Raw genomic sequence first — 220,298 nt, 5'->3', positions numbered from 1 at the left:
GGGCGAAGAAGCTCTCCAATTCCCTGCGCATTCTGGCCGGCAACGTCGCCACCGCCGAAGGCACCAAGGCGCTGATCGATGCCGGCGCCGACGCCGTCAAGGTCGGTATCGGCCCCGGCTCGATCTGCACCACGCGCATCGTCGCCGGCGTCGGCGTGCCGCAGCTTTCGGCGATCATGTCGGCGGCGGAGACCGCCGAGAAGTCTGGTGTGACGGTGATTGCCGACGGCGGCATCAAATACTCAGGCGATCTCGCCAAGGCGCTCGCCGCCGGCGCAAGCGCCGCCATGATCGGCTCGCTGCTTGCCGGTACCGACGAGAGCCCGGGCGAGGTCTATCTGCATCAGGGTCGTTCCTTCAAGGCCTATCGCGGCATGGGCTCGGTCGGCGCGATGGCGCGCGGTTCGGCAGATCGCTACTTCCAGGCCGAGGTCCGCGACACCTTGAAACTCGTCCCGGAAGGCATTGAAGGCCAGGTTCCCTACAAAGGACCTGTGGCTGGCGTGCTGCACCAGCTTGCGGGCGGCCTAAAAGCCGCTATGGGTTATGTCGGTGGGCGCGATCTTGCCGAGTTCCGCGAACGCGCCACCTTTGTGCGCATATCAAACGCAGGACTTCGTGAAAGCCACGCCCATGACGTCACGATCACCCGCGAAAGCCCGAATTATCCGGGCGGACTTTGATCAGAGCGCCGAACGGCCGGATCGCCTGGGCCTGTGGCGCGGTCTGACGTTGGGAGTGTTGCGCCTGTCGCGTCACGCGGCGGCGCTCTCCGTCGCTTCCGCCGCGGTCTTCATCGCCATGACGGCGCTGGAGTTTTTCTATTTCCGCCGCCTGAGCGGCGGGCTCTCTTCGCTCGACATGCGCGTTGCGGGTTTCACGCCCGATGAAGGCATGGCATGGCTCACCGCGCTCGGCCGGCGCGGCGGCGAGATCATCATCGTCTGGCATTATCTGACCTTCGACCTTCTGTTTCCGGCGCTGCTGTCGCTCACCTTGGTCAGCCTGATCGTGGCCTTCGGCCGGCGGTTCGGCAATTTCCGAGCCATGCCGGCGCAGTTGCAGGCTCTGACCGCGCTGGTGTTGGTGCTGCCCTATACGATCGCCGACTACGCGCAGAATTTTGCCGTGGCGCGGCTTTTGTCGGATTTCCAGTCGGCCAATCCCGATTCGCTGGCCTTTGCCTCGTCGCTCATCGTCACCAAGTTCGCGCTTCTGGCGATCCCGGTTTTGATCGTTGCGGTTTTCGCGCTGGCCGCTCAACGGCGGCTTTGAGCGGGTCAGGAGGGGGCGGGGAGATGAACCAGACCGCCATCTTCTGGCCGATGCTGGCGCATGTGCTCCTGGTCTACATCGTCTATCTGGTGATGCTGAAGCGGCGCTATCTTGCCGTGAAGTCCGGCGAGGCCAAGATCAGCCAGTATAAGGTCCGCTCGACCGAGCCGGCCTCAAGCGTCACCGTCGCCAACAATCTGATCAACCAATTCGAACTGCCGGTTCTGTTCCATGTGCTCTGCCTGGCGCTGTTCGTCACCAACGGCGTCAACTACCTGACGCTGGTGCTGATGTGGCTCTTCGTCGTGACGCGCTATGTCCACGCCTGGGTGCATCTCACCAGAAACTACGTGCTGCACCGCAGCCGCGCCTTCTTCCTCGGCGCGGGCATCCTTCTCGTCGCCTGGATCTGGTTCGCGCTGCACCTGGCTGGGGTGGTCTGACGGCGACTTTCCCTTCTCCCTTGTGGGAGAAGGTGGCCGAGCGAAGCTCGGTCGGATGAGGGGTGTTCCAGCTTGGCGGACCCTCCAAATCAGACGCGCGGAGCCAGACAACCTGACGTCGCGATCCTTCCAACACCCCTCATCCGTCTCGGCGCTGCGCGCCGATCCACCTTCTCCCACAGGGAGAGAAGGAGAGGCGCTAGAGATCGAAGACCGCGATCCTGCGCTTGTCGAACTTGATGCCGATCTCGCCGCGCACCAGCCGCAGCGCCTGGTCGCCGAATACGGCGCGCCGCCAGCCTTGCAGCGCCGGCACTTCGGCGGCGTCGCCTTCGGCGGCGATGCGGTCGATGTCGTCACTGGAGGCGAGCACCTTGGAGGCGACGCCCTCCTTCTCGGCGACGATGCGAAGCAGCACCTTGAGCAGTTCCGCCGCCGCGCTCGAGCCTTCCGGCGGCTGAAAACTCTTCGGCAGTTTCGGCATCGTCTCCTTCGGCATGGCGAGAGCGGCGTTGACGGCACCCAGCAGCGCCGTGGCCGTCGCCGAACGCTCCCAGCCTTTCGGCGTCGTGCGCAGCTTGCCGAGAGCCGCCGCATCGCGCGGCGCCTGCTGCGCGATCTCGTAGATCGCATCGTCCTTGAGCACACGGCCACGCGGCACGTCGCGTTCGCGCGCCTCGCGTTCGCGCCAGGCGGCCACCGCCTGCACGACCGCCAGCTCCTGCGGCTTGCGCAGCCGCATCTTCAGCCGCTTCCAGGCATCCTCCGGATGCGGATCGTAGGTCTCGCGCGAGGTGAGGATGTCCATCTCCTCGTTCAGCCAATGGGCTCGGTCCTCGCGCTTCAGCTCGGCGCTGAGATGCTGGTAGACCTTGATCAGGTGGGTGACGTCGGCGAGCGCGTATTCGAGCTGCTTGTCGGAGAGCGGCCGGTGCCGCCAGTCGGTGAAGCGCGAGGATTTGTCGAGCCTGGCGCCGGTGATGCGCTGCACCAGCTGATCGTAGGAGACGCTGTCGCCGAAGCCGCAGACCATGGCCGCCACCTGCGTGTCGAACACCGGATGCGGCACGAGGTTACCCAGATGGACGATGATTTCGATGTCCTGGCGCGCGGCGTGGAAGACCTTGACCACCGCTTCGTTGGCCATCAGCCGGAAGAACGGTTTGAGATCGATGTGTGGCGACAGCGGATCGATCAGCGCCGTCACGCCGGGCGCGGCCATCTGTATGAGGCAGAGGATCGGCCAGAAGGTCGTTTCGCGGATGAATTCGGTATCGACGGTGACGAATTCCGACTTTTCGAACGCCGCGACAGCGCTTTCGAGTTCTTTCTGGGTGGTGATGACGTGCATCAAATCGCTTTTGGCAAGAAATCAGGTCTCTTTCAATTCCAGCAGCAGGCGCTTTCGTCAAGCCGCAGGTAGAGCATGATCCCGAAAAGTGTGCAGCGGTTTTCGGAAAAGATCATGCTCAAACAAGAAGATAAAGCGGGATGACGATCTCGCTTTAATCCGGCTTGTCTGAATCATTGCCCCGCCGGGCGAGCCGCGCGAAGAATGTCGAGGTGCGCAAGAGCGCGGTAAAACGGCTTCGACTGCCGGCGGGAACGCCGGATCGAACCTGCATCCGGTACAGGATCACGATAATGAGAATGGCATAGACAAAGGCGCTGAACACGAACAGGGCGCTGGGCCCGAAATATTGCATCACCGCCGATGCGGCGATCGGACCGCCAATCGCGCCGAAGGAATAGAACAGCATCAGCGCCGCATTGACCAGCACGAACTCGCCCTTGCCGGCCCGATCGTTGGAATGCGCCGCCGACAGCGAATAGAGCGGCATGGCGAAGCAGCCGAAGATAAAGACGATGGCGAAGTTCAGGAAAGGATCGCCGCGCGCCACGAAAGCGAGCGCCAGCGCGGCAAGCATGGCGCAGCATGTCGTCGTCAGCAGTACCGAGCGCCGGTCCCAGCGGTCGGAAAGATAGCCCAGCGGATATTGGATGAGGGCGCCGCCGAAGATGCCGACGCTGACGAAGGTGACGACATCGGCCACCGACATGCCGATCTCCTCGGCATAGACCGGCGACAGCGTGCGGAAGGCGCTGTTGGTGACGCCGACGGCGATGCAGCCGATCGAGCCAAGCGGCGAGATCCGCCAGACGCGTGGCAAATCGAGCTTGACCTCTTCCGGCGGCGCCGGGTTGGAACGGTCGCCGAGCGAGACCGGCACCAGCGAGAAGGTGATCATCATCGACATGACGGCGAAGATGGCGAAGCCGCCTGCGCCGAAGATCGGGATCAGGAACTGCGCGCCGGTGACCGAGCCGATATCGACCATGCGGTAGATCGCGAGCACGCGGGCGCGATCCTTGTTGCCGACGCCGGAATTGAGCCACGCCTCCATGACGGTGAACAGGCCGGCGAAGCAGAAGCCGCCAGCAAAGCGTATCGCGCACCACATCACCGGGTCGATGACCAATACCAGCAGCAGCGTGCCGACGGAGGCGATCGCAGCAAGCGCCGAGAATGTCCGCACATGACCGACCGCCTTCAGGATGCGGGTGACCGCCAGGCATCCGAGCAGGAAGCCGGCAAAGTAGAACGTGCCCATCAGGCCGATGTCGGAGGCGGAGAAGCCTTCCCGCGCGCCGCGCAGCGCGATCAGCGTGCCCTGCAGTCCGTTGCCGCCGAGCAGGATGCCTGCGGCGATGAGGAGCGGGATCAGCGGGCGTATCGAGGACATGAGGGGAAGGCAATCACATGTTGGTGATCCTTCTTGGACCATCGCCACCGCCAATGCCAGCGGCAATTCCAAGGCGACGGGCCACGCGATGAATAGCGTCCTGGGTTGAGTTTAGGGTTAGGGTGGAAGGCGGACGCCGCGTCGATGCCAATCTAGATCGGCAACAAGGCGTCGGGCTTCACATTGGCGATCGAAGCGTAGGTGTGTGTTTCCCTGACCCCTGGCAGCGGCAGGATGACCCGCTGCAGGAAATCCTGGAACATTGCCATGTCGGCGATGCGCGCCTTGACTAGGTAGTCGAAGCCGCCAACCACCATGTGGCACTCGATGATCTCGGGCGCGCGCAAGACCGCCTCGGCGAAGCGGTCGAAGACATGCGGCGCCGTATGGTCGAGCCGCACCTCGATGAAGACAAGTTGCGCCTTCCCGATCCTGGCCGGGTCGAGAACGGCTCGTACCGCCCGGATGAAGCCTTCGCTGAACAGCCGCCTGATGCGCTGCGAGGCGCCCGTCGGCGACAGTCCGACCTGGCGGGCGAGGTCGAGCGTGGTGCGGCGGCCATCCTCCTGCAACAAACGCAACAAAGAGCGGTCGATACGGTCGAGATCGTCCATTTCAGTGCTCACACTTTTTGGCCAAGAATAGCGTGATAGTCACGTTGAAATCGTCAAAACACCATATTTCATCACGCTGTCAGGTCGCAATATCGTTCGTGGGTAACTTAACCGGACCAAGGCAAGACCCATGACATCAGCCATACCGAACGACCGCAACGCCCACGCCAAGGGTGACACGCCGGTGCTCATATTGAGCGAGGCCGAGGTGAAAACCTGCATCGACCTCCGCCGGCTCCTCGACGTACTGGCGGACGGCTTCCAAGCACTGTCTGGCGGCAAGGTCGTCAATCCGGCGCGACCCCAGCTCGACATTCCGCAGGCAGGCTATTCGCTGGCGATGCCGGCCTGGATGGTGGGCAAGCATCTGACGGTGAAGATCGTCAACGTGTTCGAGGGCAACATTGCCAAAGGCATCCCCAGCCATCTCGCCACCATCCATCTGTTCGACCCGCAGACCGGATTCCCGATCTGCGTCATGGACGGTACCTACATCACTGCCGTGCGCACCTCCGGCTCTGCTGTGCTCTCCGTGCGCGAACTGGCCCGGCGCGACGTCAAGGTCGCGACAGTGGTGGGCGCCGGCGTCCAGGCCGGCCAGCACCTGCGCCTTTTGCCACTGGTCCGCGACTTCGCCGAGATCCGCGTTGTCTCGAAGGAGTTCGCGGATGCGCAGGCGCTTGCCGCGCTACATCCGGGTGTTGTTGCCGTCAGCGATATCGAGGCCGCGGTGCGCTCGTCGGATGTCGTCTGCCTGGCAACGCATTCCTTTGAGCCGGTGATTTCAGCCGAATGGGTGCAGCCCGGCACGCATGTCTCGTCGGTCGGTGTTGCGCCACCCGGCGGCGAATTGCCGATCGAGCTTGTCGGCAAGGCCAGCCTCTTCGTCGAGACAAGCGATGCATTCGCCCCGACGCCGGTCGGTTCTTGTGAACTGGCCGGCATCGATCCGGAAACCGGAACCGAACTTGGCGAGATGCTGCTCGGTGTGCGGCCGGGACGGGTCAGCGCCGACCAGGTCACCGTCTACAAGGCAATGGGCGTTGCAATGGAGGACATGGTGGCGGCCGACCTCGCTTACCGCGAGGCGATTCACCGCGGAATCGGGAGCGTCGCATCGCTGTAGGGGTGGCCGCCACGACGAGCCACAGGTGTAAGAGCGCATCGGTCTGACAACGGAAGGGCCGCTCATGCCTCGCCGGCTTGCGGCAGCATCTTCCGCGCCGGATCGGGCGCTTCGTCCGCCGGCACGGCGGACTTGGCCGGCCGCCGGCCAAGCGAACCTGCCGTCAGCAGGCTGAGCGCGATGAACGGGATGCCGATCCCATAGGCGGAGCGGATGCCCCAATGGTCCGATACGAAGCCGAGCAGCGGCGGACCGAGCAGGAAGGCGATGAAGGAGATCTGCGACAGCGCTGCGACGTTGATCGCCGCGGGCCGGTCCGTCCGCTGGGCTGCCGCGGAGATCGCCAGCGGGAAGATCGCGCTGCTGCCGATCCCCAACAGGGCGAAGCCGAGCATCGATACCGGCGGCGCGGGCGAGAAGAAGACGATCAGCACGCCGGCCGCCATCGTTGCGAGCAGCACGCACGCCACGCCGCTGGGCGAGTGGCGGTCGACGAAGCGGTCGGCGAAAAAGCGCGTCGTCGCCTGCGAGAAGGCAAACAGCGCCACCGTCAAGCCGGCAACGAACGGGCCGGAGTCGAACACGGTGCGAATATAGATCGCCGACCAGTCGATGCTGGCGCCTTCCAGCAGCATTGCCGAAAGCGTTACCGCAACGAGGACCAGAATCGGCAGCGTCGGCCGCGCGAACATCGGTGGCTTATGGCCTGTGGCGGCGAAGCGGGCGGGTGCCGGTTCGAAGCCGCCGAGAAACAGCGCCATCGAAACCGCCACCATCGGCACCACCAGCGCCAGATGCAGTTGCGGCGACAGGCCGAGATGCGCCATGGCGCCGCCGAACAGCCCGGCGCCGAAGAAGCCCGCGCTCCAGAAGGAGTGCGCCCGGTTCATGATGCGGCGCTTCAGCATGAACTCGGTCCTGTCGGCCTCGACATTGAGGATGATCTCGACGCTGCCGATCATCAGCCCGACCGGCAGCAGCAGCAGGAACAGTGCGACAGGTCCCGGCGCATGAACGGCAAGCGCGTAGACAAGCGCAATCAGCGGCACCAGCCAAAGCAGCGCGCGGCGAAAGCCGACGCGCTCCAGGATCGGTGTGGCTAGGGTCAGCGCCGTCAAGGTGCCGATCGGCGTCCCGATCAGGCTGAGCCCCAGCGTGCCGTCCTCGATCTCCATGGCGCGCTTGATGTCCGGCAGGCGCGGGAAAATGTTGCCCATGGCAAAGGAGTAGATAGCGAAACCGGCATAGACGCGGTGCTGGGGGGCGAGTTTCAAGCCAAAGGTCATTGCGGCATTTTCCATCGGGAGAGGGGGGACGGCATTGCCGATCCGATGCGCCGTTCTTGCATAAACATGCAAAACATGCAAGAACGTGCATAACAAAATGGGATCGTGCATGCTGACCGAGGAACGACACCAATTCATTCGCGACCGGCTGGCGGCCGACGGAAGGGTTCTGGCGGGCGAGCTCGCCAGCCGCTTCGGCGTCTCGGAAGACACGGTGCGGCGCGATCTGCGGGAACTCGCCAAGGCCGGCCAGTTGCGTCGCGTCTATGGCGGAGCGGTCACTTTGGCGCCGTTCGCCGCGGCAACGATCAGCCAGCGCAGCAGCCATGCGGTCGAGGAGAAGCTGCGCCTGGCCAAGGCTGCGGTAGGCGTGCTCGTCGCCGGCCAGACCCTGTTCATCGACGGCGGCACGACCAATGAGGCGATCGCCAGGGCGATCCCGCGCGACATCGAGCTGACGGTAGCCACCAATTCGCTGGGCGTGGCAACGGCTCTCGCCGATCTTCCCCTGGTCGAGCTGATCGTGCTCGGCGGCCGGTACGTCCGCGACCTCGGCACCTGCGTCGGCGGCGACACGCTGACCGCCGTGGCGCAACTCGGCGCGGATCTGTTCTTCCTCGGCTCCTGCGGCCTTGATGCCTCGCGCGGCGTCACGGCTTTCGATTCGGCCGAAGCCGAGGTGAAGCGCGCCATGGCGAAAAACAGCGCCGGCATCGTCATTGCCGCTACCAACGACAAACTCGCCACTGCCGCGCCGTATCGTGTCGCCGCACCCGACGCGATCCGCCATCTGGTGGTGGAAAGAACGGCGCCCGCCGCCATCCTCGCCGATTTCCAGCGGCAGGGCGCTGAAATCCGCTTCGCGTGAACGCCCAAAGTCGCCAGCCTGTATGGCCGCTTGCCCTGTGTGACCGCTTGCCTTGACAAAGCCGGCCTCTCATGCGCTTTTCGCGCCAATTTTCGAGCCGGGCTTTCGCCCGCAATTCCGGACTCCACCAATGACAATGCATCGTTACCGCAGCCACACCTGTGCCCAATTGAGAAAGAGCGACGTCGGCAATTCCGTACGCCTGTCGGGCTGGGTGCATCGCGTGCGCGACCATGGCGGGCTGCTCTTCATCGACATGCGCGACCATTACGGTCTGACCCAGATCGTCGCCGATCCGGATTCACCGGCCTTCAAGATCGCCGAGACCGTGCGTGGCGAATGGGTGATCCGCGTCGACGGCGAGGTCAAGGCGCGCCTGCCGGAGACGGTGAACCCCAACCTGCCGACCGGCGAGGTCGAGGTGTTCGCGCGCGAGATCGAGGTGCTCTCGGCGGCCAAGGAATTGCCGCTCCCGGTCTTCGGCGAGCCGGACTATCCGGAAGACATCCGTCTGAAATACCGCTTCCTCGACCTGCGTCGCGAGACGCTGCACAAGAACATCGTGGCGCGCACGAAGATCATCGCCGAGATGCGCAAGCGCATGGACGAGGTCGGTTTCACCGAATTCTCGACGCCCATCCTCACCGCCTCCTCGCCGGAGGGAGCGCGCGACTTCCTGGTGCCGTCGCGCATCAATCCCGGCACCTTCTACGCCCTGCCGCAGGCGCCGCAGCAGTACAAGCAGCTGATCATGGTCTCCGGCTTCGACCGTTATTTCCAGATCGCGCCCTGCTTCCGCGACGAGGACCCGCGCGCCGACCGCCTGCCCGGCGAGTTCTACCAGCTCGATCTCGAGATGAGCTTCGTCGAGCAGGATGACGTGCTCTCCACCATGGAGCCGGTGCTTCGCGGCGTCTTCGAGACCTTTGCCGCTGGCAAGCCGGTGACCCAGGAATTCCGCCGTATCCCCTTTGACGTGGCGATGCGGACTTACGGCACCGACAAGCCGGACCTGCGCAATCCGATCGAGATCCAGGCGGTCTCGGATCATTTTCGCGATTCCGGCTTCAAGGTCTTCGCCAGCATCCTGGCCAATGATGCGAAGGCCGAGGTGTGGGCTATCCCGGCCAGGACCGGCGGCAGCCGCGCCTTCTGCGACCGCATGAACTCCTGGGCGCAGAGCGAAGGCCAGCCGGGCCTCGGCTACATCTTCTGGCGCAAGGAGGGAGACAAGCTCGAAGGCGCCGGCCCGATCGCCAAGAACATCGGCGAGGAGCGCACCGAGGCGATCCGCCAGCAGCTCAGCCTTGCCGATGGCGATGCCGCCTTCTTCGTCGCCGGCGATCCGAAAAAGTTCGTCGCCTTCGCGGGCGCGGCGCGCACGCGCGCCGGCGAGGAACTGAACCTCGTCGACCGCGACCGCTTCGAGCTGTGCTGGATCGTCGACTTCCCGTTCTTCGAATGGAACGAGGACGAGAACAAGATCGACTTCGCCCACAATCCGTTCTCGATGCCGCAGGGCGGCATCGATGCCCTCAGCGGCCAGGAGCCGCTCGGCATCAAGGCGTTCCAGTACGATATGGTCTGCAACGGCTTCGAGATCGCTTCCGGCGGCATCCGCAACCACCTGCCGGAAACCATGGTCAAGGCCTTCGAGATGGTCGGGCTCGATCGCCAGACGGTCGAGGAGCGTTTCGGCGGCCTCTACCGCGCCTTCCAGTATGGCGCGCCGCCGCATGGCGGCATGGCGGCCGGCATCGACCGCATCGTCATGCTGCTCGTCGGCGCCAAGAACCTGCGCGAGGTCACCATGTTCCCGATGAACCAGCAGGCCTACGACCTGTTGATGAACGCGCCCTCGGAAGCCACTCCGCAGCAGCTTCGCGAGCTGTCGCTGCGGGTCGCAGTGGCGAAGAAAGAAGGTTAGGAATCGCGCCCAAGCGGTTCCTCTTGTTTCGAGAATCGATCTCAACAAAAAAAGCCCGGCATCGCTGCCGGGCTCTTTGTTTGAGCGTTCCGCTCGATCAGTCCTCGTTCGCCTTGACCTTGACGCCGAGCGTCTTGGGCAGGTCGAGCGGGTTGGACATGGCGCCGGCCATGATCAGCGCGAACGGCACCGACGACGGCGGCTCGGCCGAGATCTCGAGGCTCTTCGGATCGTCGAGGAACTTGTTGACCGCGGCCGAGACCTCTGCCGTCAGTTCGGGATTGTTGAGCTGCGCCATGCCGAACGGCACGATCGCCTTGGCCTGGTTGGCGACGTCCTTGGCCGACATGCCCTGCTGCTTGCCGACATAGTCGAGCACTTTGCCGGTCAGCGAATCGTCGTCGAAGCGCACCGAGGCGCCGTTGAAGGAAAGCTGTTGCAGGAGGCCGAGCATGGCCATGCCCTGTGCGGAATTGTCGGCGCCTTCGGGCTGTGCGGCGAGCTGCTTCTGCATAGCCTGCATCGACTTGATGAAGTCGACCGTGTAGCCGCCGAGATCGAAGGTCATGCCGAGCGTACCGGCGTTGTCGACCGAGATGTCATATTTCGACAGCTCCATCTTGCCGTCGGAGGGCTGCCAGGTGCCGGCCATCGAGATGTTGCCGGAGATGTTCTGGTAGCCGAGCGCGTCGATCGCCTCCTTCGATTTCGGGTCGTCGACCAGCGTCAGGTCGGCGTTGAACTTCTCCGTGTTGGCGGTGAAGTCCATCGCCTTGCCGTCGGCCGGCGGGGTTATCTGGACGGCAAGCCCGTCCATCGAGAAAGCCGTCTTGTCGCCGACCTTGACCGTCATGCTGGAGAGCTCGGCCGACTTGTACATCATCATCGAACCGAGCGGATCGGTGCTGCCTTCGGCCGGCACTTTCATGTCGTGGATGACGAAGGGGCTGAGATTGAGCGTCACGCCGTCCTTGCTGTGCTCGAAGGCCGAGGTCGAGACGGTGGCGATGTCGAAGCCGCCATTGGCCTCGCTGACGCCCTCCAGCTTCACGTCGCCGATCGGCAGCGCCTCCTTCTCGGCGGCCGGTTTGATGGAGACGCCCTGCAAAACGACATTCGAATCGTCACCCGAAACCCCGGTCCAGGAAATGTCGACGCCCTGGGCGGCAAGCGTCGCCTTGACGCGCTCGGCCACGGCCGGATCGGCGGCGGAGGCGGCATTGAGCGGCAGGGTCAGCAGAAAGGTTGAAAAAGCCAGTTTCTTGAGCATTGAGCGTTGGATTGTCATTGGCGAGTTCCCTGTCCTGAAAAGTGTTTTGAGTTCCTGCCCCATCACCATTCCGTGACGAACGGGACGGGAAAAAGGCGCTTCCCGGCCCATTTGTCGAAAACGGCGATGAAAAGCAAAGGCGGGCCGGCACGCTTTGCATGATGCGGTGAATTAGTCATGAAGACCGCGGCTCTCCTCAGCCAGCGCATTGCCTGCCCAGATAGAGGGCGCATGTAACAGATTGATGTTGGCCGGCGCCCCACTTGCAGCCGAAGCCTGTTGCAGATGGGCGCCAAATTGGAATGTTCGCCTCGCCGCTTCCGTGAAATCCCTCACATCGCCGGCGTCGTCCTTGCGTGCCCACATTGCGCGCGACGAATCCGCCGGATTCCAACCCGACGCTTGCCGCGAATCACCCGCTCGGCTAGTCCAAATCCATGGGAAAAAGGCATTTGCCGCCGCAGGACAATGGCGGCGGCGACAATATCGAACCGGTCGATCTGAAGGAAGCGCTCGAAAAGCGCTACCTCGCCTATGCGCTGTCGACCATCATGCACCGGGCATTGCCGGATGTGCGCGACGGACTGAAGCCGGTCCATCGCCGCATCATGCATGCCATGCGGCTCTTGCGGCTCAACCCTGACCAGGGCTTTGCCAAATGCGCCCGCATCGTCGGCGAGGTGATGGGTAAGTTCCATCCGCATGGCGACCAGTCGATCTACGACGCTTTGGTGCGCCTCGCGCAAGAATTCTCGATGCGCTACCCGCTGGTCGACGGGCAGGGCAATTTCGGCAACATCGACGGCGATAACGCCGCGGCCATGCGCTACACCGAAGCGCGCATGACGGAGGTGGCGACCGAGCTGCTCGCCGGCATCACCGAGGACGCCGTCGACTACCGGCCGACCTACAATGAGGAGGACGAGGAGCCGGTCGTGCTCCCGGGCGCCTTCCCGAACCTGCTCGCCAACGGCTCGTCCGGCATTGCCGTCGGCATGGCGACCTCGATCCCGCCGCACAACGCCGCCGAACTTTGCGATGCCGCGCTGCACCTGATCGAGCATCCGGACGCGCCCGTGGCGAAGCTGATGGATTTCGTCCAGGGGCCGGATTTCCCGACCGGCGGCATCATCGTCGACAGCCGCGCCTCGATCCTCGAAGCCTATGAGACGGGCCGCGGCGGTTTCCGCGTGCGCTCCAAATGGGGCCAGGAGGACCAGGGCAGGGGCACCTGGAGCATCGTCGTCACCGAGATCCCCTACGGCGTCCAGAAGGCCAGGCTGATCGAGAAGATCGCCGAGCTGTTGATGGCGCGCAAGCTGCCGCTGCTCGAAGACATTCGCGACGAGAGCGCCGAGGACATCCGCATCGTGCTGGTGCCGAAGAGCCGCACCGTCGATCCAGGCATCCTGATGGAATCGCTGTTCAAGCTCACCGAGCTCGAAAGCCGCTTCCCGCTCAACATGAATGTGCTGTCGCGCGGCAAGGTGCCCAACGTCCTGTCGCTGAAGGGCGTGCTGAAAGAATGGTTGGACCACCGCCGCGACGTGCTTGTCCGCCGCTCGAAATATCGGCTGGGCGAGATCGAGAAGCGCCTGGAAATCCTCGCCGGCTACCTGATCGCCTATCTCAACATCGACGAGGTGATCAGGATCATCCGTGAGGAGGATGAGCCCAAGCAGGTGATGATGGCCCGCTGGGCGCTCACCGACAACCAGGCCGAAGCCATCCTCAACATGCGGTTGCGCGCCCTGCGCAAGCTCGAGGAGATCGAGATCCGCAAGGAATATGATGGCCTGACCGAGGAGAAGAAGCAGATCGAGGCCTTGCTGGCATCCGACGCCAAGCAATGGGCGACGATCAAATGGCAGGTCGCCGAGATCCGCAAGAAGTTCGGACCCGAGACCGAGATCGGCAGGCGCCGTACCCAGTTCGCCGACGCGCCCGAGCATGATCTGACCGACATCGCGCATGCGATGATCGAGCGCGAACCCGTGACAGTTGTCGTCTCCGAAAAAGGCTGGCTGCGCGCGATGAAAGGTCATCTGACCGACCATTCGCAGCTTGCCTTCAAGGAAGGCGATAGCCTGAAGCTCGCCTTCCATGCCCAGACCACGGACAAGATCCTGGTCTTCACCACCGGCGGCAAGTTCTACACCATCGGCGCCGACCGGCTGCCGGGCGGGCGCGGCCATGGCGAGCCGATCCGCATCATCGTCGACATGGAGAACGACCAGGACATCGTCACCGCCTTCGTGCATGATCCCAAGCGCAAGCTGCTCCTGGTCTCATACGATGCCAACGGCTTCGTCGTTTCCGAGGAAGAGGTCGTCGCCAACACGCGCAAGGGCAAGCAGGTGATGAACGTCAAGGCGCCGGACGAGGCCAAGCGCTGCGTCCCGGTCGCCGGCGACCATCTCGCCATCGTCGGCGAGAACCGCAAGATGCTGATCTTCCCGCTCGCCGAGATTCCCGAGATGGCGCGCGGCAAGGGCGTGCGCCTGCAGAAATACAAGGACGGCGGCGTGCTGGACCTGAAGACCTTCACGATTGCAGCGGGACTGACCTGGCAGGACTCCGCCGATCGCACCTTTACCAAGTCGCGCGAGGAACTGGCCGAATGGATCGGCGCCCGCGCCGCCGCCGGCCGCATGGTGCCGAAGGGTTTCCCGAGGACGGGCAAGTTCGGGTAGCGCGGCGCTAATCTCCCCCCTTGAGGGGGAGATGTCGCCTAAGGCGACAGAGGGAGTCGTCTAACGTAGAGCGCCAGCGTTCTCCTGGTCGCGAAAGGCGTTGCCGTTCCACGCGCGGCGACCCCCTCTGGCCTGCCGGCCATCTCCCCCTCGAGGGGGGAGATTCCTAGACATTTGGACTATCGTCACGATTGCTGCACTATCATGGCGCATAAGCATCCATCGAACCATGGGGAGAAACGCCGGGTTGAAGCGGGCTGAAATCCAGAAACCGGGGCAGCGCCTGTTCGGCCTGTCGACGCCGCTGAGGGCGGCCGTCATCCCGCCGCTGTCGGCGGCGCGCTGGCTCCTGGTGCTGATCGCCGCCGCCGGCGTCTATTTCTTCCACGGCTTCCTGTTTCCGGTTCTGGCGGCCCTCGTCATCGCCTTCGCGAGCTGGCCGCTCTACCGCCGGCTGCTTGCCGCGGTCGGCGGCAACCGCACCATCGCCGCGACCCTTGCGATTCTGTTCATCCTGACTTTCCTGGTGGTGCCGATCGCGCTTGCCGGCACCTATGCCATCAACGAGCTGCGCGAATGGGTGGTATGGGCGATCGAGACCAACCGCCACGGTTCCGCCACGCCGCAATGGATCGCCACGATGCCCGTCATCGGCGAGTGGCTGAACCAGCAGTGGACGGCCAATCTCGGTCATCCCGGCGGCATCGGCGAACTGATCCAGATGGTCAGCGGCTCCAACATCGGCACCATCTACCGTGGCGCGCTGGCCGCCGGCGGCAGCGCCTTCGGCCTGCTGCTGACGCTGCTGTTCATGCTGATCGCGCTGTTTTTCGCCTATCGCGACGGCGAGGCTTTCGCCGCGCAGGTCGATCGTCTCGGCGAGCGCATCCTGCCGACGCGCTGGGAGCGGATTTCGCGCGTCGTGCCGGCCACCATCTCATCCACCGTCACCGGCATGACCGTCATCGCCATCGGCGAAGGCCTGGTGCTGGGCGTCGCCTACTGGCTGGCCGGCGTGCCGTCGCCGGTGACGCTCGGCGCGCTCACCGGCATCATGGCGCTCATCCCCGGCGGCGCGCCGCTCTCTTTCACGCTGGTGTCGATCTATCTCGCCGCCAGCGGCAAGCTGTTTGCCGGCATGGCGTTGTTCACCTGGGGCGCGGTCGAGCTGTTCATCGTCGACAAGACGCTGCGCCCGAAGCTTGTCGGCGGGCCGATCAAGCTGCCGTTCCTGCCCACCTTTTTCGGGCTGATCGGCGGCGTCAAGACGATGGGCTTCCTCGGCCTCTTCATCGGTCCGGTGCTGATGGCGCTGCTTGTCGCCATCTGGCGCGAATGGCTGCGCGAGGTCGAGATGATGGATGAACAGGCGCCTGCCATCGACGAGGAGGCACCCGAGGTCAGGAAAATTCAGGCCGGGTGAACGACGGCAAGCGCCGCGCGGCGCTTGCGGCCCTCCTGCAACTGCCACAGCGAATGCGCCGCCAGCGTCACGATCAGGATCGTGCCACCGATCAGGCTGTTGCGCGTCGGCGTCTCGGCAAAGACCAGCCAGACCCAGATCGGCGCCAGCACGGTCTCGAGCAGATAGAACATCGCCACCTCCGGCCCCGAGATGTATTTCGGTCCATTGGCGAGGCAGAAGAACGAGATCGGCATGATCACGGCGCCGTTGAAGATGATCCACCATGGCTGGTTGACGTGAAACCCTTCGCCCGAGACCATGAACAAGGCGACCGCCAGAGGCAGGATGACGCCGACGAGCGCCGTGAAGCCCATGTCCTTGCCGCTGGCGCGCGAGATGGTGATGGCCAAGGCGACGAAGAAAGCCGAGCAGAGCGCCATGAAATCGCCGAACAGATGACCCGTGCCGACCGAGCCGCCGACGATGATCAGCACGCCCAGGATCATCGCCAGCATCGCGACCACAGTTCCGAGCCGGGGTCTTTCCTTGAGAAAAAGCCACGATAGCAGCGCCGCGAACACGGTGTTGAAGGCGAGGATGAACACCAGGTCGGCTGTCGAGGTGTGGTAGACGGCGGTGACGAAGGTTATCCCGGTCAGGCCGTAGCAAAAGGCCACGGCAAGTCCCGACCAGCCGGGAATGAGTTGCGGCGCATTGGCGCGCAACGCACGCCAGACGGCCCAGATTATCAAGGCGGCAATGAGTGTCGTGCCGGTGCGCAGCATCATGATGGTCCAGGGGCTGCCGTCGGCCAACCGGATCAGTGGAATGTCGACGGTAAGCGTCAATCCGCCGATGGCAGTGATCAGCAGGCCCTTCTGGTGGTCGTGGTGGGAAGACATGATAAGTCTCGCAATGATTTGCAGACGGCTGGCTTGATGGCGCACGCTTACAGCGAGCGGCGGAAACACCAGCTTCCTGGCTCTTGAAACAGTTTAAGGTCGGGCTTTGGAAAAAATGGTCAGCGACTGACCGCTTCGTGGTCGTAGCGTTCCCAGCCCTTCGGGCCGAGATGCTCCTGCGGCATGAAACGCATCTTATAGCTCATCTTGCGCGAGCCGTTGACCCAGTAGCCGAGATAGACGTGGGGCAGTCCCATCGCCTTGGCGCGGGCGATGTGGTCGAGGATCATGAAGGTGCCGAGCGAGCGATCCTCGAAATCGGGATTGAAGTAGGAATAGACCATCGACAGGCCGTCGGCCATCTTGTCGGTCAGCGCCACGGCGATCAGCTCGCCCTGGCCCTTGCCGGTGATGAAGGTGTCGGGGCCGCGGCGCCGGTATTCGATGATCTTGGTGTCGACATGCGTGTCCTCGACCATCATGGCATAGTCGAGCACCGTCATGTCGGACATCCCGCCGCGCCGGTGCCGGGCGTCGAGATAGGCGCGGAACAGGGAATATTGCTCGGTCGAGGGCTGCGCGTCGTGCATGGCGCCGATCAGATCGGCATTGCGCTGGATGACGCGGCGCATGTTGCGGCTGGTGGTGAACTCCTGCGCAAGGATGCGCACCGACACGCAGGCGCGGCAGGATTCGCAGGCGGGCCTGTAGGCAATGTTTTGGGAGCGCCTGAAGCCGCCTTGGGTCAAGAGGTCGTTCATCTCGGGCGCCTTGTCGCCGACAAGGTGCGTGAACACCTTGCGCTCGAACTGGCCCTCCAGATAGGGGCATGGCGACGGCGCGGTCAGGAAGAACTGCGGCGACTGGGTCGGATGCTGCGTCATCTAATCTTGGAAACGCTCCTGCGAATCGCTCTACCTTTGGCCCGGCCGGCGAAAAATTCAACAGGATTGTGCGGCCGCGGCCGGCCTAGCCTGTTCATATTCTAGCACAACCGGCGCGGCGATGGCGGCCGCAGGCACCGTCAGATGTCGGTGCGGGTGACGACCGTGCCGAGAAGCAGGTCATGCAGCGTGCGCTTGCGGTCGGAAAACAGCGTGACCAGCAGCACCAGCGGCGTCAGGATGACGTTGGCGGCCCAGAACAGCACCGAATGCACGACCGCGGTCAGGCCGTCGATGCGGGTGCCGTCGAGCTTGTCGAGCCGGATGCCCATGATCTTCATACCGGTCGTCGCCTGGTCACGGCTGCCCAGCGTGTTCCAGATGTAGAGGATGGCAACCGCCGGCACCAGGACGGAAAACAGCGCCCAGCCCAGGCCGAAGGTCAAAAGCCCAAGCACGGCGACCAGTATCGCGAAGGGGATGGTGAGCAGCGCAACGATGAAATAGTCGAGGATGAAGGCGAAGACGCGCCTGGTCCGCACGCCGCGATAGGCGCGCGTGTCCTCGAACCTCGTTGTGATGATCTCGCCGTCAAGCACGCGCGTGTTCATGTCCTTTCCTCATAAGGGCATTCGATGCCCGCCATCTCAGATGGTGAGGGCAGCGCTGAATTCAAGGAACGGATTTGGGCTTGGCCGGCCCGGGGGTCTAAAGCGCGTCGCGCTGAAACGGATTCAAGCGACGCGCTTTAGGTCCTTGTTTTGATGCATGTCGTTTTCCCAAAACCGCTGCACACTTTTGGGCGACATGCATTAGAAGACGCCCGGCAAGAGCCGGTAGCGGACCTTGTTGAGATACTCGCTATACTCCGGCGTTATGGCAAGAAGCCGTTCTTCGCGCAGGATGCGGTGAATCTGGAACAGACTGATGATGGCGTAGACGGTGAAATTGTAGATCGAGAAATTCGACAGCAGGAACACGACGTGTCCCATAAGGTAGCCGGCGTAAATCGGGTGCCTGACAAATCTGTAGGCGCCGTCGGTCACGACGCCCCGGTTGGCGGGCAGGATGGCGAAGGAGCGGCCGAGCGATATCTTTCCCCAGATGGACATCCACAGCGACAGGAACTGCACCGGTGCGGCGATCGCGAGCGGAATGATCGCGACGCCTTGCTCGAACGAGATGAGGCCGGCGCCGAAAGTGGCCGTCACCGAAATGACCACGGTGAACGGGCTCCAGTCGCGAACGATCGGGCGGCGCGCGAGGAGCAGCCAGATGAGGGTGAGGGTTTCGGAAATCGTCAACAGCAGGACGTTGAGCCGAGCCGGGTCGATGATGAGCTGGGACACGCCGCGATAAACGAATAGCGACATCACAGCCAGCGCGAAAAAGCGGAAGAAGCCCTCGCGCAAGTCCGTCAAGACTTCGCTCGCCCGTGGCCCGGAGAGGAATCCCGTTCCTTCGCCAGACAGGGCGATGCTTTTCAGAATGGTCAAGTCGTCGATCCCCGGCGGTCCCCTCGTATGAGACCATTGCACGCAAGCCCTTGCCGCGAGGTTAAGCTTTTGAGTGGCTTTGGTTGTATGCGGTGGAATCTCTCGAGTCCCCGGCGAATGGCGTGTTGGCAGTTGAACATGACGCTCTTCCCAGTTTAGCCTGCTGCGGCGCACAAAGAGGTGGGGAAATGGACTACGACATGCTCGTGATAGGCAGCGGTCCCTCGGGGCGCCGCGCCGCGGTACAGTCGGCCAAACTTGGCAAATCGGTTCTGGTGGTCGACAGGGGCCGCCGCCTCGGTGGCGTCTCGGTGCACACCGGCACCATCCCATCGAAAACACTGCGCGAGACGGTCCTCAACCTCTCCGGCTGGCGCGAGCGCGGCTTCTACGGGCGTGGCTACCGCGTCAAGCAGGACATCTCGGTCACCGACCTTGTCGAGCGCTTGCACAAGACGCTCGACCATGAGGTCGAGGTGTTGCAGCACCAGTTCATGCGCAATACGGTCAAGAGCGCGCGCGCCGCGGTGAAATTCCTCGGCCCCAACCGGGTCAGCCTGACGGCGGACAACGGTGACTACAGCGAAGTCGGTTTCGCCAACGCGCTGATCGCCGTGGGCACCAGGCCGCATCGTCCGGGCGACGTGCCCTTCGACAAGAAGCGCATCTTTGACAGCGACGAGATGCTGGAACTCCACCATCTGCCGCGCACGCTGACGGTGATCGGCGCCGGCGTCATCGGCGTCGAGTATGCGACCATCTTCTCGGCGCTCGACGTGCCGGTGACGCTGGTCGAGCCGCGCAACACGATCCTCGATTTCATCGACCGCGAGATCGTCGACGACTTCATCCACCAGATGCGCGACCGCGGCATGACCATTCGCCTCGGCAGCACGGTCAAGGAAATCGCTTCGAAGCCGGATCATGCCGAGGTGACGCTGGCCGACGGCCGCACCATCCGCTCCGAGATCGTGCTCTATGCCGCCGGCCGCACCGGCAACGTCGCCAGCCTCGGCCTGGAGATGGTCGGCATCGAAGCCGATGGGAGAGGCCGTATCAAGGTGGATCCGAAAACCTTCCAGACCAGCGCGCAGAACATCTATGCCGCCGGCGACGTCATTGGTTTCCCAAGCCTTGCCTCCACCTCGATGGAGCAGGGCAGGGTGGCCGCCTGTCACGCTTTCGGCGTCACCCTGCCGCCGCCGCCGGAAACCTTTCCCTATGGCATCTATGCGGTGCCGGAGATCTCCACCGTCGGCCAATCGGAGGAGCAGGTGCGCGAGAGCGGGATCGCCTATGAGGTCGGCGTGGCACGCTTCCGGGAAACCTCGCGCGGCCACATCATGGGCGTCAACTCAGGCTTCCTGAAGCTCCTCTTTTCGGTCGAGACGCGACGGCTGCTCGGCGCCCACATTGTCGGCGAGGGCGCCACCGAGCTCATCCACATCGGCCAGGCGGTGATCAATCTCGGCGGTACCGTGGACTTCTTCGTCAACAACACCTTCAACTATCCGACGCTGGCCGAAGCCTACAAGATCGCGGGCCTGGATGCCTGGAACAGGATGGGGCAGGGATAGACACTGGACAAAGCTCCTTGCCAGGAGCGACGTTCCAGTCAGGCGACTGGTGTGGCCCCCGCAAGCCACTGCGGCACGATCGCTGCATCCGCGTCGCCGAATTCGTGACCTGCGGCGACGATGCGCGCATCGACCTCGGCGCCGCGCTGGCTGAACAGCGTCACCAGGGCGGGCGCGAAGGGTCCGTAGGTCTGGTCCGCCGCGCCGGCGATGATCAGCACCCGCGTTCCGGCAAGGTCGGGCGCAGGGGTGTCGTCGAGTACCGGCATCGCCCTGAGAAGCGCGGCCTGCCTGACGAGGCCCGGATGGAGCAGCATCAGCGTGGAAACCAGATTGGCGCCGTTCGAATAGCCGAGGAAGGTTGCGCGCTGAAGGTCGAGCCCATGGCGCTTCGCGGCTACGGCTGCGAACTCGGCGAAAGCGGCCGCCTCCGCGCGAATGCTCGATTGCTCGAAACTGGTCGGCGTGATTCGCTCGAACCAGCGGAAACCATCCTCTTGGGCGATGCGGCCGCGCGCCGCGACAAGCACCGCGCGCGGCCCGATTTGCCTCGCCAATGGCACCATCGTCGTTTCGTCCACGCCCGATCCATGCAGCACGAAGAGGCATTCGCCGCTCGCATTCGCCGGCCTCAGCAATCGATAGGAAAAACTAAGATCGCGGTGCAGGATGTTGTTTTCTTCGGAATATTCGGACACGCTCATATCCGTTTGATTTCATGGGTGTTTTGTTGATTTGCCGGCTTCAAAACGGAATGTTTTCAAGCTCCGCGAAAGTTGATTGAACCGGGCGCATTTCAGACCGTTTCTGCGCCGATACACTCCCCGATGGGAGGAATCGAAGCGGTGCGTCGGGGGTCGCATTGCTGGACATGAAACACCAGCTCTGAGGCCTTTTGTCGATGACCATCCCGGTTTCTCAACGCGACACGCGTATCAATGATCGCAATACGCGTATCAATGATCGCGACACGCGTATCAACGGTCGCGACACGCGTATCGATGTGCTGCGCGCGCTCGCCTTGCTCACCATTTTCGTCGACCATGTGCCTGGCACCGTCTTCGAAAGCCTGACCTACAAGAATCTCGGCTTTTCCGATGCGGCCGAGGCCTTCGTCCTGATCTCCGGCATCTCGGTTGCGCTTGCCTATGGCAGCAAGTTCAAGCCGGGCGGCAGATTGCTGGCGACGCTCAAGATGTGGCGGCGCGCCGGCGTGCTTTATGTCACCCACATCGTCATCACCATGGCGGTGATCGCCATGTTCTGCGCCGCGGCGGTATTTGCCCACAGGCCGGAGCTCTTGAAGATGATCAACATCGAGCCGCTGATGAAGAACACGCCGGAGGTGCTGCTCGGCATCGTCACGCTCGGCCATCAGCTCGGCTACAACAACATCCTGCCGGTCTATGCGGCGCTGCTTCTGGCGGCGCCGGCCTTCGTTCTGTTCGTCAGCTACAGGCCCGTGGCCGCACTGTTTGTGTCCGGGCTGCTGTGGCTTGTCGCCGGTATCTGGCAGATCGCGCCGCCGAACTATCCCGAGCCGGGTCTCTGGTTCCTCAACCCGCTGTCCTGGCAATTCCTGTTCAATATCGGCCTTGCGGCCATGCTCCATGTCAAGCGCGGCGGCACCATTCCCGTAAACCGGTGGCTGATGGGCTTCGCCGGCGCCTATGTGGTCGGCGCGGCGATCTGGGTGCACAGCCCGCTCTGGGGTCATATCACCTGGTTCGACCTGCCGGTGGTGCTCGGCGGCTTCGACAAGACCTTCCTGTCGCTGCCGAGACTGCTGCATATCCTTTCTGTCAGCTACCTGATCATCGCCTTGCCGGCCGTATCGAACCTCTTCCGCGCCAGGCCCGACAATCCGCTGGCGATCCTCGGCAAGCGCTCGCTGCCGGTGTTCATCGCCGGAACGGTGATCGCCATGGCGGCTCAGGTGCTCAAGCTGATCAATCCCGGCGGCCTGGCCTATGACACGCTGCTGATCGCCGCCGGCATCGCCATGCAGTTCGCGCTGGCGCTGTATCTCGAATGGCTTGCCAGCCTCGGTCCGGCCCGCGCCAAGCCGGCGCGCGAGCAGACTGGGCGCGCTTCGTTCGGTGCGCAGCCGGTGCAGGCGAGGTTGGGCGGCTATTGAGGGCTCGTCAGATCCTCGGGGCAGGGCCGGTCGAGGCCCTGACGACGAGCTCGACACCCATCGTCTCGCGCCGTACCGCGCCGTCGAAGTCGAGGATCATGCGCGCCGCCCGCCGCCCGATCTCGGTGATCGGCTGGGCGATCGTGGTCAGCGGCGGGTCGCAGAGCGCGCCGTCCGGCACGCCGTCGAAGCCGACGATGGAGACATCCTCCGGCACTTTGAGCCCCCGCGCGGTCAGCCATTCGATGGCGATCAGCGCCATCCTGTCCGACATCGCCAGGATGGCGCTGGGCCGCTTGTTGCCCGCGAAGATCGCCTCGAGCCCGGCCCTGGTGCTCTTCTCTTCATTTTCGGTCTCGTAGACCGGGATCTTCGCCGTATTGATGCCGAAGCGGGAGAGCTCCTCGAAATAGCCGGCAAGGCGGTCGCGTGTTCCTGTGTAGAGCGCGCTGTGCACGATTTCCGGCGTGGCGAAGCCGGTGCGGTCGTCGGCAAAGGCCAGCGACAGCACCGCGAAACGGCGATGGCCGAGCTCGGCAAGGTGGCGCGCTGCAAGCCTGGCGCCTGCGACATTGTCGACGCCGATCGCCGAGACGGTTTCGTCCTCGAAGCCGAGTTCCAGCGCCACGAAGGGCAGCCTGCGCTCGCGCGTCAGGTCGACAAGGCGCGAGCCGCCTTCGATGCAGAATAGGATGAAGCCGTCGACAAGCGCGCTCTGGATGTTCCAGGCGAGCTTTTCCTGGTTGGCGGCTGAGACCAGTGCGATGCCCGCGCCCGTGGCGTCGCAGGCTTCGGAGATGCCGGCCATCATGACGCGGGCAAAGGGATCCTCGAAGAAATAGGAGAGGGGCTCGGTCGTGCCGACGCCGATGGCATTGACCTTGCCGGCGCGCAACAGGCGCCCCTTGGGATCGGGCCCGGCATAACCCATCGCCTCCGCCACTGCCTTGACCCGCTCGCGCACTTCCTGGCGCACGATCTCCGGGCGGCTGAAGACATTGGAGGCCGTGCCATGCGAGACGCCAGCCGCCTTGGCGATATCCGCCAGCCGGATGGGTCGTGCCTGGCCTTCGATGGGTGATGCCATGTCGTTCCTCCGAATCCTGTCACATCACGAACATGACCGCGGAATGGTTGCCGGTCATCTAACATTTTTCTTGGATCGATTCAAATTCCTGCTTGACTTCGAGTGCGGCGAGCATATGATTTGAATCGATCCAAGACAGCTTCTCCCGAGCGGATTTGAAAGAAGGAGGGTGCCATGCATCCGGTCAGCTATTTGTTCGAGGACTTCTACAAGAACGACTGGGGCATTGCCTCGGCCGCAACGAGCGAAAAGCGGCGCGGCAAGGCAAGCCCGTGGAAGCGCGAGCCACGCTTCATCGTGGGGCGCAAGCGCGCCTGAGGGGCGGTTCTTTTTCGTGCTGAAAAATTGGATCGATTCAATCAGAGGAAATCAGCCATGCATCCGATCAGCCATCTCTTCCAGGACATCTATCGCAACTATTGGGGCATCTCGCCGGCGGTCGACCGGCCTGAGCGGCAGCGCGCGGCGGAGCCGGCGACGCGCAGGCGGAAGCTGCGTTTGGTGCGCCGCTGACCTCGCCGCTCCGCGAGCCTCGCTCCGATGAAGGGGCGTTCTAGGACCGTGGGCGCAACAGCGCCGAGACCGCAATCGCCAGCCAGCCGGCGATCAGCAGAGTGCCGCCGACCGGCGCCGACATCGGAAACAGCCGCGAGCCGAGGAAGTCTCTGGCGATAAGATCGCCAGAAAACATCAGCAGGCCGACGAGCAGCACCAGGCCTGCGATCCTGAGGCTCCTGTTGCCGTCGGCAAGGCCGATGGCGACGAAGGCAGGGGCGTGCATCAGCAGGAACGAGGCGGCTGTGCCGGTGAAGGCGCCGCCCCGATGCGCGGCGGCGGCCGACAGCGCCACGCCTGCCGCGCCAACGAGCCCACCCGCCAGCACGAGGATACGGCTGCCGCCGTTTGATGGTTGCCCGGCGAGGCTCATCGCGGATCTCCGTGCTTCGGTTGACGGCGAGCCTCTCAGGACTCGCCCGCTTCGAGCAGCATATGCCGCGCCCGCCTCGACTGGACAATCCAGTTGTAGACCGCTCCGAACGCCATCAGCACCGACGTGCCTAAAAACACCGCCCGCATGCCGAAATGGCCGCCGACGAAACCGCCGGCCAGCGGCCCCGCGACCTGGCCCACATACTGCGCCGAGATCGACAATCCGAGCACATTGCCGCCGACGCCGTCCGGGATGTTGTGGCGGATGACGCTGGTGATGCAGGGCAAGAGGCCACCCAGCGCCAGACCCATCAGGAAACGCAGCCCGATCAACTGCCAGCCATCGGTGACGAACGCCTGCGGGACGAGCAGCAGCGCCGAGACGGCAAGCGCGCCGACAACGACGTTCCAGTGGCCGACGCGATCGGCGAGCCTGCCCAGCCATGAGGAGGACAGGATCGTGCCGAGTGCTGCCGCCGACATCACCACGCCGGCGACCATCGTCACCTTGCTCTGGCCCACGACGAGTTGCTGCACATAGACGGTGATGATCGGCTCGATCGACATTGTGGCGAAGGCGAGCAGCATGCCGGTCGTCAGCATCGCCACGACCGGTCGCTTGTCAGGGATCTGCGACCAGCCGCTCCTCGGCTTCGCCGCCGAAGCGGCGTTGGCCGCAACTGGACGCGGGTTTTCCTTGATCAGGAAGGTCGTGGCCAGGAAGGCAAGGAAGATGACGCCGCCGGACAGCAGGAAGGTCGCGCGGATGCCGATCACCGGCGGCAGCGCGCCGCCGAGCAGCGGGCCGACCAGCGAGCCCGCCGTGATGCCGGCCGCCAGCACGCCGAGCGCCCAGCCGGAGCGGTCCTTGGGCGTCTGCATCGCCACCAATATCGTCGATCCCGAGGAATAGCCGCCGGCAAAGCCGATCAGGAGCCTCAGCAGCACCAGTTGCCAAACGCTTTCAACCATGCCGGTCAGCGACATGCAGATCGCCATGCCGAACGAGGCGCGCACCAGCATCAGCTTGCGGCCATAGCGGTCGCCCAGCCGCCCCCACAACGGTGCGACCAGGGCCGCGGCAAAGAAGGTTGCGCCATAGGCGATACCCGACCATTGCACGATCGCGGCGTGCCCCTCGGCGCCGAGCTGTTCGACGTAAAGGGGCAGAAAAGGCAAGAGCAGCGTCATGGCAATGAGCGTGCTGAACGAGCCGGCGAAGCAGACGGCGAGATTGCGCCGCCAATGGGCGTTGTAGCCGCCCTGTTCTGTACCGCCGTCCGCCATGTTATGCCTGCCCGGTTATCCGGGATTGCTCCGGATACCATTTTGGGATACCAAATCGGTATCCGTCATGGACCTCAACCCGGCCGCTGTCAATGCGGTGCCGAAGAGCGGAACGACAATGTCGCAGATGCAGAATGTCGAAAGGCAACTTCGCGAGATGATCCTCGGGCTGGAGATCGGCCCGGGCGAGCGGCTGACGGAGCGCTGGATCGAAAGCCGCTTCGGCGCCTCGCGCACGCCGGTCAGGGCCGCTTTGCTGCGCCTCGAGACCGAAGGTCTGGTCGGCCGCGACGGCCGCGGCTGGACCGTGGCGCCGATCAATCTCGCCGAGCTTGGCCAGATCGCCGTCTACCGCGAGGCGGTCGAGGTGGCGGCGGTGCGGCTGACGGCAGCGCTTGAGGATCGCAGCGGGGTCGAGGTGATCGCGGCGATGCTCGATTCCTGCGACGCCGACACGCCGCGCGAGGAATGGCATCGCGTCGGCATGGATTTCCACATCGAGCTGGCCAGGCTTTCCGGCAATGAATTCCTGTTGCGGGCGGTACGCGATGCAATGACCAGGCTGTCGCGTGCCCGCTGGCTGGAAGTGCGCGACGAGGCGGCGCTCGGCCGCGCCTGGGCCGAGCACCATGCCATCCTGGGCGCCGTGCGAAAGGGTGACGCCGACGAGGCAGCTAGGCTGCTCTCGGCTCATATCGCCGGCAGCCGCGACCGGCTGGTGACTTCGCTGCATGATGACCGGCGCGGCCTGCGCGCCAGGGGCTTCGCCGTCGTCGCTGCCTGATCCCTGCAATCGCCGCCGAATATTAGGACTCTCACAAGTTCGTTTGCCTGCGCGGGCTTGCAAGATGTTCGGCACAATGCTGTAGGAGGCTCGACGCCACATCTTTGAAACGAAGGACGCATGGCCTCGCCCTTACGCACCGCAGCGCGGGTATTCTATTTCGTACGCAACATAACGCGCGATGTGGTGCCGCAGGCTCTCTTTCGCCAGCGCCTCGCCGGCCTCCTGGGGCAGGCGAAGCTTTCCAGCAAAACGGTCCGCGATCGGGTCAACTATTACAACAAGCTCGACCATGGCTTCGCGCCGAGCGCGGCGGCCGTGCCGGCCGGTCAAATACCCAAGTTCGGGAGCATGTACTATTACGATCTGAAGGAGTTCGCCCGCTACTTCGATCGCGACCTGATCATCGATCTCGAGTTCGGCGATGTCGTCGATGTGCCCAAGATGCCGGCGATCGTCAAGGACCGGCCGATCCGTGACGACAACGGCAACGCCGTGATCATGAAGCTCGACAAGTTCCGCCATTTCCGGTTTCCCCGCGACGGGTTGTCCTTCGCCGAGAAGCGCCCGATGGCGGTCTGGCGCGGCGATTTCAACAATCCGATCCGCAAGCGGTTCGTCGATGCAGTGCGCGGTCTGCCGGCTTGCGATGCGGGCTCGCCCAAGCCAAGCGCGCCGGAGAACTACCGTAAGCCCTACCTTACGATCCCGCAGCAGCTGCAGTTCCGCTACATCGTCTCGCTCGAAGGTAACGACGTGGCCACGAACCTGAAATGGATCATGAGCTCGAACTCGCTCTGCCTGATGCCGCCTCCGACCTACGAGACCTGGTTCGCCGAAGCTGAGGTCGAGCCCAATGTCCACTACGTGCCGCTGGCGCCCGATTTTTCGGACGTCGCCGACAAGATCGCCTATTTCGAAACGCACCCGGCGGAAGCCCAACGCATCACGACGGCGGCCAACGCTTACTGCCGCCGGTTCAGCAATGAAAAGGACGAGCGGGCGGTCTCGCTGCTCGTCCTCTACAAATATTTCGTGCTGAGCGGCCAGATCAAACCCGACCCCGAGGTTTGGCGCTACATCACGGGCTGAGGGTTCTTAGATATCGCTGCGGTCGAGCACCAGGTCGGCCGGGCCGAAACGGTCCTTGGCGGTGAACTGCTGGTGCCAGTAAGGATAAAGCACCGGCGGCCGGCTGACGGCGTCGAGGCGCAAACGCTCGTCGAGCGTCAGCGTCAGGCTTGCCGCGGCAAGGTTGTCCGTGAGCTGGGTTTCGTTGCGGGCACCGATCACCAGCGAACTGACGGCCGGGCGGCCGAGCAGCCAGGCAAGCGCCACCTGCGCCGCCGACACGCCACGCGCCTTGCCGATCTCGGAGAGCATGTCGACGATCCGCCACAACCTGTCCTCATCGCGGATCGGCGGTTCCGACCAGCCGCCAAGTTGCCGCGCCGTCGGGCTGTCGCGGCGGTATTTGCCCGAAAGCAGGCCGCCGGCCAGCGGGCTCCACACCAGCACGCCGAGGCCCTGGTCGACCGAAATCGGCAGCAACTCGTATTCGGCCTCGCGTGCTTCAAGCGTGTAGTGGATCTGCTGGGTGACGAAGCGCGGCTGATGATGGCTGTCGCTGATCGAGAGCGCCTTCATCACCTGCCAGCCCGAAAAGTTGGAACAGCCGACATAGCGGACCTTGCCCTGGCCGACCAAGGTGTCGAGCGCGGCGATCGTCTCCTCCAGCGGCGTGACGCCATCCCATTCGTGCAGGAAATAGATGTCGATGACGTCGGTCTTGAGCCGCTTCAGGCTCCTCTCGCATTCGCGGATCAGATGATGGCGCGACAGGCCTTCGTCGTTGGGGCCGTTGCCGATCCGCATGCGCGCCTTGGAGGCGATCAGCACATCGTTCTTGCGCTTCCCGCCGAGCGCCTCGCCGACGATCTCCTCCGACAAGCCATTCGAATAGACGTTGGCGGTGTCGATGAGATTGATGCCGGCATCGAGGCAGGTATCGATGATGCGCCTGGCTTCCGAAAGGTCGGATTTGCCGACGGCGGCGAACGGGCCCGTGCCGCCGAAGGTCATCGTGCCAAGGGTCAATGTCGAAACCTTCAGGCCGGAACGGCCAAGGGTGCGGTATTCCATGTCGGATCCTCGCGATTTTGTTTTGAAGAGGCGCGCGTGGCGGGCGCCGGAAAAAGCGCGATGGTATTTGTAGGACAATTCCGGCGGCTTGTCGCCCCGCTGTCGGTCCGGGCCGATCACATATCGGCTAGACCAGCACCCGGCCGGGACGGCGCTTGCAATAAAACCGTCATTGCGCGTCTGTATCTCAGTCGGCTTAGGGAGTGGCGTTTCTGGCCCAGGCTGAAACGCATCCGAGGCTAAGATGGCTGACAGGCAGGAGCAGCGTGATGAACGAACTCAAACCGAATTCCGGGGCCAAGGATTGGCTGGAAGCCGAACTCGCCGACACGCTCGACGAGGATTATGAGCTGGAGATTTCCGAGCCGGCGCTGTCGCTGGAGATCGCCAGGATCTACAAGAATGCGCATCCGCCTTCCATCGAGCGCCTGACCTACTTCCGCGAGCTGCTGCGGCTGCAGTCCGAGCTGATCAAGCTGCAGTCCTGGGTCGCCTACCACAAGAAGAAGCTGGTGGTGATCTTCGAAGGCCGCGACTCCGCCGGCAAGGGCGGCGTCATCAAGCGCATCACCCAGCGCCTCAACCCGCGCATCTGTCGCGTCGTGGCGCTGCCGGCACCGACCGAGCGCGAAAAGTCGCAATGGTATTTCCAGCGTTATGTGCCGCATCTGCCGGCCGGCGGCGAGATCGTGCTGCTCGACCGCTCCTGGTACAACCGCTCCGGCGTCGAGCGCGTGATGGGCTTTGCCAACCCCGAGCAGGTGGAAGAATTCTTCCACGACGTGCCGGAATTTGAGCGCATGCTGGTGCGCTCGGGCATCACGCTGGTGAAGTACTGGTTCTCCATCACCGATGAGGAGCAGCAGATGCGCTTCCTGATGCGCATCCACGATCCGATGAAGCAGTGGAAGCTGTCGCCGATGGACCTGCAGTCGCGCGTGCGCTGGGAGCAGTACACCAAGGCCAAGGAGGAGACCTTCGCCCGCACCAACATCAAGGAAGCGCCGTGGTTCATCGTCGAGGGCAACGACAAGAAGCGGGCGCGGCTGAACTGCATCGACCATCTGCTGCAGCAATTGCCTTACGAAGATGTGCCGCACGAGGAGATCACGCTCCCGGAGCGCGTCTTCAACCCGGACTACGAGCGCCAGGTGCTGCCGCGCGAGCTTTACGTGCCGCAGAAGTATTGAGGCACCCCTCCTTCTCCCCTTGTGGGAGAAGGTGGATCGGCGCGCAGCGCCGAGACGGATGAGGGGTGTTGGAGGGAATGAGGCTTCGAAAAATTAAACGTTTTGAGGCGTTTATATCTTCAGCGCAGTGATCCGTCCAACACCCCTCATCCGGCCGAGCTTCGCTCGGCCACCTTCTCCCACAAGGGGCTAGCGTGCGCACACATTTGCTTCGTGCTGTGGTCAAGCGTGAAGAGGCGCCGTCGGAAAATGGCTTGAAGCGGTTGAATTGTATGTGATTCTGTAGCCGCCATTGTTGATTCTGGAGGTTTCGACGATGGCTTCGTTGCTTGGCTACTTCGGCGACCTGCGCCTGCAAAAAAGGGGAGCATGGTTCTGGAGCGCATGTTTGCGCGTGTCAGCACGGGCATGCGCCGGCTGGCCGACACGCGCGCCGAGAAGGTCGCGTTCACACGCCTGTTTCGCAATCGCCACGTGAGCACGCAAGAGATCATCCGCACGGCGGCGGCGCGAACCGCCGAACTGGCCGCCGGCCGCCACGTGCTGATCATCGAGGACAGCAGCGAGATCAACTATGAAGCCAAGGCTTCGCGCAAGCGCGGCCTCGGTCGTGTCGGCAATGGCACCGATATCGGGCTGTTCGTGCATCCGGCGTTGGCCGTGGATGCCGTGGACGGCTCGGTCCTTGGCCTTGCAGGCGCCACGATCTGGCGGCGCGAGGCAGAGAAGGCGGATGACTACCAGGCGCTGCCGATCGAAGCCAAGGAAAGCCACAAGTGGATCGGCACCGCCAAGGCGGCATGCCAGGCGCTGACCGACGCGCCGCAGATGACGGTGATCGGCGACCGCGAGGCCGACATCTACGAAGTGTTTGCAAGGCTGCCCGACGAGCGCACCCATGTGCTCATCCGCGCTGTACGGGATCGGGCCTTGGGCACGCGGGGCGAGCGCCTGTTCGGCGCGATCGCCAAGACGCCGGAAGCCGGCCGCATTGCCTTCGAACTGCAGGCCCGACCCGGCCGGCCGGCCCGCACCGTCGAACTGGCCGTTCGCTTCACCGCGGTGAGCTTGCGCCAGCCCCGCCTTGGCGCCGACAGCCGCGATCCGCGCGAACTCACGCTCAACATGGTGGAAGTGCGTGAGATCGATCCACCTTCGGCCAAGGACGCGGTGATCTGGCGGCTGTTGACCACCCACAGCGTCGAAACGCTCGCCGATGCCTGCCGCATCGTCGACCTGTATCGCTCGCGTTGGAGCGTCGAACAGCTGTTTCGGACCGTGAAGTCGCAGGCCATCGATCTGGAGGAAAGTCTCATCGCCGACGGCGATGCACTCGAACGTCTGGCCGCCACCGCTCTGGTCGTCGCCACCAAGGTCATGCAACTCGTACACGGGCGTGGTTCGCCGGGCCAGCGCTTCCAGGCCGCACACCTCTTCGATCCCACCGAGATCACCGTCCTGGAAGTGCTCATCGCCAAGCTCGAAGGCAAGACCCAAAAGCAGAAGAACCCGCACCCCACGCACACGCTCGCCTGGGCCGCCTGGTGTATCGCCAGGCTCGGAGGCTGGAACGGCTACGAAAAGGAACGCCCGCCAGGGCCCATCACCTTCACCCACGGCCTCAGACGCTTCAACGCCATCACACACGGCTTCGTTCTGGCCTCGCAAAAATGAGCCCGAAGCAAATGTGTGCGCACGCTAGCCCACAAGGGGAGAAGGAGAGGCGCTAAGCCCGCCCGATCATCACATGCGTGGCATCGGCCGTCGCGACCTGGCTGGTGCAGCGGTAGCCAAGCTTCAGCATGTCGAGGCCGGCGAAAAGATGCTCGCCGGAGCCGAGCAGCATCGGCGAGATCGCCAGATGCATCTCGTCGATCAGGCTTTCCTTCAGATATTGCCGGACGGTCGAAACGCCACCGCCGACCCGCACGTCCTTGCCGTTGGCCGCCGCCTTCGCCTGCTCGAGCGCTGAATGGATGCCGTCGGTGACGAAGTAAAACGTCGTGCCGCCTTCCATGACGATCGGCGCTCGCTTGTGGTGGGTGAGCACGAAGACCGGCACGTGATAGGGCGGATTGTCGCCCCACCAGCCTTTCCAGCTCTCGTCCGGCCATTCGCCGCGGATCGGCCCGAACATGTTGCGGCCGAGGATCCAGGCGCCGACATTCTCGAAGCTGCGCACGGTGAAGCTGTCATCGATGTCGGTGGTGCCGCCGTCCTTGCCGACCATCTGGTGGAAACTGCGGGTGCCTATCATCCATTTATGGAGGGCTTCGCCTCCGACGCCGAGCGGGTTTTCGAGAGTTTGGTCGGGACCGGCGCCGTAACCATCGAGTGACAAGGTGAAAGCGTTGACACGCAGCTTGGACATCATTGCCTCCTAAAAACCGATTGTAATTTGCAAGCAGTTGTGGAGTAACTTAACTGATTTCGAAATGCAAGCGGTATTTTTCTGGGCGCGCAAATCGTCCCGCCCGAGTGGGCGTCCCGATCATGCGGCAGGACTTGGAAGGCGATTGGGAAGGGAACTCAGCCCTTCAGCATCTCCGCCACGGTCGGCGCGAAATAGGTGAGGATGCCGTCGCAACCGGCGCGCTTTAGAGCAAGAAGCGATTCCAGCATCGCCTTTTCGCCGTCGATCCAGCCCTTGGCGCTGGCCGCCTTGATCATCGAATATTCGCCCGACACCTGATAGGCGAAGGTCGGCATCTGGAGCTCGTCCTTCAGCCGGCGGATGATGTCGAGATAGGGCAGCCCCGGCTTCACCATCAGCATGTCGGCGCCTTCGGCGAGATCCTGCTCGGCCTCGCGCACCGCCTCGTCGGAATTGGCGTGGTCGATATAGTAGGTCTTCTTGTCGCCCTTGAGCAGACCGGCGGTGCCGACCGCCTCGCGATAGGGACCGTAGAAGGCGGAGGCGAATTTCGTCGCGTAGGACATGATCGCCACGTCCTGGAAGCCGTTTGCATCGAGCGCGTCACGGATGGCGCCGATGCGGCCATCCATCATGTCGGACGGCGCGATGATGTCGGCGCCGGCGGCCGCCTGGATGACCGCCGCGGCGGCGACCTGTTCCACCGTTTCGTCGTTGACGATGATGCCGTCACGCAGAATGCCGTCATGGCCATGGCTGGTGAACGGGTCGAGCGCCGCGTCGGTGATGATGCCGATCTCCGGCACCGCCTGCTTGATCGCGCGCGTGGCGCGGTTGATGACGTTTTCGGGGTCGAGGATGTGCGAGCCCGTCTGGTCGCGCAGCGCAAGCTCGACATTTGGGAAAGTGGCGATCGCAGGGATGCCGAGCTTTGCGGCGCGCTCCGCTTCCTTCACCGCGAGATCGATGGTCAGGCGATAGACGTCCGGCATGGCGGCGATCGGCTCGCGCGTGTTCTTGCCGTCGATCACGAAGATCGGCCAGATCAGGTCGTTCACCGAGAGCTGGTTCTCCTGCACCAGACGGCGCGACCAGTCGGCCTTGCGCATGCGCCTGAGCCGCCGGCTGCCGGTGATCTCGTCGACGTTGCGTGCGCCGGCAGGCTTTGCGGGGGTGAATCTGTTCATCGCCAAATCTCTCTTGTCGACCCGGCTTTTACCACGCGCCCCTGCCGCTGACCAATGCGACACGATTGTGCCAAGGCCGAAGCTCGGGTTCCTCGCCCCCGCAAAGCGGGGGAGAGGTGGCCGCGAAGCGGCCGGAGAGGGGCCTTCGTAGGGCGCTCCCCCTCTCCATCTCGGCTTCGCCGAGCCACCTCTCCCCCACTTTCGTGGGGGCGAGGAAACTGTGCATCACGGCTGCCCATTCCCCGACAAAATCTGCGCCGCGCCCTTTATCGCCGCGCGAAACGCCTCGTCGAAGCTGACGCCGCGCACCTGCCATCGATACGTCTTGCCGCGATCTGACAGCCGCCAGTCGGCGATCCAGCCGAGTTCCTTGTCGCTCCATACGATGCTCCCGGCGAGCGCCTGGACTGCTCCCGCTTTTTTCGCGAGCCGGTCGAGTCTTGCCATGTCGGCATTGCGCAACGCCTTGTCGTCGAGCCCGGCAAGCTGCCCGGATTTCGGAAAACTGGCATGCATCAGCAATGGCGCCGTAGCGTTGACGAAGGATTCGCGCATGGCCCCGCCGCGGCCTTCGTCGGCCGTCAGCACGAAATGCTTCATGCCTTGTTCGGTCGTGAGGAAAACGGCGATCAGCGGCCGCTCGCCGCGCCACGGCCTGCTGCCGAGCTGCGCCAGGAGCTTGTCGACCACCGCGGGCTTGTAGAGGCAGGTAAGGTCGTGCGGCCGGTCATGCGTGCCTTGCTCGTCATGGATGGGAATGCCTTCCAGCCGGTCGTGGTAGCGGAAGGATTGGACGAAGTCGGCTGCCTTGTCGCGCAGCGCCAGCATCTCCGCCTTCTGCGTCAGCCTCTGGTCGCCGGACACCCTGACCAGCACCTTGTCCAGGCAATCCTTGAAGCCGATCTCGCGGTTCGGCTCGCCGGTGCCGGTGACGATCGTCTGCGCCTGGTAGAGTTCGTCCGCCGTCGCGGCGCCGGCGGGGCAAGACATCAGGCAAATGGCGATCAGGCCGATCGCCGTCGCCGCTGGGTGAGAAAATCCGGGCATGTCTTGTCGTCCGGTTCAGGATGGCCATTTCTAGCACCGGGCGCGGACGACGGCCAAGACGATTGCCGGCTAACCGAGGAGTGGAGTGAGGCATGATCTTCATCTGGTTCATCTACGCTGCCTGGGTGCTGCTGATTGTCTATCTGACCGTTCACGCGATTGGCGTGAAACGGGATACCGAGCCGCATCTGCTGCAGAGTTTCGGACTGATGTTTGCCATGATCGCGGCCTTCCTGCTGCCGCGCGTCCAATTGTTCGCCTTCGTCAACTTCGCGCCCGTCAACGCCGTCCTGAGCAGCGTCGGTGTCGTCCTGGCCGTCGCCGGCATGTTTCTGTTGGTCTGGGCGCGGCAAACCCTCGGTCGCAACTGGAGCCAGACCGTCTCGGCCAAGCAGGACCACGAACTGGTGACGTCCGGCCCATACCGCCGCCTGCGCCATCCCATGTACACAGGCGGCCTGCTCGCATGCATCGGCTCGGCGATCGTGGTGGGCGGCCCTTTCGTCTTTCTGCTCCTCCTCTTGGGGGCGATCTTCATCTGGCGCGTTGGCGCCGAGGACCGGCTTCTGGCGCGGCAGTTTCCCGATGAATTCCCCGGCTATGCGCGCCGCACGAACGCGCTTATCCCGTTCGTCTGGTAGCGCGCTCGCCACGAGAAACGCGTCCGGCCCGGGCTCTCGACAATTGACGTTCGCCCGGTCGCCGCTTAGCACTTCTCCTCCCGCAGGCGCGGGGGAGGATTCTCTCACGATGGATTTTGGCGGAGGCGACGAAATTCGCTTCGAGCGTTTGGGCAAGGCGGGCGTCGTCACGCTGACGCGGCCGCAGGCGCTCAATGCCGTCACCCACCGCATGGTGAAGGCGCTCGGCAAGGCGCTCGATGCCTGGGAGGGCGATGCCGGCGTGAGCCTCGTCGTCGTCAAGGCCGAGGGCAGGGCGTTCTCCGCCGGCGGCGACATCCTGCACATCTACGAGGCCGGCCGCGCCGGCAAGCCGCCCGTCGACTTCTTCGCCGACGAGTACCGGCTCAACGCCCGCATCGCGCGCTTCAGGAAACCCTATGTCGCGCTGATCGACGGCATCGTCATGGGCGGCGGCGTCGGCATCTCCTTCCACGGCTCGCATCGCGTGCTGACCGAGAACGCGCAGTTCGCCATGCCCGAGGTCGGCATCGGCTTCTTCCCCGACGTCGGCGCCAGCCATCTGTTGCCGGATCTCGGCGGCAGTTTCGGCATGTATCTGGGGCTGACGGGAAATCGCATCCGCTATGGCGATGCACTGTGGTCGGGCCTCGCCACCCACACCATCAAGGCCGAGGACCAGGCAGGCTTGCTCGACGAGTTGGCCGTATCAGGCGATCCGGGTGAGGAATTGCGCGGCTTCTTCAGTCCGGCGAAGCGGGAGACCGAGCGGCAGGATCTGGAAGCGATCGCGCGCCATTTCTCGCAAGCCTCGCTCGCAGGCATCATCGCCAGCCTCGAGGAGGCTGCCGCCACCGATGTGTTCGCGGCAAAGACCCTGGCGACGATCAAGGCGCGCTCGCCGACCAGCCTCAACGTCGCCTGGCGCGAGATCAGCGCCGGACTGACGCTGTCGATGGACGAGTGCATGAAGATGGAGTTCCGCATCCTCAACCGCATGCTGGCTGGCCACGACTTTTACGAAGGCATCCGCGCCGCCATCATCGACAAGGGTTCGAAGCCTGAGTGGCGGCCCGCCGACCTCGGCGCGGTGAGCCCCGCCGACGTCGATGCCTATTTCGCGTCGCTCGGCTCCCGGGAGCTCGAGCTGTGAGCGAGGTCACCTCCAGGCGCGTGGTGCTGCAGCCCTCGACCACCGAGATCATCTTCGCCTGGTTCCAGCGCGTGATCGCCGGCTATTGCCTGCTCTTCGGCATCCTCTACTGGATCCGGCTGATCGGCATCTATCCCGGCGAGCTCTGGCGCTTCGACCTGATGCCGGTGCACTGGCAGGTGGCCGCGACGACCCTTGCCGTCTTCTTTCCCTTCGCCGCCGCGGGCCTCTGGATGCTCGCTTCCTGGGGCCCGGTCATCTGGTTCATCTGCGCGGCGACCGAGACCGTGATGTATGCCGGCTTTCCCGACCTCTTCGGCCACCGGCTGCTGATCGTCATCTCGCATGCCTGCGTGGCGCTGCTTTACATCGTCTTCCGCGTGGTAATCTGGCTGCAGAAGCGCCAGCTTAGGCAATAATGCATGTCGCCCGAAAGTGGGCAGCGGTTTCGGGAAAACGACATGCAGCAGACAAAGACCTGAAGCGCGTCGCCTGAGTCCGCTTCAGCGCGACGCGCTTTAACTTGCCGGACGGCTCCGCAGCCCTAAATTCGAGTCGGCGCTTTGCCCAAAAACCGTTGGCTAAATCTTTAGGTTAATTGTTCTTGCTCGCGTGACCGTTCGTTAAGCCTCTTTCGAAACCTCTTACCGGTAAGCTCTTGTTAGCCCTGGCGTTTAAGTCGAATTTTATGAGTATTCGATAGTGTCGCGATCAAGGTGAAGAACAAAAAATCACCGGGCGACAAACGAGAGGCAAAGACAATGATCAATTCGCGTCCGGCGGCGAAGACCGCCAACGTATCCGACGACCGCCGCGAGGCGATCCGTTCGCTGTACATGGAATCGCTGCAGCTGGTGGAGCGTCTGCATCGCCGCCTGCTTGACGTGATCAAGGACGAGTTCGACCGCAACGGCCGCTCCGACATCAACGCCATCCAGGCGCTGCTGCTGTTCAACATCGGCAATTCGGAGCTGACCGCCGGCGAGCTGCGCTCGCGCGGTTATTATCTCGGTTCGAACGTCTCCTACAATCTGAAGAAGCTGGTCGACCTCGGCTTCATCAACCACCAGCGCTCGCGCATCGACCGCCGTTCGGTCCGCGTCTCGCTGACGCCGAAGGGCAACGACGTGGCCGACGTCGTCGCCGGTCTCTACGAGCGCCATGTCGGCTCGATCGAGGCGGTCGGCGGCATCAACACCGACGAGTTCAAGCAGATGAACCGCGCCCTGCAGCGGCTGGATCGCTTCTGGAACGATACGATCGCTTACCGCATGTAAGCCGCTTCCGGCGCTTGAGACATTGAAGTCGCGCCGAAGAAGCGAGGCCGGAGGGAACTGTCAGGGACCGGTGCCGAAAAGCACCGGTCCTTATCCTTTCATGATCCCGCCTTCTGCAAATCGCGGACCAAGGCCACGTTGCCGCCATAATCACGGTGAAAGCGAGAATACGGGTGATGCTGCGGGCCAATGACCTGCGCTCATGGGAACCGGCGCGGCGGCCGCGCGTTTCTGGCGGCCGGACAATGCGGGACATGGTTGGCTAATTGTTAAGATTGCCAACCTTAGAGTGCGGGCAACCCGCCGGTAGAGCGAACTGAGCGAGATTTGATACAGCTAGAATGTCTGGAACGTCCATGAGAACCAGCCGCCGTTTCTTCCTGACCGGTGCCTCCGCGCTCGCCGCCGCTGTTGTCGCCGGCCATGCCAGCGCGCAGGATGTGGTCGGGGATATCCTGAAATCCTCGGCCCGCGGCAACTGGGACGACCAGTTCGATGCCCGCGCCAGTCAGACCGGCAAGGTTGCCTCGACGCTGCCGATCTTCAGTCTGCAGACCGTCGCCTTCACCGAGCAGGCGGTGGCGCAGTATCAGAACATCGTAGGCCAAGGCGGCTGGGAACAGGTTCCGGCAACCAAGAAGCTTCAGCTCGGCGTCGACGATCCGGATGTCGTGCCGCTGCGCAAGCGGCTGATGATCTCGGGCGACCTGTCGCAGAGCGCCGGTATCTCTACGGCCTTCGATTCCTATGTCGACTCGGCGGTCAAGCGCTTCCAGCTTCGCCACGGCCTGCCGGCCGATGGCGCGATGGGCAAATACACGTATGCGGCGATGAACGTTTCGGCGCAGATCCGGCTCGGCCAGCTGCAGACCAACCTGCAGCGCCTGAAGGAAAAGGCCGGCACGCTCGGCAGCCGCTATGTGCTGGTCGACATTCCGGCCGCACAGATCGAGGCCGTCGAGAACGAGCGCGTGGTCCTTCGCCACACCGCGATCGTCGGCAAGATCGACCGCCAGACGCCGATCGTGAATTCCAAGATCAACGAGATCATCGTCAATCCGTACTGGAACGCGCCGGTCTCGATCGTGCGCAAGGACATCATTCCGCTGATGCGGAAGGACCCCAAATACCTCGAGGAGAGCCACATCCGGCTGTTCGCGCCGGACGGCAGCGAGGTCGATCCGATGACCGTCGACTGGTCGACGGACGATGCCGCCAAGTACCGTTTCCGCCAGGATCCGGGCGTCGGCAACGCCATGGCCTCGGTCAAGATCAACTTCCCGAGCCCGGACGGCGTCTATATGCACGACACGCCGCAGCAGAGCCTGTTCGGCAAGCTGATGCGCTTCGACTCCTCCGGCTGTGTGCGCGTCCAGAACGTGCGCGACCTCGTCACCTGGATCCTGCGCGACACGCCTGGCTGGGATCGCCAGCATTTCGAGGCCACCATCAAGACCGGCGAGAACACGCCGGTTCAGGTCGTCAATCCGGTGCCGGTCCACTTCCTCTATCTGTCCGCGTGGTCGACCGGGACCGGCGTCGTGCAGTTCCGCGACGACATTTACGGCCTCGACGGCAACAGCGAGCTGCAGATCACGTCTGCGCTGTAAGCGACTGATATTAAATATGAAAAGGCCGCTCTAGAAGCGGCCTTTTTTGTTTGGATCAGCCGTTGGTTCTGCAAAGCAATACCCAGCCGCCTGTCTGGACGCGACGCCGGCAATTGCGCATGGTCGGCCTGGGAGCCGGAATCGCATCATGGACGTCGCCGTCTTCATCCTCGTCGTGCTTGCTTTCGTGGCGCTTTCCGGCGCGCTGATGCGGCTGGTGCGGGTGCCGCTGCCGGTGTTGCAGATCGCCATCGGCGCCGCCCTTGCCTGGCCGGCGCGCGGCCTGCATGTCGAGATCGATCCGGAGCTGTTCCTCCTGGTGTTCATCCCGCCGCTTCTGTTCGGCGATGCCTTCGCGGCGCCGAAGCGGGAGCTGATCGAGCTGCGAGGGCCGATCCTCGATCTTGCGATCGGATTGGTTTTCTTCACCATTGTCGGCTTCGGCTACGCCCTGCATTGGCTGGTGCCGAGCATCCCGCTTGTGGTTGCATTCGCTTTAGCCGCCGTGCTGTCGCCGACCGATGCGGTCGCCGTGTCCTCGATCGTCGACCGCAATGTCGTTCCGGCGCGGCTGATGCATATATTGGAAGGCGAATCCCTGCTCAACGATGCCTCCGGCCTGGTCATGTTCCGCTTCGCCGTAGCAGCGGCGCTGACCGGCAGCTTCTCCTTCGCCGCCGCCTCGCTGAGCTTCGTCTATGCCGTGGCCGTCGGCATCCTTGCCGGCATCGCGGCGCTGTTCATCGCCGCCAAGGCGCTGCAAATCCTTGGCCGCATCGGCGGCACGCCGGCGGAGGCGCAGGTGCTGGTCATGATCCTGCTGCCCTTCGTCGCCTATCTGATCGCCGAGCATGCCGGCGCCTCCGGCATCCTGGCCGCGGTCACGGCGGGCCTGCTCACCGGGACGTCCGGCATTTTCCGCTATCTGGCGGTCTCGGGGCGCATTCAGGCGATGTCGCTATGGTCGACACTGACCTTCGTCTTCAATGGCGCTCTCTTCATCCTGCTTGGCCTGCAGCTTCCAGACATCATCCGCAAGGTTCCGCCGGAGCTCACCAGCCGGCACTGGCTGTTCGAGCCGGCGCTGACCGTGCTCATTTTGACGCTCTGCCTGATCGGCCTGCGCTTCCTCTGGATCTGGATCGGCGACATGGCCACTGGGATCGCCGCACGGCTCGGCAAGCGCGAAGCCGAGCCCTTTGGTTTCCGTGTCAGGCTTGCCGGGTCGGTGGCCGGTGTGCGCGGGGCGATCACGCTGGCCGGCATCCTGTCGCTGCCGCTCGCGCTGCAGGACGGCTCGCCCTTTCCGGCTAGAGATGTGGTGATCTTTCTCGCCGCCGGCGTCATCATCTGCTCGCTGGTCATCGCCAGCCTCGCTTTGCCGAGGATCGCGCGCGGGCTGGTCGAGCCGGGCGAGGATCCGGGCGCGGCGGAAGAACGCCGGGCGCGTGTCGGCGCTGCCAACGCGGCCATCGCCAGGATAGAAAGTCTCGCCGGCAACGGCGGCGAAGAGGGCGAGGTGGCCGAGGCCCGGCTCGCGGTTGCCGACAGCATCGTTGCCGGCTACCGACGCCGCATCGCGGCGTCCGACGAGGCCGAAGAGGCGCGCGCCGAGGCTCGTGAAGCCGGGCGGCTGGAACTCGAGCTGAGGCATGCCGGCATCGAGGCGGAGCGCGCCGCCGTGCGCGCCATGTTCCGCAGCCGCGAGATCAACGACCATACGATGCGGGCGCTGCTTTCCGAGATCACGCTGACCGAAGCCCTGCTCAAGAGCCGGCAGGGCAGGAAATAACGGTTCGGTCGATTTGCTTGGCGCAATCCGGCCAGCAAATTTCGCGCCGCAAACGTGGCGGGCTCCGAACAACTGTGTTAATGCGCGGCGACCTCGCAAGACCTCCGGCCCCAAGGGAAAGCAAGCCATGTCAAATGCCGCGGCAGCCTCCAGCAAATTCGAATCCTTCTTTGAGACCACGCTTGCCGATGCCGATCCGGAAATTTTCGGCGCTATCCGCAACGAGCTTGGCCGCCAGCGCCATGAGATCGAGCTGATCGCCTCGGAGAACATCGTGTCCCGCGCCGTGCTCGAGGCTCAAGGGTCGATCATGACCAACAAATATGCCGAGGGCTATCCGGGTAAGCGCTACTATGGCGGTTGCCAGTTCGTCGACGTGGCCGAGGAACTGGCCATCGAGCGCGCGAAAAAGCTGTTCGGCTGCAACTTCGCCAACGTCCAGCCGAATTCCGGCAGCCAGATGAACCAGGCCGTGTTCCTGGCGCTGCTGCAGCCCGGCGACACCTTCATGGGCCTCGACTTGAATTCCGGCGGCCATCTCACCCACGGCTCGCCGGTCAACATGAGCGGCAAGTGGTTCAAGGTCGTCTCCTACGGCGTGCGCAAGGACGACCATCTGCTCGACATGGACGCGATCGAAAAGACCGCGCATGAGACCAAGCCGAAGCTTATCCTGGCCGGCGGCACTGCCTATTCGCGCACCTGGGACTGGAAGCGTTTCCGCGAGATCGCCGATTCGATCGGTGCCTACCTGATGGTCGACATGGCCCACATCGCCGGCCTCGTCGCTGGCGGCATGCACCCGTCGCCGCTGCCCCATGCCCATGTCGTGACCACGACCACGCACAAGTCGCTGCGTGGCCCGCGCGGCGGCATGATCCTGTGCAACGACGAGGAGATCGCCAAGAAGATGAATTCGGCGGTGTTCCCCGGTCTGCAGGGCGGTCCGCTGATGCATGTCATCGCCGCCAAGGCGGTGGCGCTCGGCGAGGCGCTGAAGCCGAGCTTCAAGGCCTATGCCGAAAGCATCGTCGCCAACGCCAAGGCGCTGGCTTCGAGCCTGCAGGAAACCGGCCTCGATATCGTCTCGGGCGGCACCGACAATCATCTGATGCTGGTCGACCTCAGACCGAAGAACGCCACCGGCAAGCGTGCCGAGGCGGCCCTTGGCCGGGCCAACATCACCTGCAACAAGAACGGCATCCCTTTCGACCCGGAAAAGCCCTTCGTCACCTCCGGTGTCCGTCTCGGCACGCCTGCCGGCACCACGCGCGGCTTCGGCCAGGCCGAATTCCGCGAGATCGGCAAGCTGATCGCCGAGGTGCTGGATGGGCTGAAGGTGGCGAATTCCGACGAGGGCAATGCCGCCGTCGAGGCCGCCGTAAAGGCCAAGGTCACGGCGCTGACGGATCGTTTCCCGCTCTATCCTTATCTCGGTTGACCGGGCGCTGCGCATCATCTTTTATCCGCCGGCATTGCGTCGTCCTGACTGGACGGCGCTCCGAACTGGAGGCTTGATGATGCGCACTTTTCGTCCCGCTGCCCTGGTCCTGCTTGGTTCGCTGGCCGGCTTTGCCGTATCGGGCGCGCTTGCACAGGAGCAAACGCAGCCGGATCCGAATTTGCCGGCCACCAACACTTTCGGCGGGTGGACCACGATCATCGATACGCTCGATACCGGGCAGGACGCGCGCAAGACCTGCGCGGCTTCGACCGCTTTCGTCGACGGCAATGGCAGCGCGGGCACGCTGACGCTTTCGATCTCGAACGGCGACGCGCTGCCGCCCGATGCCTATCCCGCCATCATGATCACCGTCGACAACAAGGACCTGCCGACCGGCAAGAGCATCGCAGCGACATTTGGCGACCCCGGCATCAAGGTTTCCGCGGCGGTCTCTTCCACCGATGCCGTCAACGGCCGTCCGAGCTGGATGGTCGACAACCAGGCCAAGACCAGTCTCGCGCTGCTGCGAGCCATGCGCAAAGTCACCTCGCTCGATGTCGTTTTCGGCAAGCAGACGGTCGCCAGCATCCCGATGGACGGCTTCACCAAGGCCTATCGCAACCTCGGCACGTCCTGCGGCTTCGCCACGAAGGATGTCGCGCCCTGAGGCGACGGAGCGTTCAGGGCAGGGCGCTGGCAATCTTGCTCGCGCCTCGCTATCTCTGAGGCATAAAAGGCTCTAAGCCTTTCGCCCATAGAATCGCGAACCCAAGGCTTTCCATGCGCTGCCCTTATTGCCAGTCCGAAGATACGCAGGTGAAGGATTCGCGCCCCGCCGAGGATGGCGCTGCGATCCGCAGGCGCCGCGTCTGTCCGGATTGCGGCGGCCGCTTCACCACCTTCGAGCGCGTGCAACTGCGCGACCTCGTCGTCATCAAGAAGTCCGGCCGCAAGGTGCCGTTCGATCGCGACAAGCTCCTGCGCTCCGTCGAGATCGCGGTGCGCAAGCGCAACGTCGATCCCGAGCGCATCGACCGCGCTGTGACCGGCATCGTGCGTCAGCTCGAAAGTTCCGGCGAGACGGAAGTGGCCTCCGGCGAGGTCGGCCGCCTGGTCATGGAGGCGCTGAAATCGCTCGACGACGTCGCCTATGTCCGCTTTGCCTCTGTCTACCGCAACTTCCGCGAAGCCAAGGATTTCCACGAATTGCTGGGCGAGCTGAAGGGCGACGAGGAAAAAACCGAAGAGGACGCCGGCTGATCATGGCAGGACCGCGACTGAGCGAGGCCGATCAGGCGGCTCTGGATCGTCGTTACATGGCCGCGGCGCTGAGGCTGTCGCGCCGCAATGCCGGCCGCACCTCCACCAACCCTTCCGTCGGCACGATTGTCGTGCGCGACGACGGCGCCGGTCCGATGGTCGTCGGCACCGGCGTCACCGCTATCGGCGGCCGGCCGCATGCCGAGACCGAGGCCCTGGCCGAGGCCGGTGAGCTTGCGCACGGCGCCACTGCCTATGTCACCCTGGAGCCTTGCGCCCACCATGGCCGCACGCCGCCTTGCGCCAACGCGCTGGTCAATGCCGGCATCGCGCGCGTCGTGGGTGCTGCCAGCGATCCCGATCCGCGCGTCTCCGGCAAGGGCTATGCCATCCTGCGCGCCGCCGGCATCGAGGTGGCGGAGAAGGTGCTGGCCACCGAGGCCGCCGAGCAGATGGCCGGCTATTTGATTCGATCTCTGAAGAAACGCCCGGAAGTGATCCTGAAGCTTGCGCTTTCCAGCGATGGCAAGATCGGCAGGAGAGGCGCCGGCCAGGTTGCCATCACCGGCGAGATCGCGCGGCGCGAGGTCTATCTGATGCGCGCCGAGGCCGATGCCATCCTGGTCGGCATCGGTACCGCGCTCGAGGACGATCCGGCTCTGACCGTGCGCTTGCCGGGGCTGGAGAACCGCTCGCCGGCGCGCATCATCCTCGATCGCCAGATCCGGTTGCCGGAGACATGCAAGCTGGTGTCCGGCGTTGACCGTGTTCCGCTCTATGTCGCGGCGTGCCCCGAGGCGGACCCGCACCGGCGGGCCGCGCTCGAACGCGCTGGCGTGCATTTTATCGGTACGGAAACGTACGAAAGTGAAGTGGCCCTGCCGGAACTGCTGGAGGATTTGGCCGCGCTCGGCATGGCAAGCGTGCTGGTGGAGGGCGGCGCCAAGGTGGCCAAGGCCTTTCTGGAGGAAGACCTGGTCGACCGTATCGTCCTGTTCCAGGGGCCGGAAGCAATCGGCGAGGACGGCATTGCATCGCCTATCGACGCCGACCATATCCCGCCGGGTTTCCGCAAATTGCGCGAGATGCGCTTCGGCGAGGACAGCTACGCCGAATGGGTACGACCATGATCCCAAAAGCTGGGAACCGGTTTTTGGGTAAGATCATGGTCAGACGGAAAGACCGAGATTGATGTTTACTGGAATTGTCACCGACGTCGGGACCGTGGCCGCGGTGAAGCCGCTCAGCGAAGGCGTCGGCCTGCGCATCGATACCTCCTACGACCCCGAGACCATTGCGATCGGCGCCTCGATCTCCTGCGGCGGCGTCTGCCTGACCGTGACGGCGCTTCCCGAGCATGGCTCGAACGCGCGCTGGTTCGAGGTCGAGGCCTGGGAAGAAGCGCTCAGGCTGACTACCGCGTCGAGCTGGAAATCCGGCGCCAGGATCAATCTTGAACGGGCGCTGAAGATCGGCGACGAGCTCGGCGGCCACATCGTCTCCGGCCATGTCGACGGCACGGCAGAAATCGTCGAGCGCAAGGAGGAGGGCGACGCCGTGCGCTTCACGCTGGAGGCGCCGCGGCATCTCGCGAAATTCATCGCGCCGAAAGGCTCCGTCGCGCTCGACGGCACCTCGCTCACCGTCAACAAGGTTGAAGGCACTCGCTTCGACGTTCTTCTGATCCACCACTCGCTGAGCGTCACCACCTGGGGCGAGCGCCAGGCCGGCGACCGCGTCAACATCGAGATCGACACCATGGCCCGCTATGCCGCGCGTCTTGTGGAGGCCGCGAAAGAAGGGTTGTGATGACCAAGAATGCAACCGGGTCCATGCAGGAGGAAAAGCTCAGCATTGAGGACCAGCGGGTCTCGATCTGTCGGTCAACGATTGCAGGGTGTTCGTTGAGGCCTTGGTCAATCCGCGGCCGGTGAATGACCGTCTGCGCGATACGGTGCGTCGCTATCGCGAGGCTACTGGCGTCTGACGGCCAATTGCAGCAATCTTGTGCTTGCGATCAATCCGGCTTCGGCCTAAGTCACCGGCAATCCCCCGGAGACTTTTATGGCTGGCATATCCCAACACGGCAAAGCGTTCATTCGTCCGAAGGCGAAGGCGCATCTGCTCATCGTCGAGGCGCGCTTCCACGACGACCTCGCCGACGCGCTGCTCGACGGCGCGACCGGCGCGCTGGACGAAGCCGGCGCTACCTATGACGTCGTCACCGTTCCCGGCTCGCTGGAAATACCGGCCGTCATTACCTTCGCGCTGGATGGCGCCGCCGAAGGCGGCACGCACTATGACGGCTTCGTCGCGCTCGGCACCATCGTCCGTGGCGACACCTATCATTTCGACATCGTCGCTAACGAATCGAGCCGTGCGCTGATGGACCTTTCGGTGCAGGAAGCGGTCGCGATCGGCAACGGCATCCTGACCACCGAGAACGACGCGCAGGCGTGGACGCGTGCCCGCCGCACTGAAGGCGACAAGGGCGGTTTCGCCGCGCGCGCGGCGCTGACCATGATCGCGCTGAAAGAGAAATTCGGAGCCCAATCGTGACCGAGCCTGCCCAGACCGGTGCGGTGCGCCACGCCAACAAGCGCGGTGCCGCTCGTCTTGCCGCTGTCCAGGCGCTCTATCAGATGGATGTGGCAGGCAGCGGTGTCTTCGAGATCACCGCCGAATACGAGGCCTTCCGGCTGGGCAAGGAAGTCGACGGCGCGCTCTATCGCGAGGCCGACGCGCAATGGTTCCGCGCCATCCTGACCGGCGTCGTCGACAACCAGAAGACCATCGATCCCGTCATCCGCCAGGCGCTCACCGACGACTGGCCGCTGTCGCGGCTGGATTCGACGCTGCGCGCCATCCTGCGCGCCGGCGTCTATGAGCTGATGAAGCGGGACGACGTGCCGGTGGCCGTCATCGTCTCGGAATATGTCGATATCGCCAAGGCCTTCTACGAGGAGGATGAGCCGAAGCTGGTCAATGCCGTGCTCGATCGCGTTTCGCGCCGGGTGCGAGGCGAGGGACGCGGCAAGGACGCATCATGACGGCCGCCACGGCCGTGGTCGCCGGAGCCGGCCGCGAAGCGCGCCGCACGGCGCTGCTGCTCGCCGCGGCGCAGGCGATCGTCGGCTCCGCGGCACCCATTGCCATTTCGCTCGGGGCGCTTGCCGGCCAATATCTGCTCGGCCCCGACAAATCGCTGGCGACGGCGCCGGTCACCGGCTTCAACCTCGGGGTGGCGCTCGGCGCGCTGCCGGCAGCCGCGATCATCCGCCGGCTAGGCCATCGCGGCGGCTTCATGACCGGCACCCTCATCACCGCGCTCGGCGGCCTGATCGCGACGCTGGCGCTCTTTCAGGCGAGCTTCTGGCTGTTCGCCTTCGGCCTCGGCGTGATCGGTGTCGGCGGCGCCTTCGTCCAGCAATTCCGCTTCGCCGCCGCCGATAACGCGCCGCCGCAATTCAAGGCGCGCGCCATTTCCTTCGTTCTGGCCGGCGGCATCGTCACCGCCATCCTCGGGCCGCAGATCGTCATCTACACCCGTGAGCTTCTGGCGCCGGTGATGTTTGCCGGATCCTTCGCCTCGATCCTGATCCTTGCAGCGGTCGGCGCCGTCGTCCTTTCCTTCCTGCACATTTCCACAGGTAAAAGCGGCTCCGCGGAAACCGCCGCAAGCGACGCCCGCCCGCTGGTCGAGATCGCCACCCAGCCGCGCTTCGTCGCGGCACTATTCTGCGCCGTCTGCGCCTATGCGCTGATGAGCTTCGTCATGACCGGCGCGCCGCTCGCCATGGTCGGCTGCGGGCTCTCGACCGACGATGCCACGCTCGGCATTTCCTGGCACGTCATGGCGATGTTCGGGCCGAGCTTCTTCACCGGTTCGCTGATCCACCGCTTCGGCGCCGAACGCATCGTCGCCATCGGCCTGGTTCTGCTCATCGGCTGCGCAGCGGTGGCGCTTTCCGGCCTGGAGCTCTGGCATTTCTGGACGGCGCTGATCCTGCTCGGCCTCGGCTGGAATTTCGGCTTCATCGGCGCGACCGCCATGGTCGCAGCGAGCTACCACCCATCCGAAAAAGGCAAGGTGCAGGGTTTTCACGACTTCGTCCTGTTCGGCTCCGTCGCCTTCGCTTCGCTGATGTCGGGCGCGGTCTACAATGCCTGGGGCTGGACCATGCTGAACTGGGTCGTGTTCCCGGTTGTTGCGCTCTGCTTCCTGGCGCTCGGCGCCTTGAGGATCACGGGATTGCGCCGACCCGGCATATGACGCTGGAAGTCGGGATCGGCCGCGGCCGATGCTGTGGAACCCATCCTCCGCACACCTGCCGGTTCCAGGATACGGAAATGATTCGCGCCTTTCCGGTTTGAGCGGTAAATTTGCCTGAGGGGAGTGACTCTGACGGAGGAGCGAACCATGGCAATGTATCTCACGCGCTTCAGCTATACACCCGAGACGTGGGCGCGGATGATCGAAAATCCCGAGGACCGGCGCAACGCGGCTCGTTCGTACATTGAGTCTGCGGGCGGAAAGCTGCACGGGTTCTGGTACGCTTTCGGCGAACACGATGGCTGGAATCTCTGGGAGGCGCCGGACAATGTGTCGATGGCCGCCGTCGCTCTCGCCATCGGTGCCGGCGGCGCGCTGAGTTCGTTCGAGACCACCGTTCTCCTCAGCGTCGAGGAGACGATTGAAGCTCTCGGCAAGGCGAAGTCGATCCGTTATCGACCGCCGGCAACATAAGGTGTGTCGCCCAAAAGCGCGCAGCGGCTAGAGCAATTCCAGGAAAAGTGTGTAACGGTTTTCCGTCCGGAATTGCGTAAAAACAAATGGTTAGAGCGGTTCAGCGATTCTACCAAACGCTGAACCGCTCCAGAATACGAAACGCACAAAAGCAATAATCAAGGCGCGGCACGTCTGTGCCGGGCTTCCGCCGGAAGGGATCATGCACCAAATCGAGGCGCCCAGCGTCCTATGCGCCTCTGAAAGGCCGCGACGTCGAAGCTGACACGACGCTGTCGGGACCCGGCGTGGCGCACCCGTTCGCGCCGGGAACAAAATTATTGCGTGCATCTCCTTAGTTATGAAACCGTGTACCCCGACGGCGCGTTAAAGCCATGCTCATATGCGGCCACCAGTCTATCGGCTCACAGCAAGGGATTTTCACAATGTTTTCAATCGGAAAGCTCGCCGCAGCGGCGATCGCATTCGGCATCGCCACAGCCTCGGCGCACGCTCAGGTGGTGGTCTCCTCGAAGATCGACACCGAAGGCGGCGTGCTCGGCAACATCATCGAGCTGGTTCTGAACGCCAACAACATCAAGACCACGGACCGCATTCAACTAGGCGCGACGCCGGTTGTGCGCAAAGCGATCACCGCCGGCGAGATCGACATCTATCCCGAGTATACCGGCAATGCCGCCTTCTTCTTCCAGAAGGCGGACGACCCGGTGTGGAAGGACGCCGCCAAGGCCTACGAAACCGCCAAGAAGCTCGACTATGACGCCAACAAGATCGTCTGGCTGTCGCCGTCGCCCGCCAACAACACCTGGGCGATCGCGCTGCGCAAGGAAGTGGTCGACGAGAACAAGCTGGCTACGCTGTCGGACTTCGGCAAATACGTCTCCGGCGGCGGCAAGGTGGTGCTGGCCGCCTCGGCCGAGTTCGTCAATTCGGCTGCGGCCCTGCCGGCCTTCCAGACCACTTACGGCTTCAAGCTTAAGCCGGACCAGTTGATCACGCTTTCCGGCGGCGACACGGCGGCGACCATCGCCGCCGCCGCCAATCAGACCAACGGCGCAAACGCCGCCATGGTCTACGGCACCGATGGCGGCATCCAGCCCTCCGGCCTTGTCGTGCTCGAGGATGACAAGGCCGTGCAGCCCGTCTACCAGCCCGCGCCGATCATCCGTGAGCAGGTGCTCAAGGAGCATCCGGAGATCGAGACGCTGCTGAAGCCGGTCTTCGCCAAGCTCGACCTTGCCACGCTGCAGCAGCTCAACGGCCGTGTCCAGCTGGGTGGTGAACCCGCGAAGGGGGTGGCGGAAGACTTTTTGAAGAAGAACGGGTTCTTGAAGTAATCAGGCGGGGATCGCGACACGCGTGCGAGTTGGAGAGGTGCGGTCGGCGGAGCTGCCAATCTCCCCCCTTGCGGGGGAGATGTCCGGTAGGACAGAGGGGGGTACTGTCCCGCCGACTTCTCAGCCGATTGTAGCTTCGCCATCCAACAATCTTCGCTTCTCGCAAGCCCTTGCCCGGAAGGTAGCGATCCTTCCCACCCCCCTCTGGCCTGCCGGCCATCTCGCCCGCAAGGGGGGAGATCGGATGTCGCGCAGGGTTTCGCCAATCTCCAAGGTTGCGGGATTTACCACGTCCGCGAGGCTCTCTGTCGCTGCTCCGGAGAGGTCTCGATGACCCTCCGCTTCGACAAGCTCGGCGTGGTTATTGCCGCCATCGATGCCTATGCCGCCTTTGCGGCACCCTTCGCCACCTTCCGCGCCAACCGCATCGTGCCCGGACAGGCGCGCCCGATCCTCGAGGCGCTGCCTGCGGCGCTAGGCGCCCTGCTGCTGGCGATATTGATTGCCGGCGGCATCGTCGCGCTTCTGCGAACACCGCTCATCCTCAGGCTGGCCGCCAGCGTCTTTGCGCTTGTCGCTCTCGCCATCCTGATCGGCATTGCCGGCACCTTCCTGACGCCCGCCGGCAACACTTTTGCCCGCGTCGCGCCGGCCTCGGGATTCTGGCTGCTGATCTTTGCCTTCACGTTGCTTCTGGCCGATGTTCTGACCAGGCTTGACCTCTCGCCCTTGGCGCGTGTCGGCGTTCTTGCCGTCGCCGCGCTCGCCATCGGCGCGCTGCTTGCCTCGGGAAGCTGGGACAGCCTTTCCATCCTCAAGGAATATGCCAGTCGCGCGGACAGTTTCTGGGCGGAAGGCTCCAAGCACATCACGCTGGCGCTCGGCTCGCTGGCAGTTGCGGTGGTCGCCGGAATTCCGCTGGGCATCCTCTGCCACCGCGTCGAGCCGCTGCGGGCAGGGGTGCTGAATGTCCTCAACATCATCCAGACCATTCCGTCGATCGCGCTGTTCGGCCTGCTGATCGCACCGCTCGGCTGGGTCGCCGCGCATGTGCCGGGCGCGGCGGCTATCGGCATCAGGGGCATCGGCACCGCGCCGGCCTTCGTCGCGCTGTTTCTCTATTCGCTGTTGCCGGTGGTGGCGAACACCGTGGTCGGCCTGGCTGGCGTGCCACGCGCCGCCAACGATGCAGCGCGCGGCATGGGCATGACCGACCGCCAGCGCCTGTTCGATGTCGAGTTCCCGCTTGCCTTTCCCGTGATCCTTACCGGCATCCGCATCGTGCTGGTGCAGAATATCGGGCTCGCCACCATCGCGGCGCTGATCGGCGGCGGCGGCTTCGGCGTCTTCGTCTTCCAGGGCGTCGGCCAGACGGCGATGGACCTCGTGCTTCTCGGCGCGCTGCCTACCGTGGCGCTGGCCTTCGCCGCGGCCATCATCCTCGATGCGGTCATCGAAATGACCTCCACCAAGCGCAGGGCGGAACCCGCATGATCGAGATCGAAAGCATCACCAAGCGCTATAACGGAACGCCCGTTGTCGACGACGTCTCGATGGTCATCGAGCCGCGCACTGTTTGCGTCATCGTCGGCACCTCCGGCTCCGGCAAGACGACGCTGCTCAGGATGATCAACCGGCTGGTCGAGCCGACTTCGGGCATCATCAAGATCGACGGCGCCGACAATCGCTCGCTGCCCGGATACGAGCTGCGCCGCAGCATCGGCTACGCCATCCAGGGCCATGGGTTGTTCCCGCATCGCACGGTGGCGCAGAACATCGCCACCGTGCCGCTGCTGCTCGGCTGGGACAACGATCGCATCAAGGCTCGCGTCGAGGAATTGATGACGCTCTACCTGCTCGATCCTCAAGCCTATGGTCCGCGCTATCCGCATGAACTCTCCGGGGGCCAGCAGCAGCGCGTCGGCGTCGCCCGCGCGCTCGCCGCGGAACCCAATGTGCTTCTGATGGACGAGCCCTTCGGCGCGCTCGATCCGATCATCCGCACCAAGGCGCAGGAGGATCTGCTGGCGATCCAGAAGCGCTTCGGCACCACCGTCATCCTCGTCACCCACGACATGGAGGAGGCGATCCATATGGGCGACAGGATCGCCGTCATGGATGCCGGCAAGGTGCTGCAATACGCCAAGCCGGCGGAGATCCTGGCGAGGCCGGCAAATGGCTTCGTCGAGACCCTGGTCGGTTCCAGCGAGCGGCCGTTCCGGCTCCTGTCGCTCGGCCGCGCGCGCGATGCCGTGGAGCCCGGTGGTGCCGAAGGCGAGGCGATCCCCGGTGAGGCCAGCCAGCGCGATGCATTGGCCGAGCTTCTATGGACTGGTCGTCCGGCGCTGCCGGTGAAGGATGGCAACGGCAAGCTCATCGGCCGCATCACCGTGGAAGGGCTGGTGAAGCGGGCGAGGCCGGCATGAAGGCTTGGCTGCCTGCGCTATTGAGGCTGGCGCTTCTGGTGCTGCTGGTGGCTTTCATCGCCAGCCCGGTCTCGTTCGAGCCGCTGCTGAAGCCCCTGACCGAGAACGGCGCGCCGGCGATCTACAACCAGGGCAGCCTGCTGACGCTGACATTGCTGCATCTGAGGACGGTGCTCGTCGCCACGGTTGCCGCGACGATCGTCGCCGTCGCGCTCGCCATCCTGGTCACCCGCCCGGCCGGCGCCGAGTTCCTGCCGCTGTCGCGCAGCCTGGTGAATATCGGCCAGACTTTTCCGCCGGTCGCGGTACTGGCGCTGGCCGTGCCGGCGGTGGGATTTGGCGAGAAACCGACGCTGATCGCGCTCTTCCTCTACGGGCTGCTGCCGATCTTCGAGAACGCGCTGACCGCGCTCACCACGCTGCCAGGCAATGTCATGGAAGCGGCGCGCGGCGCAGGCATGACCGGCTGGCAAAGGCTGATGAAGGTCGAATTGCCGCTGAGCGCCCCCGTGATCCTCGGCGGCATCCGGCTTTCCGTGGTCATCAGTCTCGCCACTGCCACCATCGGCTCGACCGTGGCGGCCAAGACGCTGGGCGAGGTGATCATCGCCGGCCTGATCTCGAACAACCTTGCCTTCGTGCTGCAGGGCGGCCTGATCGTCGCGGCGCTCGCGGTGCTGATCTATGACGGCCTGTCGGCGATCGAGCGCTACGCCGCGCGTCGCATGGGGCGGGAAGCAGAGTAGCCGATTTTCAGATTTGATCCTCGCCGATCTCCGCCATTGTCAACAGATGCCCACCGGATGATCTACGCGCCGTCATTTCAATCGATCTAAGAGCACGATGGCGCCCGCTGGTGAGTCGCCGTCTTCGTCTTTCGGGTGAAAGCAGGGCAAAAACCGAACAATATCTTGACGTTCCAAACCCTGTTTCGCATACACGCCAGCGAAGGTGGCGGATTCCGCTTGGCGGCAATGCGTCTCCCGTCTCAACGGCCCAGGGAGGGGTTCTTCTGGGCCAACAATCGAGGAAAATCCGGCAATGACCATCATTACCGCCGTCATCGCCTGCGGCTTGCTGTCAGTTCTGTACGCCATCTGGGCGACACGTTCGGTCCTTGCGTCCGATCAGGGCAATCAGCGCATGCAGGAAATCTCCGCCGCCATTCGCGAAGGCGCCCAGGCATATCTGGCGCGCCAATACACGACCATCGCCGTCGTCGGCATCGTCGTGCTTCTGCTCGCCTGGTGGCTGCTCTCCATCACTTCCGCGATCGGCTTCCTGATCGGCGCCGTGCTGTCGGGCACTGCCGGCTTCATCGGCATGCATGTCTCGGTCCGCGCCAATGTGCGTACCGCGCAGGCCGCTTCCAACAGCCTCGCCGCCGGCCTCGACATCGCCTTCAAGTCAGGCGCCATCACCGGCCTGCTGGTGGCGGGCCTCGCGCTGCTCGGCGTCTCCATCTACTACGCCATCCTGACCGGTGCGATGGGTCTGCAGCCGAATGACCGCGTCGTCATCGACTCGCTGGTCTCGCTCGGCTTCGGCGCTTCGCTGATCTCGATCTTCGCCCGTCTCGGCGGCGGCATCTTCACCAAGGGCGCCGACGTCGGCGGCGATCTGGTCGGCAAGGTCGAGGCCGGCATTCCGGAAGACGATCCGCGCAATCCGGCCACCATCGCCGACAATGTCGGCGACAATGTCGGCGACTGCGCCGGCATGGCCGCCGACCTGTTCGAGACCTATGCGGTGACGGTGGTCGCCACGATGGTGCTCGCCTCCATCTTCTTCGGCGGCACCGCCGTTCTAGGCGCCGCGATGCTCTATCCGCTGGCGATCTGCGGCGCCTGCATCCTAACCTCGATCGTCGGCACCTTCTTCGTCAAGCTCGGTTCCAACGGCTCGATCATGGGCGCGCTCTATAAGGGCCTGATCGTCACCGGACTGCTGTCGATCGTCGGCTTGGCGCTTGCCACCTCGGCCGTGCTGGGCTGGGGCGAGATCGGCAATGTCGGCGGCCTCGCCATCACGGGCAAGAACCTGTTCATCTGCGGCCTGATCGGTCTGCTGGTGACTGGGCTCATCGTGGTGATCACCGAATACTACACCGGCACCAACAAGCGCCCGGTGAATTCGATCGCCCAGGCGTCTGTGACCGGCCACGGCACCAACGTCATCCAGGGCCTCGCGGTCTCGCTGGAATCGACGGCGCTCCCGGCAATCGTCATCGTCGGCGGCATCATCGCCACCTATCAGCTCGGCGGCCTCTTCGGCACGGCGATCGCCGTCACCACCATGCTCGGCCTCGCCGGCATGATCGTGGCGCTCGATGCCTTCGGCCCGGTTACCGACAATGCCGGCGGCATCGCCGAGATGTCCGGCCTGCCCAAGGAAGTGCGCCATTCCACCGACGCGCTCGACGCGGTCGGCAACACCACCAAGGCGGTGACCAAGGGCTATGCCATCGGCTCCGCCGGCCTTGGCGCACTAGTGCTGTTCGCCGCCTATTCGAACGACCTGAAGTTCTTCGCGGCCAACGGCGACAAGTATCCCTACTTCCAGGGCATGGGTGAGGTTTCCTTCGACCTCTCCAACCCTTACGTCGTCGCCGGCCTGATCTTCGGCGGCCTGATCCCGTATCTGTTCGGCGGCATCGCCATGACCGCCGTCGGCCGCGCCGCGGGCTCGATCGTCGAGGAAGTGCGCAAGCAGTTCCGCGAGGACAAGGGCATCATGGCCGGCACCTCGAAGCCGAACTATGCGCGCGCCGTCGACCTTCTCACCAGGGCGGCGATCCGCGAGATGATCATCCCGTCGCTGCTGCCGGTCCTGGCGCCGCTCGTCGTCTATTTCGGTGTGTTCCTGATCTCGGGCTCGAAGGCCTCGGCCTTCGCCGCGCTCGGTGCCTCGCTGCTCGGCGTCATCGTCAACGGTCTCTTCGTCGCCATCTCGATGACTTCCGGTGGCGGCGCCTGGGACAACGCCAAGAAATCGTTCGAGGACGGCTTCACCGACAAGGGCGGTGTCAAGCATCTCAAGGGCTCCGAGGCGCACAAGGCCTCGGTCACGGGCGACACCGTCGGCGACCCCTACAAGGACACCGCCGGCCCGGCCGTCAACCCGGCGATCAAGATCACCAACATCGTGGCGCTGCTGCTCCTTGCTGTGCTCGCGCACGGCTGAGCCGGACGCTCTCTTTCAGGACAAAACCCGCGGGAGCGATCCCGCGGGTTTTTTGTACGTGGGGACCGAAAGCAAAAAGACCCGCCGGAGCGATCCGACGGGTCTTGAGCTGTCAGCCGGATAGCCGAACTCAGGGCGTGCCGCCGCCTCCGCCGCCCGGGATGCCGGGGGCCAGTTTGCTGGCACCGTTGATGATCTGGCTCAGGAAGTTCTGGTCCTTGCCGCCGGTCGGCGTCGTCCTCGAGATGAAGTCGAAGATCTTGCCGTCCTTCATGCCGTAATTGGCGATCTGGGTGACGCGGCCGTCGGCGCCGAAATAGACCGCCAGCACTTTCTGGTCCACCAGATGCGGCTTGTCGAAGGCGACGTAGCGCTTGCGTGTCTGCGATATGTAATAGAAGGCCTCGTTGTCGAAGGTTGCCGTCGTCGACGGCGTGCCCAGCGCCAGAAGCACCTGCTCGCGGCTCGAGCCGACCGGCACCGAGTCGATTGCCGCCTGGTCGATGACGTAGCCCTGCGTCAGCGTCTCGCTCGGGCTGAGGTCGCCGATCATCTTGGATGAATTGCAGCCCGAAAGCGCGGATACCGCCACCAGCAGGGAGGCTACGCCCGCCGGCACAGGCGTAAGAAACGACTTGAATTTCAGCGCACCCAACAACAATTCTCCATCACATCCCCGCAACTTGCGCTGGGCCGCAAAACCGGTAAACCAGCTTGCATGCCGATGCAACAAGGCCAAATCAAACAAAAGGTCCCCGGGAGACCACCCTCAATGTTCCAGCGCCTTTTTGGCCGCGAACGTCACGCCAACCGCGCCATCACCGAGGCGCTCTACGCACAAATCGTGGCGGCGGCGCGGCAAACCGTGTTTTATTCCGACTGGAATGTGCCCGATACGCCGCTCGGCCGTTTCGAAATGCTGTCCCTGCACATGTTCCTGTTCCAGCACAGGCTGCGCGGGGAAGGCGGTGCTGCCGCCGAGATCGCTCAGGTGTTGATCGACGAGTTCTTCCTGGATGTCGAGCATTCGCTCAGGGAACTCGGCATCAGCGATGTCGGCGTGCCGAAGCGCATGAAGAAGTTGGCAAGGATGTTTTACGGCCGCACCGCGGCTTATGACCACGCCTTGCGGGACGACGACCGGGTGGCCCTTGCCGCGGCGCTCGCCCGTAATGTCAGGCCCGATGTCGGCGAGTGGCCGGAGGCGCCGCTGCTGGCGAGCTATGTTTCCGAAGCGTCCCGGCAGCTTGCCATGCAGCCGACCGAATCGATCGTGGCCGGCACCGTGGCGTTCCCGGTCGCCGGAGCCGCGTGAAGGAGGCGAGAATGAAACACGCCAAACCGGAAAGCCCCGTATCTTTCGTCGCCAACGTCGCCCGTCTGCCGCAGAAGGGCTTGCCGGTTTTGATCGAAGCCGACGAGCGGCAGCGCGCGGCGCTTGCCGCGAAATACGATCTGCTCTCGGTCGAGCGCTACCGCGCCGAGCTCCTGGTGGCGTCCTGGAAACGCAACGGCGTCAAGGTCAGCGGTCGCGTCGAGGCCGACATCACCCAGGCCTGCATCGTCACCCTCGATCCGGTCGCAGCCCATATCGACGAGCCCGTCGAGGCGCTGTTCCTGCCTGAGCAGTCGAAGCTCGGGCGCGAGGGGTTCGAGGGCGGCGGCGAAATCGTCCTCGACGCGGACGGGCCTGACAGTCCCGAAACTTTTTCCGGCGACACCATTGATGTCGGCGCGCTTGCCGAGCAGTTTTTCGGCCTGGCGATCGACCCTTATCCGCGCAAGCCCGGAGCCTCGCTGGACACCGCGGGCGACGATCCTTCGGAAGAAAGCGAATTCCAGAAAAAGCTGCGTTCGCTGCTCGGAAAATCCTGAAGGCGGCCCGGATTTTGGAAAAGTTGGTTGTGCGGCAGCCCAAAACCGCTATTTTCGCCGAACCTTCGCGAGCCCCCTTACCTCGGCAGGCGTCCGCCGCTAGCCAGGCAAACCGTGAGAAAAACACCGAGTGATCAGGATTTCCATCGATGCCATGGGCGGCGATCACGGACCAGGCATTGTCATCCCTGCGCTGATGACGGTCGCCATCCGCCGCCCTGACATCCGCTTCGTCATCTATGGCCGCGAGGACGCCGTTCGTCCCGAACTGGCCAAGTTTCCAAAACTGGCCGAGGTCAGCGAGTTCGTCCATTGCGAGATCGCGGTGAGGATGGACGACAAGCCGAGCCAGGCGCTGCGCCATGGCCGCTGGAAATCATCGATGTGGAAGGCGGTCGAGGCGGTGAAGAATGGCGCCGCGCAGGCCTGCATCTCGGCCGGCAATACCGGCGCGCTGATGGCGATGTCGAAATTCTGCCTGCGCACCATGGCCACCATCGACCGCCCGGCGATCGCTGCGCTTTGGCCGACGACGCGCGGCGAGAGCGTGGTGCTCGATGTCGGCGCCACCATTGGCGCGGACGCGCATCAGCTCGTCGATTTCGCCATCCTGGGCACCGGCATGGCGCGTTCGGTGTTCGGCATCGAGCGGCCGAGCGTCGGCCTGCTCAATGTCGGCGTCGAGGAGATCAAGGGCCAGGAGGAGGTCAAGGAGGCGGGACGCATGCTGCGTGAGGCCAACATGGCCTCGATGAACTATCGTGGCTTCGTCGAGGGCGACGATATCGGCAAGGGCACGGCCGACGTGGTCGTCACCGAGGGCTTTGCCGGCAACATCGCGCTCAAGACCGCGGAGGGCACGGCAAGGCAGATCGCGGGCTACCTCCGCGCCGCCATGGGCCGCACGCTGATGGCCAGGATCGGTTATGTCTTCGCCAAGGGCGCCTTCGACCGGCTGCGCGAGAAGATGGATGTCGGCCGCTCCAATGGCGGCGTCTTCCTGGGCTTGAACGGTATCGTCGTGAAGAGCCACGGCGGCGCCGATTCGGACGGCTTCGCGGCGGCGATCGAGCTCGGCTACGATATGGTGCGCAACAATCTGCTTGACCGGATCGAGGCCGATCTCGATCTGTTCCATGCGCGCAATCCGAATGCCCAGGCAAACAGGAAATCCGGTGTCGCCGTCGACGCCGAGGAATAGGAACGAACCTTGATCAGATCAGTCGTGCGCGGCAACGGTGCCGCGCTGCCCCGCCGCATCATGAAGAATGCCGACTTCGAAGGCATGGTCGAGACCTCCGATGAGTGGATCGTCCAGCGCACCGGCATCCGCCAGCGCCATGTCGCGGCCGATGACGAGACGACGGCTTCGCTGGGCGAGGCGGCTGCGCGCGCCGCGCTCGACAGCGCCGGTTTGACGCCGGCCGATATCGACCTGATCGTGCTGGCGACATCGACGCCCAACAACACTTTCCCCGCGACCGCCGTCGAGATCCAGAACCGGCTCGGCATGCATCACGGCTTTGCCTTCGACATGCAGGCCGTGTGCTCCGGTTTCGTCTATGCTGTTGCCACCGCCGACCTCTATATCCGCGGCGGCCTCGCGAAACGCGTGCTGGTCATCGGCTCGGAAACCTTTTCGCGCATCCTCGACTGGAACGACCGCTCGACCTGCGTGCTCTTCGGCGACGGCGCCGGAGCGGTGGTGCTCGAGGCAGCGGAGGGGGAGGGCAGCATCGCCGATCGCGGCGTGCTGGCTGCGAGCCTGCGCTCGGATGGCGTCCATAAGGACAAACTCTTCGTCGATGGCGGCCCATCGACCACGGGCATGGTCGGCCATCTCAGGATGGAAGGCCGCGAGGTATTCAAGCACGCGGTCGGCATGATCACCGATGTCATCGAGGCGACCTTCGCCGAGGCCGGCATCACGGCGCAAGACCTCGACTGGTTCGTGCCGCATCAGGCCAATAAACGGATCATTGACGCTTCCGCCAAGAAGCTCGGGATAGCCGAACAAAAAGTGGTGGTCACCGTCGATTTGCACGGTAACACCTCGGCTGCCTCCGTGCCGCTCGCCTTGTCGGTCGCCGTCGCCGACGGCCGCATCAAGAAGGGCGACCTTGTCCTCCTCGAGGCGATGGGCGGAGGTTTCACCTGGGGCGCGGTATTGCTCCGCTGGTAAGTGCCGAACGCGTGGGTTCGGTCCTTGACCTTGACGGATCAATTACTTAGGCTCTGCCGCTGGCTGTATCGATTTACGTTTTTTTGAGCTGATGGGACGGTTGCATGGGGGGAAAGACACTTACGCGTGCCGACCTTGCCGAAGCCGTTTATCGCAAGGTTGGTTTGTCGCGAACTGAATCGGCCGAGCTCGTCGAGGCCGTTCTGGATGAAATTTGCGAAGCCATCGTTCGCGGCGAGACGGTGAAGCTGTCGTCTTTTGCAACGTTCCATGTTCGCTCCAAGAATGAGCGTATCGGCCGCAATCCGAAGACCGGCGAAGAAGTGCCGATTCTGCCCCGCCGGGTGATGACCTTCAAATCGTCGAACGTGCTGAAGAACCGCATCCTGCGCTCGCACCAGAACAGCAAGGCCAAGGGCGGCAAATAGCGCGCCGGCAAATATGGTTGAAAACCGTCGACCGCTTTGACGTCGGGCTTGAATATCGTTTCATAAATCGCTGAAATAAGGCCCGATTCGGCATAGGTCCCGAATCGCCGTCCAGCGTGAGGATTCGCCCATGGACAAAAGCCCCGATGCGTTCCGCACCATCAGCGAAGTCGCGGAAGATCTCGACCTGCCGCAGCATGTGCTGCGTTTCTGGGAAACGCGTTTCAACCAGATCAAGCCGATGAAGCGTGGTGGCGGCCGCCGTTATTACCGGCCGCAGGATGTCGAGCTGATCAAGGGCATAAGGCATATGCTCTACGATCAGGGCTACACGATCAAAGGCGTGCAGAAGCTTTTGCGCGAGAACGGCAACCATTTCCTGGTCGCCATCGGCAATGGCGACATGGCCGCCGTCGAGGCGATCGCGCAACGCCGGCAGGCCGAGCAGGTGCCGCTGACTGCGGCCGCCCAGCCGCGCGGCGACGAGGATGCGCTTGTCGGCCAGCCCAAGGTGAAGCCCAGCCGCCGCTTCTTCGGCCTCGGCAAGGGCGACGACGAAGGTCCGGTACAGCCGGACTCCTCGAAACTGTCGCGCGACAACCGGGCTTTGCTGCAGGAGGCGCTCTTCGACCTCCTGGAGTGCAAGCGCCTACTCGACCAGGTGCGTTGAGCTTCCGTTGCCGGTCCTTGCGGACTTGAGCTGTCAGCGTCTCTGAAAGCCGGAACTGCCGTTGCGCCCATGCGTTTAGGCCTTCTCTGGGAAGAGAAGGACAGAGGTATGGCGTTGTTCGCGACAGATCATGATCTGGACAAGCAGTTTGCGGCGCTCTCGCATCAACTCGACGATCTCAGGAAAGCCTTGGCCAAACGCGGCGACGCCTATTACGAGGACGGCCGCGAGGCGACGTCCGACTATTATTCGCAGCTTGCCGATCGTCTCCATGAGGCATTGCCGGCAATCAGGCGCAGGGGCAGGGCGCTGGAGCGCACCGCGCGCAACCATCCGGCCACAGCGGCAGCGGTAGGGCTGGTCCTGGTCGGGCTGCTGGCCGGCCTCCTCATCAGCCGGCGTTGACTTTCTCCGGGGTTGCCAACAACAGAAATGGCGGCCGTTCGCGACGGCCGCCATTTCCGTGCCACGGAGCATGATCCCGAAAAGTGGAATCCGGTTTCCGGAAAAGATCATGCTCAAACCGAGAGATAGAGCCCCATCCCGATTTCATCGGGATGGAATAGGCTCTGGCCTCGATCAGTTCGCGAGCTTGAGCCGGGTCTTCGGGTCGACCTTCATGACCTGGCTGCACTTGCCGTAAACGGTGCCGTTCTTGTCGGTGGCGTCGGTGTAGGTGCCTTTGCAGTCGATCTGCAGGACCAGACAGGAGCCCGAGCCCTTGCAGACCGCGCCGCCGTCGCCGGTGGGATGCGTGCCGGCGAAGGCCGGCGCCGAGGTCGAGCCGAAAGCCGAGACGACGAGGGCGGCGGCGAGCGAGATACGCTTGAAGTCGGTCATTTGAGCATTTCCTTCCATTGGTTGTCGGGATCGCGTTCCTGGCGTCCCGGTTGGGTTGAGGAGCGCCTTCGTGGCGTCCATGACCGCTTGATGGGGAAGGTTCATGTCCCATGCGATTTTATCGCCGGGCATATGTGGGCATCGCTTTGGAAGGTGTCAGGCGTCGATTTCGCTTGCGGCCTGAGACATGGTCTGGCCAGCGGCACCCCCGGCGTAGGGCTCCATCCGGCTGCGCCTGGCGCCCAGTCGGAATTGCGGCACATACCGGGGCGGGCAAGAGGCCCGGGACTGCAAATAAGAGGGTCGATCTCGGCGGCGCGTTCCATCAGGGGCTGTAGCTGCTCAAAGCAAGCATGCCCCGCAAAGCGCAAATACGATGGGAAGACCGCACCCGGTCAACGAGCGAAGGCCGGCCTTCCCATCGGCAGGAGGGGAGGGTCAGGCCTTCTTCGCAACCACCTTCTTGTGGTGGTGACGATGATGGTGGTGCGTGCGGTGATGCTTGTAGTGATGACGATGATGATGGTGATGCTTCTTCACCGGAGCGGCATCGGCGCTAGTCGCGCCAAGGATCGGCATCGTGAACGCCAGGGCCAGGGCCAGCCCGAGCGCGGAGAGGAGGGACTTCTTCATGACTTCGTTTCCTTTTTACGCGGGCGTTCCGGAATTCACCGGACCAAATCGGTGACCCAAGCCTCGCGATCGGGACTATCCTCCTGGTTTTTTTCGACAATTTTTCCGGACTATAGATTTTTGTTTCTGGATTGTTTCCGGCTAAACCCGGTGCTCTGCGCACCCTTTCGGACGCGCAGAGCACCCCGCGGCATCATGATCTTTTGGAACACGCTGGCCGACACGCCAGCTTCTTCGCATCACATCGGCGGGGCGATGCCGTGATTCCCGACCACGACCCGGCGCGAAACAAGCTTTCCGTCGCCGCCGCGTTCGGCGGAGACGAATACCGCGACACCCGGCTTGAGGTCCGCCGGCCTGGCGGTCGCGAAGGTCACGATCGGCGTCGATTGCGGAATCGCGATCTGCTTCTTTTGGCCATTGCTGTAGGTGAGCGTCACGGTCCGGCCGTTTATCTCGGCCACGTCGGCGACCGTGCCGTTGGTCATCCGGCTGTTGGGTTGCAAATCCCAATCGCGGTCGCCTTCACCGGTGCCCTTCAGCGCGGCGGGGAAGATCACGACCTCCAGCGCGCCGCTGCCGCCATCGGCCTTGGATACCGATGCGATGCCAAGGAAATCGCCCTGCTTGATGTCGGAGGCCGATGCCTTGGCGACGCCGGAGATCATCCAATCGGGGGAAAGGGTGACCGTATCGGTCTTGCCGTCGCGGGCTTTCACCGTCAGCGCTGTTCCGGCGAGGTCGACCACCGTGCCGCGCACGCGTACCGTGTCGGCCTGCGCCGCGCTCGCAAGGCCTGAAATCGTGCCGAGCACGATCGCGAATAGCTTCAGTTTCATGGCATCCGATCCTTCAAAAGGGTTTTGACGCCGCCCGCCGTCGATCAGTGATAGAACCCTAACGAATTGGAGCAGGCAAAATGCCGGCGAGATCGACTTTCGGCGCTTCAAAAGAACTTGATTGCGCGCCGCGCCACCTTACATGTTGGAGGCCAGCGGCCTCCGACCGGGAACACCCGCTTCACGATGGCGTGACGGCCGCAACGGTCCCTCTTGGCAAATCACCTGTTAACGGCCATTCTCCCGGCCGTCTCAGGCAACGCCACATTTCATCAGTTTTGTTTCATCCCAAGGAGTTGCCATGCCCAACACCGCACGAAACGCTGTTTCGAACAACATCATTGCCGCGTCCGGCCTCAATCCGCTGAAAGCCGCGCGCGAAACGAGGGGATATACGATCGAGGAGCTCTCCTTGACCTGCGGCCTTGCCGTGGGCGAGATCGTCGACATCGAGGACGGCAAGGACGCCGATCCCGCCAAGCTCAGGCGTATCGCTTCCGCGCTGCAGATGCCGGAGGAGGAATTGATCACGGTGCCGGCCCCGGAGAGCCGGCCTACACAACAATAAGGGCGCCCAAGCGTCCACATGAAAAGCCCGCCACGGTCCCGCCTGGCGGGCTTTTTTGCGCCGTCGACGCACAGTCCCTGGCCCTTGCCAACAGCCGGGACACCGTGTGGCAATCACTGTCGGCGCTGCGATTCGGCAGCGCCTCCATCAGTCTGACGAGGTTCGCTCATGAGCTTGGAATCGGTCCGCGCCTTCTTTGCCGAACATGCGCCCGACATCGAGGTCCTGGTCACCGAAGCAAGCTCGGCGACGGTGGTGTTGGCGGCGGAGGCGCATGGCGTGATGCCGGCGCAAATCGCCAAGACCATCTGCCTGCGCGTCGGTGATCAGACCATGCTGGTCGTGACCAGCGGCACCGCCAGGCTCGACAACCGCAAGTGCAAGGACACCCTTGGCGGCAAGCCGCGCATGCTCGACGGCGAACAGGTTCTGGAGGCGACCAGCCACCCGCCGGGCGGCGTCTGCCCCTTCGGCCTGCCGGAGCCGCTGCCGGTCTATTGCGACGTGACGCTCAGAGCCTTCGACGAGGTCGTCCCCGCCGCCGGCGCCACCAACGCCGCCGTGCGCATCGCACCGCAAAGGATGGCCGAGCTGGTCGGCGCCGATTGGGTCGATGTGTGCCAGTAGGCGATTGGTGAAGAAGGATTTTGGGGGGCCAAGTCTCGAGGCTTAAAATGGTCGGAGTGGCCGGATTCGAACCTTATCCGGATTCCAAGTGTCCAGTGAGTGAGTAGATTGGTCAGCTCGGCATGAAAGGACGTCCTGGCGGGGGCTGTCGTGTCGACTCGGAACATCGCCGACTACGACTTCTCCCGACAACTCCACCCCTTGCCGGAAAGTTCCGGGCGCAATGCCGCGACGGGCAGCTAAGGGCAAGAGAGGGGCCGCTCGTCGACTCCTCAAACGGTCTCATCCACATCAACGAGATTGTCGGCCTCGGCCGCAACGGCCTCTCGCGCATGATGGCGTCGTATATGCTGAGCAATGGAGCGATCGAAAATGTGGGCGGCGTCTTCGAGATGTCAGGCTACACGGGCCTGACGCTTTTTGTGGCAGTCCAAGATCACCGGGCAATTTTCCCAACAGATCGTCGGGACGGTGACGATGCGCTTGGTATCGGGGGCCTTGCCATTGGCGAAGGAATAGCCGTTGGAGTGGCGCGGGCCGATTGATGCAAGTTCATCGCAGCGGGTTTTTGCGATAGGGCTAGCTGTACTGAATGTCAGGATGACTTAGGCGGCACGTACAGGCAGATCGTAGTGTCAGGACCAAATGGTATTTCACGATGCCGGGTTACCGTTGCTTTTTGGTCATGGCACCAATGGTAACGCATGTCGTGTGACTGACGAACCCTGCTGTCCCCATAAGGCAGCAACTCACCGGACGGCACCTTGAAGCCCTTGCTTGTTTCGCGAACGGCGCCATCCGCCATCGGCTCGCAATGCTCGTCCTCGCAGCACTGTTTTTCGTACCAGCTATGTGCCGATGCCGTCGGCACTCCGAAGGCACACGCTGCGGCGATGATAGCGTCCAACCCGAGGGCGCCGCCGCCCCCGCCAAATGGCCAGATCATGATTTATCCCGGATCAGGTTGAGAAAGTCCGACTGATAGATGCAGCGATGGCCGAGGGCGTTTGATAGATAGGTCCAGGCCCGATCGGCGCTGTGCGCTAACGCAGAACCACTCTCCAGCGCCGCAGCCGTGGCCATCAAGCCCGCCAGCCCTGCGCGTCGTCGCGTGCTGACCACTTGCATCGAAGGGCCTCCCCCTTGCGGTGACCGAAGTCGTCACCAGCCACGGCACCCTTCGCGCGGACACGCCAAGTGGCCTTGGACTTCTCTGCTGGACGATACGATTTCGTTCTAGATTAGCACATACTAATATGATAGGCAAATGCGAGGGCTAATTCATGGTGCAGTTCCAAATCACTACTGCATTGACGTGGCTTGTCTTAGCCGGCGAGGCGAACGCTCACGATTGGTACACCGGGAAGACTGATCCCGTTCTTCGTTATGACTGCTGCGGCAATAAGGATTGCCACCCAATCGATTCCAGCAACGTCAGGATGACCAAAGACGGTTATTTTGTGAGGATGCCGCGTCCCACCTACCTGAATGAGCCGCAAGAAGCTGAGTGGTTTATTCCTAGAGATCGCGTCCAGCCCGCGCCGGATGATCGGTATCATATTTGCGAGCGTCTGATGACGTTTTACCGAACGATCGCCCCCCACATGAAGTTCGAAGCCTATCAGAGATTCAGGTGGACGTGCTTTTTCGCACCGCCGGGCACAAGTTCAATCGCGGCAAGTCGTTAGGACACGGTCGGCACACCACGAAGCGAGATGAGGCGGTGTCGTGGTCAACCGACCAAGATGACCAAGAGCTAACACGTGTTTGTGCTGGACCATTCTTCGAGGTCTGGCCACCTCGCTCAGGAGATCAAAATGAAATTGGGATTCGTCGGAACGGGTGCAATCACAGAGAGCGTCGTCAGAGGCTTGGTTAAGGCAGGGAACGACCTTGAGGGCATTGCGGTGTCGCCGCGCAACGCCGAGGTGGCTGCTCGCTTGGCAGCGCTTCATCAACTCGTCCGAGTTGCTCGTGATAACCAAAGGGTTGTTGATTCCTCCGACATCGTGTTTCTCGCGGTTCGGCCGCAAGTCGCGAATGACATCGTTGCAAGGCTAGAATTTCACCCAGGTCAACGGGTTGTGAGCTTTGTGGCGGGCCTCCAATTGGAAGAGCTCTCGGAATGGACCCATGGCATACCAGGACTCTGCCGTGCAATCCCGGTTCCTCTTGTTGCCGACTTGCATGGTGTGACCGCGATATTTCCAGGCGATTCCGTCGTCACCGAACTGTTCTCCTCGCTCGGCTCGGTCGTTGAGGCGCGCGACGCTGCGGAGTTCGAGTTGTTCGGCGCGGCGTGTTGCCTCATGGGAACTTACTTTGGATTTCTTGATGTTATCGCGCGCTGGATGATGGCGAAGGGTATGCTCAACGAGCACGCTCGCGATTTCCTCGCACATCTGTTTGCGGGCTTATCGGAAACGGCGCGCGCTTCGCCCGAAAGATCTTTCGAGGAACTGCGCACAGCTTACTCGACGAAGGGAAGTCTGAATGAGCAGGTATTTGATCTCTTCATAAGTTATGGAGGTGGAGCGGCAGTTACGGGCGGGCTGGAAGCCGCGTTCTCGAGGCTTGCTCCTAGCCTGGAGCGAACTCGTCATCGCGGTCAGGGCCCGGTGTCCTCCGGATAAGCCCTTCGCCGTCCGCCGACATGTCTTTGCTGGGCGCAGCACGGCTACGAACGACCCTTCAGGCGTGAGGCGACAGTCTCACCGTGGTTTTCAAGAAAGCGGGACAATTCCCTCGAACGCCGCATAGACCGAGGTTCGCAGCCAACGGTCCATGCTGCGGGCAAGACCGGCGTCGCCGCTCAGGAAAAGGCCGCCTCTTTCTATCTCGCGTTCCACGTTGGAACGGCCCTCGATGATGACCCCAAGCGAAACAACTCCTGTCTCGACGTAAAGGTCGACATCCCGGCCGGGGTCGAGCGAGCATAACTCGGGCAATTCCGCGCCTGACTCGACCACAAGCCAGTAATGGGGATACTTCGGTGGGGGATCGTCGCGGAAATGGAAGCGGATGACGGCGCGCCGCCGCGGCAATTCGGCGAGGTCGATCTTTCGTCGCACGCCCCACATGATGGTCGAAGCATCCGCACCGCTGAGCGCGATCTCCGCCTCGATGTTGCATTGCGCCCATTCCGCCAGCGCGTTCATCGCCGGCTCGAGGTTGATCGCCTTCTTGGTGCGGAAATAGTCGACCGTACCCTTCGCCTTGTCCTCGATGCGCTCGACCAGGCCCAACGCTTCCATCTCCTTGAGCCGCCTCGACAAGAGGGCGGACGAGATGTTGCCCAGTCCCTTGCGAATGTCGTTGAAACGGGTCGAGCCGTTCCAGAGCTCAGTCAGGATTTGGATCGTCCAGCGCGGTTCCAGGGATCTCGCAGGCGCACGCGATAGGGCAGATCAGTCCGTAAGGCCGTCCCGGCATGACTGAACTCTCCTTTGCCGCAAGTTAGACCCTGTGGAGGTCCAGAGCCAGTTCACAATCTGAAGCGGAACGCTGACGAAGCTGCCCTAGCGCCTGCCCGCCTTCCACCGTCATGGTGATCGTCATTCGAGCATCCCCGACCAACGGAGGTTATCATGGCTAGGCATAATATGACGCAAACGACGCTAGGCTGGACCGCACTCCGCATGCCGGGTACTTTTCGTGGCCGGCCGCTCGAACGCCTGCTGGCCCTTGTCCATGAATGGCGGATGCGCCGCGACATAGAGCGCTCGCTCGGTCACCTGTCCAACTTCCATCTGCGCGACATCGGCTTGACCAAAGCAGACGTCGATGCGGCCTGCGTCGACAGCTTCGATCGATCCACTTCTCACGCGCTCAATAGTGCGGCGCAGAACCGGAGGGGAAATTGGTAAGAAGAGAAAGCTGGCATGCGCGGCGCGCCTTAAATCTCCTCTTCGCTTGCGCCACGATGACCGGAACGCCTGGTACCTGCCCCATGTGCGGCCTCGGTGGCTGCGGCTGCGTGGCAGTGGGCACCGAAACACTAATCGACGCGTTCTTAGCGGCGCAATAAACGCGGCCCAGAAAGAGGCGTTGTTGTTTGTCGCCAATCACTACCACTATCCGGAAGACAGCCAGATCAAGGACACGCTCTTCCGCAACGGCAGGATTGCTCTCGATTGACGGAAGGGATTTGGGGGGGCCAAGTCTCGAGGCTTAAAATGGTCGGAGTGGCCGGATTCGAACCGACGACCCCTTGACCCCCAGTCAAGTGCGCTACCGGGCTGCGCTACACTCCGGACCGGGTGGCGATGTATCGTGATAACCCGGTGCGGGTCAACCGAATTCGGCGGTTATCTTACCGATGAAATTGCAGCCACCTGCACCGACCTTACCAACTGCAATTGCTTCTGATGCCGGTACTCCAGCGCGATCGCACCCCAGATCAGGCCGAGCAGCAGATAGAGATGGCGCCAGTGGTCGATGTCGATGAAGGTGCCGAGCCCGATATTGCCGAGATAGGCGACATAGGCGCAAAGCAGGTAGGGCTGCCAGGGTCGGTCGCGCAGCAGGATGCGGAAGCCGGCGGCGATCGTCCACAAGGTCAACGTCAGGAACGAGACGAAGCCCAGCCAGCCATAGTCCATCAGCGCCTTCAACCAGATGTCGTGCGTGTCCTCGCCATAGATCGTGCCGAACACCAGCGGGCCGATGCCGAACGGGTGCTCCAGCGCCAACTGGAAGCCAATCGCGTAGCGGGCGAAGCGGCCGAGGCGGGCGGTATCATAGCTCTGCTCGAGCTGCGCGCGCTGGGTGAACATGTCCGACACGCCGGGCAGTTGCAGGATGACGAGGACGGCGATGACCAGCAGGGCGACCGCGGCGATTGTCATCACCACGACCCTCAGCCGGAACATACCGCTGGCGCTCTGCAGGAACAGGCAGGCGGTAAGCAGCACCGCCGACACCGCGAACATGCCCCAGGCGCCGCGCGAGAAGGAGAAGAAGATTCCGGCGGTGATGATCAGCAGCGGCACCGCCAGCAGCGGCATGCGCGACACCGGACCGGCCAAGAGCAGATAGAGCAGATAGGTGCCGGGCAGCACTAGGAACGGGCCGAACACGTTCGGATCCTGGAAGGCGCCGGCGGCGCGGTCGTATTTGGTGAACATTTCCGCGCCCGGGAAGGCGTGGAAATAGCCGGCGATGCCGAGCAGGGAAGTCGCCACCGCCGACACCACATAGGCGATGAAGATCAGCCGGTAGAGGCCGGGCTGCGTCGACGTGACCGAGGCGAAGAAGACCGCGCTGAAGGCGAGGAACAGCGAGACGGCGAGATAGAGCGGCGTGCTGGCGAGCTCCGTCATCTGCGTCATCGCGATCATGCCGCCGATGTTCATCGCCACCAGCAGCACCAAGAGCGGCAATATCGCCCGCGATATTTTCAGGCCGAACAGCGCCCATACGACGATCAGCCCGGCCATGTAGAGCTCGTAAGGCGCGGGCTCGCTGATGACGAAGCCGGAAAGCAGGATGCCAATGCCTATCGCCGCCGACGAAATCAGCGCGATCAGCTTGGCGTTGACCGCCCGGGGCGGCAACTGGTTGACCGCCTGGGGCGGCAACTGGTTGACCGCCTGGGGCGGCAACTGGTTGACCGGGGCCGCCGGCAGTTCATGCGCGACCGCGCTCAATAGGCGTTTTCCGTATTGAGCAGGCGGACCGGCGTCAGAAACAGGATGCGCAGGTCGAACAGCATCGACCAGTTCTCGATGTAGTAGAGATCGTATTCGGTGCGCATGCGGATCTTTTCATTGGTGTCCATCTCGCCGCGCCAGCCGTTGATCTGGGCCCAGCCGGTGACGCCGGGCTTGACCTTGTGGCGCGCGAAATAGCCGTCGACCACTTCGTTGTAGAGCAGATTGTGCGACTGGGCGGCGATCGCATGCGGCCGCGGCCCGACCAGCGACAGCGAGCCGAGCAGCGAGTTGAAGAACTGCGGCAGCTCGTCGATCGACGTCTTGCGGATGAAGCGTCCGACGCGGGTGACGCGCGGATCGTTCTTGGTCACCGTCTGCTTGGCGGTCGGATCCGATTTGTCGGTGTACATCGAGCGGAACTTGTAGACCTCGATGATCTCGTTGTTGAAGCCGTGCCGTTTCTGCTTGAACAGCACCGGACCCTTGCTGTCGAGCTTGATGGCGATCGCGGTGGCGAGCATCACCGGCGAGAAGAGGATGATGCCGACCAGCGAGAAGATGATGTCGAAGCTTCGCTTGGCGACCGAGTCCCAGTCGTTGATCGGCTTGTCGAAAATGTCGAGCATCGGCACCGAGCCGATGTAGGAATAGGCGCGCGGGCGGAATTGCAGCGCGTTGGAATGCGCCGAGAGCCGGATGTCGACCGGCAGCACCCAGAGTTTCTTCAGAAGCTGCAGCACGCGCGATTCCGCGGTCAGCGGCAGCGACACGATCAGCATGTCGATGCGGGCGATGCGGGCGAACTCGATCAGTTCGGAAATGGTGCCGAGCTTCGGGTAGCCGGCGACGATCGGCGGCGAGCGCTTGTCGCCGCGGTCGTCGAAGATGCCGCAGATGCGGATGTCGTTGTAGGGCTGCTTCTCGACCGAGCGGATCAGCATCTCGGCCGACTTGCCGCCGCCGACGATGACGGCGCGCCGCTCCATGCGCCCGTCGCGCGCCCAGCGCCTGATCAGCCTGGACATCACGAGTCTCAGGGTAAAGATCAGCACGAAGCCGACCACGAACCAGGTGCCGAACAAAAGCCGCGAATAGTCTTCCGATGCCTTCATGGCGAAGGCGGTGAGCGCCATCAGCGCGAAGGTGCTGGCCCAGACGAGCAGCACGCGTCCGAAATTGGCGACAGGGCGCATCAACGCCGCGATCTGGTAGCTGTCGGTGACGTCGAGCAGCACGACCGCGAGGAACGACGCCGCCGCGATCGACAGCGGGTATTGCCAGGCGAGGTAGTTGAAGAAGCCGACAAAGTAGAGATAGAGGCCGAGCCCCGAAAGGAACAGCATCGCGAATTCGACCATGCGCAGCACGCCGCTGACCATGATCGGCGACATCGTATCGCGCCGGTACTGCGAAGCGACCTGGCGCGCGACGTCGTTGATGCCGCTGGGCGCCTGACCCTCGGCCGGGCCCTCGAATTTGCGCACCGCGTCCATGGAAAAGCGGTGTGCGGGATCGATCTCGTTCATGGGATTGTCCGCGAGCTACGCAAAAGTGGATAGCAAAAGAGAGCTAAGAAAGCCTTGAAACAACCGGTGGTTTTGAAGCTGTCTGTCGCTCGCGGCGACTGACGGTCTTTCGTCCGGACCGAATTAGCGTCGGCCAAGCTTAGGCCTGCGAATTAGGCCTTCTCTATCGCGGTCGCCATGGCGGGGCTGCCGTAAAGTGTCTCGATGCCGCCGCCTTTGGGCTCGGATTCATCTGGGCAGCGAGGTTGGAAGTCGATCGCACCATCCGCGCCACGGCAGAGGCCGATGTCTTCCAGTTCGGCGGCGCTTAGTCTCTCGAGGATGCGGCGATCCCGATGTTTTGCCGCTGCGTCCGCGAGCGTGCTTCTCGCGACCGCCATGGTCGCAGCGAGAATGCGCGGGATAAGCTTGAGGATGGCTTGCAGGCTTTGCATCGTCGTTCTCCAATGGCCATGGCGGGACGATGCGGCTGCGTAGACGGAAAGTCCTTGATGCAATGCTGAAATCTTCTGTAGCGTTTCTGTGAGGTCAATTCAGGATTGGCGATGGCGCTGTCCTTCGGCGATTTCGTGCTGGACGAGCGGGAGCGTTCGCTGAACGGTCCGGAGGGTGCGATTGAACTCAGCGCGCGCAGCATCGACTTGCTGTTCGTGTTTCTTGAGCGCCCCAATGTGCTGGTCGAGAAGCGCGACCTGTTCGATCTTCTCTGGCCGGGCACGGTCGTCGAAGAAAACACCCTTCACGTGCATATGTCCGCGCTCAGGAAAGCCCTCGGCCCGAACTTCGTCGCGACCGTCCATGGCCGTGGCTATCGGTATGTTGGCCCACCGCCCACGCGCATCCAGGAGCGCATGGCGCCGGCCGTTCGCTCCGGTGGCAATCTGTCTCGCTACCGACCGGAATGCATCGGGCGCGACCACGAAGTCAGAAGCCTCGTGGAACTCGTCAACCAATATCCATTGGTTACGACCCTGGGCCCGGGCGGCGTCGGCAAGACGACGTTGGCCCTCAAAGCCGCCGAGGAACTCGCCGGCGGCTTTCCAGACGGTGTCTGGGTTGTCGACCTGGCGTCCGTGCCCGACGGCAGCTTCGTCGAGAGTGCGATCATGCAAGTCCTCGGCATTCCGGTCAGAACCGAAACCACCCCACTGCTCGCCATCGTCGATATGCTGCGGCCACTGGCCGGGCTGCTTGTTCTCGACAATTGCGAGCACGTTGCCCACTCCGTTGCCAACATTGTCCGTTCCCTGCTTTCCGAAGCCGCGAAGCTGAGGATCGTCACGACCTCGCAGGTGCCGCTGGGGCTGAGCGGGGAGCACGTCTTCAGGCTCGCGCCGTTCGGCCTCGAAGCAGCTTTCGAAAGCGGTCTTTCGGCCGCCGAAATGTTCCTCATCCACTGCTATGAAGCGCAGGGCGAGACTGTTGCTGTCGACGAATTGCCTATCGTGCGGCAACTTTGCGTTCGCCTCGACGGCGTCGCCCTTGCCCTCAAGATGGTGGCGGCAAGATCGGCGACTCTTGGCCTCGGCGAAGTGGACCGCCAGCTTGCCGAGCGCTTCGCGGAGCTTTCGACGGGTTGGGGTGACACGCCGGGGCGGCATCGATCGTTGGCGGCGTCGCTTGAGTGGAGCTACGGGCTGCTTGCCGAGGGCGAGCAAAGGGCTCTGCGGGCGCTTGGTGTGTTCCAGGGCAGCTTTACGCTGGACGGTGTTCGCGCCGTGGTCGGTGAGCATGCCGACGACCACTTGTCGGAGCTCATCAGGCGATCGATGGTTACGCGCGACGGTGGAGATCGGACCCGCTATAGATTGCTGGAGACGACGCGCCACTTCGCCTTGCAGGAATTGACCAGGCAGAACGAAGAGCAAGATGCACGGGCACGCCTGGCGGACCATGTCCGGAGCCGCTTCGAGCAAAGCCTCGCACGATGGGAGCTGGTTCCGGACGCAACCTGGGTAGCAGCCTATCGGCCGGACACCGACAATCTGCGCTCGGCCCTTGAATGGGCCAGATCAAGCGCCGACTGGGCCCTGTTCGTCGGTTTGGCTGCCGCCAGCTATCGCTATTGGATAGAAGCTCAGCTCGCCGGCGAGGGCCTTCGGTTTGCCGAGGCGGCTGTCGCCTTCGCCGATGATCTCGACCCGTCGCTTCGCGGCCGCCTTTTCCTTGCGGTTGGGGAGCTCGCGCGGATCAATTCCCAGGACCTGCGCGCGATCGAGGCGCTGATGCAGGCGGTGCGGCAATTCGAGGCCGACGCAAACGATCTGCTGCTGTCGCATGCCCTCGTTCTTCTTGGGACCACGCTCAACTTCGCCGGCCGTCGTTCCGAGGCCGCCCCGATTTTCGCGCGGCTTGAGACCCTGTCGGCTAAACTTCCATCATCAAAGTTGAAGGCGTGGGCGCTCGTTTCGATTGGTTTGTGGCTGTTGACCGGTGGAGAAGAGGTCGCCGGAATGACCAAGTGCCAGGCGGGATTGGCGATGCATCGGTCGTGCGGAAACGAGCGTGGCCTCTTCCGGTCGACCATGTATCTGGCTGAAATGGTTCACCGAAGACAGGATCATCAAGGCGCGTTCGCGCTCGCCAAAGGCATCTTGCCAAGCCTTCGTGAACGCGGCAGCTCGCTTGAACTCGGTGCTCAGCTTAGCAATCTCGCTTGCTATTCGATGGCGCTAGGCAATACCGAGGCGGCAAGGGAAGCCATCGACGAGGCGTGGAAATATCTCCCGCGCGACCATGCGTCATGGCACTGGTGCATCATCCAAAATGCCACCGAGCTCGCGGCCCGAGACGGAAGATTGAACGATGCCGCGCTCATGCTTGGATTTGTCGATCATTGCTTTGAGGACTGGCCCGACGGCCGGCAGTCTACCGAAGCTGCTCAGCGGGAGCGGATCGAGACCATCCTGTCGGCGCAGCTCGACCGGGAATCCTACGCCGCGCTGTGGGAACGGGGCCGGTCGTTGAGCGTGTTCGAGGCGGACGTTCTTGCGGGTTTCGAACGACGATTTGCGGCTCTTCCGACCTGACTAACCGCGAAGCGCCGCGAAATAAGCCTTCTCGATTTCGGCCGCCATGACGTCAGCGCCGAATCGCGCCCTGAGCTCGCCGCCCTGCGGCATCAGTTTCCGGTAGGCGTCGGGATCGTTGAGAGCTGTGCCCAACCTCTCGGCGAGCTGGTCCGCATCCGGCCGTATTAGGGCAGGGGAGCCTTCGCCGAAGATTTCCGGAATGCCGCCGACCGCAGTCGCAATCATCGGCCTGCCGGCGGCCAGCGCCTCCAGCACGATGTAGGGCATCGCTTCCGCGCGGGACGGGACGACGATCAGCCCAGCCAGCGCGAAGGCTTCTCTGGCTGGCATCGGCGGCAGGAAACGGACATGGCTCTTCAATCCAAGCCGCTCCACCTGGGCGTGGTAGCGCGGCAGGTCGTCGCCGTCGCCGACCATCACCGCGCTCAACGGGCGGCCGATCTCGCTGCCTGCCTGCGTCAGTGCGTCGATGAAGATGTCCGGGCCTTTGAGGTCGCGCATCATGCCGATGTAGAGAAGATCGGCGGCATCCGCCGCCGTTCCTACCGGTTCGAATTCGGCGGCGCGCAGGCCGTTGTAGACCAGCGTGTTGGGGACCGGCGGCTCGCCGACTTTGCGGCCGTAGGTTCGCCGTTCGTAGTCGGAAACGAACAGCAGGCAGTCGGTGAAGCGCGCCATGAAGCGCTCAAGCGCGAAGAACAGCTTTCCCGTGGCCGTCGTTTCGTCATAGTGGAGCGAGCCGCCATGCGGCGAATAAAGGCGGGCCACGCGATACCTTGAAACCCGCAACAGTGAGCCGAACAGACGGGCATACGCGCCACCCTTGGCGCCGTGCCCGTGCAGCACGTCCGGCCGCAATTCCTTGATGATTCGATAGGTGCGCCAGGCCGCCGTCATATCGCCAGGCCCGATATGACGCTGCATCGGCGTGCGATGAATGCCGAGCGCTAAACTCCCCTCCATCGCCTTGAACAGCCGCTCCTCATAGTCGCCGCCCGTGGTCGAATCGCACACGATGCCCACGGAATGGCCGGCGGCGACCTGCGCCTCGGTCAGATCGCGCACGTGCCGGAAGATTCCCCCGACAGGTGAGCGGAAACAGTGAACGATGCGGAGGTGAGCCGCCACGTTGGTTTTCAGAACAGCCGTTCGCGGACGTAGATGGTGTCGCCGGGCAAGAGCGGGTCGGATGTCTGCACCCTGCCGGTCATGACCTTGCCGTTGATATCACGGGTGATGTCCACGCTTTCCTGGTTGGCGCGCGGCGTGAAGCCGCCGGCGATCGCGATCGCCTTTTGCACGGTCAATCCCGGCACATAGGAATACTGGCCCGCCGCGCCGACTTCGCCCATGACGAAGATCGGCCGGTAGCGGTCGATCTCGACCGACACATCGGGATCGCGCAGATATCCCTGGCGCAATTTGTCGGCGATTTCCTTTTCCAACTGCTGGGCGGTGTGGCCGCGCGCCGGCACGGCGCCGACGAGCGGGAAGGAGATGTAGCCGGACTGGTCGACGCTGTAGGTGTTGGTCAGCCCTTCCTGCTCGAAGACGGTGACGCGGATGCGGTCGCCGGCGCCGAGTCTGTAAGGCTGGTCGAGCACTTCATGGAAGGCGGCGGGTGTCGGGCGGTAGCTGGAACAGCCGGTGAGCAGCGACAAGGCAAGCATGGCGCGAAAGAGATAAGCAGTGCTTTTCATGATCGGACACGAACCTTCGTCGCTCTCGCCGCCAGTGCTGCGGCCAACCCCAGGAAGTGCGCCCGTTATCATCCTGTTAGGGTTAATGGCCGGTAAAGGACCGTGCCCGGAAGCGGTGACGGCAGGCAAAAACCCAATTGTTCTATTGCCTTCGTCCGATGTTCTTTGAGTGTCTTCTAATAAGCATGCGTTCTGATCTTAACGGGTGAGTTACCATAGTTGTTTACGGTCTATCCTCGACTCAAAGTTCCGGAGCAGGATGCATGTCCGTTCAGTCCGCGGCCGCAGATGTCGATGTCGATCTGAGGCAGCTCTTCGCCAGTCTGGCGAGGAACTGGCTGCGCATTGTTCTCGTCACGCTCGTGGTCACCGGGCTGGCGTTTGCCTTCGCCTGGCTGGCCACGCCTTATTACAAGGCCACCGCCAAGCTGGAGATCGGGCCGCGCGAGTCGGTCTTCACGCGGCCGGCCGGCGCAACCAATGATGACAAGCCGGCAACCGACGAGGAGGCCGTAGCCACCGAGGTCCAGATCATATCGTCGCCCGACATACTCAAGAAGGTGGCGACGGATCTCAATCTGGAGAAAGTGCCCGAATTCGACGAGACGCTGAAGATGTCGGCGCTGAGCCGCGCCCTCGTCCTGGTCGGCTTGAAGAGCGACCCTTTCGACATTTCGCCGGAAGAGCGCGTGCTCAAGGCGATGCGCGATAAGCTCAACGTCTACGGCGTTGAAAAATCTCGCGTTATTGCAGTCGAGTTCTCTTCGGAGGATCCAAAGCTTGCGGCGCGGGTCGCGGACGCGATCGCGCAGGCCTATCTTGCTTCCAAGGGCAACGCGAAAAAGGAATCGAACACCGCCGCCACCGGCTTTCTCGGCCCGGAAATCACCGATCTACAGAATCGGGTGAAGGAGGCCGAAGCCAAGGTCGCTGCTTACCGCGCGCAATCGGACCTCTTGATGGGCGGCAACAATTCGGTGCTCGCGACCCAACAGCTTTCCGAACTGTCGACCGAGCTTTCGCGGGTGCGCGCCAATCGCGCCGCCGCCGAGGCGACCGCCGACAGCGTGCGCAAGGCGCTTCAGAATGGCGGCACGCTCGACAGCGTGCCGGAAGTCCTGTCTTCCGAATTGATCCAGCGCCTGCTCGAGCGGCAGGTGGAACTGAGGACCAACATTGCCGACCTGTCGACGACGCTGCTGGACAATCATCCGCGCATCCGGGCGCTGAAGTCGCAGCTCGCCGATCTCAACGGCCAGATCCGCAACGAGGGGCAGAAGATCCTGAAGGGTCTGGCGACCCAAGCGCAGACGGCCAAGGCTCGCGAGGACCAGCTCGTCCAGGAGGTCAACCAGCTAAAGGCCGCTTCGGCCCGCGCCGGCGAGCAGCAGGTGCAACTCGACGCGTTGCAGCGTGACGCCAATGCTCAGCGCCAGCAGCTCGAATCCTATATGGCGAGCTATCGCGAGGCGGCCTCGCGCGCCGACCGCAATTATCTGCCTGTGGACGCTCGTCTGCTGTCGAAAGCGCAGGTGCCGACGGAACCCTATTTCCCGAAGATCGGTCCGATCACGGGCGCCACGGCGGCCGCATCGCTGCTGCTGATGGCGATCGGCACGCTGCTGAAGGAATTGTTCTCCGGCCGCGCCATGCGTCCGGCCGCCGGCGCCAGATTCGAGCCGATCGAGCAGGTGACGATGCCGGTGGCGCGGAGCGAGCCGGCGGCCTTAGCCGAGGATGCAGGCGGCGGCGACTCGGTCGCCGACGACCGGATCGGACAGAGCGCCGCCAGGGCGGCACCGCCTGACGACCCGGTAGCGACGGAAGCGCCTGAGCCGTGGCGGTCCAGGCTGGGGGAGATCGATGTCGACAGGGCGGCGGAAAAGCTGATCGGCTCGGGTGCGGCGCGCGCCATCTTCGTCTCGCCGGAAGGCGACGAGGCCGCCGCTACCGCCGTACTGGTGGCGCGCGAAGTGTCGGATGCGGGACTGCGCGTGCTGCTGCTCGATCTCACCGCTTCGGGCGCGGCATCGCGGCCGATGCTCGATAGCGGGCTTTTCCCCGGTATCACCAATCTTCTGGCGTCCGAAGCGCAGTTCAGCGACGTCATTCACCCCGATCTCTATTCGGACGCGCATGTCATTCCTGTCGGCACCGCCGATCCGGTCAAGGCTATGCGCGCCGCCGACAGGCTGCCGATCATCATGCAGTCGCTGACAACGGCCTACGATCTCGTGGTGGTCGAATGCGGCCCGGCCGATGCGCAGGGCATCAGCCGCCTCGTCGGCGACGGCACGGAGGTCTTCCTGTCGATGCTCGAAGCCGACGAAGAGGTGACGCAAGCCGCGGTGAAACTGATCGAGAACGGCTATCCGGATGTCACCCTGGTCACGCCGGTCGGCCATGAGCCTGGAAATCCGTTGCCTGGACGTCGCTCGGCTGCATAAGGCTGAACGCCAACAGGGCTGTTCTGCACGCGCCGCTAAACGATTGCCCTGAGGTATCGGGAAGAGACCGCGACGAATCGAGCATGGTTCAGTCGGTGTCGGGGTATGACAGCCCTTAGGTACAAGGCCGAGCCCGGACATTTTCTCGGCGGCCCCAGCACTTTACATCGGAAGCAGAGGCCCTAGGTTTAGCTCTTCGCGCCGCGCACTTTTCGTGCGTGGATGATCGATAGCGGGACCGTGAACTCCAGGCCGGTCCCCCCACAAACTCCCAAAAGGATGGTTGCTATGACACAGGCCAAGAATGGCGACACTGTACGCATCAACTATACCGGACGTCTGGTCGACGGCACTCAATTCGATTCTTCCGGCAGCGAACCGCTGCAATTCACGCTGGGTGAAGGACAGGTAATTCCCGGTCTCGAAACGCATGTCGAGGGCATGGAGGTCGGCACGAAAAGCACCGTTACCGTTCCCGCCGACGCCGCCTATGGCCCCCATCGCCCCGAAGCGGTCGTAACCATCGACCGCGCCAGCGTGCCGCAAAACATCAACGTTGATGTTGGTACCCAATTGCAGGCCCGCACCCGCGAAGGGCGTGCCATGCAAGTAACGGTCGTCGGCGTGGACGATTCCAGCGTCAAGCTCGACGGCAATCATCCTTTGGCTGGAAAGGACCTGGTGTTTGACGTTGAACTGGTCGAGATCGTTCAGGCGGCGTAGTTAGATCTGGAAGGCACCCGGCGGATACAGAACCGTCAAGGCGCGCGATCGACCAGAGCTTTGGCCCCTTCCTGCTCGGCGCAATGCGCGCAGCAATATATGATATCGCCCTGCTCGACGCCGTGCCCCATGATCCGCACCCTGCAATGAGGGCAGGTCGGCGCGAGCTTGTGGATCGCGCACTCGAAGCTGTCAAATGTGTAGGTTTGCCCGCCCAGGCTCACTTGGAATGCCTTGTCGTAGTCATTGCCGCATTGGTCGCACTTGGCCATGGCCGTTCTCCTTCTGAGTGCGAAAACCTCACGGCTGGCGATAGGTTCCGCCCAAGGCTCTTCAAGGTCTCGACCTCGACCTGTTTGCCCGTATCAACCGGGAGATCGACGGCGAAAGACATGCATCAAAACAAAGACTTGAAGCGCGTCGCCTGATTCGGTTCGGCGCGACGCGCTTTAACTGTCGTCCTCGGCAACAGCGGGCGCCGCTTGTCCGGCAGCCTTGCGGCGCAGCATCTTGGTCAGCTTCCAGACCGTCGGGTTGTTCTTGATGAACGCCTTTGCCCGCGCTCCTTGCCGCAACCCCGTCGCCAGCGCCCGGCCCTTGAGCGTCAGCGGCGCGAGCACCTCGAAATGCTGGACCTCGATGTCGCACCAGAGCCGCTTGTAGGGCTCGTCGCCGACCGAGAAATCGTAGACGTCGAAGCCGAGCTCGCAGGCTTCCTGGATATTGTCGAAGAACAGGAAGTCGCCCGGGCTGGTGAAGGCGAGATCGTCCTCGGCGATTGCGCCGAACTCGCAGATCAGGCGCTTGCCCGAGCGGCTGGAGCCGGTAACGGCGCGAGGCTTCCCGGCCACTTCCAGCCCATGCAGCAGAAAGGAAGGCCTTTGCTCGGCCAGCGCATCGGCAAACACCGCCCGGAAGAAGGCGCGCACTTCCGCGCCGCCGAACACATTGGCTATGCCCATCTTGGCGAAGCGCACTTCCTTCATGTCGAAGAAGGCGTCGAGCAGCCTGTCGACCTCTTCGCGGCTTCGCGCCTCGATGCGGCCGAAGCTGCCGACGGCCTCGAATTTGCGCGTCTGCGAACGGTGCTTCTTGCGCTTGCGCTTGCCGCTCGCGCGCGCGAGCAGCGCATCGAAGCCGCCGTCGAGATCGACCGCGAGCGCAAGGTTCGGGCTCGGGAAATTGGGCAGCGCGGCGAGCGGATTGGCGACGCCGTCGAGATCGGGCCGCAGCCGCTCCAGCGCAACAAGGTCGATGTCCGGCCGCGCCTTGGCGATTGCCGAGAGTAGGGAACGGATAGCCGAGCTGTCGATCCTTTGCAGCGACCGCTGGTCGGCGGCGGGAAAATTCCCGTTGGCGTGACGTCCGCCGGCGAAACGGGCGACCTGGAACAGGCCTCTCCGGACGACTTCGAGCGCCAGCACAAGCACCGGCCTGCCTTCGGCGTTCAGCGTGGCGACCACCATGTCGGCCTTGGTCTCGGTCGCCCAGTTGCGCACCCAGGATGCGCTCTGTGCCGGAGCAAACAGCGCCGAAGCGCAGAATTGCGCGTAATCGGCAAGGCCGGCGCCGTCACTCACCGCCGCCGTCAGTCGGGTCTGGTTCGAGGCAGGCGCACGCGCCGGCGCTTCATTGGCCGCGACCCGATTGCCGTCAAATGACGCGGCGGCGTCAACCATCCCTCAATCCTTAAGACGTATTGGTTGCAACCTGGGGTTCGCATAGGCGCAAGTCGTGCTTGGATGAGCCTAGGCGCAAAAGGTGAAGGAATGATCGACGGGGGCGAGGCGATCCGGAAACTGGCCTTGAACGTTGCCCGCTACACCGGCCTCGCTCCGCTGGCGAAGCCGTTCGTCGGCGGCATCGGCGCCATCCTGATGCTGCATCGCGTGACCGCCACGCCCGAGAAGCCGAACAGCGTCAATCGCCACCTGAACATCGCCCCAGCCTTCCTCGACAAGCTGATCGCCGACATGAAGGGAAGGGGCTATGCCTTTGTTACCCTTGATGAAGCGATCGAACGCATCGAGGCGGGCGGCAAACACGGCCAGTTTGCCACCATCACCGCCGACGATGCCTATCGCGATAACATGACCGAGGCGCTGCCGGTGCTGGAAAAGCACGGCGCGCCGATCACCATCTATGTCGCGCCAGGCCTGATCGACGGTGCCGTCGACCTGTGGTGGGACGTCGTCGAGGATATCGTCGACACCAGCTCACACCTGACGCTGAAGACGGCGAGGGGATCGGCGGTCGTTGATTGCTCGACGCCTGGCCGAAAGATTCAGGTCATTGCACGGCTGAATGCCTGGTTGACCCTTGAAGTCCCTGAAGAAGAGCAGGGCGCCGCGCTGCGCGAACTGGCGCGTTCCAACGGGATCGAACTTGGCGAGAGCCGTCCCGGCACGCTTATGAGCTGGGACGAGATCCGCGCGATGGCCGCGCATCCGCTGGTGACGATCGGCGCGCATACCGTCAACCACCGCAACCTCAAGCGGCTTTCGGAGGCGGACGCGCGCCACGAGATCGGTGAGGTCCGGCGCATCCTCGAGGAAAGGCTCGGGCTGGAGCCGCGCCATTTCGCATACCCCTACGGCTATGCCAGCGCGGTCGGCTGCCGCGAGGTGGGTTTTGCCCGAGACGCCGGCTATGTCTCTGCGGTGACGACGCGGCACGGCGTGCTGAGAGCCGAGCATGCCGGCTTCCTGCATGCGCTGCCGCGCATCTCCGTCAACGGCCGCTACCAGAGCGTCGCCCATATCCGCACGATGCTGTCGGGTGTGACCACGCCGCTCGCCAATGCCGGCAAGATGGTCGTTACGATCTGATAAGGCGGTTCAGCCCTTCTGAGGTGGCTCCAGGATCAGCCATTTGATGATGCCCATTGCCGGCAGCACCCAGAGCAGGCCGCTGAACAGGAAGAACAGGAAATGCGCCGTTGCGCCATATTCGGCGAGCCTGGTGACCGCGACGGCCGAAGCGATCAGCGCATAGATGATGACCAGAGCCACCAGCAGGATGGTTCCGATCAGCTTTTTCAGGCGAATGGGCATGTCGCGGTTCCGTTGACCCGCATCGCTTAGGCCGAACGACGGCCATGCGCAACCATAGCTCACCGGCGCGACGGCGTGCCGCGCTGTGCGGCCTTGCCACCGGGACGGTCATGGTCCACCAATCGCGCGTTTCAATTGCCGGGAACCGTCCCATGGCCGCCATCACCGCCACGGCCCCATACGCCGCCCGCGACCGCGATCTCCGCAACCGCGCACTGGTGCGCGGCTGGCTCTATTTCGTAGTGCTCGTGCTGTTCGCGTTGGTGCTGGTCGGCGGCGCCACCCGGCTCACCGGTTCCGGCCTGTCGATCACCGAGTGGAAGCCGATCCACGGCGTCATCCCGCCGCTCAACGATGCCGAGTGGCAGGAAGAATTCCAGCGCTACCAGCAGATCCCGCAATATGCCGAGCTCAACGATGGCATGAGCATCGAGGCGTTCAAGTCGATCTTCTGGTGGGAATGGGTGCATCGCATCCTTGCGCGCAGCGTCGGCGCCGTCTTTGCCCTTCCACTCCTGTTCTTCTGGGCAACACGCCGCATAGAGCGCGGCCTCGGGCCGAAGCTGTTAGGCATCCTCCTGCTCGGAGCCCTGCAGGGCGCCATCGGCTGGTGGATGGTGGCTTCGGGGCTGGTCGACCGCGTCTCGGTCAGCCAGTACCGGCTGGCCACGCATCTGACGATCGCGGCGCTGATCTACACCGCCACCATGGTGGTCGCGCGAGGGTTGGCGCCCCACTCCGAGCGCGCCGCCGACCGCTCGACGCAGCGGCTTGCCGGCTTCATCGTGCTTTTGGCGCTGATCCAGATCTATCTCGGCGGGCTGGTTGCCGGCCTCCACGCCGGCTTGAGCTACAACACATGGCCGCTGATGGACGGAAAGGTGATCCCGGCTGATCTCTTCTTGCTGAAACCCGCCTGGCTGAACTTCTTCGAGAATCCGAAGACGGTGCAGTTCGTGCACCGGCTCGGCGCCTACGCGCTCTTTGTGGTGTCGCTCTGGCATATGATCGCCACGTGGCGGCGCCAGCCCGCCACGACGCATGCCCGCCGCGCCACGCTGCTGTTCCTACTGGTGCTGGTGCAGGCCTCGATCGGCATCGGCACGCTCTTGATGCAGGTGCCGTTGCACATGGCGTTGACCCACCAGGGCTTCGCGCTGATCGTGCTCGGCTTTGCCGCCGCGCATTGGCGCGGCACCAAGGGCGCTTATCCGCTGCCGACCGAGATCGCTGTCAGAAGCTGAAGCGCACCTTGTGCATCGCCGCTCAGTGCTTGATGCCGAGCATCAGGTCCAGGTTCTGCACGGCGGCCCCGGAGGCACCCTTGCCGAGATTGTCGTAAACGGCGAGCAGAAGCGCCTGCGCACGCTCGTCATTGGCGAACACATAGACCTTCATCCGATTGGTGCCGTTATAGACCTCCGGATCGATCTCCGGCATGCGCTCCATATGCGTATAGGGCGCGACCTCGACCACGCCGCCATCGATCGAGGCGTAGTGGTCGGCGATCGCCGCATGAAGCTCCGCGCCTGTCGGCACGCGGTCGAGGCCGCCGAGCTGCAGCGGCACCACCGTGATCATGCCTTGCGCGAAATTGCCGACCGCCGGCTGCATGATCGGATCATGCGTCAGCTTCGCATAGGTCCTGAGCTCCGGCACATGCTTGTGCTGCAGCGTCAGGCCATAGGGCAGGAACTCGGGCGCATCCTCGCCCTTGCCGACATAGTCCTCGATCATTGGGCGGCCGCCGCCGGAATAGCCGGAAATGCCGTTGACGGTGATCGGAAAATCGGCGGGCAACAGGCCGGCGGAAACCAGCGGACGCAGCGTTGCGATCGGCCCCTGCGGCCAGCAGCCGGGATTGGCGATCCGTTTGGAATTGGCGATCTTTTTCGCCTGATCCTTGTCCATTTCGGCAAAGCCATATTCCCAGCCCTCGGCCACGCGATGCGCGGTCGAGGCATCGATCACCTTGGTCGTGTCGTTCTCGATCAGCGACACGCTTTCCTTGGCGGCGGCATCCGGTAGGCAGAGGATCGCGACATCGGCGGCATTGAGGAATTCGGCCCTGGCCGCGGCTTCCTTGCGGCGCTCCGCGGGTATGGAGATGATCTCCAGGTCGCCGCGGTCGGCCAGCAGCGCCCTGATCTGCAGGCCTGTCGTGCCATGCTCGCCGTCAATGAAGATTTTCGGTTTCATCGGTTACAAAATTCCCTGCGATTTCAAGGCTATATGCCGTTAGCGTTATGTAGAACGGCATGAGTGCCGTTGTTCAGGTCATCGAGCCGCGCCTTCCGTTCGGCCACCAGGCCAAGATAGTGCATGGCAATGATCGATCCGGCGATCGCCGTAATATCGGCATGATCATAGGCCGGCGCAACCTCGACGACGTCAGCGCCGACGATATCGACCTGGCCGAGCTGGCGCAGCGTCGAGAGCATCTTGGCCGAGGACGGGCCGCCGGCCACCGGCGTGCCGGTGCCGGGCGCGAAGGCCGGGTCGAGGCAGTCGATGTCGAAGGTGAGGTAGGTCTTCCTGCCGCCGGTCCGGTCGACGATAGCATAGGCGATGTCGGAGGCGCGCATTTCCTCGACCTCGTGGCCGTAGAGGATCTTGATGCCGAACGTGTCCGGCGCATGCGTGCGAATGCCGATCTGGATCGACCGGTCGGGATCGATGATGCCTTCTTTCACGGCGCGGGCGACGAAGGAGCCGTGATCGATGCGCTTGCCGTCATCCGGCCAGGTGTCCTGATGCGCGTCGAACTGCACCAGCGCCAGCGGCCCGTGGATAGCCGCATGCGCCTTGAGCAGCGGCCAGGTGACGAAATGGTCGCCGCCCAGCGTCAACAGGAAGGCGCCTGATTTCAAGATTTTGGCCGCCTCGCGCTCGATCGCGCCAGGGGTCTTCTGATGATTGCCGCTGTCGAGCAGACAATCGCCATAGTCGATCACCGCGAGCTGTTCGAACAGGTCGCGCGAGAACGGATATTGCGGATCGTTGTCGAGGATCGCCGAAGCGCGGCGGATCGCCTGCGGCCCAAAGCGAGCGCCCGGCCGGTTGGTGACGGCGGCGTCGAAGGGGATGCCCCACACGACGGCGTCCGCGCCCTTTACGTCCTTCGTGTACTTGCGCCGCATGAACGACAGCGCGCCGGCATAGGTCGGCTCGAACGATGCGCCCGTCTTGGAACGGGCGGTGAAGGCGTGGTCGATCTCTTTGTTCGCCATTACGGGTCCTCGGTTGTCATCGGGGCAGCACTACAGAACCGGCACGCAACATGCCAGTCACAGCTTGCGGAGACGGAATGGCGCTCGCCGAGTGCCATGGCAACACAGGATTTGTATCATTATGACCGAGGCCGCCTTGCTCAACCTCGCACCTGCTCCGGCGGCAACCCGAACCGGCACGGCGGCCGGCGAGCGCTTCCTGGTGCTCGATTCCTGGCGCGGCATCTGCGCGCTGCTGGTGGCGCTGTTCCATTTTCCCACGACGTCGATAATCTCCCAGAGCGCCTTTGTCGGCGGCTCCTATCTGTTCGTCGATTTCTTCTTCGTGCTTTCCGGTTTCGTCATCGCCAGCTCCTACAGCGGCCGGCTGAGCGAGCCGGGTGAGATTGCCCGTTTCGCGCTGGTGCGCTTTGGCCGCATCTACCCGCTGCATCTTTCGATGCTTGCCGCTTTCGTCGCCTTCGAGGCGATGCGGCTCGCCCTGCCGGCACTGCATGGAACCGGTGCCGCGCCCTTCACCGCAGGCTTTGATCTGAGAAGTCTTGTCGCCAATCTCTTCCTGCTGCAGGGCATGGGGGTGGAGGAGCATCTGACCTGGAACGCGCCGAGCTGGAGCATTTCGGCCGAGTTCTTCACCTATCTGCTGTTTGCCGGCGTGGTGCTCGCGACCGGCCGGCGCGCCTGGATATGGTTCGCCGCCGCGGCCGTCACGGCGCCTTTCTTCCTGCTTGGCTTCTCGACCCGTCATATGGACGTGTCCTTCGATTTCGGCTTCATCCGCTGCCTTTACGGCTTCTCGCTCGGCGCGCTGCTGGCCTGGTTTCAGCACGATTCCATTGCAGAGGCGCGACAGGCGATGGCAGGCGCAGGGCGCATTGCCTGGACGATGGCCGAGCTCGCCATGGTCGCGGCGATCGGGCTGTTCGTTTCGGTCGCCGGATCGAACGACGCCGGGATCGCCGCGCCCGTCGTCTTCGCTCTGGCGCTCTATCTCTTCGCGCATGAGGGCGGCTTGATCAGCGCGCTGCTCTCAAGCCGGCCGATGCTGCTGCTCGGCTCGCTCTCCTACTCGATCTACATGGTCCACATCTTCGTCCAGGGCCGCATGATCAATGTCGGCGGCCTCCTCGAGCGCAAGCTCGGGCTTGGCATTGTCGGCGACATGACGTTGCGCGGCGATCAGGTGACCGGCTTCGGCGTCGGCTCGCCATGGATCGGCTTCGCCGCGATCATAGCAATGTTGATCGCCGTCATCGTCGCATCCTGGTTCACCTGGCGCTTCGTCGAAATGCCGGCGCTGGCCTGGTTCCGTCGATTTGCCAAGCGGATTTGAGACGCCTTCGGCTTAACAGCTAGCCGGCTTCGTTCACCACCCTGTCATGGGCATCGCCTAACCGGGACCCGACCCGGAACGGAGCGATTCCCCGATGCGAACACTCTGGCTGAGCCTTTTTCTGTCCGCCACCCTTGCGGCCGTCTCCGGCCAAAGCTTAGCCGGCGAGACACGCGCTGCCCAAATCCTCGACCGTTTCGAACACGCCAACCAGTGGCGCGACCATGTGATGATCGCCGCCCACCGCGCCGGCAGCATGCAGGCCGGCAAGAGGCTTTATGCCGAGAACTCGCTTGCCGCGGTCGAGGGCTCGATCGCCATCGGCGCCGAGATCGTCGAGGTTGATATCCGTCGCTCGAAGGACGGCGAATTTGTCGTCATGCATGACAGCTGGTTGGACCGCACGACGACCTGCAGGGGCGAGGTGGGCAGCTTCACGCTGGCAGAGCTGAAAAAATGCCGGCTGGTGGTCGAAGGCACGGGCGCCGTCACCAACGAGCCGGTGTCGACGCTGCGCGAGATGCTGCTTACGACCAAGGACAGGATCCTGATCAACCTCGACAACAAGCTGGAGGTGACCGACCTGCCGGGAATGATCGCGGTCGCCCGTGATCTCGGCATGGCCGATCAGGTGATCGTCAAGGAAAACCTGTGGAACCGCCAGCGCATCGACGCCGCCAGGGCTGCGCTCGCCCAGGCAGGTAGCGGCTTCCAGTTCATGCCGATCCTTGCCGATGACGCTGTGCACGATGCCGCCTTTGCCGAGGAAGTAGCGCGGGCATTTCCGCTGCGCGCGGTCGAGCTGATCAACTGGCGCAACGGCGCCGAGACGTTGACCATATCTGGCGGCCCGCTGTTCAGCACCCGCATGCGGGCGGAAGCGGTGCGCGGCGACTGGCACCTCTGGGCCGACAGCTACGCCATCGTCAACAAGCCGGGCGGCTTCCTCGCCGGCGGCCGCGGCGACGAACTGGCGGTGGCCGCCGGCCTGCCGCGCGAAGCCTGGGGTTTCTGGGTCGACCGCGGCGCGACCATCATCCAGACAGATGAGCCGAAGGCGGCGATCGAATGGCTGACGGCGAACGGTTATCGGGTGCCTTACACGATCGACGTGAAGCAAGCTGAGCCGGCGCATACGGCGAGCATCAACTGAGAGCCGCCGCCGGAGCTGCGATCCCCCCCTTGAGGGGGAGATGGCCGGCAGGCCAGAAGGGGTCGCCTCACGTAAATCGCCGGCGTTGTCTTTCGTCGCGGAAGGCGCTGGCGCTCCACGCGAAGCGACCCCCTCTGTCGCCTTTGGCGACATCTCCCCCTCAAGGGGGGAGATCAGCTAATCACGCCGCTTTCGCCACGCCCTCCAGTTCGCTCAGCACATCCTCTGACAGCTCCAACTCCGCCGCCGCAAGATTCTCCCGCAAATGCTCCACCGACGACGTGCCGGGAATCAGCAGGATGTTCGGCGAGCGGTTGAGCAGCCACGCCAGCGCCACCTGCATCGGCGTCGCGCCGAGCCGTTCAGCGACGCCCGACAGTGTCGACGACTGCAGCGGGCTGAAGCCGCCGAGCGGGAAGAACGGCACGTAGGCGATACCGTCGCGGGCAAGCTCGTCGATCAGCGCGTCGTCGCCTCGATGCGCCAGATTGTACTGGTTCTGCACACAGACGATCTCGCAGACGCGGCGGCCTTCCGCGATCTGCGCGCGGGTGACGTTGCTCAGCCCGATATGGCGCACCAGGCCCCTGCGCTGCAGCTCGGCGAGCACGGTGAGCGGCGCTTCGATCGAGCCCTCGGCGGGACCATGGGTGTCGAACATGATGCGCAGATTGACCACATCCAGCACGTCGAGCCCGAGATTGGCGAGGTTGTCATGCACGGCTTGCGTGAGTTCCTCCGGTGAATAGGCCGGCAGCCAGGATGCGTCGCTGCCGCGGCGGGCGCCGATCTTGGTGACGATGGTAAGGTCGCCGGGGTAGGGCGCCAGCGCTTCGCGGATCAGCCGATTGGTGACATGCGGGCCATAATAGTCGCTGGTGTCGATGTGGTTGACCCCGTTCGCCACTGCCTCACGCAGCACGGCGATGGCCGCGTCATGATCCTTCGGTGGGCCGAACACGCCTTTGCCCGCAAGCTGCATGGCGCCGTAGCCGAGCCGCCGGACCGAATCGCCGCCGAGTTTGTAGGTGCCGGATTTGTTTACGCTGGACATCGTGGTTCTCCTTCGCTGTCGACGACGGAGATAGGGCATGGCCGCTGTCCCGATAACCGGCTATATTCAGCGCAGCTTGTACGAAATTTAGGACAATGGCGGCCGATCTCAACGATCTTCAGGCGTTCATGGCCGTGGCGCGCGCCGGCGGCTTTCGCGAGGGCGCCCGCGCCACGGCCGGCAGCGCGTCAGCGCTCAGCGAAGCCATCCGCCGTCTTGAAACCCAGCTCGGTGTCAGGCTCTTCAACCGCACCACGCGCAGCGTCGCTTTGACCGAGGCTGGTGCCGGCCTGCTGGCGCGGCTCGGCCCCGCATTGGGCGAGGTAGAAGCCGCACTCGATGTGGTGAACGGCTTTCGCGACCGGCCCGCCGGAACCTTGCGGCTCAACGTGCCGATAAGCGCCTCGCGGCTGGTGCTGCCCAAAATCGTTCCTGGATTTCTCGCGGCCTATCCTGCCATTCGCCTGGAGGTGATCGCCGAGGAGAACTTTATCGATCTGCTGGTGGCGGGCTGCGACGCTGGAATCCGCTATGACGAGCGGCTGGAGCAGGACATGATCGCGGTGCCGATCGGGCCGCGCGCGCAGCGCTTCACGACCTCCGCCGCGCCGTCCTACCTTGACCGGCACGGTCGGCCGCAGCACCCACGCGACCTGCTTGGCCATGCCTGCGTGCGCGGCCGCTTCCCGAGCGGGGTCATGACGCCCTGGGAGTTCGAGCGGGACGGCGAGGTGGTGCGGGTCGATCCCACGGGGCCATTGGTTGTCAGCATCGGTGGAGGCGTCGATCTCGCTATCGATGCGGCGATCGCTGGCGTCGGCATTCTCTGGCTGTTCGAGGACTGGGTGCGCCCGCATTTCGAGAGCGGCGTGCTGGAACCTGTGCTGGAGCCGTGGTGGCAGGAATTTTCCGGGCCGTTTCTGTACTATCCCGGACGCCGGCTGGTGCCGGCGCCGCTGCGCGCCTTCATCGACTACATCAAGACGCCGGCCGGACGCGGCCAATAGCTGCGTGAAACAAAAAGGCCGCCCGGAGGCGGCCTTTCGAGACTTGTGGTCGCAGCGCTCAGCGCTTCGAGAACTGGAAGCTGCGGCGGGCCTTCGCCTTGCCGTACTTCTTGCGCTCGACGACGCGGCTGTCGCGGGTGAGAAAGCCGCCCTTCTTGAGCACGGAGCGCAGCGCCGGCTCGTAATAGGTCAGTGCCTTGGAGATGCCGTGACGCACGGCGCCCGCCTGGCCGGAAAGGCCGCCGCCGATGACGGTGGCGATGATGTCATACTGGCCGGCGCGGTTGGCGGCGACGATCGGCTGGTTGAGGATCATCTGCAGCACCGGACGCGCGAAATAGCTCGCGAATTCCTTGTCGTTGACAGTGATCTTGCCGGAGCCGGGTTTCACCCAGACGCGCGCGATGGCGTTCTTGCGCTTGCCTGTGGCATAGGCGCGGCCCGACTTGTCGAGCTTCTGGACGTGGACGGGTGCCGCCGGCTGTGCGGCGGTCGTGACAGTCCCGAGTTCTGCGAGCGAGGAAAGCTCAGCCATTACGAGGCCCTCTTGTTCTTGGAGTTCAGCTTGGCCACGTCGAGCGTGACGGGCTGCTGGGCGGCGTGCGGATGTTCAGCGCCTGCGTAGACGCGGAGATTCTTCATCTGGCGGCGGCCAAGCGGGCCGCGCGGGATCATGCGCTCGACGGCCTTCTCGACGACGCGCTCGGGGAAGCGGCCCTCGAGCAGCTGGCGCGCGGTGCGCTCCTTGATGCCGCCGGGGTGGCCGGTGTGCCAGTAGTAGACCTTGTCGGTGTACTTCTTGCCGGTGAACACCACCTTGTCGGCGTTGATGACGATGACGTTGTCGCCATCATCGACATGCGGTGTGAAGGTGGGCTTGTGCTTGCCGCGCAGATGGTTGGCGATGACAGTGGCGAGGCGGCCGACGACGAGACCCTCGGCGTCGATCAGCACCCACTTCTTCACCACATCCGCAGGCTTCTGCGAAAAGGTAGCCATGGTTTTGCTCTCAGGTTGACCTTCCTTATCCGCAAGGACAAGGAAAGGCGTTTCTTGTTGCTTGGATTGACGGAGCGGCTGGAGCCATTCGCCAATAACAAAACGGCGGCCGTTGCGGGCCGCTGCTTCGCGAGGGCTTATAGGCGAGGGCGCGAAACGCGTCAAGGCGATGGAAAACCCGCTTGGTGCATAAAGTCAAATAAAAACAATGGCTTGTTCAAGAGGTATTATTTTACCGCATCAGCCGAGCGCTTCGGCGGGATCGAATAGGTGCCGGTCGCATGCGCCACGGTGTGCCCGTCCGGGCCGGCGACGATGTCGATGTCGAACACCATCAGGCTCTTGCCCAACTTCAGGATGCGGCAATGGCCGTCGATCGGGCCAGCCTCGGCCTTGCGCATGAAGTTGATGTTGAGGTTGGTGGTCACCGACAGCGCGTCCGGCCCGGCGTGGCTGAGCACGCAGACATAGCCGCCGATGTCGGCCAGCGTGAACAGCGACGGGCCCGACACCGTACCGCCCGGGCGCAGATGCCGCTCGTCGGCATTGAGCCGCACCGTGCAGCCGCCGGGAAACACTTCCAACGCCTCATAGACGGCGAACTGGTCGTTGAGCTGCGGATAGACGCTTGCCATCAGCGCGTTGACTTCCGCGGCAGTCAGCACCGGCTTGAGATTGCTTTTAGCGGGCATGCGCGATTCCTATATACGGGGAAGTTCCAGCGCGGGTGCCTGGACCAAACGGTGCGACGGAGAAAACACGTCTCGCGGCTGTTCTTCAACCGGCAGCGTGGTAGTTCTGTTGCTCCATGCGTTTCGAGTGCTGACCGAGAGGTTTAGAAGTGGCTGAAGTCGTTGCCATCAAGCCCGCCGTCGCCGATGGCCCCGTTTTGGCGAGCCAGGACAAGGGCGTGTTGCGCCTCACGCTCGCCAGCCCGCCGGCCAACGCGCTTTCGCTGGCGACGATGGCGGCGTTGCAGGCGGAATTCGACCGTGTGAGACAAGACAAGTCCGTTCGCGTCATCATCCTGGCGGCGTCAGGCAAGGTCTTCTGCGCCGGTCACGACCTCAAGGAAATGACCGCGCACCGCGCCGATCCCGACCGCGGCAAAGCCTTTTTCGAAAAGACCTTTTCGGCTTGCGCGAGCCTGATGCAGACAATTGTGCGCCACCCAAAGCCGGTGGTCGCCGAGGTCGATGGCCTTGCCACTGCCGCCGGCCTGCAATTGGTCGCGAGCTGCGACCTCGCGATCGCCTCGCACGAGGCGACTTTCTGCACGCCCGGCGTCAATATCGGCCTGTTCTGCTCGACGCCAATGGTGGCGCTGTCGCGCAACGTCTCGCGCAAGCAGGCGATGGAAATGCTGCTCACCGGCGAGACGATCGACGCGGCGACAGCCAAGGAATTCGGCCTGATCAATCGCATCGTGCCGCGCGAATATCTGAATCAGGTTGTCAACAAATACGCGCAAACCATTGCTTCAAAATCGTCTTTGGTCGTCAAGACCGGTAAGGAAGCCTTCTACGCCCAGGCCGAAATGGGCCTCGCCGACGCCTACGCCTATACCGGCCGCGTGATGGTCGAAAACATGCTGGCGCGCGACGCCGAGGAAGGCATCGGCGCCTTCATCGGCAAGCGCAAGCCGGAATGGACCGACGAATAGCCCGGAATGCAGCCGCGCTTTTCCATCGTTGAGGGTCTGACGTGGCTGCCCGCAAGCAATTGACGCGGCTGAAGGCGCCCTATCTCAAGCGCATCCTGCTTGAGCCGTCGCGGGTCGCGGATTGGGAAAAGTATCCCTGGAACCTGCCGATCTTTCAGAGCCGCGAATTCGAGTTCGAGTTCGCGACCGCTATTACCATCATCGTCGGCGAGAACGGCACCGGCAAATCGACATTGCTAGAGGCCATCGGCGCGCTGGCGGGTTACGATGAGGCTGGCGGCGGCAAGGGCTACCGGCCGGTCGACCACTCCAGTGCCGTGGACAAGAGCGGCACGGCACTTGCTGCCGCGTTACGGTGCCATTGGCTGCCGAAGGTCACCGCGGGCTGGTTCTTTCGCGCCGAGTCCTTCTATTCCGTAGCACGCTACCTCGATCGCGCCGCGCTCGATGGCCGAAGCGGCTGACGCGGAATAGGCGCGCGTTCGGACAGGCCATCAGCAGCGGCGAATGCGTCGCCATGATCACCTGCGCGGTGCCTGATCGCTCCATTCTCTGAAACAGCCTCAACAATTCGATCTGGCGCGTCGGCGACAGCGCGCTCTCGGGTTCGTCGAGGATGTAGATGCCTTGCCGGCGGCAGCGTTCCTCGAAGAAGCGGATGAAACCTTCGCCATGCGACCATGACAGGAAATCGGGCGGCGCCTCGCTCGACCCGATCGACTTTCAGGACACCGACCATTTTCGCATGATGCGCGACTTCTGCAGCGATCCGGCTGCCTTTCTCGCCGAAGCGCTGTATGAGGACGAGCCATGAATCACGACGCCTACGACAACACCTACATCGCCGGGATCCTGAACTCGGTGAAGACCATCGCCATGGTCGGCGCCTCGCCCAACGATGTGCGCCCAAGCTACTTCGTGTTGAAATATCTGCTCTCCAAGGGATTCTCGGTGCTCCCGATCAATCCCGGCCATGCCGGCAAGCAGATACTCGGGCAGACGGTCTATGCCAGCCTGGCCGACCTGCCCCAGCCTGTCGACATGGTCGATATTTTTCGCGGCTCGGCGGCGGTGCCGGGCATCGTTGACCAGATCCTGCATCTCGATCCCTTGCCGAAGGTCGTCTGGATGCAGCTTGGCGTGCGCCATGACGAGGCCGCGGCCCGCGCCGAGGCCGCAGGCATCAAGGTGGTGATGAACCGATGCCCGAAGATCGAATATGGCAAGCTGTCGGGCGAGATCGGTTGGACCGGCGTCAATTCCGGCGTGCTGTCGTCGAAGAAGCCCGTGATGCGGCAGGGCTTCCAGAGCTTCGGCGTGCGGCAGAAATAGACGGGCTACCGGCCGCGCAAAATTATTCCGGGAAGTGATGGATTTTTCCGGACGTTCGCCGCAGATCGCACGCCGAAAGGTATTTTCTTCTTTGCATTCGCCGCCACGCTTCGCCAAGAATGCCCGGCGATTTTCGAAAGGTTTAGAGAGGGAGGCTTAGATGACCCGTACACCCGGTTTCAACACGCTCGCCGTTCATGCCGGCGCCAAGCCGGATCCGGCGACCGGCGCGCGCGCCACGCCGATCTACCAGACCACCTCCTACGTCTTCGACGACGCCGACCACGCCGCCTCGCTGTTTGGGCTGAAGGCCTTCGGCAACATCTACACCCGCATCATGAACCCGACTCAAGCCGTTCTTGAGGAACGCCTTGCCGCGCTCGAAGGCGGCACGGCGGCGCTTGCCGTCGCTTCGGGCCACGCCGCCCAGGTGCTCGTCTTCCACAATCTGATGCGCCCCGGCGAAAATTTCATCGCCGCGACGAAGCTTTATGGCGGCTCGATCAACCAGTTTGGCCAGGCCTTCAAGAATTTCGACTGGCAGGTGCGCTGGGCCGACACCAACGACATCTCGACCTTCGAGAGCCAGATCGATGACAAGACAAAGGCGATCTTCATCGAGAGCCTCGCAAATCCCGGCGGTATCTTCGTCGACATCGAGAAGATCGGTGACATCGCCCGCAGGCACGGCCTGCCGCTGATCGTCGACAACACGCTGGCCTCGCCCTATCTGGTGCGGCCGATCGAACACGGCGCCGACATCGTCGTGCATTCGCTGACCAAATTCATCGGCGGCCATGGCAATTCGATCGGCGGCGCCATCGTCGATGGCGGCACCTTCGACTGGTCGAAGTCGGGCAAGTACCCGATGCTGTCCGAGCCGCGCCCCGAATATGGCGGCCTCGTGCTGCACGAGACCTTCGGCAATTTTGCCTTCGCCATCGCCGCCCGCGTCCTCGGCCTTCGCGACATCGGCCCGGCGATCTCGCCCTTCAACGCCTTCCTGATCCTGACCGGCCTTGAAACGCTGCCGCTGCGCATGCAGCGCCATTGCGACAACGCAGTGAGCGTCGCAGCCTGGCTTTCGAACCATCCGAAAGTCGCCTGGGTGAACTATCCCGGACTGCCGAGCGATAAGAACAACGCGCTGCAGAAGAAATATTCGCCGCAGGGCGCTGGTGCTGTCTTCACCTTCGGCCTCAAGGGCGGCTACGAGGCCGGCGTCAAGTTCGTCGAGGCGCTGGAGCTGTTCTCGCACCTGGCCAATGTCGGCGACACCAAGTCGCTGGTCATCCATCCGGCCTCGACCACGCACCGTCAGCTTTCCGACGAGCAGAAGATCAAGGCCGGAGCCGGACCGGACACGGTTCGCCTTTCGGTCGGCATCGAGGATGTCAACGACATCGTCGCCGACCTGGAACAGGCGCTCGGCAAGGTCTGATCGCGATGTCGGCCTTTCTTGCGGTGAAAGCCGATAACGTCGAACCGGAGGCCGGCGCGCCGGCCCCCGATCGCGTGATCTCGGGCGACCCGAAATTCCGCACCTGGAACGTCGAGGAGCGGGACGGCGGCCTCTATGCCGGGATCTGGGAAGCGACGCCCGGCAAGTGGCGCATCGTCTATGACGAATGGGAATTCTGCCACATCCTGTCCGGCGTTTCGGTCATCGCCGAGGACGGCAGCGAGGCGCGTACCGTGCGGGCCGGCGACAGTTTCGTGCTGCGGCCGGGCTTCAAAGGCACCTGGGAGGTGCTGGAGACGACGCGGAAGGAATATGTGATCCGGCTTTGAAGCGCCTCCGGTTCCTGTGTTGAATACGTTCAAGATTGGCCGAGGCGTTTATCGTTTCGTCATCCACGGGCGGAGCAAGGAGCGTAGCGACGCAGCGCAGACCCGAGGATCCATTCCATGACTTTGAAGCGTTGCAGCGATGCGGAATTCTGCCCGTTTGCACCCTTCGGCGAGGTCACGGAATGGATCCTTGGGTCTTCGCTCCGCTTCGCGTCGCTACGCCCAAGGATGACGAGGTCGGGCACGCCTCGCTCAGAAAGTAACAGCAAGCCGCTCCAACCCATGGAAGTGATAGGTATCGCGGAAGCGCGGTTCCCCGGCCAGGCGCAAATTGGGCAGGCGCTCGAACAGCGTTTTCAACGAAACCTGCAGTTCCAGCCTGGCCAGCGGCGCGCCGATGCAGAAATGGATGCCGGCACCGAACGAGACGTTCTTCTGGTCCGTGCGGACCGGATTGAATGTGTCGGGTCCGGCAAACGCCAGCGGGTCGTGGTTGGCCATGCCAAGCAGCAGCGCGATCATCTCGCTGGGCTTGACCAAAATGCCCGGTGAAACTTCGATCTCCTCATAGGCATAGCGCAGGAACATATGCAGCGGCGCGTCGAAGCGCAGGCATTCCTCGACCGTCGCGGCGTTCGCCTCCGTTGTTTCGAAGAAGCGGTGGGGATCACCGCCTTGCGCCAGGATCGAACGCACGGCATTGCCGGTCTGATGCACGGTGGCCTCATGCCCGGCGTTGAGCAAAAGGATCGCCGAGGAAACCAGTTCGTCCTCGGAAAGTCTTTGGCCGTTGTCCTGGGCCTCGATCAGCAGCGAAAGCAGATCGTCGCCGGGCTTCTTGCGCCGCTCGGCGACATAGCCGCGCAGGAAGGCAGCGAAATCGCGGCTGGCGCGGTTGGCCGTGTCCTCGATCTCACGCGTGCGGCCGTGCATGTACATGGCGACCATCCGGTGCGACCAGTCGAGCAGTTGCGGCCCCATATCGACCGGAACGCCCAGCATCTCGGCGATGATTGTGATCGGCAAGGGTGAGGCGTAAGCCGGCAGAAGGTCGACGCCGCCTGGCTCGAAACGGTCGATCAGCTCATTGGCCAAGACCTCGATGCGCGGCCTCAGCCGCTCGACCTGGCGCGATACGAAGGCGCGGTTGACCAGCGTCCGAAGCCTCGTATGCACTGGCGGCTCGAGCTCCAGAATCGAATTCGCCTCGATTGCGTCGAAGGCGGTCAGATGCGAGCGGTCGTCGCCAACACCGCGGCTGTCGGGAATGCCGGCCGGGTTCTGGCGGCCGAAGCGGCGGTCGCGCAGCAGCCGATTGACGTCGTCGAAGCCGCCAAAACACCAGAAGCCGTAATCCTCCCAGAAGAAGGCATTGGAGATGCCATGCAGGAAGGCATAGGCCTCATAAGGGTTCTGCACGAAGGCCGGCTCGTGCGGGTCGAGCCGTAGGCGGCGGCTGGTTGGATCGAAAGCGAGATAGGCTGGCATCATGTCTGACCAATAGCGCGCCTTGTCGGCCAGATGCCAGACCGTATACCGTATCTTGGCCTCCGTCGTGCCCATGCGTTGGGCCAGGCACACAAGGCAGTGCGCGGAGCTCCGGCGCCGCGCTTCAGCGTCCCGTCTTCAGGATGCCTGCCACCTTGGCGGCGATCGCGGCGTCGAGCGCCTGCCAATTTCCGAGGAGCTCGCGCGGGAAACGGTAGGTGAGGCTGAGATCGTCGCCCACCTGGATGTCGCGCTCGCAGGGCGCCAGCGATTCCTCGGCGCTTGGCCCGCTCAGGCAGCGGGCGACGAAAGGGTCCTTGCCCGGCCGGTCGGCAACCGCCAGCACCTCGTTGAGGTAGCCCGATTTCTCGGTGAAGCCGTAGAGCGTCGTGCCGCCCGGACCTGGCGTGCCCGGCTTGACGATCAGGGCGCTGTAGATCGGCGCGAAGCGGCCGCTCATGTCGCGCGACATCATCCGCGGCTCGAACGACAGGAAGACGATCTTCTTGGCGGCGCGGGTATGGTTGAAATCGTCGCGCGCGGCGGCGCTGTAGCCGTCCATCTCGGGATAGCGCAGATAGAGATCGAGGCGTGAGGCGATGCCGTCGCGCCTTGCCTGGTCGAAGCGGATGAAATTGGCCGGCACGCTGATCAAATTGTTGCCCATGACGACCTGTCGGACGGTCGTGTCGTCGGTATAGCCGGCCATGGCGATCGATCGCCCAAGCCATTTGCCGCCGACGCTGATTGCCACCGAAAGCAGGGCCAGCGCAGCGAAAGCGTAGAAGACCCGCTTCATCAAGGTCGAGTCGACGACCTCGAAGTCCGGGCTTTCGGCGGCGGTTGCCTCTCTCATCGCGATTCCCAATCCGCTCACCTGTCCTCAGGTGGCACAGCTTCGCGCGGCATGGCTCTTGCAGCGCATGGGTACGACTGTGCGGTTTCATGGTAAACGGTTGGTAAAGATGGATCCCATGCTGCTCCCTCTCTACGCTTTTGCGGTCGGCCTGACGGCCTGCGGCCTCGCCGGCTCGGCCATGGAGATCATCTCCGGCCGCCGGCTGGCCTTCGCCGAGCCCTATGTGTCGCCTGCCCATATCGCACGCTCGCTTGCGGCAACCGCCTGCGCCGGCCCTTTCATGCTCACCAATGATGCGCTGGCTGCGCGGCGCGAGGGGCGCATCGGCACGCTGGCGCTGCTTTCGTGTGGCTGCACGGCGGTCGCCTGGGCATTGGCCCTCGGCATAGTGCTGATCACCATTGCCTCATGGGCGACCGGTCTTTAGGTCTTTGATTTTAAGCATGTCTTTGTCCCGAAACCGCTGCACACTTTCGGGAGACATGCATTAGGCTCGGCCGAATTCTCGGCCTGAGACGATTCGGAGACGAAAATGCCAATCTATGCGATCGACGGAAAGGCGCCCCGATTCGACGATGTCGAAACCAACTGGATCGCACCGGACGCCACGCTGATCGGCAATATCAACGTCGGACGCAATGCCGGATTCTGGTTCGGTGTCGTCATCCGCGGCGATGGAGAGCCGATCACGATCGGTGCCGACACCAATGTGCAGGAACATACGATCATGCACACCGATCCGGGCTATCCGCTCACCATTGGACAGGGCTGCACCATTGGCCATCGTGCCCTGCTGCATGGCTGCGCCATCGGCGACAACAGCCTGATCGGCATGGGCGCCGTCGTGCTCAACGGCGCGAGGATCGGCAACAATTCGCTGGTCGGCGCGGGCGCCCTGGTGACGGAAAACAAGGTGTTCCCGGACAATTCGCTGATCGTCGGCTCGCCAGCCAAGGTGATCCGGGCGCTGGACGATGCGGCGGTCGAAAGGCTGCGCGTCTCGGCCGCGCATTATGTCGCCAACGGCAAGCGCTTCAAGGCAGGATTGAAAGAGGCCTGAGTGGCCCAATTTGGCGCCGCGGCTTGGTCGTTTAATCGCGCCGGGATATCGCGTCGCGCAGCAGCGACGCCCACGCTTCGAAACCGGCTTGGTCCGCGCCTTCCAGGGCGGTCTCATAATCATCGATGCGGGTTCTGAGCGACGGGTCCGCACCTGACGCGAGCAGCAGGCGGATCGCTTCCGCGTCGCGCAGCGACACCGCATAGTGCAGCGGCGTCCAGTCGTTCACGCCGCGCATGTTCGGGTCGGCGCCATGTTTCAGCAGGAGCCGGACGACCTCCAGCTTGTCCGGCCGCTTCGTCGACAGCGCCGCGATGAGCGAAGGAAAGCCGGCAGGATCCTCGTAGTTCGGGTTCGAGCCGGCGTCGAGCAAGGTTGCGATGAAGGCGGCCGGACTCCAATAGATCGCGTATTCCAGCGGATGGCCAAGGCCGAGCTCGAACGGCATCCGCTCATCGAACCAGCGCGCTGCGCCCCCCAGGGCCTTCCCGAGAGCCTCGAAGTCGCCTGCCTTGAAGCTTTCGTCGATGGCCATGAACAGCCGGTGGCGTTCGCAGCGATCGTCAGGGATCTCCAGCATGACAATGTCACTCGGATTTGCTTTTCCCTTTTTTAGCGGCAACTTTGACCCGTATTCGCATGGCACCGCCTTTGGGATTTTCAATATCGAATGCAGCGGTCTTCCTCACAAGGTCGCTCAATTTACCGAAGCCATAGGTGCGAGGGTCGAAATCGGAGAAGAGATTTGAAAGTTGCTGGCCGAAGGTGCCAAGACGCACCCAGCCATCTTCGCTTTCCATCTGGCCAATGACTTTCTTTAGTATAGGTGTCGCAGCGCTCGGCGCTTGAAGCGGCTTTCTTACCGGCGCAGCATCGTGAGTATCCCCTACGCTTCGGAGAAGGTTTTCTGTATAGACGAAACGGCGACATGCCTGCCGAAAACTCTCCGGGGTTTTCTGTTCGCCAAACCCGAATACATCAACACCCTGTTCGCGTATGCGCGCAGCAAGCCGCGTGAAATCGCTGTCGGAAGAGACCAAACAAAAGCCGTCGAAGCGACCGCTGTGAAGCAGGTCCATCGCGTCAATCACCAGTGTGATATCGGAAGCGTTTTTCCCAGTCGTATAAGCGAACTGCTGCTGGGGAATGATTGCATGCTTTGACAGGACGTCAGCCCACCCCTTCGACCGTGCATTCGAGAAGTCGCCGTAGATGCGTCGAACGCTGGCCTCGCCAATCTTGGCTATTTCCTCGAACAGGCCGTCGACGATCTTGGCGGAAGCGTTGTCGGCGTCGATAAGGACCGCCAAGCGTGGTGACCGGGGTTCTGTCGGCATGTTGGTGCTTCCCGTAGCTGGCGTGCTTGCGGATCTCAAACTCTTGGAACTGTCGCCATGCCCCGGTTCTCTTTGCTTCTTGTTGTAGCAGAGGTGGGCCGCAACAGAAATCTGCGCCTTGGCACAGTACCTTCTATCAGGGTTTCAATGGCTAGTGAAAAAAGGCGGAGCCGGCCCGGGGACAGGGCCGGCTCCTAAAACCCGGTCGTTGGGGACGGGGAGGGTGGGGACTCGACCGGGCTTTTCTTAAGCACGCCGCATGAATGCGGCGTGCTCAATCTCTTTGTGCATGTCGTTGGCCCAAAACCGCTGCGCACTTTTGGGCGACGTGCATCGGCGTCCTAGCGGACGCTGGCGACGGCGTCCTCGCGGCCGTCGTTGATCGAAACCCAAACGCCCGAATTCTCGGCCGATTGACGTTTGAGGTAGGTGTAAACCGTGTCGTTCCAGGCGAGCACTTTCGGCTCGAGATTGTCGAGGATGAACTCGCCGAGACTGGTGCGCACCGTCAGCACCGCATGGCCGTCGCCGTTCGGCTGGCGCACGACCGTCATCAAGAGGTCGCCGGCGGGGACGCCCGCCGCCATCAGCTCGCGGCGCTTCTCCAGCCCATAATCCTCGCAGTCGCCATAGCCGTTGTCGGGATAGGCCCAGTATTCCTCGACCCCGTAGATTTCCATATCGGTTCGCGGCTTGACCCGGATGTTCACCGAATTGTTGATGCTGACGATCGTCGCCCACAGTTTGCGGGTCAGTTCGACCGGAGGCTCTTTCGGCGTCCTTTCGTTGCATTCGACCGGCACGCGCTGGCAGAATTCATAGTGGCCGACCGGCTGGGTGGTGCGGCCGCCCGTATGCATGAGCACCGGTCCCGCGCTTGCCGTTCCCCAGGCGGAAAGCTGCATCGCCATTGCCAAGAGCAACAGCTTGCCCCTCGTCATTTTCATTATGGCAGTCTCCCCGTTTGAGAAAGACTGTGCCACGTTGGGATTTATTTGACGCAAAAACGCGAAGTAGATATTGAGTAAAACGCCCGTAGAATAAATATAAAATTTGAACTATCTCGGTTTGAGATCGTTGGGATTTGGTTGGCGCGCGCAGGCGATCGGCGACGGCTCGGCGGGCGGCGAGTGGTTGCGGACGATGTCTCTTTGAGGCAACAAAAAAACCGGCCGCGTGCGGCCGGTTCGGTTGTACCCGGATGCGTTCGCGTCAGGATCGCGGCGCGTTGAATTCCGAATCCAGCGTTTCCGGCCGCTGAATGACGGCGAATTCGATGGCAACGCCGTCCTCGAAGTGACGCACCACCTGGCCGCGCATCGTGCCCAGCATGACCTGCACGCCGATCGCCGGTTTGACGTCGATCTCGATCGCCGCGCCCGAAAGCGACAGGTCGATGATGCGGCACTGATACTGGCGCCCATCGGTGAGCTGCAGCACGCTCATCGGATTGCGCGGCGCGACGCGCTCATGGCGGCGGTCTTCCGGCAGGTCCAGCTCGTGCTTGTTGGCAAGCCAGGTGAGCTGAGCGGCAAGCTTGTCCTTCTTGCGGTCGGAAGCGATGACGGTCATGGCGAAACCGTCCTGCGAAGTCCGTGTCACGATGCCTTCGATGCGGCCGATATGGTCGATATAGGCAATGACCTTTTCGCCCGGCATGCCGACGCGGTCGGTGCGCAAGGCGACGTTACCGGGCGACATGTCGATCACCTGGCACGGATGTTCGGTGCGGTCCTCCAGCATGAACCGCCCGTAAATCTTCACCCGGACGCGCTGGAAATTGCGCCGCTCTGCTCGGGACGGCGCGTATTCTACCGCCGTTGACCTCATGGCTGCCTGCACCCCGTTGGCACTCCACGCGACGATGCGCGGAATTTCGCCGGAAAAAGCTACAGCAAAGCAGGTTAACAAAGGGGAAAAAGTCGGCCGCGAACGGCTTGAGATCGGAGCTTGTCTCAGGGGCAAAGTCAGAATCGATCGGGCCAGGATTCCCGGCCACTTGCCTCATTCGTTGCGTCCGCCGTCGAAGACGACGAGGTGGCGAATCCGGCGCACGCGGCCGAGCGCGGGAATGGTCTCATGCGCGTCGAACTCCGTCGGCACCAGCGAAGGAACATCGATCGCAGGCCGATTCTTCAGGAACATCGGTTCCTTGTCGGGATCAATGACCCGGATCGCGTCGATCTGGGCATCGGCAAGCGGGTCGGCGCCCAGCCAGAACGGCCTTTCCACGGCGCTGATGATGCCGAGGCAGCGGGGATTCTCGATGCCGCCGTCGAGCGGCAGCGCGAGCAGTTCGAACTTGTTGGAACGGCCGTTTCGGCTGAAGCCCTCGTAGTTCATCAGCAGCAGCGATTTCTGGTCGAAGACGCCGTGGATGAGCCGCGACACCAGTCGCTGGTCCTTCTCGCGCCAGAGCGAGGGAAACGAGAAGCCCTTGAGCTCGCGGCCGTAGCAGGCGCAGAGCCTTGTGCCGGCGAGCCGGAACACGGCTTCCCCGCGCGTGTCCCGCTCCAGGATGAACGTGTCGGCCAGGAGCGACTTGATGTCCGCCGGCTCGACCTCCGAGCGTTTCGGGGCAGGGCGGCCATCACGCAGCCGGTTCCAATATTGGAACAGCGTGATTGATCCGTTCTGATTCATTTTCATTCCGCTCCGCGCAATCTGTCTTTTTGCTGTCCCATCGGCGAACAGACAGGGCGCCCTCCGATGACCTTCATGCGGTGCGGAGCAGGATGCGTGCCAGCATCGTTAACGTTTGTTCACGGGTCGGGGTCGTTAAGGTTAACAAGTGGTTTACGTTGCGTGCCGGCAGGGGCTGTGGCACACCAAAAATCACTCCAAAACGATCGTTTCGCAGCGATCGGCAGCACTTCAAGAGTTTTCGGGGAGCAGGGGACTCGGCCAGCCGTTCAGGGGAAACCCTGGACGGCCTTTCTTTGATTCGCCCTCTTTCCGATTCGGGGCTGTGGCGATTCGCGGTTTGTGATTCGATCAGGCGTGAACTACATGCTCGCCCGAAAATCGAGTCTCCAGCCAACTGCAGGGCCGCATGAGCGAACCGGTAAGCCCGACTGAACCCGAACCGCAGCCGCATGAGGAGGCGCCGGAACCGCGCCGCGAGCCGGTATTCAACCTGCCGCCGGTGGTGCAGGCGGTAGTTGCGATTTGCCTCGTCGTCTATCTGGCCGAAAACTATCTTCTCACGCCAGCGCAAGACGACACGTTTGTCTCGACCTTCGCCTTCACGCCGGCTTTCTATTCGGGTCTTTACCCGCCAAGCGTCTATTTGCTGGTTCAGCCTTTCACTTATGCGTTCATGCATGGCAGTTGGGCGCATCTCTTGGTCAATATGGTCTGGCTCGCCGCTTTCGGCTCGCCGCTCGCCAATCGTCTCGGCGGTGTTCGATTTGCAGTGTTCTACGCGGTGACCGGGCTGGTTTCGGTTGCGCTGTTTTGGGCGCTGCACCCGTATGGCGAGATGCCGCTCGTCGGCGCTTCGGGCGCGATCTCTGGCATGATGGGGGCGGCGGCGCGCTATGGCTTTCGCATCGACCGCTCGTCCGGCAAGGCAGCCTTCGCCGGTGAGCCGCTGCCGATCGCAATCGTGCTGCGCTCGCGCGGCGTCATGACTTTCCTCGGCGTCTGGATGGTGATCAACCTCGCCACCGGCCTGCTCGGCTTCGCGCCAGGTGTCGACGGCCAGATCGCCTGGGAGGCCCATATCGGCGGCTTTATCGCTGGCTTCTTCGGCCTGCGTTTCTTCGACCGCCCGCAGCCGTCGGAGTAACGCTGCGGCGCACTTGAAATGCAGCCAATCACGGCGCACGATGGCGGCTAGGCACCCAGCGTCTTCCCAAGGGCGCTGGGGCTGAAAAAAAGCCGGTCGGGCAGGAGCCGGCGAGCAAGGCTGAGGAGGACGCCATGACGGTTAAGGCAATTCTTGAAAGCAAGGGCCATGACGTGTTCACGCTCGGGCCTAACGAAAAGCTGACCGAGGCCATCCGGATTCTGACCGAACACAGGATCGGCGCGCTCGTCATCACCAACGGCGACCGCAAGATCGTCGGCATTCTCTCGGAGCGCGACGTCGTGCGGGTGATTGCCAGGGAAGGAGCGGCCGCGCTCGATATCGCGGTGCGTTCGGCGATGACGCCCAAGGTCAAGATCTGTAACGAGAGCCATACCGTAAACGAGGTCATGGAGATCATGACGCGAGGCCGCTTCCGCCACCTGCCGGTGGAGAAGGACGGCATGCTCGACGGCATCGTGTCGATCGGCGACGTGGTCAAGCGCCGCATCGAGGACGTCGAACGCGAAGCCGAGGAGATCCGGGCCTATATCGCCACCGCGTAGCCGCTGCTTGGCTGCTTATTGCATCCTAGCGCAGGCCGGCTGCGTGCTGGAGGCGCGCGATCAGGTCGGCGTTGCGACAATATTCCGGCGGGGTGTCGGCTTGTTCGTGGCTGTCGAGCCAGGTCGAGCATTCGGCTTGATGGCCGCATGAACGGCAGCGGTCGACAGCTCGATTGGTGACGGCAATTTGGTCCGGAATGATTTTGAGTTGCCGTTCGACGCCCATCTTCTGCATCATTCGACCCATCAACGAGGTCCTGACCTCGACTGGAAGCAGATAATCCAGAAAGTTCATGTTGGTCACACTCCTACCCTTTCGGCAATTTTGTCCAAGGCGGCAGGGGCATGCATTGATCTCGGTCAACAGACGACTCCCTTGCCAGCCCGAGCCGATTGATCTAGCGAACGGTTGACATCCTGCGCTGCCAGAGTGCGGGAATTCGGACAACAAGCATCTGGACCACAATGAGCATCATCGATACCCGCACGCCCGACCCGAAACGCCTGATCTCCGGCGCCACCGGCGACTGGGAGATCATCATCGGGCTCGAAGTGCATGCGCAAGTGACGTCCGAGGCAAAGTTGTTCTCCGGCGCCTCGACCTCTTTCGGCGCCGCCCCCAACGCCAATGTCAGCCTGGTCGACGCGGCGATGCCCGGCATGCTGCCAGTGATCAACGAGGAATGCGTCAAGCAGGCGATCCGCACCGGACTTGGCCTGCAGGCGGCGATCAACCACAAGTCGGTCTTCGACCGGAAGAACTACTTCTATCCGGATCTGCCGCAGGGATATCAGATCTCGCAGTTCAAGCAGCCGATCGTCGGCGAGGGCAAGGTGATCGTCTCCGTCGGGCCGGACCGGCAGGGCGAGTTCGAGGACATCGAGGTCGGCATCGAGCGGCTGCATCTGGAGCAGGATGCGGGCAAGTCGATGCACGACCAGCATCCGACCATGTCTTATGTCGACCTCAACCGCTCGGGCGTCGCGCTGATGGAGATCGTCTCCAAGCCCGACATGCGTTCCGCAGACGAGGCCAAGGCCTATGTCAGCAAGCTGCGCACCATCATGCGCTATCTCGGCACCTGCGACGGCAACATGGACGAAGGATCGCTGCGCGCCGATGTCAACGTCTCGGTGCGCCGTCCGGGCGGCGCCTTCGGCACGCGCTGCGAGATCAAGAACGTCAACTCGATCCGTTTCATCGGCCAGGCGATCGAGTCCGAAGCGCGCCGGCAGATCGCCATCCTGGAAGACGGCGGCGCGATCGAGCAGGAGACGCGCCTGTTCGATCCCAACAAGGGCGAGACGCGCTCGATGCGCTCCAAGGAAGAGGCGCATGACTACCGCTACTTCCCGGACCCCGACCTCTTGCCGCTGGAGTTCGACCAGGCCTATGTCGACACCTTGGCGCAGCATCTGCCGGAACTGCCCGACGACAAGAAGGCGAGGCTGATCGACTCGCTGGGCCTCTCGGCCTACGACGCCTCGGTGCTTGTTTCGGAAAAGCCGGTCGCCGATTATTTCGAGAAGGTGGCGGCCGGACGTGACGGCAAGCAGGCCGCCAACTGGGTCATCAACGACCTGCTGGGTGCTCTCAACAAAGCCGGAAAAGATATTGAAAATGCTCCGGTTTCGCCTGATCAGCTCGGCGCTGTCATCGACCTGATCAAGGAAGGCACGATCTCCGGCAAGATCGCCAAGGACCTGTTCGAGATCGTATGGAACGAGGGCGGCGACCCGCGCCAGCTCGTCGAGAGCCGCGGCATGAAGCAGGTCACCGACACCGGCGCCATCGAGAAGGCGGTCGACGAGGTCATCGCCGCCAACCCCGACAAGGCCGAGCAGGCGCGCGCCAAGCCGACCATGGCCGGCTGGTTCGTCGGCCAGGTGATGAAGGCGACCGGCGGCAAGGCGAATCCGCAGGCGGTCAACGAGCTGGTCAAGGCCAAGCTCGGCATCGAGGGCTAGCATGTTCGTGCGGACGGCGAGCGAACGCGATCTCGCCGCCATCCGTGCGCTGCTGGTCGAGACCTGGCATGCCACCTACGATGCCATCTATGGCGCCGGGCGCGTCACCGAGATCACCGATGACTGGCATTCGATCGCCTCGCTCAAGGCGCGGCTGACGCGCCCCAATTCGGAATTCCTGGTGGCCGACGACGGCAAGCGCCTCGGCGGCATTGCGTTCGCTTCCGCCACCACGGACCCGAAGATCGTCCTCCTCAACCAACTCTACGTGCATCCGGACTGCCAGCGCCGAGGGATCGGCCGGTCGCTGCTCGACGAGGTTGAGGCCAGCTTCCCGGAGGCGCGGACACTGCGCCTGGAAGTGGAGGAGGCGAATTCCCCGGCGATCGCCTTCTACGAGGCGCATGGGTTCCGGCCCGCCGGCAGGACTGGCGATTGCGGCGGCGGTTCAGGAATACCCGCGCTCGTCCTGGAAAAGCGGCTGGCGTAGATCGTCCGAAGATAACGGCTGCGGCGTCGCGCCCTGGATTTGATGCATCCCCGGGCTGTCCAGACTTCGTCACTCAGGCGCGGGGAGAATCTCCACATTGTCGATAAGCCTGGTCGTGCCGAGCCAGGCCGCCGCGAGCAGGCGGCCGTCGCGATCCCCCCGCCAAGGCCTGAGCGTCACGGCCTCGCGTGCGGCGACGTAGTCGACCTTTCGGAAGCCCGACCGGACGAGTGCTTCCGCGGCCTCGCCCGTGGCACTTGCCTCATCCGCGCCGGATGCCAGTTCCGTCGCGGTCTGACGCAGAACCGCGTTGAGCTTGCGCGCGATATCGAGTTCGGCCTCGCCGAGATAGGCGTTGCGGGACGACATGGCGAGGCCATGCGAATCGCGCACCGTCGGCCCGCCGATGATGTCGACCGGCAGATCGAGATCGCGGCAAAGCTGCCTGACGACGCAAAGCTGCTGGTAGTCCTTCTCGCCGAACACCGCGCAATCGGGCGCGGCCTGCAGGAAAAGCTTGGTCACAACGATAGCGACGCCGTCGAAGAAGGCCGGCCTGAAATCCGTTTCCAGACCGGCGGAGGGGCCACCGACCGAGATTTTGGTAGCGAACCCGGCCGGGTACATTTCCGCGACGGTCGGCGTGAAGACGAGATGCGCGCCTGTTTCCCGAAGCCGGTCGATATCCCGGGCCAGTTGGCGCGGATATTTGTCCAGATCCTCTGTCGGCGCGAACTGGGCCGGATTGACGAAGATCGAGACGACGCAGCGCTCGGCCTTTTCGAGCGCGATCCTGACCAGCGAGATATGGCCGTCATGCAGGGCGCCCATGGTCGGCACCATGGCGACCGTGAGGCCCTCCCGGCGCCAGTCCCGGATTTGCGTGCGGAGCGCGGCGACGCTGTCGACGACGATTGGTCCGCTCATGCCTTGTCCTTGCCCGACGTCGCCGAAAAGACGTGGTCCCGTCCTGGAAATGCGCGGCTGCGCACCTCGGCGGCGTAGCGCGCTGCCGCGTCCGAAATAGTGTCGCGCAGGTTTGCGTATTCCTTGACGAATTTCGGCACCCGGTCGACCGTCATGCCGATCATGTCGTCTATGACCAGGATCTGGCCGTCGCAGTCGGCGCTGGCGCCGATGCCGATGGTCGGGATGGCGATATGGCGGGTGAGATCCGAAGCCACGGCCTCCACCGTCCCCTCGATGACGACCGAGAAGGCGCCGGCCCTTTCGACCGCTTCGGCGTCGCGAAAGAGGGCTTCGACGTTTTCTCTGGTGCGGCCCTTGATCCTGTAGCCGCCGTCCTTTTCCACGGATTGCGGCTGCAGGCCGATATGGCCCATGACCGGGATGCCCTCGGCAACGATGGCCGCGATCTGCGCGGCCATGTCGACGCCGCCCTCGAGCTTGACCGCCTGGCATCCGGTTTCATTGACGATGCGCCTTGCCGAGGCAACGGCGTTCGCCGGGGAGCCCTCGTAGCTGCCCGCGGGCATGTCGACGACCACGCAGGCTTTTGCCGAGCCGCGCATTACCGCCTGTCCATGCGCGATCATCATCTCCAGCGAGGCGCCGAGCGTCGTAGCGTGGCCATGCAGCACCATGGCGACGCTGTCGCCGACCAAAAGCAGGTCGACATGCGGATCGAGCATGCGGGCTATTGGATAGGTATAGGCGGTGAGGCAGACGATCGGCACGCCACCCTTGCGGCGACGGATGTCTTCGGCGCCGATCCGATTGCCGGTGGACCGTTCTGGGGCCAATCCTCACCTCCCTCACCGGCCTGGGCCAGATGCCCGCTTTGCGGGCGTGCGAGCTTTAGAAATACAGGCGGCGCTTGGCAAGCCGAGGCGGCGACATCTCCGCGGGTGTATCGATTAATGCAATGTCGCGCAAAGGTGTGCAGCCGTTTTGCGAAAACGACATGCATAAAAAACAAAAACTAAAGCGCGTCGCCCGAATCGACGCGCTTTAGCGCACGAAGCCATTTACGTCGCCGGGCGCGGCAAAACCCTTGCCTTCGCGATGGCCTGACGCCATAAGCAGGAAACGGTGCGGCCGCTGCCGCCACGAGGATCCGGATGAAGACTTTCCTGCTGCAGTTTTTCACCTGGTGGAACAGCCAGACTCTCGGCACGCGTTTCCACACCTGGCGCTTCGGCAAGAAGGTCGGCGAGGACGAGGCCGGCAACGTCTATTACGAGGGCGGCATCGATTCGGAAGGCCGCACCCGCCGCTGGGTCATCTATCGCGATTATTCCGAAGCCTCGAAGATCCCGCCGGGCTGGCATGGCTGGATGCATCACCGCGTCGACACGCCTCCCTCGAGCGAGAGTTACAAGGCTCGCGAGTGGCAGAAGCCGCACCGGCCCAACCTGACCGGAACGCCCGGCGCCTATCGCCCGCAGGGTTCCATCCTGACCAACCAGCATCGCCCGCAGGTGACCGGCGACTACGACGCCTGGACACCCGGTTCGTAAACGCGTCCTTCGGTCCTTTGTCGCCACAATTGGCGTTTAGCTGCTTGCTGATATCGCAGCCATGACTAGCCTTGGGCGAGAGAGAATCACCCGGGCGCAACCACCGGTATCCTTGCATGAGCCGAATCTCGACGGGATTGTTCGCGACAGCGTCCGTTCTGGCCGCCTCGACGGCGGTGTTCGCCGCACCGCCGGCGCCGGCAACGCCGCCAGTTTCCGACCGTATCACCAACCCGGTCGCCGAATTCGCCGGCATCGACAAGATCACCGGCCGCATCATCACCTTCGACGTCTATATCGACGAGACCGTGCAGTTCGGCGCCCTGCAGGTGACGCCGCGCGTCTGCTATTCGCGGCCGGAGACCGAGCAGCCGAAGACCGATTCCTTCGTCGAAGTCGACGAGATCACGCTTGACCGCAAGATCCGCCGCATCTTCACCGGCTGGATGTTCGCCGAAAGCCCTGGCCTCAATGCCGTCGAGCACGCCGTCTATGACGTCTGGCTGAAGGGCTGCAAGCAGAAGTCGGATGTGCCGCCGCCGACCGCCGCCAAGGCCGATACGGGCAAGCCGAAGAGCGAAGCCGCAAAGCCCAAGGCTCCGGCGCAAGAGCAGCCCGCCGAGGCAGCACCTGAGCCGACGGATGCCGCGCCCGCGCCGGACGGCACCGACTCAACCGACGCGAACTGACCTCGGAACCCTCTTTTTCGCAATCCGTTGGATAAACGGCGATAGCGACGGGAGGTTTCCATGGCAAAGATCAGGCCGATCACTGCCAGCAAGAAAGAGCTTCTCGATATCGAGAAAGGGTTCTGGACCGGCAGTTCCGCCTACTTCGCGGCCCATGCCGATGTGGAATGCCTTGTCGCCTTTCCAGAGATGGCGAAAGCGATGACCAATGCCGATCTGGCCAAGACCGCCACGAAGCCCAATCGCTGGCGCGATCTCGACATCCGGCTGAAAGGCATGGTCGAGCCGGGTAGTGATATCGTGATGCTCACCTACGAGGCTCGCGCGACGAGGGAAAACGGCGAACCCTATGCCGCCATCGTCAGCACCGGCTATGTCCATCGTGCCGATGGCTGGAAGATGATGTTTCATTCGCAGACACCGATCGAATCATCGACCGAAGACTGACAGACCTCAGGGATAGAAAACCGCCTCGCCCTTCAAGGCCTCGGCCAGCATCGTCTCATAGCGGCTGCGCGGCACGTCGATGGCGCCGAAGCGCTTGAGGTGCTCGGTGGTGAACTGCGTGTCGAGGAGCGCAAAGCGGCGCGCGTTCAGCCGCTCCACGAGATAGTAGAGGCAAGTCTTCGAGGCGTCGGTTTCCTTGGCGAACATGCTTTCGCCGAAAAACACGCGCCCGAGCGACACGCCATAGAGACCGCCGACCAGCCGGCCTTCGCGCCATGCCTCGACGGAATGGCAGTGGCCCAGCCGGAAGAGATCGACATAGGCTTCGCGGATCGGCGCGTTGATCCAGGTCGAGCGGCGCTCGTCGCGTTTTTCGGCGCAACCGTCGATCGTCGCCTCGAAGTCGAAATCGTAGCGTATGTCGAAGGGGTGCTTGCGGATCGTCTTCTTCAGGCTGCGCGGCGTGTGGAACCCGTCAAGCGGGATGATGCCGCGCGTCTCCGGCCGCACCCAGAACACTTCCGGATCGGTCGCGCTCTCGGCCATCGGGAAGACGCCCGAGGCATAGGCTTTCAGCAGCAGGTCGGTCGGGATGCGGTAGCCGGGCGCGTAGGGACGGGTCATTGCGCCATTATAACTGCAAGACCCTAATCCTCATCGGCCAAATATTTTTCAAGCCAGTGGATGTCGTAGTCGCCATTGGCGATGTCCGGATTGCCGACCAGATCACGGAACAGCGGCAGCGTCGTCTTGATGCCGTCGACGACGAACTCGTCCAGCGCCCGCCGCAGCCGCATCATGCATTCGACGCGGTTGCGGCCATGCACGATCAGCTTGCCGATCAGGCTGTCGTAGTAGGGCGGGATTCTGTAGCCAGAATAGACGCCGGAATCGACTCGGACGCCGAGGCCGCCGGGCGTGTGGAAATGCGTGATCGTGCCGGGCGACGGCGTGAAGGTGCGCGGGTCCTCGGCGTTGATGCGGCACTCGATGGCGTGGCCGTTGAACTTGATGTCTTCCTGCCGGACCGACAGCCCGCCGCCGGAGGCGACGCGAATCTGCTCGTGCACGAGGTCGATGCCGGTGATTGCTTCCGTCACCGGATGCTCGACCTGCAGGCGGGTGTTCATCTCGATGAAATAGAACTCGCCGTTCTCGTAGAGGAATTCGATGGTGCCGGCGCCGGAATAGCCGAGATCGGCGATCGCCTTGGCGCAAATGCCGCCGATGCGCGCGCGCTCCTCTGCATTGAGCGCGGGCGAGTTGGCCTCCTCCCACACCTTCTGGTGGCGGCGCTGCAGCGAGCAGTCGCGCTCGCCGAAATGCACGCCGCGGCCGGCGCCGTCGCCGAACACCTGCAATTCGATATGGCGCGGCTTTTCCAGATATTTCTCGATGTACACGGCGTCGTCGCCGAAGGCCGCACCCGCTTCCGACTTTGCTGTATGCAGCCCCACTTCGAGGTCGGCTTCAGTGCGCGCCACCTTCATGCCGCGGCCGCCGCCGCCGGCCGAAGCCTTGATGATCACCGGATAGCCGATCTCGGCGGCGACGCGCTTGGCTTCCTTCTCGTCGCTGATCGCGCCGTCGGAGCCAGGCACCACCGGGATACCGAGGCGCTTTGCCGTGCGCTTGGCCTCGATCTTGTCGCCCATGACGCGGATATGGTCGCCCGACGGGCCGATGAAGGTGATGTTGTGGGCGGCGAGGATGTCGGCGAACTTGGCGTTCTCCGAGAGGAAGCCGTAGCCCGGATGCACCGCGTCGGCGCCGGTGATCTCGCAGGCGGCGACGATCTGATGGATGTTGAGATAGCTTTCGCGCGCTGGCGGCGGACCAATGCAGACGCTCTCGTCGGCGAGGCGCACATGCATGGCGTCCGAATCGGCCGTCGAATGGACGACCACCGTCTGGATGCCGAGCTCCTTGCAGGCGCGCAGCACCCGGAGTGCGATTTCGCCGCGATTGGCGATGAGGACCTTCTGGAACATCTCTCCGCTGGTCCCGGCTCTACTCGATGACCACGAGCGGCATGCCGTATTCGACCGGTTGGGCGTCCTCGATCAGGATGGCCGTGACCGTACCGGCGCGCGGCGAGGGAATCTGGTTCATCGTCTTCATCGCTTCGATGATGAGCAGCGTCTGGCCTTCCTTCACCTTCTGGCCGATCTCGACGAACGGCTTGGCGTCGGGAGCGGGCGCCAGATAGGCGGTACCGACCATCGGCGAGGGCACGGCGTTCTTGGAGGCGTCGGCTGCCGCCGCGGGAACCGCCGCCGCTGCCGCCTGAGCCGGCGCGGCAATCGCCGCCGCTGGAACAGGAAGCGGAGCGGCGACCGCGTGGACGGCCTGCGACTGGCGCGACACGCGCACCTTCAGGTCGCCGAGCTCGACCTCGATCTCGGTCAGGTTGGTGTCGTTCAGTATGCCCGCCAGATCGCGGATCAGCTGCTGGTCAACACCGTTCTTCTTTATCGACATTTTCGAGCCTTCTGTTTGGGAGCCGGTCACAGGCGCGCCGCCAGTGCCTGCAGCGCAAGCGTGTAGCCGAGCGGCCCGAACCCGCAGATCATGCCGACAGCGACCGGAGCGACCATGGAGACGTGCCGGAAAGGCTCCCGCGCGTGGATATTGGAAAGATGGACTTCTGCGACGGGCAGCGGCGCGACGGCGCGGATGGCGTCGTGGATGGCAATCGAGGTGTGGCCGTAGGCGCCGGGATTGATGACGATTCCGGAAGCCTTGTCGCCGGCTTCCTGAATCCAGTCGACGAGGTCACCCTCGTGGTTGGACTGGCGGAAATCGATCTCGAGCCCAAGCGCCGCGCCTGCGGCCTTGCAGTCCTCGGCAATGGCCGCAAGCGTCTTGCCGCCATAGATCCCCGGCTCGCGCTTGCCGAGTGCATTGAGGTTGGGACCGTTGAGGACGAAAATCGTTTTCAAAATGCCGACCTTGTTTAACGCCGACCCCAAGCCGGCGCGCCGGACCTCTATAATGGGCATAGCCGCCCGCGAAAAGAGCGCAAGTGCGTTCTTTCGCTGTCCACAACAGGCGGAAAACCGCCCCTTGTCGCGCCTCTCTATGCCTAGAGCGCGCTCTTGGCCTGCTCGATCTTCTCTGCCAGGACCTGCTGTCCGAGCGCGCCGAAGACCACCTCGTTGCCGACCACATAGGACGGCGTGCCGGTGATCGACAGCTTGGTGGCGAGGTCGTAGGTCCGGGAGAGCGCCTCGTTGATGCTCGGATCCTTCATCTTCTCGCGCAGCTTCGCTTCGTCGGCGCCGAGCGAAAGTGCCACCTTCATGGCGGTCGCCTCGGTGGCGCGGCCCTGGCCGCCGAGCAGCGCGGTGTGGAAGGCGCCGTACTTCTCCGGCATCATCAGGTGAAAGGCCATCGACACCACGCTGGCCTTCTGCGAATCCGGGCTGAGGATCGGGAATTCCTTGAGCACGAAGCGCAGATCCGGGTCGGCCTTGGTCAACGCCTTCATGTCCTCGATGGCGCGTTTGCAGAAGCCGCAATTGTAGTCGTAAAACTCGACGATGGTGACCTTGCCGCTCGGGTTGCCGACGACGCCGTCGAAGGTGGAGTTGAAGATCTCGTCCTTCGCGTCCTTGATGACGCCGAGCGCGGCGAGCCGCTGTTCTTCCTTCTGCTTGGCCTCGAGCGCGTCCTGCACCTCGAGCAGGACCTCCGGGTTCTTCAACAGATAGTCGCGGATGATGCCTTCGACCTCCTTGCGGTCGATCTTGCTGTCCGTGGAGGCCACCTGGATGGCTTGCGTCGTATCGGCCTTCGCGGCCTGCGGGCTTCCTGCCACGAAGCCGAATGCCAGCATGCCGAGCGCTACCGCCACGCCGGCGCTGCCGAGCAGGATTGCCTTGTTCATGATCATTTCCTTCTGCCTATCCCGGCCCATTCTAGTCGCCGCGCATGGCCGGGAGGTTCATTTGAGTTTGTTCGATGGCGTGTAGTTTATGATATCCTGAGCGCGAAGCCAGCCAGGCTCGCCGCGCTTCAACTTCTGTTGAGCGCGCATGGCGAAGATTTTCGCATTCTTGTAGTCGGCCGAATAGTAGTGGCCTTCCGCCGTCGCAAGGTCGGCGGCGGGGATTTGTCCCAATTCGCCATAGGCTTGCGCCAGATAGCGGTAGGCTTCCGCATTTTCCTTGTCGCGCCCGATCCCGTTGTTGAGCTGGGTTACCGCCTTCTTCACCGAATCCGGCGTGCCGACCGCCATCAGCGCCTGGCCGAGCGAGACCATCAGCAAACCGGACCGCGCCGGGTCGAGGCTGACGGCCTTGGCATAGGCATCCGCGGCATCCTTGGGCTTGTTGACCTTCATCAGGATGTCGCCGCGCAACTCCTGGAAATAAGGGTTCTTAGGCTGTTCCTTGATCAATGCCGCGGTCTTCGTCAGCGCTGCGCCCGGATTGCCATAGAGATAGGTCTGCTGCGCGTCGCCGTAGCGCGAGGCGAGGCTGGTCGGGTTCTTCCGCATCAGCCGCGACACGGCCGCCTGGCCCTGCATATAGGCGGCGATCTTGATGCGCATCATGTCGTGCCGCTGCTGCAGCGTCGGCGGGTCGACATTGTCGACATACGGGCTCGCCTTGACCAGGGCTTCGAGATTGGCGATGCGCTCCTGCGGCATCGGATGGCTGATCCGGTAAGGGTCGAGCTGTGTGCCCGACAGCGACAGCGCGCTCTGGAAGCGGCCGAAGGTCTTCAGCATGCCCATGCCGGACTGGCCGGTGGCATTGAGATAGGTGATCGCCGAGCGGTCGGCCGTGATTTCTTCGCCTCGCTGATAGGCAAGGATGCTGCGCTGCGCCATCTCGCCGCCGCCGGCGGCGACGCCCATGCCGGCGCCGGCAAGGCCGCGGCTGTTGGTCGTGGCGCCGGCGACCATCGCGCCGGCGCCGAGCAGCGTGGCGATGATGGCCATGGTTTTGGCGCGGTCGAGCTGATCGCGCAGTTTCTGCTGATGGCCGCCGGCGATGTGGCCGGCCTCGTGCGCTATGACGCCGATGATCTCGTTCGGCGTTTCGGCCGCCACCAGCGCCCCGGTGTTGATGAACAGGCGGCGGCCGGTGACGAAGGCGTTGAAGCTCTGATCGTTGACGAGAACGATGTCGATGCCGTCATTTGCGAGGCCCGCCGCCTTGAAGATCGGCCGGGCATAGTCGCGCACCAGAGCTTCGATCTCGGCGTCGCGCACCACGGGTACGCCTTGCGCGAAGGCATCCACCGAAGCGGATGCCGCGACCGCGGCAGCAAGCAGAAGTGTTGCGAATCCGCGCGCGGTTCGCGCAATTTTCGATCTGGCAATCATCGTTCGGGGTCGGCTCAACATGACAGGTCCACTGGTAGACGAGCGGGCGAAGGATGAAAAGTCGGCGCCGATAACTTCCTGCGCGCTTGTGATCCCCACATCAATCGGGCATTTGTGCGGCGCTGCCATTCAAGCCGGGCAATTCCAGGAAAGCGCGTAGCCGTTTTTCGGCCCGAATTGCTCCAACAAATTGGCAGGTTGGACGAGAGGTCAAATGGTCGTTTCGCTTTCACGCCGCGGCGAGGTCGAGCCGTTCCACGCCATGGATATTCTGGCCGAGGCCAACCGGCTGAAGGCCTCCGGCGTTCCCGTGGTGTCGATGGCGGTCGGCCAGCCGTCGGACCCGGCGCCGGTCGGCGTCCGCGAAGCGGCAGTTCTGGCGCTTAGGCACGGTCGCATCGGCTATACCGACGCTTTGGGGCTGGCTGAGCTGCGCAAGGCAATCGCCGGGCACTATGGCGAGCACTACGGGATCGATGTCGCGCCCGGCCGGATCGCCGTCACCACCGGTTCGTCCGCCGCCTTCAACCTCGCTTTCCTGGCGATGTTCGACCCGGGCGACCGCGTCGCCATCGCCGCGCCCGGCTATCCGGCCTACCGCAACATCATGGCCGCGCTCGGCATCGAGGTCGTCGAGATCGAACTCGGGTCGGATGCTTATCTGCATGCCGATCACTTGAAGAGCGCGCATCGCGAAAAGCCGCTGAAGGGCGTGCTGTTCGCCAGCCCCGCCAATCCGACCGGCGCGGTCATTCCGGCTGAGGAGCTTTCGGCGCTGGTGAAGACGGCGGAGGAGCTCGGCATCGCGGTGATCTCGGACGAAATCTACCACCGGCTGGCCTATGCCGCTCCGGATGTCAGCGCGCTGGCTTTTGGTGCCGGCGTGACGGTGATCAACTCGTTTTCGAAATACTACTGCATGACCGGTTGGCGCATCGGCTGGATGGTCCTGCCGGAAGAGTTGGTGCGGCCAGTCGAGCGCATTGCCCAGAGCCTCTATATCTCGCCGCCGGAACTGTCGCAGATCGCCGCGATCGAGGCCTTCAAGGCCACGCAAGAGCTGGAGAAGGTGAAGGCGCGCTATGCCTGGAACCGCGACCTTCTGATGAAGCGCCTGCCGGAGCTCGGCTTCGCGCTCGCCGCCCCCATGGACGGCGCCTTCTACGCCTTCTGCGACGTCACCCGCCACACCAATGACAGCATGGTGTTCGCGCGCAAGATGTTGGCCGAGGCGCATGTGGCGGCGACGCCCGGCCGCGACTTCGATCCGCTGCAGGGTCATCGCACCATGCGCTTTTCCTATGCCGGCAGCCACGACGACATGGTCGAGGCGCTGGCCCGCATCGAACGCTGGCTGAAATAGACGCCATGCCGGAACTCGAGCAAGCGCTGGCCGAGGTTGCCGCCGAAATGGCCGAGCGCGCCGATCGCGGCGATGTCGCCACCTATATCCCGCAGCTCGGCAAGGTCGATCCGAGGAAATTCGGCATTGCCGCCGTCACCAATGACGGCCGCGTCATCCTCGCCGGCGACGCCGACCAGCCCTTCTCGATCCAGAGTGTCTCGAAAGTCTTCACACTGACCTTGGCGCTGGGCAAGGTCGGCGACGCGCTATGGCAGCGCGTCGGCCGCGAGCCGTCCGGCAATCCGTTCAACTCGATCGTCCAGCTCGAGCATGAGAACGGCATTCCGCGCAACCCGTTCATCAACGCCGGCGCCATCGTCGTCTCCGACATCCTGCTTGCCGGCCATCAGCCGCGCGAGGCGATCGGCGAGATCCTGCGCTTCGTCCAGTTCCTCGCCGACGACGATGCGATCATCATCGACCGCGAGGTCGCGGCCTCCGAGCGCGCCACCGGCTACCGCAATTTCGCTCTGGCCAACTACATGAAATCCTTCGGCAATCTCCACCACGAGCCGGAGCTGGCGCTCGGCGTCTACTTCCACCATTGCGCCATCGCAATGAGCTGCCGGCAGCTCGCCATGGCCGGCCGTTTCCTCGCCAATGGCGGCCGGAATCCGGCGACCGGGCATTCGGTGGTGTCGGCCGAACGCGCGCGCCGCATCGGCGCGCTGATGCTGACCTGCGGCCACTATGACGGCTCCGGCGACTTCGCCTTCCATGTCGGCATTCCGGGGAAAAGCGGTGTCGGCGGCGGCATATTGGGGATCGTGCCGGGCGTCGCCTCGCTCGCCGTCTGGTCGCCCGGCCTTAACGAAAACGGCAACTCCAAACTCGGCTCCATCGCGTTGGAGAAGCTTGCCAGGATGATGAACTGGTCGATCTTCGCGCCTTGACGCGGGTTCGGGTGCGCGTGACCGCAAGCACCGGAAAAGAAAAATCCCGCACCAGATGGCGCGGGATTCTCCTTAAAAGATAAGCCTAACAGGCTGAAAACCCTAGAAGAAACCCTTTCGCTGCCACCAGCCGGCGCGCTTCGGCTTTTCTTCGGCCTTGGCCTCCTGGGAGAGGTTGGACGAAACGACGGGAACGACCGGCGCATCGATCGACTGAGGCTTGCGCCGCGTCGGGTGGGCATTGACAGGCGCCTCGGCATCGGTCGGAGCGGAAGCGGCCGCTGCCAACGCCGGTTCGGCGACCGCGGGTTCAGCGGGAAGCTCCGCCGCGGGCTCGGGTGCGGTCTCGGCGACCGTTGCCGCCACGGCCTTTTTCGATCGCGATGCACGGCGCGGCTTCTTCGGCTTCTCCGTGGCCGGAACGTCGTCATTGGCAGGTGACGGCGCGGCCTGCTCTTCGGCCGCTTCCACCACCGCAGGCGCGCTTTCGGAAGCTTCGCCTTCCGCTTCATCGCCCTCGAGACCGTCGCCTGCGCTGGCTTCGGCAGCGGTTTCGCCGTCCTCGCGGCGATTGCGCTTGCCGCCGCGCTTGCCGCGACGGCGCTTCTTGCCCTGATCCTCTTCGGCCGCTTCCGCGTCGGCCAGTCCTTCGGCCGTCACCTCGGCTGCTGCCTCGCCCGCCGGCGCGGCGGCATCCGCCGGAACGGGGGCCGAAACGGCATCGCCCTGGGCTTGATGCTCGCGGTCGCGGTCCTTGCCGCCGCGCCGCCGCCGGCGCTTGCGACGCTTGCGGCCGCCTTCGCCGTCCTCGGCCCGCTGCTGATGCTGGGCCTGCTGCGGGTGGCGCGGCTGTTCGGCCTGGACCGATACCTCTTCTTCCTCCTCGACGACGACCTCGTCCTCGGGCTCTTCCGGCTCGACATAGGTCGGCAGGCTGCGCACCTCGACAAAGCCTTCCGGCTTCTCCGCCACGGCGCCGCGGAAGATCGCGTAGTGCTGCGCGCCCAGCGTCTCGTCGGCTTCGAGCGTGATGGTCAGGCCGAAACGCGCCTCGAGCTCGACCAGATTGGTGCGCTTGTGATTGAGCACATAGAGCGCCGTCGCCGCCGGCGTGCGCACGGTGATGTGGCTGCGCGAATCCTTGAGCAGGAATTCCTCGATCGCCCGCACCACCATCAGCGCCACCGAGGAGTCCGAACGCACATGGCCGGTGCCGCCGCAATGCGGGCAGGGCTTCATCGTCGATTCCAGCACGCTGGCGCGGATGCGCTGGCGCGACATCTCCATCAGGCCGAAATGCGAGATGCGGCCGACCTGGATGCGGGCGCGATCGTTCTTGAGGTGATCCTTCAGCCGCTTCTCGACGGAGCGGTTGTTGCGATTCTCCTCCATGTCGATGAAGTCGATGACGATCAGGCCGGCAAGGTCGCGCAACCTGAGCTGCCGCGCGACTTCCTCGGCGGCCTCCAGATTGGTGTGGAGCGCGGTGTCCTCGATCGAATGCTCCTTGGTGGAGCGGCCGGAGTTGACGTCGATCGAGACCAGCGCCTCGGTCTGGTTGATGATGATGTAGCCGCCGCTCTTCAGCGTCACCTGCGGCTGCAGCATGCGGTCGAGCTGCGCCTCGATGCCGTTGCGCACGAAGATCGGGGTAGTGTCGCGATAGGGCTGCACCACCTTGGCGTGGCTCGGCATCAGCATGCGCATGAAGTCCTTGGCCTCGCGATAGCCGTCCTCGCCGGAGACCAGGATTTCGTCGATATCCTTGTTGTAGAGGTCGCGCACCGAGCGCTTGATCAGGCTGCCTTCCTCATAGACGAGGGCAGGGGCCGAGGACTGCAGCGTCAGATTGCGGACGTTTTCCCAAAGCCGCATCAGATATTCGTAGTCGCGCTTGATCTCGGCCTTGGTGCGGCTTTCGCCGGCGGTGCGCAGGATGACGCCCATGCCCTGCGGCACCTCAAGATCGGCCACGACCTCCTTCAGCCGCTTGCGGTCCTGGGCGTTGGTGATCTTGCGCGAGATGCCGCCGCCGCGCGCGGTGTTGGGCATCAGCACCGAATAGCGGCCGGCGAGCGAAAGATAGGTGGTAAGCGCCGCGCCTTTGTTGCCGCGCTCTTCCTTGACGACCTGCACCAGCAGGATCTGGCGGCGCTTGATGACCTCCTGGATCTTGTACTGGCGGCGCACCGGCTTGCGGCGGTTGCGGACTTCCTCGAGCGCGTCCTCGGCGCCGACCGATTCGATCTCATGCTCGTCCGAATGCGAGGACTGCACCTCTTCCAGCATGCCGCGATCGCTTTCGCTCGATGCGGCCTCGTCAGTGGAAGCAGCTTCGCTGATGGATTCCGCCTGCGGCACCGCTTCGGAAATCACATCGGCTTCGACACTGGCCGCAATCGAAGAGGGACCCGCGTCGGAAGGCTGGTCATTCCCGTCTTCGTCGCTGTCGCTGCTGGCTTCAGGAGCTTCGTTCGCCTGTTCGCCGGTCGCCTCGGTTATGGTTTCGACGCTCTCGGAGACCGCTGCGGCGTTCTCCGCCGCGGCGTCGCTCGCGTCGCCGGCCTCATAGCCGGATTCGTCCGAAGCCGCGACCTCCTCGGCGTTTTCGCTGGCTCCCTCGGTCGCGGCGGCATCGGCGCCGCGCCGGTGCTCGCCACGGTCGCGATTCTTGCCGCCGCGCCGACGGCTGCGGCGGCCGCCGCGTTCGCGCGCCTGCTGCTCATCGCCGCTTTCGGCTTCCTCGTCGTCTTCGTCCTCGGCCTCCTGCGCTTCGGCGCGCAGCAGGGCCTGACGGTCGGCGACCGGAATCTGGTAGTAGTCGGGGTGAATTTCACTGAAGGCGAGAAAACCGTGACGGTTGCCGCCATATTCGACAAAGGCTGCCTGGAGGGAAGGTTCGACGCGGGTTACGCGGGCGAGATAGATGTTTCCTTTGAGCTGCTTCTTGTCCTGTGATTCAAAGTCGAATTCTTCGATGCGGTTACCGCGAACGACAACAACGCGTGTTTCCTCCGGGTGGGAGGCGTCTATCAGCATCTTGTTGGGCATTATTTCGTTTCCTCCCGGCAGCCATCAGCCGCAGCTGGCGGGGCAGACCCCGCCGCTGTGTGCCTGGATTTGTGTGGATGCCGGATAATTGAATGTCCGCCGGCCGCTGCTTCAACGCGATGGCGGTGCCGCCCGCAGCCACAATGGCGCGGTTCGATGCGGACCTTTCCATGATTGCGCTTGAAGCCATCGGCACCCAGCAGAACCTTTTGAACCAAAGCCCGGGCTTAGCCGGACCAGCTTGTTTGCTCACACGGAGCCGGCGCGGGACATCCCGGCCGTTTTCATCGCACAGGCGATTCCCCCGCCACGGGAGCACGCCTGCGAAAATCGTCGCGATCACCTGAAGCCCGGAAGCGAAAGGAGCCGCCTTCACATCTTACCCTTGGCGGGAACTGCAGAGGCGGGCGGTTCCAGGATTGCAGTGATCCAATGTCGCTTTTATGATTTGGCGGGGTGGAAGGCAACCCCGATTTCGGATGCCGGCAAAAAGCGCTTCCGTTGGGGAAGGTCGCTCCATTTGCTACACGAAAAGGCTTGGTTAACCTTCTCTGGATACCAATTGTTAATCGAGTTGGCTGCCAGACAGGCCTTCTGCGAAACGACCCGGCGCAAGGCGCCAAACCGGGAGCGACGGACAAGAGATGGGACTGGCAGGCACCGCAGACAAGGGCCGTGGCGCCGCTGGGCATCTCCAACTCGTGACAAAGACGCTTTTCCTGCTGGCGGTCCTGCTTGGGCTGACCGCCTCCTCGCGGGCCGATGGGTTGCTTGGCGCGACCGGCTACAAGATGGCCGGCGACGCCACCAAGATGCGCATCGTCATGACCTTCGACCGCGAGCCGGATGTGAAATGGTTCCTGCTGCGCGGCCCCAACCGCCTTGTCGTCGATCTGCCGCGTACGCGATTCGCCCTCTACGCCAAGGATGTGAAGCCGCGCGGCCTGGTGCGCGCCGTTCGCTTCGGCGACCAGGGTAAGGGTTCGCGGCTGATCCTCACCGGCAAGGGGCCGTTCGCCGTCGACAAGCTCGACGTGCTGAAGAATGATGACGGCAACGGCTATCGCATCGCCATCGACATGTCGGCCGCGTCGGAACGGGAATTCGACGAAGCCCTCGCCAACCAGTCGCTGACGACCGGCTCGACCGTTTCCGCCGACAAGGGCGGCCGGGTCGGCACCGGGCCGATCTCGGCGCCCGGCCACCGCTTCACCGTGGTCGTCGACCCCGGCCACGGCGGCGTCGACGGCGGCGCGGAGAGCGCCTCAGGCACGGTCGAGAAGGATGTCACGCTCGCCTTCGCCACCGAATTGCGCGACAAGCTGGCCGCGGTCGGCAGATACGAAGTGTACATGACGCGGGAGAACGACGTTTACCTCACGCTTGACGACCGCGTGCGCATCGCCCGCCAGCACGAAGCCGATCTTCTGATCTCCATCCATGCCGACACGATTGCCGTCAAGGGCCTCCGCGGCGCCACCGTCTACACGCTCTCCGACAAGGCCTCCGATCCCGAAGCCCAGGCACTCGCCGATCGCGAAAACCTGTCCGACCAGTTCGCCGGCATGAAGATCGAGAACGACAACAAGGAGGTCACCGACATCCTGATCGACCTGATCCGCCGCGAGACGCACGGCTTCTCGATGAGCTTTGCCCACACGCTGGTCGGCCAGTTGTCGACCAGCGTCGGCCTGATCAACAATCCACAGCGTTCGGCGGGCTTCAAGGTGCTGAAGGCGCCCGACGTTCCCTCCGTATTGGTCGAGCTCGGCTATCTCTCCAACAGCAAGGACGAGGCGCAACTCCTCAGCGCCGACTGGCGTGGCAAGGCGGCGCAAAGCATAACCAATGCCGTTGCCCTGTTTGCCGCGGCGAAAGCCGGAACCGGGACCGGTGGTTGACGGGGCTGCTCCCGCCCGCAACCAAGAGTCGTCCTGCAACCACAAGCGGCGTTGCGCGACGACGACACGTAGCGTTATTATTCCGCGGAACGAGTCCTGAAATTTCGCGCTGCCGTATTTTGTCCACATGGTCGCGACATGGGTTTTCGTTGCGGATTGGGACCGCCCCGTGAAGCTTGCGCGACTGTCGGCTTCGTTTAGGAAAATCCCGAACCTCGGACTGGAGCGGGCATGATTCGTCTCATCGGCTATTTCTTCGGCATCGGCACGACGCTGGCGCTGCTGGTCGCTGCCGGCCTGGCCATCTACATCGGCCATCTGACGAAGGATCTGCCCGACTACGAAGTTCTGGCCAAATACGAGCCGCCGGTGACGACGCGCATCCATGCGTCGGACGGTTCGCTGATGGCCGAATACGCGCGCGAGCGGCGTCTCTATTTGCCGATCCAGGCGATCCCGGATCGCGTCAAGGCCGCCTTCATGTCGGCCGAGGACAAGAACTTCTACAACCACCCCGGCATCGACATCACCGGCCTTGGCCGCGCCATCATCGTCAATCTGCAGAATCTCGGCTCCGGCAGGCGCCAGGTCGGCGCCTCGACGATCACGCAGCAGGTGGCGAAGAACTTCCTGCTCACTTCAGACCAGACCTATGAGCGCAAGATCAAGGAGATGATCCTGGCCTTCCGCATCGAGCAGGCCTATTCGAAGGACCGCATCCTCGAACTCTATCTCAACGAGATATTCTTCGGCTTCGGCGCCTATGGCGTGGCGGGCGCGGCGCTCACCTATTTCGACAAGTCGGTCAACGAGCTGACCGTCGCCGAGGCCGCCTATCTCGCTTCGCTGCCCAAGGGCCCCAACAACTATCATCCCTTCAAGCATGCCGACCGCGCTCTGGAGCGCCGCAACTGGGTCATCGACCAGATGGTCGAGAACGGCTACGTCACCCGCGAGGAAGGCGACAAGGCCAAGGCCGAGCCGCTCGGCGTGAAGCCGCGCCGCAACGGCTCCTATCTGTTCGCGGGCGAGTTTTTCACCGAGGAGGTGCGCCGCCAGATCATCGCCCGCTACGGCGAGAACGCGCTCTATGAGGGCGGCCTGTCGGTGCGCACGACGCTCGATCCGAAGATCCAGTTGATCGCCCGCAAGGCGATGCAGAACGGGCTGCTGAAATACGACACGCTGCGCGGCTATCGCGGACCGGTGACCCATATCGATATTTCCGGCGATTGGGGCGTTCCGCTCGGCGCCGTCAAGGGCCTGGAGGACGTGCCGGAATGGACGCTCGCCGTCGTGCTCGACAGTTCCGCCGACGGATTGACTATCGGCATTCAGCCGGCGCGGCAGGTCTCCGGGGACCTCGTCAAGGACCGCGTTGAGGGAACTGTCGCCAAGGACGACATGGGCTTCGCCATGCGCCACTTCGTCAACGGCAAGTCCGTCAGGGCGAAATCTCCGGCGGAGGTGCTGGAGCCAGGCGATGTCATTTTCGTGCAGAAGAACGACGGCTCAGACAATACCTACAGCCTGCGCCAGGTGCCCGAAGTCGAAGGCGGCCTGGTCGCCATGGACCCGCATACCGGGCGCGTGCTGGCCATGGTCGGCGGCTTCTCCTACGCGCAGTCGGAGTTCAACCGCGCGACGCAGGCGATGCGCCAGCCGGGCTCCTCGTTCAAGCCGATCGTCTATTCGGCGGCGCTCGATAACGGCTACACGCCGGCCTCCGTGATCATGGACGGCCCGATCACGATCCAGAGCGGCAACACGACCTGGACGCCGAAGAACTATGACGGCACGGTCGCAGGCCCGGCCACGTTGCGCTCCGGCATCGAGAAGTCGCGCAACCTGATGACGGTGAGGCTCGCCAATGACATGGGTATGAAACTGGTGGTCGAATATGCCGAACGCTTCGGCGTCTACGACCATCTGGCGCCATATCTGCCGATGGCACTGGGCTCCGGCGAGACGACGGTCATGCGCATGGTGTCGGCCTATTCGATCATGGCCAATGGCGGCAAGTCGATCAAACCGTCGCTGATCGACCGCATCCAGGATCGCTACGGCAAGACCGTCTTCAAGCAGGATGAACGCGGCTGCCAAGGCTGCAACGCCAGCGAATGGAAGAACCAGTCCGAGCCGGAACTGGTCGACAATTCCGAGCAGGTGCTCGATCCGATGACCGCCTACCAGATCACCTCGATGATGGAAGGCGTCGTGCAGCGCGGCACGGGCGCCACCATCGCCGAGCTCGGCCGCCACATCGCCGGCAAGACCGGCACGACCAACGACGAGAAAGACGCCTGGTTCATCGGCTTCACGCCGAACCTCGTCGTCGGTCTCTACATGGGCTACGACACGCCGCGCGGCCTCGGCAAGGGCGCCACCGGTGGTGGTCTGGCTGCGCCGATCTTCAAGGATTTCATGCGCGTGGCATTGGACGGCACGCCGAATGTCGACTTCCAGGTTCCGGAAGGCATGAAGCTGATCGCCATCAACCGCAAGACCGGCATGCGTGCTGCAGAGGGCGATCCCAACACCATTATCGAGGCGTTCAAGCCCGGCACCGGCCCGGCCGACAGCTATTGGGTCATCGGCATGGGCGCCGACGGCTCCAACGGCTCCGGTGCCGGGTTGTCGCCGCAGGCCAATCAGGCCATCCAGGACGGCGGCGGCGGCCTCTACTAAGATTTCCCGATTTCGAAATGGGCCGGCAAAATACCGCCGGCCCATTTCGCTTTACAGGCGGCGGTGCCGTGCCTATGTATCGCGCCTATTCCGGACAAGAAGCAGAACAACAGGACAGAACCCAAAACCATGCGCGCGGAAACGCTCAACATTGTCGACGAGATCAGGCAGGCGATAACCCTGCTGAGGAGGCATCTTTGACTGGGATCAGGCCATCAAGCGGCTTGAATACCTGAACGTCCGCGCCGAGGATTCCAGCCTCTGGAATGATCCGATCGAAGCGCAGAAGCTGATGCGGGAACGCCAGGAACTCGAGGACGGCATCGCAGCCGTTAAAGGACTGACCCAGGCGCTCGAAGACAATATCGGCCTGATCGAGCTTGGCGAGGAAGAGGGCGACCAAAGCGTCGTCGCCGAAGCCGAAGCCGCATTGCGGTCGATGCAGGGCGAGGCCAAGGCCCGCCAGGTCGAGACGCTGCTGTCGGGCGAGGCCGACGCCAACGACACCTATCTCGAAATCCATGCCGGCGCCGGCGGCACCGAGAGCCAGGACTGGGCCTCGATGCTTTTGCGCATGTATACGCGCTGGGCCGAACGGCGCCGCTTCAAGGTCGAGGTACTGGAAGTCCATGAAGGCGAAGAGGCTGGCATCAAGTCCGCCACCGTGCTGATCAAGGGCCACAACGCCTATGGCTGGTTGAAGACGGAATCCGGCGTTCATCGCCTGGTGCGCATCTCGCCTTATGACAGCAATGCGCGCCGCCACACCTCCTTCGCGAGCGTCTGGGTCTATCCGGTCATCGACGACACGATCGAGATCAACGTCTCCGAATCCGACGTGCGCATCGACACCTATCGTTCCTCCGGTTCCGGCGGCCAGCACGTCAATACGACCGACTCGGCGGTTCGCATCACCCATCTCGCGACCGGCATCGCGGTTGCCTGCCAGGCCGAACGCTCGCAGCACAAGAACCGCGCCAAGGCGTGGGAGATGCTGCGCTCCCGGCTCTACGAAGAAGAGCTGAAGAAGCGCGAGGCCGTGGCGAACGCCACCGAGGCTTCGAAGAGCGATATCGGCTGGGGCCACCAGATCCGTTCCTACGTGCTGCAGCCCTATCAGCTGGTGAAGGATCTGCGCACCGGCGTCGAAAACACCAGCCCGTCAAGCGTGCTTGACGGCGACCTCGACGAGTTCATGGAAGCTTCGCTGTCGCATCGCATCGAGGGTGGCGCCGGCGAGGCGGTGGCTGATCTGGACTAAGGGTCCCTGCGCATCACTGCGACGGAGGAGACAGTGGTTCGAACACTTGCAGGAAAATGCTTCTGCGGCGCGGTCCGCTACGAGGTGGCCGATGAATTCGCCTACGCGGCCAATTGCCATTGCTCGAACTGCCGTCGTACCACCGGTTCCGCCTTCAAGCCTTTCGCCGGGATCGAGCGCCTCAAGTTTCGCCTGACCGCGGGTGACGACGGATTGCTGATCTATGGCGATGCCAGCGGCCACGACGCGCATTGCGGGCAATGCGGCTCGCTGCTCTATTCATTGGTGCGGGAGGGGGCCTACGTCCATATCGCCATGGGGACGTTGATGGACGATCCAAGCATTCGCCCGAATGCACACATCTTCGTCGGTTCCAAGGCGCCATGGTTCACGATTACGGACGACCTGCCGCAATATCGTGAACATGTCACCGGCTGACGGCCGGAACCTCCGTCAGCGGAATTTCGTTCTTAGGCACCCTGGTCGCCGGCTTCGTTAACCAAGTCGGCGCACCCTTTTCTGTGGCCGATGCTGAAGCCCCGGTGCGATCCGAGGGCGCGCCCACTTCTTGCGCCGGCCAAGGAATCAGCTCAGCATTTGGGCTGGGGGATAGAAGCATTTATGGCCGGACGCGGCATATCTGCGACTGACGATCCGGCCACTGGGAAGACACGTTCCGGGAACGGGCAAGCGGAAAAACGCTTGATGCTCGAAAGGAACGCTTCGATGCCTGCTGCCAAGTCAAGATCGGCCCGAGCCGTTCGCCCGGCCGGCCGACTCCTGTTTTCCCTGTTCGCCACGGTCGGGACGGTGATGCTGACCGCCACTGCCGTCGCGCACGACGCCAAACCCACGGCTGCGATGCCGCAGGGCTGGAGTTATCCATTCGCGTGCTGCGCGAACTATGATTGCCGCACGACCCACACAGGCGAAGTGCTGGAAAAGCCCGAGGGTTACGTGATAGCCGGCACGGGGGAGGTCGTTCCGATGACCGACAAGCGCGTCAAGGACTCGCCCGACGGCGAATTCCACTGGTGCGCGCATCAGGCGGGCCTCGATGCCGGCAAGACCATCTGTCTGTTCGTGCCGCCGCGGTCCTATTGAGCGACGAGACGTTCTGAGAGTTGCATTCCTGGGATGCGATGGCAGGCAAGCCTGCCGACAGCCGGTTGCCAGTAGCGTTTCTTTATGTTGCCTTGCCGCGGAGGGCGGCGGACAACGAAGAGGAATGCGTTCATGGTCATCAAGGGAAGCTGCCATTGCAAGGCGACGACATTCGAGGTTTCGCAAGCGCCGCAAACCGTGACGCAATGCACCTGCTCGTTCTGTTCCAAGCGCGGGTCGCTCTGGGCCTACTACGTCCCGTCGCAATTCAAGCTCACCAGCCCGCCTGAAAACGTATCCTTCTACCGCTGGGGCTCGAAAACCATCAAACATGGCTTCTGCGCCGTCTGCGGCTGCGGCACCTTCACCGAAACCCCCGACTGGTCGACCGGTGAGCCCGACTTCGACAACCCGAAAATCAGCGTCAACTCCCGCCTGTTCGACGATTTCGACCTGGACAAGGTCGAAGTGGTGGTGATCGACGGCAAGAACCTCTGGTAGAGCTTTGCCGTTCCGCTTTTTGCCGCATTTCATGTTACAAGGCGTGCGGAAGGGCTGATTTGGCGCGGCCGCAACGGTCGCGATTTGGAGAGGGACCATCTTATGAAGAAGACCGTGCTCGTCGTCGTGGCGACGGCTGTGCTCGTGAGCGCCTGCACCACCACCGATCCGTATACTGGCGACCAGAAGATTTCCAACACGGCGGCCGGTGCCGGCCTTGGCGCTCTGGCGGGTGCCAGCCTCGGTCTGCTGGCCGGCGGCAATGATCGTCGCAACGCGCTGATCGGCGCGGGTATCGGCGCGCTTGCCGGCGGCGCGATCGGCGCGACGATGGACCAGAACGAAGCTGAGCTCCGTCGTCAGTTGCAGGGCACCGGAGTGAGCGTCACCCGCAGCGGCGACCAGATCATCCTCAACATGCCGTCCGACATCACCTTCAACGTCGACCAGGACGCGGTGAAGCCCGGCTTCTATCCGGTGCTGAACTCGGTGGCGCTGGTGCTGAACAAGTTCCGCCAGACCACTGTCGACGTCTTCGGCCACACCGATTCGACCGGCGGCGACGAGCACAATTTCGACCTGTCGCAGCGTCGCGCGCTTGCTGTCGCCAACTATCTCTCCGGCCAGGGCGTCGATTCCCGCCGCTTCGCCGTCACCGGCTTCGGCAAGACGCGCCCGATCGCGTCCAACGCGACGGCTCAGGGCCGCGCTCAGAACCGGCGGGTCGAGATCCAGCTTTCGCCGCTCACCTGAGAAGAACCGCTTCCGGCGGATCAACTCCACCAAGCAAAACGGCCTCGGAAGAGGCCGTTTTTTATTTTTGCGGGACTCCAGGTTGGGTCAAAAGTCTTAGGCCATTAGCTTCCTCTAAATGATGCTTTTCCGGAGCTCGAGAAAGGACTAGCATCAATCCTGTTCCAGCGGGGATGAGGCGGCAACTGGCCGCGCGACAAGCATTTTTTCCGCCTCGGTCTTGCACGGCCAGATCAGAAATCTGGGAGGAATGCATGACAAGAACTGCTCGCCTTGGGCGCTGCGGCGTCCTCGTTTTGACTGGTCTCTTGGGCGCGTGGCTAGGCGCGGCCGCGGCTCAAGCCGAGGAGGCCAACAAGGCCGACATCGAAGCCTTGAAAAAATCGCTGGCCAAATATGAGGACTACACGGCCGCCATCCGCGACCTCTATCTATCGACCGAAGGCTGCGTCTACTACAGCGGCGAGAAGATACCGGGCACGATGGACTATCCGAAAGGCGCCATGGGCGTCCATTTCGTCAACGTCCCGAGCGTTGGCAAGCCACTAGACCCGATGAAACCCAACGTCCTGATCTACGAGCCGACGAAGAAAGGCTTGAAACTGGTCGGCGTGGAATGGCTGGTGCCGCTGACACCGGACGTCAAGGAAGCACCGAGCCTGTTTGGCCAGAAATTCATGGGACCGATGGAGGGGCACTATCCGCTGATCCCGAAGGAGTTCGTCCACTACGACCTGCATGCCTGGCTGTTCAGGGATAATCCGAACGGCATGTTCGCCCCGACGAACCCGAACGTGAAATGCACCAAGGCCGAGTTCCCGATGCTGGAGAAGCCGACCAAGATGATGCCAGGTCCGATGTAAGGCACTGCCTTTGGCTGAATTGCTTCAGGCGAAGCGACAGCAAAAAAGAAACGGCCCCGCTCAGGGGCCGTTTTCATTCCGGGCTATGCTGGTATCGACTTCAGACCTTCGCGACGATCCGCATGAAGGCCGGCACGTCGTCGCCGAAGCCGACGGTTGCATCGTCTTCTTCCTGGCGATGGCGGGCAGGGCGGTCGCGTTGCGCACGGGCGTCGCCGCGCTGCTCGTGACGATTGCCCGAGCCTTTGCGCTCGTTCTCTGAGCGGATCGCGTCCTTGCGGGCGCGGCGCTCGGCGATATCGGCCACTTCGGCGACGGGCTGCTCTTCGCGCGCGGTGTCGGGCGTCTCTTCACGCTTGGCGTGACGGTCCTTCTTGCGCTCGCCCCGGTCCTTGCGGTCCTCATCCTTGCGGCCGGCGCGCCGCGGCGCGCCGCGGCCACGGCGCGGCGAATCCTCGCCTTCGCTCTCGGTAACCGTCGACAGGTCGCCGTCATGCCATTCGATCTTGGTGCCGATCAGCCTTTCGATGGCATCGACATATTTGGTGTCGGAGCGGGTTGCGATGGTGAAGGACTTGCCGGAACGGCCGGCGCGGCCGGTGCGGCCGATGCGGTGGACATAGTCCTCTGCATGGATCGGCACGTCGTAATTGAAGACATGGCTGACGTCCGGAATATCGAGGCCGCGCGCGGCGACGTCCGAGGCGACGAGATAGCGCAGCTTGCCGTCGCGGAAATTGGCGAGCATCTGCATGCGCGCGCGCTGGTCCATATCGCCATGCAATGCGCCGGCATCGAAATCATGTTTCAGCAGCGAGCGGAAAAGCTCCGACACCTCGACCTTGCGGTTGCAGAAGATGATGGCGTTCTTCAGCCCGTCGCTCTCGGCCTTCATCAGGTTGCGCAGCGTCTCGCGCTTTTCCCACGGCTTGGAGCCTGACTTCACCAGGCGCTGCGTGATGCTGGTCGCGGTGGAGGCGGCCCTGGAAACCTCGACGCGCACCGGCGCGTGCAGGAACTTTTCGGTGAGCTTGGTGATCTCCGGCGGCATGGTCGCCGAGAAGAACAGCGTCTGGCGCGTGAACGGGATCATCTCGCATATGCGCTCGATGTCGGGGATGAAGCCCATGTCGAGCATGCGGTCGGCCTCGTCGATGACGAGGATCTCGACGCCGTTGAGCAGGAGCTTGCCGCGCTCGCGGTGGTCGAGCAGGCGGCCGGGCGTCGCGATCAGCACGTCTGCGCCGCGCTCCAGCTTCTTGTCCTGCTCGTCGAAGGAGACGCCGCCGATCAGGAGCGCGATGTTGAGCTTGTGGTTCTTGCCGTATTTGATGAAGTTCTCTTCGACCTGCGCCGCCAGTTCGCGCGTCGGCTCGAGGATCAGCGTGCGCGGCATGCGGGCGCGGGCGCGGCCTTTTTCCAGCCGGGTCAGCATCGGCAGCACGAAGGAAGCGGTCTTGCCGGTTCCGGTCTGGGCGATGCCCAGCACATCCTTGCCAAGCAGCGCATGCGGAATGGCGCCGGCCTGGATCGGGGTCGGCTTGGTGTAGCCGGCGTCGGTGACTGCGGAGAGGACCTTCGGCGACAGGCCTAGGTCCGTGAATGTCAACGCTTCTTGAGCGGTCGTGGTGTCTGAGGACAAGTGTTTGTTGTCTTTGGCTGGTTCAGGAAAATCGCAACACGTGTTGCGGCAGGCGCCGCGCGCCTGCAAGATCGGGCTTGCAGTTAGGCGCAAGTCCGCGATTTGTCAACAGAAACGGCCGGGATTCCGGCGATTGTGAAGACGTAACCTTAATCGCGATGCTTAAACGAGGTCTTGTCCTTGCGCCGGCTCAATAGCGGAACTGCTCGGCAAGAATACGCTCGTTCCACGAATGATTGGGATCGAACAGCAACGTCGCCGTGGCGGTCGGCGATTCCCGGACCGTGACCGAGGCAATCGCCTTGACCTCGGTGTGGTCGGCGGCGGCGTTTACCGGGCGCTTTTCCGATTCCAAGATGTCGAAGCGCACGGTCGCCTTGTTGGAAAGCAGTGCGCCGCGCCAGCGCCGCGGCCGGAACGGGCTGACCGGTGTCAGCGCCAGAAGCGGCGCGTCGAGCGGCAGGATCGGTCCGTGCGCCGACAGGTTGTAGGCGGTGGAGCCTGCCGGCGTGGCAATCATCACGCCGTCGCAGTTCAACTCCTCCAGCCGCACCTGCTCGTCCACGGTGATGCGGATCTTTGCCGTCTGATAGGACTGGCGCCAAAGCGCCACTTCGTTGATCGCCAAAGCCGAAACGGGTTCTCCGTCACGCGTGACCGCAACCATTTCCAGCGGGCGGATCGTTTCGGGCACCGCGCGCGAAATGCGCTCCTCGAGGCCGCCGGCGCGATATTCGTTCATCAGGAAGCCGATGGTGCCACGGTTCATGCCGTAGACCTTCTTGCCGCTGCTCATCGTGTCGCGCAGCGTCTGCAGCAGGAAGCCATCGCCGCCGAGCGCGACAATGATATCGGCCTCGGCGACGGGTATCTGCCCATAGCGCGCAGACAGGCTCTGCAGCGCCGCGCGGGCGTCACCAGTGTCCGAAGAGACGAAGGCGAAACGGCTGGTTTCTTTGCTCATGGATCCCGAACGGCGACCGCGACCGCCTGCTGGCCGCGGGCGACGGCGTAGCATGCGCCGCCCTCATCTGCAAAGGGCGGCATGCCATGCCGTGCGAACGGAAGGACGGCCCTCGCGCTTCGTGACAGGCGTGCAATGAATGTGATGGCTGAGATGGTTAAGACCGAGCTTAAACACTCGTAAAGCCGGATCAGCCATGTTAGCCGGCAGTGGATGGGTTGGCGGGGGCTGGCCAGTCGAGAGACCTGTCTATTGCCGGTAACGCGCCTGATCATAGTCTTCCTGATGATGGGAAGTTTCGCGCTGATGTTCGCCGAACTGGTGCGCCAATCGGAAGAGATGAGCCTGCGGCCGCAGCCTGCGGCCTCCCGCTGCGGCGATGCCGCCGGGACGCCCTGCCCGCAAAGGGCGCTTTAACCCAGCATCACAAAATCGGGTCTGATCGTTCACCTGCTCTGCTTCAGGTGGCAGCCGGCCTTGCGCTTGTGCGCCAGATACTCATCGATAAGTTGCCGATAGCGCACCTTGCCGAAGCTCGGAAAATGGCCGCCATGGACGACCGAGACATCGAGGTCGCGCATGGCGAGCAGCGTCTCGACATAGTCCTCGATATCGGAGTGATAGACGTCGTCGATCAGCGGCCCCTCATAGACGATGTCGCCGGACAAGAGGATGCCGGTCTTCTTCTCGTTGAGCGCGATACCGCCGGGCGAATGTCCAGGCGTGTGGATGACCTCGAAGGCGCGGTCGCCGAGATCGACGACATCGCCATGCTCAAGCAGCCGGCCGGCTGGGGCGGGCAGGATATGGTAGCGCGCCGTGTCCCAGCCTTCCGGCGCACCATCGAACATCTCTTCGTTGGCGTAGCGGTCGGCGACGGTCGATTCGTTGCGCGGGTCGGCGAGGATTGCCGCTTCGGCGGAATGCACGCAGCGATCCGGAAATTCGTGATGGCAGCCGATGTGGTCGAAATGCGTGTGACTGGCGACGCAGACGAGCTTGCGCTCGCTCACCAGCGGCACATGCCGTCTCAGACTGAAATGGCCGAGGCCTGTATCGAACAGCAGATCGCGGTCTCGCCCGCGCACATGCCACATGTTGCAGCGAAAGAATGGTTTTATCCATGGCTCGTGGATGAGCGTGACGCCGTCGCCCATGCGGATGGTCTCGTACCAGTCCGGAGCCTCGATGACCGGAAGCATGCTCATTCTTCAGTCCGCCAGCAGGATGATGTCTTGAGCGTTGCACGAAACCGCGATCGTGTCGCCTGCCCGGACGGTGGCCGATGCCGGAGCCTTGGCGATGAATTGCAATGCAGGATCCCGCGTCGAGGCGGCCAGCACGCGCTTGAAGCTGCCCTGGAAGACGACGTCGCTGACCTTGGCTGTGCCCAGCGCGACATCGGCTTTCGTCTCGCCGAGGACGAGGTGCTCGGGCCGGATGGCTAGAGCAACGCCGGCGCCGGCAGGTGAGGCGCCGGGCAGCGAGATCGGCCCAGCCGAGGTCGAGGCCGTGACGATCCCGTTCTTCGCCTCGGTCACGGTTCCTGCAAGGATGGTGCTCTCGCCCATAAAGGTGGCCGAGAAGCGCGTCTTCGGCCGCGCATAGACCCGCTCCGGCGCGCCTTCGTCCTCAATGCGGCCGTCATTCATCACCACGCAATGGTCGGCGAGCGCCATCGCTTCCTCCTGGTCGTGGGTGACATGGACGAAGGCGGTGCCGACGCGCTTCTGGATGGCCTTCAGCTCGTCCTGCATCTGCCGGCGCAGTTTGAGATCCAGCGCGCCGAGCGGCTCGTCGAGCAGAAGCACGGCCGGTTCGATGACCAGCGCGCGGGCCAGCGCCACGCGCTGCCGCTGGCCGCCGGACAATTGATGCGGCTTCTTGTCGAAGGCGGCCGCCAGCCCGACGAGAGCCAGCGCTTCGCGCGCCTTGGCCGCCCGCGTCGCGCCGTCGACGCCCTGCATGCGCAGCCCGAAGCCGACATTGCCGCCGACGCTCATATGCGGAAACAGCGCATAGTCCTGGAACACCGTCGTCGTCGGGCGCTTGGCGGGCGGCACGGACGTGCAGTCCTCGCCGCGGATGAACACCTTGCCCTCGCTGGGTGTCACGAAGCCGCCGAGGATGGAAAGCAGCGTCGTCTTGCCGGAGCCGGACGGCCCGAGCAGGATGGTGTAGCTGCCGGGCTCGATGGCAAGAGAGACGTTCTTCAGCACCGGAAGCTGGCCGAAGCGATGCGAGACGTTGCGGATGTCGACGAGGGGCGCGCTCATGCCGGCTTTCTTCGCAGCAGGGTCAATTCGAAAAACACCACCAGGACGATGGAGACGGCAAAGACCAGCGAGCCGACGGCATTGGTCTTGGGATTGAGGCCGGAGCGCAAGAGGTTCCAGATCTCGACGGGGAGCGTCGTCTCGAAACGGGTGAGCAGGAAGGAGATGACGAACTCGTCCCAGGAGAAGGTCATCGACAGGAAGAAGCCGGCGAAGATCGCCGGCGCCATCACGGGCACCGTGATCATGAGCAGCACCTTCCATTCGGCCGCACCCAGGTCGCGTGCGGCGCGCTCGATGTTGATCTGATGATCGCCCATCTGGCTGTAGATGATGGCAAAGCAAAGCGGCAGGTTGATCACCACATGGCCGATGCCGGCGGCTAAAAGCGATTTCGGCACGCCGGCCCAGTTGAACAGCACCAGCAGCCCCATGCCGATGATGAGATAGCTGACGGTGAGCGGCAACGTGATCAGCCCGCGTAAGATGGCCGAGCCCGGCAGCACGAAGCGCGCGAACCCCCAGGCGGAGAGGAAGCCGAGCGTGACGGAGGTGAGCGAGGACAGCACCGCCACCAGCAGCGAATTGACCAGCGCCGAGGTGAGCCGCGTATCGGACAGCACCGCTTGGTACCAGCGCAGCGACGGGCCGGTGAAGGGCGGGATCGGGAACGAGGTCGCCTGCAGCGAAAACAGCACCAGCACCACCACCGGCAGGAAGATGAAGCCGTAGATGGCGACGGCATAGAGCCAGGCGGCGATGCGGACGGCGGCGCGCATCGTCAGGCCCGCTCGATCTTCAGCCAGCGGGCGCAGGCGAGATAGGCGACGGTGACCACCGCCATCAGGATGATCGACAGCGCCGAAGCCAGCGGGAAATCGCCGCGGCGGCCGATCTGCATCATCACCAGTTGCGGCATGACCAGCTCGTTGTTGCCGCCGAGGATCTGCGGCGTGATGTAGTCGCCGATGCAGAGCACGAAGGTGAGGAAGGCGCCGACCATGATGCCGGGCAGGGTGAGCGGCAGCACGACATGCAGGAATGTGCGCACCGGCCCTGCGCCGAGATCGGCCGCCGCCTTGCGGTAGCTCGGGCTAAGCTGCTTGAGATTGGCGAAGATCGTCAGCGTCAGCAGCATGACGAAGAAATGCACGAAGCCGGTGACGGTGGCGAAGCGCGTATTGGCAAGCTGCAGCGGCTCGGCGATCAGGCCGATGCCGGTCAGCGCCCGGTTGATGACGCCGTTTTGCGCCAGCACCAGCAGCCAGGAATAGGAACGCACGACGTAAGACGTCCAGAACGGCAGCACGGCCAGCATCAGCGCCAGCCGCTGCCAGCGCTCCGGCACTTGTTCCGCGAGGATCCAGGCGAAGGGATAGGCGAGCAGGATCGAGATCACGGTGACGATCGCCGTCACCTCCAGCGAGTTCACCATCGCCCGCCAGTAAGACGGATCGGTGAAGAACTGGCTGTAATTGGCTAAAGTCAGCCCACCGCCTTCATGCGCCGTGAGGCTGGAAAGCCCCATGGCGATGAAGGGCAGTACGAAGAAGGCAAGCGTCCACGCCAGCGCCGGCGTGACCAGCGCCCAGGGCAGGGCACGCGAGTTGCTTCCGGAAATGCTCATCGGCCGATTTACTGCGCCTGCAGCATTTCGGTCCACATATCCTGCATCTTCTTGTCGAGGTCGGCGTTGGGCGCCGAATAGGCCTGGGCCCGTGCCAGGAAGCCCGGCTGCTCGTCGAAGCGCAGGGTCTTCTTCTGCTCGTCGCTCAGCGCCGCCTTGGTGTTCGCCGGCATGCCCCAGTAGCAGGACGAGGTGGCAAGCCGCGCCTGGCCCTCCGGGCTCATGATGTATTGGATGAACTTCAGCGCCATGTCCTTGTTCTTGGAATCCTTGAACATGGCCAGCGACTGCGACCAGAGCACCGCGCCTTCCTTCGGGATCGAGAAGTCGAGCGCCGGGTTTTCCTTGGCAAGACCGGCCGTCACCCACTCGCCGCCGCCGACAAGGATGTCGACCTCGCCGGTGGCCAAAGCGGTTTGGCTGGCGGTGACTTCGCCGACCAGCTTGGCGTTGGCTTTCATCTTGAGGAGCTCGGCCTTGAGGGCGGGAAGGTCGGCCTCGGTGAGATCGGCCGTCTTCTTGCCGATGGCCAAAGCCGCCATGCCGATCACCGGCAGATAATAGTCGTATATCGCGATCTTGCCCTTGTATTTGTCGCCGGTGAGCGACGCCAGCGACTGCATGTCGGCCGGATCGACCTTGGTCTTGTTGAAACCGATCGTGTTGTAGCCGAACTTTTCGGTGATGCCGTAGCGCTTGCCGTTGACGACGGTGGACTTGTCCATCTTCACTTCCGCGAAGAGGTCGGCGAAGGGCAATTTGTCTTCGGGCAACGGCTCGAACAGGCCTTTTTCGACGCCGCGCGGAACGTCGATGGAATCGATCACCATCACGTCCCAGTCGCCGGGCTGCGACTGCTCGACGATGGCGAGACCGGCGCCGGTGCCCTCGAATTCCTTGACGTTGACCTTGACGTTGTTGGCCTCCTCGAAGGGCTGCAGCAGCGCCGGATCGGAGTGATCGCACCAGATCAGCGCGTTGAGATCGGCGGCCCGAGCGCCGCCCGCTGCGATGAGCAGCGCCGCGGCCGCGCAAGCGGCTCCGAGACGGGACTTCAGGGTGGAAAGCGGATTCCGGGCATTGGCGGTCATCGAGTGTTCTCCCTGCCTTGCTGGCTTCTTACGGAAAAGTTGAACCAATTCTAAAATTGAGTCAATTATGATTTTGTGGCAGAGAGGCCGATATGAGCGGATTGCGCGAACGACAGAAGGCGGACCGGCACCGTCGCATCATCGATGCGGCCACCTCGCTGTTTCGCGAAGCCGGCTATGAAGGCGCCAAGATCGAGGCGATCGCCGCGCAGGCCGAGGTCTCGATCGGCACCATCTACAATTACTACCAGAACAAGGGCGACATCCTCGGCGCCATCGTGTCGATGGAGGTCAACGAGGTGCTCAATGCCGGGCGAGGCGTGGTCGCCAGCCCGCCCGCCAATGTCGGCGACGCGCTCGACACGCTGATCGGCATCTATATCGAGCACTCGCTGAATTATCTGAGCAAGGAGATGTGGCGGCAGGCAATGGCGATCTCGACGCAATTGCCCGACAGCCCGTTCGGCCAGGCCTATACCGCGCTGGACCGTGAGTTGACCGAGCAGATCCGGGCGTTGATCGCGCGGCTGCAGGAGATCGGCCTGGTGCGGTCAGACATCGACGGCCCGGCGGTGGGCGAGCTGATCTTCAACAACATGAACATGATGTTCATCGAGTTCGTGAAGAGAGATGAGGCGAAGATACCGGACCTGCGCGCGGCGATTCGAAGGCAGAACAGGATCTTGGTGGCGGCGATTGGGATGTGAGACGATCGAGGCGAGGGCCGGAGCATCCCCTAACGGTTGATCAGCCATAGGATCGCCGAGAGCACGACGCTGATCAGTATTCCGGTGGTGATGGGAACGTAGAGTCTGAAGTTCTCACGCTCGATCACGATGTCACCGGGCAACCTGCCAAGGCCGATCCGGGTCACCCAGGGCCACAGCAGGCCTATGGCGACCATGCTGAGACCAATGACGATCAGTGTTCGCGACATGGCAGCATCCAGTCGGAATAGCATCTTGCCGGAAATATAGGGCGACGGGTCTTGCCGGCAGCGCCAGGTTCGAAGCCTGCTCTGGTTTCGGCTATCGGACGACTTTCGTCACTTGGACCGCGAAGGCGGCGCTTTACTCCCCGAGATTGCCTCTTGAGTTGAAATTGAGATCTGCTACAACCTAGAAGGGCATCTTGAGGGAGGGGTTGGATGCAATTTTCCATCTGGCATTGGGCAATCGTTCTGCTGCTGGTCGGTGTGCCTGTTTTCTTTGCCGTCCGCTCGGCGGCCAAGCCGTCGCAGAATCCAGGCGACTTAGTGGGATTTGGAGGCTGGTTGATGCTGCTGGCAATCGGCCAGACCTTGGCGCCGTTCCGCACGCTGGCCGAGCTGTTTTCCTCGAGTGAGGGTTACCGGCAGCTCATGACGTTACCTAATGGCCCTTTGGCCGTCTGTGGCGAAATCGTGCTGTTGCTGGGGTTTACACTGCTGCAATTGGTTGTTCTCGTCGCAATGCTACGGCGGAGCCCTCGTTTCAAACAGCTATTCCTGTACCAGTGGATCGCGATCCCATTTGTGTTCGCGCTCGACGCTGTTTGGACCTCAACGATTCTAGGCGCACCAATCAGCCAGGTTCTCGCGGGAGATGCGCTGGCAGCACCTATCGCCGGATTTGTTCTGACCGGGATCTGGGTTGCCTATGTGTTCAAGTCGGTGAGGGTAAGGAATACGTTCGGTGGAACAGCCGCCGGCGAAGTTGCAACAGCCTCGTAGCAAGGTCGCTTTGGTCCGTTCGCACGTCTAGCGACCTTCGGGTGGCCTGCCATCCGAAGCTCGAAGAGCGAAGGATGGTGCCCCCGGCAGGGATCGAACCCGCGACCTTCGGTTTACAAAACCGCTGCTCTACCAGCTGAGCTACAAGGGCACGGGGCTCCGGTAGCACATTTCGTGCGCCAGTAAAGACAAAACTCCGTTTTGGGTTGCTGATGGATGCCGTGGCTTAGCCGGCGTGCTGAAATGCGCCGCGCCGCTTCCTACATCTTCGTCAGGTGCAATCGCATCGAACGGGGTGCCGCATGATCAGATTTGTCATCATCCTGCCGCTCATCGTGGTGACCTGGCTTCTCCTGGTGAAGGCCATCAGCGATCTGAAGAAAGCCAATATCGACTGGACCGGCGTCGCCACCATCGTCGGGTTCATCGTGCTGGCGTTCTGGCTGCGCCATATCACGGGGATGGGGTGAAAAGAGTGAGTAGGCAGTAGTGAGTAGGCAGTAGTGAGTAGGGGGCTCGGCCGGCGCTGATGCTGACTACACATGCTACTGACTACTCACCAATCCCTACTCACTAGAAGGCGCGAGCCTTGAAAGACCGGCCGCTTCCGGTTTCGCGAAAAAATCTGAAAAAAATCCTCGAACCTTTTTCCGGGTCGCCGCGACAGACGGTCAAGAGGCGGATGGATCGCCTCGGTCACGAAACCAAGGAGATCATCATGTTCAAGCGCACGCTCGTTTCCACCCTCATCGCCACCACCGTTGCTGCCGGCACTCTGGCAGGCACCGTCCAGCCCTCGGCCGCCTCTGACCATCATCACCGCCGCGAGCTCGGCATCGGCATCGCCGCCGGCGTCGGCGGTTTCGTCCTCGGCAGCCTGCTTGCCCAGCAGCAGCCGCAGCCGGTCTATGTCGACGAATACGGCGGTGGTTCTTGGCATGTCCGCCGCTGCCTGGCCCGCTACGCCAGCTACGATCCGGGCTCGGACACCTATATCGGCTACGACGGCTACCCGCACTATTGCCGCCTCTGAGAGCAATTCCAGGAAAAGTGTGCAGCGGTTTTCCGTCCGGAATTGCGTAAAAACAAGAGGAGGGGAACCGTCTCGGTAACCGGAAGAGGGGCCTTCGCGGCCCCTTTTTCGTTTGTTTGATCGCTCAAGATTTCTTGGGCTCGATCGGCAATCCGGCCAGGCGGCAGGCGTCGCCGACATTCGGTGTTTCATCGCCCAGCGCGACGAGTTCGAAGGTGTTTCCGGCATCCGGGTAAACCTTGGCAAGGAAAGGTTCGTCGTTGGAAGGGGTCTTGTCTTCGACGGAGCCGCACACCACGATCTCGTGGCGACCGTTCAACGCGCGTTCGCCAGCGAGCATCGTTCCGAACCTGGCGGAGATTGGGTTTTTCAGCCGCTGGCGGATGCCGGTCGTGATGATCTCTTCCAGGGCCAGCGAGATCGGGATGGGCGAGACCGCAATGGGATCGACGTGCTGGCCGCCGGCATCCGGTCGAGGTGTCGCCGCCACGCATCCGCAAAGTGAAGCGGCGAGCAAAAGCTGAAGCGTTTTCCGCATCCATGCCCTTTCGCATGCCTTCAAACGCCGCGGCAAGACGGTCAAGTCCCAAGCAGCCGACGGTGTACAGCGATTTTGCGAGCGTTTAATCTATCCCTCGACCGCCAATCGAGGGGAGGGTGGCTTGGACGAGCAGGACCCGAAAGAAGATCTGGTCGAACCGGTTTTCCGCAACGGCACCGTCACCATCGTCGGCATCCTGCTGGCCTTTTCGCTGGGCTTCATCACCCATTGGGCGGCCAACCCGATTCCATGGCAGACCTATCATCTGGTTGCCGTCGTGCCGATCCTGGTCGGCATTGCCCTGCAGATGCGGGCGCTCGCCATCCTGCTCGACATCAAATCCCTGCAGCGCATCATTCATGACCGCGCCAGCCGGATATTCATCGCCGGCCTCATCTTCACAGCCAGCGGCGTCGGACTGGCCATCCTGCTCGATTTCTTCGACATAGCGGCCAAGAGCGCGCTGCCGGGCGTATGACCGCGAGAAATCGCGGAGCGATTTTCTCTTGATCAATCGGCTCTTGCGCCGCCGATCATCTTCGTCACCTCGGCCGCGGCCTCGCGCACCAGCGGGCCGATCTCGGCAAGGCGCTCAGGCGTCACCCTAACGGTTGGGCCGGACACCGAAACGCCGCCGATCGGCTCGCCGAACTCATTGAAAATGGCGGCGGCCACACAGCGCATGCCGGGATGGCGTTCCTCGTCGTCGACCGACCAGCCGCGATGCTTGATGGTCGCCAGATCGTGGGCCAGCGCCGAGATGTCGGAGAGCGTCTTGTCGGTGTAGCGCTGCAGGCCTGCCTTGCGCAGGATGGCGGCGACCCGCTCGGGCTCGAGATGCGCCAGCACCGCCTTGCCGATGCCCGAAGCATGGAAGGAACTGCGCGTGCCCGGCCGGAAGAAGGCGCGGATCGCCTGATGCGTCTCGACCTGGCTGACGAAGACCACGCAATCGTCCTCGGCAACGCCGAGATTGGCCGTCTCGCCGGTTTTCTCCATCAATTCCTGCATGACGACGCGGGCGCGGTCGACCAGTTTCCTGCGGCGCAGGAAGGCAGCGCCCATGCGATAGGTCTCGACGCCGATCGACCAAAGCTGGTCGGTCGTGTCGAATTCGACCATGCCGTGGTTCTCCAGCGTCGTCAGCATGCGGTAGGCGGTGGAGGCGGCAATCCCGCTGCGCGCCGCGATCTCGCTCAAGGACAGCCCGCTGGCGTCGGCGACGATCGCCAGGATGCGCAGCGCCCGGTCGAGCGACTGCACGGACGTCGCCTCGGACGGACCATTGAAAGCGCGCGGCCGCCCGCGCTGGCGCTTTTCGCTTGTTTCCATACGCCTATTCTGGCCGATTTCCGACCGAACGCAATGAAAAAGTATTTCACGAATTTCCGAAAGTGATTTTCTGGAAAACAGAAAGGGTAGCGAAATCAGATGGTAAGAGAGGTTTTCTAGAAATGAAAAAATATTCTGAAAAAATTGAAAAATAGAGAGCGCGCTGGCATTCTCAGGCCAGTAAACAAATTCTCGGAGGCTTGAAATGGCCAGGATGCGCGCTGTCGACGCCGCGGTTCTCGTTCTTGAAAAGGAAGGCATCACCAATGCCTTCGGCGTGCCGGGCGCGGCGATCAACCCGCTTTATTCGGCGCTGAAGGCGCGCGGCACCATCCGCCATGTGCTCGCGCGCCATGTCGAGGGTGCCTCGCACATGGCCGAAGGTTTTACGCGGGCCAAGGCCGGCAATATCGGGCTCTGCATCGGCACCTCAGGGCCGGCCGGCACCGACATGATCACCGGGCTCTATTCGGCCTCGGCGGATTCCATTCCAATCTTGTGCATAACTGGCCAAGCTCCCCGCGCGCGCCTCAACAAGGAGGATTTCCAGGCCGTCGACATCGCGGCGATCGCAGCGCCCGTCGCCAAATGGGCGGTCACGGTCATGGAACCCTATCTGGTGCCGATGGCGCTGCAGAAGGCGTTCCACCTGATGCGCTCCTCGCGGCCGGGCCCGGTGCTGATCGACCTGCCGGTCGACGTGCAGCTCGCAGAGATCGAATTCGACATCGACGCCTACGAGCCGCTCGCTCCGTTCAAGCCGGCGATGACGCGCGCCCAGGCCGAGAAGGCGCTGGCGATGCTCAACCAGGCGGAAAAGCCGCTGATCGTCGCCGGCGGCGGCATCGTCAACGCCGATGCTTCCGACTTGCTGATCGAGTTCGCCGAAGTCACCGGCGTGCCGGTCATCCCGACGCTGATGGGTTGGGGTTCGATCCCCGACGACCACCGGCTGATGGCCGGCATGTGCGGCCTGCAGACCTCGCATCGCTACGGCAACGCGACGATGCTTGAAGCCGATTTCGTCTTCGGCATCGGCAACCGCTGGGCCAACCGCCACACCGGCTCGGTCGACGTCTACACCAAGGGCAAGAAATTCGTCCATGTCGACATCGAGCCCACTCAAATAGGCCGCGTCTTCGCGCCGGACCTCGGCATCGTCTCGGATGCGGGCGCGGCGCTGAAGATGCTGCTCGATGTCGCCACCGAATGGCGGATGGCCGGCAAGCTGCGCGACTGGTCGGGCTGGGCCAAGGAATGCCAGCAGCGCAAGAAGACGATGAAGCGCAAGACGCATTTCGAGCAGGTGCCGCTGAAGCCGCAGCGCGTCTATGAAGAGATGAACAAGGCTTTTGCCCGCGACACCACCTATGTCACCACGATCGGCCTTTCGCAGATCGCCGGCGCGCAGTTCCTGCATGTCTATAAGCCGCGCAACTGGATCAATTGCGGCCAGGCCGGCCCGCTCGGCTGGACGCTGCCGGCCGCACTCGGCGTGCGCGCCGCCGATCCGGATCGGAATATCGTGGCGCTTTCCGGCGACTACGACTTCCAATTCATGATCGAGGAACTGGCGGTCGGCGCGCAGCACAAGCTGCCTTACATCCATGTCGTCGTGAACAACGCCTATCTCGGCCTGATCCGCCAGGCGCAGCGCGGCTTCTCGATGGATTACGAGGTGAGCCTCGCCTTCGAGAACGTCAACCGCGCCGACGATCCCGAGGCCGGCTACGGTGTCGACCATGTCGCCGTCGCCGAGGCGATGGGCTGCAAGGCTGTCCGCGTGCGCAAGCCGGAAGAGTTCGCGGGCGCGTTCAAGGAGGCTGAGCGGCTGATGAAGGAGCATCAGGTTCCGGTCGTTCTCGAATTCATCCTCGAGCGCGTCACCAACATTTCCATGGGCACGGAAATCGACAAGATCACCGAATTCGAGGAGCTTGCCGAGAGCCACGAGGATGCCCCCACGGCCATTGTGATGCTGGACTAGGGCATAGCGGAAAGAAGGAGAAAAAGAATGCCGCGTTTTTCAGCCAATCTGTCGATGCTCTTCGGCGAGCATGAATTCCTCGATCGCTTCGATGCGGTAGCCCGCGCCGGCTTCAAGGGCATCGAATATATCGGCCCCTACGACCATGCGCCCGATGTCGTTGCCGCGCGCCTGAAGAAGAACGGCCTCAGCCAAGTCCTCTTCAACCTGCCGGTCGGCGACTGGGCGAAGGGCGAGCGCGGCATCGCCGCGCTGCCCGACCGCGTGCCGGAATTCCGCCAGGGTGTCGCCAAGGCGATCGCTTACGCCCACGCGCTGGGCTGCGAGCAGATCAACTGCCTTGCCGGCATCGCGCCGCAGGGCGCCGATCGCACCGTGCTGGAAAACGTCTTTGCCGAGAACCTCGCCTTCGCGGCCGAGAAGCTGGAGCAGGCCGGCATCAGGCTGCTGATCGAGCCGATCAATACCCGCGACATTCCGGGCTTCTTCCTGAACCACACGCACCAGGCGCTGGCGCTGATCGACCGCATCGGCTCGAAGAACGTGTTCCTGCAATACGACATCTACCACATGCAGATCATGGAGGGGGATCTCGCCCGTACCATCGAGGCGAACCTCGGCCGCATCGCGCATATCCAGCTTGCGGACAATCCCGGCCGTCACGAGCCGGGGACGGGCGAGATCAACTATCCCTTCCTCTACGAGCACATCGACCGTCTCGGCTATTCCGGCTGGATCGGCGCCGAATACAAGCCGAAGGCCGGCACGGAGGCAGGACTCGGCTGGTTCCGGGAATTCGCCGGGCAGGGGAGTGCGGCGGCTTAGGTGCCAGGAATTGTGAAGCGTCGGCGCTTGCCCCTCACCCTTACCCTCTCCCCGTGAAGAACGGGGAGAGGGGGGCGCCGGCGCTGGAGCGCTCCCTTCTCCCCGTCACTACACGGGGAGAAGGTGCCGGCAGGCGGATGAGGGGCGGCGCCAACCCGTCGATACATTTGAAGAAAGACGTCTAGGGAGCAAGACAATGGAAACCATCGGCTTCATCGGGCTGGGCATCATGGGCGCGCCGATGGCGGGGCATCTGCTCGACGCAGGCTATCCGGTCGTCGCCAGCGACCATCGCTCCAAGCCACCGGCCGATCTCGTCGCCAAGGGGCTGAAAACGGTCCGCGGCAATGACGCGGTGGCCAAGGCCGCCGACATCATCATCACCATGGTTCCGGATACGCCGCAGGTCGCCGACGTGCTCTTCGGCGAGAATGGCGTCGCTTCAGGTCTGTCCAAGGGCAAGCTCGTCATCGACATGAGCTCGATCTCGCCGATCGAGACCAAGGAATTCGCCAAGAAGATCAACGATCTCGGCTGCGACTATCTCGACGCGCCGGTGTCGGGCGGCGAGGTCGGCGCCAAGGCGGCCTCGCTCACCATCATGGTCGGCGGCGAGGAAAAGGCGTTCGAGCGCGCCAAGCCCGTGTTCGAGAAGATGGGCAAGAACATCACGCTGGTCGGGCCGAACGGTGTCGGCCAGACCACCAAGGTGGCAAACCAGATCGTGGTGGCGCTCACCATCGAAGCCGTCGGCGAAGCTCTTGTTTTCGCCTCAAAGGCGGGCGCCGATCCGGCGAAGGTCAGGCAGGCGCTGATGGGCGGGCTCGCCGCCTCGCGCATCCTGGAAGTGCATGGCGAGCGCATGATCAAGCGGACCTTCGCGCCGGGCTTCCGTATCGAATTGCACCAGAAGGACCTCAATTTGGCGCTCGAAGGCGCCAAGGCGCTCGGCGTTGCGTTGCCCAACACCTCGACGACGCAGCAGCTGTTCAATTCCTGTGCCGCCAATGGCGGATCGAAGGAAGACCACTCGGCGCTGGTGAGGGCGCTGGAGCGGATGGCAGGCCACGAAGTGGCCTAGCAGCGAATAGCGAATAGGGAGTAGCGAATAGAGGTTGCAGGCCCGAAGGCATCGTGTCCCGAATATTCGCTATTCGCTATTCGCTATTCGCTATTCGCTAGGAATTTCCTCGCCGCATAGAGGCTCACCGCCGCAGCGTTCGACACGTTGAGCGAGCGGATGGCGCCGGGCATGTCGAGGCGGGCGAGCGCGGTCACCGTCTCTCGCGTCTTCTGGCGCAGGCCCTTGCCTTCGGCCCCAAGCACCAGCGCGATCTTGTCGCCGTCGAATGTCTTTTCGAGCTCGGCCGGCCCGTCTGAATCGAGCCCGATCGTCTGGAAGCCGGCCTCGTGCAACTGGCCGAGCGCGTCGGCCAGGTTCTTCACCTCGATCTGGTCGATATGCTCCAGCGCGCCGGAAGCCGATTTCGCCAATACGCCCGATTCCTGCGGGCTGTGGCGCGCCGTGGTGATCAGCGCGCCGGCGCCGAAGGCGACCGCCGAGCGCAGGATCGCGCCGACATTGTGCGGGTCGGTCACCTGGTCGAGCACCAGCACCAGCTTGGTGTCGCCAAGCGCGTCGAGACGCTTGGGCTTAAGGGGTTCCGCCTCTATGAGCACGCCCTGGTGCACGGCGTCCGAACCGGTGATCCTGTCGATGTCCTTGGGCTCGACCAGCTCGGCCTTGAAGGGCAGGACGGCAAGCTCGCCGATCGAAAGCCGCTCGGCGGCGTTGCGCGTCACCAGCATCTTTCTGATCTTGCGCCGGGGGTTGTCGAGGGCGGCGCGCACTGTATGCAGGCCATAGAGCCGCACCAGCCCGTCGGCGGGGCCTTCGCCCGCCGGCACCGGCTGGCGCGGCCGGAATGCCGGCGCGCCGCCGGCCTTCTGGTCGCGATGCGCGCGCCGAAGCTTGGCGTAGTGGGTGTCCTTCGGGGTGCCCGGCTTGTTGCTTTTGTTGTCGCTCATGCGGCTTCTATAGCGGTCCCGCCCGACTAAGGATATGGCCGTGTCGACGAATGCGGGACATCATCGAAAAACCGCCACTACGCCGGTTGACACCCACCGGCCTTGCCGCCATAAGGCGCATCGCTGATTTCGGAGAAAGTCCCTACTCGGGCTCCGGATCGGCGTGAATGACTCGTTGCATGGCTCCGGCGGCAGACTGGAGAGGTGCCCGAGTGGTTAAAGGGGACGGACTGTAAATCCGTTGGCTTAGCCTACGTTGGTTCGAATCCAACCCTCTCCACCACTGCCGGCCCGGAAGCCCTGAAACGAAAAGTCTCGGACCGAAAAGTGCATGGCGCTTTTCGGGTGAATCCGGTACTTCAGTGTAAGGCGCGGGTATAGCTCAGTGGTAGAGCAGCAGCCTTCCAAGCTGAATATGCGGGTTCGATTCCCGCTACCCGCTCCAGATTTCCATCCGCATCGCCGTTCCCACGAAAAGGCCGCGCGCCGAAGCGCGCAGCGCATTTCGCTTGATCCGCGTCCTAGCTGCTGAAAGCCGAGGCGACCTGATGCTGTTGCGGGATCTGGCCGTTGGGCGTCAGCTTGTCGACGATGCCGGGCAGCGCCGATGAGAGTTGCTGCAGCAGCTCCTGCTCGTTCAAGCCCGTGCGCTGCGCGATCTCGCGAATGACCTGCGGCCCGATCGCGGCGCCGAGATCGTTGGCGTTGATCGGCTGGTTCTGGCCGGTGCCGACCCAGGAATCGGCGACGCCGCCGTGCCCGGCATCCTTCAGCTTGTCGAGCAGGCCGCCCAGTCCGCCGAGCAGGCCGCCGTCGGCCGAGGTGCCGGCACCCGCGGGAGTAGGGACCGGAGCTTGAGGTTCGGCCGGCTGTTCCTCGCTCTTGCCGCTCAGCATCTTGCCGACCAGCAGCGCGCCGAGCGCGATCATCAGCGGTTTGGTGATGTTGCCGCCGGGAACGGCGTTGTCAAAAAGGCCCATCGTGGATCTCCTATCAACCAATTCCGCCCGGCGCCAAAATGGCGCAGCCGGGGGGGATTTCAAGCTGTCTTGAGCTTTTGGCAATCATATGAAAATGATTGGCATGGCGGGGATTGGAGGGAAAAGATGGGCATCATCAGCTGGATCATTCTCGGCGTCATCGCCGGCTTCATCGGCAGCAAGATCGTCAACAAGACCGGCCAAGGCATGATAATGGACATCGTGCTCGGCATCGTCGGCGCAATCGTCGGCGGTGTGATCTTCAGCGCTTTCGGCGCATCGGGCGTCACCGGCCTCAACATCTGGAGCCTGATCGTCGCCGTCATCGGCTCGGTCGTCGTGCTCTGGGCCTACCACCAGATCAGCGGCAAGCGCACGCTGTAGAAACAGGAACCCGCAGCTCGTTCGGCCGCGGACGATCGCCGGATTTTGGGCCGGTCGCGGCGCGCGATCGCGGCGACGGTATATTGACAAGCGATCCCGCCCGACGCCGCTGGAAAGCGGGCAGGGCGCCAGGCTGTGCGGATCGGATGCCTCAGGCAACCACGGTCAGGCGCCGCCGTCTTTCATCGAGCGAGACGATGGCGAGGCCGCTGCCGACGACCAGCAGGATGCCGCAGACGGCGAGCGCATTGGGAAACTGCCCGAACACGAGCAGGCCGGAAATCACCGCCCAGACGGTGAAGCAGTAATAGAAGGGTGCGACCGCGCTGGTCGGTCCGACGCGATAGGCCATGAAGATGAAGAAATGGCCGAAGATCAGGAACAGGCCGGCGCCGGCGATCAGCAAGAGGTGGCGACCCTCCGGCATCGTCCATTGCTCGGAGACGAGATGCGCTATGCCTGAGCCGATCACCACCACCACGACGGCGGAGATGGCGACGATCATGCCTGGCACCTCGGCGCCCACTTTGCGTCCGGCAAGGTCGCGCGCCGCTGCCAGGGCCGCGTTGCCGAGCGCCAGCAGGGCATAGACGGAAATGCCTTGCATGGTCGGCTGCGCCACCATGAGAGCGCCGATAAAGCCGAGGCCGATCAGCGCCATGCGCGCGGCGCCGATCTTTTCGCCGAACAGGATCGAGGAGCCGACCAGCATCAGCAGCGGCGTGATCTGGCCGAGCGCCGTCGAATCGGCGATCTGCATGTTGGCCAAGGCCACGACGTAGCAGAGGATCGCGGCGAGCTCGCAAAGATTCCGCCGCAGCACCTTGCGCTCGAAAAGCAGCGGGATCTGCCTGCCATAGCCCAGCATGAAGAGCAGCGGCACACCCCACAGCGTCGCGGCGACGCCGCGCAGGAAGAGCACCTCGTATGGCGGCAGTCCGGTGGTCGCGAGCTTCATCATCGTGTCGTTGACGAGGTAGGAGCCCGTCGAGACGATCATGAACAGGGGACCGCGGATATTTGCCGGAATGAACTGCATTCGCCGAAGAAATCAGAGCCATGTCGCGGCGGCAATGGGCCAGTTCCGGGCGATCGGGCTGCTATCCGCGGGAATCTGTTGATGAGGTGTCCGAGACGTGGATGGCCGCCTATTTGAATTCATCCACGGCGGCCCTATATCCGCGTCACGTCCCCTGTAATCGGATCATTGGTTCGGTCGAGTGCGAGAACGCTCGGCTACAAGGTACTTGTGTTTTTCGGCCGTTGTCGCTAATCGCCCCGCATTCGACTGAACTGAAGGTCAAGGCCGCCCAAGGAAAGAGACTATGGCAAAAGGTAAATTCGAGCGCACCAAGCCGCATGTGAACATTGGCACGATCGGTCACGTCGATCATGGCAAGACGTCGCTGACGGCGGCGATCACGAAGTATTTTGGCGAATACAAGCGCTATGACCAGATCGACGCGGCGCCTGAAGAGAAGGCGCGCGGCATCACGATCTCGACGGCGCATGTCGAGTATGAGACGGCCAACCGTCACTATGCCCACGTCGACTGCCCCGGCCACGCCGACTATGTGAAGAACATGATCACCGGTGCTGCGCAGATGGACGGCGCGATCCTGGTGGTTTCGGCCGCCGACGGCCCGATGCCGCAGACCCGCGAGCACATCCTTTTGGCCCGTCAGGTCGGCGTGCCCTCGATCGTGGTGTTCCTGAACAAGGTCGACCAGGTCGACGACGCCGAGCTCTTGGAGCTGGTCGAGCTCGAGGTTCGCGAACTGCTGACCAAGAACGAGTTCCCCGGCGACGACATTCCGATCGTCAAGGGCTCGGCGCTGGCTGCGCTTGAGGATTCCAACAAGACCATCGGCGAGGATGCGATCCGCGAGCTGATGGCTCAGGTCGATGCCTACATCCCGACGCCGGTGCGTCCGCTGGACAAGCCGTTCCTGATGCCGATCGAGGATGTGTTCTCGATCTCGGGCCGCGGCACGGTCGTGACCGGCCGCGTCGAGCGCGGCGTGGTCAAGGTCGGCGAGGAACTTGAGATCGTCGGCATCCGTCCGACCACCAAGACGACCTGCACGGGCGTCGAGATGTTCCGCAAGCTGCTCGACCAGGGCCAGGCCGGCGACAACATCGGCGCGCTGCTGCGCGGTGTCGACCGTGAGGGCGTCGAGCGCGGCCAGGTTCTGGCCAAGCCGGGTTCGGTCAAGCCGCACAAGAAGTTCGTGGCCGAGGCCTACATCCTGACCAAGGACGAGGGCGGCCGTCACACGCCGTTCTTCACCAACTACCGTCCGCAGTTCTACTTCCGCACGACCGACGTGACGGGCATCGTGACGCTGCCGGCCGGCACCGAGATGGTGATGCCCGGCGACAACATCACCGTCGACGTCGAGCTGATCGTGCCGATCGCGATGGAAGAGAAGCTGCGCTTCGCCATCCGTGAAGGCGGCCGCACCGTCGGTGCCGGCATCGTCGTCACCATCAAGGAATAATCGATCCGGCATCAGCCGGTTCGAGAAGGAAAGGGCGGTCTTCGGGCCGCCCTTTTTCGTTTCCGGCGCTCCGAAGGTGAAGTATCGCGCCAGGCCTTTCAAAGCTGTTTGCAAGCGACATCGCTGCAACTAGTATGGGTTGTACCCGTGGGGGCTTTGCAAGCGTGGTTCGGGAAAGCCGTTCAGACAGCATTCGGTGGTGGCGCTGGCCGATCCGGCTGGGCTTGGCCGCTGCCGTGGGGCTGGCCACGTTTACCGCCGCAGCCAAGGAAGAGGCACCCGACCTTGGTCCGCCGATGCGCTTTGCCGTCGTGCGCAGCAGCGCGCCTGGCTGTGAGCCGAACTGCCCCGAGTGGATTTCTGCGGAAGGCACCATCGAGGCCGGCACGCCGGCCCTGCTCAGGCGCCTGCTGAAGACGCTTGCCGGCCGGCAATTGCCGGTCGTCGTCAATTCCCCGGGCGGCAATGTCGATGCCGCGCTGCAGCTCGGCCGCATGATCCGCAAGAACAAGCTCGACATCGCCGTAGGCACGACGGAGTTTTCCGGCTGCTCGCCGGAGATGAAGAATTGCCGGGACAATGACGGCAAGGCCGCGCCGTATTCCGGCATCGCCTATGACAGCGGCGCGATGTGCAACTCGGCCTGTCCGCTGATGTTTTCCGGCGGCGTGCGCCGCGTCGTCGGCGAGTGGGCCTTTCTCGGCGTCCACCAGATCACCACGACATACCACAGGGAAAAGCTGCTTTACCGCACCACCTACAAAATCGTGAACGGCAAGAAGAAGATCCTCGGCACTAGAATCGTCAGCCGCAAGAACGCCGGCAGCTACAAGACCTTCGAGATGAGCAAGGCGGTCGAGAAGCGGCTCTCGGCCTATTTGAGGGAAATGGGCATCGAGCAGGGTGTGCTGGAGGTGATGAAGGCGACGCCGGCCAGTGACATAAGGCAGATCGAGCCAGAGGACATGCTGGAGATGAAGCTCGTCACCAGTCTCGATTCGCTCGACATCATGACGGCGGGAAGCGTGTGCCGGCGCGATCCGGCGCCGGTGAACTGCCGCGAAATACCAGCGGGCGGCGAAGCCAGGCCGGTCGAGATGGCGACCGCCGAGGCCAATCCCGCGTCTGCCTCTCTGCAGGTCGAGGTTGCGCCGCCGAAGGAGGCGCAGGATATGCGCTTCGTCCTGGTTCGCGGCAGCAACCCGCTCTGCAATCCCGATTGCCCGGAGTGGATTTCGGCGGAAGGAACGATCGTTGCCAACACGCCCGACAGGCTGCGCGAGCTGCTCGACACAGTCGGCGGGCGCAGGCTGCCCGTCGTGGTCAACTCGCCGGGCGGCGACATACAGGGTGCGCTCGCCGCCGGCCGGCTGATCCGCGAGCGCAGGCTGGATGTCGCGGTCGCCCGGACGGATTTTCTCGATTGCGATCCGGGCGCCACTGGGTGCGGCGCCAAGGATGGTCTCCATACCGGCCTCACCATTGACGCCGGCGCCGAATGCGACGCGGCCTGCGCGGTGATGACCGCCGGTGGCTCCAAGCGCCTGGTTGGCGCCGATGCGCATTTCCTCATTCACTCCATGGGCATGGAAGAAAAGGTTAGAGCCTATCTCGAGGAGATGGCGATCGGCTCGGGCCTGTTCGCCGCGATGCAGTCGGCACAATATGCGAAGCACAGGGAGCTCAGTCAGGACGAATTGGCGAAGTTCGGATTGACGACCGGGCGCCAGTCGGTGGATGCGCTGACGGGCGCCACCATCTGCAAATCGTCGCCGAAGCCCGACAACTGTCGGATTCTGCCGTCCGCCAATGCCGAGGCGGAGGCGCCGGCAAAACTGTAGCGCGGCGCGCCAACTGGCCATTGAGGCAGGTTGAGCCATGGACGGCCTTGCCGCTATCGTCGGGGCCCTTCCGGAACGAGGATCGGCAATGCGCGAGGATGTCCCGACTTTGTTCGAATGGGCCGGTGGCGCGGAGGCGCTCAACCGGCTGACGCGGACCTTCTACGACAAGGTCGGGCGAGACCCGATCGTCGGCCCGGTGTTCAAGCACATGTCGCCGGATCATCCGGCGCATGTCGCGGCCTTCATCGGCGAGGTTTTTGGCGGACCGAAGACATACAGCGAAAAGCATGGCGGCCACCGCGAGATGGTCATGCACCATCTCGGCAAGCACCTGACGGAGGAACAGCGGCGGCGCTGGATCAACCTCCTTGCCGACGCGGCGGACGAGGTCGGCCTGCCCGACGATCCGGAATTCCGTTCCGCCTTCATGGGCTATGTCGAATGGGGATCGCGGCTGGCCAAGATGAATTCCAATCTCGGCGAGACCTGCGACCCGGAGACCGAACCGATGCCCGCCTGGGGCTGGGGCGTGCCGGGCGGGCCTTACAAGCCGCCGGTCGGGAAATCGTAGCCAGAAGATGCTGGGTTTCTGCAAAAATCCGAAAAGATGACGCCGCAAAGTGACGGCACGGTCGTTGCATCAATGTGAGACGACCTTGCATGCTGATCGCCCATCTCCCGTCGGGCTATATTCTGGGAAGACTTGCGCGAAGACGGTGGCGGGAGGTGCCAGGCATCGTGACTGCCGCAATGCTCGGCAGCGTCGTCCCGGACATCGACATGCTCTATTTCCACCTGATCGATGGCGGTCGCACCCACCATCACGCCTATATCACACACTGGCCGTTGTTCTGGGTGGTGATTGGATCGGCAAGCCTCTCAGTCGGTCGGTTGCTCGGTTTACCGCATCTGCCATCGATCGCCGCCTTCTTTGCCGGAGCCATGTTGCATATGGCGCTCGACACGGTGGCGTCGCCGATCATGTGGCTGGCGCCATTCAGTCGTCATCCCTTTGAGCTCGTGGCGATTCCGGCCAGCTATGGGAACTGGGTGCTGAGCTTCGTTCTGCATTGGACTTTTGGGCTTGAACTCGTGATTTGCACCTGGGCCTTGTGGCTTGGATGGCCGCGACCGCCACTTCCGGTCGACACGCCTCAAAAGGGCACTTGAGTTCTCATCGGCTTTGTGAAATAGCAGCGCCCGTATACGGGCATAGCTCAGTTGGTAGAGCGGCGGTCTCCAAAACCGCAGGTCGTAGGTTCGAGCCCTGCTGCCCGTGCCATTCCTTCAAGGGATCAGGCATCTGGCGATCACCTTGATCGCCGAGTTGCCGAAATCAGCCTCACACATCTCTTGGACAAGCCGCGCGCATTGCCACCCTTGATGTTATCCACGTCGATGGCTGACAGCACGTTCTCAGCCCGAAGTAGTTTCGGCCCGGCTGGCACTGTCCATCGCGCACACTTGAGAATCGAATACGCTATGGCATATTCGAAACTGATTTATGGCGCCTCAACATATAAGTACGATGGATATCAAGGGAATCGACCTCAACCTCCTCGTATCGCTCGACGTATTGCTGAAAGAGCGAAATGTCACACATGCGGCCGCACGGCTTAACTTGAGCCAGCCCGCGCTATCCGCCCAACTCAGCCGGCTCCGACAAGCATTCGAGGATCCGCTTCTTATCCCTGCAGATAACGGACGCGGAATGGATCCGACAGCTCTGGCGCTCGAACTAGTCGAGCCTCTCCACACCGCCCTTAAGGACCTGGAGGTTTTGGTCCGGCGTCGGCCTCGCTTCGACGCGTTAAATGATATCCGCGATTTTCGGATCGCAACCACAGACAATGGCGTCGTGGTAATCGGCTTGCCGCTGTTGCGGCGACTACAAACCGAGGCTGGCTCAGGGATTCGGCTGGCCTTTCGCCTGCTTGATAGCACCGGATCGACGGAACAGGTCGACCGAGACGACATCGATCTCCTCATCGCACCTCCGAGCATGGTTCCATCGATGTTGAAAAGCCGTCGCCTTTACGACGAAACCTATTCGATGGTGCAGCGCAAATTCCATCCTCGAGGTAATCGGCGGCCGGACCTCGATGCCTACTGTGCGTTGGATCATATTCTAGTTTCCCTGGATGGAGGCGGGTTCGAGGGGAGAGTCGATAAAGTTCTGGCTGAAACCGATCGCAGCCGGCGTGTCGTCTTATCTATGCCCAGTTTTACCCTAGTGCCGCCCGTGCTTCGCACCACGGATTATGTCTGCACAATGCCGACCCGGTTCGTCCGCACTCTCGACGATGACTGTGAATGCTTTGAGCTACCGTTTCTTGTTCCGGGTTTCGCCATGCATATGGCCTGGTACGCGCGGCATCACCACGACCCGGCCAATCTCTGGCTCCGCCAACAAGTGCTGGGAACGGCGCAAGGCGCTGAAGCACCCTAAGAGACCGTTCGAAGCCATTGCGGAGAGCGGGCGATCTGCGGTTCTCGACGAAACGCTGGCGCATTTAAATGTTTCAGCGTTGTTAAGACCGGGGCTTGCCTGCAGGGACCGTTTTGGCCAGTTGATGTCGCTCCGATTAATTCGGCGACCAATCCTCGGGCGCGGTGCTGCTACCCAAGAACGCTTCAATAATGTGGGAGAGAGCTTCGGGCCGTTCGTCGGGGATGAAGTGACCCGTATTCTCCATCAAAACCGGCGTTACCGAGCGCGCCACTTGTCGCATGCTTTCCGCCACCATAGATCCCAGTCCATACTTGGCTCCAATGGCTAAAACTGGAATAGTTAGCGGCGTTCGCGACAATTCGGTGTTGTCAGCGATATCGCGGTCAATCGTCCGATAGAGTTGAAGACTTGTCGCCAGCCGGCCGGGCCGTGCGTAGCTGTTTTCGTAATAGGTGATGACTGCTTCTGAGAAGCTGCCAGGAACGATGTGGAATCCTCTATTGCGGTAGAACCAATCTAAGAATTCTTTCTCGTGTCCCGCGAGAACTTTCTCAGCAAAGTCGGGGATCTCAAAGAAACCAAAGAACCACAATGGGTTGTGAAGAAGGGGAGCGAACTGTTTCGTGGTCCAGGGGCCGTCGGGAGCACCCTCCGCGACTATAAGTTTGTCAACAGCATCGCGGTGGATAGCGGCGTAGGCATAGGCTACGGGACCACCCCAATCATGGCCGACTACAGTTGCTCGCAAATAGTCAAGCCTCGTCATCAACTGGAAAAGATCTTCGGCAAGCGTCTTGCGGTCATATCCCGTTGATGCAATTTGTGATTCTCCGAATCCGCGTAGGTCGACGGCAATAACGGTGTGCTTCGTTGCAAGGAGAGGCATCATTTTACGCCACTCGTGCCAATCCTCCGGCCACCCATGGATGAGCAGAATCGGCGATCCTTTCCCGCCGATCACGTAGTGAATGCGCACGCCATTAACGTCAGCGAATTGGGATCGAAAGCCGGCGGGGATACCGGTCATACTGTCAGCTCGAATTGAGCCTTGGTCCTTGCCTTGGACGCCAGCGTTCGTTGGACCCGCAAGAAATAGCATCGCGGTTGCAGTTGCCGAGAGAATGAGAGTTTGCATCGCGCGCATTACGTCGCCCTTCCGGAAGTTTTCCGGGGCAACATTCAGTACCGCCCCGCTTGCAAACGGATATGCAGCCTTCCTGCTCATCCAGCAAAATCGATTGTCGCTATACGACCTATAAGGGGAATGGATAGACACCCGTGCCAGCGATTGAGCGGCTAGTTCAAGAGCGACTGTTCCTCCATAGGGCAGCCGACGATATGTGCGCTTTCTATGCGAAGCGCATCAAGCAGGCAGAGCGCCCGTTCAATATCACCATGAGCTGCCGTCGCAGGTCGTAGGTTCGAGCCTGCCGCCGTGCCATCCTGAAGTTGCGGACCGGTGATCAGGGTGCTCTGCCGTTGAAAACCGGCGGGTGGCTTGCCATATGGGGCAAATTGGGGCATAAGCCCCGCATAGCCGGGACGGAACGACTGGATGGTTCCGAGGCGGCGCTCGAACATAAAGCGGAACACTTGCCACTTGCGTGGACCAAGAATCGGTTTTATGTAGACTGAACAGACACGCGACGCGTGGAGCTGGGAAGCCGGCTTTACGCGTCTGATTTGCGTGGGCGAAATGGTGGCGCTGACTCGGCGTCGGCACGTAACCCAGGCGGCACGTCCCGGCCAGCGGGATCATCCAGGAGACCCGGCCAACGGGTCTTGAAGACAGAGCGGCAGATGGCTTCGAAAACCACTAATCCTTTCACCTTTCTCCAGCAGGTGCGCGCGGAGACGGCCAAGGTGACATGGCCCTCGCGCCGCGAGACCATGATCTCGACGGTGATGGTCCTGGTGTTCGCGGTCATCGCCATGATCTTCTTCTTCGCCGCCGACATAGCCATGGGCTATGCGATCGAGTGGATCCTGGGCCTCGGGCATTAATTCGGCGATTACGGAGAGTCGTGAAATGGCTGCGCGCTGGTACATCGTCCACGCTTATTCGAACTTCGAGAAGAAGGTCGCCGAGGACATCGAGAACAAGGCCAAGCAGAAGGGTCTGTCCGGCGAGATCGAGCAGATCGTGGTGCCGACCGAGAAGGTCGTTGAGATCCGCCGCGGCCGCAAGGTCGACGCCGAGCGCAAGTTCTTCCCGGGCTATGTGCTTCTGAAGGCCAACCTGACTGACGCTGTCTTCTCGCTGGTCAAGAACACGCCGAAGGTCACCGGCTTCCTTGGCGACTCCAAGCCGGTGCCGATCACCGAGACCGAGGCGCAGCGCATCCTGAACCAGGTTCAGGAAGGCGTCGAGCGGCCGAAGCCGTCGGTCACCTTCGAGATCGGCGAGGCGATCCGCGTTTCGGACGGCCCGTTCGCATCCTTCAACGGCTTCGTCCAGGAAGTGGACGAGGAGCGGGCGCGCCTCAAGGTGGAAGTTTCGATCTTCGGGCGCGCGGTGCCCGTCGATCTGGAATTCGGACAGGTCGAAAAGGGCTGATCCGAATACCCGCGCCCGAAGAGCGTCGGGAGGCGGCGCGAATGTCGCGCTGCCATGAACGGGTGGGAGGCGAAAGCGGCTTAGCCGGCCGCTGGAACCGCACCACCAGACTGCAACCGCCGGCGTTTCCCAGATGGTGGGGCCGGCACGAGAAAAGGCAGGAATAGAGATGGCTAAGAAAGTTGCAGGCCAGCTCAAGCTCCAGGTTGCCGCGGGCTCGGCCACGCCGTCGCCCCCGATCGGCCCGGCGCTTGGTCAGCGCGGCATCAACATCATGGAGTTCTGCAAGGCGTTCAACGCGCAGACCCAGGAACTGGAGAAGGGCTCGCCGATCCCGGTCGTCATCACCTACTACCAGGACAAGTCGTTCACTTTCGTCATGAAGACGCCGCCGGTGAGCTACTTCCTGAAGAAGGCCGCCAACCTCAAGTCGGGCTCCAAGGAGCCGGGCAAGGTCAAGGCCGGCACGATCTCTCGCGACAAGGTGCGCCAGATCGCCGAGCAGAAGATGAAGGACCTGAACGCAAACGACGTCGAGGCGGCCATGCGCATGGTCGAGGGCTCCGCCCGCTCGATGGGCCTGGAAGTGGTGGGCTGAGATCATGGCAAAGATTGCAAAGCGTGTATCCAAGACCCGCGAAGGCATCGATCCGAACAAGGCCTATGCGCTCGCTGAAGCGCTGCAGCTGTTGAAGGACCGGTCTTCGGTGAAGTTCGACGAGACCGTCGAGATCGCCATGAACCTCGGCGTCGATCCGCGCCATGCCGACCAGATGGTCCGCGGCGTGGTCAACCTGCCGAACGGCACCGGCCGCTCGGTGCGCGTTGCCGTGTTCGCGCGCGGCGACAAGGCCGAGGAAGCCAAGGCCGCCGGCGCCGATATCGTTGGCGCCGAGGATCTGGTCGACATCGTCCAGAAGGGCACGATCGATTTCGATCGCTGCATCGCCACCCCGGACATGATGCCGCTGGTCGGCCGCCTGGGTAAGGTGCTCGGCCCGCGCGGCATGATGCCGAACCCGAAGGTCGGCACCGTGACCCCCGATGTCGCGGCCGCCGTCAAGGCTTCGAAGGGCGGCGCCGTCGAGTTTCGCGTCGAGAAGGCCGGCATCGTACAGGCCGGCGTCGGCAAGGTCTCGTTCGACGTCAAGGCTCTGGAAGAGAATGTGCGGGCCTTCGCCGATGCGGTGAACAGGGCCAAGCCCGCCGGCGCCAAGGGCAACTACGTCAAGAAGGTGTCGGTCACCTCGACGATGGGGCCCGGCCTCAAGCTCGACATCGCGACGCTCGCCGCGTCGTAACTGTCGCCTGACCGGTTTCAGGCCGGTCGCACCAAGAATTCCGGACCGCCGATTCGTCGGCGGCCCGGTACCCCGGAAGCCGAAAGGTTTCCGGATATCCTGTCCGAGATTGCAGGCGGCCCAAAGCCTTAATTCACCTGGGCCTGCATGAGACGGGTGAAGACCCGACAAAGGAGCGAACGCTCCAATGAAAGGTTCGAACCGTGTTTGCCTTTTGTCAGCGCATCGCCGGCTTGGCCGTCGGTGTGGCGAAAGGGGGCAGGATCCTCGAGCGCCGTTCGGGAGATCCGTTTTTGGATAGCCCGGCCGGCAAAAGGCAACCCGACTTCTGACCTCGTGAATGAGGCAGGGGTCAACTGGAGATAGGCAGTGGACAGAGCGGAAAAACGCGAACTCGTCACGGGCCTGAACGAAGCGTTCTCGAACGCGGGTTCAGTCGTCGTGGCCCACTACGCCGGTATCACCGTCGCGCAAATGAACGACCTCCGGTCGAAGATGCGCGCCGCCGGTGGCACCGTCAAAGTCGCGAAGAACCGTCTCGCCAAGATCGCTCTTCAGGGCACGGACTCCGCATCGATCGTCGATCTGTTCAAGGGACAGACGCTGGTCGCTTATTCGGAGGATCCGGTTGCGGCGCCGAAGGTCGCGTCCGATTTCGCCAAGGGGAATGACAAGCTGATCATTCTCGGCGGCGCAATGGGCTCGACTGCGCTCAACGCCGACGGTGTCAAGGCACTCGCCACGATGCCGTCGCTCGACGAGCTGCGCGCCAAGCTGGTTGGCATGATCGCCACGCCGGCAACCCGGATCGCCCAGATCGTCAATGCGCCCGCGGCTTCGGTCGCGCGTGTCATCGGCGCTTACGCCCGGAAGGACGAGGCGGCATGAGGCCGTTCCTCGCTGTCAACAACACACGTTCGAACCTAGTAAAGGAATACAAAAATGGCTGATCTGGCAAAGATCGTAGACGACCTTTCGAAGCTGACCGTCCTCGAGGCGGCTGAGCTGTCGAAGCTCCTGGAAGAGAAGTGGGGCGTTTCGGCCGCCGCTCCGGTGGCGGTTGCCGCTGCTGCCGGTGGCGCTGCCGCCGCCGCTGCTCCGGCCGAAGAGAAGACGGAATTCGACGTCGTTCTCGCCGACGCCGGCGCCCAGAAGATCAACGTCATCAAGGAAGTCCGCGCCATCACCGGCCTTGGCCTCAAGGAAGCCAAGGACCTGGTCGAAGCGGCTCCGAAGCCGGTCAAGGAAGGCGTTTCCAAGGCCGATGCCGACAAGTTCAAGGCTCAGCTGGAAGCAGCTGGCGCCAAGGTCGAGCTGAAGTAAAGGCGAGGGCGGACGGTCTCGCGCCGTCCGCCCCCTCCCTTGGCAAAGGGAGGCATGCGTTGCGCGAGACGTTTGAAAACCTCTTTCCTGAGGGCCGGAAGCGGCCTTCAGGAAACGGGTTTTCTCCCGTTTTAGCCGGCAGCCGCCAAGCGATTGGACAGGGCTGCCGGAAAACAGACAAGGGCAGCCGGCGAGGTGGCCCGTTGGTGCAAGGCGAACCGCGGCGAGGTTCGTCCCGAGTTTTGAGCTAAGGAGCGACGATGGCCCAGACCCAGACTTTCAATGGCCGCAGACGCGTACGCAAGTTCTTCGGAAAGATCCCGGAAGTTGCGGAGATGCCGAACCTTATCGAGGTTCAGAAGGCATCCTATGACCAGTTCCTGATGGTGGACGAGCCCAAGGGCGGGCGTCCTGACGAGGGACTGCAGGCCGTTTTCAAGTCGGTCTTCCCGATCTCCGATTTTTCCGGCTCCTCGATGCTGGAATTCGTGAAGTATGAGTTCGAAGGACCGAAATTCGACGTTGACGAATGCCGTCAGCGCGACCTGACCTATGCCGCGCCGCTCAAGGTGACGCTGCGCCTCATCGTGTTCGATATCGACGAGGACACCGGTGCGAAGTCGATCAAGGACATCAAGGAGCAGGACGTCTACATGGGCGACATGCCGCTCATGACGTCGAACGGCACCTTCATCGTCAACGGCACCGAGCGCGTCATCGTCTCGCAGATGCACCGCTCGCCGGGCGTCTTCTTCGACCATGACAAGGGCAAGTCGCACTCGTCGGGCAAGCTTCTGTTCGCCGCGCGCGTCATCCCCTATCGCGGCTCTTGGCTCGACATCGAGTTCGATTCCAAGGACGTCGTGCACGCCCGCATCGACCGCCGCCGCAAGATTCCGGTGACGTCGCTGTTGATGGCACTCGGCATGGACGGCGAGGAGATCCTGTCGACCTTCTACAACAAGATCACCTACAAGCGCGCCGGCGACCACTGGCGCATCCCGTTCAATGTCGAGCGTTTCCGCGGCCTGAAGGCCGTCGGCGACCTGGTCGACGCCGACACCGGCGAGATCGTCGTCGAGGCCGGCAAGAAGATCACCGCCCGCCAGGCCCGCCAGCTCGGCGAAAAAGGCCTCAAGGCTATCAAGGCGACCGACGAGGACCTGCTCGGCAACTATCTGGCCGAGGACATCGTCAACTACGCCACCGGCGAGATCTTCCTCGAGGCCGGCGACGAGATCGACGACAAGACGCTGAAAGTGCTGCTCGGCACCGGCGAGGACGAGATCCAGATCCTGGATATCGACCACGTCAATGTCGGCGCCTACATCCGTAACACTTTGGCCGTCGACAAGAACGAGAGCCGTCAGGACGCGCTGTTCGACATCTACCGCGTCATGCGTCCGGGCGAGCCGCCGACGCTCGAGACCGCCGAAGCCATGTTCAACTCGCTGTTCTTCGACAGCGAGCGCTATGACCTGTCGGCCGTCGGCCGCGTCAAGATGAACATGCGCCTCGAGCTCAAGGCCGAGGACACCGTGCGCGTGCTGCGCAAGGAAGACATCCTGGCCGTGGTCAAGACGCTGGTGGAGCTGCGCGACGGCAAGGGCGAGATCGACGACATCGACAATCTCGGCAATCGCCGCGTGCGCTCGGTCGGCGAGCTGATGGAGAACCAGTACCGCGTCGGCCTGCTGCGCATGGAGCGCGCGATCAAGGAGCGCATGTCCTCGATCGAGATCGACACGGTCATGCCGCAGGACCTGATCAACGCCAAGCCGGCGGCCGCCGCCGTGCGCGAGTTCTTCGGCTCCTCGCAGCTGTCGCAGTTCATGGACCAGACCAACCCGCTGTCGGAGATCACCCACAAGCGCCGCCTGTCTGCCCTTGGACCGGGCGGTCTGACCCGCGAGCGCGCCGGCTTCGAGGTGCGCGACGTGCACCCGACGCATTACGGCCGCATCTGTCCGATCGAGACGCCGGAAGGCCCGAATATCGGCCTGATCAACTCGCTCGCCACCTTCGCGCGCGTCAACAAGTACGGCTTCATCGAGAGCCCGTACCGCAAGATCGTCAACGGCAAGCTGACCAACGAAGTCGTCTATCTGTCGGCGATGGAAGAGGCCAAGCACCACGTCGCGCAGGCCAACGCCGAGCTCGACAAGAACGGCGGTTTCGTCGACGAGTTCGTCATCTGCCGTAACGCCGGCGAGGTGATGATGGCGCCGCGCGAGAACGTCGACCTGATGGACGTGTCGCCGAAGCAGATGGTGTCGGTCGCCGCGGCGCTGATCCCGTTCCTCGAGAACGACGACGCCAACCGCGCGCTGATGGGCTCGAACATGCAGCGTCAGGCCGTGCCGCTGGTGCGCGCCGAGGCCCCGTTCGTCGGCACCGGCATGGAGCCGGTCGTTGCCCGTGACTCGGGCGCCGCTATCGGCGCCCGTCGCGGCGGCATCGTCGACCAGGTGGACGCGACGCGTATCGTCATCCGCGCCACGGAAGATCTCGATCCTGGCAAGTCCGGCGTCGACATCTACCGGCTGATGAAGTTCCAGCGTTCGAACCAGAACACCTGCATCAACCAGCGTCCGCTGGTGCGCATGGGCGACCGGGTCAACAAGGGTGACATCATCGCCGACGGTCCGTCGACCGAGCTCGGCGATCTGGCGCTCGGCCGCAACGTGCTGGTCGCGTTCATGCCTTGGAACGGCTACAACTACGAGGACTCGATCCTGCTCTCCGAGCGCATCGTGGCCGACGACGTCTTCACCTCGATCCACATCGAGGAGTTCGAGGTCATGGCCCGCGACACCAAGCTCGGACCGGAGGAAATCACGCGCGACATTCCGAACGTTTCGGAAGAAGCGCTGAAGAACCTCGACGAGGCCGGCATCGTCTATATCGGCGCGGAAGTGCAGCCGGGCGACATCCTGGTCGGCAAGATCACGCCGAAGGGCGAAAGCCCGATGACGCCGGAAGAAAAGCTGCTGCGCGCCATCTTCGGCGAGAAGGCCTCCGACGTTCGCGACACCTCCATGCGCATGCCTCCGGGCACCTTCGGCACGGTCGTCGAAGTGCGCGTCTTCAACCGCCACGGCGTTGAGAAGGACGAGCGCGCCATGGCGATCGAGCGCGAGGAGATCGAGCGCTTGGCCAAGGACCGCGACGACGAGCAGGCGATCCTCGACCGCAACGTCTATTCGCGCCTTTCCGACATGCTGGTCGGCAAGGATGCGATCGCCGGACCGAAGGGCTTCAAGAAGGGCTCGAAGCTGTCGAAGGACACGCTCGACGAGTATCCGCGCTCGCAGTGGTGGCAGTTCGCCGTGGAGAACGAGAAGCTCCAGAGCGAGCTCGAAGCGCTTCGCGGCCAGTACGACGACTCCAAGAAGGCGCTCGAGCAGCGCTTCATGGACAAGGTCGAGAAGGTGCAGCGCGGCGACGAAATGCCTCCGGGCGTCATGAAGATGGTCAAGGTCTTCGTGGCGGTGAAGCGCAAGATGCAGCCGGGCGACAAGATGGCCGGCCGTCACGGCAACAAGGGTGTCGTGTCGCGCATCGTTCCGGTCGAGGACATGCCTTTCCTCGAGGACGGCACGCATGCCGATATCGTGCTCAACCCGCTGGGTGTGCCGAGCCGCATGAATGTCGGCCAGATCTTGGAGACGCATCTGGGCTGGGCCTGCGCCGGCATGGGCAGGAAGATCGGCGAGCTGATCGACGCCTACAAGGCCGGCGGCGACATCAAGCCGCTGCGCAAGACGCTGGAAAGCTTCATGCCTTCCAACGACCGCAACGAGCCGATCCGCGAGTATGACGACGAGAGCATCATTCGCCTGAGCGAGCAGATGCGCCGCGGCGTCTCCATCGCGACCCCGGTGTTCGACGGCGCGCACGAGGCCGACATCAACACCATGCTGGAGCAGGCTGGCCTGCACACCAGCGGTCAGTCGCAGCTCTATGACGGCCGCACCGGCGAGCCGTTCGATCGCAAGGTGACGATGGGCTACATCTATATGCTCAAGTTGCATCACCTGGTGGACGACAAGATCCACGCGCGCTCGATCGGTCCGTATTCGCTCGTCACCCAGCAGCCGCTGGGCGGCAAGGCGCAGTTCGGCGGTCAGCGTTTCGGCGAAATGGAGGTCTGGGCGCTGGAAGCCTATGGCGCCGCCTACACGCTGCAGGAAATGCTGACGGTGAAGTCGGACGACGTCGCCGGCCGTACCAAGGTCTACGAGGCGATCGTCAGAGGCGACGACACGTTCGAGGCCGGCATCCCCGAGAGCTTCAACGTTCTCGTCAAGGAAATGCGCTCCCTCGGCCTCAATGTCGAACTGGAAAACACCAAGGTCGACGAAGCCGTGCGGCTGCCCGACGCAGCTGAATAAGGCAATGGCGCGCCGCTAGCCAAGAAGCGGCGCGCCCCTCAAATTCTTCGGCCGGTCAGGCCGGCCAGTCTGCGGGCATTCGGCCCGCGTTCGATGCAAGGGGTTTTCGAGGACCCCGAAAAGGAGAACGGCATGAACCAAGAGGTCATGAATCTCTTCAACCCCCAGGCGCCTGCGCAGGTGTTCGATTCCATCCGGATCTCGCTCGCCAGCCCTGAGAAGATTCTGTCTTGGTCGTTCGGCGAGATCAAAAAGCCGGAGACCATCAACTACCGCACCTTCAAGCCGGAGCGTGACGGTCTGTTCTGCGCGCGCATTTTTGGCCCGATCAAGGACTACGAGTGCCTGTGCGGCAAGTACAAGCGCATGAAGTACAAGGGCGTCATCTGCGAGAAGTGCGGCGTCGAAGTCACGCTGTCGCGCGTCCGCCGCGAGCGCATGGGCCATATCGAGCTCGCCGCGCCCGTCGCCCATATCTGGTTCCTGAAGTCGCTGCCCTCGCGCATCGGCACGCTGCTCGACATGACGCTGAAGGACATCGAGCGCGTCCTCTACTTCGAGAACTACATCGTCACCGAGCCGGGCCTCACCGCGCTGAAGGAGCACCAGCTGCTCAGCGAGGAAGAGTACATGCTGGCCGTCGACGAGTATGGCGAGGATTCCTTCACCGCCATGATCGGCGCCGAGGCCATCCATGACCTCCTCGCCGGCATGGATCTGGAGAAGATCGCCGGCGACCTGCGCTCGGAGCTGGCTTCGACCACCTCCGAGTTGAAGCAGAAGAAGCTCTTGAAGCGGCTCAAGGTCGTCGAGAACTTCATGGAATCCGGCAACCGTCCGGAATGGATGATCATGAAGGTGGTTCCGGTGATCCCGCCGGACCTGCGTCCGCTGGTTCCCCTGGACGGCGGCCGTTTCGCCACGTCCGACCTCAACGACCTCTATCGCCGCGTCATCAACCGCAACAACCGCCTGAAGCGGCTGATCGAGCTGCGCGCGCCGGGCATCATCGTGCGCAACGAGAAGCGCATGCTGCAGGAGGCCGTCGATGCGCTCTTCGACAACGGCCGCCGCGGCCGCGTCATCACCGGCGCCAACAAGCGTCCGCTGAAGTCGCTGTCGGACATGCTGAAGGGCAAGCAGGGCCGGTTCCGCCAGAACCTGCTCGGCAAGCGCGTCGACTATTCCGGCCGCTCGGTCATTGTGACCGGCCCGGAGCTCAAGCTGCATCAGTGCGGCCTGCCGAAGAAGATGGCGCTGGAACTCTTCAAGCCCTTTATCTACGCCCGCCTCGACGCCAAGGGTTTCTCCTCGACCGTCAAGCAGGCGAAGAAGCTGGTCGAGAAGGAGCGTCCGGAGGTCTGGGATATTCTCGACGAGGTCATCCGCGAGCATCCGGTGCTGCTCAACCGTGCGCCGACGCTGCACCGCCTCGGCATCCAGGCGTTCGAGCCGATCCTCATCGAAGGCAAGGCGATCCAGCTGCATCCGCTGGTCTGCACGGCCTTCAACGCCGACTTCGACGGCGACCAGATGGCGGTCCACGTGCCGCTGTCGCTGGAAGCGCAGCTCGAAGCCCGCGTGCTGATGATGTCGACCAACAACATCCTGCACCCGGCCTCCGGCGCGCCGATCATCGTGCCGTCGCAGGACATGGTTCTCGGTCTCTACTATCTGTCGATCGTCAACCAGAACGAGCCGGGCGAAGGCATGGTGTTCGCCGACATGGGCGAGCTCCAGCACGCGCTGGAGACCAAGGCCGTTACCCTGCACGCCAAGATCAAGGGTCGCTTCCGCACGGTCGACGCCGAAGGCAAGGTCGTGTCGAAGATCTACGACACCACGCCTGGCCGCATGATCATCGGCGAGCTTCTGCCGAAGAACGTCAACGTGCCCTATGAGACCGCCAACCAGGAGATGACCAAGAAGAACATCTCCAAGATGATCGACACCGTCTACCGCCACTGCGGCCAGAAGGAGACGGTCATCTTCTGCGATCGCATCATGGCGCTCGGTTTCGCGCATGCCTGCCGCGCCGGCATCTCGTTCGGCAAGGACGACATGCTGATCCCGGACACCAAGCTGAAGCTGGTCTCCGACACCGAGGCTTTGGCCAAGGAATACGAGCAGCAGTACAATGACGGCCTGATCACCCAGGGCGAGAAGTACAACAAGGTGGTCGACGCCTGGGCCAAGTGCTCGGAAAAGGTCGCTGACGAGATGATGGCCCGCATCAAGGCCGTCGAGTTCGAGGACAACGGCCGTCAGAAGCCGATGAACTCGATCTACATGATGTCGCATTCGGGTGCGCGTGGTTCGCCCACCCAGATGCGACAGCTCGCCGGCATGCGCGGCCTGATGGCCAAGCCGTCGGGTGAAATCATCGAGACGCCGATCATCTCGAACTTCAAGGAAGGCCTCACCGTGCTCGAGTACTTCAACTCGACCCACGGCGCCCGCAAGGGTCTGGCCGACACCGCCTTGAAGACGGCGAACTCGGGTTACTTGACCCGCCGTCTGGTCGACGTGGCGCAGGACTGCATCGTCAATTCGCTGGATTGCGGCACCGACAAGGGCCTCACCATGCAGCCGATCGTCGATGCCGGCCAGATCGTCGCCTCGGTCGGCCAGCGCGTGCTGGGCCGCACGGCGCTCGACGACATCAACCATCCGGTCTCCGGCGAATTGCTGGTCAAGGCCGGCAAGCTGATGGACGAGCGCGACGTGGAGCAGATCGAGAAGGCCGGCGTGCAGTCGGTGCGTATCCGCTCGGCGCTGACCTGCGAGATCAGGACCGGCGTCTGCGCGGTCTGCTACGGTCGCGATCTTGCCCGCGGCACGCCCGTCAACCAGGGCGAGGCCGTCGGCGTCATCGCGGCGCAGTCGATCGGCGAGCCGGGCACCCAGCTCACCATGCGCACCTTCCACATGGGCGGCACCGCGCAGGTGGTGGACTCCTCGTTCCTCGAAGCCTCCTATGAGGGCAAGGTCGAGATCCGCAACCGCAACGTGGTGCGCAACTCCGACGGCCAGCAGATGGTCATGGGCCGCAACATGGCGGTCCTGATCCTCGACGAGACCGGCAAGGAGCGCGCCACGCACCGCGTCGCCTATGGCTCGCGCATCTTCGTGGACGACGGCGACAAGGTGAAGCGCGGCCAGCGCATCGCCGAGTGGGATCCTTACACCCGCCCGATCCTCACCGAAATCGAGGGCAAGGTGGCGTTCGAGGATCTGGTCGACGGCATCTCCGTTCAGGAAACGGCCGACGAGTCGACCGGCATCACCAAGCGTGAGGTCATCGACTGGCGTTCGACGCCGCGCGGCAGCGACCTGAAGCCGGCGATCGTCGTTCAGGACGCCAAGGGCAAGGTGGGCAAGCTGTCGAAGGGCGGCGATGCACGCTTCCTGCTCTCGGTCGAGGCCATCCTCTCGGTCGAGCCGGGCGCGCATGTCCGTCCGGGCGACGTGCTGGCGCGTATCCCGATGGAAAGCGCCAAGACCAAGGACATCACCGGTGGTCTGCCGCGCGTTGCCGAACTGTTCGAGGCCCGCCGTCCGAAGGATCACGCCATCATCGCCGAGATCGATGGCACGATCCGCTTCGGCCGCGACTACAAGAACAAGCGCCGCATCATCATCGAGCCGCACGACTCGACGCTGGAGCCGGTCGAGTACCTGATCCCGAAGGGCAAGCCGTTCCATCTCCAGGACGGCGACGTCATCGAGAAGGGCGACTACATTCTCGACGGCAACCCGGCGCCGCATGACATCCTGGCGATCAAGGGCGTGGAGGCGCTTGCGTCCTATCTCGTCAACGAGATCCAGGAGGTCTACCGCCTGCAGGGCGTGTCGATCAACGACAAGCATATCGAGGTGATCGTTCGCCAGATGCTGCAGAAGGTCGAGATCACCACGCAGGGCGATTCGACCTACATTCCGGGCGACCACGTCGACGTGATCGAGCTGGAAGAGGTCAACGAGCGCCTGATCGAGGACGGCAAGAAGCCGGCCGAAGGTCAGCCGGTGCTGCTCGGCATCACCAAGGCCTCGCTGCAGACGCCGTCCTTCATCTCGGCCGCCTCCTTCCAGGAGACGACCAGGGTGCTGACGGAAGCCGCGGTTGCCGGCAAGACCGACATGCTGCAGGGCCTGAAGGAGAACGTCATCGTCGGCCGTCTGATCCCGGCTGGCACCGGCGGCACGATGAGCCAGATCCGGCGCATCGCCACCTCGCGCGACGAGTTGATCATCGACGAGCGCCGCAAGGCGTCCGGCGTCGAGGTCGCCGAGCCGATGCTGACCAACATGGTCAACGCCGCGCAGTAAGCGCCGCCGGTGGAATGAGAGAAGGAAAAGGGGCCTGCGTGGCCCCTTTTTGCATTTGGGCTTCACGAACGAGGATGAACCATGAGCGCCAAGACCTGGACGGCTGTCGACGACTATATCGTCTCCTCTCTTTTCGATGCGGACCCCGCGCTGCATGCCGTGCTGGCAACCAACCGCGATCAGGGCCTGCCGGCGATCGATGTCTCCGCGGCGCAAGGCAAATTGCTTTCGCTCCTCGTGCGGATTCGGGGCGCGAAAAAGGTGCTTGAGGTCGGCACGCTCGGTGGCTACTCGACCATCTGGATGGCAACGGGATTGCCCGCCGACGGCAAGATCGTGACGCTGGAGCTTGATCCTCACCACGCCAAGGTCGCGCGCTCCAACTTCGAGCGGGCAGGGGTTTCGGACAAGGTGGACCTGCGCCTCGGCCCTGCGCTGCAGTCGTTGGCTCAACTGGAGAGCGAAAAAGCCGGTCCGTTCGATCTGATCTTCATCGACGCCGACAAGCCGAACAACCCGAACTATCTCTCCTGGGCCATGCGGCTGTCGCGCTCCGGCACGGTCATCGTCTGCGACAATGTCATCCGCGACGGCGCCGTGCTGAAGAATGACGGTCGCGACGAGAATGTCATTGGCGCCCGCGCGGTGTTCTCCTTCATCGGCGGCGAGAAGCGTCTGGACGGCACCGCCATCCAGACCGTCGGCGCCAAGGGCTATGACGGCTTTGCGATTGCGATCGTGGACTGACGCGGGCCCGCGCCGGTTCGGTCAACTCGGTCGACGCCCGTCGACTCAGTCGAAGAACGGCTCGACCACGTTGCGCTTGCCCAGCATGAAGGCATCGGCGACATGCTGCAGCGGCGCGAGGTCGACATCGGAGACGCCGGCACGCACGATCTCGGCGAAACGCTTGTAGAGCATCGGATATTCGGCTTCCGGCTCGTCATGGATGATCTTGCCGTCGACGGCGAGCTTTGCGCCGCCGCCCGAAAGCACCATCTTGCCATTGTCCGTCTCGGCCAGGATGTCCCAGCTCTGCGGGCCGGTCTGCAGCCAATCGAGTTCCATCGTCACCGGCAGCCCGTTCGAGGTGCGGAAGGTGACATGCGCCGCCACCGGCGAAGCGCGGTTCTCGGGGAAGTCGAGCACGGCCGACGTGATGAACATCGGCGGCAGGATGTGGGTGGCGATCGACAGCGCGTTGATGCCGGGGTCGAACACGCCGAAGCCGCCCGGCGCCCAGATCCATTCCTGGTTGGGATGCCAGCGGCGCACATCTTCCTTCCAGTTGATGGCGGCCGAGCTGATCGTGGCCGAGGCGAGGAAAGCGCGCGCGGCCTCGACCGCCGGCGCGTAGCGCGAATGCCAGCTCGCAAAGAGCGAGACGCCGTTTTTCGCGGCAATCGCCTTAAGGTCTTCGACCTCGCTGACGGTGGCGCCCGGCGGCTTCTCCATGAAGACATGCTTCTTCGCCTCGAGCGCCGTGCGCGCGGCGTCGTAACGAAACTGCGGCGGCATGCAGAGTGAAACCGCGTCCAGGCCGGGCTCGGCGTCGAGCATCGCCTCGATCGTCGGATAGTTCGCAATACCGTCGACCTTGCCGTGGCGGCTGGCCGCGGCCGCAAGCCGGTAGTCGGCGTCCTTCGCCAGGGCGGGCAGGTGCTGGTCGCGGACGATCTTTCCCACGCCGACGATACCGAGCCTGATGGGATTGCTGGTCATGGTAACTCCGAATTGGAAGAGGTGGATGTTTCTAGGCAGGAGGAAGCGGCCCGGCAAGCCGGGATAATGCGTTGCTGCCGACGTCGCGGCCTTGGTTGATCAGATCGGTTCTTCGAAGGTGACGATCGAGACCTCGCCTTCCAGCGCGCCCTGATAGGCCGACAGATGCGGCTCCTCGTCGGGCGCGCCGTCCATGTCGCCGATCTGGTCGAGTTCGGCCTCGGCATAGCCTTCGGCGGCGAGCGATTCGAGCGCGCGGCGCACCGCCGAATCGTCGTCCGGCGCGACCAGCATCACATGGACGCCCTCCGGCTTGCCGCCCTTCCTCTTCCACACCCGGCCGGTGATGATGGTGACCGGGCGCTCTTCATTGTCGTTCACGGGCCGATTCCTTTTTTGGCCGAGATTCGGCCGGGTGAGGGGGTTTCTCCTCTTCATGCCGCCTTTTGGCATGAAGCCGGTGCATAGGACAGCCGAAAGCCGGTCACTTTCTTCCCCGCTCTTGAAAAAAGACGCAAGAAAATTACATGCGTTTTCCGCATGGCTGCCAAGCCTCGAATTGGGCGCAATATTTGCTGCTTCGGGGTTGACGGATAGGGGCCGTGCGAGTAGAAGCCGCCCCGTCAGAACCGATGTGAGACTTGCCTTTCCGAGGCGACGCGCTTTGGAGTTTGTCTCAAACAGGGTTCGTTTTACGAGCGAAAAGACATTTCCGGCGCGCATGAAGCGGCTTCCGCTTCCTCTGCAATTTGTTCGGGCAGGACCGCGAGACGCGGTGTTTTGCCCGAATTTGCGTATGGAAATGGCGCTTTGAGCGGCCCTGACAGGGCAAGACACGGAATTGAGAGACAAGAGGGTTTAATGCCTACCGTCAACCAGCTGATCCGCAAGCCGCGCCTGGCGCCGGTGAAGCGCAACAAGGTCCCGGCCATGCAGCAGAACCCGCAGAAGCGGGGCGTCTGCACGCGCGTCTACACCACGACGCCGAAGAAGCCGAACTCGGCGCTGCGCAAGGTGGCCAAGATCCGCCTGACCAATGGTTTTGAAGTGATCGGCTACATCCCGGGCGAAGGCCATAACCTTCAGGAGCACTCGGTGGTCATGATCCGCGGCGGCCGCGTCAAGGATCTGCCGGGCGTCCGCTATCACATCATCCGCGGCGTGCTCGACACGCAGGGTGTGAAGAACCGCAAGCAGCGCCGTTCGAAATACGGTGCGAAGCGTCCGAAGTAAGGGTTTCCGGCTTCGGCGCTTTTTTGACTGCGCCGTGCCACGAGATTGAGAGACAAAAGCCATGTCCCGTCGTCACAGTGCAGAAAAGCGTGAGATCAATCCGGACCCCAAGTTCGGCGACCTGATCGTCACCAAGTTCATGAACGCCGTCATGTATGACGGCAAGAAGTCGGTTGCCGAGACCATCGTCTACGGCGCGCTGGATCAGGTCCAGGCCAAGACCAAGCAGGAGCCGGTCACCGTCTTCCATCAGGCGCTCGACAATGTCGCGCCGCATGTGGAAGTGCGCTCGCGCCGCGTCGGCGGCGCCACCTACCAGGTTCCGGTCGACGTGCGCCCCGAGCGCCGTCAGGCGCTGGCCATCCGCTGGCTGATCGCTGCGGCACGCAACCGCAACGAGACCACCATGATCGACCGCCTCTCGGGCGAGCTGATGGATGCGGCCAACAACCGCGGCACCGCCGTCAAGAAGCGTGAAGACACCCACAAGATGGCGGAAGCCAACCGCGCCTTCGCGCACTACCGCTGGTAAAGCGCGAACGAGACTGAGAGGCACCTCCCATGGCCCGCGAATACAAAATCGAAGACTACCGCAATTTCGGTATCATGGCGCATATCGACGCCGGCAAGACGACGACGACCGAGCGCGTCCTGTACTACACGGGCAAGTCGCACAAGATCGGCGAAGTCCATGACGGCGCCGCTACCATGGACTGGATGGAGCAGGAGCAGGAACGCGGCATCACCATCACCTCGGCCGCGACCACGACCTTCTGGAAGGGTCGTGACGGCAAGATGCGCCGCTTCAACATCATCGATACCCCCGGACACGTCGACTTCACCATCGAGGTGGAGCGTTCGCTGCGCGTGCTCGACGGCGCCATCGCGCTGCTCGATGCCAATGCCGGCGTCGAGCCGCAGACCGAGACCGTGTGGCGTCAGGCCGACAAGTACCACGTGCCGCGCATGATCTTCTGCAACAAGATGGACAAGATCGGCGCCGACTTCTACCGCTCGGAGGAAATGATCGGCTCGCGCCTCGGCGCGCAGGCCGTCGTCATGCAATTGCCGATCGGCGCCGAGACCGAATTCAAGGGCGTCGTCGACCTCGTCGAGATGAACGCGCTCGTCTGGCGCGACGAGACGCTGGGCGCTGCCTGGGACGTTGTCGAGATCCCGGCCGACCTCAAGGCCAAGGCCGAGCAGTATCGTGAGAAGATGATCGAGGCCGCCGTCGAGATGGACGAGACCGCACTCGAGAATTACCTCGAAGGCAAAATGCCGTCGAACGACGAGATCCGCGCGCTGATCCGCAAGGGCACAATCGCGGTGAAGTTCTTCCCGATGTTCTGCGGCTCGGCCTTCAAGAACAAGGGCGTGCAGCCGCTGCTCGACGCCGTCGTCGAATACCTGCCGTCGCCGATCGATGTGCCAGCTATCAAGGGGGTCGACGCCAAGACCGACGCCGAGATCGAGCGTCATGCCGACGACAACGAGCCGCTGTCGATGCTGGCGTTCAAGATCATGAACGACCCGTTCGTCGGCTCGCTGACCTTCGCCCGCATCTATTCGGGCAAGCTCACCAAGGGCACCTCGCTCGACAACACCGTGAAGGGCAAGAAGGAGCGCATCGGCCGCATGCTGCAGATGCATGCGAATTCGCGCGCCGACATCGAGGAAGCCTACGCCGGCGACATCGTGGCGCTGGCCGGCCTCAAGGACACGACCACCGGCGACACGCTGTGCGATCCGCTGCACCCGGTCATCCTCGAGCGCATGGAATTCCCCGATCCGGTCATCCAGATCGCCATCGAGCCGAAGACCAAGAACGACCAGGAGAAGATGGGCCTCGCCCTGCATCGCCTGGCGGCCGAGGATCCGTCCTTCCGCGTCAAGACCGACGAGGAAAGCGGCCAGACCATCATCGCCGGCATGGGCGAGCTGCATCTCGACATCATCGTCGACCGCATGCGCCGCGAGTTCAAGGTGGAAGCCAATGTCGGCGCTCCGCAGGTGGCCTATCGCGAGACGATCACCCGCACCCATGAGCAGGACTACACGCACAAGAAGCAGACCGGCGGTACCGGCCAGTTCGCGCGCGTCAAGATCGTGTTCGAGCCGAACACCGAGAGTGAAGAGTTCGTGTTCGAGTCCAAGATCGTCGGCGGCGCGGTGCCGAAGGAATATATCCCGGGCGTCGAGAAAGGCATCCAGAGCGTCATGGGCTCCGGTCCGTTCGCCGGCTTCCCGATGATCGGCGTCAAGGCGACGCTGATCGACGGCGCCTTCCACGACGTCGACTCCTCGGTGCTGGCGTTCGAAATCGCCTCCCGCGCCTGCTTCAAGGAAGCAGCGCCCCGGCTCGGCGTTCAGCTGCTGGAGCCGATCATGAAGGTCGAGGTCGTGACGCCGGAAGACTATGTCGGCGGCGTCATCGGCGATCTCAACGGCCGTCGTGGCCAGATCCAGGGCCAGGAAGCGCGCGGCGTGGCTGTTGTCATCAACGCCATGGTGCCTTTGGCCAACATGTTCAAATACGTCGACAATCTGCGTTCGATGTCGCAGGGCCGCGCCCAGTACACGATGCAGTTCGACCACTACGAACCGGTTCCGACCGCGGTCGCCCAGGAAGTCCAGAAGAAATACGCGTAACTCGAGCGGGTTGCACGAGACCTTAATTTGAGCCCCGCACGGGCAAGGAATGGAGACATCACATGGCAAAAGGTAAATTCGAGCGCACCAAGCCGCATGTGAACATTGGCACGATCGGTCACGTCGATCATGGCAAGACGTCGCTGACGGCGGCGATCACGAAGTATTTTGGCGAATACAAGCGCTATGACCAGATCGACGCGGCGCCTGAAGAGAAGGCGCGCGGCATCACGATCTCGACGGCGCATGTCGAGTATGAGACGGCCAACCGTCACTATGCCCACGTCGACTGCCCCGGCCACGCCGACTATGTGAAGAACATGATCACCGGTGCCGCGCAGATGGACGGCGCGATCCTGGTGGTTTCGGCCGCCGACGGCCCGATGCCGCAGACCCGCGAGCACATCCTTTTGGCCCGTCAGGTCGGCGTGCCCTCGATCGTGGTGTTCCTGAACAAGGTCGACCAGGTCGACGACGCCGAGCTGCTCGAGCTGGTCGAGCTCGAGGTTCGCGAGCTGCTGACCAAGAACGAGTTCCCCGGCGACGACATTCCGATCGTCAAGGGCTCGGCGCTGGCTGCGCTTGAGGATTCGAACAAGACCATCGGCGAGGATGCGATCCGCGAGCTGATGGCTCAGGTCGACGCCTACATCCCGACGCCGGTTCGTCCGCTGGACAAGCCGTTCCTGATGCCGATCGAGGACGTGTTCTCGATCTCGGGCCGCGGCACGGTCGTGACCGGCCGCGTCGAGCGCGGCGTGGTCAAGGTCGGCGAGGAACTTGAGATCGTCGGCATCCGTCCGACCACCAAGACGACCTGCACGGGCGTCGAGATGTTCCGCAAGCTGCTCGACCAGGGCCAGGCCGGCGACAACATCGGCGCGCTGCTGCGCGGTGTCGACCGTGAGGGCGTCGAGCGCGGCCAGGTTCTGGCCAAGCCGGGTTCGGTCAAGCCGCACAAGAAGTTCGTGGCCGAGGCCTACATCCTGACCAAGGACGAGGGCGGCCGTCACACGCCGTTCTTCACCAACTACCGTCCGCAGTTCTACTTCCGCACGACCGACGTGACGGGCATCGTGACGCTGCCGGCCGGCACCGAGATGGTGATGCCCGGCGACAACATCACCGTCGACGTCGAGCTGATCGTGCCGATCGCGATGGAAGAGAAGCTGCGCTTCGCCATCCGTGAAGGCGGCCGCACCGTCGGTGCCGGCATCGTCGTCACCATCAAAGAGTAATTGGACTGAAACGGATCTGTCGCGGGCGCGGGAGCTGCCCGCGCCGCGCCAGAACAAGGAATTGACGCATGAACGGACAGAATATCCGCATCCGCCTTAAGGCGTTTGACCACCGGGTGCTCGACGCCTCGACGCGCGAAATCGTGTCGACCGCCAAGCGCACCGGCGCCAACGTCCGCGGCCCCATTCCGCTGCCGACGCGGATCGAAAAGTTCACGGTCAACCGGTCGCCTCACGTCGACAAGAAGAGCCGCGAGCAGTTCGAGATGCGCACCCACAAGCGGCTGCTCGACATCGTCGATCCGACCCCGCAGACCGTCGATGCTCTGATGAAGCTCGATCTGGCCGCCGGTGTCGACGTCGAGATCAAGCTCTAAGGAACAAGAGGGCGGGGCGACCCGGAACTCTGAAGGAACAAGAGGCGTGGAGGGGCGCTAGCCCCGACAGGGAACTCTAAAGGAATTGAACCGATGCGTTCAGGTGTGATTGCAAAGAAGGTGGGAATGACCCGCATCTATAACGATGCCGGGGAACACGTTCCCGTCACCGTTCTCCAGATGGAGAACTGCCAGGTCGTGGCGCAGCGCACGCAGGAGAAGAACGGCTACACCGCCGTCCAGCTCGGCGTTGGCCTTGCCAAGGTGAAGAACACGTCGAAGGCGATGCGCGGCCATTTCGCTGCCGCCTCCGTCGAGCCGAAGGCGAAGCTCGCCGAGTTCCGCGTCTCCGCCGACAACTTGATCGACGTCGGCGCCGAGCTCACCGTCGAGCACTTCGTCGCCGGCCAGAAGGTCGACGTCACGGGCACTTCGACCGGTAAGGGTTTCCAGGGCGTGATCAAGCGGCACAACATGGGTGGCGGCCGTGCCACGCACGGTAACTCGGTCTCGCACCGCACGCACGGTTCGACCGGTCAGCGCCAGGACCCCGGCAAGGTGTTCAAGGGCAAGAAGATGGCCGGCCACATGGGCGACGTTCGCGTCACCACCCAGAATGTCGAGGTCGTCTCGACCGACGCCGACCGCGGCCTGATCCTGATCCGCGGCGCCGTTCCGGGCGTCAAGGGCGCCTGGATCCTGGTTCGCGACGCGGCCAAGGTTGCGCTGCCCGCCAACGCACCGAAGCCCGCCGCAATCCGCGCTGCCGCTGTCGCCAAGAACGACGCCCCGGCTACTGAGGGAGCAGAATAATGGACCTCAAGATCACAACGCTCGGCGGCAAGGACGCCGGCAAGGTGAAACTCTCCGAGGAGATTTTCGGCCTTGACCCGCGCGAGGACATCCTGCAGCGCGTCGTGCGCTGGCAGCTCGCCAAGAAGCAGCAGGGCACGCACAAGGCCAAGGGCCGCGCCGAGATCGCGCGCACCGGCGCCAAGATGTACAAGCAGAAGGGTACGGGCCGCGCCCGTCACCATTCGGCTCGCGCTCCGCAGTTCCGCGGCGGCGGCAAGGCGCACGGCCCGGTCGTGCGCAGCCACGAGCACGAGCTGCCGAAGAAGGTGCGCGCGCTCGGCCTGAAGCATGCGCTCTCGGCCAAGGCCAAGAGCGCCTCGCTGATCATCGTCGACGAGCTGAAGCTGGCCGAGGCGAAGACCAAGGCGCTGGCGGCGAGCCTCGAGACGCTGGGGCTGACCAACGCCCTGGTGATCGGCGGCGCCGAGCTCGACCAGAACTTCAAGCTGGCGGCGACCAACATTCCGAACATCGACGTGCTGCCCATCCAGGGCATCAACGTCTACGACATTCTGCGCCGCGGCACGCTGGTCCTTTCCAAGGCCGCCGTCGAGGCTCTCGAGGAGCGCTTCAAATGACCGACCTTCGTCACTACGACGTGATCGTCTCGCCGGCGATCACTGAAAAGTCGACCATGGCTTCCGAGCAGAACCAGGTCGTCTTCAACGTCGCCAAGAAGGCGTCGAAGCCGGAAATCAAGGCCGCCGTCGAAGCGCTCTTCGGCGTCAAGGTGATGGCCGTGAACACGCTCGTCCGCAAGGGCAAGATCAAGCGCTTCCGCGGCACGGTTGGCCGCCAGGGCGACGTCAAGAAGGCGGTTGTGACGCTGGCCGAGGGCCAGTCGATCGACGTCGCGACGGGTCTCTGAGCAAGGCCGCGAGGACAGGACAATGGCACTCAAGAAATTCAACCCGGTAACGCCGAGCACCCGCCAGCTGGTCATTGTCGACCGCTCGGGCCTCTACAAGGGCAAGCCCGTCAAGGGGCTGACCGAAGGCCTGACCAAGTCGGGCGGCCGCAATAACTACGGCCGCATTACGGCCCGCTTCATCGGCGGCGGTCACAAGCGTTCGTACCGCATCATCGACTTCAAGCGTAAGAAGTACGACGTCGTCGGCACGGTGGAGCGTATCGAATACGATCCGAACCGCACCGCCTTCATCGCGCTGATCAAGTATGACGATGGCGAGCTGTCCTACATCCTGGCGCCGCAGCGTCTCGCCGCCGGCGACAAGATCGTGGCCGGCGAAGCGGTCGACGTGAAGCCGGGCAATGCGATGCCGCTGGCTTCGATGCCGGTCGGCACGATCGTCCACAACATTGAGCTGAAGCCGGGCAAGGGCGGCCAGGTCGCCCGTTCGGCGGGCGGCTACGCCCAGCTCGTCGGCCGCGACCAGGGCATGGCGATCCTGCGCCTCAACTCGGGCGAGCAGCGCGTCGTGCACGGCTCCTGCATGGCCACCGTCGGCGCCGTGTCGAACCCCGACCACGGCAACATCAACGACGGCAAGGCCGGCCGCACCGTGTGGCGCGGCAAGCGCCCGCACAATCGCGGCGTGGCCATGAACCCGGTCGATCACCCGCACGGCGGCGGCGAAGGCCGCACCTCGGGTGGCCGTCATCCGGTTTCGCCCTGGGGCAAGCCGACCAAGGGCAAGAAGACGCGGTCCAACAAGGCGACCGACAAGTTCATCGTGCGCTCGCGCCATCAGCGCAAGAGCTAAGAAGAGGTAACGCCAAGTGACTCGTTCGATTTGGAAAGGCCCCTTCATCGACGGCTACCTTCTGAAGAAGGTGGACAAGGTTCGTGAAGGCGGTCGCAATGAGGTGATCAAGATGTGGAGCCGTCGCTCCACCATCCTGCCGCAGTTCGTCGGCTTCACCTTCGGTGTCTACAACGGCCAGAAGCATGTCCCGGTCTCCGTGAACGAGGACATGGTCGGTCACAAGTTCGGTGAATTCGCTCCGACCCGGACCTATTACGGTCACGGCGCGGATAAGAAGGCGAAGAGGAAATAATCATGGGCAAGGCCAAAGCTCCGCGCAGGCTTGCTGACAACGAGGCGCGCGCCGTTCTGCGCACCATCCGTATCAGCCCGCAGAAGCTGAACCTGGTTGCCGCGCTGATCCGCGGCAAGAAGGTCGCGACAGCGCTTTCCGACCTCGAATTCTCGGCCAAGCGGATTTCCGGCACGGTCAAGAAGACGCTGGAGTCGGCGATCGCCAACGCGGAAAACAACCACGACCTCGATGTCGACTCGCTGATCGTCTCGGAAGCCTATGTCGGCAAGTCGATCGTCATGAAGCGGTTCCACGCTCGTGGCCGTGGTCGCGCCAGCCGTATCGAAAAGCCGTTCTCGCACCTCACGATCGTCGTTCGTGAAGTCGAGGAAAAAGGGGAGGCCGCATAATGGGCCAGAAAGTCAATCCGATCGGGCTGCGTCTCGGCATCAACCGCACCTGGGATTCGCGCTGGTTCGCGAACACCGGCGAGTATGGCCAGCTGCTGCATGAGGACATCAAGATCCGCAAATATCTTGAAAAGGAACTCAAGCAGGCCGCGATCTCCAAGGTTGTGATCGAGCGTCCGCACAAGAAGTGCCGCGTCACCATCCATGCGGCGCGTCCGGGCCTGATCATCGGCAAGAAGGGCGCCGACATCGAGAAGCTTCGCAAGAAGCTGATGGAGATGACGAAGTCCGAGACGCACCTCAACATCGTTGAAGTGCGCAAGCCGGAAATCGACGCCACGCTGATCGCGCAGTCGATCGCCCAGCAGCTTGAGCGCCGCATCGCGTTCCGCCGCGCCATGAAGCGTGCCGTGCAGTCCGCCATGCGTCTCGGCGCCGAAGGCATCCGCATCAACTGCGGCGGCCGTCTCGGCGGCGCCGAGATCGCGCGCATGGAGTGGTACCGCGAAGGCCGCGTGCCGCTGCACACGCTGCGCGCCGATGTGGACTACGGCACGGCCGAGGCGCAAACGGCGTACGGCATCTGCGGCGTCAAGGTGTGGGTGTTCAAGGGCGAGATCCTCGAGCACGATCCGATGGCATCGGAGCGTCGCGCGACGGAAGGCGATCATGGCGGTCAGACCGGCGAGCGCGAGCGCGGTCGTCGTCGCGAGAACGCCTGAGACATTTGAGAATTTGGAGTTAGGACGATGCTGCAGCCAAAGCGCACAAAGTTCCGCAAGCAGTTCAAGGGCCGTATCCACGGTACCGCCAAGGGCGGCACCAATCTGGATTTCGGCGGTTTCGGGCTGAAGGCGCTTGAGCCGAACCGCGTCACCGCGCGCGAGATCGAGGCGGCCCGCCGCGCGATCACCCGCGAGATGAAGCGCGCCGGCCGCGTCTGGATCCGGGTTTTCCCGGATCTGCCGGTCACATCGAAGCCGACCGAAGTGCGCATGGGTAAGGGCAAGGGCGCCGTCGACTATTGGGCGGCGCGCGTCAAGCCTGGCCGCATCATGTTCGAGATCGACGGCGTCAGCGAGGAGACCGCGCGTGAAGCGCTGCGCCTCGGCGCCGCCAAGCTCTCGGTCAAGACGCGCTTCGTGCAGCGCATCGCAGAATAAGGACAGGCGATCATGAAAGCCGAAGACATCCGGACCAAGACCCAGGATCAGCTGACCGACGACCTGGCCAGCCTGAAGAAGGAGCAGTTCAACCTGCGCTTCCAGAAGGCCACCGGTCAGCTTGAGAAGACCGCGCGCGTGAAGCAGGTCCGCAGGGACATCGCGCGCATCAAGACCATCGCCGCTGAAAAAGCCGCGGCCAAGAAGGGTTAAGACCATGCCAAAGCGCATTCTGCAGGGCACCGTCGTCAGCGACAAGAACGAGAAGACGGTCGTCGTCAAGGTCGAACGGCGCTTCACGCATCCCGTGATGAAGAAGACCGTGCGCATGACCAAGAAGTACAAGGCGCACGACGAGAACAACGCCCACAAGGTCGGCGACCAGGTGTTCATCCAGGAATCGAAGCCGATTTCCAAGGACAAGCGCTGGATCGTCGTCACTTCGGATCAGGCTTGATCCGGGCGAACGAAACGAATTTTGGACAGACCGGGGAGGGGTGTCGAACCCGTCCCGTTAGAAAAGAAGAAGGCGGCCAGTCATGATTCAGATGCAAACAAACCTCGACGTCGCGGACAATTCCGGCGCCCGTCGTGTCATGTGCATCAAGGTGCTGGGCGGCTCGAAGCGGAAGTATGCCTCCGTCGGCGACATCATCGTGGTGTCGATCAAGGAAGCCATCCCGCGCGGCCGCGTTAAGAAGGGCGATGTGATGAAGGCGGTCGTGGTTCGCACGGCCAAGGACATCCGCCGTCCGGACGGCAGCGTGATCCGTTTCGACAAGAACGCGGCCGTTCTCGTCGACAACAAGAAAGAACCGATCGGCACGCGTATCTTCGGGCCGGTTCCGCGCGAGCTTCGCGCCAAGAACCACATGAAGATCATCTCGCTCGCGCCTGAAGTGCTGTAAGGAGCCGGACCAATGCAAAAGATCAGAAAAGGCGACAAGGTCGTCGTGCTTGCCGGCAAGGACAAGGGCCGTTCGGGCGAAGTCCTGTCGGTGCAGCCGAAGGAAGACACCGCGCTCGTGCGCGGCGTGAACCTCATTCGCCGTCATCAGAAGCAGACCCAGTCCCAAGAGGGCGGGATCATCACCAAGGAAGCGCCGATCCACCTGTCGAACATCGCGCTGGCCGACCCCAAGGACGGTAAGCCGACCCGCGTCGGCTTCGCCATCCAGAAGGACGGCAAGAAGGTGCGCGTCGCCAAGCGTTCGGGAGAAGTCATCAATGGCTAAGGCTGAAACCAAGCAGGCGGCTGCCAAGAACGAGCCGCGCCTCAAGAAGGTCTACAACGAGACCATCCGCAAGGCGCTGCAGGAGCAGTTCGGCTACGACAACGACATGCAGGTTCCGCGCCTGGACAAGATCGTGCTGAACATGGGCGTCGGCGAGGCGACCGGCGATTCCAAGAAGCCCTCGGTCGCGGCCGAGGATCTCGCGCTGATCGCCGGCCAGAAGGCCGTCGTCACCCGCGCCCGCAACTCGATCGCGGGCTTCAAGGTGCGCGAGAACATGCCGATCGGCGCCAAGGTCACGCTACGCAAGGAACGCATGTACGAGTTCCTCGACCGCCTCGTGAACATTGCGCTGCCGCGCGTCCGCGACTTCCGCGGGCTGAACCCGAAGAGCTTTGACGGCCGTGGCAACTACGCCATGGGCATCAAGGAACACATCGTGTTCCCGGAGATCAATTACGACAAGGTTGATCAGGTCTGGGGCATGGACGTCATCGTTTGTACGACGGCGAAGACGGACGACGAGGCGAGAGCGCTGCTCAAGGCCTTCAACTTCCCCTTCCGCCAGTAACGGCAGCGAAAAAGGAAAAATCTGAAATGGCAAAGACCAGCTCAGTCGAGAAGAACAACCGGCGCCGCAAGCTTGCCGGTCAGTACGCCGCCAAGCGCAAGGCGCTCAAGGAAATCGTCATGGATCAGTCCAAGCCGATGGAAGAGCGTTTCCGCGCCCAGTTGAAGCTTTCGGCTCTGCCGCGCAACTCGGCCAAGATCCGCATCCGCAACCGCTGCGAAGTCACCGGCCGTCCGCGCGCCTACTATCGCAAGCTCAAGCTTTCGCGTATCGCGCTTCGCGATCTGGGCAACAACGGCCAGATCCCGGGCCTGGTCAAGTCGAGCTGGTAAGGAGACACTGAGATGTCATTGAGCGATCCTCTCGGCGATATGCTGACCCGCATCCGCAACGCCTATGGCCGCAAGAAGTCGAGCGTCTCGACTCCGGCCTCGCGTCTGCGCGCCCGCGTTCTCGAAGTGCTGAAGTCGGAAGGTTATATCCGCGACTACAGCCAGACCGACTTCGATAACGGCAAGTCGGAAATCGAGATCGAGCTGAAGTATTTCGACGGCGCTCCGGTCGTGCGCGAGATCGAGCGCGTCTCGAAGCCTGGCCGCCGCGTCTATGTCTCGGCCAAGTCGATTCCGCACGTCGCCAACGGCCTCGGCATCGCCATCCTTTCGACGCCGAAGGGCGTCATGGCCGACCACGAAGCGCGCGAGCAGAATGTCGGCGGCGAGATCCTCTGCCAGATCTTCTGATCCGGCACGAGATTGATGAATGGGCTTCGGTTCTCGGGATCGCGCCCGGGAACTGGAACCTGAAACGAAAGAAGTGACGAGGACAACAAAATGTCTCGTATCGGAAAGAAACCCGTTTCGCTGCCGCAGGGCGTCTCCGCGACCGTCAACGGCCAGACCGTGACGGCGAAGGGCCCCAAGGGCGAGCTGAAGTTCGTGGTGAACGACGAAGTGCTGGTCAAGATGGAAGGCAGCGAGATCGCTGTCGAGCCGCGCGACCAGTCGAAGACCGCCCGTTCCAAATGGGGCATGTCGCGCACGCAGATCGTCAACATCCTGCAGGGCGTGAAGGACGGCTTCGAGAAGAAGCTCGAGATCACCGGCGTCGGCTATCGTGCCGCCATGCAGGGCAAGAACCTGCAGCTCGCGCTCGGCTTCAGCCACGACGTGGTCTATGAGACGCCGCAGGGCATCACGATCTCAGTGCCGAAGCCGACCGAAATCACGGTCTCCGGCATCGACAAGCAGCAGGTCGGCCAGGTCGCCGCCGAGATCCGCGAATATCGCGGACCGGAGCCCTATAAGGGCAAGGGCGTGCGCTATGCCGACGAGCGGATCGTCCGCAAGGAAGGCAAGAAGAAGTAATAGGCTTGGCCCCGAAAAGTTGCAGACTTTTCGGAAAGGGCCAAGCCCGAGAAGTGTAACGCCGCGGGGAGCGGCCGCGGGAGGCTTGGCCTACCGCACAGGGTCGCCCCCGTTCTCTGAAGGCAAGGAACAGACATCATGGCAAGCCCGAAAGAAATCACCCAGCGCCGCGCGCAGCGCGTGCGCCGCCAGCTCAAGAAGGTCGCCGGCGCGCGTCCGCGTCTCTCGGTGCACCGCACCTCGAAGAACATCTACGTCCAGGTCATCGACGACGCGCAGGGCCGCACGCTGGCCGCCGCCTCGACGCTGGAGAAGGACCTCAAGGGTTCGCTCAAGACCGGCGCCGACACCGCTGCCGCTGCTGCTGTCGGCAAGCTGATCGCCGAGCGCGCCGCGAAGGCCGGCGTCAAGGAAGTCGTCTTCGACCGTGGCGCCTACATCTATCATGGCCGCGTCAAGGCGCTGGCCGAGGCCGCCCGCGAGGGTGGGCTTAGCTTCTGATTTTCACCGCCTGCGACCCAAAGATGGCGCCGGCATTTCAGCAACCCGTGCTTCCGGAAAAGAACAAGGACTAGGACATGGCACAGGAACGTAGGGAAGGCGGCCGCGGCCGCGAGCGTGAGCGCGAAGAGCGCGACGACGGTATGGTGGACAAGCTCGTCCACATCAACCGCGTCGCCAAGGTGGTGAAGGGCGGCCGTCGCTTCGGCTTTGCCGCTCTCGTCGTCGTCGGCGACCAGAAGGGCCGCGTCGGCTTCGGCCACGGCAAGGCGCGCGAAGTGCCGGAGGCGATCCGCAAGGCGACCGAGTCGGCCAAGCGCGACATGATTTTCGTGCCGCTGCGCTCGGGCCGCACGCTGCATCACGACGTCGAGGGCCGCTGGGGCGCCGGACGCGTTCTGCTGCGCGCCGCCAAGCAGGGTACCGGCATCATCGCGGGTGGCCCAATGCGCGCCGTCTTCGAGACGCTCGGCATGCATGACGTGGTCGCCAAGTCGATGGGTTCGTCGAACCCCTACAACATGGTTCGCGCCACCTTCGACGCGCTGAAGAGCCAGATGCATCCGAAGGATGTGGCTGCCGCGCGCGGCATCAAGTATTCGACCCTTCAGGCTCGCCGCGGCACCGCCGTTGCGACCGAAGAATAGTCGACGCTGACCAGGGATTTAGACCATGGCCAAGAAAGCTACCAAGACCATTACCGTCGAGCAGATCGGTTCGCCGATCCGCCGGCCGAAGGAGCAGCGCGCGACGCTGGTCGGCCTCGGCCTCAACAAGATGCACAAGCGGCGCACGCTGGAAGATACCCCTTCCGTGCGCGGCATGATCGCCGCCGTCCAGCACCTCGTCCGCGTCGTGGACGAGGCCTGAACGGAAGCGCAGGAGAACGAAGATGAAACTCAACGATCTGCGTGACAAGGACGGCGCCACGCATTCCAGGAAGCGCCTCGGTCGCGGCATCGGCTCCGGCTCGGGCAAGACCGCCGGTCGCGGCGTCAAGGGCCAGAAGGCGCGCTCCGGCGTCGCCATCAACGGCTTCGAGGGCGGCCAGATGCCGCTCTACCGTCGCCTGCCGAAGCGCGGCTTCAACAACCTGTTCGGCAAGAGCTTCACCGTCGTGTCGCTCGCCCGCATCCAGGCTGCTGTCGATGCCAAGAAGCTCGATGCCAAGGCGACCGTGACGGCCGAGGCCCTGATTGCCGCCGGCGTCATCCGCCGCGCCAAGGACGGCGTGCGCGTTCTCTCCGACGGCGAGCTCAAGGCCAAGCTCAGCTTCGACGTCGCCGGTGCCTCCAAGGCGGCGATCGAGAAGATCGAGAAGGCCGGCGGTTCGGTGAAGCTGCCGGAAGCGGCCGCCGCCGAGTAACGGCGATTTGAAGCACGGCCGGCGGGAATGACTTCGTTTTTGCCGGCGAAGCGCGCTTCGATCTAGTCAATTAGGCGGCCGCGTCAACGCGGCCGCTTGCATGTTTACGGTCCGGAGCTTATCTCGTGAGCTTCGGTGACACGCACCGCCTGAGCTGCGGGCATCGAGCGTGACCTAGCGGAGAATCAGGCATGGCTTCGGCTGCTGAACAACTAGCCTCCAATCTGAATTTTGCGGCCTTCGCCAAGGCCGAGGATCTGAAGAAGCGCATCTGGTTCACCATCGGCGCGCTGCTCGTCTACCGCCTCGGCACCTACATCCCGCTTCCCGGCATCAATCCCGACGCTTTCGCGCAGGCCTTCTCCTCGCAAAGCAAGGGCGTGCTCGGCATGTTCAACATGTTTGCCGGCGGCGCCGTGCAGCGCATGGCGATCTTCGCGCTGGGCATCATGCCCTACATCTCCGCCTCCATCATCATGCAGCTCATGACCTCGGTCATCCCGTCGCTGGAAGCGCTGAAGAAGGAGGGCGAGCAGGGCCGCAAGATCATCAACCAGTACACGCGCTACGGCACGGTGCTGCTCGCTCTGGTGCAGGCCTACGGCATTTCGATCGGCCTCGAGGGCGGCAATGGCATCGTCAACGATCCCGGCATGTTCTTCCGCATCTCGACGGTTGTCACGCTCGTCGGCGGCACCATGTTCCTGATGTGGCTCGGCGAGCAGATCACCGCCCGTGGCATCGGCAACGGCATTTCGCTGATCATCTTCTCGGGCATCGTCGCCGGCCTGCCGCGCGCCATCTCCGGCACGCTGGAACTCGGCCGCACCGGCGCGCTGTCCACCGGCCTCATTCTCGCGATCATCGTGCTCGCGGTCGTCGTCATCGGTGTCATCGTCTTCTTCGAGCGCGCCCAGCGGCGCCTGCTCATCCAGTATCCGAAGCGTCAGGTCGGCAACCGCATGTTCCAGGGCGACACCTCGCACCTGCCGCTGAAGCTCAACACCTCGGGCGTCATCCCGCCGATCTTCGCCTCCTCGCTGCTGCTTCTGCCGGCAACGGTCGCTGGCTTCTCGCAGACGACGAACCTGCCGGCCTGGGCGAGCACGATTCTGGCCTCCCTCGGCCACGGCCAACCGCTCTACATGGTGTTCTACGCGGCGATGATCATCTTCTTCGCCTTCTTCTACACGGCGATCGTCTTCAACCCGAAGGACACGGCCGACCAGCTCAAGAAGCATTCCGGCTTCATCCCGGGCTACCGGCCGGGCGAGCGCACCGCCGAATATATCGACTATGTTCTGACGCGTATCACCGTCATCGGCGCCGTCTACCTGGTGCTGGTGTGTCTGCTGCCCGAGTTCCTGATTTCAGCGACTGGCGTACCTTTCTACCTCGGTGGCACATCGCTTCTGATCGTGGTCAGTGTCACGCTCGACACGGTGGCGCAGATTCAGGGTCACCTGATCGCGCACCAGTATGAGGGCCTGATCAAGAAGTCGAAGTTGCGTGGGGGTAAGAGGAGCAGATGAGGCTGATATTGCTTGGGCCGCCAGGAGCGGGCAAGGGGACGCAAGCACAGAGACTGGTAGACAAACATGGCATACCCCAGCTTTCGACGGGTGACATGCTGCGTGCCGCCGTCCAGGCCGGAACCGAGGTCGGCAAGCGTGCCAAGGCTGTAATGGATGCCGGCGAGCTGGTGTCGGATGCGATCGTCAACGCGATCGTCGCCGAACGGATCGACCAGCCCGATTGCGCCAGAGGCTTCATCCTCGACGGATATCCGCGCACGCTGATACAGGCCGATGCCGTGGAGGCTATGCTTTCGGAGCGCAATATTGCGCTGGACTGTGTCATCGAGCTCGTCGTCGACGACAAGGCGCTGGTGGGACGCATCGTCAAGCGCGCTGAGGATGCCCAGGCCGCAGGCCAGCCTGTACGCAAGGACGACAACCCGGCTGTGTTCGAGGAGCGCCTGCGGGAATATTACAAGAAGACGGCGCCGCTGACCGGCTATTATTACGCCAAAGGCAGGCTGAAGACCGTCGATGGCATGGCCAGTATCGACGGGGTGACCGCGGAGATCGAGAAGGTGCTCGCGGCGACGGCGAGGTAGGTCGTTCCGACAAGCAAAGATTGCGCTTGACTGGAGGGAGCCGTTGGGGTATGGCGGCCCGTCTTCCTGTCAGGCATGGACTTTGCTTGCCCGCAAGGGCAGGGCAGTCGTTTTGAACCAGGAAACTCCCGCAAGGGCCGGCCTCCACCGGACGCGGGGCAACTTAGATAGCGCCGGCACGTCCGGCCCACATGGAGATGAGAACAAATGGCTCGTATAGCCGGCGTCAACATTCCGACCAACAAGCGCGTCGTCATCGCGCTTCAGTACATTCACGGCATCGGCAAGAAGTTTGCCCAGGAGATCGTCGACAAGGTCGGCATCCCGGCGGACCGCCGCGTCAACCAGCTGACCGACGCGGAAGTGCTGCAGATCCGCGAGACGATCGACCGCGACTATCAGGTCGAAGGCGACCTGCGCCGCGAAGTCTCGATGAACATCAAGCGGCTCATGGACCTCGGCTGCTACCGCGGCCTGCGTCACCGCCGCTCGCTGCCAGTCCGCGGCCAGCGCACGCACACCAATGCGCGCACCCGCAAGGGCCCGGCCAAGGCGATCGCCGGCAAGAAGAAGTAATTGAGCGAATAGCGAGTAGCCATTAGCGAGTAGGGGACTCTATTCGCTATTCCCTATTCACTACTCGCTTCTAAAGGTGGAGCCGCTGGCGTTACGGCGGTGTAGAGATCAACTGAAAGGACTACCATGGCCAAGGAAGCCGCTCGTGTTCGCCGCCGCGAACGCAAGAACATCTCGTCGGGCGTTGCCCACGTCAATTCGACCTTCAACAATACGATGATCACTATCACCGACGCGCAGGGCAATTCGATTGCCTGGTCGTCGGCCGGCGCCCAGGGCTTCAAGGGTTCGCGCAAGTCGACCCCGTTCGCCGCCCAGATGGCTGCCGAGGACGTCGCCAAGAAGGCCCAGGAACACGGCATGCGCATGCTTGAGGTCGAGGTCTGCGGACCCGGCTCCGGTCGCGAATCGGCGCTGCGCGCCCTGCAGGCGGCCGGCTTCACCATCACCTCGATCCGTGATGTGACGCCGATCCCGCACAATGGCTGCCGCCCGCGTAAGAAGCGCCGCGTCTAATATTTTTGAACACCGCGTGAGCGCCGAGGCGCTGCTGCGCGGATTTCCAGGCTGCCCGCCACGATTGGATGGTGGCGGGTCAAAGGAAGGAAGACACAATGATCCAGAAAAACTGGCAGGAACTGATCAAGCCGAACAAGATCGAGTTCTCGTCGAAGAAGAAGACGCTGACCACGCTGGTGGCAGAGCCGCTCGAACGCGGCTTCGGCCTCACCCTCGGCAACGCGCTGCGGCGCGTGCTTCTGTCTTCGCTGCGGGGCGCGGCCGTTACCGCCGTGCAGATCGACGGCGTGCTGCATGAATTCTCGTCCATCGCCGGCGTGCGCGAGGACGTGACCGACATCGTGCTCAACATCAAGGAAATCGCCATCCGCATGGAAGGCGATGGTCCCAAGCGCATGGTCGTGCGCAAGCAGGGCCCGGGCGCCGTGCTCGCCGGCGACATCCAGACCGTGGGCGACGTCGAGATCCTCAACCCCGACCACGTCATTTGCACGCTGGACGAGGGCGCCGAGATCCGCATGGAGTTCACCGTCGACACCGGCAAGGGCTACGTGCCGGCCGAGCGCAACCGCGCCGAGGACGCGCCGATCGGCCTGATCCCGGTCGACAGCCTCTATTCGCCGGTCAAGAAGGTCTCCTACAAGGTCGAGAACACCCGCGAGGGCCAGGTTCTCGACTATGACAAGCTGACCATGACGATCGAGACCGACGGTTCGATCTCGGGCGAGGACGCGGTGGCTTTCGCCGCCCGCATCCTGCAGGATCAGCTCGCCCTGTTCGTCAACTTCGACGAGCCGCAGAAGGAAGTCGCCGCCGAGGCCGTCACCGAGCTCGCCTTCAACCCGGCGCTGCTCAAGAAGGTCGACGAGCTGGAACTCTCGGTGCGTTCGGCCAACTGCCTGAAGAACGACAACATCGTCTATATCGGCGACCTGATCCAGAAGACCGAAGCCGAGATGCTGCGCACCCCGAACTTCGGCCGCAAGTCGCTGAACGAGATCAAGGAAGTGCTGGCAGCGATGGGCCTGCACCTCGGCATGGAAGTGCCGGACTGGCCGCCGGAAAACATCGAAGACCTCGCCAAGCGTTACGAAGACCAATATTGAGCATGAATTCCAAGGATCGGCGGCGCGAGCCGCTCGATCCGACGGTCATGCGGAAAACCATCAGAGGCCGTGGCCTCTTGAACAACTGAAGAAGGAAAAGAGCCATGCGCCACGGTTTCAAAGGCCGTCGCTTCGCCCGCAGCGTAAGCCACCGCAAGTCGATGTTCGCCAACCTCGCCGTGTCGCTGATCGAGCACGAGCAGATCGTCACCACCCTGCCGAAGGCGAAGGACCTGCGTCCGATCGTCGAGAAGCTGGTGACGCTCGGCAAGCGCGGCGACCTGCACGCCCGTCGTCAGGTCATCGCCCAGATCGGCAACGAGCCGGTCGTGAAGCGCCTATTCGAGACGATTGCGCCGCGTTACGCGCAGCGCAACGGTGGCTATCTGCGCATCATGAAGGCGGGCTTCCGCAAGGGCGACAACGCCGCGATGGCGGTGATCGAGTTCGTCGACCGCGACACCTCGGCCAAGGGCGCAGCCGACCGCGCCCGCCTCGAGGCCGAAGGCGGCAACGAGGAAGCCGCGGCCGCCTGAGGTCTCGGCTTTCGAAATTGAATGCGAGGGGCCTGCGGGCCCCTTTTGCATTTTGGAGGCTGAGCCCGGGAGCGGGCGGATTTTCGCACGCAGGCTCATGCTTTTGCGCGACAAGCGCCTGATTTCCGTGCATTGGCCTTTCATTCTGCACAATCGTCGGGACAATGGCGCCTGATCTGGAGGATTCGGAATGCACCTCAAACGGCTGTTTCTCATTGCAGTTTGCGCGCTTGCCGCTTTCGCCGGGGCGCCGGCCGTCAGACAGGCATCGGCCGAGGACGCCGCCAAGCCGGCAGACCCCGGCCTCTCCGACGTGCTGACCGATCTGCTGCATGGCGTCGAAGGCGAGAACGCCACCTCGGGCCCTGACAAGCGCGTGCCGTTCGGCCGCGAGGAGGTGCAGCTTTCCTTCGCGCCGCTGGTCAAGCAGACGGCGCCTGCCGTGGTCAATGTCTACGCCTCGCAGACCGCCAAGGTGACCTCGCCCTTCGAGGGCGATCCCTTCTTCGAGGAGTTCTTCGGCCGCGCCCAGCCGCGTGCGCAGTCCTCGCTGGGCTCCGGCGTGCTGGTCGATCCGAGCGGCGTCATCGTCACCAACTACCATGTCATCAAGGACGCCGACGAGGTAAAGGTCGCGACCGCCGACGGGCGCGAGTTCACCTCGAAGGTCATGCTGAAGGACGAGACGCTCGATCTCGCCGTGCTCAAGATCTCGGCCGACAAGCCGTTCCCGGTGATCGCCATCGGCGATTCGGATGCGCTCGAGGTCGGCGACCTGGTGCTGGCCATCGGCAATCCGTTCGGCGTCGGCCAGACCACCACCAGCGGCATTGTTTCTGCACTTGCCCGCAGCCATATCGGGGTCTCGGATTCCGGCTATTTCATCCAGACCGACGCCGCCATCAATCCCGGCAATTCCGGTGGCGCGCTGATCAACATGGGCGGCCAACTGGTCGGCATCAACACGGCGATCTACAGCCGCAGCGGCGGCTCGATCGGCATCGGTTTCGCTATTCCCGCCAACATGGTGCGCGCCTTCGCCGACGCCGCCAAGGCCGGACTCGACTTCTTCGAGCGGCCCTATATCGGCGCCGAATTCGAGGCCGTTACGCCGCAGATCGCGGAATCGCTCGGTATCGAAAAGCCGACCGGCGCGCTGGTTTCGTCGGTCGATGCGGCCGGCCCTGCCGGCAAGGCGGGCTTAAAACCCGGCGACGTCGTGCTGTCGCTCAACAATACGCCGGTCGAAAGCATCGAGGCGCTGGACTACCGCATGGCGACGCTGTCGATCGGCTCCAAGGCGACCTTCGCCGTGCTGAGCAAAGGCCAGCAGGCGACGCTGGAGATCTCTCTGGAGCGGGCGCCGGAAGGCGCCAAGCCGACCGAGATGACGCTGCATGGCCGCAGCCCCTTCGCCGGCGCCAAGGTGGCGGAGCTGTCGCCGCGCCTTGCCCAGCGGCTCGGCCTGCGCACCGACTTGAAGGGCGTCACCGTGGTCGACATCAATCGCGATTCACCCGCCGCCGATTTCGGCTTCCAGCCGGGCGATATCGTACGCGAGGTGAACGGCACGAGCATCGATACAGCGGCGACGCTGGCACAAATTGCCCAGCAGGACACGCGCTGGTGGCGCTTTACCGTCGAGCGTGGCGGGCAGACACTGCGCCAGGTGTTGCGCTACTGAGCCCGGCCCAAGAGGGTCGCGCTCCAACTCGAAGACAAGCATGGCTGACCTGTTCAGTTCCGATGAACCGGAGAAAGCGCCGCCCGGGCGGCCGCTGGCCGATCGGCTGCGTCCGAAGAACCTTGGCGAGGTCGTCGGTCAGGAGCATCTGACCGGGCCGGACGGCGCGCTGACACGCCTGATCGATTCCGGCTCGCTCGGTTCGATGATCTTCTGGGGGCCGCCCGGCACCGGCAAGACGACGGTTGCGCGGCTCTTGGCTGGCGAAACCAATCTTGCCTTCGAGCAGATATCGGCGGTGTTCTCCGGCGTCGCCGACCTGAAGAAAGTGTTCGAGGCGGCGAAGCTGCGCCGCGCCAATGGCCGCCAGACGCTGCTCTTCGTCGACGAGATCCATCGCTTCAACCGTGCCCAGCAGGACGGCTTTCTGCCCGTCATGGAAGACGGCACGGTGGTGCTGGTCGGCGCCACGACGGAAAACCCGTCCTTCGAACTGAACGCCGCGCTGCTGTCCCGCGCGCGCGTACTGGTGTTCCGCTCGCTGGGTGAGGAGAGCATCGCCAAGCTTTTGGCGCGCGCGGAAGAAACCGAGGGCAGGGCGCTGCCGCTCGACGAGGAAGCGCGGGCCATGCTCATCCGCATGAGCGACGGCGACGGCCGCGCCTCGCTGACGCTGGCCGAGGAAGTCTGGCGCGCCGCCAAGCCGGGCGAGGTGTTCGGGCCGGAGGGCCTGCAGCGCGTCATCCAGCGCCGCGCGCCGATCTACGACAAGGGCCAGGATGGACACTACAACCTGATCTCGGCGCTGCACAAATCGGTGCGCGGTTCGGACCCCGACGCCGCGCTCTACTATCTCGCCCGCATGTTCGATGCCGGTGAGGATCCGCTCTATCTCGGCCGCCGGCTGGTGCGCATGGCGGTGGAGGATATCGGCTTGGCCGATCCGCAGGCGCTGGTCATCGCCAATGCCGCCAAGGACGCCTATGACTATCTCGGCTCTCCCGAGGGCGAGCTCGCCTTCGCCGAGGCCGCCGTCTATCTCGCCACCGCGCCGAAATCGAACGCCGTCTACACCGCCTTCAAGGCGGCGACACAGGCGGCCAAGGAGTTCGGCTCGCTGCTGCCGCCAAAACACATCCTCAACGCGCCGACAAAGCTGATGAAAGAGGAGGATTACGGCGCCGGCTACCGCTACGACCACGACGAGCCGGATGCCTTCTCCGGTCAGGACTATTTCCCGGAAAAGATGGGCCGCCGCACTTTCTACGATCCGCCCGAGCGTGGCTTCGAGCGCGATATCAGGAAGCGGCTGGAATACTGGGCAAAGCTGCGCAAAGAGCGGGAGTAACGCCCCAGCAAAACTTTAGTGCTGGCGATCGAAGGGCGTCGGCCTTTACCTTTGTGGCCCGCGCCTCTGATCAAACCCCGCTGCGTCTTCGCAATCGGGCCAATGCGTCCACCTATGCGGGACGCACTCAGTGGTCCATCACCAGCGGCTCGGAAGATGAGTCGTCGGATCCGTCGGTCTCGGTACCGGAATCTGCGCCAGTGCCAGTCGTGCCTCCTGTGTTATCCTCACCCTGGTCGTGAGCAGATTCCTTCTCACCGTCATGGCTGCCAGAGGTTCCGCTGCTGCTGTGGCTGTCGCCGCCATCGTGCTCGCCGCCGTCACCGCCACCATTGCCGCCGTCGTGACCTCCGTCGCCGCCGCCACCACCGCCCTCGGATTCGGCGTGGGCAACGGCTGGAACGAGCTTAGCCGCACCGTCAAGCGTCAAGTGGTAGGGTGCAATGGTGAGTGCCAGCGCCGCCGACGCGCGCAGCGTGAGCCAGACGAGCCGGTTGAAGGGAATTGTGGTCATCTTATCCTCCTCGTAGAGTGCTGTTAGTGAACTAATTCAGCCGAAGATCGACGACAGGCCACGACGGCTTGCGACGGTCATTGGTACGGGATAGCGAATCCAACCTGACAACTGGCTGACAGCCGTTTCGGGTGCTGCCGGCCAAGCCGGCGAGTTGGGGCGCTTCTGATGGTGGAGGAAAAGAGCGCGGCGATGATTTTGGCCCAGATTGTGCAGCGGTAGGAAAAATCCTATTAAGGCGCACGGCTGGCGGGGGTCGCCGTGATTTGGCTCATGCGAACAGGATCGCGCTTCCGCGCGAAACACTATGACAAAGCAAACCGTTAAGACCCTTCGTAAGGCTGCGACCGCAGTCCTGCTTCTTGCGCTCGGCTTCTACTTCATCCCGATCCTGACGACGATCCTCATCGTCTGCGGCCTGATCGACATCATGCGCAATGACGAGAAGAACTGGAAGCTGTTCGACCGCTATTTCCTCGGCAACGGCCTGTTCACCTGGCTGCTTTCACCGTTCAACCTGATTGTGGACCTTCTCTGCTACAGGAACCACGGCGTCTGGAAGCTTGACCAGTTTCCTGAAGACTACCAGCGTGAGATCAACGAGGTTCTGGGCGTCTTCAAGTCGCGCAAGGACGAGATCATCGCCGACATCGACGCCAATTTCGGCACCGGCCGGCGCGGCATGTATGTCTATCAGTGGTACGGCAAGCACAAGATCGACAACGTTCCCGAATTCAACAAGGACTTCAAATACATCAAGACAATTGCCGTCTCGGTCTTCAGCGGCCGTGAATCGACCTCCTGGCATTTCGGGCCGCTCCGGCTCAGCCTGCGCATCCTCTACAATCTGATCCCGGTGAAGGCCGAGATCTTCGTCCAGTGCGGCAGCAAGAAGAACTACTGGTACGACAATCCGCTGTTCATCTTCGACGACACGCTCTTCCACCGCTCGGTCAATGAATATGACGGACGCCGCTATTGCGTCTTCGTCGATATCGTCCGCCCGTCTCCGTTCCCCGGCCTGATCGCGGGCATGCTTGCTGTCGTCTCGGTCAGCGTCGAGCGCATCAATTCCGTCTTCTACAAGAACTGGAAGATGATCGGCTCGTCCAAGCCCAAGAAGGCCGCCGCCAACTGACCCGAGGCGGAACCGCAGGGTTCGAGCATCCTGGCCCGTCTTAAACCAACGTCCTATGGCGCCGATGGGAGGCGACCTTTAGAACTCCGGAGCAATTCCAGGGAAAATGCGCAGCGATTTTCCCTGGAATTGCGCAAAATCAAAAACCTGTTGCGGTCGGCGACTATATTGAAACTGAGCCGCTCCGGGTGTCGGATATGTTCTTGCGAACATGACGACGGAGCAGAGGGAGGTTCTGCTCGCCGGGAGGACTAGGTTGATCGGACGGCAAACAGCCGTGCACGCGGATTTGGTCCAGGCCTCGATCGCGAAAAGCGACGCGGCCCATTCGGCGTTGGTCGCCTCGTGGCGACGTTCCCTCCATTTGCATGGTCTCGACCCGGCCGAGCGCAAGGCGCCCAGACGGCTGACCGAAGGCGAACTGAGGCAGGCCAGGCAGCGCACGGAGCGACTCGTCCGAGCCGCCGAAGGGAGCCTCAATCGGCTTTACCTCGCCGTCGGCGGTGTCGGCTGCTGCGTGATGCTGGCTGACCGCGACGGCATTCCCCTGGAGCGCAGGGGCGCCGTTGCCGATGACGAGACCTTCGACGAATGGGGCCTGTGGACCGGCACGGTCTGGAGCGAGGAGAGCGAAGGCACCAACGGGATCGGCACCTGCATCGCAGACCAACGGGCGCTCACCATCCATCGCGACCAGCATTTCTTTTCGCGCAACACCTTGCTCAGTTGCACGACCGCGCCGGTCTATGATCACGAAGGCAATCTGGCGGCTGCGCTCGACGTGTCCTCCTGCCGGTCGGATCTGACGGAGGGTTTCGTCCAGCTCATCGCCGTCGCCGTGGGGGATGCCGCGCGCCGCATCGAGGCCGAGAATTTCCGCATGGTGTTTTCCGGCGCCCGCATTCTGTTGGCCCCTGCCGCTGAGCGTACCGCCGGCGCGCTCATCGCGGTCGATTCGGACGATCTGGTGATCGGCGCGACGCGCAACGCGCGGCTTGCGCTTGGCATAACGCGCGAAGCCCTGGCCAAGGGGCTGTTGGCAGCAGACGTCCTCGGCGATGCGCCAGGCGCGAGGGAAGACCTCGACGATGCCGAGCGCGGCGTGCTCCAGCGGGCGCTGGCTCGCGCCGGCGGCAATGTCTCGGCGGCGGCGCAAAGCCTAGGTATTTCGCGCGCGACGCTGCATCGCAAGCTCGCCCGTTTCGCTATCCGCCGTCCGCATTGATTTCACGGCCCTGACCTGTCGCAGTTCTGCGACACTCGGCGGCCGCGATCGTCCCGCCCCGGGCTGACAAACCGAAGCCTGTCCGCGACCCTTCCCTCCTGACGCGCCGCATCCCGCGGCGTGCTTCTTGGGAGGAAGTCATGAACAAGGTAGAATTTTCGCGTACAGCCAAGGTTCCTTTCGCCAAGCGTTACGACAACTTCATCGGTGGCAAGTGGACGGCGCCGCACTCCGGCAAATATTTCGATAACATCTCGCCGGTTACCGGGCGGCCCTTGTGTGAAATCGCCCGCTCGGATGCGAACGATATCGAGGCAGCACTCGATGCCGCGCACAAGGCCAAGGATGCCTGGGGCAAGACCAGCCCCGCGGAGCGCGCGCTGATCCTCCATCGCATCGCCGATCGCATGGAAGAAAACCTCGATCTGCTGGCGCTCGCCGAGACCTGGGACAACGGCAAGCCGATCCGCGAAACGACGGCGGCCGACCTTCCTTTGGCCGTCGACCATTTCCGCTATTTCGCCGGCGTGCTGCGCAGCCAGGAAGGCAGCCTCTCCGAAATCGACCACGACACCGTCGCCTATCATTTCCATGAGCCGCTCGGCGTCGTCGGCCAGATCATTCCGTGGAACTTCCCGCTGCTGATGGCCTGCTGGAAGCTGGCGCCCGCGCTCGCCGCCGGCAACTGCGTGGTGCTGAAGCCGGCCGAGCAGACTCCGGCGACGATCATGCTGTGGGCCGACCTTATCGGCGACCTTCTGCCGGAAGGCGTGCTCAACATCGTCAACGGCTTCGGCCTCGAGGCCGGCAAGCCGCTGGCGTCGTCGAACCGCATCGCCAAGATCGCCTTCACCGGCGAGACGACGACCGGTCGTCTGATCTCGCAATATGCCAGTCAGAACCTCATTCCGGTAACGCTCGAGCTCGGCGGCAAGTCGCCCAACATCTTCTTCCAGGACGTGACGGCCGAAGACGACGATTTCTTCGACAAGGCGATCGAGGGTTTCGTCATGTTCGCGCTCAATCAGGGCGAGGTCTGCACGTGCCCCAGCCGCGCGCTGGTGCACGAGAAGATCTACGACCAGTTCATGGAGCGCGCGCTGAAGCGCGTCGAGGCGATCGTCCAGGGCGATCCGCTCGATCCCGCAACCATGATCGGCGCCCAGGCTTCGAGCGAGCAGCTGGAAAAGATCCTGTCCTACTTCGACATCGGCCGCCAGGAAGGGGCCAAGGTGCTGACAGGCGGCGAGCAGAACCATCTGCCGGGCGACCTTGCCGGCGGCTACTACGTCAAGCCGACCGTGTTCAAGGGGCACAACAAGATGCGCATCTTCCAGGAAGAGATCTTCGGCCCTGTGGTGTCGGTGACCACCTTCAAGGACGATGACGAGGCGCTGTCGATCGCCAACGACACGCTCTACGGGCTCGGCGCGGGCATCTGGAGCCGCGACGCGAACCGTTGCTACCGCTTCGGCCGCGCCATCCAGGCGGGCCGCGTGTGGACCAACTGCTACCACGCCTATCCGGCGCATGCCGCCTTCGGCGGCTACAAGCAGTCGGGCATCGGGCGCGAGACGCACAAGATGATGCTCGACCATTATCAGCAGACCAAGAACATGCTGGTCAGCTACAGCCCGAAGAAGCTCGGCTTCTTCTAATCCTCCTAGGGCGCGTAGGGGAGGGTACGGCTTGCCGTACCCTCCTTTCATGACAGGAGGATCGCATGGACAAGGCCTCGTTGGGCAAAGTGTCGGCCACGCCAGAGGCCGAGGCGCTGCTTGCCGAGATCATCGCCGATCACGGGCCGGTGCTGTTTCACCAGTCTGGCGGTTGCTGCGATGGGTCCTCGCCGATGTGCTACCCGCGCGCAGAGTTCACGGTCGGCGACAATGACGTGAGGCTGGGCGAGATCGGCGACACGCCCGTCTACATCAGCGCCTCGCAAATCGAGGCCTGGAAGCACACTGACCTCATCATCGACGTCGTGCCGGGCAGGGGCGGCATGTTCTCGCTCGACAATGGCCGTGAGAAACGGTTCCTGACGCGCTCGACGGTCTGCGCCGCGCCGGCGCCATCTTCGAAGAATTGACTGGGCGGAAGAATTCCATCGATCCGCGACGATTGGGGTAATCGTCGCCCTTTGTTGGGTCTTTGGCTCGCACCCTGCCTGCCTTAGGCACGTCGCGCTGAGCGATTCAGGTGACGTGCTTCAAGTTCCTTGTTTTTGAGCAAGTCGTTCTCCCAAAGCCGCTCCGCACTTTTGGGCGACATGCTTTAGTGCTATGGCGCCGCTTTCGAACGGAAAAGCGAAGTCATGGCAGGTGTTGAACAGATCACGGTGGAAGCCGGCGAGGCGGGCATGCGGCTCGACCGCTGGTTCAAGGTCCACTATCCGGGCCTCGGCTTCGGCTATCTGCAGAAGCTTTTGCGCTCCGGGCAAATCCGCGTCGATGGCGGCCGGGCGAAGCCTGACACGCGCGTGGAGCCCGGCCAGACCGTCCGCATCCCGCCGCTTGACGTCGACAAGAAGGGCGACGCCCCGCTTACCGGCCATTCGATCCGCAACCAGGGCGATGCCGATGTGCTCGCCAAGATGCTGCTGCACGAGGATCCGAAAGTCTTCGTCTTCAACAAGCCGGCGGGGCTCGCTGTCCAGGGCGGCTCAGGCGTGACACGCAATGTCGACGACATGCTGGAGGCCTGGCGCAACCAGAAGGGCGAGAAGCCGCGCCTCGTGCATCGTCTCGACCGCGACACCTCGGGCGTGCTGGTCGTTGCCCGCACCCGCCTTGCCGCGATGAAGCTTTCGGAAGCATTCCGGGCGCGCGACACGAAGAAGACCTACTGGGCGCTGGTCAAGGGCGTGCCGTCGAAGCGCGAGGACAAGATCTCGACCTGGCTGGTCAAGGAGGCGACGCCGGACGGCGACCGCGTGCGCATCGCCAAGCATGGCGAGAAGGGCGCCGACCATGCCGTCTCCTATTACCGCGTCGTCGAGCAGGCGGCGCAGTCGTTGTCCTGGCTGGAGATGGAACCATATACCGGCCGCACGCATCAGCTTCGCGTGCATGCCGCCCATATCGGCTGCCCGATCATCGGCGATCCCAAATATTTCGAGGCCGACACCAATTGGGAATTTCCAGGCGGCATCCAGAACCGGCTGCATCTGCATGCGCGCCGCATCGTGATTCCGCATCCCGACCAGGGCGTCATCGATGTCACAGCGCCGATGCCGCCGCATATGCGCCAGAGCTGGAACCTGCTCGGCTTCGACGAGCAGAGCGCGGAGGACAACAATTGAGCGGCGCGACCGATACGCTCGACCGCCGCGACGCAGTCGACATGACTGCGGCCGCCATCATGGTCGGGCTGACGCTGTCCTGGGGGATGAACTACGTCGCCGCCAAGGTTTCGTATGCCGGTTACGATCCGGTTTTCGTCTCCATCGCGCGCTCCATCCTTGGCGGGTTGTGCGTGTTCGGCTGGTGCCGGCTGCGTGGCATCAAACTCTTTCAGGCGGATGGCACGCTGGTCGCCGGCATCGTCGCGGGCGTGCTCTTCGGCGTCGAATTCTTGTTCCTCTATGTCGGGCTGGAGTACACGACCGTCGCCCGCAACACGCTCTTGGTCAACACCATGCCGTTCTGGGTGCTGGTCGGCGGCCATTTCCTGCTCAGCGAGCGCATCACCACGCGCAAGCTTACCGGCCTCGTGCTCGCCTTCTGCGGCCTCGCGGCCGTCTTCTTCGACGGTATCGTCGCCGGCAACAATGCGACGCTGACGGGCGATCTGCTGAGCCTTGGTGCCGGCATCCTGTGGGCGCTGACCAGCATCGTCATCAAGCGGTCGAAACTGGCAGAAACCAGTGCCGAGAAGCTCTTGCTCTATCAGCTCGCCGGCGCGGCTGTCGTCGGCGCCCTGGTGATGCCTTTCGCCGGCCCGCCGATCCGCGAGATCGCCGCATTGCCGACACTGGCCTTGCTGTTCCAGTCTTTCTATATCGTCGCCTTCACCTATGTTTTGTGGTTCTGGCTGCTGACGCGCTATCCGGCAGCGGGCCTGTCGAGCTTCGCCTTTTTGTCGCCGGTGTTCGGCGTGCTGTGCGGCGCGGTGCTCTTGGATGAGCCGCTGACGGTCCGGATCTTCCTGGCGCTTGGCCTGATCGCCGCCGGGCTGATCATCGTCAACCGGACGGCGCGCAGGCAGCCCGCACCGTAAGGAGTTCGACATGCGCGACATCCTCAACGACCTCGAAGCTGGAAAGCAGCTTTCCGATCCCGATCCGGTGCGCCGCGCCCAGATCCAGATGAAGACGCCGCTGCCGAAGCGCTTCTACAAGGCTGTTTCGGTCGTGCCGGTCGAAAACGGTTTTGCCGTCCATCTCGACGGCAGGCCGGTCCGAACACCGGGAAAGGCGCTGCTGGTGCTGCCGACAGAAAGAGCGGCGATGCTGGTGGCTGACGAGTTTTCCGCGCAGGGCGAGGTCATCGACCCCGTCACCATGCCGGTCATGCGCCTTGCCAACACGGCCCTCGACGGTGTCGCCGGCGACCCGCAAGCGGTGCTCGAAGATGTCCTGCGCTTCGCTTCGTCGGACCTGCTCTGCTACCGCGCCGATAGCCCTCAGGGCCTGGTGGACCGGCAGAACAAGCTCTGGGACCCGGTTCTCGATTGGGCGAGGAGCCGCCTTGGTGCGCGCTTCAATCTTGCCGAGGGCGTCATCCATGTCGAGCAGCCGCGCGAGACGATCGCCGTCCTTGGCGCCCATCTTGCCCAGCGCGCCGAGCCGCTGCGTCTGGCCGCCATCCATGTCATGACCTCGCTGACCGGATCGGCGCTGCTGGCGCTTGCCGTCGATTTCGGCGAGCTCGGAGGCGAGGAAGCCTGGACCGCCGGCCATGTCGACGAGGACTGGCAGATCGAGCACTGGGGCCAGGATGCCGAGGCCGTCGCGCGCCGCTCGGCCCGCAAGCGCGATATGATGGCGGCGGTCAGCCTGCTGGAAGCGCTGCAAGCCTAGAGCAATTCCAGGAAAAAAGTGCGCAGCGGGTTTCGGTTCGGAATTGCGACAGAGAAAACAAGCAATTCCAGGAAAAGTGCGCAGCAGTTGAGCTCAGCGACTTCGCCGTAGCCTTCCATCCGGAGTTGCGTAAAACAAACTTGGAGTGGATCGACGATCCACTAGAGATGAGCCATCCAGTGCCACGCTCCGCTTTCGCATTGCACCTAATACGAAAGTCATAATCCCATCGTCTCGGTGCCTTTTGGCGGCGCTTTCTGCCATTTTTTCTTCGTTGGCCGCGTTTTTTTGAGTCCACGTTCGGAGAAGTTGCGGACGGTGGCGCGCAGTCATCGAGGACATACGGGATCCACGGGAGGATATATCAATGGCAATGGTTTCGACCGCCGGCGGAACAAGCCGCGGCATGACGCGGGAGGAAAAGAAGGTCATCTTCGCCTCCTCGCTCGGCACCGTTTTCGAATGGTACGATTTCTATCTTTACGGCTCGCTGGCCGCCTTCATCGGCGCGACCTTCTTCAGCCCGACCATCCCCGAGGCGACGCGCAACATCTTCGCGCTGCTGGCCTTTGCCGCCGGCTTCCTCGTCCGCCCGTTCGGCGCGCTGGTGTTCGGCCGCCTCGGCGACCTTGTCGGCCGCAAATACACCTTCCTCGTCACCATGACGATCATGGGCCTGTCGACCTTCCTGGTCGGCCTGCTGCCCGGTTACGCCAGTTGGGGTATCGCGGCACCCGTGATCCTGATCGGGCTCCGCATGTTCCAGGGCCTGGCGCTTGGCGGCGAATATGGCGGTGCCGCGACCTATGTCGCCGAGCACGCGCCGGACGATCGCCGCGGCTACTACACTTCCTGGATCCAGACGACGGCGACGCTCGGCCTGTTCCTGTCGCTGCTCGTCATCCTGGGCGTCCAGAGTTCGCTCAGCAAGGAAACCTATGCTGCCTGGGGCTGGCGCATTCCCTTCATCGTCTCGTTCCTGCTGCTCGCCGTCTCGGTCTGGATCCGGCTGTCGCTCTCGGAGTCGCCGACCTTCCAGCGCATGAAGGAAGAGGGCAAGGGCTCCAAGGCGCCGTTGTCGGAAGCCTTCGGCCAGTGGAAGAACGCCAAGATCGCGCTTCTGGCGCTGCTCGGCCTGACCGCCGGCCAGGCCGTCATCTGGTACAACGGCCAGTTCTACGCGCTGTTCTTCCTGACGAACGTGCTGAAGGTCGACGCGCAGTCGGTCAACATCATGATCGCGATCGCGCTTGCGGTAGGCTCGCTCTTCTTCGTCGTGTTCGGCTGGCTGTCGGACAAGATCGGCCGCAAACCGATCATCATGGCTGGCCTGGCGCTTGGTATCGTCTGCACCTTCCCGCTGTTCAAGGCGCTGACCTGGGCCGCCAACCCGGCTTTGGCCACCGCGCAGCAGAATACGCGCGCGACGGTGACGGCTGCCCCCGGCGACTGCAGGTTCCAGTTCAACCCGGTCGGCACGGCGAAGTTCACGACATCCTGTGACATCGCGACCTCCTTCCTGACCAAGAACTCGGTGCCTTATGACGTCGTGACGACGGCCGCGCCCGGAACCGCCGCTACGGTCAAGATCGGCAATGACACGGTGCAATCATACGACGCCGTCGCCGCCGGCGATCAGGCCAAGGCCAAGGATGGCGCCTTCACCAAAGCGGTCAACATGGCCTTGCAGGACGGCGGCTACCCGCTGAAGCGCGCCGCCGCCAAGGTGCCGGACCAGAAGCTCGATGCCTTCGTCGCGGCCAATCCGGAGCTGAAGCTCGACGCTGCGGCCATCCGTGGCGGCGAGAAGACGACGGTTCCGGCCGACAAGGCGGTCACCGACAAGCTGCTGACCAAGGACGAGGCAGCTGGCGCGTCTGAGATCACCGTCTACAACATTCCGGGCGGCGGTGCTTTCGCGATGACCGCCGATCCGGCCGCCATCAACTGGCCGATGACGATCGGTATCCTGTTCATCCTGGTGGTGTTCGTGACCATGGTCTACGGCCCGATCGCCGCTATTCTGGTCGAGATGTTCCCGACCCGCATCCGCTACACCGGCATGTCGCTGCCCTACCATATCGGCAACGGCTGGTTCGGCGGCCTGCTGCCGGCAACGGTGTTCGCGCTGAGCGCTTACAAGGGCGACATCTATTACGGCCTCTGGTACCCCGTGGTGATCGCCGCGATGTCGCTCGTCATCGGCATGATCTTCGTCAGGGATACGCTCGGCACCGACCTGCACGGCAAGGACTAGCCGATCGACCCTTCTGGAATGAAAAGCCCGGCGCGAGTGATCGCGCCGGGCTTTTTCATGCCGAACTGGAAAGTCTTGGTCAGCTCTTGCGCTGCTGGTTTTCTTCCTCGATGGCCGCCTCATGGTACCAACCGTCGAAATCGGCGTGCGTATTGCGCAGCGAGGCAAGCTCTGCCGTGAATTTGGCCTTTGCGCCTAAATTTGAGGCAGATACCCGACCTGCAAGCGGGAACATCAGAATCTTTGCCGACGGACGGGACGTGGTGACTTCCATTGGCGGCCTCCCTTATTCTCCAGGAGCTTGGCGATTCAACTTTCTCCCAAGATAGGTTCTGCGATTCATTTAGGCAATATGCCCGCAAAAAGATCAATATTTGCCTACTATTTATGCATATTCTACAGTTGGACGATTGCCGCGCATTGCTGAGACGGCTCAACAGATTCAACGCGTTGCCACGATCATTTTGCCGCACCCGGGGCGGGGAGAGTGGCACACGAATTGCTTTTTAACGACCGGCAGGCCGGCCAGGTCCGGCCGTGCGTCGATCCCGCCGTGGCGCGGCGTCCAAGCAACGAGAGGCACTGGAATGACCAAATACAAGCTCGAGTATATCTGGCTCGACGGCTACACCCCGACCCCCAATCTGCGCGGCAAGACCCAGATCAAGGAGTTTGCCGAGTTCCCGACCCTCGAGCAGCTGCCGCTGTGGGGCTTCGACGGCTCCTCGACGAACCAGGCCGAAGGCCGCAGCTCCGACTGCGTGCTGAAGCCGGTAGCGGTTTATCCGGATCCGGCCCGCACCAACGGCGTTCTCGTCATGTGCGAGGTCATGATGCCCGATGGTGTGACGCCGCACGCGTCGAACAGCCGCGCGACCATCCTCGATGACGAGGGCGCCTGGTTCGGCTTCGAACAGGAGTATTTCTTCTACAAGGACGGCCGTCCGCTCGGCTTCCCCGAGAGCGGCTATCCGGCTCCGCAGGGCCCGTATTACACCGGCGTCGGCTACAAGAATGTCGGCGATGTCGCGCGCCAGATCGTCGAGGAGCATCTCGACCTCTGCCTCGCCGCCGGCATCAACCATGAAGGCATCAACGCCGAGGTGGCGAAGGGCCAGTGGGAATTCCAGATTTTCGGCAAGGGTTCCAAGAAGGCCGCCGACCAGATGTGGATGGCGCGTTACCTGCTCCTGCGTCTTACCGAGAAGTACGGCATCGACATCGAGTTCCACTGCAAGCCGCTCGGCGACACCGACTGGAACGGCTCGGGCATGCACTGCAACTTCTCGACCAACTATATGCGCGAAGTCGGCGGCAAGGCCTATTTCGAGGCGCTGATGGCGCAGTTCGAAAAGAACCTGATGGATCACATCGCCGTCTATGGTCCGGACAACGACAAGCGCCTGACCGGCAAGCACGAGACCGCGCCGTGGAACAAGTTCTCCTACGGTGTCGCCGACCGCGGCGCCTCGATCCGCGTTCCGCACTCCTTCATCAAGAACGACTACAAGGGCTATCTGGAAGACCGTCGTCCGAACTCGCAGGGCGACCCCTACCAGATCGCCTCGCAGGTCCTGAAGACGATCTCGCAGGTCTCGACCGACGCCGTTTCAGCGGCCGCCTGACGGACGAGCTTCGATTACAGAAAAAAGCCCCGGCGGAAAAAATGCCGGGGCTTTTTTCATGGCGAATGCCGATGCGCTGCCGTCAGCCGGCGAGCACGGCCTCCCCGGTCGCCTGACGGCGAGCGTTCGCATTTCCTATTGATGGCCAAATCTTCCACCAGGCCGGACAATGGGCGGACAGGTCGCGCCGCAAATGAAAGGCCCTTGGAAAGGAGCACCTTCCAAGGGCCTAATTTTCTATTCGATCAGAGTGTTAGACCGAATAGTACATGTCGTACTCGACCGGGTGCGGAGTCATTTCGAAGCGCATGACCTCGGCCATCTTCAGCTCGATATAGCTGTCGATCTGGTCGTCGTCGAAGACGCCGCCGGCCTTCAGGAAGGCGCGATCCTTGTCGAGGCTCTGCAGGGCTTCGCGCAGCGAGCCGCAGACCGTCGGGATCTTCTTCAGCTCCTTCGGCGGCAGGTCGTAGAGGTCCTTGTCCATCGGCTGTCCGGGATGGATCTTGTTCTTGATGCCGTCGAGGCCGGCCATCAGCATGGCGGCGAAGCCGAGATAGGGGTTCGCGCCCGGATCGGGGAAGCGGACCTCGACGCGCTTCGACTTCGGCGACGAGCCGAACGGGATGCGGCAGGAAGCCGAGCGGTTGCGGGCCGAATAAGCGAGCAGCACCGGCGCTTCATAACCAGGCACCAGCCGCTTGTAGGAGTTGGTGAGCGGGTTGGTGAAGGCGTTGATCGCCTTGGCGTGCTTGATGATGCCGCCGATGTAGAACAGGCAGCTCTCCGACAGGCCGGCATATTCGTTGCCGGCGAAGGTCGGCTTGCCGCCTTTCCAGATCGACTGGTGGACGTGCATGCCCGAACCGTTGTCGCCGAACACCGGCTTCGGCATGAAGGTGGCCGTCTTGCCATAGGCGTTGGCGACCTGGTGCACGACATACTTGTAGATCAGCATCTTGTCGGCGTTGCGCACCAGCGTATCGAACTTGATGCCGAGTTCGTGCTGGGCGGCCGCGACCTCGTGGTGATGCTTCTCGACGCGCACGCCCATCTCGGCGAGCACGGTCAGCATCTCGGAGCGCATGTCCTGGCATGAATCAACCGGCGGCACAGGGAAATAACCGCCCTTGGTGCGTGGACGATGGCCGAGATTGCCGGTCTCGTAGTCGGTGTCGTCATTGGACGGCAGCTCGGTGGAGTCGAGCCGGAAGCCGGTATTGTACGGATCGACCTTGTACTTGACGTCGTCGAACACGAAGAACTCGGCTTCCGGGCCGACGAAGATCTGGTCGCCGATGCCTTCCGACTTCATATAGGCCTCGGCCTTCTTGGCGGTGCCGCGCGGGTCGCGGTTATAGGCCTCGCCGGAGATCGGATCGAGGATGTCGCACAGGATGACCATGGTCGACTGGGCAAAGAACGGATCCATATGGACGGTGTCCGTGTCCGGCATCAGCACCATGTCGGACTCGTTGATCGCCTTCCAGCCGGCGATGGAGGAACCGTCGAACATGACGCCGTCGGCGAACATGTCTTCCTCGACCTCGACGACATCCATCGTCACATGCTGCAGCTTGCCCCGCGGATCGGTGAAGCGCAGGTCGACGAACTTCACGTCGTTGTCTTTGATCTGCTTCATGATGTCTTTGGCTGTCGTCATGTCATGTATCCCTGTTTGATGACGTTTTTTGATGATGACGGTTCAGAAAGGTGGGGTGGCGTCAGACGGCGTCCATGCCGGTTTCGCCGGTGCGGATGCGGACGACTTCCTCGATGTTGGAGACGAAGATCTTGCCGTCGCCGATGCGGCCGGTCTGCGCCGCCTTGCGGATGGCTTCGATGGCGCCTTCAACGGCATCGTCGCCGAGCACCACCTCGATCTTCACCTTGGGCAGGAAGTCGACGACATATTCGGCGCCTCGATAGAGCTCGGTGTGGCCCTTCTGCCGGCCAAAGCCTTTGGCCTCGGTAACGGTGATGCCCTGCAGTCCGGCCTCCTGAAGCGCCTCCTTCACTTCGTCCAGCTTGAATGGCTTGATGATCGCTTCGATCTTTTTCATGTAAAAAGTGGCCTCCACTGCCAAAGAGACGGGTTGTGTACCCCGCTTGCGCCTCCATCAAGCACGAAGCGTGCCAATTCCCGGAGGTTGGAGACGGTATCGGGCGATTCAGATGCCATGCCGCACCCGGATGTAAATTCGCGTCATCCGCCGCATCGGATGCGTCATCGACGCCCAAAGCCTATACATCGCTCCTCCATCCGTCTGCGCAAAATTTGGGCAGATAGCGTATTTTGCAGGCAGATTCCCCTCCGGGCGCCACCGCTTTCCGGTGATAGTCAGCCGTCGCTGTTTGCGTCGAACCGCAAATCGGACAATGCTTGATCGGATGGAGATCGGCAATCCCATGCGCAATGAACTTCTTTCGCCGGCCGAGATGGCCGAGGCCGACCGCCTGGCGATCGCGGAAGGTCCGCTCGACGGTTACGGGTTGATGCGCCGTGCCGGTGAGGCGGTCGCGGCCGTCGTGCTGGCGCGCAACCCGGCGGCGACGCGGGTGCACGTGCTGTGCGGTCCCGGCAACAATGGCGGCGACGGCTACGTCGTGGCGCGACTGCTTCAGGAAAGTGGCGTCGACGTCGCGTTGTGGGTGTCGGGCGAGCCGCGGCCAGGCAGTGACGCCGCGCTCGCCGCGGCCGACTGCCCGCTCGAGCGCCGGCCGCTGTCTGCCTTCACTGCCGAGCCCGGCTCGCTCGTGGTCGTCGCACTCTATGGGGCGGGGCTGTCCAAGCCGCTGTCGGGCGATGCCGCCAGGGCGGTCCGGATCGTGACGGATCTCCGCTTGCCAGTCGTCGCCATAGATCTGCCTTCCGGCGTTGCCGGCGAGAGCGGGGCCATTCTCGGCTGCGCATTTCGCGCAGCCATAACCGTGACCTTCGCGCGAAAGAAGCCGGGGCATCTGCTTTTGCCGGGGCGTGAGATGTGCGGCGAGATCGTGCTTGCCGACATCGGCATCGGTGACGGGATCATCGCTCAAATCGCGCCTCGAACCTTCGAGAACGGACCGGCGCTTTGGCTGGCAGGCTTTCCGGCCCCGGCTGTCGATACGCATAAATACAGGCGAGGCCACGCGAGCGTTTTTTCCGGCGGACCGTCGGCGACGGGTGCTGCCCGGCTGTCGGCACTTGCCGCCGCGAGAAGCGGGGCAGGGGCGGTGACTGTGCTGTCGCCGGCCAACGCCATGCAGGTGAACGCGGCGCATCTGACCTCGATCATGCTGCGCAAGGTCGATGCGGTTGCCGATCTCGGCGCGTTCCTCACCGATCGCCGCCCCTCGTCCTTCGTGCTCGGTCCGGGTTTCGGTGTCGGCGAAAAAGCGCGCGATTTTGTCCTCGCGCTGCTCGATGCAGGGCAGGGACAGGACACAGCCATTGAAGGGTTGGTGCTCGACGCAGACGGCATCACCTCGTTCCGCGACGAGCCCGAGACGCTGTTCCAGGCCGCCGGCAAGTCCGCGGCGCCGGCGCTGGTGATGACGCCGCATGAGGGTGAGTTCGCCCGGCTGTTCCCTGACGTCGCGAACGACAAGGCGCTCTCCAAACTGGCCAAGGCGCGCGCGGCGGCGGCGCGTGCCAATGCCGTCATCGTCTACAAAGGCGCCGACACTGTTATCGCCGCGCCAGATGGACGCGCCGTCATCAACAGCAATGGAGCGCCTTGGCTTGCCACCGCCGGCTCGGGCGATGTGCTGGCGGGAATCGTCGCGGGGTTCTTGGCACAGGGCATGCCGGCCTTCGAAGCGGCCTGCGCGGGTGTCTGGATACATGCCGAAGCCGGCAGCCGGTTCGGTCCTGGGCTGATCGCCGAGGACATGCCGCTGGCCATGCTGCCGGTGTTGCGCGAACTGGTGGAGAGCGCCACCGGATGAAGCGGCTGGTTTTCCTTTTGGCTGCCCTCGCCATGGCCGGGTCCGTTGCGAAGGCGGTGCCGCCGATCGTCCGGTCACCATTGTCGATCTGCGCGCGCTCGATGCCGAGGGCTTCGGCTTCACGCCCGTCCGACACGCCTAGCGCCGCCAAGCATGGGGGGGCGTCATGCGCTTTGCGGGTGGCGTGCCTCTTCAAGAGCGCCGGCCAGGGCCTCGCGTACTCTTTCTTCGCTCACACCCAACGTGTCCTCGATCCAGCTGGGGGTCGAAATGGGCGGCTCGAGAAGGCGAACGTGCTCATTCACCGGCGCGTGGAGGTATGAGAGATTCGAGCCGAAAATGAGCACACACGGAATGTTCAACGCTGCGGCGGCGTGGGACATGCCGCCGTTGACGCCAAGGAACAGCGCTGACGCGCCCAGTTGATACATCACATCGATCAGCGGCGTGGTGGTGAAATCGACCGCATGTGGCACCTCGGCGCGAATCCGGTTCGCGGCATCGCGTTCGCGAGGGCCCCCGACGATCCACACGGCCCAGCCCCGATTGGAATAGTCTTTCGCGATCGAGATGAAGCGCTCCATCGGCCACGATCGGGGGCTTTCCATATCGCCGGTAAAAATCGCCAGAGCCGGCCTGTCGGCTTCGACACCGGCACGGCTGCGCCAGTCATCCAGTTCCGCGGCGGGAATGATCAACTGCGGCGCCGGCCAATCGACATTGGCCATCGGCTTCGCACCCAGCGTGACGATGGAGCACACCTCTTCATAGAGGCGTGTCTTGCGCGGGCCGAACGCCCACAAATGGCGCAGCCAGTCCGCCGGCAGGCGGTTGACCAAACCGAACTGCAGCTCCTGCGGGTAGCCGATCCGCTCCGGTATGCCGGCCATGAACGGTATCAAGGCTGCTTTGATCGTGCTTGTCATGAGATAGGCCGAGCCATAGTTCTCTTTGCGGAGCTCGCCAGCGAGATTGCGGCGGGCCGCCAAGCCCAACTGCATAGGCCGCCTATTGAGCGCCCAGGCTTTGCGGACATGCGGCATGAATCGGGCGAAAGCTACGTTGCCGGGCGATGTCACAACATCGATCGGACAGTCGGGGAACCGCTTCGCGAGGATGCGGATGGCCGAATGACAGCGGACGAAATCGCCGACCGCCGGAAAGCCGACCAGGAGAATTGGATCCAACAGATATACCTTTCAATTCTATCGAGCCGAGGCGCCGCCGCTGTCCGGCAGATTGACTTCGCTCGTTTCGGCTGCCTATTGCCGCTACTCTATCCGGCGAGGTCCATATTCCCCGCCGCTAATGTTTGACAAGGCTCTCCGGAAAAGGACAATTTGCATGGTCCGCCCCATACTCGTCGAGATCGCCCCCGGCGAATTGCTGGACAAGATATCGATCCTCGAGATCAAGGCGGCAAGCATTGCCGACGCGGCCAAGCGCGCCAACGTCCTGCACGAACTGGAGCAATTGTCCCATGTTCGCGACGAGCACATTCCGGCATCGGAGGCGTTGGCGGGTCTTTACGCGGACCTGAAGGCCGTCAATCAGGCGCTCTGGGTTATCGAGGACGATATCCGCGTGGAGGAACTCAACAAGCGTTTCGGCGACCGTTTCATTGAACTCGCCCGCGGCGTCTATCGGACGAACGATCGTCGCGCCGCGCTGAAGCGGGAGATAAACCTGCTGCTGAGTTCCGCGATCATCGAGGAAAAATCCTACGAAAACTACGAATAGGACCATCCCTCACAGCGGGATGTTGTCGTGCTTCTTCCAGGGGTTCTGCATGTCCTTGTTGCGCAGCATGCGCAGCGCTCGCGCGATACGGCGGCGGGTCGAGTGCGGCATGATCACCTCGTCGACATAGCCGCGCTCGGCCGCGACGAAGGGCGACAGGAAGCGATCCTCGTAGGTCTTTGTGTGGGCGGCGATCTTTTCCGCGTTGCCGATGTCCTTGCGGTAGATGATCTCGACCGCGCCTCTCGCCCCCATCACCGCGATCTGCGCCGTCGGCCAGGCATAGTTCATGTCGCCGCGCAGGTGCTTCGACGCCATGACGTCATAGGCGCCGCCATAGGCCTTGCGGGTGATCACCGTGATCTTCGGCACGGTCGCCTCCGCATAGGCGAAGAGCAGCTTGGCGCCATGCTTGATCAGCCCGCCATATTCCTGCGCCGTGCCGGGCAGGAAGCCCGGAACGTCGACGAAAGTCACGATCGGGATCGAGAAGCAGTCGCAGAAGCGCACGAAGCGCGCCGCCTTTCGGCTGGCGTCTGAATCCAGCACGCCGGCCAGCACCATCGGCTGGTTGGCGACGAAACCGACGGTTCGGCCGTCGACGCGGCCGAAGCCGGTGACGATGTTCTTGGCGAAACTCGCCTGGATCTCGAAGAAGTCGCCTTCGTCGGCAACCTTCAGGATCAGTTCCTTTATGTCATAGGGCTTGTTGGCGTTGTCGGGGACCAGCCGGTCGAGCGACATGTCATAGTCCATCACGGACTGGTAGCATTCGATCTCTGGAATCTCGGCGGTGTTGGAAGCCGGCAGAAGATCGATCAGGCGGCGCATCTGCAGAAGCGCCTCGACGTCGTTGTCATAGGCGCCGTCGGCGATGGAGGATCTGGTCGTGTGCACCGTGGCGCCGCCGAGGCTCTCGGCCGTCACCGTCTCGTTGGTCACCGTCTTCACCACGTCCGGGCCGGTGACGAACATATAGGAGGTGTCGCGCACCATGAAGATGAAGTCGGTCATGGCCGGCGAATAGACATCGCCGCCGGCGCAGGGCCCCATGATCAACGAAATCTGCGGAATGACGCCGGAGGCAAGCACGTTGCGCTGAAAAATCTCGGCGTAACCGCCAAGTGCGGCCACGCCTTCCTGGATGCGGGCGCCGCCGGCGTCGTAGAGGCCGATGATCGGCGCGCGGTTGCGCAGCGCCATCTCCTGAACCTTGACCACTTTCTCGGCATGCGCCTCCGACAGCGAGCCGCCGAAGACGGTGAAATCCTTGGCGAAGAGATACACCGGCCTGCCGTTTACCGTGCCCCAGCCGGTCACCACGCCGTCGCCGGCGATCTTGGTCTTCTCCATGCCGAAGTCGGTGGAGCGGTGCTCGACATACATGTCGAACTCCTCGAACGATCCTTCGTCGAGGAACACCTCGATGCGCTCGCGGGCGGTGAGCTTGCCCTTCTTGTGCTGGGCCTCGATCCGCTCCTTGCCGCCGCCCATGCGGGCGATCTCACGGCGGCGCTCGAGTTCCTTCAGCACGTCTTTCATCGCTGCCCCCAAAAAGGAAAGGTGATTTGTGGTAATCGGGAGGGCGGGGGAGCGCAAGCACCCTGTTCTTGTTGCATTGCAACATCACCCCTTGCATTTCAGGCCGGACTCGGCCATATGCGGCGGCATAGGCGCTTGGGCCGGTTTGTCCGGCTTTCTCCACGCATGAGACTGGTTGCGTCTGTTTTCCCTCTTTCCGGCAAGTCGGCCTCTCTGTCCGGCAGTCGACAAGGTGGCGAAAGAGCCCCGGAGCATGAAGCTCGCGGGCACGACAGCGCAGCCGCGCGGACGCTTCCGTCCGCCGCCTTGTCGTTTCCTGACAATTTTCGCCGGCAGGTTGCGCCCTGCCGCCATCGCTGTTTGCGGCATCGAGCCGCGTGAAAGAAGATTATTTTGACCAACGAAAACCAGGCGGAACAGAACGGTTTCGCCACCCTAGGAATCACCGGCGCGCTGCTCAAGGCCGCGAACGCCGCGGGCTTCATCGATCCGAAGCCGATCCAGATGCAGGCAATCCCGCCGCAGCTCGAAGGCCGCGACATATTCGGCATCGCCCAGACCGGTTCGGGCAAGACGGCGGCTTTCGCCCTGCCGATCCTGTCGAAGATCATCGGGCTCGGCACCAAGCGCCGGCCGAAGACGGCGCGCGCGCTGATCCTGGCGCCGACGCGCGAGCTCGCCGTGCAGATCGAGGACACGATCAAGCTGCTCGCCAAGGGCGCGCATATCTCGACCGCGCTCGTGCTCGGCGGTGTCTCCCGCTACAGCCAGGTGAAAAAGGTGGCGCCCGGCGTCGATATCCTGATCGCCACGCCCGGCCGCCTGACCGACCTCGTGCGCGAGGGCGATCTCATCCTTGCCGACACCAAATGGCTGGTGCTCGACGAGGGCGACCGCATGCTCGACATGGGCTTCATCAACGACGTCAAGCGCATCGCCAAGGCGACCGCGCCCGACCGCCAGACCGCGTTGTTCTCTGCGACGCTGCCGAACGAAATCGCCGAACTCGCCAAGGGCCTGCTGAAGGACCCGGTTCGTATCGAGGTCGCGCCGCAGAGCACGACCGCGGCCGAGATCGTGCAGAGCGTGGTGCTGGCCCGCACCAAGCAGAAGCGCCAGGTGCTGTCCAAGATGCTGGCCGACGAGGCGATGCGCTCGGTGATCGTGTTCTCGCGCACCAAGCACGGCGCCGACCGCGTCACCAAGGACCTTGCCCGCGACGGCTTCAACGCCGCCGTCATCCACGGCAACAAGTCGCAGAACGCGCGCCAGAAGGCGCTCAACGATTTCCGCGACGGATCGGTGCGCATCCTGGTGGCGACCGACATCGCCGCGCGCGGCATCGACGTGCCCGGCATCAGCCATGTCGTGAACTTCGACCTGCCGGATGAAGCGGAAAGCTATGTCCACCGCATCGGCCGCACTGGCCGCAACGGCCGCGACGGCATCGCGATCACGCTTTGCGATCCGTCGGAGAACGGCAAGCTGAGGCAGGTGGAGCGCATCATCCGCATGCGGCTGCCGGTCATCGCCGATCATCTTGGCAGCCCTGATCCGCAGCGCGATCCGAAGGAAAAGACCGAGCGCCATTTCGAGCCGGCCAACGATCGGGAGCATCACGGCGGCCGCCGCGATGGCCGTCGCCCCGGCAGCGGCAACAATGGCAAGAAGCGCTTCGGCGGCCAGCCCAGCGGCGAGCGGCAATTCGCGCCGAAGCCGCAAGGCGAACGTCCGGCAGGCGCGAAGCCGAATGGCGAGCGCAAGCCTGATGGCTTCAAGCGCTTCAAGGGCAACAACAAGCGTCGTTTCGGCGGCAAGCGGCCGGCGAACCGCGCGGCTTAAGTCTCTACCAACGCCTGATGGAAAATGGGCACGGACGGCCGGAGTGTTACTCCGGCCGTTTCCAATTTCACTGGCTTGATTGCTGCATGAGCGCCTTCACCCAGACCACGATACGCTCGGTGAGAAAGGCCGTGGTCTGCGGTGACAGCGCATCGCCCGCAATGACGTGGTTGTCCGGGTCGCCGGTATCGTCGACCGGCACCAGTTCGTGCGGGCCACCCCAGCGGCCGGCGATCTCGCGCGTGCGGTCCGGCCGCACCACCTTGTCGGCATCCGAGAAGATGAACAGGGCAGGGATGGTTGCCTTCTCGACCGGCGCGCCATAGGCGAGATCGGTGAGCGCGGCCATCGGCAGCGTCGCCGCCATCGGATATTTGGTGGTCCAGAATTTTTCGTGTAGCGGGTTGCGCGGCGGAAAGCTGCGCTCCTTGCCGCCGACGATCTCGGCGATCTGTTTACCCCAAGGCATGGTCAGGAGTTCGGCGCCGGACGCCTTGACGCCGAAATTCGGCGAGATGAACGCGATCGCCGCGACGCCGTCGGAGGCGCCAGGCTGGGTCGCCGCCCATGTCGCCAGCGAGCCGCCGGTCGAGGTGGCGATAACGATCACCTTGTCACCGATCGCGCGGCCGATGGCTAAAGCCTCTTCATAGTCGTTGATCCATGCGTTGACGCTGCCCTCGGCCATGGCGGCGCCGTCCTGCCCGTGACCGGTCAAGCGGGTGTAGAAGAGGTTTGCGTCCAATTCGTCGGCGACGTCGTCCGGCAGCGGGCGCACCTCGCCTTTCGAGGCCGAAAAGCCATGGATGTAGACGATCGCAAGCTTCGTCTTGGCGTGAACCATCGGGTTCGCCCAGATGATTTCCTTGTCCAAGCCGTCGCGGATATTGGGCACGGCGGCTTCTTCGCGCGCCAGATATGCCTGTGGATCGTCGCCGATCACCGACGGATCGAAGCGGATTGTCGTAGAAACCGCCACACGTGGGCCGAGAAAGAAACCAGCGACAAGGATGACGGCTAGACCCAGTACCGCAAGCACGATCCGCCGCCCCATCGCCGACTCCAAGCAACAATTCTCAACCTATGGCCGCATTCGCCGGCAGGCAATCGCAGTGTTGCCGGCTTAAGGCACGCCTGAGCGGGTCTATGCGACGCGCGCTATTCTTCTTCGCATGTTGCAATCCCAAGCCTGCTGCGCAGTTTGGGTGGCATGTCTATGCCGCCTGGTCTGGAGAGGTGCCCGTCTTGCCGGGCATCTTGCGGTCGAAATTCAATGGCCGTGCCCACCAGCTCGTGGTCAGCCCGATCACCAGGCGGCCTATGGGCCGCGGCAGCAGACCGAGCAGCTTCAAGGGCCAGCTAATGTGATACGGGAAGGTGACTTCGAAACCGCCCTTCCGGATGCCTCGCGCCATGCGGCGCGACGCCCGGTGAACGGGCATCAGGCCCGGCATCGGCAGCATGTTCTTTTCGGTCAGCGGCGTGTCGACGAAGCCCGGATTCATCACCTGGATGCGGATGTTCATCTTGTCGAAGTCGTATTTCAGCGATTCCGCCAGGATGTTGATCGCCGCCTTGGTGCCGCCATAGGCCGCGGTGGTCGGCCAGCCGGAATAGGCAGTGACCGATCCGACCAGAACGACATGCCCGCGCCCCCGCGCGCGCATATAGTCGACCACGGGCACCAGGCCGTTGACGATGCCGAAATAATTGACGGCGAAGGAGCGGTGAAAGTCGCGCACCACAAGGTGTTCGCCCGGGGTGGCGATGTAGTTGCCGGCGTTGAAGACGGCAAGCACGATCGGCCCCATGTCCTTCTCGATCGCGGCGACCGTCCGTGCCATTCCTTCTTCGTCGGTCACGTCGCAGGGAAAAGATTCTACACGGCCGGTCATCTGCGCCGTCTCGACCAGCAGCGTGTCGACCGGATCGCTCGGCAGCGCCGTCACCGCGACTGTATAACCCTGCCTTGCGAGATCCTTGGCCAGCGCCCGGCCGAGGCCGCTGCTGCCGCCGGTGATCCAGGCGACACCGTCCTTCGGATTGGCCCGGTAGAGTGTCATTGAAAGTAGTCCTGCGAATTATCTGGGTCAGTGCTCTAGCGATGTAGAATTCGGATGAAAAGAGCGCTTTTGGGCATATCGTCGAAATGATTGGGAGCGTTGCAGCATCCGGAATGCGACTGGACCAGGCAAAATCTTGCCTTGAAACCGAAGCCTCCGGTTTCTAGGGTCTCGCCGCACGCATAAAGGAATCCTCATGCCCCGTAATGTGATCGAAGCGATCGGCAACACACCCTTGATCCGGCTCAACAAGGCTTCGGATGCAACCGGCTGCGAGATCCTGGGCAAGGCCGAATTCATGAATCCGGGGCAATCTGTCAAGGATCGGGCCGGCCTGTTCATCATCAGGGACGCCGAGCAGCGCGGATTGCTGCGGCCGGGTGGTGTCATCGTCGAAGGGACCGCCGGCAACACCGGCATCGGCCTGACGCTGGTCGCCAAGGCGCTTGGCTACCGGACTGTGATCGTCATTCCCGATACGCAGAGCCAGGAGAAAAAGGACACGATCAAGATCCTGGGAGCCGAGCTGATCGAAGTGCCGGCCGTGCCCTACAAGAACCCCAACAATTACGTGAAGCTGTCGGGACGGCTCGCCGAGCAGTTGGCGCGGTCGGAGCCGAACGGGGCGATCTGGGCAAACCAGTTCGACAATGTCGCCAACCGCGACGGCCATATCCGCACCACGGCGGAAGAGATCTGGGCCCAGACCGGCGGCAAGGTCGACGGCTTCGTGTCGGCCGTCGGCACCGGCGGCACGCTCGCCGGCGTTGCGATCGGACTGAAGGGCAAGAGCAGGCAAGTCAAGATCGCGCTCGCCGATCCGCTGGGCGCCGCCCTCTACAGCTTCTACACCAGCGGTGAACTGAAGGCTGACGGCAGCTCGATCACCGAAGGCATCGGCCAAGGGCGCATCACCGCCAATCTCGAGGGCTTCACGCCGGACTTTTCCTACCAGATCCCGGACGAGGAGGCGCTGCCGATCATCTTCGACCTGATCCAGCAAGAGGGTCTCTGCGTCGGCGGCTCGACCGGCATCAACATCGCCGGCGCCATCCGGCTGGCGCGCGAGCTTGGCCCGGGCCATACCATCGTGACCATCCTCGCCGACTACGGGACACGCTACCAGTCGAAGCTCTTCAATCCCGAGTTCCTGCGCGGCAAGAACCTGCCGGTGCCGGGCTGGATGGAAGAGAAGGCCGATATCTCGGTGCCGTTCGAAAAGGTGGCGTGATGGGGCACAGAACCGAAGCGCTGTTTCGCGACGACGCCTATCTGAAGACGGCGGAGGCGCAGGTCGTCGCCATCAACGACCGCGGCGGCATTCTTCTTGATCGGACCATCTTCTACGCCACGTCGGGCGGACAGCCCGGCGATACCGGCATGTTCGAACGCGCCGATGGCGGCCGCGTCGCGATCGCCGCCACCATCACCGGCGAGACCAAGGACGAGATCATCCATGTGCCGGCGCCTGAACAGGCATTGCCGGCGGTTGGCGAAAAACTGAGGCTCGCAGTCGATTGGGAACGCAGGTATCTCTTGATGCGCATGCATTCCGCCTGCCATCTGCTCACCGTCGTCTGCCCGTTTCCGATCACAGGGGCTGCGGTTGCCGAGGACGATAGCCGCGTCGACTTCGACATTCCCGATGCCGGCTTTACCAAGGAGGACGTGACGGCTAGGCTGATGGAGCTGGTGCGCGCCGACCATGCGATCTTCACGCGGCTGATCACCGACGAGGAACTGGCCGCCAATCCCAGCCTGGTGAAATCGAAGAATGTGCGACCGCCCGTCGGCACCGGCAAGATCCGCCTGGTCTGCATCGGCGAGAATGCGTCGGTCGACAGCCAGCCCTGCGGCGGCACCCACGTGAGGAGCACCGGCGAGGTCGGCGAGATCCACATCGGCAAGATCGAGAAGAAGGGCCGCGAGAACCGGCGCTTCCGCATTCGCTTCGGGCCGATGCCGGCGAATTGACGAGCCAGAACGGACGAAGTCGCGAGAGGCGGGCAGGAGCAGGAAGATGGCCGAGGACAGCCCCTTTATCGTCGACGCGGACTGGCTCGAGAAGCGATTGGGCGAGCCTGGGCTCACCATCATCGACGCCTCCTGGTACCTGCCGGCGCAGAACCGCAACGCTCACGCCGAATACGTCGCGGCCCATATTCCCGGCGCCCGCTTCCTCGACCAGGATGCCGTTTCGGACCCGGATTCCAAGCTGCCGCACACATTGGCGTCGCCCCAGTACTTCGCGCAATATGTCGGTTCCATGGGTGTTTCGGCCGACGACACCATTGTCGTCTATGACGGTCCGGGCCTGTTTTCGGCGCCGCGCGCCTGGTGGATGTTCCGCGTCATGGGCGTCTTCCAGGTCTACATCCTGAACGGCGGCCTCGACCGCTGGAAGGCGGAAGGGCGGCCGGTGACGGCGGAGCACACCAGGATAGCGCCTTGCGTCTTTTATCCCGATTTCGACGCAAGCCGTGTCGTCAGCCTCGACGAGATGCGCCGGATTGTCGGAAGCGGGAAAAGCCAGATCGCCGATGCGCGCTCTCCCGGGCGTTTCGCCGGAACCGACCCGGAACCGCGTCCGGGCGTCCGTTCCGGCCATATGCCCGGCGCTCACAATGTTCCGGTCGCAGCACTTGCCGAAAATGGCGAGCTGTTGCCCGGGGACCGCTTGCGCAAGGTGATCGAGGATGCCGGCATCGATCTTTCGAAGCCGGTCGTCACCTCATGCGGATCGGGCATCACCGCGGCGGCGATCACGCTGGCGCTGGAGACGCTTGGCCATACAGACAACAGGCTTTACGACGGCTCATGGACCGAATGGGGCGGGCTCGACGACACGCCTGTCGTGACGGGCAAGGA

General features: G+C 63.3%; 232 protein-coding genes, 5 tRNA genes and 2 pseudogenes (2 of these 239 cut by a window edge). 156 read left to right on the top strand and 83 right to left on the bottom strand.

All coding sequences use genetic code 11. The annotated features are described in order from the left end of the window. The 3 genes from guaB to EJ070_RS28070 form a co-directional block, all read left to right on the top strand. Positions 1-683, top strand: partial view of an IMP dehydrogenase gene (gene guaB, locus EJ070_RS28080; protein WP_126094267.1) — the final stretch only. The gene continues 820 nt to the left of window position 1, outside the view; the window shows 683 of its 1,503 coding nt (coding positions 821-1,503); the start codon falls outside the window, past its left edge; it ends in the stop codon at positions 681-683. A 64-nt stretch (positions 684-747) separates the two neighbouring features. Continuing rightward, entirely contained in the window at positions 748-1,275 is a 528-nt protein-coding gene (locus EJ070_RS28075; protein WP_189350705.1) for a hypothetical protein, read from the top strand. A 23-nt stretch (positions 1,276-1,298) separates the two neighbouring features. Further along, on the top strand, positions 1,299-1,718 hold the full coding sequence (locus tag EJ070_RS28070; RefSeq protein ID WP_126094265.1) for an MAPEG family protein: 420 nt from the start codon (positions 1,299-1,301) through the stop codon (positions 1,716-1,718). Positions 1,719-1,917: 199 nt separating this feature from the next. On the opposite strand, the gene rnd is transcribed toward EJ070_RS28070, so the two are convergent. The 3 genes from rnd to EJ070_RS28055 all read right to left on the bottom strand — a co-directional run bounded on the left by rnd (position 1,918) and on the right by EJ070_RS28055 (position 5,076). Beyond that, positions 1,918-3,069: a ribonuclease D gene (gene rnd, locus EJ070_RS28065; RefSeq protein ID WP_126094264.1), complete on the bottom strand. Its 1,152-nt coding sequence runs from the start codon at positions 3,067-3,069 to the stop codon at positions 1,918-1,920. A gap of 154 nt (positions 3,070-3,223) precedes the next feature. Continuing rightward, positions 3,224-4,462 carry an MFS transporter gene (locus EJ070_RS28060; protein WP_126094263.1) on the bottom strand — a complete coding sequence of 413 codons (1,239 nt, stop codon included), beginning with the start codon at positions 4,460-4,462 and terminating at the stop codon, positions 3,224-3,226. Between the two features lie 152 nt (positions 4,463-4,614). Further along, positions 4,615-5,076, bottom strand: coding sequence for an Lrp/AsnC ligand binding domain-containing protein (locus EJ070_RS28055; RefSeq protein ID WP_126095930.1), 462 nt, complete (start codon positions 5,074-5,076; stop codon positions 4,615-4,617). A gap of 130 nt (positions 5,077-5,206) precedes the next feature. Here EJ070_RS28055 and EJ070_RS28050 point away from each other — a divergent pair, with 130 nt between their 5' ends. Beyond that, a complete protein-coding gene (locus EJ070_RS28050) occupies positions 5,207-6,202 on the top strand; it encodes an ornithine cyclodeaminase family protein (RefSeq protein ID WP_126094262.1) in 996 nt (331 codons plus the stop codon). Between the two features lie 62 nt (positions 6,203-6,264). On the opposite strand, the gene EJ070_RS28045 is transcribed toward EJ070_RS28050, so the two are convergent. Next, a complete protein-coding gene (locus tag EJ070_RS28045; RefSeq protein ID WP_126094261.1) occupies positions 6,265-7,488 on the bottom strand; it encodes an MFS transporter in 1,224 nt (407 codons plus the stop codon). 109 nt (positions 7,489-7,597) lie between these two features. Between EJ070_RS28045 and EJ070_RS28040 the strand changes: the two genes are divergently transcribed. Then, positions 7,598-8,356, top strand: a complete 759-nt coding sequence (locus EJ070_RS28040) for a DeoR/GlpR family DNA-binding transcription regulator (RefSeq protein ID WP_126094260.1) — start codon at positions 7,598-7,600, stop codon at positions 8,354-8,356. 136 nt (positions 8,357-8,492) lie between these two features. Further along, positions 8,493-10,283 carry an aspartate--tRNA ligase gene (gene aspS, locus EJ070_RS28035; RefSeq protein WP_189350703.1) on the top strand — a complete coding sequence of 597 codons (1,791 nt, stop codon included), beginning with the start codon at positions 8,493-8,495 and terminating at the stop codon, positions 10,281-10,283. 97 nt (positions 10,284-10,380) lie between these two features. On the opposite strand, the gene EJ070_RS28030 is transcribed toward aspS, so the two are convergent. Next, entirely contained in the window at positions 10,381-11,571 is a 1,191-nt protein-coding gene (locus EJ070_RS28030; protein WP_126094258.1) for a hypothetical protein, read from the bottom strand. A gap of 419 nt (positions 11,572-11,990) precedes the next feature. Here EJ070_RS28030 and parC point away from each other — a divergent pair, with 419 nt between their 5' ends. Both parC and EJ070_RS28020 read left to right on the top strand, forming a co-directional pair. Then, the gene (parC, locus tag EJ070_RS28025; protein WP_126094257.1) at positions 11,991-14,246 is read left to right on the top strand and encodes a DNA topoisomerase IV subunit A; all 2,256 of its coding nucleotides are present in this window, start codon (positions 11,991-11,993) and stop codon (positions 14,244-14,246) included. 247 nt (positions 14,247-14,493) lie between these two features. Then, complete coding sequence (locus tag EJ070_RS28020) at positions 14,494-15,669, top strand: AI-2E family transporter (protein ID WP_126094256.1); 1,176 nt, start codon at positions 14,494-14,496, stop codon at positions 15,667-15,669. On the opposite strand, the gene EJ070_RS28015 is transcribed toward EJ070_RS28020, so the two are convergent. The 4 genes from EJ070_RS28015 to EJ070_RS28000 all read right to left on the bottom strand — a co-directional run bounded on the left by EJ070_RS28015 (position 15,657) and on the right by EJ070_RS28000 (position 18,858). Then, positions 15,657-16,553, bottom strand: coding sequence for a DMT family transporter (locus tag EJ070_RS28015; RefSeq protein ID WP_126094255.1), 897 nt, complete (start codon positions 16,551-16,553; stop codon positions 15,657-15,659). The genes EJ070_RS28020 and EJ070_RS28015 overlap by 13 nt on opposite strands. 119 nt (positions 16,554-16,672) lie before the next feature. Beyond that, the gene (locus tag EJ070_RS28010; protein ID WP_126094254.1) at positions 16,673-17,437 is read right to left on the bottom strand and encodes an arginyltransferase; all 765 of its coding nucleotides are present in this window, start codon (positions 17,435-17,437) and stop codon (positions 16,673-16,675) included. 140 nt (positions 17,438-17,577) lie between these two features. Beyond that, the gene (locus EJ070_RS28005; RefSeq protein WP_126094253.1) at positions 17,578-18,048 is read right to left on the bottom strand and encodes an RDD family protein; all 471 of its coding nucleotides are present in this window, start codon (positions 18,046-18,048) and stop codon (positions 17,578-17,580) included. Between the two features lie 201 nt (positions 18,049-18,249). Continuing rightward, the gene (locus tag EJ070_RS28000; protein ID WP_245464692.1) at positions 18,250-18,858 is read right to left on the bottom strand and encodes an isoprenylcysteine carboxylmethyltransferase family protein; all 609 of its coding nucleotides are present in this window, start codon (positions 18,856-18,858) and stop codon (positions 18,250-18,252) included. 263 nt (positions 18,859-19,121) lie between these two features. Between EJ070_RS28000 and sthA the strand changes: the two genes are divergently transcribed. Then, on the top strand, positions 19,122-20,510 hold the full coding sequence (gene sthA / locus EJ070_RS27995) for a Si-specific NAD(P)(+) transhydrogenase (RefSeq protein ID WP_126094252.1): 1,389 nt from the start codon (positions 19,122-19,124) through the stop codon (positions 20,508-20,510). A gap of 38 nt (positions 20,511-20,548) precedes the next feature. On the opposite strand, the gene EJ070_RS27990 is transcribed toward sthA, so the two are convergent. Further along, complete coding sequence (locus EJ070_RS27990) at positions 20,549-21,208, bottom strand: alpha/beta hydrolase (RefSeq protein WP_245464691.1); 660 nt, start codon at positions 21,206-21,208, stop codon at positions 20,549-20,551. A 203-nt stretch (positions 21,209-21,411) separates the two neighbouring features. On the opposite strand from EJ070_RS27990, the gene EJ070_RS27985 reads away from it, so the two are divergent. Next, positions 21,412-22,647 (top strand): OpgC family protein, encoded by a 1,236-nt coding sequence (locus EJ070_RS27985; RefSeq protein WP_126094250.1) that lies wholly within the window; start codon positions 21,412-21,414, stop codon positions 22,645-22,647. Between the two features lie 7 nt (positions 22,648-22,654). Here the strand turns inward: EJ070_RS27985 and EJ070_RS27980 are convergent, their stop codons facing one another. After that, positions 22,655-23,734: a substrate-binding domain-containing protein gene (locus EJ070_RS27980; RefSeq protein ID WP_126094249.1), complete on the bottom strand. Its 1,080-nt coding sequence runs from the start codon at positions 23,732-23,734 to the stop codon at positions 22,655-22,657. Positions 23,735-23,908: 174 nt separating this feature from the next. On the opposite strand from EJ070_RS27980, the gene EJ070_RS36440 reads away from it, so the two are divergent. Beyond that, a complete protein-coding gene (locus EJ070_RS36440) occupies positions 23,909-24,052 on the top strand; it encodes a hypothetical protein (RefSeq protein ID WP_189350105.1) in 144 nt (47 codons plus the stop codon). A gap of 57 nt (positions 24,053-24,109) precedes the next feature. Further along, a complete protein-coding gene (locus EJ070_RS36435) occupies positions 24,110-24,247 on the top strand; it encodes a hypothetical protein (protein ID WP_189350103.1) in 138 nt (45 codons plus the stop codon). A gap of 40 nt (positions 24,248-24,287) precedes the next feature. On the opposite strand, the gene EJ070_RS27975 is transcribed toward EJ070_RS36435, so the two are convergent. Together EJ070_RS27975 and EJ070_RS27970 are read right to left on the bottom strand one after the other, a co-directional pair. Beyond that, positions 24,288-24,662, bottom strand: a complete 375-nt coding sequence (locus tag EJ070_RS27975) for a DUF423 domain-containing protein (protein ID WP_126094248.1) — start codon at positions 24,660-24,662, stop codon at positions 24,288-24,290. Positions 24,663-24,697: 35 nt separating this feature from the next. Then, positions 24,698-25,951: a multidrug efflux MFS transporter gene (locus EJ070_RS27970; RefSeq protein WP_126094247.1), complete on the bottom strand. Its 1,254-nt coding sequence runs from the start codon at positions 25,949-25,951 to the stop codon at positions 24,698-24,700. A gap of 118 nt (positions 25,952-26,069) precedes the next feature. On the opposite strand from EJ070_RS27970, the gene EJ070_RS27965 reads away from it, so the two are divergent. Both EJ070_RS27965 and EJ070_RS27960 read left to right on the top strand, forming a co-directional pair. Continuing rightward, positions 26,070-26,735: a GntR family transcriptional regulator gene (locus EJ070_RS27965; RefSeq protein WP_126095928.1), complete on the top strand. Its 666-nt coding sequence runs from the start codon at positions 26,070-26,072 to the stop codon at positions 26,733-26,735. Positions 26,736-26,855: 120 nt separating this feature from the next. Then, a complete protein-coding gene (locus EJ070_RS27960; RefSeq protein ID WP_126094246.1) occupies positions 26,856-27,827 on the top strand; it encodes a glycosyl transferase family 90 in 972 nt (323 codons plus the stop codon). Positions 27,828-27,833: 6 nt separating this feature from the next. Here the strand turns inward: EJ070_RS27960 and EJ070_RS27955 are convergent, their stop codons facing one another. Further along, positions 27,834-28,877, bottom strand: a complete 1,044-nt coding sequence (locus EJ070_RS27955; RefSeq protein WP_126094245.1) for an aldo/keto reductase — start codon at positions 28,875-28,877, stop codon at positions 27,834-27,836. A 269-nt stretch (positions 28,878-29,146) separates the two neighbouring features. Here EJ070_RS27955 and ppk2 point away from each other — a divergent pair, with 269 nt between their 5' ends. Next, on the top strand, positions 29,147-30,067 hold the full coding sequence (gene ppk2 / locus EJ070_RS27950) for a polyphosphate kinase 2 (RefSeq protein ID WP_126094244.1): 921 nt from the start codon (positions 29,147-29,149) through the stop codon (positions 30,065-30,067). A 369-nt stretch (positions 30,068-30,436) separates the two neighbouring features. Further along, entirely contained in the window at positions 30,437-31,741 is a 1,305-nt protein-coding gene (locus EJ070_RS27945) for an IS4 family transposase (RefSeq protein ID WP_126090313.1), read from the top strand. 52 nt (positions 31,742-31,793) lie between these two features. On the opposite strand, the gene EJ070_RS27940 is transcribed toward EJ070_RS27945, so the two are convergent. From EJ070_RS27940 to EJ070_RS27930, 3 genes are all read right to left on the bottom strand, one after another. Next, positions 31,794-32,438, bottom strand: coding sequence for a dihydrofolate reductase family protein (locus EJ070_RS27940; RefSeq protein WP_126094243.1), 645 nt, complete (start codon positions 32,436-32,438; stop codon positions 31,794-31,796). Between the two features lie 158 nt (positions 32,439-32,596). After that, positions 32,597-33,628 (bottom strand): porphobilinogen synthase, encoded by a 1,032-nt coding sequence (gene hemB / locus EJ070_RS27935; protein WP_126094242.1) that lies wholly within the window; start codon positions 33,626-33,628, stop codon positions 32,597-32,599. Between the two features lie 225 nt (positions 33,629-33,853). Next, the gene (locus EJ070_RS27930; protein ID WP_126094241.1) at positions 33,854-34,675 is read right to left on the bottom strand and encodes a DUF2066 domain-containing protein; all 822 of its coding nucleotides are present in this window, start codon (positions 34,673-34,675) and stop codon (positions 33,854-33,856) included. A gap of 92 nt (positions 34,676-34,767) precedes the next feature. On the opposite strand from EJ070_RS27930, the gene EJ070_RS27925 reads away from it, so the two are divergent. From EJ070_RS27925 to EJ070_RS27820, 20 genes are all read left to right on the top strand, one after another. Beyond that, positions 34,768-35,316 (top strand): isoprenylcysteine carboxylmethyltransferase family protein, encoded by a 549-nt coding sequence (locus EJ070_RS27925; protein WP_126094240.1) that lies wholly within the window; start codon positions 34,768-34,770, stop codon positions 35,314-35,316. A 109-nt stretch (positions 35,317-35,425) separates the two neighbouring features. Continuing rightward, entirely contained in the window at positions 35,426-36,469 is a 1,044-nt protein-coding gene (locus EJ070_RS27920; protein WP_126094239.1) for an enoyl-CoA hydratase/isomerase family protein, read from the top strand. Then, positions 36,466-36,888: a DUF6163 family protein gene (locus tag EJ070_RS27915; protein ID WP_126094238.1), complete on the top strand. Its 423-nt coding sequence runs from the start codon at positions 36,466-36,468 to the stop codon at positions 36,886-36,888. The genes EJ070_RS27920 and EJ070_RS27915 overlap by 4 nt, the downstream gene beginning before the upstream one ends. A 342-nt stretch (positions 36,889-37,230) precedes the next feature. Continuing rightward, the gene (locus EJ070_RS27910; protein ID WP_126094237.1) at positions 37,231-37,746 is read left to right on the top strand and encodes a MarR family winged helix-turn-helix transcriptional regulator; all 516 of its coding nucleotides are present in this window, start codon (positions 37,231-37,233) and stop codon (positions 37,744-37,746) included. 356 nt (positions 37,747-38,102) lie between these two features. After that, the gene (locus tag EJ070_RS27905; protein ID WP_126094236.1) at positions 38,103-39,356 is read left to right on the top strand and encodes a L,D-transpeptidase family protein; all 1,254 of its coding nucleotides are present in this window, start codon (positions 38,103-38,105) and stop codon (positions 39,354-39,356) included. A gap of 148 nt (positions 39,357-39,504) precedes the next feature. Further along, positions 39,505-41,148: a Na+/H+ antiporter gene (locus EJ070_RS27900; RefSeq protein WP_126094235.1), complete on the top strand. Its 1,644-nt coding sequence runs from the start codon at positions 39,505-39,507 to the stop codon at positions 41,146-41,148. A 127-nt stretch (positions 41,149-41,275) separates the two neighbouring features. Next, positions 41,276-42,589: a serine hydroxymethyltransferase gene (gene glyA, locus EJ070_RS27895; protein WP_126094234.1), complete on the top strand. Its 1,314-nt coding sequence runs from the start codon at positions 41,276-41,278 to the stop codon at positions 42,587-42,589. A gap of 79 nt (positions 42,590-42,668) precedes the next feature. Beyond that, the gene (locus EJ070_RS27890; RefSeq protein ID WP_126095927.1) at positions 42,669-43,259 is read left to right on the top strand and encodes a hypothetical protein; all 591 of its coding nucleotides are present in this window, start codon (positions 42,669-42,671) and stop codon (positions 43,257-43,259) included. 113 nt (positions 43,260-43,372) lie between these two features. Then, on the top strand, positions 43,373-43,852 hold the full coding sequence (nrdR, locus tag EJ070_RS27885; RefSeq protein WP_059184872.1) for a transcriptional regulator NrdR: 480 nt from the start codon (positions 43,373-43,375) through the stop codon (positions 43,850-43,852). A gap of 2 nt (positions 43,853-43,854) precedes the next feature. After that, the gene (gene ribD, locus EJ070_RS27880) at positions 43,855-44,982 is read left to right on the top strand and encodes a bifunctional diaminohydroxyphosphoribosylaminopyrimidine deaminase/5-amino-6-(5-phosphoribosylamino)uracil reductase RibD (protein WP_189350101.1); all 1,128 of its coding nucleotides are present in this window, start codon (positions 43,855-43,857) and stop codon (positions 44,980-44,982) included. A gap of 61 nt (positions 44,983-45,043) precedes the next feature. Then, positions 45,044-45,661 carry a riboflavin synthase gene (locus EJ070_RS27875; protein ID WP_126094233.1) on the top strand — a complete coding sequence of 206 codons (618 nt, stop codon included), beginning with the start codon at positions 45,044-45,046 and terminating at the stop codon, positions 45,659-45,661. A gap of 255 nt (positions 45,662-45,916) precedes the next feature. Continuing rightward, positions 45,917-46,411 carry a 6,7-dimethyl-8-ribityllumazine synthase gene (ribH, locus tag EJ070_RS27865; RefSeq protein WP_126094232.1) on the top strand — a complete coding sequence of 165 codons (495 nt, stop codon included), beginning with the start codon at positions 45,917-45,919 and terminating at the stop codon, positions 46,409-46,411. Further along, a complete protein-coding gene (nusB, locus tag EJ070_RS27860; RefSeq protein ID WP_126094231.1) occupies positions 46,408-46,902 on the top strand; it encodes a transcription antitermination factor NusB in 495 nt (164 codons plus the stop codon). Before ribH ends, nusB begins: the two co-directional genes overlap by 4 nt. Further along, positions 46,899-48,125, top strand: a complete 1,227-nt coding sequence (locus tag EJ070_RS27855) for an MFS transporter (RefSeq protein WP_126094230.1) — start codon at positions 46,899-46,901, stop codon at positions 48,123-48,125. The genes nusB and EJ070_RS27855 overlap by 4 nt, the downstream gene beginning before the upstream one ends. Positions 48,126-48,272: 147 nt before the next feature. Continuing rightward, positions 48,273-48,599 carry a GYD domain-containing protein gene (locus EJ070_RS27850; RefSeq protein ID WP_189350099.1) on the top strand — a complete coding sequence of 109 codons (327 nt, stop codon included), beginning with the start codon at positions 48,273-48,275 and terminating at the stop codon, positions 48,597-48,599. 425 nt (positions 48,600-49,024) lie between these two features. After that, complete coding sequence (locus tag EJ070_RS27845) at positions 49,025-49,936, top strand: ABC transporter substrate-binding protein (RefSeq protein WP_126094229.1); 912 nt, start codon at positions 49,025-49,027, stop codon at positions 49,934-49,936. A gap of 330 nt (positions 49,937-50,266) precedes the next feature. Further along, entirely contained in the window at positions 50,267-51,430 is a 1,164-nt protein-coding gene (locus EJ070_RS27840) for an ABC transporter permease (protein ID WP_126094228.1), read from the top strand. Continuing rightward, positions 51,427-52,362, top strand: coding sequence for an ABC transporter ATP-binding protein (locus EJ070_RS27835; protein WP_126094227.1), 936 nt, complete (start codon positions 51,427-51,429; stop codon positions 52,360-52,362). The genes EJ070_RS27840 and EJ070_RS27835 overlap by 4 nt, the downstream gene beginning before the upstream one ends. Beyond that, the gene (locus EJ070_RS27830) at positions 52,359-53,108 is read left to right on the top strand and encodes an ABC transporter permease (protein WP_126094226.1); all 750 of its coding nucleotides are present in this window, start codon (positions 52,359-52,361) and stop codon (positions 53,106-53,108) included. The genes EJ070_RS27835 and EJ070_RS27830 overlap by 4 nt, the downstream gene beginning before the upstream one ends. A gap of 295 nt (positions 53,109-53,403) precedes the next feature. Then, the gene (locus tag EJ070_RS27820) at positions 53,404-55,545 is read left to right on the top strand and encodes a sodium-translocating pyrophosphatase (protein WP_126094224.1); all 2,142 of its coding nucleotides are present in this window, start codon (positions 53,404-53,406) and stop codon (positions 55,543-55,545) included. A 130-nt stretch (positions 55,546-55,675) separates the two neighbouring features. Here EJ070_RS27820 and EJ070_RS27815 read toward each other — a convergent pair whose 3' ends face one another. Further along, positions 55,676-56,200 carry an outer membrane protein assembly factor BamE gene (locus EJ070_RS27815; protein ID WP_126094223.1) on the bottom strand — a complete coding sequence of 175 codons (525 nt, stop codon included), beginning with the start codon at positions 56,198-56,200 and terminating at the stop codon, positions 55,676-55,678. Positions 56,201-56,317: 117 nt separating this feature from the next. Between EJ070_RS27815 and EJ070_RS27810 the strand changes: the two genes are divergently transcribed. The 7 genes from EJ070_RS27810 (at position 56,318) to EJ070_RS27780 (ending at position 61,105) form a co-directional block, all read left to right on the top strand. Beyond that, positions 56,318-56,860 carry a ubiquinol-cytochrome C chaperone family protein gene (locus tag EJ070_RS27810; protein ID WP_126094222.1) on the top strand — a complete coding sequence of 181 codons (543 nt, stop codon included), beginning with the start codon at positions 56,318-56,320 and terminating at the stop codon, positions 56,858-56,860. 11 nt (positions 56,861-56,871) lie between these two features. Further along, positions 56,872-57,420: a DUF177 domain-containing protein gene (locus tag EJ070_RS27805; protein WP_126094221.1), complete on the top strand. Its 549-nt coding sequence runs from the start codon at positions 56,872-56,874 to the stop codon at positions 57,418-57,420. A gap of 130 nt (positions 57,421-57,550) precedes the next feature. Further along, positions 57,551-58,621, top strand: a complete 1,071-nt coding sequence (plsX, locus tag EJ070_RS27800) for a phosphate acyltransferase PlsX (RefSeq protein ID WP_126094220.1) — start codon at positions 57,551-57,553, stop codon at positions 58,619-58,621. Positions 58,622-58,630: 9 nt separating this feature from the next. Next, complete coding sequence (locus EJ070_RS27795) at positions 58,631-59,602, top strand: beta-ketoacyl-ACP synthase III (protein WP_126094219.1); 972 nt, start codon at positions 58,631-58,633, stop codon at positions 59,600-59,602. Between the two features lie 104 nt (positions 59,603-59,706). After that, complete coding sequence (locus EJ070_RS27790; RefSeq protein ID WP_010915609.1) at positions 59,707-60,030, top strand: integration host factor subunit alpha; 324 nt, start codon at positions 59,707-59,709, stop codon at positions 60,028-60,030. A gap of 130 nt (positions 60,031-60,160) precedes the next feature. Continuing rightward, positions 60,161-60,700: a MerR family transcriptional regulator gene (locus EJ070_RS27785; RefSeq protein ID WP_067000781.1), complete on the top strand. Its 540-nt coding sequence runs from the start codon at positions 60,161-60,163 to the stop codon at positions 60,698-60,700. A gap of 108 nt (positions 60,701-60,808) precedes the next feature. Continuing rightward, positions 60,809-61,105, top strand: coding sequence for a DUF883 family protein (locus EJ070_RS27780; RefSeq protein ID WP_126094218.1), 297 nt, complete (start codon positions 60,809-60,811; stop codon positions 61,103-61,105). A 174-nt stretch (positions 61,106-61,279) separates the two neighbouring features. Here the strand turns inward: EJ070_RS27780 and EJ070_RS27775 are convergent, their stop codons facing one another. The 3 genes from EJ070_RS27775 to EJ070_RS27765 all read right to left on the bottom strand — a co-directional run bounded on the left by EJ070_RS27775 (position 61,280) and on the right by EJ070_RS27765 (position 63,012). Beyond that, positions 61,280-61,540, bottom strand: coding sequence for a hypothetical protein (locus EJ070_RS27775; protein WP_126094217.1), 261 nt, complete (start codon positions 61,538-61,540; stop codon positions 61,280-61,282). A 438-nt stretch (positions 61,541-61,978) separates the two neighbouring features. Continuing rightward, positions 61,979-62,173, bottom strand: coding sequence for a hypothetical protein (locus EJ070_RS27770; protein WP_126094216.1), 195 nt, complete (start codon positions 62,171-62,173; stop codon positions 61,979-61,981). Between the two features lie 239 nt (positions 62,174-62,412). After that, positions 62,413-63,012, bottom strand: coding sequence for a hypothetical protein (locus EJ070_RS27765; RefSeq protein ID WP_126094215.1), 600 nt, complete (start codon positions 63,010-63,012; stop codon positions 62,413-62,415). 301 nt (positions 63,013-63,313) lie between these two features. Here EJ070_RS27765 and EJ070_RS27760 point away from each other — a divergent pair, with 301 nt between their 5' ends. The 3 genes from EJ070_RS27760 to EJ070_RS27750 all read left to right on the top strand — a co-directional run bounded on the left by EJ070_RS27760 (position 63,314) and on the right by EJ070_RS27750 (position 64,752). Then, on the top strand, positions 63,314-63,580 hold the full coding sequence (locus EJ070_RS27760; RefSeq protein ID WP_126094214.1) for a helix-turn-helix transcriptional regulator: 267 nt from the start codon (positions 63,314-63,316) through the stop codon (positions 63,578-63,580). Positions 63,581-63,748: 168 nt separating this feature from the next. Further along, complete coding sequence (locus EJ070_RS27755) at positions 63,749-64,207, top strand: YbaK/EbsC family protein (RefSeq protein WP_126094213.1); 459 nt, start codon at positions 63,749-63,751, stop codon at positions 64,205-64,207. 122 nt (positions 64,208-64,329) lie between these two features. Next, entirely contained in the window at positions 64,330-64,752 is a 423-nt protein-coding gene (locus EJ070_RS27750; RefSeq protein WP_126094212.1) for a hypothetical protein, read from the top strand. A gap of 50 nt (positions 64,753-64,802) precedes the next feature. Here EJ070_RS27750 and EJ070_RS27745 read toward each other — a convergent pair whose 3' ends face one another. Together EJ070_RS27745 and EJ070_RS27740 are read right to left on the bottom strand one after the other, a co-directional pair. Next, the gene (locus EJ070_RS27745; protein ID WP_126094211.1) at positions 64,803-65,153 is read right to left on the bottom strand and encodes a hypothetical protein; all 351 of its coding nucleotides are present in this window, start codon (positions 65,151-65,153) and stop codon (positions 64,803-64,805) included. Next, positions 65,150-65,335, bottom strand: coding sequence for a hypothetical protein (locus EJ070_RS27740; protein ID WP_126094210.1), 186 nt, complete (start codon positions 65,333-65,335; stop codon positions 65,150-65,152). Before EJ070_RS27740 ends, EJ070_RS27745 begins: the two co-directional genes overlap by 4 nt. 689 nt (positions 65,336-66,024) lie before the next feature. Between EJ070_RS27740 and EJ070_RS27735 the strand changes: the two genes are divergently transcribed. After that, on the top strand, positions 66,025-66,840 hold the full coding sequence (locus EJ070_RS27735; RefSeq protein ID WP_126094209.1) for a pyrroline-5-carboxylate reductase: 816 nt from the start codon (positions 66,025-66,027) through the stop codon (positions 66,838-66,840). 90 nt (positions 66,841-66,930) lie between these two features. On the opposite strand, the gene EJ070_RS27730 is transcribed toward EJ070_RS27735, so the two are convergent. Beyond that, positions 66,931-67,584 (bottom strand): helix-turn-helix domain-containing protein, encoded by a 654-nt coding sequence (locus EJ070_RS27730; RefSeq protein WP_126094208.1) that lies wholly within the window; start codon positions 67,582-67,584, stop codon positions 66,931-66,933. A 261-nt stretch (positions 67,585-67,845) separates the two neighbouring features. On the opposite strand from EJ070_RS27730, the gene EJ070_RS27725 reads away from it, so the two are divergent. Continuing rightward, positions 67,846-68,073: a DUF1127 domain-containing protein gene (locus EJ070_RS27725; protein ID WP_189350097.1), complete on the top strand. Its 228-nt coding sequence runs from the start codon at positions 67,846-67,848 to the stop codon at positions 68,071-68,073. A gap of 310 nt (positions 68,074-68,383) precedes the next feature. On the opposite strand, the gene EJ070_RS27720 is transcribed toward EJ070_RS27725, so the two are convergent. From EJ070_RS27720 to EJ070_RS27705, 4 genes are all read right to left on the bottom strand, one after another. Continuing rightward, a tRNA-Pro gene (locus tag EJ070_RS27720) sits at positions 68,384-68,460 on the bottom strand. Between the two features lie 54 nt (positions 68,461-68,514). Further along, positions 68,515-69,762, bottom strand: a complete 1,248-nt coding sequence (locus tag EJ070_RS27715; protein ID WP_126095924.1) for an O-antigen ligase family protein — start codon at positions 69,760-69,762, stop codon at positions 68,515-68,517. An 89-nt stretch (positions 69,763-69,851) separates the two neighbouring features. Beyond that, positions 69,852-71,387 (bottom strand): undecaprenyl-phosphate glucose phosphotransferase, encoded by a 1,536-nt coding sequence (locus tag EJ070_RS27710; RefSeq protein ID WP_126094206.1) that lies wholly within the window; start codon positions 71,385-71,387, stop codon positions 69,852-69,854. A gap of 152 nt (positions 71,388-71,539) precedes the next feature. Beyond that, a complete protein-coding gene (locus tag EJ070_RS27705) occupies positions 71,540-71,821 on the bottom strand; it encodes a DUF1127 domain-containing protein (protein WP_126094205.1) in 282 nt (93 codons plus the stop codon). Between the two features lie 111 nt (positions 71,822-71,932). Between EJ070_RS27705 and EJ070_RS27700 the strand changes: the two genes are divergently transcribed. Next, positions 71,933-74,416, top strand: a complete 2,484-nt coding sequence (locus EJ070_RS27700) for a winged helix-turn-helix domain-containing protein (RefSeq protein ID WP_126094204.1) — start codon at positions 71,933-71,935, stop codon at positions 74,414-74,416. Here EJ070_RS27700 and EJ070_RS27695 read toward each other — a convergent pair whose 3' ends face one another. Both EJ070_RS27695 and EJ070_RS27690 read right to left on the bottom strand, forming a co-directional pair. Continuing rightward, positions 74,417-75,547, bottom strand: a complete 1,131-nt coding sequence (locus EJ070_RS27695) for a glycosyltransferase (protein ID WP_126094203.1) — start codon at positions 75,545-75,547, stop codon at positions 74,417-74,419. An 8-nt stretch (positions 75,548-75,555) separates the two neighbouring features. Then, positions 75,556-76,119: a polysaccharide biosynthesis/export family protein gene (locus tag EJ070_RS27690; protein WP_126094202.1), complete on the bottom strand. Its 564-nt coding sequence runs from the start codon at positions 76,117-76,119 to the stop codon at positions 75,556-75,558. A 263-nt stretch (positions 76,120-76,382) separates the two neighbouring features. Here EJ070_RS27690 and EJ070_RS27685 point away from each other — a divergent pair, with 263 nt between their 5' ends. Both EJ070_RS27685 and EJ070_RS27680 read left to right on the top strand, forming a co-directional pair. Continuing rightward, on the top strand, positions 76,383-78,566 hold the full coding sequence (locus tag EJ070_RS27685; RefSeq protein ID WP_126094201.1) for an exopolysaccharide transport family protein: 2,184 nt from the start codon (positions 76,383-76,385) through the stop codon (positions 78,564-78,566). Between the two features lie 288 nt (positions 78,567-78,854). After that, complete coding sequence (locus tag EJ070_RS27680; RefSeq protein ID WP_126094200.1) at positions 78,855-79,289, top strand: peptidylprolyl isomerase; 435 nt, start codon at positions 78,855-78,857, stop codon at positions 79,287-79,289. A gap of 35 nt (positions 79,290-79,324) precedes the next feature. On the opposite strand, the gene EJ070_RS27675 is transcribed toward EJ070_RS27680, so the two are convergent. Both EJ070_RS27675 and EJ070_RS27670 read right to left on the bottom strand, forming a co-directional pair. Continuing rightward, on the bottom strand, positions 79,325-79,561 hold the full coding sequence (locus tag EJ070_RS27675) for a hypothetical protein (protein WP_126094199.1): 237 nt from the start codon (positions 79,559-79,561) through the stop codon (positions 79,325-79,327). A gap of 177 nt (positions 79,562-79,738) precedes the next feature. Beyond that, a complete protein-coding gene (locus EJ070_RS27670; RefSeq protein WP_126094198.1) occupies positions 79,739-80,968 on the bottom strand; it encodes a GNAT family N-acetyltransferase in 1,230 nt (409 codons plus the stop codon). Positions 80,969-81,058: 90 nt separating this feature from the next. Here EJ070_RS27670 and EJ070_RS27665 point away from each other — a divergent pair, with 90 nt between their 5' ends. Further along, entirely contained in the window at positions 81,059-82,117 is a 1,059-nt protein-coding gene (locus EJ070_RS27665; RefSeq protein WP_126094197.1) for a polysaccharide deacetylase family protein, read from the top strand. 9 nt (positions 82,118-82,126) lie between these two features. Here EJ070_RS27665 and EJ070_RS27660 read toward each other — a convergent pair whose 3' ends face one another. Beyond that, positions 82,127-82,342: a DUF2842 domain-containing protein gene (locus tag EJ070_RS27660; protein WP_126094196.1), complete on the bottom strand. Its 216-nt coding sequence runs from the start codon at positions 82,340-82,342 to the stop codon at positions 82,127-82,129. Positions 82,343-82,494: 152 nt separating this feature from the next. Here EJ070_RS27660 and EJ070_RS27655 point away from each other — a divergent pair, with 152 nt between their 5' ends. After that, entirely contained in the window at positions 82,495-83,586 is a 1,092-nt protein-coding gene (locus tag EJ070_RS27655) for a COX15/CtaA family protein (protein WP_126094195.1), read from the top strand. Between the two features lie 22 nt (positions 83,587-83,608). Here the strand turns inward: EJ070_RS27655 and argC are convergent, their stop codons facing one another. Both argC and speB read right to left on the bottom strand, forming a co-directional pair. Next, positions 83,609-84,541 (bottom strand): N-acetyl-gamma-glutamyl-phosphate reductase, encoded by a 933-nt coding sequence (gene argC / locus EJ070_RS27650; RefSeq protein ID WP_126094194.1) that lies wholly within the window; start codon positions 84,539-84,541, stop codon positions 83,609-83,611. A 29-nt stretch (positions 84,542-84,570) separates the two neighbouring features. Next, complete coding sequence (gene speB, locus EJ070_RS27645; protein ID WP_126094193.1) at positions 84,571-85,572, bottom strand: agmatinase; 1,002 nt, start codon at positions 85,570-85,572, stop codon at positions 84,571-84,573. Positions 85,573-85,693: 121 nt separating this feature from the next. Between speB and EJ070_RS27640 the strand changes: the two genes are divergently transcribed. Next, a complete protein-coding gene (locus EJ070_RS27640) occupies positions 85,694-86,905 on the top strand; it encodes an acyltransferase (protein WP_126094192.1) in 1,212 nt (403 codons plus the stop codon). A gap of 94 nt (positions 86,906-86,999) precedes the next feature. Then, on the top strand, positions 87,000-88,058 hold the full coding sequence (locus EJ070_RS27635) for a glycerophosphodiester phosphodiesterase family protein (RefSeq protein WP_126094191.1): 1,059 nt from the start codon (positions 87,000-87,002) through the stop codon (positions 88,056-88,058). 181 nt (positions 88,059-88,239) lie between these two features. Here the strand turns inward: EJ070_RS27635 and EJ070_RS27630 are convergent, their stop codons facing one another. Further along, a complete protein-coding gene (locus tag EJ070_RS27630; protein ID WP_126094190.1) occupies positions 88,240-89,112 on the bottom strand; it encodes an aldo/keto reductase family oxidoreductase in 873 nt (290 codons plus the stop codon). A gap of 95 nt (positions 89,113-89,207) precedes the next feature. Here EJ070_RS27630 and EJ070_RS27625 point away from each other — a divergent pair, with 95 nt between their 5' ends. After that, positions 89,208-90,119, top strand: coding sequence for a LysR family transcriptional regulator (locus EJ070_RS27625; protein ID WP_126094189.1), 912 nt, complete (start codon positions 89,208-89,210; stop codon positions 90,117-90,119). A 58-nt stretch (positions 90,120-90,177) separates the two neighbouring features. Here the strand turns inward: EJ070_RS27625 and rpsI are convergent, their stop codons facing one another. The 3 genes from rpsI to EJ070_RS27610 all read right to left on the bottom strand — a co-directional run bounded on the left by rpsI (position 90,178) and on the right by EJ070_RS27610 (position 91,810). Continuing rightward, the gene (rpsI, locus tag EJ070_RS27620) at positions 90,178-90,654 is read right to left on the bottom strand and encodes a 30S ribosomal protein S9 (protein ID WP_126094188.1); all 477 of its coding nucleotides are present in this window, start codon (positions 90,652-90,654) and stop codon (positions 90,178-90,180) included. Then, on the bottom strand, positions 90,654-91,118 hold the full coding sequence (gene rplM, locus EJ070_RS27615; protein ID WP_059184834.1) for a 50S ribosomal protein L13: 465 nt from the start codon (positions 91,116-91,118) through the stop codon (positions 90,654-90,656). Before rplM ends, rpsI begins: the two co-directional genes overlap by 1 nt. A 227-nt stretch (positions 91,119-91,345) precedes the next feature. Next, on the bottom strand, positions 91,346-91,810 hold the full coding sequence (locus EJ070_RS27610; protein WP_126094187.1) for a PaaI family thioesterase: 465 nt from the start codon (positions 91,808-91,810) through the stop codon (positions 91,346-91,348). 149 nt (positions 91,811-91,959) lie between these two features. On the opposite strand from EJ070_RS27610, the gene EJ070_RS27605 reads away from it, so the two are divergent. After that, positions 91,960-92,781, top strand: a complete 822-nt coding sequence (locus tag EJ070_RS27605; protein ID WP_126094186.1) for an enoyl-CoA hydratase — start codon at positions 91,960-91,962, stop codon at positions 92,779-92,781. 41 nt (positions 92,782-92,822) lie between these two features. Continuing rightward, a pseudogene (locus tag EJ070_RS27600) lies at positions 92,823-93,230 on the top strand (AAA family ATPase); the annotation flags it as partial. Position 93,231: 1 nt separating this feature from the next. On the opposite strand, the pseudogene EJ070_RS27595 reads toward EJ070_RS27600, so the two are convergent. Then, positions 93,232-93,483 (bottom strand): annotated as a pseudogene (locus EJ070_RS27595) (AAA family ATPase); the annotation flags it as partial. Between EJ070_RS27595 and EJ070_RS27590 the strand changes: the two are divergent. The 4 genes from EJ070_RS27590 (at position 93,440) to EJ070_RS27575 (ending at position 95,904) form a co-directional block, all read left to right on the top strand. Further along, positions 93,440-93,595 (top strand): hypothetical protein, encoded by a 156-nt coding sequence (locus tag EJ070_RS27590; RefSeq protein WP_245464690.1) that lies wholly within the window; start codon positions 93,440-93,442, stop codon positions 93,593-93,595. The pseudogene EJ070_RS27595 and the gene EJ070_RS27590 sit on opposite strands and share 44 nt — an antisense overlap. Then, positions 93,592-94,113 (top strand): CoA-binding protein, encoded by a 522-nt coding sequence (locus EJ070_RS27585; RefSeq protein WP_126094185.1) that lies wholly within the window; start codon positions 93,592-93,594, stop codon positions 94,111-94,113. The genes EJ070_RS27590 and EJ070_RS27585 overlap by 4 nt, the downstream gene beginning before the upstream one ends. Before the next feature lie 160 nt (positions 94,114-94,273). Beyond that, entirely contained in the window at positions 94,274-95,554 is a 1,281-nt protein-coding gene (locus EJ070_RS27580) for an O-acetylhomoserine aminocarboxypropyltransferase (RefSeq protein ID WP_126094184.1), read from the top strand. Between the two features lie 5 nt (positions 95,555-95,559). Beyond that, a complete protein-coding gene (locus EJ070_RS27575) occupies positions 95,560-95,904 on the top strand; it encodes a cupin domain-containing protein (RefSeq protein ID WP_189350095.1) in 345 nt (114 codons plus the stop codon). 252 nt (positions 95,905-96,156) lie between these two features. On the opposite strand, the gene EJ070_RS27570 is transcribed toward EJ070_RS27575, so the two are convergent. Both EJ070_RS27570 and EJ070_RS27565 read right to left on the bottom strand, forming a co-directional pair. After that, positions 96,157-97,395 (bottom strand): cytochrome P450, encoded by a 1,239-nt coding sequence (locus EJ070_RS27570; RefSeq protein WP_126095923.1) that lies wholly within the window; start codon positions 97,393-97,395, stop codon positions 96,157-96,159. 121 nt (positions 97,396-97,516) lie between these two features. Further along, a complete protein-coding gene (locus EJ070_RS27565; protein WP_126094182.1) occupies positions 97,517-98,248 on the bottom strand; it encodes a hypothetical protein in 732 nt (243 codons plus the stop codon). Between the two features lie 109 nt (positions 98,249-98,357). Between EJ070_RS27565 and EJ070_RS27560 the strand changes: the two genes are divergently transcribed. Together EJ070_RS27560 and EJ070_RS27555 are read left to right on the top strand one after the other, a co-directional pair. Further along, the gene (locus tag EJ070_RS27560) at positions 98,358-98,678 is read left to right on the top strand and encodes a hypothetical protein (RefSeq protein WP_126094181.1); all 321 of its coding nucleotides are present in this window, start codon (positions 98,358-98,360) and stop codon (positions 98,676-98,678) included. 105 nt (positions 98,679-98,783) lie between these two features. Continuing rightward, positions 98,784-99,311, top strand: a complete 528-nt coding sequence (locus EJ070_RS27555; RefSeq protein ID WP_126094180.1) for a gamma carbonic anhydrase family protein — start codon at positions 98,784-98,786, stop codon at positions 99,309-99,311. Positions 99,312-99,342: 31 nt separating this feature from the next. Here EJ070_RS27555 and EJ070_RS27550 read toward each other — a convergent pair whose 3' ends face one another. The 5 genes from EJ070_RS27550 to EJ070_RS27530 all read right to left on the bottom strand — a co-directional run bounded on the left by EJ070_RS27550 (position 99,343) and on the right by EJ070_RS27530 (position 103,291). Continuing rightward, positions 99,343-99,846: an ankyrin repeat domain-containing protein gene (locus EJ070_RS27550; protein WP_245464689.1), complete on the bottom strand. Its 504-nt coding sequence runs from the start codon at positions 99,844-99,846 to the stop codon at positions 99,343-99,345. A gap of 52 nt (positions 99,847-99,898) precedes the next feature. Beyond that, positions 99,899-100,648 (bottom strand): NYN domain-containing protein, encoded by a 750-nt coding sequence (locus tag EJ070_RS27545; RefSeq protein WP_126094178.1) that lies wholly within the window; start codon positions 100,646-100,648, stop codon positions 99,899-99,901. Between the two features lie 341 nt (positions 100,649-100,989). Further along, a complete protein-coding gene (locus tag EJ070_RS27540) occupies positions 100,990-101,595 on the bottom strand; it encodes a transglutaminase-like cysteine peptidase (RefSeq protein WP_126094177.1) in 606 nt (201 codons plus the stop codon). Between the two features lie 265 nt (positions 101,596-101,860). Continuing rightward, on the bottom strand, positions 101,861-102,478 hold the full coding sequence (locus tag EJ070_RS27535; RefSeq protein WP_126094176.1) for a PilZ domain-containing protein: 618 nt from the start codon (positions 102,476-102,478) through the stop codon (positions 101,861-101,863). Between the two features lie 174 nt (positions 102,479-102,652). Next, a complete protein-coding gene (locus EJ070_RS27530) occupies positions 102,653-103,291 on the bottom strand; it encodes a PAS domain-containing protein (RefSeq protein ID WP_126094175.1) in 639 nt (212 codons plus the stop codon). A 409-nt stretch (positions 103,292-103,700) separates the two neighbouring features. Between EJ070_RS27530 and EJ070_RS27525 the strand changes: the two genes are divergently transcribed. After that, positions 103,701-104,438, top strand: a complete 738-nt coding sequence (locus tag EJ070_RS27525; protein WP_126094174.1) for a rhomboid family intramembrane serine protease — start codon at positions 103,701-103,703, stop codon at positions 104,436-104,438. Positions 104,439-104,572: 134 nt separating this feature from the next. Next, on the top strand, positions 104,573-105,004 hold the full coding sequence (locus EJ070_RS27520; RefSeq protein ID WP_126094173.1) for a CBS domain-containing protein: 432 nt from the start codon (positions 104,573-104,575) through the stop codon (positions 105,002-105,004). Positions 105,005-105,029: 25 nt separating this feature from the next. Here the strand turns inward: EJ070_RS27520 and EJ070_RS27515 are convergent, their stop codons facing one another. Beyond that, entirely contained in the window at positions 105,030-105,299 is a 270-nt protein-coding gene (locus EJ070_RS27515) for a DUF6455 family protein (RefSeq protein ID WP_126094172.1), read from the bottom strand. A gap of 170 nt (positions 105,300-105,469) precedes the next feature. Here EJ070_RS27515 and gatB point away from each other — a divergent pair, with 170 nt between their 5' ends. Together gatB and EJ070_RS27505 are read left to right on the top strand one after the other, a co-directional pair. Then, positions 105,470-106,972, top strand: a complete 1,503-nt coding sequence (gene gatB / locus EJ070_RS27510; RefSeq protein ID WP_126094171.1) for an Asp-tRNA(Asn)/Glu-tRNA(Gln) amidotransferase subunit GatB — start codon at positions 105,470-105,472, stop codon at positions 106,970-106,972. Between the two features lies 1 nt (position 106,973). Next, positions 106,974-107,462, top strand: a complete 489-nt coding sequence (locus EJ070_RS27505) for a GNAT family N-acetyltransferase (RefSeq protein WP_126094170.1) — start codon at positions 106,974-106,976, stop codon at positions 107,460-107,462. Between the two features lie 69 nt (positions 107,463-107,531). On the opposite strand, the gene panC is transcribed toward EJ070_RS27505, so the two are convergent. Together panC and panB are read right to left on the bottom strand one after the other, a co-directional pair. Continuing rightward, positions 107,532-108,389: a pantoate--beta-alanine ligase gene (gene panC / locus EJ070_RS27500; RefSeq protein WP_126094169.1), complete on the bottom strand. Its 858-nt coding sequence runs from the start codon at positions 108,387-108,389 to the stop codon at positions 107,532-107,534. Next, positions 108,386-109,225 (bottom strand): 3-methyl-2-oxobutanoate hydroxymethyltransferase, encoded by an 840-nt coding sequence (panB, locus tag EJ070_RS27495; protein WP_126094168.1) that lies wholly within the window; start codon positions 109,223-109,225, stop codon positions 108,386-108,388. Before panB ends, panC begins: the two co-directional genes overlap by 4 nt. A gap of 318 nt (positions 109,226-109,543) precedes the next feature. Between panB and EJ070_RS27490 the strand changes: the two genes are divergently transcribed. The 3 genes from EJ070_RS27490 (at position 109,544) to EJ070_RS27480 (ending at position 111,078) form a co-directional block, all read left to right on the top strand. Further along, complete coding sequence (locus EJ070_RS27490) at positions 109,544-109,942, top strand: NADH:ubiquinone oxidoreductase subunit NDUFA12 (protein ID WP_126094167.1); 399 nt, start codon at positions 109,544-109,546, stop codon at positions 109,940-109,942. A gap of 116 nt (positions 109,943-110,058) precedes the next feature. Next, positions 110,059-110,631 carry a DUF2155 domain-containing protein gene (locus EJ070_RS27485; RefSeq protein ID WP_126094166.1) on the top strand — a complete coding sequence of 191 codons (573 nt, stop codon included), beginning with the start codon at positions 110,059-110,061 and terminating at the stop codon, positions 110,629-110,631. Positions 110,632-110,691: 60 nt separating this feature from the next. Next, complete coding sequence (locus EJ070_RS27480; RefSeq protein WP_126094165.1) at positions 110,692-111,078, top strand: hypothetical protein; 387 nt, start codon at positions 110,692-110,694, stop codon at positions 111,076-111,078. Positions 111,079-111,084: 6 nt separating this feature from the next. Here the strand turns inward: EJ070_RS27480 and aat are convergent, their stop codons facing one another. The 6 genes from aat to EJ070_RS27450 form a co-directional block, all read right to left on the bottom strand. Further along, entirely contained in the window at positions 111,085-111,702 is a 618-nt protein-coding gene (gene aat / locus EJ070_RS27475) for a leucyl/phenylalanyl-tRNA--protein transferase (RefSeq protein WP_126094164.1), read from the bottom strand. A gap of 23 nt (positions 111,703-111,725) precedes the next feature. Next, positions 111,726-113,069: an acetyl-CoA carboxylase biotin carboxylase subunit gene (gene accC, locus EJ070_RS27470; RefSeq protein ID WP_126094163.1), complete on the bottom strand. Its 1,344-nt coding sequence runs from the start codon at positions 113,067-113,069 to the stop codon at positions 111,726-111,728. Between the two features lie 19 nt (positions 113,070-113,088). Next, complete coding sequence (accB, locus tag EJ070_RS27465; protein WP_126094162.1) at positions 113,089-113,559, bottom strand: acetyl-CoA carboxylase biotin carboxyl carrier protein; 471 nt, start codon at positions 113,557-113,559, stop codon at positions 113,089-113,091. A gap of 26 nt (positions 113,560-113,585) precedes the next feature. After that, the gene (gene aroQ / locus EJ070_RS27460; protein WP_126094161.1) at positions 113,586-114,020 is read right to left on the bottom strand and encodes a type II 3-dehydroquinate dehydratase; all 435 of its coding nucleotides are present in this window, start codon (positions 114,018-114,020) and stop codon (positions 113,586-113,588) included. A 143-nt stretch (positions 114,021-114,163) separates the two neighbouring features. Beyond that, positions 114,164-114,967, bottom strand: coding sequence for a DsbA family protein (locus EJ070_RS27455; protein ID WP_126094160.1), 804 nt, complete (start codon positions 114,965-114,967; stop codon positions 114,164-114,166). Between the two features lie 57 nt (positions 114,968-115,024). Further along, a complete protein-coding gene (locus tag EJ070_RS27450) occupies positions 115,025-116,434 on the bottom strand; it encodes a M48 family metalloprotease (protein ID WP_126094159.1) in 1,410 nt (469 codons plus the stop codon). Positions 116,435-116,627: 193 nt separating this feature from the next. Here EJ070_RS27450 and EJ070_RS27445 point away from each other — a divergent pair, with 193 nt between their 5' ends. Further along, positions 116,628-117,776: an aminotransferase class I/II-fold pyridoxal phosphate-dependent enzyme gene (locus tag EJ070_RS27445; RefSeq protein ID WP_126094158.1), complete on the top strand. Its 1,149-nt coding sequence runs from the start codon at positions 116,628-116,630 to the stop codon at positions 117,774-117,776. A gap of 5 nt (positions 117,777-117,781) precedes the next feature. Continuing rightward, entirely contained in the window at positions 117,782-118,711 is a 930-nt protein-coding gene (locus EJ070_RS27440) for a glutaminase (RefSeq protein WP_189350093.1), read from the top strand. Positions 118,712-118,813: 102 nt separating this feature from the next. Here EJ070_RS27440 and EJ070_RS27435 read toward each other — a convergent pair whose 3' ends face one another. Next, positions 118,814-121,762, bottom strand: a complete 2,949-nt coding sequence (locus EJ070_RS27435) for an Rne/Rng family ribonuclease (RefSeq protein ID WP_126094156.1) — start codon at positions 121,760-121,762, stop codon at positions 118,814-118,816. A gap of 644 nt (positions 121,763-122,406) precedes the next feature. Here EJ070_RS27435 and EJ070_RS27430 point away from each other — a divergent pair. From EJ070_RS27430 to EJ070_RS27395, 8 genes are all read left to right on the top strand, one after another. Then, positions 122,407-123,663: an N-acetylmuramoyl-L-alanine amidase gene (locus tag EJ070_RS27430; protein ID WP_126094155.1), complete on the top strand. Its 1,257-nt coding sequence runs from the start codon at positions 122,407-122,409 to the stop codon at positions 123,661-123,663. A 231-nt stretch (positions 123,664-123,894) separates the two neighbouring features. After that, positions 123,895-126,351 (top strand): penicillin-binding protein 1A, encoded by a 2,457-nt coding sequence (locus tag EJ070_RS27425; RefSeq protein WP_126094154.1) that lies wholly within the window; start codon positions 123,895-123,897, stop codon positions 126,349-126,351. A 129-nt stretch (positions 126,352-126,480) separates the two neighbouring features. Then, positions 126,481-127,612, top strand: a protein-coding gene (prfB, locus tag EJ070_RS27420; protein WP_126094153.1) for a peptide chain release factor 2 whose coding sequence is annotated in 2 segments (ribosomal slippage) — positions 126,481-126,546 and positions 126,548-127,612 — 1,131 coding nt in all. Because the reading frame shifts where the segments join, the coding sequence is not laid out codon by codon here. A 33-nt stretch (positions 127,613-127,645) separates the two neighbouring features. After that, positions 127,646-128,050, top strand: a complete 405-nt coding sequence (locus tag EJ070_RS27415; RefSeq protein WP_126094152.1) for a GFA family protein — start codon at positions 127,646-127,648, stop codon at positions 128,048-128,050. A gap of 288 nt (positions 128,051-128,338) precedes the next feature. Continuing rightward, positions 128,339-128,716: a hypothetical protein gene (locus EJ070_RS27410; RefSeq protein ID WP_126094151.1), complete on the top strand. Its 378-nt coding sequence runs from the start codon at positions 128,339-128,341 to the stop codon at positions 128,714-128,716. Between the two features lie 132 nt (positions 128,717-128,848). Further along, complete coding sequence (locus EJ070_RS27405) at positions 128,849-129,217, top strand: GFA family protein (RefSeq protein ID WP_126094150.1); 369 nt, start codon at positions 128,849-128,851, stop codon at positions 129,215-129,217. A gap of 102 nt (positions 129,218-129,319) precedes the next feature. Next, positions 129,320-129,970: an OmpA family protein gene (locus EJ070_RS27400; protein WP_126094149.1), complete on the top strand. Its 651-nt coding sequence runs from the start codon at positions 129,320-129,322 to the stop codon at positions 129,968-129,970. A gap of 254 nt (positions 129,971-130,224) precedes the next feature. After that, entirely contained in the window at positions 130,225-130,833 is a 609-nt protein-coding gene (locus EJ070_RS27395; RefSeq protein ID WP_126094148.1) for a hypothetical protein, read from the top strand. A 100-nt stretch (positions 130,834-130,933) separates the two neighbouring features. Here the strand turns inward: EJ070_RS27395 and EJ070_RS27390 are convergent, their stop codons facing one another. Together EJ070_RS27390 and EJ070_RS27385 are read right to left on the bottom strand one after the other, a co-directional pair. Then, positions 130,934-132,475: a DEAD/DEAH box helicase gene (locus tag EJ070_RS27390; protein ID WP_189350091.1), complete on the bottom strand. Its 1,542-nt coding sequence runs from the start codon at positions 132,473-132,475 to the stop codon at positions 130,934-130,936. Positions 132,476-132,665: 190 nt separating this feature from the next. Then, positions 132,666-133,439, bottom strand: a complete 774-nt coding sequence (locus EJ070_RS27385) for an NAD kinase (RefSeq protein ID WP_126094146.1) — start codon at positions 133,437-133,439, stop codon at positions 132,666-132,668. Positions 133,440-133,691: 252 nt separating this feature from the next. Between EJ070_RS27385 and EJ070_RS27380 the strand changes: the two genes are divergently transcribed. Beyond that, the gene (locus EJ070_RS27380; protein ID WP_245464688.1) at positions 133,692-133,856 is read left to right on the top strand and encodes a hypothetical protein; all 165 of its coding nucleotides are present in this window, start codon (positions 133,692-133,694) and stop codon (positions 133,854-133,856) included. A 29-nt stretch (positions 133,857-133,885) separates the two neighbouring features. Here the strand turns inward: EJ070_RS27380 and EJ070_RS27375 are convergent, their stop codons facing one another. Genes EJ070_RS27375 through EJ070_RS27355 form a run of 5 tightly spaced genes read right to left on the bottom strand, consistent with a single transcriptional unit; the run spans position 133,886 to position 138,433 of the window. Further along, on the bottom strand, positions 133,886-134,647 hold the full coding sequence (locus EJ070_RS27375; protein WP_126094144.1) for an MBL fold metallo-hydrolase: 762 nt from the start codon (positions 134,645-134,647) through the stop codon (positions 133,886-133,888). A 3-nt stretch (positions 134,648-134,650) separates the two neighbouring features. Then, positions 134,651-135,715: an ABC transporter ATP-binding protein gene (locus EJ070_RS27370; RefSeq protein ID WP_126094143.1), complete on the bottom strand. Its 1,065-nt coding sequence runs from the start codon at positions 135,713-135,715 to the stop codon at positions 134,651-134,653. Beyond that, positions 135,712-136,494, bottom strand: a complete 783-nt coding sequence (locus tag EJ070_RS27365) for an ABC transporter permease (protein ID WP_126094142.1) — start codon at positions 136,492-136,494, stop codon at positions 135,712-135,714. Before EJ070_RS27365 ends, EJ070_RS27370 begins: the two co-directional genes overlap by 4 nt. A 2-nt stretch (positions 136,495-136,496) precedes the next feature. Continuing rightward, positions 136,497-137,342, bottom strand: a complete 846-nt coding sequence (locus tag EJ070_RS27360) for an ABC transporter permease (protein ID WP_126094141.1) — start codon at positions 137,340-137,342, stop codon at positions 136,497-136,499. Positions 137,343-137,350: 8 nt separating this feature from the next. Continuing rightward, positions 137,351-138,433 (bottom strand): spermidine/putrescine ABC transporter substrate-binding protein, encoded by a 1,083-nt coding sequence (locus tag EJ070_RS27355; RefSeq protein ID WP_126094140.1) that lies wholly within the window; start codon positions 138,431-138,433, stop codon positions 137,351-137,353. Between the two features lie 92 nt (positions 138,434-138,525). On the opposite strand from EJ070_RS27355, the gene EJ070_RS27350 reads away from it, so the two are divergent. Further along, positions 138,526-139,140, top strand: a complete 615-nt coding sequence (locus EJ070_RS27350; protein WP_126094139.1) for a TetR/AcrR family transcriptional regulator — start codon at positions 138,526-138,528, stop codon at positions 139,138-139,140. Positions 139,141-139,169: 29 nt separating this feature from the next. Here EJ070_RS27350 and EJ070_RS27345 read toward each other — a convergent pair whose 3' ends face one another. Further along, positions 139,170-139,370, bottom strand: coding sequence for a DUF2905 domain-containing protein (locus tag EJ070_RS27345; protein WP_126094138.1), 201 nt, complete (start codon positions 139,368-139,370; stop codon positions 139,170-139,172). A gap of 210 nt (positions 139,371-139,580) precedes the next feature. On the opposite strand from EJ070_RS27345, the gene EJ070_RS27340 reads away from it, so the two are divergent. Continuing rightward, on the top strand, positions 139,581-140,144 hold the full coding sequence (locus tag EJ070_RS27340; protein WP_126094137.1) for a DUF2569 family protein: 564 nt from the start codon (positions 139,581-139,583) through the stop codon (positions 140,142-140,144). Between the two features lie 75 nt (positions 140,145-140,219). Here EJ070_RS27340 and EJ070_RS27335 read toward each other — a convergent pair. Continuing rightward, positions 140,220-140,295, bottom strand: a tRNA-Thr gene (locus EJ070_RS27335). A 151-nt stretch (positions 140,296-140,446) separates the two neighbouring features. Here EJ070_RS27335 and EJ070_RS27330 point away from each other — a divergent pair. Beyond that, positions 140,447-140,614 (top strand): hypothetical protein, encoded by a 168-nt coding sequence (locus EJ070_RS27330; protein ID WP_126094136.1) that lies wholly within the window; start codon positions 140,447-140,449, stop codon positions 140,612-140,614. A 248-nt stretch (positions 140,615-140,862) separates the two neighbouring features. Then, on the top strand, positions 140,863-141,177 hold the full coding sequence (locus EJ070_RS27325) for a BA14K family protein (RefSeq protein WP_126094135.1): 315 nt from the start codon (positions 140,863-140,865) through the stop codon (positions 141,175-141,177). 124 nt (positions 141,178-141,301) lie between these two features. On the opposite strand, the gene EJ070_RS27320 is transcribed toward EJ070_RS27325, so the two are convergent. Further along, positions 141,302-141,760 (bottom strand): hypothetical protein, encoded by a 459-nt coding sequence (locus EJ070_RS27320; RefSeq protein WP_245464687.1) that lies wholly within the window; start codon positions 141,758-141,760, stop codon positions 141,302-141,304. A gap of 79 nt (positions 141,761-141,839) precedes the next feature. Between EJ070_RS27320 and EJ070_RS27315 the strand changes: the two genes are divergently transcribed. Beyond that, positions 141,840-142,196 carry a hypothetical protein gene (locus tag EJ070_RS27315; protein ID WP_126094134.1) on the top strand — a complete coding sequence of 119 codons (357 nt, stop codon included), beginning with the start codon at positions 141,840-141,842 and terminating at the stop codon, positions 142,194-142,196. A 32-nt stretch (positions 142,197-142,228) separates the two neighbouring features. On the opposite strand, the gene bhcR is transcribed toward EJ070_RS27315, so the two are convergent. Then, a complete protein-coding gene (gene bhcR, locus EJ070_RS27310) occupies positions 142,229-143,050 on the bottom strand; it encodes an HTH-type transcriptional regulator BhcR (RefSeq protein ID WP_126094133.1) in 822 nt (273 codons plus the stop codon). A 205-nt stretch (positions 143,051-143,255) separates the two neighbouring features. Between bhcR and gcl the strand changes: the two genes are divergently transcribed. From gcl to EJ070_RS27295, 3 genes are all read left to right on the top strand, one after another. Next, positions 143,256-145,037 carry a glyoxylate carboligase gene (gene gcl, locus EJ070_RS27305; RefSeq protein WP_126094132.1) on the top strand — a complete coding sequence of 594 codons (1,782 nt, stop codon included), beginning with the start codon at positions 143,256-143,258 and terminating at the stop codon, positions 145,035-145,037. Positions 145,038-145,064: 27 nt separating this feature from the next. Beyond that, a complete protein-coding gene (otnI, locus tag EJ070_RS27300; RefSeq protein WP_126094131.1) occupies positions 145,065-145,862 on the top strand; it encodes a 2-oxo-tetronate isomerase in 798 nt (265 codons plus the stop codon). Between the two features lie 196 nt (positions 145,863-146,058). After that, complete coding sequence (locus EJ070_RS27295) at positions 146,059-146,943, top strand: 2-hydroxy-3-oxopropionate reductase (RefSeq protein WP_126094130.1); 885 nt, start codon at positions 146,059-146,061, stop codon at positions 146,941-146,943. A gap of 83 nt (positions 146,944-147,026) precedes the next feature. Here EJ070_RS27295 and EJ070_RS27290 read toward each other — a convergent pair whose 3' ends face one another. Then, complete coding sequence (locus EJ070_RS27290) at positions 147,027-147,890, bottom strand: RNA methyltransferase (protein ID WP_126094129.1); 864 nt, start codon at positions 147,888-147,890, stop codon at positions 147,027-147,029. Positions 147,891-148,088: 198 nt separating this feature from the next. Here EJ070_RS27290 and EJ070_RS27285 point away from each other — a divergent pair. After that, positions 148,089-148,173 (top strand) — tRNA-Tyr (locus tag EJ070_RS27285). 88 nt (positions 148,174-148,261) lie between these two features. Then, positions 148,262-148,335 (top strand) — tRNA-Gly (locus tag EJ070_RS27280). A 76-nt stretch (positions 148,336-148,411) separates the two neighbouring features. Here the strand turns inward: EJ070_RS27280 and EJ070_RS27275 are convergent. Then, the gene (locus EJ070_RS27275; protein ID WP_126094128.1) at positions 148,412-148,870 is read right to left on the bottom strand and encodes a YidB family protein; all 459 of its coding nucleotides are present in this window, start codon (positions 148,868-148,870) and stop codon (positions 148,412-148,414) included. 126 nt (positions 148,871-148,996) lie between these two features. On the opposite strand from EJ070_RS27275, the gene EJ070_RS27270 reads away from it, so the two are divergent. Further along, complete coding sequence (locus EJ070_RS27270; protein ID WP_126094127.1) at positions 148,997-149,254, top strand: GlsB/YeaQ/YmgE family stress response membrane protein; 258 nt, start codon at positions 148,997-148,999, stop codon at positions 149,252-149,254. A 151-nt stretch (positions 149,255-149,405) separates the two neighbouring features. Here EJ070_RS27270 and EJ070_RS27265 read toward each other — a convergent pair whose 3' ends face one another. Then, positions 149,406-150,293: a DMT family transporter gene (locus tag EJ070_RS27265; protein ID WP_126094126.1), complete on the bottom strand. Its 888-nt coding sequence runs from the start codon at positions 150,291-150,293 to the stop codon at positions 149,406-149,408. A 286-nt stretch (positions 150,294-150,579) separates the two neighbouring features. Here EJ070_RS27265 and tuf (EJ070_RS27260) point away from each other — a divergent pair, with 286 nt between their 5' ends. From tuf (EJ070_RS27260) to EJ070_RS27235, 6 genes are all read left to right on the top strand, one after another. Next, positions 150,580-151,755 carry an elongation factor Tu gene (tuf, locus tag EJ070_RS27260; RefSeq protein WP_095805843.1) on the top strand — a complete coding sequence of 392 codons (1,176 nt, stop codon included), beginning with the start codon at positions 150,580-150,582 and terminating at the stop codon, positions 151,753-151,755. A 296-nt stretch (positions 151,756-152,051) separates the two neighbouring features. Continuing rightward, positions 152,052-153,596 (top strand): hypothetical protein, encoded by a 1,545-nt coding sequence (locus EJ070_RS27255; protein WP_126095921.1) that lies wholly within the window; start codon positions 152,052-152,054, stop codon positions 153,594-153,596. Between the two features lie 88 nt (positions 153,597-153,684). Further along, complete coding sequence (locus tag EJ070_RS27250) at positions 153,685-154,170, top strand: group II truncated hemoglobin (RefSeq protein WP_126094125.1); 486 nt, start codon at positions 153,685-153,687, stop codon at positions 154,168-154,170. 89 nt (positions 154,171-154,259) lie between these two features. Continuing rightward, entirely contained in the window at positions 154,260-154,769 is a 510-nt protein-coding gene (locus EJ070_RS27245; RefSeq protein WP_126094124.1) for a metal-dependent hydrolase, read from the top strand. Between the two features lie 36 nt (positions 154,770-154,805). Then, positions 154,806-154,881: transfer RNA gene (locus EJ070_RS27240), tRNA-Trp, on the top strand. Positions 154,882-155,127: 246 nt separating this feature from the next. After that, positions 155,128-156,048 (top strand): LysR family transcriptional regulator, encoded by a 921-nt coding sequence (locus EJ070_RS27235; RefSeq protein WP_126094123.1) that lies wholly within the window; start codon positions 155,128-155,130, stop codon positions 156,046-156,048. A 136-nt stretch (positions 156,049-156,184) separates the two neighbouring features. Here the strand turns inward: EJ070_RS27235 and EJ070_RS27230 are convergent, their stop codons facing one another. Continuing rightward, positions 156,185-157,276: an alpha/beta hydrolase gene (locus EJ070_RS27230; protein ID WP_126094122.1), complete on the bottom strand. Its 1,092-nt coding sequence runs from the start codon at positions 157,274-157,276 to the stop codon at positions 156,185-156,187. Between the two features lie 71 nt (positions 157,277-157,347). Then, complete coding sequence (locus EJ070_RS27225; protein WP_126094121.1) at positions 157,348-157,644, bottom strand: hypothetical protein; 297 nt, start codon at positions 157,642-157,644, stop codon at positions 157,348-157,350. A gap of 207 nt (positions 157,645-157,851) precedes the next feature. On the opposite strand from EJ070_RS27225, the gene secE reads away from it, so the two are divergent. The 9 genes from secE (at position 157,852) to EJ070_RS27180 (ending at position 170,702) form a co-directional block, all read left to right on the top strand. Then, positions 157,852-158,055 carry a preprotein translocase subunit SecE gene (secE, locus tag EJ070_RS27220; RefSeq protein ID WP_040974128.1) on the top strand — a complete coding sequence of 68 codons (204 nt, stop codon included), beginning with the start codon at positions 157,852-157,854 and terminating at the stop codon, positions 158,053-158,055. A gap of 25 nt (positions 158,056-158,080) precedes the next feature. Next, entirely contained in the window at positions 158,081-158,608 is a 528-nt protein-coding gene (gene nusG / locus EJ070_RS27215) for a transcription termination/antitermination protein NusG (RefSeq protein ID WP_126094120.1), read from the top strand. A gap of 169 nt (positions 158,609-158,777) precedes the next feature. Further along, a complete protein-coding gene (gene rplK / locus EJ070_RS27210) occupies positions 158,778-159,206 on the top strand; it encodes a 50S ribosomal protein L11 (protein WP_059189557.1) in 429 nt (142 codons plus the stop codon). Between the two features lie 4 nt (positions 159,207-159,210). Then, positions 159,211-159,909 (top strand): 50S ribosomal protein L1, encoded by a 699-nt coding sequence (rplA, locus tag EJ070_RS27205; RefSeq protein ID WP_126094119.1) that lies wholly within the window; start codon positions 159,211-159,213, stop codon positions 159,907-159,909. A gap of 369 nt (positions 159,910-160,278) precedes the next feature. Then, entirely contained in the window at positions 160,279-160,797 is a 519-nt protein-coding gene (gene rplJ, locus EJ070_RS27200) for a 50S ribosomal protein L10 (RefSeq protein ID WP_126094118.1), read from the top strand. A 54-nt stretch (positions 160,798-160,851) separates the two neighbouring features. After that, positions 160,852-161,232: a 50S ribosomal protein L7/L12 gene (rplL, locus tag EJ070_RS27195; protein ID WP_040983055.1), complete on the top strand. Its 381-nt coding sequence runs from the start codon at positions 160,852-160,854 to the stop codon at positions 161,230-161,232. 260 nt (positions 161,233-161,492) lie between these two features. Next, entirely contained in the window at positions 161,493-165,626 is a 4,134-nt protein-coding gene (rpoB, locus tag EJ070_RS27190) for a DNA-directed RNA polymerase subunit beta (protein ID WP_126094117.1), read from the top strand. A gap of 132 nt (positions 165,627-165,758) precedes the next feature. Beyond that, the gene (gene rpoC, locus EJ070_RS27185; RefSeq protein WP_126094116.1) at positions 165,759-169,955 is read left to right on the top strand and encodes a DNA-directed RNA polymerase subunit beta'; all 4,197 of its coding nucleotides are present in this window, start codon (positions 165,759-165,761) and stop codon (positions 169,953-169,955) included. A gap of 81 nt (positions 169,956-170,036) precedes the next feature. After that, complete coding sequence (locus EJ070_RS27180) at positions 170,037-170,702, top strand: O-methyltransferase (protein ID WP_126094115.1); 666 nt, start codon at positions 170,037-170,039, stop codon at positions 170,700-170,702. A gap of 45 nt (positions 170,703-170,747) precedes the next feature. Here the strand turns inward: EJ070_RS27180 and EJ070_RS27175 are convergent, their stop codons facing one another. Together EJ070_RS27175 and EJ070_RS27170 are read right to left on the bottom strand one after the other, a co-directional pair. Further along, entirely contained in the window at positions 170,748-171,677 is a 930-nt protein-coding gene (locus EJ070_RS27175; protein WP_126094114.1) for a Gfo/Idh/MocA family oxidoreductase, read from the bottom strand. A 99-nt stretch (positions 171,678-171,776) separates the two neighbouring features. Then, entirely contained in the window at positions 171,777-172,058 is a 282-nt protein-coding gene (locus tag EJ070_RS27170; RefSeq protein WP_126094113.1) for a transcriptional regulator, read from the bottom strand. A 480-nt stretch (positions 172,059-172,538) separates the two neighbouring features. Between EJ070_RS27170 and rpsL the strand changes: the two genes are divergently transcribed. The 33 genes from rpsL to EJ070_RS27000 all read left to right on the top strand — a co-directional run bounded on the left by rpsL (position 172,539) and on the right by EJ070_RS27000 (position 194,534). Then, positions 172,539-172,910: a 30S ribosomal protein S12 gene (gene rpsL, locus EJ070_RS27160; protein WP_006202128.1), complete on the top strand. Its 372-nt coding sequence runs from the start codon at positions 172,539-172,541 to the stop codon at positions 172,908-172,910. 61 nt (positions 172,911-172,971) lie between these two features. Then, a complete protein-coding gene (gene rpsG, locus EJ070_RS27155; protein ID WP_059189563.1) occupies positions 172,972-173,442 on the top strand; it encodes a 30S ribosomal protein S7 in 471 nt (156 codons plus the stop codon). A gap of 29 nt (positions 173,443-173,471) precedes the next feature. Further along, a complete protein-coding gene (gene fusA, locus EJ070_RS27150; RefSeq protein ID WP_126094111.1) occupies positions 173,472-175,562 on the top strand; it encodes an elongation factor G in 2,091 nt (696 codons plus the stop codon). A 62-nt stretch (positions 175,563-175,624) separates the two neighbouring features. Continuing rightward, positions 175,625-176,800, top strand: coding sequence for an elongation factor Tu (tuf, locus tag EJ070_RS27145; RefSeq protein WP_095805843.1), 1,176 nt, complete (start codon positions 175,625-175,627; stop codon positions 176,798-176,800). A gap of 68 nt (positions 176,801-176,868) precedes the next feature. After that, the gene (gene rpsJ / locus EJ070_RS27140; RefSeq protein WP_006205468.1) at positions 176,869-177,177 is read left to right on the top strand and encodes a 30S ribosomal protein S10; all 309 of its coding nucleotides are present in this window, start codon (positions 176,869-176,871) and stop codon (positions 177,175-177,177) included. 93 nt (positions 177,178-177,270) lie between these two features. Beyond that, complete coding sequence (gene rplC, locus EJ070_RS27135; RefSeq protein WP_126094110.1) at positions 177,271-177,990, top strand: 50S ribosomal protein L3; 720 nt, start codon at positions 177,271-177,273, stop codon at positions 177,988-177,990. Next, entirely contained in the window at positions 177,990-178,610 is a 621-nt protein-coding gene (gene rplD, locus EJ070_RS27130; protein WP_126094109.1) for a 50S ribosomal protein L4, read from the top strand. The genes rplC and rplD overlap by 1 nt, the downstream gene beginning before the upstream one ends. Further along, positions 178,607-178,900, top strand: coding sequence for a 50S ribosomal protein L23 (locus EJ070_RS27125; RefSeq protein WP_126094108.1), 294 nt, complete (start codon positions 178,607-178,609; stop codon positions 178,898-178,900). The genes rplD and EJ070_RS27125 overlap by 4 nt, the downstream gene beginning before the upstream one ends. Before the next feature lie 22 nt (positions 178,901-178,922). Continuing rightward, on the top strand, positions 178,923-179,756 hold the full coding sequence (gene rplB / locus EJ070_RS27120; protein ID WP_040970375.1) for a 50S ribosomal protein L2: 834 nt from the start codon (positions 178,923-178,925) through the stop codon (positions 179,754-179,756). 16 nt (positions 179,757-179,772) lie between these two features. Further along, positions 179,773-180,051, top strand: coding sequence for a 30S ribosomal protein S19 (gene rpsS, locus EJ070_RS27115; RefSeq protein ID WP_006205463.1), 279 nt, complete (start codon positions 179,773-179,775; stop codon positions 180,049-180,051). A 2-nt stretch (positions 180,052-180,053) separates the two neighbouring features. Continuing rightward, positions 180,054-180,443: a 50S ribosomal protein L22 gene (rplV, locus tag EJ070_RS27110; protein ID WP_059188489.1), complete on the top strand. Its 390-nt coding sequence runs from the start codon at positions 180,054-180,056 to the stop codon at positions 180,441-180,443. Next, entirely contained in the window at positions 180,443-181,165 is a 723-nt protein-coding gene (gene rpsC / locus EJ070_RS27105; RefSeq protein WP_126094107.1) for a 30S ribosomal protein S3, read from the top strand. The genes rplV and rpsC overlap by 1 nt, the downstream gene beginning before the upstream one ends. A gap of 27 nt (positions 181,166-181,192) precedes the next feature. Further along, on the top strand, positions 181,193-181,606 hold the full coding sequence (rplP, locus tag EJ070_RS27100; RefSeq protein WP_027170364.1) for a 50S ribosomal protein L16: 414 nt from the start codon (positions 181,193-181,195) through the stop codon (positions 181,604-181,606). Positions 181,607-181,618: 12 nt separating this feature from the next. Next, positions 181,619-181,819, top strand: a complete 201-nt coding sequence (gene rpmC / locus EJ070_RS27095; RefSeq protein WP_095807484.1) for a 50S ribosomal protein L29 — start codon at positions 181,619-181,621, stop codon at positions 181,817-181,819. Positions 181,820-181,823: 4 nt separating this feature from the next. Next, positions 181,824-182,063: a 30S ribosomal protein S17 gene (gene rpsQ / locus EJ070_RS27090; protein ID WP_027170362.1), complete on the top strand. Its 240-nt coding sequence runs from the start codon at positions 181,824-181,826 to the stop codon at positions 182,061-182,063. Positions 182,064-182,145: 82 nt separating this feature from the next. Next, a complete protein-coding gene (gene rplN, locus EJ070_RS27085) occupies positions 182,146-182,514 on the top strand; it encodes a 50S ribosomal protein L14 (RefSeq protein WP_006205457.1) in 369 nt (122 codons plus the stop codon). A gap of 12 nt (positions 182,515-182,526) precedes the next feature. Next, a complete protein-coding gene (gene rplX, locus EJ070_RS27080) occupies positions 182,527-182,841 on the top strand; it encodes a 50S ribosomal protein L24 (RefSeq protein WP_059188493.1) in 315 nt (104 codons plus the stop codon). Continuing rightward, positions 182,834-183,412 carry a 50S ribosomal protein L5 gene (gene rplE / locus EJ070_RS27075; protein WP_095815056.1) on the top strand — a complete coding sequence of 193 codons (579 nt, stop codon included), beginning with the start codon at positions 182,834-182,836 and terminating at the stop codon, positions 183,410-183,412. Before rplX ends, rplE begins: the two co-directional genes overlap by 8 nt. Positions 183,413-183,438: 26 nt before the next feature. Next, complete coding sequence (gene rpsN / locus EJ070_RS27070; protein WP_095777623.1) at positions 183,439-183,744, top strand: 30S ribosomal protein S14; 306 nt, start codon at positions 183,439-183,441, stop codon at positions 183,742-183,744. Between the two features lie 12 nt (positions 183,745-183,756). Next, entirely contained in the window at positions 183,757-184,155 is a 399-nt protein-coding gene (gene rpsH / locus EJ070_RS27065; protein ID WP_126084112.1) for a 30S ribosomal protein S8, read from the top strand. Positions 184,156-184,245: 90 nt separating this feature from the next. After that, the gene (gene rplF / locus EJ070_RS27060; protein ID WP_126094106.1) at positions 184,246-184,779 is read left to right on the top strand and encodes a 50S ribosomal protein L6; all 534 of its coding nucleotides are present in this window, start codon (positions 184,246-184,248) and stop codon (positions 184,777-184,779) included. A 138-nt stretch (positions 184,780-184,917) separates the two neighbouring features. Continuing rightward, positions 184,918-185,280: a 50S ribosomal protein L18 gene (rplR, locus tag EJ070_RS27055; RefSeq protein ID WP_126094105.1), complete on the top strand. Its 363-nt coding sequence runs from the start codon at positions 184,918-184,920 to the stop codon at positions 185,278-185,280. Positions 185,281-185,357: 77 nt separating this feature from the next. Then, entirely contained in the window at positions 185,358-185,927 is a 570-nt protein-coding gene (gene rpsE / locus EJ070_RS27050; RefSeq protein WP_095807478.1) for a 30S ribosomal protein S5, read from the top strand. A 25-nt stretch (positions 185,928-185,952) separates the two neighbouring features. Beyond that, positions 185,953-186,150, top strand: coding sequence for a 50S ribosomal protein L30 (rpmD, locus tag EJ070_RS27045; protein WP_027170355.1), 198 nt, complete (start codon positions 185,953-185,955; stop codon positions 186,148-186,150). Positions 186,151-186,172: 22 nt separating this feature from the next. Next, a complete protein-coding gene (rplO, locus tag EJ070_RS27040; RefSeq protein WP_126094104.1) occupies positions 186,173-186,646 on the top strand; it encodes a 50S ribosomal protein L15 in 474 nt (157 codons plus the stop codon). A 191-nt stretch (positions 186,647-186,837) separates the two neighbouring features. Next, positions 186,838-188,178 carry a preprotein translocase subunit SecY gene (secY, locus tag EJ070_RS27035; RefSeq protein ID WP_126094103.1) on the top strand — a complete coding sequence of 447 codons (1,341 nt, stop codon included), beginning with the start codon at positions 186,838-186,840 and terminating at the stop codon, positions 188,176-188,178. Further along, a complete protein-coding gene (locus EJ070_RS27030; protein ID WP_126094102.1) occupies positions 188,175-188,765 on the top strand; it encodes an adenylate kinase in 591 nt (196 codons plus the stop codon). Before secY ends, EJ070_RS27030 begins: the two co-directional genes overlap by 4 nt. A gap of 207 nt (positions 188,766-188,972) precedes the next feature. Further along, positions 188,973-189,341 carry a 30S ribosomal protein S13 gene (rpsM, locus tag EJ070_RS27025; RefSeq protein WP_027170351.1) on the top strand — a complete coding sequence of 123 codons (369 nt, stop codon included), beginning with the start codon at positions 188,973-188,975 and terminating at the stop codon, positions 189,339-189,341. A 126-nt stretch (positions 189,342-189,467) separates the two neighbouring features. Then, entirely contained in the window at positions 189,468-189,857 is a 390-nt protein-coding gene (gene rpsK, locus EJ070_RS27020) for a 30S ribosomal protein S11 (RefSeq protein WP_006205444.1), read from the top strand. 98 nt (positions 189,858-189,955) lie between these two features. Beyond that, positions 189,956-190,966 (top strand): DNA-directed RNA polymerase subunit alpha, encoded by a 1,011-nt coding sequence (locus EJ070_RS27015; RefSeq protein ID WP_126094101.1) that lies wholly within the window; start codon positions 189,956-189,958, stop codon positions 190,964-190,966. A 104-nt stretch (positions 190,967-191,070) separates the two neighbouring features. Further along, positions 191,071-191,502: a 50S ribosomal protein L17 gene (rplQ, locus tag EJ070_RS27010; RefSeq protein ID WP_126094100.1), complete on the top strand. Its 432-nt coding sequence runs from the start codon at positions 191,071-191,073 to the stop codon at positions 191,500-191,502. Between the two features lie 190 nt (positions 191,503-191,692). Further along, positions 191,693-193,186: a DegQ family serine endoprotease gene (locus tag EJ070_RS27005; protein ID WP_126094099.1), complete on the top strand. Its 1,494-nt coding sequence runs from the start codon at positions 191,693-191,695 to the stop codon at positions 193,184-193,186. Positions 193,187-193,226: 40 nt separating this feature from the next. After that, positions 193,227-194,534, top strand: coding sequence for a replication-associated recombination protein A (locus EJ070_RS27000; RefSeq protein ID WP_126094098.1), 1,308 nt, complete (start codon positions 193,227-193,229; stop codon positions 194,532-194,534). Between the two features lie 127 nt (positions 194,535-194,661). Here EJ070_RS27000 and EJ070_RS26995 read toward each other — a convergent pair whose 3' ends face one another. Then, positions 194,662-195,048, bottom strand: coding sequence for a hypothetical protein (locus EJ070_RS26995; RefSeq protein ID WP_126094097.1), 387 nt, complete (start codon positions 195,046-195,048; stop codon positions 194,662-194,664). Positions 195,049-195,355: 307 nt separating this feature from the next. Here EJ070_RS26995 and EJ070_RS26990 point away from each other — a divergent pair, with 307 nt between their 5' ends. The 8 genes from EJ070_RS26990 (at position 195,356) to EJ070_RS26955 (ending at position 204,688) form a co-directional block, all read left to right on the top strand. Further along, on the top strand, positions 195,356-196,186 hold the full coding sequence (locus EJ070_RS26990; RefSeq protein WP_126094096.1) for an aspartyl/asparaginyl beta-hydroxylase domain-containing protein: 831 nt from the start codon (positions 195,356-195,358) through the stop codon (positions 196,184-196,186). A 277-nt stretch (positions 196,187-196,463) separates the two neighbouring features. Continuing rightward, positions 196,464-197,411, top strand: coding sequence for a helix-turn-helix domain-containing protein (locus EJ070_RS26985; protein WP_245464685.1), 948 nt, complete (start codon positions 196,464-196,466; stop codon positions 197,409-197,411). A gap of 140 nt (positions 197,412-197,551) precedes the next feature. Continuing rightward, a complete protein-coding gene (adh, locus tag EJ070_RS26980) occupies positions 197,552-199,069 on the top strand; it encodes an aldehyde dehydrogenase (protein WP_126094094.1) in 1,518 nt (505 codons plus the stop codon). Positions 199,070-199,134: 65 nt separating this feature from the next. After that, entirely contained in the window at positions 199,135-199,500 is a 366-nt protein-coding gene (locus EJ070_RS26975; protein WP_126094093.1) for a DUF779 domain-containing protein, read from the top strand. Positions 199,501-199,725: 225 nt separating this feature from the next. Further along, positions 199,726-200,712 carry an RluA family pseudouridine synthase gene (locus tag EJ070_RS26970; RefSeq protein ID WP_126094092.1) on the top strand — a complete coding sequence of 329 codons (987 nt, stop codon included), beginning with the start codon at positions 199,726-199,728 and terminating at the stop codon, positions 200,710-200,712. A 41-nt stretch (positions 200,713-200,753) separates the two neighbouring features. Further along, on the top strand, positions 200,754-201,629 hold the full coding sequence (locus EJ070_RS26965; RefSeq protein WP_189350699.1) for a DMT family transporter: 876 nt from the start codon (positions 200,754-200,756) through the stop codon (positions 201,627-201,629). A gap of 10 nt (positions 201,630-201,639) precedes the next feature. After that, positions 201,640-202,431: an ATP12 family chaperone protein gene (locus EJ070_RS26960; RefSeq protein WP_126094090.1), complete on the top strand. Its 792-nt coding sequence runs from the start codon at positions 201,640-201,642 to the stop codon at positions 202,429-202,431. 367 nt (positions 202,432-202,798) lie between these two features. Continuing rightward, entirely contained in the window at positions 202,799-204,688 is a 1,890-nt protein-coding gene (locus EJ070_RS26955) for an MFS transporter (protein WP_126094089.1), read from the top strand. A 79-nt stretch (positions 204,689-204,767) separates the two neighbouring features. On the opposite strand, the gene EJ070_RS26950 is transcribed toward EJ070_RS26955, so the two are convergent. After that, the gene (locus EJ070_RS26950; RefSeq protein ID WP_126094088.1) at positions 204,768-204,962 is read right to left on the bottom strand and encodes a DUF2735 domain-containing protein; all 195 of its coding nucleotides are present in this window, start codon (positions 204,960-204,962) and stop codon (positions 204,768-204,770) included. A 313-nt stretch (positions 204,963-205,275) separates the two neighbouring features. Between EJ070_RS26950 and EJ070_RS26945 the strand changes: the two genes are divergently transcribed. Then, positions 205,276-206,313, top strand: coding sequence for a glutamine synthetase beta-grasp domain-containing protein (locus tag EJ070_RS26945; RefSeq protein WP_126094087.1), 1,038 nt, complete (start codon positions 205,276-205,278; stop codon positions 206,311-206,313). A gap of 253 nt (positions 206,314-206,566) precedes the next feature. Here the strand turns inward: EJ070_RS26945 and glnA are convergent, their stop codons facing one another. Both glnA and EJ070_RS26935 read right to left on the bottom strand, forming a co-directional pair. Continuing rightward, positions 206,567-207,976 carry a type I glutamate--ammonia ligase gene (gene glnA / locus EJ070_RS26940; protein ID WP_126094086.1) on the bottom strand — a complete coding sequence of 470 codons (1,410 nt, stop codon included), beginning with the start codon at positions 207,974-207,976 and terminating at the stop codon, positions 206,567-206,569. A gap of 61 nt (positions 207,977-208,037) precedes the next feature. Beyond that, the gene (locus tag EJ070_RS26935; protein WP_006205430.1) at positions 208,038-208,376 is read right to left on the bottom strand and encodes a P-II family nitrogen regulator; all 339 of its coding nucleotides are present in this window, start codon (positions 208,374-208,376) and stop codon (positions 208,038-208,040) included. Positions 208,377-208,722: 346 nt separating this feature from the next. Here EJ070_RS26935 and EJ070_RS26930 point away from each other — a divergent pair, with 346 nt between their 5' ends. Beyond that, on the top strand, positions 208,723-210,243 hold the full coding sequence (locus tag EJ070_RS26930; protein WP_126094085.1) for an NAD(P)H-hydrate dehydratase: 1,521 nt from the start codon (positions 208,723-208,725) through the stop codon (positions 210,241-210,243). Positions 210,244-210,407: 164 nt separating this feature from the next. Here EJ070_RS26930 and waaF read toward each other — a convergent pair whose 3' ends face one another. Then, the gene (gene waaF / locus EJ070_RS26925) at positions 210,408-211,430 is read right to left on the bottom strand and encodes a lipopolysaccharide heptosyltransferase II (protein ID WP_126094084.1); all 1,023 of its coding nucleotides are present in this window, start codon (positions 211,428-211,430) and stop codon (positions 210,408-210,410) included. Positions 211,431-211,587: 157 nt separating this feature from the next. Between waaF and EJ070_RS26920 the strand changes: the two genes are divergently transcribed. Beyond that, positions 211,588-211,983, top strand: coding sequence for a DUF6165 family protein (locus EJ070_RS26920; protein WP_126094083.1), 396 nt, complete (start codon positions 211,588-211,590; stop codon positions 211,981-211,983). Positions 211,984-211,992: 9 nt separating this feature from the next. Here the strand turns inward: EJ070_RS26920 and EJ070_RS26915 are convergent, their stop codons facing one another. Continuing rightward, positions 211,993-213,525 carry an acyl-CoA carboxylase subunit beta gene (locus EJ070_RS26915; RefSeq protein WP_126094082.1) on the bottom strand — a complete coding sequence of 511 codons (1,533 nt, stop codon included), beginning with the start codon at positions 213,523-213,525 and terminating at the stop codon, positions 211,993-211,995. Between the two features lie 393 nt (positions 213,526-213,918). On the opposite strand from EJ070_RS26915, the gene EJ070_RS26910 reads away from it, so the two are divergent. Further along, positions 213,919-215,367 (top strand): DEAD/DEAH box helicase, encoded by a 1,449-nt coding sequence (locus EJ070_RS26910; protein WP_126094081.1) that lies wholly within the window; start codon positions 213,919-213,921, stop codon positions 215,365-215,367. Positions 215,368-215,434: 67 nt separating this feature from the next. Here EJ070_RS26910 and EJ070_RS26905 read toward each other — a convergent pair whose 3' ends face one another. Next, complete coding sequence (locus EJ070_RS26905) at positions 215,435-216,421, bottom strand: alpha/beta fold hydrolase (RefSeq protein ID WP_126094080.1); 987 nt, start codon at positions 216,419-216,421, stop codon at positions 215,435-215,437. Positions 216,422-216,581: 160 nt separating this feature from the next. Continuing rightward, on the bottom strand, positions 216,582-217,430 hold the full coding sequence (locus EJ070_RS26900) for an SDR family oxidoreductase (protein WP_126094079.1): 849 nt from the start codon (positions 217,428-217,430) through the stop codon (positions 216,582-216,584). Between the two features lie 196 nt (positions 217,431-217,626). On the opposite strand from EJ070_RS26900, the gene EJ070_RS26895 reads away from it, so the two are divergent. The 3 genes in view from EJ070_RS26895 to sseA are tightly spaced (at most 46 nt apart) and all read left to right on the top strand, a layout consistent with a single transcriptional unit that may run on beyond the window. After that, complete coding sequence (locus EJ070_RS26895) at positions 217,627-218,661, top strand: cysteine synthase A (protein WP_126094078.1); 1,035 nt, start codon at positions 217,627-217,629, stop codon at positions 218,659-218,661. Next, the gene (locus EJ070_RS26890; RefSeq protein WP_126094077.1) at positions 218,661-219,404 is read left to right on the top strand and encodes an alanyl-tRNA editing protein; all 744 of its coding nucleotides are present in this window, start codon (positions 218,661-218,663) and stop codon (positions 219,402-219,404) included. Before EJ070_RS26895 ends, EJ070_RS26890 begins: the two co-directional genes overlap by 1 nt. A gap of 46 nt (positions 219,405-219,450) precedes the next feature. Continuing rightward, positions 219,451-220,298: the 5' portion of a 3-mercaptopyruvate sulfurtransferase gene (gene sseA, locus EJ070_RS26885; RefSeq protein ID WP_126094076.1), read on the top strand. 4 nt of this gene lie beyond the right edge of the window; only the first 848 of its 852 coding nucleotides appear in the window; its start codon is at positions 219,451-219,453; the stop codon falls past the right edge of the window.

Origin of the sequence: Mesorhizobium sp. M1E.F.Ca.ET.045.02.1.1, from assembly GCF_003952485.1 — a bacterium.
Lineage (GTDB): Bacteria > Pseudomonadota > Alphaproteobacteria > Rhizobiales > Rhizobiaceae > Mesorhizobium.
The sequence above is the reverse complement of the archived record's forward strand: the minus strand, read 5'-3'. Positions and strand labels throughout refer to the sequence as shown.

Bases quoted from the DNA above. Each gene is read 5' to 3' on its own strand.
- accB (WP_126094162.1), bottom strand. From the start codon at position 113,559: ATGTCGATAAAGAAGAACGGTGTTGACCAGCAGCTGATCCGCGATCTG.
- EJ070_RS27610 (WP_126094187.1), bottom strand. From the start codon at position 91,810: ATGCCCGCTAAAAGCAATCTCAAGCCGGTGCTGACTGCCGCGGAAGTC.
- EJ070_RS27930 (WP_126094241.1), bottom strand. From the start codon at position 34,675: ATGCCCGGATTTTCTCACCCAGCGGCGACGGCGATCGGCCTGATCGCC.
- EJ070_RS28070 (WP_126094265.1), top strand. From the start codon at position 1,299: ATGAACCAGACCGCCATCTTCTGGCCGATGCTGGCGCATGTGCTCCTG.
- EJ070_RS26995 (WP_126094097.1), bottom strand. From the start codon at position 195,048: ATGACCACAATTCCCTTCAACCGGCTCGTCTGGCTCACGCTGCGCGCG.
- EJ070_RS27635 (WP_126094191.1), top strand. From the start codon at position 87,000: ATGCGAACACTCTGGCTGAGCCTTTTTCTGTCCGCCACCCTTGCGGCC.
- EJ070_RS27630 (WP_126094190.1), bottom strand. From the start codon at position 89,112: ATGTCCAGCGTAAACAAATCCGGCACCTACAAACTCGGCGGCGATTCG.
- EJ070_RS27660 (WP_126094196.1), bottom strand. From the start codon at position 82,342: ATGCCCATTCGCCTGAAAAAGCTGATCGGAACCATCCTGCTGGTGGCT.
- rplK (WP_059189557.1), top strand. From the start codon at position 158,778: ATGGCTAAGAAAGTTGCAGGCCAGCTCAAGCTCCAGGTTGCCGCGGGC.
- rplR (WP_126094105.1), top strand. From the start codon at position 184,918: ATGGCAAGCCCGAAAGAAATCACCCAGCGCCGCGCGCAGCGCGTGCGC.
- EJ070_RS36440 (WP_189350105.1), top strand. From the start codon at position 23,909: ATGCATCCGGTCAGCTATTTGTTCGAGGACTTCTACAAGAACGACTGG.
- EJ070_RS27365 (WP_126094142.1), bottom strand. From the start codon at position 136,494: ATGCGCGCCGCCGTCCGCATCGCCGCCTGGCTCTATGCCGTCGCCATC.
- EJ070_RS27965 (WP_126095928.1), top strand. From the start codon at position 26,070: ATGTCGCAGATGCAGAATGTCGAAAGGCAACTTCGCGAGATGATCCTC.
- EJ070_RS27445 (WP_126094158.1), top strand. From the start codon at position 116,628: ATGGTCGTTTCGCTTTCACGCCGCGGCGAGGTCGAGCCGTTCCACGCC.
- rpmD (WP_027170355.1), top strand. From the start codon at position 185,953: ATGGCCAAGAAAGCTACCAAGACCATTACCGTCGAGCAGATCGGTTCG.
- rplE (WP_095815056.1), top strand. From the start codon at position 182,834: ATGGCTAAGGCTGAAACCAAGCAGGCGGCTGCCAAGAACGAGCCGCGC.
- EJ070_RS27855 (WP_126094230.1), top strand. From the start codon at position 46,899: ATGACGGCCGCCACGGCCGTGGTCGCCGGAGCCGGCCGCGAAGCGCGC.
- EJ070_RS27435 (WP_126094156.1), bottom strand. From the start codon at position 121,762: ATGCCCAACAAGATGCTGATAGACGCCTCCCACCCGGAGGAAACACGC.
- EJ070_RS27000 (WP_126094098.1), top strand. From the start codon at position 193,227: ATGGCTGACCTGTTCAGTTCCGATGAACCGGAGAAAGCGCCGCCCGGG.
- EJ070_RS27590 (WP_245464690.1), top strand. From the start codon at position 93,440: ATGAAACCTTCGCCATGCGACCATGACAGGAAATCGGGCGGCGCCTCG.
- EJ070_RS26970 (WP_126094092.1), top strand. From the start codon at position 199,726: ATGGCAGGTGTTGAACAGATCACGGTGGAAGCCGGCGAGGCGGGCATG.
- EJ070_RS27790 (WP_010915609.1), top strand. From the start codon at position 59,707: ATGGGGGGAAAGACACTTACGCGTGCCGACCTTGCCGAAGCCGTTTAT.
- EJ070_RS27245 (WP_126094124.1), top strand. From the start codon at position 154,260: ATGCTGATCGCCCATCTCCCGTCGGGCTATATTCTGGGAAGACTTGCG.
- EJ070_RS27735 (WP_126094209.1), top strand. From the start codon at position 66,025: ATGAAATTGGGATTCGTCGGAACGGGTGCAATCACAGAGAGCGTCGTC.
- rpsH (WP_126084112.1), top strand. From the start codon at position 183,757: ATGTCATTGAGCGATCCTCTCGGCGATATGCTGACCCGCATCCGCAAC.
- EJ070_RS27540 (WP_126094177.1), bottom strand. From the start codon at position 101,595: ATGAAAATGACGAGGGGCAAGCTGTTGCTCTTGGCAATGGCGATGCAG.
- nusG (WP_126094120.1), top strand. From the start codon at position 158,081: ATGGCTGCGCGCTGGTACATCGTCCACGCTTATTCGAACTTCGAGAAG.
- aat (WP_126094164.1), bottom strand. From the start codon at position 111,702: ATGACCCGTCCCTACGCGCCCGGCTACCGCATCCCGACCGACCTGCTG.
- EJ070_RS27400 (WP_126094149.1), top strand. From the start codon at position 129,320: ATGAAGAAGACCGTGCTCGTCGTCGTGGCGACGGCTGTGCTCGTGAGC.
- EJ070_RS27455 (WP_126094160.1), bottom strand. From the start codon at position 114,967: ATGAACAAGGCAATCCTGCTCGGCAGCGCCGGCGTGGCGGTAGCGCTC.
- EJ070_RS27005 (WP_126094099.1), top strand. From the start codon at position 191,693: ATGCACCTCAAACGGCTGTTTCTCATTGCAGTTTGCGCGCTTGCCGCT.
- rplB (WP_040970375.1), top strand. From the start codon at position 178,923: ATGGCACTCAAGAAATTCAACCCGGTAACGCCGAGCACCCGCCAGCTG.
- EJ070_RS27505 (WP_126094170.1), top strand. From the start codon at position 106,974: ATGTTCGTGCGGACGGCGAGCGAACGCGATCTCGCCGCCATCCGTGCG.
- EJ070_RS27340 (WP_126094137.1), top strand. From the start codon at position 139,581: ATGCAATTTTCCATCTGGCATTGGGCAATCGTTCTGCTGCTGGTCGGT.
- rpsM (WP_027170351.1), top strand. From the start codon at position 188,973: ATGGCTCGTATAGCCGGCGTCAACATTCCGACCAACAAGCGCGTCGTC.
- EJ070_RS27750 (WP_126094212.1), top strand. From the start codon at position 64,330: ATGAAAGGACGTCCTGGCGGGGGCTGTCGTGTCGACTCGGAACATCGC.
- EJ070_RS27330 (WP_126094136.1), top strand. From the start codon at position 140,447: ATGATCAGATTTGTCATCATCCTGCCGCTCATCGTGGTGACCTGGCTT.
- EJ070_RS27370 (WP_126094143.1), bottom strand. From the start codon at position 135,715: ATGAGCGCGCCCCTCGTCGACATCCGCAACGTCTCGCATCGCTTCGGC.
- EJ070_RS28005 (WP_126094253.1), bottom strand. From the start codon at position 18,048: ATGAACACGCGCGTGCTTGACGGCGAGATCATCACAACGAGGTTCGAG.
- EJ070_RS26965 (WP_189350699.1), top strand. From the start codon at position 200,754: ATGACTGCGGCCGCCATCATGGTCGGGCTGACGCTGTCCTGGGGGATG.
- rpsK (WP_006205444.1), top strand. From the start codon at position 189,468: ATGGCCAAGGAAGCCGCTCGTGTTCGCCGCCGCGAACGCAAGAACATC.
- EJ070_RS27410 (WP_126094151.1), top strand. From the start codon at position 128,339: ATGCCTGCTGCCAAGTCAAGATCGGCCCGAGCCGTTCGCCCGGCCGGC.
- tuf (WP_095805843.1), top strand. From the start codon at position 175,625: ATGGCAAAAGGTAAATTCGAGCGCACCAAGCCGCATGTGAACATTGGC.
- rplC (WP_126094110.1), top strand. From the start codon at position 177,271: ATGCGTTCAGGTGTGATTGCAAAGAAGGTGGGAATGACCCGCATCTAT.
- rplL (WP_040983055.1), top strand. From the start codon at position 160,852: ATGGCTGATCTGGCAAAGATCGTAGACGACCTTTCGAAGCTGACCGTC.
- EJ070_RS26895 (WP_126094078.1), top strand. From the start codon at position 217,627: ATGCCCCGTAATGTGATCGAAGCGATCGGCAACACACCCTTGATCCGG.
- EJ070_RS27960 (WP_126094246.1), top strand. From the start codon at position 26,856: ATGGCCTCGCCCTTACGCACCGCAGCGCGGGTATTCTATTTCGTACGC.
- EJ070_RS27980 (WP_126094249.1), bottom strand. From the start codon at position 23,734: ATGGCATCACCCATCGAAGGCCAGGCACGACCCATCCGGCTGGCGGAT.
- EJ070_RS27425 (WP_126094154.1), top strand. From the start codon at position 123,895: ATGATTCGTCTCATCGGCTATTTCTTCGGCATCGGCACGACGCTGGCG.
- rplP (WP_027170364.1), top strand. From the start codon at position 181,193: ATGCTGCAGCCAAAGCGCACAAAGTTCCGCAAGCAGTTCAAGGGCCGT.
- rpsL (WP_006202128.1), top strand. From the start codon at position 172,539: ATGCCTACCGTCAACCAGCTGATCCGCAAGCCGCGCCTGGCGCCGGTG.
- EJ070_RS27975 (WP_126094248.1), bottom strand. From the start codon at position 24,662: ATGAGCCTCGCCGGGCAACCATCAAACGGCGGCAGCCGTATCCTCGTG.
- EJ070_RS28055 (WP_126095930.1), bottom strand. From the start codon at position 5,076: ATGGACGATCTCGACCGTATCGACCGCTCTTTGTTGCGTTTGTTGCAG.
- rpsQ (WP_027170362.1), top strand. From the start codon at position 181,824: ATGCCAAAGCGCATTCTGCAGGGCACCGTCGTCAGCGACAAGAACGAG.
- rplM (WP_059184834.1), bottom strand. From the start codon at position 91,118: ATGGCTACCTTTTCGCAGAAGCCTGCGGATGTGGTGAAGAAGTGGGTG.
- EJ070_RS27760 (WP_126094214.1), top strand. From the start codon at position 63,314: ATGCCCAACACCGCACGAAACGCTGTTTCGAACAACATCATTGCCGCG.
- EJ070_RS27555 (WP_126094180.1), top strand. From the start codon at position 98,784: ATGCCAATCTATGCGATCGACGGAAAGGCGCCCCGATTCGACGATGTC.
- tuf (WP_095805843.1), top strand. From the start codon at position 150,580: ATGGCAAAAGGTAAATTCGAGCGCACCAAGCCGCATGTGAACATTGGC.
- rpsI (WP_126094188.1), bottom strand. From the start codon at position 90,654: ATGGCTGAGCTTTCCTCGCTCGCAGAACTCGGGACTGTCACGACCGCC.
- EJ070_RS27640 (WP_126094192.1), top strand. From the start codon at position 85,694: ATGACCGAGGCCGCCTTGCTCAACCTCGCACCTGCTCCGGCGGCAACC.
- EJ070_RS27325 (WP_126094135.1), top strand. From the start codon at position 140,863: ATGTTCAAGCGCACGCTCGTTTCCACCCTCATCGCCACCACCGTTGCT.
- rpsN (WP_095777623.1), top strand. From the start codon at position 183,439: ATGGCAAAGACCAGCTCAGTCGAGAAGAACAACCGGCGCCGCAAGCTT.
- EJ070_RS27820 (WP_126094224.1), top strand. From the start codon at position 53,404: ATGACCATCATTACCGCCGTCATCGCCTGCGGCTTGCTGTCAGTTCTG.
- EJ070_RS27560 (WP_126094181.1), top strand. From the start codon at position 98,358: ATGGATCCCATGCTGCTCCCTCTCTACGCTTTTGCGGTCGGCCTGACG.
- EJ070_RS26935 (WP_006205430.1), bottom strand. From the start codon at position 208,376: ATGAAAAAGATCGAAGCGATCATCAAGCCATTCAAGCTGGACGAAGTG.
- ribD (WP_189350101.1), top strand. From the start codon at position 43,855: ATGGCAGGACCGCGACTGAGCGAGGCCGATCAGGCGGCTCTGGATCGT.
- EJ070_RS27725 (WP_189350097.1), top strand. From the start codon at position 67,846: ATGCCGGGTACTTTTCGTGGCCGGCCGCTCGAACGCCTGCTGGCCCTT.
- EJ070_RS27230 (WP_126094122.1), bottom strand. From the start codon at position 157,276: ATGAGCAGGAAGGCTGCATATCCGTTTGCAAGCGGGGCGGTACTGAAT.
- sthA (WP_126094252.1), top strand. From the start codon at position 19,122: ATGGACTACGACATGCTCGTGATAGGCAGCGGTCCCTCGGGGCGCCGC.
- EJ070_RS27395 (WP_126094148.1), top strand. From the start codon at position 130,225: ATGACAAGAACTGCTCGCCTTGGGCGCTGCGGCGTCCTCGTTTTGACT.
- rpsG (WP_059189563.1), top strand. From the start codon at position 172,972: ATGTCCCGTCGTCACAGTGCAGAAAAGCGTGAGATCAATCCGGACCCC.
- EJ070_RS27125 (WP_126094108.1), top strand. From the start codon at position 178,607: ATGACCGACCTTCGTCACTACGACGTGATCGTCTCGCCGGCGATCACT.
- EJ070_RS27360 (WP_126094141.1), bottom strand. From the start codon at position 137,342: ATGAGCATTTCCGGAAGCAACTCGCGTGCCCTGCCCTGGGCGCTGGTC.
- rplA (WP_126094119.1), top strand. From the start codon at position 159,211: ATGGCAAAGATTGCAAAGCGTGTATCCAAGACCCGCGAAGGCATCGAT.
- EJ070_RS27940 (WP_126094243.1), bottom strand. From the start codon at position 32,438: ATGTCCAAGCTGCGTGTCAACGCTTTCACCTTGTCACTCGATGGTTAC.
- secE (WP_040974128.1), top strand. From the start codon at position 157,852: ATGGCTTCGAAAACCACTAATCCTTTCACCTTTCTCCAGCAGGTGCGC.
- EJ070_RS27770 (WP_126094216.1), bottom strand. From the start codon at position 62,173: ATGAAGAAGTCCCTCCTCTCCGCGCTCGGGCTGGCCCTGGCCCTGGCG.
- EJ070_RS36435 (WP_189350103.1), top strand. From the start codon at position 24,110: ATGCATCCGATCAGCCATCTCTTCCAGGACATCTATCGCAACTATTGG.
- EJ070_RS27430 (WP_126094155.1), top strand. From the start codon at position 122,407: ATGGGACTGGCAGGCACCGCAGACAAGGGCCGTGGCGCCGCTGGGCAT.
- secY (WP_126094103.1), top strand. From the start codon at position 186,838: ATGGCTTCGGCTGCTGAACAACTAGCCTCCAATCTGAATTTTGCGGCC.
- EJ070_RS27945 (WP_126090313.1), top strand. From the start codon at position 30,437: ATGGTTCTGGAGCGCATGTTTGCGCGTGTCAGCACGGGCATGCGCCGG.
- EJ070_RS27745 (WP_126094211.1), bottom strand. From the start codon at position 65,153: ATGATCTGGCCATTTGGCGGGGGCGGCGGCGCCCTCGGGTTGGACGCT.
- EJ070_RS26920 (WP_126094083.1), top strand. From the start codon at position 211,588: ATGGTCCGCCCCATACTCGTCGAGATCGCCCCCGGCGAATTGCTGGAC.
- EJ070_RS27565 (WP_126094182.1), bottom strand. From the start codon at position 98,248: ATGAGAGAGGCAACCGCCGCCGAAAGCCCGGACTTCGAGGTCGTCGAC.
- EJ070_RS27905 (WP_126094236.1), top strand. From the start codon at position 38,103: ATGAGAACCAGCCGCCGTTTCTTCCTGACCGGTGCCTCCGCGCTCGCC.
- EJ070_RS26975 (WP_126094093.1), top strand. From the start codon at position 199,135: ATGGACAAGGCCTCGTTGGGCAAAGTGTCGGCCACGCCAGAGGCCGAG.
- EJ070_RS27355 (WP_126094140.1), bottom strand. From the start codon at position 138,433: ATGACCGCCAATGCCCGGAATCCGCTTTCCACCCTGAAGTCCCGTCTC.
- EJ070_RS27385 (WP_126094146.1), bottom strand. From the start codon at position 133,439: ATGAGCAAAGAAACCAGCCGTTTCGCCTTCGTCTCTTCGGACACTGGT.
- rplD (WP_126094109.1), top strand. From the start codon at position 177,990: ATGGACCTCAAGATCACAACGCTCGGCGGCAAGGACGCCGGCAAGGTG.
- EJ070_RS27680 (WP_126094200.1), top strand. From the start codon at position 78,855: ATGACACAGGCCAAGAATGGCGACACTGTACGCATCAACTATACCGGA.
- rpoB (WP_126094117.1), top strand. From the start codon at position 161,493: ATGGCCCAGACCCAGACTTTCAATGGCCGCAGACGCGTACGCAAGTTC.
- speB (WP_126094193.1), bottom strand. From the start codon at position 85,572: ATGGCGAACAAAGAGATCGACCACGCCTTCACCGCCCGTTCCAAGACG.
- EJ070_RS27575 (WP_189350095.1), top strand. From the start codon at position 95,560: ATGTCGGCCTTTCTTGCGGTGAAAGCCGATAACGTCGAACCGGAGGCC.
- EJ070_RS28015 (WP_126094255.1), bottom strand. From the start codon at position 16,553: ATGTCTTCCCACCACGACCACCAGAAGGGCCTGCTGATCACTGCCATC.
- EJ070_RS27550 (WP_245464689.1), bottom strand. From the start codon at position 99,846: ATGGCCATCGACGAAAGCTTCAAGGCAGGCGACTTCGAGGCTCTCGGG.
- glnA (WP_126094086.1), bottom strand. From the start codon at position 207,976: ATGACGACAGCCAAAGACATCATGAAGCAGATCAAAGACAACGACGTG.
- EJ070_RS27955 (WP_126094245.1), bottom strand. From the start codon at position 28,877: ATGGAATACCGCACCCTTGGCCGTTCCGGCCTGAAGGTTTCGACATTG.
- aspS (WP_189350703.1), top strand. From the start codon at position 8,493: ATGCATCGTTACCGCAGCCACACCTGTGCCCAATTGAGAAAGAGCGAC.
- EJ070_RS27780 (WP_126094218.1), top strand. From the start codon at position 60,809: ATGGCGTTGTTCGCGACAGATCATGATCTGGACAAGCAGTTTGCGGCG.
- EJ070_RS27175 (WP_126094114.1), bottom strand. From the start codon at position 171,677: ATGACCAGCAATCCCATCAGGCTCGGTATCGTCGGCGTGGGAAAGATC.
- EJ070_RS27665 (WP_126094197.1), top strand. From the start codon at position 81,059: ATGATCGACGGGGGCGAGGCGATCCGGAAACTGGCCTTGAACGTTGCC.
- fusA (WP_126094111.1), top strand. From the start codon at position 173,472: ATGGCCCGCGAATACAAAATCGAAGACTACCGCAATTTCGGTATCATG.
- EJ070_RS27295 (WP_126094130.1), top strand. From the start codon at position 146,059: ATGGAAACCATCGGCTTCATCGGGCTGGGCATCATGGGCGCGCCGATG.
- ppk2 (WP_126094244.1), top strand. From the start codon at position 29,147: ATGAACGAACTCAAACCGAATTCCGGGGCCAAGGATTGGCTGGAAGCC.
- EJ070_RS27840 (WP_126094228.1), top strand. From the start codon at position 50,267: ATGACCCTCCGCTTCGACAAGCTCGGCGTGGTTATTGCCGCCATCGAT.
- EJ070_RS26905 (WP_126094080.1), bottom strand. From the start codon at position 216,421: ATGGGGCGGCGGATCGTGCTTGCGGTACTGGGTCTAGCCGTCATCCTT.
- EJ070_RS26900 (WP_126094079.1), bottom strand. From the start codon at position 217,430: ATGACACTCTACCGGGCCAATCCGAAGGACGGTGTCGCCTGGATCACC.
- EJ070_RS27675 (WP_126094199.1), bottom strand. From the start codon at position 79,561: ATGGCCAAGTGCGACCAATGCGGCAATGACTACGACAAGGCATTCCAA.
- EJ070_RS27585 (WP_126094185.1), top strand. From the start codon at position 93,592: ATGAATCACGACGCCTACGACAACACCTACATCGCCGGGATCCTGAAC.
- rplO (WP_126094104.1), top strand. From the start codon at position 186,173: ATGAAACTCAACGATCTGCGTGACAAGGACGGCGCCACGCATTCCAGG.
- accC (WP_126094163.1), bottom strand. From the start codon at position 113,069: ATGTTCCAGAAGGTCCTCATCGCCAATCGCGGCGAAATCGCACTCCGG.
- EJ070_RS27570 (WP_126095923.1), bottom strand. From the start codon at position 97,395: ATGATGCCAGCCTATCTCGCTTTCGATCCAACCAGCCGCCGCCTACGG.
- bhcR (WP_126094133.1), bottom strand. From the start codon at position 143,050: ATGGAAACAAGCGAAAAGCGCCAGCGCGGGCGGCCGCGCGCTTTCAAT.
- EJ070_RS27255 (WP_126095921.1), top strand. From the start codon at position 152,052: ATGCGCTTTGCCGTCGTGCGCAGCAGCGCGCCTGGCTGTGAGCCGAAC.
- EJ070_RS28030 (WP_126094258.1), bottom strand. From the start codon at position 11,571: ATGACAATCCAACGCTCAATGCTCAAGAAACTGGCTTTTTCAACCTTT.
- EJ070_RS27515 (WP_126094172.1), bottom strand. From the start codon at position 105,299: ATGAACTTTCTGGATTATCTGCTTCCAGTCGAGGTCAGGACCTCGTTG.
- EJ070_RS27705 (WP_126094205.1), bottom strand. From the start codon at position 71,821: ATGCAAAGCCTGCAAGCCATCCTCAAGCTTATCCCGCGCATTCTCGCT.
- rnd (WP_126094264.1), bottom strand. From the start codon at position 3,069: ATGCACGTCATCACCACCCAGAAAGAACTCGAAAGCGCTGTCGCGGCG.
- panC (WP_126094169.1), bottom strand. From the start codon at position 108,389: ATGAGCGGACCAATCGTCGTCGACAGCGTCGCCGCGCTCCGCACGCAA.
- EJ070_RS26955 (WP_126094089.1), top strand. From the start codon at position 202,799: ATGGCAATGGTTTCGACCGCCGGCGGAACAAGCCGCGGCATGACGCGG.
- EJ070_RS27690 (WP_126094202.1), bottom strand. From the start codon at position 76,119: ATGAAAAGCACTGCTTATCTCTTTCGCGCCATGCTTGCCTTGTCGCTG.
- EJ070_RS27545 (WP_126094178.1), bottom strand. From the start codon at position 100,648: ATGCCGACAGAACCCCGGTCACCACGCTTGGCGGTCCTTATCGACGCC.
- EJ070_RS26950 (WP_126094088.1), bottom strand. From the start codon at position 204,962: ATGGAAGTCACCACGTCCCGTCCGTCGGCAAAGATTCTGATGTTCCCG.
- EJ070_RS27970 (WP_126094247.1), bottom strand. From the start codon at position 25,951: ATGGCGGACGGCGGTACAGAACAGGGCGGCTACAACGCCCATTGGCGG.
- EJ070_RS27015 (WP_126094101.1), top strand. From the start codon at position 189,956: ATGATCCAGAAAAACTGGCAGGAACTGATCAAGCCGAACAAGATCGAG.
- EJ070_RS26890 (WP_126094077.1), top strand. From the start codon at position 218,661: ATGGGGCACAGAACCGAAGCGCTGTTTCGCGACGACGCCTATCTGAAG.
- EJ070_RS27685 (WP_126094201.1), top strand. From the start codon at position 76,383: ATGTCCGTTCAGTCCGCGGCCGCAGATGTCGATGTCGATCTGAGGCAG.
- EJ070_RS26945 (WP_126094087.1), top strand. From the start codon at position 205,276: ATGACCAAATACAAGCTCGAGTATATCTGGCTCGACGGCTACACCCCG.
- EJ070_RS27530 (WP_126094175.1), bottom strand. From the start codon at position 103,291: ATGAATCAGAACGGATCAATCACGCTGTTCCAATATTGGAACCGGCTG.
- EJ070_RS27925 (WP_126094240.1), top strand. From the start codon at position 34,768: ATGATCTTCATCTGGTTCATCTACGCTGCCTGGGTGCTGCTGATTGTC.
- EJ070_RS27485 (WP_126094166.1), top strand. From the start codon at position 110,059: ATGAGCCGAATCTCGACGGGATTGTTCGCGACAGCGTCCGTTCTGGCC.
- EJ070_RS26930 (WP_126094085.1), top strand. From the start codon at position 208,723: ATGCGCAATGAACTTCTTTCGCCGGCCGAGATGGCCGAGGCCGACCGC.
- EJ070_RS27275 (WP_126094128.1), bottom strand. From the start codon at position 148,870: ATGGGCCTTTTTGACAACGCCGTTCCCGGCGGCAACATCACCAAACCG.
- EJ070_RS27525 (WP_126094174.1), top strand. From the start codon at position 103,701: ATGAGCGAACCGGTAAGCCCGACTGAACCCGAACCGCAGCCGCATGAG.
- glyA (WP_126094234.1), top strand. From the start codon at position 41,276: ATGTCAAATGCCGCGGCAGCCTCCAGCAAATTCGAATCCTTCTTTGAG.
- EJ070_RS28060 (WP_126094263.1), bottom strand. From the start codon at position 4,462: ATGTCCTCGATACGCCCGCTGATCCCGCTCCTCATCGCCGCAGGCATC.
- EJ070_RS27830 (WP_126094226.1), top strand. From the start codon at position 52,359: ATGAAGGCTTGGCTGCCTGCGCTATTGAGGCTGGCGCTTCTGGTGCTG.
- adh (WP_126094094.1), top strand. From the start codon at position 197,552: ATGAACAAGGTAGAATTTTCGCGTACAGCCAAGGTTCCTTTCGCCAAG.
- hemB (WP_126094242.1), bottom strand. From the start codon at position 33,628: ATGAACAGATTCACCCCCGCAAAGCCTGCCGGCGCACGCAACGTCGAC.
- EJ070_RS27900 (WP_126094235.1), top strand. From the start codon at position 39,505: ATGGACGTCGCCGTCTTCATCCTCGTCGTGCTTGCTTTCGTGGCGCTT.
- EJ070_RS27890 (WP_126095927.1), top strand. From the start codon at position 42,669: ATGCGCACTTTTCGTCCCGCTGCCCTGGTCCTGCTTGGTTCGCTGGCC.
- EJ070_RS27350 (WP_126094139.1), top strand. From the start codon at position 138,526: ATGAGCGGATTGCGCGAACGACAGAAGGCGGACCGGCACCGTCGCATC.
- EJ070_RS27755 (WP_126094213.1), top strand. From the start codon at position 63,749: ATGAGCTTGGAATCGGTCCGCGCCTTCTTTGCCGAACATGCGCCCGAC.
- EJ070_RS28050 (WP_126094262.1), top strand. From the start codon at position 5,207: ATGACATCAGCCATACCGAACGACCGCAACGCCCACGCCAAGGGTGAC.
- EJ070_RS27535 (WP_126094176.1), bottom strand. From the start codon at position 102,478: ATGAGGTCAACGGCGGTAGAATACGCGCCGTCCCGAGCAGAGCGGCGC.
- EJ070_RS27910 (WP_126094237.1), top strand. From the start codon at position 37,231: ATGATCAATTCGCGTCCGGCGGCGAAGACCGCCAACGTATCCGACGAC.
- EJ070_RS27440 (WP_189350093.1), top strand. From the start codon at position 117,782: ATGCCGGAACTCGAGCAAGCGCTGGCCGAGGTTGCCGCCGAAATGGCC.
- EJ070_RS27985 (WP_126094250.1), top strand. From the start codon at position 21,412: ATGACCATCCCGGTTTCTCAACGCGACACGCGTATCAATGATCGCAAT.
- EJ070_RS27030 (WP_126094102.1), top strand. From the start codon at position 188,175: ATGAGGCTGATATTGCTTGGGCCGCCAGGAGCGGGCAAGGGGACGCAA.
- EJ070_RS27345 (WP_126094138.1), bottom strand. From the start codon at position 139,370: ATGTCGCGAACACTGATCGTCATTGGTCTCAGCATGGTCGCCATAGGC.
- EJ070_RS27405 (WP_126094150.1), top strand. From the start codon at position 128,849: ATGGTCATCAAGGGAAGCTGCCATTGCAAGGCGACGACATTCGAGGTT.
- EJ070_RS27655 (WP_126094195.1), top strand. From the start codon at position 82,495: ATGGCCGCCATCACCGCCACGGCCCCATACGCCGCCCGCGACCGCGAT.
- rplQ (WP_126094100.1), top strand. From the start codon at position 191,071: ATGCGCCACGGTTTCAAAGGCCGTCGCTTCGCCCGCAGCGTAAGCCAC.
- EJ070_RS27180 (WP_126094115.1), top strand. From the start codon at position 170,037: ATGAGCGCCAAGACCTGGACGGCTGTCGACGACTATATCGTCTCCTCT.
- EJ070_RS27740 (WP_126094210.1), bottom strand. From the start codon at position 65,335: ATGCAAGTGGTCAGCACGCGACGACGCGCAGGGCTGGCGGGCTTGATG.
- EJ070_RS27765 (WP_126094215.1), bottom strand. From the start codon at position 63,012: ATGAAACTGAAGCTATTCGCGATCGTGCTCGGCACGATTTCAGGCCTT.
- EJ070_RS27670 (WP_126094198.1), bottom strand. From the start codon at position 80,968: ATGGTTGACGCCGCCGCGTCATTTGACGGCAATCGGGTCGCGGCCAAT.
- EJ070_RS27480 (WP_126094165.1), top strand. From the start codon at position 110,692: ATGGCAAAGATCAGGCCGATCACTGCCAGCAAGAAAGAGCTTCTCGAT.
- EJ070_RS27805 (WP_126094221.1), top strand. From the start codon at position 56,872: ATGAAACACGCCAAACCGGAAAGCCCCGTATCTTTCGTCGCCAACGTC.
- rplV (WP_059188489.1), top strand. From the start codon at position 180,054: ATGGGCAAGGCCAAAGCTCCGCGCAGGCTTGCTGACAACGAGGCGCGC.
- EJ070_RS28045 (WP_126094261.1), bottom strand. From the start codon at position 7,488: ATGACCTTTGGCTTGAAACTCGCCCCCCAGCACCGCGTCTATGCCGGT.
- rpsE (WP_095807478.1), top strand. From the start codon at position 185,358: ATGGCACAGGAACGTAGGGAAGGCGGCCGCGGCCGCGAGCGTGAGCGC.
- rpsC (WP_126094107.1), top strand. From the start codon at position 180,443: ATGGGCCAGAAAGTCAATCCGATCGGGCTGCGTCTCGGCATCAACCGC.
- EJ070_RS27810 (WP_126094222.1), top strand. From the start codon at position 56,318: ATGTTCCAGCGCCTTTTTGGCCGCGAACGTCACGCCAACCGCGCCATC.
- EJ070_RS26990 (WP_126094096.1), top strand. From the start codon at position 195,356: ATGACAAAGCAAACCGTTAAGACCCTTCGTAAGGCTGCGACCGCAGTC.
- EJ070_RS27785 (WP_067000781.1), top strand. From the start codon at position 60,161: ATGGACAAAAGCCCCGATGCGTTCCGCACCATCAGCGAAGTCGCGGAA.
- EJ070_RS27270 (WP_126094127.1), top strand. From the start codon at position 148,997: ATGGGCATCATCAGCTGGATCATTCTCGGCGTCATCGCCGGCTTCATC.
- EJ070_RS27290 (WP_126094129.1), bottom strand. From the start codon at position 147,890: ATGAGCGACAACAAAAGCAACAAGCCGGGCACCCCGAAGGACACCCAC.
- EJ070_RS27845 (WP_126094229.1), top strand. From the start codon at position 49,025: ATGTTTTCAATCGGAAAGCTCGCCGCAGCGGCGATCGCATTCGGCATC.
- rplX (WP_059188493.1), top strand. From the start codon at position 182,527: ATGCAAAAGATCAGAAAAGGCGACAAGGTCGTCGTGCTTGCCGGCAAG.
- parC (WP_126094257.1), top strand. From the start codon at position 11,991: ATGGGAAAAAGGCATTTGCCGCCGCAGGACAATGGCGGCGGCGACAAT.
- EJ070_RS27235 (WP_126094123.1), top strand. From the start codon at position 155,128: ATGGATATCAAGGGAATCGACCTCAACCTCCTCGTATCGCTCGACGTA.
- EJ070_RS27775 (WP_126094217.1), bottom strand. From the start codon at position 61,540: ATGACCGACTTCAAGCGTATCTCGCTCGCCGCCGCCCTCGTCGTCTCG.
- EJ070_RS27490 (WP_126094167.1), top strand. From the start codon at position 109,544: ATGAAGACTTTCCTGCTGCAGTTTTTCACCTGGTGGAACAGCCAGACT.
- EJ070_RS27580 (WP_126094184.1), top strand. From the start codon at position 94,274: ATGACCCGTACACCCGGTTTCAACACGCTCGCCGTTCATGCCGGCGCC.
- gatB (WP_126094171.1), top strand. From the start codon at position 105,470: ATGAGCATCATCGATACCCGCACGCCCGACCCGAAACGCCTGATCTCC.
- EJ070_RS27375 (WP_126094144.1), bottom strand. From the start codon at position 134,647: ATGAGCATGCTTCCGGTCATCGAGGCTCCGGACTGGTACGAGACCATC.
- EJ070_RS28010 (WP_126094254.1), bottom strand. From the start codon at position 17,437: ATGACGCAGCATCCGACCCAGTCGCCGCAGTTCTTCCTGACCGCGCCG.
- EJ070_RS27700 (WP_126094204.1), top strand. From the start codon at position 71,933: ATGGCGCTGTCCTTCGGCGATTTCGTGCTGGACGAGCGGGAGCGTTCG.
- EJ070_RS27710 (WP_126094206.1), bottom strand. From the start codon at position 71,387: ATGAACGAGATCGATCCCGCACACCGCTTTTCCATGGACGCGGTGCGC.
- EJ070_RS26915 (WP_126094082.1), bottom strand. From the start codon at position 213,525: ATGAAAGACGTGCTGAAGGAACTCGAGCGCCGCCGTGAGATCGCCCGC.
- rpmC (WP_095807484.1), top strand. From the start codon at position 181,619: ATGAAAGCCGAAGACATCCGGACCAAGACCCAGGATCAGCTGACCGAC.
- argC (WP_126094194.1), bottom strand. From the start codon at position 84,541: ATGAAACCGAAAATCTTCATTGACGGCGAGCATGGCACGACAGGCCTG.
- EJ070_RS27450 (WP_126094159.1), bottom strand. From the start codon at position 116,434: ATGTTGAGCCGACCCCGAACGATGATTGCCAGATCGAAAATTGCGCGA.
- EJ070_RS27850 (WP_189350099.1), top strand. From the start codon at position 48,273: ATGGCAATGTATCTCACGCGCTTCAGCTATACACCCGAGACGTGGGCG.
- EJ070_RS27835 (WP_126094227.1), top strand. From the start codon at position 51,427: ATGATCGAGATCGAAAGCATCACCAAGCGCTATAACGGAACGCCCGTT.
- EJ070_RS26960 (WP_126094090.1), top strand. From the start codon at position 201,640: ATGCGCGACATCCTCAACGACCTCGAAGCTGGAAAGCAGCTTTCCGAT.
- EJ070_RS27265 (WP_126094126.1), bottom strand. From the start codon at position 150,293: ATGCAGTTCATTCCGGCAAATATCCGCGGTCCCCTGTTCATGATCGTC.
- rpsJ (WP_006205468.1), top strand. From the start codon at position 176,869: ATGAACGGACAGAATATCCGCATCCGCCTTAAGGCGTTTGACCACCGG.
- EJ070_RS27250 (WP_126094125.1), top strand. From the start codon at position 153,685: ATGCGCGAGGATGTCCCGACTTTGTTCGAATGGGCCGGTGGCGCGGAG.
- EJ070_RS27920 (WP_126094239.1), top strand. From the start codon at position 35,426: ATGGATTTTGGCGGAGGCGACGAAATTCGCTTCGAGCGTTTGGGCAAG.
- rpoC (WP_126094116.1), top strand. From the start codon at position 165,759: ATGAACCAAGAGGTCATGAATCTCTTCAACCCCCAGGCGCCTGCGCAG.
- EJ070_RS27875 (WP_126094233.1), top strand. From the start codon at position 45,044: ATGTTTACTGGAATTGTCACCGACGTCGGGACCGTGGCCGCGGTGAAG.
- nrdR (WP_059184872.1), top strand. From the start codon at position 43,373: ATGCGCTGCCCTTATTGCCAGTCCGAAGATACGCAGGTGAAGGATTCG.
- otnI (WP_126094131.1), top strand. From the start codon at position 145,065: ATGCCGCGTTTTTCAGCCAATCTGTCGATGCTCTTCGGCGAGCATGAA.
- EJ070_RS27625 (WP_126094189.1), top strand. From the start codon at position 89,208: ATGGCGGCCGATCTCAACGATCTTCAGGCGTTCATGGCCGTGGCGCGC.
- rplF (WP_126094106.1), top strand. From the start codon at position 184,246: ATGTCTCGTATCGGAAAGAAACCCGTTTCGCTGCCGCAGGGCGTCTCC.
- rplN (WP_006205457.1), top strand. From the start codon at position 182,146: ATGATTCAGATGCAAACAAACCTCGACGTCGCGGACAATTCCGGCGCC.
- EJ070_RS28040 (WP_126094260.1), top strand. From the start codon at position 7,598: ATGCTGACCGAGGAACGACACCAATTCATTCGCGACCGGCTGGCGGCC.
- gcl (WP_126094132.1), top strand. From the start codon at position 143,256: ATGGCCAGGATGCGCGCTGTCGACGCCGCGGTTCTCGTTCTTGAAAAG.
- EJ070_RS27520 (WP_126094173.1), top strand. From the start codon at position 104,573: ATGACGGTTAAGGCAATTCTTGAAAGCAAGGGCCATGACGTGTTCACG.
- ribH (WP_126094232.1), top strand. From the start codon at position 45,917: ATGGCTGGCATATCCCAACACGGCAAAGCGTTCATTCGTCCGAAGGCG.